The following is a 230,686-nucleotide window of genomic DNA, read 5'->3' as shown; positions in this document are numbered from 1 at the left end:
CGCATCACCTTGATGGCCTCGCGCTCGTTCGCGCCGATGCGCCGATCCAGCACTTCCTGCTCGCCCTCTTCGGTTGCGAAGCGCCACGCGCCCTGCGTGCGAACGAGTGGAATCGGCATGGGCCACGCTTCATCACCGATACGCAGGATGCGGCGGTCCGGCGCCGTTTCCTCCAGCATGTGATACGCATTGAACTCAGCGAGCGCGTTGGCGCGCAGCTCGCGGTTCTCGGCTTCATCCGGCGTCACGACGAGTTCCTTGTGCGCATCGCCGAAGATGGCGATGAGTGCGGCGTCGTCGTTCGACTTGAGCGCCTGTTCCAGTGCACTGACCGCTTCGTCCGGCGTTTTGAAGGTCTGCTGCGACCCGGCGGCGAGAGCACCCAGAGGAACGGTGAGCATTGCGACAACTGAGCATGCGACGAACCGGCGGGACAAGATATTCACGAAACGTCTCCTATCGGCGGCCGACGCGGCCGCCCCCGCCGAATCCACCGCGCGCACCGCCCGAAAAGCCGCCACCCTGAAAATTGCGCCCACCCGGCCCGCCCGACATCGACTGCCGGCTCGCTGCGCCGCGCGTGCTGTCCGCTCTGGCGCCCTGGGCGGACCCGTAGCCGCTGAACGCGTCGCCACCCCGTCCCTGAAGGTTGCCGGCGCTCTGTGCGCGTGGCGACTGCGCGGCCGTCGGGGCGCGCGCGCCAGCGCGTTCGCCGCCCGCCGCGCCGAAGTTGCCGCCGCTGGCGCGAGTCGGAGCGTCGCCCACGCGCTGGGCCGATGCGCGTGTGCTGGCACCCGACACCTGTCCGGGCTTCTTTTCCGAGCGCCATTGGGTCGAGCCCTGAGACGCAGAGCTTCCGTTCGCCGAGCGGTTCGCAGCGCGATTGCTCAGCTCGTTCTTGACCTCGGCCCGGTTGACATTGCCTTCGCGGTTGATGTTGATCGTGTTGTTGCCGCCGCTGTAGTTCGCTTCGTAATGCCCGCCGTGCCACGCCGCAGTGATCGCCGCGCCCCAGATAAGGCCGGTCGCGAACGCCGCCCCCGGCGCGTAGGGATAGTAGTAGACCGGATAAGGCGCCGGCCAGTAGCTATATACCGGCGTCGGGCTGCTGATGACAACCGTCGACGGGTTGTACTGAGGCACGTAGATGACTTCGGGATTCGACGGAACAATCTTGATGACTTCCTTCTCGACCACCACCGTCTGCTTGTCATCCGTCTTGAGATTTCCCACTGACTGGGTCTGACGTCGGAAACGCTGCACGGCCTGCAGCACGGCGCTTTGATCCGCGACCACCGCTTCGCCGAGCGCCACGGTCCAGTCGAGGTCGTTGCTCATTTTCTTCAGCACTTCGGGGTAATTCAGCAGCGCCTTGATCGGGTCCTGCCATGCTTCGTTGACCGGCAAGTCCTTCTCGGTTTTTCTGCGATCAAGGAACCGGTCTGCCTGCACTACTTCCACCGGATAAGTCGATGCCGGAAGAATGATCGCGACGAGGTCATCGGGATAGAGTGCGATCGGACCGACGAGCTTGTCCAGCGAACCCGAATCCATCGCTACCGGTGGCGCAGGTCCTGCCTCCGACGCCTGAGCCATGGTTTGCGTACCGCTTGCGACAGGTGTCGGAGCGACCGTTTGCGCACCGCTTTCCGGCGGCGTCTGAGGGACTGCGCACCCGCCTGCGCACAGCGCGGATGCGATCACGATCACGCTAAAGCACTCACGCATGTCCAGCACCACCGACATTGGCTATACCGCGCGTGTCTCAGTTCCGAAGAACATCAGATTGCAAATCTCGTTCGACGCAAGCGGTCATTGCGCGCTCGCACCGCCATGTGCTGCTGCGATCGCCGCGTCGCGCTCTTTGGCGGCTTCCGCCTTCTTGTGCTCGAAGACTTTCTTGGCCGCTGCGACTTTCTGATTATATTTTTTGTTGGCTGCGGAGATTTCCATTCGCATCTTGACGATTTCGTCGTTATTCGCAGGTTGAGCCGCGCCCTGATCGGTTTGTGCCCACGCATTCGTTGCGAGCGCGATCGACATCAGCACTACAGCTCCGTTGAGACGATTCATGACTGCCTCCTCTCGTTGACTGCCACCAACTTCTTCACGGAGATCCGAGGTGTGCCGGCCGTTCCTCTCCGCGCAAACATTTCCAGGAACGACAACGCGATAAAAACCGCACTCTGCTCTGCTCACAGTATGCGAACGCGTTCGTGAATTCAAGAAAGCCGTCGCGCGTGCCCGAAACAACAAGAAGGAAAATGTCGCGCATTAAACCATGCGCTCGTATTCACAGAGGTGCACGCACCGTGTAGAGGGCACGTCGCCGACGTGACTGTACTCGTAGCCGACGTACCGTTGCCTTCCAGCGTGGTGGAGACGTCGTGAACTTGCGACACGACCGGGTCGTCGACCTTCCTTCGTCCTGGACAAAGCGCGAAAGCCGCTCCCCACTGGAATCCGGTCCGGCTTCCGAAGTTATATTGCGCGATAACCCCGCCTGCCCGGCGGCATTTCGATTTTTTTTTAACCGATCGAATTGTCGTGCCACCGATCGCCAAGCGTCGTCGTTGCAAAAGTCGATTCACAACGGTCGAGGATGCCGCTATCTTGATGCACACACCACATCCAAGATGTCTCGACTCGTCGTCCGGAACTCACATCATGCTCGCTCGCAAACTCAGGCTGATCGCGTTGCTCACTGGCATGCTCGTCTGCTCCTGGCCGGACGTGTCTTTTGCAACGGAGCAGGCGCAACAACGTCGCGCCGGCCGCGACGTCCGTCAGGATACGCGCCAGAACGCCCGGCACACCAAGCAGGACTGCCGCGCCGCCAATCAGCAAGCAAACGCGCATTGCCGACACGACAAGCGGCAGACAAAGCAGCACGGGCGTCAAGCTGCAAGAGACATCAAATACTGACTACGCGAGACGCGCCCACTGACGACAACTGGCCTGCATTTCACGCGCGGCGCAACGCCGTCCGAAACATGCTGCCTGAGCGATGATGCGCTCGTGCATGGCGGCACGCGTGCAACCATTTCTCAGCGGGCATGACTTTTCCCGTCGACAAGCCGCTCATGCGCAAGCCGCTGACGTCCGGGCATGCGTCCATGGGGCCGATGCGAGCATTCTCTTTGCGTGGGCCCGCATCGGAAGCGCTAGTTTGCGTCGGATTGCCAACGAAGGCTGCGCGGCCGATCGAAAACCAGCAGCATCAAGCACGCATAAAAGGAAACCGCGAGAAAAAGCCCCATGCGCACCGCGAACGCGGCATAGACGTCTTTGCCCGCGATGCTGTCCTGCACTGACTGGCCGAGCAGGATGATCATCGTGACGAGGCCGTTCACCCAGACGCCCGGCGAGTAGCGCGTCATCCTTATGCCATAGAGCCTGCGCCCGACCATCAAACCGAACAGCAGCATCCATAGGAAGAACATCCAAAGGTGCACGGAGAGTTTCAGCGCGAACCAAAATATGATCGCGAGCAGTCCACCGAGCAGTGTCGAGCCGATGAGATCGCGCGCCGCCCCACGCGCGGTCGTCGTGCAGCTCTGTCTGCCGAGGCTGACTGACTTCATGATGATCGGCATATAGCTTGTCGGATCGGTCAATGCGAGAAGGTACGCTGGCATGACCACGAGCGCGGCGCGCAGCGCAATGCGTCTCGCCTGACCGGAGGACACGGCCCTCGCCGCAGGCGGTGGCTGCGCGCTCGCTGGCTCGGGAAACAGGCCGTGCATGAGCGCGGACACCAGCAAGGCGAGCAGCAACCCCTTCACCAGCGCGCCGACCACCGTTACGCCCACCTGGAAGTCGGCCGTGCCGGCCGCGGAGATCATCGTGAGCCCCGCCACCAGAAAGGTCGCGACCAGATTGTTGCCCCCACGTACCCCGTAGAGGAACGCAAGGAATAGCAACAGGCCGACGAGCATCACGCCGGCAAGCGCGTAATGTCGAAGCAGCGGAACGAGCAGCAGGCCGCTGCCGGTGGTCAGCATCACGATCAGCGCCAACATCGCGGCTGCCTTGAACGAAAGCGGCCGGTTCTGTGTCGCGAGCAGAAAGACCGCGAACAACGGCGCGATCACGGGAACCGGGAAATCCAGCGCGAAACTGATCGCGAGGCACAACGCCGTCCCCGTCGCCATGCGCAGCGTACGACCATCTCGAAGCGGGAGCCTGTTTTCCATGGCGTCATCAATAGACGTAGGCCAGCCAGCTCATCGCACGCAGGAAAATGCGACCGAGCGGATTGAGCGGATTGCCTTCGCTCGGAAACGCCATCACCTCGGCCTGCCCGCCCACACGCATGTTGCTCAGGCGCGCGCGCTCGTCCTTATCGAACTCGACGATCACGGGGAAGCGCTGAGCCGGTCGCAGCCAATCGCGGCTTGTCTGCACACTAGGCAGACTGCCGGGTGGCGTGCTCTGCCCCACGCTCACACCGAACCCGATGCTGCGAATCCGCCCTTTGAAAACTTTGCCCGGGAGCGCATCCAGCACGATAGACACCGGTGTGCCGGGCCTGAGGCGGCCGAGATTGTTTTCGGTCATGTCCGCGCTGATCCACACGTCGCGGATTGCAATGAGCGTCATCACCGCCTTGCCTGCCGAGGCGAACTGGCCGACTTCGGTGCCGAGATCGGTAATGACGCCGCCGGTGCGCGCCCTGATGCGCGTGTTGGCGAGATCGAGTTCGGCCCTCTCGAGCGCTGCGGCGGCGCTGCGCAACTGCGCGTTCTCCGCCTCGATTCCGCCCTGCTGTTCGCGCGCACGCTCGACTTCCGCACGCGCCGCGACAACCTGACTTTGCGCTTGCTCGTACGTCGCTCGCGCCACTTCGAGACGCCGCAGCGAGATCGTGCCCTCGTCCTCGCGATACAGCCTTTCGAGCCGCTCGCTGTCCTGCCGCGCCTTGACCTCGTTTGCGATGGCCGCACGCAATGACGCACGCGCCGAATCGATGGCAGCCGTGCTCGCGCCGATCTGGCGGCGCATGGTTTCGAGATCGGCCCGCGCACGGTCGGCGGCGATGCGATATTGCTCGCCTTCGATCTCGAAGAGCACGTCGCCCGCGTTGACCTCTTGATTGTCACGCACCAGCACGCGCGTCACCCGACCCGATACTTCCGCGGCCACGGGCACCACATAGGCCTGCACGCGCGCCTGCTGCGTATAGGGCGTGATGCGGTCGGCAAGCAGATACCAGATCAGGCTCACGACGATCAAAGCGACGACCCACTTCACCGTCCTGCCCGACGGATCGTCGGCCGGTGGCGGCGGCGGAGCGGGTGACGGTGGCGCCGACGGCGTCCGCGCCGATGCGGTATCGGACGGCTCGGACTTCTCGCTCATCGGAACGCTCCTTCGGACGGCGCGTTCGCCGCCGGGGGCACGCTCACCTCGTTTAGCAGGTCGCCCCAGTTTGTGCGTTGCTGCATTTGCTGGCGTGTCGCGGGGTCGATGAGCGGCTGGCGCGTGGTCCAGCCACCGCCCAGCGCCTTGTAGAGCGCGATCAGACTGCCGACCGCATTGCGCCGGTTGACGACATACGCGTCCTGCTGGGCGAACAGCGCGCGCTGTGCATCGAGTACCCGCTGGAAGTCCGAATATCCTTCCCGATAAATCGTGCTCGCGAGCGTCAGCGAGCGCCGCGCAGCCAACTGTGCCTCGTTCAGGATGGCGTCGCGCCGCAACGCGGCGTTCATGGCCGTGGCGGCATCATCCGCCTCGCGCGCCGCCTCGCGCACGGTGTTCTGGTAGGCGACGGTCAACTGCTGCAGCCGCGCGTCCTGAACACGCACGTTGTTCGTGATCCTGCCGTGATCGAAGACGTTCCAGACGACGCTCGGGCCGGTCGCCACGGCAAGCGTGCTCGGTGAGCCGGCGAGCGAGCTCGCGCTGAAGCCGAGCGTGCCGAGCAGGGACACCGACGGATAAAAGTCCGCCTCAGCCACGCCGATGAGTGCCGACTGCGCGGCCATCTGATATTCGGCGGCGCGCACGTCGGGGCGGCGCAGCAGCAGATCGGCGGGCACGTCCTGAAGGACGGCATGGTCCACGAGCGGAATCACGCCTTCCTTGCCGGACGACACATCGAGTTCCGGCAACGGGCCGGGCGGTCGCCCCATCAGCAGGGACAGCGCGTGCCTGGCGAGCACGATCTGGCTCTCCAGATCCGGAATGCTGCTCAGCGTGCCCAGGTACTGAGTCCTCGCCTGCTGGAGATCGAGTTCGTCCGTCTCGCCGGCCTTGAAGAGCTTTTGCGCGATGTCGTAGCTGCGCTTCTGCAACCGGGCGTTCTCGCGGGCGATGCGCAGGCGCGCCTCGGCAGTGCGCAGCGTGAAATAAGTGTCGGCCACCTGCGCGTGCAACAGGACCAGCGCGGCATCGCGGTTCGCCTGCGCGGCGAAGAACCCGGCGTCCGCCGACTCGATCGCGCGCGCGAAACGCCCCCAGAAGTCGAGTTCCCATCCGACGACGAAGCCCGCGCCATATTGCAGATAGACGCCCGAGCGGGGCTCGAATCCGTCCGAGCGCTTGCGTGCCGACACGAGCACCTCGCCGCTGGCCTGTTGCACCTGCGGGTAGCGCCCCGCGAGCGCGATGCCGAGTTGCGCGCGAGCCTCGATCACGCGCAAACCGGCGATCTGCAGATCACCATTTCCCGCATCGGCTTGTGCCATCAAGCGTTCGAGGTTCTCATCGCTGAAAACCGCCCACCACTGCCGAACGTCGGGCTGCGGCGCCTGCTGCGTGACCTGCTCGAGCGACGCGCTGCTCCAGTGCTCGCTCCACCTCTCGTGCTGCGGATGAAAGTCCGGCCCCACGCGCATGCAGCCGCTCAGGAACCACGCGAGGCTCACGCTGACGCGGGCGGCCCGCCGCAGCCGTCTCATCCCGCTCGCGTGCATTGATGGGGACATGGCGCCGTCTCCGCGGCGCCCTTCACTGAGGCTCCCGTTGTTGCGCGGTTTCGGGGGCCGGCTGGTCTCTCACCCACCGCCAGAACAACTTGTAGGCGACTGCGAGCATCACGGGACCGATGAAGAGGCCGATCACCCCGCCCGTCACCATCCCGCCGAGCGCGCCGATCAACACGACGGGCATCGGTACGGCGACGCCTCGCCCCAGCAAGAGCGGCTTGAGCACGTTATCGGCCAGTCCCGCGACGAAAATATAGACCGAGAAGATGATCGTCGCCGTGCTCACTCCCTCGGTGACAATCACGAAGATGATGACCGGAACGGTGATCAATGTGGCGGGCAACTGCATGATGCCGATCAGTAGCACGGCGAGGGCAAGCAGGCCCGCGCCAGGAATGCCCATGACGATGAAACCGATGCCGATCAACAGCATCTGGATGAACGCGATCCCGACCACACCCTGCGCCACGGCCCGGATGGTAGCCGTGCACAGATCGGCGATCTGCTGGCCGTTTTCGGGCCCGGAGATGCGCGAAGCGATCTGCACGGCGCTACGATAGCCCTTCTCGCCGTGAGCCATGAAAATACCCGCGACGATCAGGGCAAGGAAAAAGACGAGCAGCCCGGCTCCCAGACCGGTGATTGTGCCGAGCATGGCAAGACCGGCCTCCTTGAGCTGGGGCGCGAACTTCTGCGCGAGACCTGAGATATCCGTGGATGCCTGCGCCCAGAAGCCGTATATTCGCTGCCCCACCAGAGGCCACGCGGCCACCGATTCTGCAGGAGGCGGAATCTGGAAGTTACCGCTCCTGATGACGGCCATCGCACGCTCGATCGAATTGGCCACCGCCACGCCCAGCAAATACGTCGGCACGAGGATGACGACGAAGGCGACGAGGACGATCAGCGAGGCGGTGAGGCCATCCTTGCCTGAAAGTACGTTGCGGAGTCTGAGCTGAAGCGGATAGAGCGTGACCGCAAGGATCAGCGCCCAGACCATCAGGTCGAGGAACGGGACGAAAACCCGGAAACAGAAGACGGCCAGAACGGCAACGAGTCCGGCGCGAATCAGGACGTCGAGCAGCTCTCTGGAGAGCGTGCGCTCGGGAATCGGCGATAGCATCTCGTGCCTCCTCGCAGTTTGCCGCGAGCATTTCCGTGGGCAAACCATGCTTGCCAGGGATCAACTTGGTAACCGGACGCAACTTCTCAATCGCTCGCGCGGCGGCATCGCCACTCACTGAGTCGTGCCGCTCACGTTCAGGACGTGCCGATGAATACGCACGCAAAGACTGCATGCCAGAAGATATGCGCTCCCGAGAATGCGCTCACCCGTCCAAGTCTAGGACGGGCAGCACGACTTCACAAACGAATCGGTGCATGGTGCCCGCGATCACCATATGGGCACCGTAATCGCGAAATGACGTCTACTCTGTTCGAGCCTGCGCAGTCGCCTCGAAGAGCCGCCGGTGAACGAGCAGCAAAAGAGGCGTCGAGACCATCGACAGCGCGACGACCAGCGTGACGAGCGATGCCTGGCGTTGATCGATGACACCGGCGGCCAGTGACGCGGCCATAACGACGAACGCGAACTCGCCGCCCTGTGACAGCAAAATGGCGAAGTAGCCGCGCTGCGAATCCGGCACTTCAAAGCGGCTCGCAAGAAACCACTGCGCGGCCGCCTTCACGCTGACCACCGCCACGACGAGCACCGCAACGCGCACCGGCTCACGCATCAGCACGCTGAAATCCATCGACATACCCACCGCAATGAAAAACAGGCCGAGCAGCAAGCCCTTGAATGGCGCCATGTCGACTTCGACTTCATGGCGGTAATCGGAATCGGCGAGCAGTACGCCCGCGACGAAGGCGCCCAGGGACATCGACAGATGCACGCTTTGCATGAGCAGTGCAATGCCGATGATCCAGAGCAGTGCGAACGCAGTGAAGATCTCGGCGACGCCGGTGCTGGTGATCAGCCGCAGCACGACGTTCAGCAGATAGCGGCCGACGAGCGCTATCGCGCCCAGCATGGCAAGTGCCTTCAGGGCGACGAGCCAGCCCGATTCCGCCGCGGGTACGGGCACCGTCGTACCGAGCAATGGCAGCAGCGCGATCAGCGGGATGGCGGCCATGTCCTGGAACAGCAGAATGCCGAATCCGGCGCGGCCCGTCGGCATGTCCATGAGCTTGCGCGCCTGAAGCTCGGACATGACCATTGCGGTCGATGACAGCGACAGCGCGAGGCCGCCAGTCAGTGCGACTCGCCAGGGCAGTCCCAGCATCATGAAAATCCCCAGCAAAGCAGCGGCACAGACGGTCATCTGCATCGTGCCGTAGCCAAAGATGGTGCGGCGCATCGCCCACAGCGCGTCGACCTTCATTTCGAGGCCGATCACGAACATCATCAACACGATGCCCAACTCGGAAAAGTGGAGGATGGCGTCGACGTCGGTCACGAGCTTCAGTACCCAGGGGCCGATCATGATGCCTGCCAGCAGGTAGCCGAGCACCGCGCCAAAGCCGAAGCGAACAGCCAGCGGCACGGTGATCAGCGCCGACGCAAGAAAGATGACCACGTCGATCAGCAGCTTCGTCATGCGTCGACCTCCCGAACCGGCACGCGATGAACGCGCATGGGGCACCCGAACCGGCTCAACGGATGGCACCGGAGCACCGAACGCGCGAGACGTAGGCGGCGTGCCCTATTGGAGCGCGACCGATCTCGTCTTATTCTGCGGGACCGGACGATGAGCATCGCATGCCGGGGCCTCTGGCATCGTCGACATTCTTCAGTGAAACGAAAAGCCTGCTCCCGGTGGTCGCCGTGATGATGCGCCCGCAACCGACAATCCGAATGAACTTGATATCGGTCGCGACGGCGACGGGCGGGCTTTGCGCGCCGTGCCCTCGATGCGCCCAATTGTCTTGCCTGCGTATCACGAAGTGTGCTGCGCGCCGCGCGAGGCAACACCGGACCAGTTCAACTATCTCAATCTCTCAGATAGTCGATTGTGCATTGTTTGTCATTAGTTTTTTGTGGGGGGCTTACACGTTGTGTCGCTCCCTAACCAGCATCAGCGGGATCTCGACGAGACTGGCTACCCGATTGGGAACGCTGCCAAGATAGGCTCGCGCGCCGCCGCGCCTGCCGTGCGTTCCCATCACGATGAGATCCGCATCGCAGCGTTGTGCTTCACGCAATGTGGCGCTCGCTATGTCGTCGGTGCCGGTCTCTGTGCTGATCAGAGCGGTCGAGACCAGTGAAGGCGTTACGTTGTGCAGGCATTCAAGCTCCTTGGCCGCGGCCGCGATCGCCAAGGTTCCCTCCTTGACCAAAGCCAGCTCGAGCGGGGTCGCCGGCATCAATCCGCCGGGACATATCGCGCGGTCCACGACATAGACCACGCGTATCTGCGTGTCGGCGGCTGCGAACCTCGCTCCGACGCCCACTGCCACAAGCGACGTTACGCTGCCATCGACCGCGAAGAGGACGCGCTGCACGCCGGCGTCGTATGTACTTTCGTATACGGCCGGCACGACGATCAATGCGCATGTCGCGAACCGGCTGAGCCTGTCCATCACCGCTGGGTCGAACCACCTTACCAATCCGTGATGCTGGCGGATACCAAGAATCAGCAGGCCCGCGCGATCCTCGCCCGCCTCTGCGGCAAGTTCATGTACGACGCTATCACCTTCCTTCGCGAGATCGATTACGCGACTTCGCACTGCAGCAACCGACTTTGCAAGCACAGTGCTCGCCTCGGTGATCGCGCGTTCCGCTCGTTCCATCAGTTCCCTGTGCTCCATGCCGCGATCCGGCTCCGAGCGAGCCGTGTTCGATGCGTACTCGTGCGGATCGAGCGCCAGGGAGAGAATCGTCAGTTTGGTGTCGGGGGTTGCAAGTCGCCGCGCGAACCCGGCGGCGCATCGAGACACTTCCAAAGAATCCAGGCAGAGAACGATATGCTGAGAGCCGCGGGGTTGCGGCGGCGCATCCTTGATTGGTTCCATGACTCATTCTCCCGGCGTGTACAGCAGACGCGGCGTGCCTCCGTCCGAGGCCATTGGCACTCATGCGCCTGTCCTGCACAGTTCCGTGCACTGCACGCTGCGAGAACCGTTCGTTGTTGCTAGCGCGACGACGAAACGGACGGCGGAAGCCCGAAGTGCGTTTTGACGTCTCTCACGCCCGGGACGTTCTCGGCCGCAACGCGGATCGCGTTGCCTTCTTCCGAAGGAATCACGGGCCCCCAGAGATGAACGGTTCCGTTCTCAACGGTGACGTTTTCCCGCGCGAGCGCCCAAGGATGATCTTTCATGGCCGCGAGCACGTCTTCGCGGATCGCGTTATCGCCGCTCTCCGCCGCAGTGGACACGTCGGGCGCCATGGTCACGAGCGCGCGAATCAGGTTGGCCCGGCTCACCACGCCGACAACTTTTCCGTCGCGCATGACCGGCACACGTTTGATACGGCGACGATCGAGCAGCTCGGCGATATCGGCGACGGGACATGTTTCAGTCACCGTCGAGACGTCGGTCGTCATCACATCTTCGACCTTCCTCGCGTGTTCCTTCACATACTGGTTTGCGAGTTCAGTCGTGGACGCAGCAAGCTCCAGCCACCACGAGCGCTGTTTGACGCCGGTCCCGATCTCCGCGCGCCGCATCAGATCGCCCTCCGTGACCATACCAAGTAGCCTGCCGGACTCGTCGACCACAGGCATCCCGCTGATGCCAGCGAACACCATCATCCCCGCGGCGTGCCGTATGGACATGTCCGGACTGGCCGTAATGATCCGGGTTGTCATGATGTCGGAAGCTCGCACGTTCATCTCCTTCGGGGAAGTCATCGCGGTGTGCCACGACGGTTGGTGTGCCGTTTGTGGGCCGTGCGCCTGACTTCGGAATCAGGGCAACTTCATGAGGTACACAACCGAATCCGCATTACCGGCGAGTTCTACACCGCGGGGCCCGCCCAGTCACAATTCAACTGGAGCGAGGCAATCCCAAGACAAAAAGCAGAATGCCGCTGTGGTCACAGTATGCGAACTCCAAAGTGAATTCAAGGAACCGGACGCGTGCGTGTCTCGTTGGATCCGGACGCTTTGAAGCTCGAATCGATCGCTCGTTTCGAATGTGAGGAAAAAATCCTCGGCGAGCCTGTCGCCGTAGTCAGCAATTAAAGAAATCGGCGACTGACTGGATTGCTCAATGCGATACGCCCTCCGACCGGACCGTTCTCCGCAATACGATGTCGCGTTCGGGATCGGGCAGCGCAAGGATCGCGTGCATTGTCACTCGCATCGCCCAGCATGCTTCGACGGGTGCCGCGGCTCTCGGGTCTCGGGAATAAGCCAGGTAACGCGCGATGTTCGCTGGAATATAACCAAGCTCATTCAGCAAAGACCGCTTCAGGCTCTCGTCGGCATGCGCGTATTGCTGGGCGGTGGGCACATCCGGCCGTGTTTCAGACCCGGCTGCTCGAAGGGCGGCCGACAACACATGAAAATACGCGTCGATATCGGCTTCAGATATCGCACTCAGCGAGATTCGATCGACGACTTCGCTCATTTCGTTCAAACCGAAGCAATCGGATGGAACCAGCGTGTCGAGGAACTTCGATATGAGCGAGACATATTGCAGCCGTAGCGCCGGCGACAGTCGTTCGAGGCCGTCCGACATCAGTTCGGCACGGGCGCGTGGATTCAAATAGATTTTGCTCGAACGACGGGCGTTTCCGGCGACCATGGAATCGGCATTGATGCGCGAGACCCAGGCGAGGATGAGTTTCCCTTTATCGGAAGCGGGATCGACGCCGTTTGCAACCAGCATCTCGTCGTAGACGGGTCGACGGTTTGCTGCGGAAAGCGCTGGCGAGTGATCGAGCACGGTCGAAGTGCCGAGCCAAAGCTCATCATATCTGAACGCAGCATGGACTTGAGACGCGTACATTGCCACAACCAGACAGGCGATCAGGCTACCGAACAAGGCATTCATGTCCCCCTCCGCGCCCGATGAACGCCCTTCGCGTTCGATCCGGTCGCGAGGGCTTCGCTTTCAAGATAGTTCAGCCAGAGCGATGAGCGCAATCGATTAAAAACTCGATACGCGACCGTCCAAAGCATTCCAGCTTTTCGAAAACGATTCGCCTCCTCATTGCACTATCCGCGGCAGTATTCCTTAGCGCCTGGCCACACGCGACGACCGCAACGCAACAGACATGACACCGTGGTGGCAGCAAGAGCGTCGTCCTGAAGGAAACTTTAAGTACTGACTTAAGCAAGGCCTCGTGCTACTTGAATTTGGTGCGCGTGCGTGATATCGACTCTATAACGAAGGGTCAGTTAAAGCTGTACATGACACCGGCAACGCTCAGCGTCCTCGCGGCGAAGGGACGACCCGTGCGCGGCGCAACGCCGCGCGGATACATGCCACCTATGTTCCGATGCACGTTCATTGAATGGAGACGTCGTAATGAGCAAGCACTCCAGAGGCGATACATCGCAAGAGCCTGTCCTCGAGAGCGACGAACTTCGACTCGTCGATGCGTGGTGGCGCGCGTGCAACTACCTTTCCGCGGGCATGATCTTTCTCATTGACAATCCGCTCCTGCGCGAGCCGCTCAAACCCGAGCACGTCAAGCAGCGCCTGCTCGGTCACTGGGGCGCGAGCCCCGCTCTCTCGTTCGTGTGGGCGCATCTGAACCGCGTGATCAAGCGTGACGATCTCGACGTGATCTTCATGGCCGGGCCCGGTCATGGCGCGCCCGGCGTGCTCGGTCCGGCGTACCTCGAAGGCACCTATTCGGAGGTGTATCCGGACAAGAGCGAAGATGAAGAAGGCATGCAGAAGTTCTTCAAGCAGTTCTCTTTTCCCGGGCATATCGGCTCGCACGTGACGCCGGAAACCCCGGGCTCCATTCATGAAGGCGGGGAGCTTGGGTATAGCCTTTCTCACGCGTATGGGGCGGCACTGGACAATCCGCGCTTGATCGTCGCCTGCGTCGTCGGCGACGGCGAAGCTGAGACCGGCCCGCTCGCGACGGCCTGGCACTCGAACAAGTTCATCAATCCCGCGCGCGACGGCGCCGTGCTGCCGATCCTGAATCTGAACGGCTACAAGATCGCCAATCCGACGATCCTCGCGCGCATCAGCCATGACGAACTCGAGGCGTTGTTCGTCGGCTATGGCTATCGACCGTATTTCGTCGAAGGATCGGATCCCGTCGAGATGCATCAAAAGATGGCGGAAACACTCGATGCCGCCACCGCCGAGATCCGCGCGATCTGGGACGAGGCGCGCAGCAATAAGGACGTCGAGCGGCCGCGCTGGCCGATGATCGTCCTGCGCACGCCGAAAGGCTGGACCGGCCCGAAGGAAATCAACGGTCACAAGGTCGAAGGCTCGTGGCGCGCGCATCAGGTCCCATTCTCCGATGTGCACGGCAATCCCGCGAATCTCGCGGTGCTCGAACGCTGGATGCAGAGCTACCAGCCCGAAGAACTTTTCGACGCCGACGGCCGGCTGCGCGCGGAGATTCGGGCGATCGCGCCCACCGGTACGCGCCGCATGAGCGCGAATCCCCACACTAACGGCGGCGTGCTGCGCAAGGAACTGAAGCTGCCGGATTTTCGCGACTACGCCGTCGATGTCGGTCAGGCAGGCAAGATCCAGCATGAGAACACGCGTCCGCTGGGCGCCTTCCTGCGCGACGTGATGCGTTGCAATATGGACAGGTTTCGCGTGTTCGGCCCCGACGAGACGGCATCGAATCGCCTACAGGCCATCTATGAAGTCAGCAAGAAAGTCTGGATGGCCGATCTCCTTCCGGAAGACGAGGACGGCGGCGAGTTGTCGCGCGACGGCCGCGTGATGGAAATGCTCTCCGAGCACACGCTTCTCGGCTGGCTCGAAGGCTATCTGCTGTCGGGGCGACATGGCTTCTTCCATACGTACGAAGCATTCGCGCATGTCATCGATTCGATGTTCAATCAGCATGCGAAATGGCTCGACATCTGCAAGAACCATGTGCCGTGGCGCGCGTCGGTTTCGTCGGAAACCATCCTGCTCTCGTCGACCGTATGGCGGCAGGATCACAATGGCTTCTCGCATCAGGACCCCGGCTTCATCGATCTCGTCACCAACAAGAGCCCGTCGGTGACGCGCGTGTATCTCCCGCCCGATGCCAACACGCTGCTCGTCGTGGCCGATCAATGCCTGCGCTCGAGCGATTGCATCAATGTGATCGTCGCGGACAAGCAGAAGCATTTGCAGTTCATGACCATCGACGAAGCGATCGTCCACTGCGCGAAGGGCATCGGCGTGTGGCGGCGCGCGAGCAACGACGAACACGAAGAACCCGACGTCGTCATGGCTTCCTGCGGCGATGTTGCGACGCAGGAAGCGCTCGCCGCGACCGCTATTCTCCGTGAGCGTTTGCCAGAGCTGAAGGTGCGCTTCGTGAACGTCGTCGATCTCTTCAAGATGCAGCCGAACACGGAGCATCCGCATGGATCGAGCGTGCGCAATTTCGAAAGCCTGTTCACCATCGACAAGCCCGTGATCTTCAATTTCCACGGCTATCCATGGCTGATCCACAGGCTCGCCTACCGGTTCCGAAATCATGAAAACCTGCACGTGCGCGGTTACAAGGAGAAGGGCAACATCAACACGCCGCTCGAACTGGCAATACTCAATCAGGTCGATCGTTTCAATCTCGTGATCGATGTGCTCGATCGCGTGCCTCGCCTGCGCGGAAGAACCGCGCACCTGAGAGAGGACATGAAGAACGCGGTCATCTCTCATCTGGATTACGCGCACACGCACGGCACCGATAAGCCGGAAATCGCGGAATGGGTGTGGCCGTTTTAATCGCGGAGCGCCGATGAAGTTCGCGTCAATTGCAGCAACATCGGCGCTGGATTCGAAGGGCGTAACGAACGGGGGCGGTCATGACGACACGGAGTGGACGGCTCCTTAGCGCGAGCCTCCTCGTCTTGCTGGCAGGCTGCCCCTCGAAACAACAGGATCAGCCGGCTCAGAACCCGCCCGCGGCCGCGTCGGCGCCCGCTAATGCTTCAGCAGCAGCTCCCGCCTCCATCGCGGCTCTTGCCTCTGCAGCGGCCCCCGCGTCCGTTGCGGCCTTGCCTCCCTTGCCCGCATCTGCGACGCAGCCTGCGGCCCAGCAATATCCGCCCGAAGAACTGGAGGCGCTGGTCGCGCCGGTCGCGCTTTATCCTGATTCGTTGTTGTCGCAGGTGCTGATGGCGTCGACGTATCCGCTGGAGATCGTGCACGCCGCCCGGTGGGTCAAGTCGCATCCGAATGTGAAGGGCGACGCCGCGGTGATAGCTGTCCAGGATCAGTCATGGGACGTCAGCGTCAAATCCCTGGTGGCGTTTCCCCAAGTGCTCGTACCCATGAACGACAAGCTCGACTCGACCCAACGACTCGGGGATGCGTTTCTCGCTCAGCCGAATGACGTGCTGGCCGCCGTGCAGCGTCTGAGGATTCGCGCGCAGGATACCGGACATCTGAAGTCGACTCCGCAGCAGAAAGTGAGCGTCGAAGCACGTTCCGCCACGAGCCAGACCGGCCAGCCGGGCCAAGCGCCTCCCACGCAGAGCATCGTGCGCATCGAACCGGCCGACCCGCAGGTCATCTACGTGCCCTCCTACAATCCGACCGTCGTCTATGGGGGCTGGCCCGCGCCGGCCTACCCGCCGACGTACTGGCCGCCGCCACCGGCCTATTACCCCGGAGCCGCCCTTGCGAGCGGATTTGCATGGGGCCTCGGCATCGCCGCGGCGGGCGCGATTTTTAGCGATTGCAACTGGAACAGCAACGACGTCAACGTCAACATCAACAAGGCCACGAACATCGATCGCAACTTCGACCGCACCAAGGTCGAGAGCGGCAAGTGGCAGCATGACGCGCGGCACCGCCAGGGAGTTGCCTATCGCGACAACGCGACGCGCGACAAGTACTCACGCGGCGTGCAAGGCGCAGATTCCCGGCGCGACTATCGCGGACGCAACGGCGCCACGCCCGAGCGCGTGAGCACGGCCGATCGGACGGCGGCACGCAACCAGGGAACGGCCAGCCGGCAGGGTCGCGCAAACAACGCATCGGTCGCCAACCGCGCAGGCGCGAATGCCACCGGCGCCGGCAATCGCGCGAATGCGCCCAATCGTCAGGCGGCAGCAGGCGATCGAGCGCAGACGGCGAACCGCAATGCGGTCGCGGGCAATCGTCCTCAGACCGCCAATCGGACGGCTCAAATGCCAGACCGCGCTCAGTCACCGGCCCGCGGCAACGCAGGGAGCACGCAGGCGGGCAATCGGGGGGCGTACGCCGGCGGCGCGCGCGATACCGCATTCCAGGGCGTCGGCGGCGGTGGCGCGGCGCAACGCGATTTCAACCGTGGCCAGTCGAGCTTTCAGTCGTCGAACTTCAACCGTGGCGGCGGTGGCGGCGCGCGTGGCGGTGGTGGTGGCGGTGGACGCGGCGGCGGACGGCGTTGAGGAGAGCGACCATGAAGAGACTATCGGAGATTGTCGCGCTCCTCGCCGTGGCCGGAAGCACGATGACCGTCGCGCTCGCGCTCGCCGTCATTCCGGTTCCGGCGTTGAGCGCACAGAAGTTCTTCCAGACACCTGAAGCGGCGATGAACGCCTTCGGGACCGCCGTCGCCGACAACGACGAAGGCGAACTCAAGGCTTTGCTGGGCGCCGATTTCCGCAACGTGATTCCTTCGGTCGGCGCCGAGCTCCGGAACAAGTTCCTGACCGCCTGGAAGGCTTCCCACGCGATTCAGACGACCGACAGCGAGCACGCCCGAATCGTCGTCGGCAACGACGGCTGGACGCTGCCCATCCCGCTCGTGAAAAGGCAGCAAGGCTGGGAATTCGACATGCGCGCAGGCGCCGACGAAATGCGCCTTCGGCAGATCGGGCGCAACGAGCTCGCCGTGATTCAGACGATGCTCGCAATCTACGATGCACAACGCGAGTACGCATCGAAGTATCACGACGGCAACAAGGTTTACGTCTATGCAGACAAGTTCGTCAGCAGCGACGGCAAACATGACGGGCTGTATTGGCCGACCGGCGCGGATGAAGAACCGAGCCCGCTCGGTCCCGCCTTCATGACGGCTGGCGCTCGCGCCAGATCGGAGGCCGGCTACTACGGTTACCACTACAAGCTGCTACGCGCCCAAGGGCCTCATGCACCGGGTGGCGCATACGACTACATGGTCAACGGCCGTCTGTTGGGCGGCTTTGCCGTGGTCGCATGGCCCGCCCAGTATGGCGAAACGGGCATCAAGAGCTTTATGGTCAGTCACGACGGACAGGTCTATGAGCGCGATCTTGGCCCGGACGGTGACAAAAAGGTCGCAGCGATGAAGTCATTCGATCCCGGAGCGGGGTGGGAAAAGGAGGCGCCTTGAACCGCTGCGTTGTTCCTTCACCTCGAGGAGGCTCGTCAGGCTTTGCCTCACCCCGATGTTCGCAATGCCCATTTGAAGTTGGCGGGTTCGACTGCGGTCGCATAAAGTGAGAGGAACACATCGCGCCTTTTCGTGTCGATGATTCGCACGGCTGCGCGCCTGAAAGACATCGAGGTCTGTGTAGAAAGCGTTCCGGGAGAATTGAATCTCTCGGTCTTGGCTGGAGCAGGCAAATGAACAAGATGCTTGGAATCGGCGCGACGGCGATTGTCACAGTTGCCGGAGTAGCGCATGCGCAAAGCAGTATCACGCTTTATGGCCTGATCGACGCAGGCCTCACCTACACCAACAACCAGATCAGCGGAACGGGCGGCGGCCACAGCAACTGGGAGATGACGAGCGGCGCGGTCCAGTACGGTCGCTGGGGTTTGCGCGGAGTTGAAGACCTCGGTGCGGGAGTGAAGGCCATCTTCACCCTGGAGAGCGGCTTCAATCTGAACAACGGGCAGTTCTCGTCGAGCAACCGCATCTTCAATCGCCAAGCGTATATCGGCTTGTCGAGCCGCGATTACGGTGCGCTCACGCTGGGCCGCCAAACCGACAGCATGGTCGATTTCGTCGCGCCGCTTTCATTGACGGGTACGGAATTCGGCGGCACGCACTTCGCGCATCCGCTGGACAATGACAACCTGAACGATTCGTTTCAGATCAATAACTCGGTCAAGTATCTGAGTCCGAATTTCGGCGGCCTCAGGATCGGTGCGCTGTACGGCTTTTCCAATCAGGCTGGCGGATTCACGAATAATCGCGCATATAGCTTTGGTATGTCCTATGCCTGGGGAGCGCTGAATTTTGGTGCTGGTTACCTCGGGCTCAGCAGTTCCGCGCGCACGCCGGCACAGTTGAATACGGGCGGCGCAGTCACCGATACGACCGGCGCGTCCCTGCAGGGCGCGCTCGCGCCGACGGGTGTGCCTCTAGGCGTGCTGGCGAGCAATCAGAAGACCTTCGGCGCCGGCGTGAACTACACCTTCGGTCCGGCTGTGGCGGGTTTCGTCTACTCGCACACCAAGCTCACCCAATTCTTTCAGTCCGGGCTGAGCGGCACTTTCCAGAACTTCGAAGGAAACTTTCGTTATGCGCTGACACCGGCGGTCGAACTATCGGGCGCGTACACCTATTCGCGCGCCGGCGGAAACGGCGGAGGCGGCATTCCCCATTGGAACCAGCTAAGCGCGATGGCCGACTATCGCTTCTCGCGGCGCACCGATATCTACATTCAAAGCGCGTGGCAACGGTCGAGTCCAAGCGGCACTTCGCCATTGGGCGTGGCATGGATCAACGGCGTCGCCGCGCCGTCTTCCACGAGTACTCAGGTTGAAGCGACCGTCGGCCTGAGGCACCGCTTCTGATGCTCCACGAACGGCCGAGTTCTTGATGCGACGTTCGGCAACGCGGCGGAGTTGATTATCGCTTTCGTCGCCTTGCACGCAGCGCTTCCATTGCAGGGAACATGCTGCTCGTGTCCGGCGCGGCATTCGCTATCCCGAGCAGCGCTTCAATCCGCCCGAATGTCTCAGGCGACTTTGCGCCTACTCGCGGCAATCACTCTGATGTATCTTCACGAGCAACGAGTACTCTCCTCGATGGGCGCCTGGCTCCACGTCATGCAAAATACCCGCTTCTGATATGCGGAGACAGCTTGTGGGCGTCAACTTCGATCTGAACGATTTGCAGGCGTTTCGAGCCGTCGTGGAGTTGGGCAGCTTTCGCAAGGCTGCGGACTCAGTCAACATCTCGCAGCCGGCACTGAGCCGGCGCATCGAGAAGTTGGAAGCGGCGCTCGGCGTGCGACTTTTCGAGCGCACCACCCGTAGTGTGACACTCACGACCGTAGGCCGCGTGTTCGCCCCAAGTGCGGAACAGCTTCTCGACGATCTCGATGTCGCGTTGCTCGGCATCCGCGACGTGTCCACCAGCCGCCTGGGCCATGTGACCATCGCGTGCGTGCCGTCGGTAGCCTACTACTTCCTGCCGAGCGTCGTTGCTGCCTACCACGCCCGCTATCCGCGCATCCGGGTCAAGCTGCTCGACACGAGCGCGAACGAAGTCCTCGGCTCGGTCATCAGCGGCGAAGCCGATTTCGGCGTCAGCTTCATGGGCAGCCAGGAGACCGAGGTCGAGTTCAAGGTCCTGCTGCAGGAAAAGTTCGTGGCCGCGTGCCGCCGCGATCATCCGCTTGCCCGAAAGACCCGTGTGTCCTGGAGCGAGCTGTACGAACACGAATACGTATCCGTCGACAAGACTTCCGGCAACCGCCTGCTGCTCGATCAGGCATTGACCACCGTGGCGCCGGCTGTGCCGAGCATCTGCGAGACACGCCATGTCACCACGATGCTCGGCCTGATCGAAGCGGGCCTCGGCGTGGCCGCCGTGCCTTCGATGGCAATGCCCATGCGCGACCATCCGATCCTGACCAGCGTGCCGCTCGTCGATCCGGTCGTAACGAGGCGAGTCGGCATCGTGCGGCGCAGGGGGCGTCCGCTCGCGCCGGCCGCGCAGCAGTTCTATCAAACCATCCTCGACACCAAGCGCAGCGGCATGGCCGCTGCAGCAAAGAAGACCGCGAAATGACCCTGCCGAGGCCTTTCAATCTGCTCTACGTCCAGGTCCTGCTCTGCATGGGGCTCGGCGTGATCGTCGGGCACTTCTGGCCGCAGGCCGGTGCGTCGCTCAAGCCGCTCAGCGATGCATTCGTCGCGCTGGTGCGCATGATGATCGCGCCCATCGTCTTCTGCACGATCGTGACCGGCATCACGTCGCTGTCGAGCGGCTCGAAGATCGGCCGCGCCATTTTGAAAGCGCTGGCGCTGTTTTACTTTCTCACGATCGTCGCGCTCGTCCTGGGGCTCGCAACCGCCTTCGCGCTGCATCCCGGCGCAGGACTGCACATCGACCCGCACCATCTCGACACGGCCGTCCTCGCCCAGTATTCGACGCGCGCACAGCCGCACGGACTCGTGGAATTCGCGCTGCACGTGATTCCGGAGACGCTCGTCGGCGCGTTCGAGAAAGGCGAAGTGCTGCCGGTCCTGCTGCTCGCCCTTCTGTTCGGCTTCGCATTGAACGCCAGTCGAGGCACGGGGCGGCGGGTACAGGAATTCATCGATGGAATCGCGCACGTGCTGTTCGGCATTCTCGCGCTGATCATGCGGCTCGCGCCGGCCGGCGCATTCGGCGCGATGGCTTTCACGGTAGGCCGGTTCGGCATCCGCTCGATCGGCTCGCTCGGCATGCTGATGGTGTCGTTCTATGCGGCGTGCCTGCTGTTCGTCGTCTGCGTGCTCGGCCCGCTCGCGCGCCTGCACGGCTTCTCGCTCTGGCGGCTGCTGCGCTACATTCGCGAGGAACTCATCATCGTGCTCGCGACGTCGTCGACAGAACCCGTGTTGCCGCGCCTCATCGTCAAGCTGGAAGCGCTTGGCTGCGACAAGGGGATCGTCGGGCTCGTGCTGCCCGCCGGCTATTCCTTCAACCTCGACGGAACGGCAATCTACCTGACGCTCGCTTCGATGTTCATCGCTCAAGCATGCGACGTCCACCTCTCCGGCGGACAAATCGCGACGATGCTCGCGGTCATGCTGCTCACGTCGAAGGGCGCGGCAGGCGTATCGGGCAGCGGACTCGTTGCGCTCGTCGCGACGCTCGCCGTCATTCCGGACCTGCCGCTGGCGGGCGTCGCGCTGCTCGTGGGCATCGATCGGTTCATGTCCGAGTCGCGCGCCCTGACGAGCGTGATCAGCAACGCGTGCGCGGTGATCTTCGTATCGATGTGGGAGCGCGCGTGCGACCGAGCGCGCCTGAAAGAAGCACTGAGCCTCGCGCACGAGCCTGAAGAAGACTTCGATCAGCCCGCCGACCTGCCGGGCTGAATCGTTGCGCTCTTCTCAATGCGCGGCGACGGAATCGAGTCCGGTCGATATCACCTCCGGCTGCACGGCGGGCGACGCGAGATAGTCGAGCAGCGCCTTCGCTTCCTTCGGATGTTGCGCGCCAACGGGAATGCCGGCCGCAAAGCGCGTGACGGACTGCATCGACTCCGGAATCTTGCCGACGTACGCGGCGCCCTTCACCGGAAGCAACTCGCTCACCTGCTGAAAGCCCACTTCGTAATCGCCGGTCGCCACCACGGAGGCCACCGGGATCTTCGGGATCATCTTCGCCTTGGCCTTCACCTGCTCTTCGATACCGAGCCGCTTGAACAACTCGCGCTCGATATAGACGCCGCTCGCGCTGTCCGAATACGCGATCGACCGGGCGCGCAGCAGGGTTTCCTTGAGCGCCGCCTCGGACCCGATGTCAGGCTTCGGCGCACCGTCGCGCACAACCATGCCGATGCGCGAGTCCGCGAGCTCCACACGCGAGTCGGGCATTACCTTGCCCTGCCTGATCAGGTCGTCGAGTGCATAGCCGACCATGATCACCACGTCCGCAGGCTCGCCGCGCTGAAGACGGTTTGGAATGGCCTCCGGCGACTTGCCCATCGACGGGCCGAGCGCGGTGTCTAGGGTATCGCCCGTCGATGCCGAGAACTTCGGTCCGAGCAGCTTGTACGCCGCGGTAAAGCCACCCGAACTCATCACATGCAGATCGGCGGCCTGTACGTTCGCCGCGGCGACGGCGTTGCCGAGCAGCGCGGCGGTGCAGAATTTCAGAAGGATGGATTTCATGTCTGGAAGAGATGCGATGATTCAGGACGCCGCATGCAGCGGAACGGAACGGCGACGATACAGTGCCAGCGTTGCTCCGAGTCCGCACACCGCGGCGAAGCTCATCCAGTAGCCGGGCGCGGCCTTGTCGCCTGTCATGTGAATGAGCGCGGTCGAGATGACTGGCGTGAAGCCGCCGAAAACCGCCGTCGCGAGGCTGTAGGCAAGCGAGAATCCGGCGACACGCACGTCGACCGGCATCACTTCGGTGAGCGCGACAACCATCGCGCCGTTGTACATGCCGTACATGAACGAGAGCCACAACAGCACGAGCAGCATGTTGACGAAGCTCGGCGCGTGAGCGAGGAGCGAAAGCGCCGGATAGGCGGTCGCAATAGCGAGGATCGTCATTCCAAGAAGAAGCGGACGGCGTCCGATGCGGTCTGACAGCGCGCCGCCAATCGGCAGCCAGATGAAGTTGGAGATGCCCACGCACAGCGTGACGAGCAGACTGTCGGCGGTGCTCAGATGCAGGACCGTCTTGCCGAAGGTCGGCGCATAGACGGTGATGAGATAGAAGCTCGTGGTGGTCATTGCGACCAGCAGCACCCCGGCGATCACGACAGTCCAGTTCTGCACGAGCGTCGCAAAGACTTCCTTCATGCTCGGTCGATGCTGGCGCTGCTTGAATTCCCGCGTTTCCTCGAGATTGCGCCGAAGAATGAAGATGAAAGGCACGATCATGCAGCCGACGAAAAACGGCACGCGCCATCCCCACGCGGCGATCGTCGCCGTGTCGAGCCATTGATTGAGCGCGAAGCCGAGCGCTGCCGCCACCACGATCGCAACTTGCTGGCTGGCGGACTGCCAGCTCGTGAAGAAGCCCTTGCGTCCCGGTGTCGCCATTTCGGCGAGATAGACCGATACGCCGCCCAGTTCCGCACCCGCCGAGAAGCCTTGCAGCAGACGGCCGATCAGAACCAGCGCCGGCGCGAAGAGTCCGATCGTCGCATAGCCGGGCACGAACGCGATCAGGATGGTGCCGCTCGCCATGATCGACAGCGTGACGATCAGGCCCTTGCGCCGGCCCACATCGTCGATATACGCGCCGAGAATGACCGCGCCCAGCGGACGCATCAGGAAACCGGCGCCGAACACGGCAAACGTCATCATCAGCGAAGCGAACTCGCTTCCCGCGGGAAAAAAGACCGCGGCGATCTGCGTGGCGTAGAACCCGAACAGGAAGAAATCGAACTGCTCCAGGAAGTTGCCGGCCGTCACGCGCAGTACGGCGGATGTCTTCGATTGGCCGGGGGCAGAGGTGGTTGAAGAGGGATGCATCGAGGTGTCTCCAGAAATTTCGACTTGGTGTCCGGGCGATTTATTGTTTGTCGAATACTCGCCCGAACGGCGCAAAACGATAAGTGCTATTTTCGGAACGATTGATGTGCGCTGATTATCAATGCACGCATCGCTGCCGGCTTCCCGTTCAGGCGACGAAGCGGCACTGGGAAGCGGGCGTGCGCGTGTCCATGTTGCGTCCACGGTTCAGGTGATCGTCGATTTCCGCCGCGCAGCCGAGCATCCTGGGATACAGGAAGATCGTGAACGCGGCAGTTTCCAGATCCGACTCCGCCAGATCGCCGCGTCGCAGCGGTTGCCACAGCATCTTGAGCAGCAGCGCCGCGATCACCGCATCGACGTTCACGCAATACACGTTGCGCGACACGCCGGCATCGAACAGCGCCTGCACGAGCTCGCGATAGAACGCATGGAACGCGTTGTATTCCCCGCGTTGCTCGCACAGATTTGCGATGAACACTTCGCGCGGGTCATGATTGACGGGCCTGTCCTTGAACACCGGATGATTGACCCCTGGCAGCTTCGCGATGTCCAGGCTGCCCGCGTTCTTCTTGCGCGCCTTGTATTGCGCGTAATGCTCCACCGCGCGCGCGGCCAGCTTGCGCAGATCCACGCCGTGGCCGGCGTCCGACGGATCGCTGAGCGGCGTGTCGCGGAACGCTTCGATCAAAAAGGCGATTCCCTCGTAGCCGTTGCCGCCATGCGTATAGCCGGTATGCGAAAGGAAGCCGACGAGCGCCTTGTTGAGTTGCACGCGCTCGGGGCTTTCGGGACCGTCGGCGGATACGGCGCCTTTCGCCCCTTGCGCCGAAATGGCTCCGGGACCGTTGGTGAGCAGCAGCCCCGCGAGCGTTTTGAAGGCGAACAGATCGTCGGGGCCGGGTTCGAGATCGAGCAATGCGGCGAAGCAAATTTCGGTGAGGCTGCGTTCGTTCAGGAGCGATTCGGTGGTGAAGCCGCAGAAGCCTCCCGGGGCGTGACGAGATGCATCGGCCGAAGCGCCGATCAATCGTCCGAACAACATGGTCCACCAAGGCAGGCTCTCGGCGGTCACGCGCGACACGCGCTTGCGCATGAGCGGCCCCCACGCCAGCGTGGTCGTGATCGCGGCGAGCACGGCGTCCGCCGTCGGGTGCGCCGGCTGCGACGTGAGCCAGCGGATCAATACGGACTTGGCGCCGCGCCTCGCAAGTCCCGCGAGCATCGCCTCGGCGCGCGGATCGCGAGCGTCCGTGAAGAGCGGCTCGCTGCCGGTGCCGTCGATCTGGCCGATATCGAAGCTGTCGTCGAGCGCATTCGTGAGGCCCGCAGCCGAGAAGTGGTCGATCAACCATTGGGCGGCATCGCGCGCGGCGCGCTGACGATTCGGCCCGACGATCGATGCCGCAGCCGCCAGAATCGCGTTGGGTGCATTGCCCGCCTCTCGCGCCGCCTGAGCCGCGACGAGCTCCGGCGTTCCATGCAGATTGACCGATGCCGCGACCGCCACGTTGATCAGCTTTTCGTCGTTCTCGCCGCCGGGTTCGTGCAGCAGCGCGAGATTCACGTTCGCTTCGAGTGAGCGCGTCGCGGCGTCGAGCATCGACGTTCCGTGCAGGCTGCTGACTTGCGTCTTCGCATCCATCTGCGATGCGCCCGATGCGTCCTTGAGCGATTGACGCGGCGCGACCGCCCCGATCTGGCTGTTGACCTGCAAGACTTGCTCGTCGTACGGAGCGACCGCACCGACCACGGGAATCGCAAGACCGGAGGGCAGCTCGATGCCCTGGTCTGAGCCGAACCACGGCTTGAGCGCGAGGCTGCCTTCGGGCTCGAAGTCGGGCATCGTCGCGTTGGCGCGCATGACGGCCGTCAGCGCCGCCGGGATATGCGCGATGTTCGTCACGACCGCGCCTTTTGCCGAGCAGCAAGGATCGTCAGGCGTGAAGAGCCGGTCGACGCCGAACTTCTCCATGAACCAGCGTTCTTTCGCCTGCGCGTCATCGGAACCGCCGGCCATCGCGCCTGCATGACCGACCGCACGCGTCAGGCGGCCCTTCCATCGGCCCACCACGCAGGCGACTACCGGCTTCGTGAACGTCGCGTCGGCTTCGTAATAGCCGCCCGGTTCGCAATAGAGCACGGCGGCCTTGCTGCGCGCGTCGTTGGCGAGTGCAAATGCAAACTCCGGCGCGGCGTAGTGGATGTAGACATCCTTGCCGCTCGAAATGACGGTCGATGTGCCCCAGCCGCTCATGCGCAAATATTGCGCGATCGTCGTGCTGAATCCGCCTGAGTTGGAGAAGATCGCGATCGACCCTTTGCGCAGCGAATCGTCCGGATTGTCGCCGCCGAGCGCTCCGCCGATCCTCACGCGATTCCACGAGTCCGCGACCCCCAGCCCGTTCGCCCCAAAGATGTCGATGCCGGCTTGCTGGCCCATCGCTCGAATTTCGCGGGCGTCGTGCACAGCGATCTTCTCGGTGATGATGAAAATCTTCTTAAGCTCTGGATTGACGCGAATCAGTTCGGCGACGCCGTCGCGCGCAGCCGATGGCGGCAGGTACACCACGCCGCAATTGAAACGGTGCCCGGCCTCCAGCCCTTCGCGGACGTTGTTGTACACCGGGATATCGCCGATCGGTGTCGCGAGCGTTTTCCCGCCCTTCCCCGGTGCCGTACCGAAGACGATATTGCCGCCCGAGAAGGCGTGGCTGACGGGCGTCACGTCCGACGACTCGCCCCCCAGAATGTTGAGCACGCACACGCGATCGTCGCGTGTGGCGATCTGCGCGAGCGAGTTGACGCCGACGAAATAGTTGAACGGTTTGCTGTGTTGCTTATGCATGTCGTACTCCTCAAGCCTGAGCCGTTTCGGCTGTCTTCACGGTCGCGCCGATCCGTGCTGCGATCTCGGCCCGGCCACCCTCACGCATCCACGCATCCGCCTTTCGGGCGTACTGGATGACTTCGCTGATGTCGGAGTCGAATCCGAAAAGTCTGTAAGGCAACCCGAGCGAGTCGCAGGTGTCTCTCAACGCCGCCATGCCGCGCACAAGGTTCGGCCCGCCACGGCCGAGCACCACGTAGAGCGGCGTCGGTCCATGCTCGCTGAAGTGTTCGCGAAGGGCATCGGCCATCGCTCGCAACGTCTCGAAGATGTCGGTGTTGTTCGACTTGCCGCCGATGATGAAAAGCACGTTCGATTGCCTGAGCCAATGCCTGAAGCAGATACGGGCCACTTCCTTCATCTTCGCGTAAGGTGGATTGCCACCGAAATCCGACGAAATGATCGCGGCGTCGCCGAGCATTTCGGTGACGAGCGAGTTGGCGCCCCCGCCAAAGGTCGGCGCGAGGATCGTTCCCTTGTCGTTGATCACGTACACATCGCTTTGGCCCTGATGCGTGCGCAACTGATTGATCTCCTGCTCGAAGTCGGAGTAGTCGGCGGCGAACAGGTGTTGCGGGAGTCCAAGGCGCGTCCAGCGCGGATCGTCGCGATCGAAGCCGCACTTGAAGTCGCATGCGACCGGCGTCAGGCGTCCGTTCCTGTCCTCGCGCATGCGGATCGGATTGAGCTCCAGCGTCGTCATGCCGAAGTCGTGAAAGAGCTCCCAGAGTTTCGGCAACTGCTGCACGAGCGGCGAGATGATCTCCTTCGGCGCGCCGATCTCGCTCAGCGCATTTGCCACGACGAACGCCTTCAGGCCCGTCAACGCGTCGAAAGGCACCATCGCCACATGCTTCGGATCGACCTCTTCGATGTCCATGCCGCCCTTGTGCGAGAGGGTCATCGTCGGTGCGCGAAAGCGGGTTGAATCGGTGATCGAGAAATAAACTTCGTGCTCGGCCGGCACGCCGGCTTCGAACGTCACACCATTTGCCTTCGCTTTCAGATGGCCGACAGTGTGTTCGGCGAAGTACAACCGTTCTTTTTCGCTCAACGCGGTCTTGAGATCCGTAGCGCGGCCGAGCAAGCCCGCTTTGCCCTTCTTTCCGACGCCTCCCTTGAAGACGGGCTTGATGAAGATCTGCCGATGACGATCGATCAACGTCTTGATCTCCTCTTCGCTGGCGCTCGGACCGAGGATTTCACTCGCCGGGAATCCGACGAATTGCAACAGGCGCGCGCCGTGCAACATTCCGGTGATTTGCATGAAGTTTGTCTCCTGAAGGCATTGCGATAGAAAAGAAACGGGTGTTTGGACGAGAGCCAGACGTGACGACGCGGCCGCCGCGCCATTTGACGCTCGGGTTCGGATGTCTGGTATGCGTTAAGGCTGGGCCGCGAGACCGGGCGGCCTCGAGCGGCAATCGTTAGCCGCGTTGAATGTGTCGTGCGACGTGCATGGCGTGTCTCCGATGCGTTTTACTTACGTTCCAATTTCGCTGGAATCTTGAGTACGGATACTCACGCAAACCGGCTGAAACCAAAAGTGCAATTTTTTCAACTATTGATGTTCCGTGGCTATCAATGCGTGCACCGAATCAGAGTTTTGCGGGACCGCTGCACGACGGCCGCGAGGCGTGCGACGATCGAATTACGCCTGCGACGACGCTACGCTGAATTGGGCGAAGCGAGCGGTTGGCGCATGGACTCGAGGCGGTCCAGGTTTCAATCATCCTTCAAGGGACTTCATATGTACCGTGCTCTGAAACTAACTGCGCTTTGCGCGATGCTTGCCATGATCAGCCCGGCAAGCGAGGCCGCATCGTCGGCTGCAAAGCGCACGGCAACCGACCGCTCCATCCTCTACCGAACGAAGCAGGTCGATGGGCTTTCGATCTTCTACAGGGAAGCGGGCAATCCCGATGCGCCGACGCTGCTTCTGCTGCATGGCTTTCCATCGTCGTCGCGCATGTATGAGCCTTTGCTGTCGCGCCTGTCGGATCGCTACCATCTGATCGCACCCGACTACCCGGGTTTCGGCCACAGCGATGCACCCGATGCGAAGACTTTCGCCTATACCTTCGATCATCTCGCCGAGATCACGGCGCATTTCACCGAAGCGGTCGGACTCACGCATTACACGCTCTACGTGCAGGATTACGGCGGCCCGATCGGCATGCGCCTCGCCGTGCGCAATCCGGAGCGCGTCGATGCGCTGATCGTTCAGAACGCCGTCGCGCACGAAGAAGGGCTCGGTCCGTTGTAGGAACCGCGTCGGGCATTCTGGAAGGATCGCGTATCGAACGAGGCGGCGCTTCGCAAGAACTTTCTTTCGCTCGAAGCGACGCGCCAGCGTCATGTGGGAACGAACCCGCATCCGGAGCAGATTGATCCGGATCGCTGGACCGATGAATATGCGTTCCTGAGCCGTCCGGGCCAGGCCGATATCCAGACCGATCTGTTCTATTCGTATCAGACCAATGTCGCGAGTTATCCGGCATGGCAGGCGTGGCTGCGCGAGCATCAGCCGCCGACTCTGATCGTGTGGGGCAAGTACGATCCGTCCTTTCAACTCGCCGAGGTTCCCGCCTACGAGCGCGATCTGCCCGACGCCGACGTTCACATAATCGAGGCGGGGCACTTCGCGCTCAACGATAAACCGAACGAGATTGCGGCACTGGTCAGAAGTTTTCTCGATCGGCGTTATCGTTCCCGCAAGTAGGACGCGCGCCGACGATGCTTCGGTAGGTCAGACGGCGTGAAGCCTGTCGTCAGTCTCCGGCCGACGTGAAAGAGGGTCATCCCGCCTCGCGTAACGCGACACCGGCCGCTTTAGACCGAGATGCTCGCGCAGCGTGTGGCCTTCATATTCACTGCGAAAACGTCCGCGCCGCCGCAACTCCGGAAGCACCAGTTCGATGAAATCGTTCAGCGAATCGGGCAGCAGCGCGGGCATCACGTTGAATCCGTCCGCGCCGTAGTGCACGAACCGCTCTTCCAGCGCATCCGCGATCTGCGCAGGCGTGCCGACGAGTTGCCAGTGTCCGCGCGCGCCGGCGATCCGGCGATATAGCTCGCGGATCGTCAGATTCTCGCGGCGCGCCAGTTCGATCATTAGCGTCTGCCGGCTTCTGCTTGCGTTGGTCTCGGGCAATTCGGGAATCGGTCCGTCGAGCGGGTACGCCGACAGATCGAAGCCGCCCGTCAGCGTCGAGACCATCGCGAGGCCCACGACAGGATCGATGAGCGTCTGCAGCTCGTCGAACTTCGCGCGCGCCTCCGCCTCCGTGCGGCCGACGATCGGCATGACGCCCGGCATGATCCTGAGCGAGTCCGGATGGCGACCGTGGCGGGCCATGCGGCCCTTGACGTCGGCGTAGAACGCGACGGCGTCGTCGAGCGTCTGTTGCGCCGTGAATATCACTTCCGCGGTGCGGGCGGCGAGTTCCTTGCCCGCCTCCGACGAGCCCGCCTGCACGGTCACCGGATGTCCCTGCGGCGAGCGCGCGACGTTCAATGGCCCGCGCACCTTGAAAAACGCCCCGCGATGATCGAGCACGTGGCGCTTGTCCGGATCGAAGTAACGCCCCGACGCCTTGTCGCGCAGGAAGGCGTCTTCGTCCCAGCTATCCCAGAGACCCGACACCACATCCGCGAATTCGTCCGCACGCTCGTAGCGCCTTGCATGCGCGAGATGCTCGTCGAAGCCGAAGTTGCGCGCTTCATGCTCGCTCGATGACGTGACCAGGTTCCAGCCCGCGCGCCCGCCGCTGATGTGATCGAGCGACGCGAACTTGCGCGCGATGTGATAAGGCTCGTTGAACGAGGTCGACGCCGTGCCGACCAGACCGATGCGCCGCGTGATTGCGGCAAGCGCTGAAAGAAGCGTGACCGGTTCGAACTGCGCGACGTAGCTGTGGGCGGTGCGGCTCAGGAATTGCGGATCGTCGCCGCGCGTCCCCGTGCCGTCGGCGAGAAAAATCAGATCGAACTTCGCCGCTTCCGCCGCCTGCGCAAGCTCGGCATAGTGGGCGAAATTGCTGCCTGCATCGGCGCTCGCATGAGGATGCCGCCACGCGGCGATATGATGGCCCGTGGGATAGAGAAACGCGCCGAGATGCAGATGTCCGTTTCGTTGAGTCATGTTCGATCGTTTCTGGTGGTCGTCGTGCGTTCGGGGTAGCCACGCCCCGCCCGCTCAGTGGCAATAGAGATCGTTCTGGGCGTTGAACATGTCGAATGCGAGGCGTGTCGCCTGATCTTCGCGCACCGTCGAGAGCCAGCGTTGCCGCCGCCAGCTCTCGACGATCCGTTCCGTGAACGCAGTGGTCGCGGCATCGCCGATGCGCGTCGCGATGAAGGCGGGCGCAGCCGCGACCGTGCCGGGCAGACGCCGGTAATACGCCCAGTCGGGCTGCCTGAGCAACTGCCGGATCACATACTCGTCGTCGACGAGCGCCGCGCACTCCCCCGCCTGAAAGGCCAGCAACGCATCGAGCGGACGGTCGAACGCCTGTACGCCCGCATGCGCGCGGCGCGCGGCCTCCCGCGCGAACGGACTGCCGTGCGAGACGCAGATCAGGCTTCCCGCGAGATCGCCCCAGTCGCGCACCGTGCCGCGCCGAAGCACGAGCGCCGTGCCGCGTCCGGACGTATAGGGGCTCGGCGCATAGGCGAGCAACGGTTCGGCGCCGAACGCGAGCCCCGCGACGGCGACATCCGCGCGGCCCGATCGCAGCGCGTCTGCGGCTTCGCCCGGCCCGGCGAGCAGCAGGGTGACGGGCAGTCCCGCGCGCTGTCCGATGTCTTCGGCCAGCGCCGCGGCAAAGCCGTCCGGTACGCGCGCGAAATGATCGACCCGGCCGACGTTGAGCGTCGGCGCGGGCCGCGACGGGACCGCGACGATCAGCGTTCCGCGTGTGAGCGCAGCGGCGAAAGGCCGGTCATCTCCCGGGCGATTGCGCCATGCATCGCGCAGCGGCAACGACGAGAGCGCCACCATCGCCATGACCGCGAGGGCGAGCCAGCGCAGGCGTCTGCCGTGACCCGGAAGCGCCGCGAGCGCGCTCCTAGCCATTTTGCGCGAGCCCCACACGCCAGCGCAGCAGGCGCCGCTCGAGCAGCGAAAGACTCTTGTTGATCAGCAGGCCGAACAGCGCGAGCAGCACGATGCCCGCGTACATGTCGGGAATCTGGAACGTCTCCTGCGAATTGAGCGTGTAGAAGCCGAGCCCGGAGCGTGCGCCGATCATCTCCGCCGCGACCAGCGCCGTGATGCTGTATGCGCCCGCGAGCCGGATGCCGGTCAGGATCTCGGGCAGCGCGGCGGGCAGCACCACCTTGGCGAAGATGAAGCCCTGCGAGGCGCCCATCGAGCGCGCGCAATCGATGAACACGCGCTCCACCTGCTTCACGCCCGAGATGGTATTGAGCAGCACCGGCCAGAATGCGGCCCACACGATGATGGCGATCTTCGACGACTCGCCGATGCCGAGGAACAGCATGAACACCGGAAACAGCGCGAACGCGGACACCTGGCGCAGCAGCTGATAGAGCGGATCGATGATTCTTTCCGCGCGGCGAAACCATCCCAGCGCGAAGCCCGACACGACGCCGCCCGCGATGGCCAGCAAAAGGCCGCTGATGGAGCGCAGCGCGCTCGCGCCGAGATGCGTCCACACGTCGCCGCTATCGAACAGGCGCGCGATCGCGAGCGCCACTTGTGAGGGCGGGCTCAAATAGGCCGTGCTCACGATGCCCGAGCGCGGCAGCACTTCCCACAACACCGCAAAAACGATCAGCGCGATCGAGCGCTCGAACGCGAACGAAAGGTTCACGCCGCGCCCGCGCCTTGCCCCGCGCGCAACGCTCCGCTTTGCGCCCAGCAAGACGGGCAGCTCGTTCAATGTCTCTTGTTCCGCCACTTTTCACGCCCCCGTCAGTGTTTCGGCGACGAGCTCACGCGGCGCGCCCCGCGCATCGTCCAGCTCATGGCTCAGGCTCGCCCACGCGCGCTGGCGCAGCGCGACAAACGCGGCGCTGTGTCGTACCGATGCCGGACGCGGACGCGGCAAATCGATATCGATGATCTCCTTCACGCGTCCTGGCCCGCGCCCGACGATGGCAACACGGTCCGCCAGAAAAATCGCTTCGTCGATGCTGTGCGTGACGAACACGACCGTCTTCGCGCTCTGCTCCCAGATGCCGAGCAACTCGTGCTGCAACGACTCGCGCGTCTGGGCATCGAGCGCGCCGAAAGGCTCGTCCATCAGCAGGATCTCGGGACCGTAGGCGAGCACCCGCGCGATCGCCACGCGCTGCCGCATGCCGCCCGACAATTGATGCGGATAGTGATCCGCGAAATCGAGCAGGCCGACGAGACGCAGGAAGCGTTCTGCCTCGCTGCGCCGTTGCGCCCGCTTCACGCCGCGAATCTCCAGTCCGGTTTCGACGTTCTTGCGCACCGTGCGCCACGGAAACAGCGCATAGCCCTGAAACACGAAGCCGAGCTTGTTGCGCGCGCCGCCGACAGGCTCGCCATCGACGGTGATCCGGCCCGAGGTCGGCGCGCTCAGGCCCGCGAGGAGGTTGAGCAGGGTCGACTTGCCGCAGCCGCTCGGACCGAGCACAGCCAGGAATTCGCCCTCGCGCACGCGCAGGTCGAAGGCGTCGAGCACGGTATGGCTCGACGCCGTCGCCTCGTTGACGTAGGTGAGCGACAGATCGCGCACGACGATCTTGTCGCGTGCCGCGCGTGTCCCGCTCATGAGGGCCTTCCGTTCGCGACCGGCGTCGCATTCGCCTGTGACTGCTTCGCGGCGAACGGGTTGTACTGGTTCGTGTAGACGTCCTTCACCTGCACCTTGCCCTTCGGTATCTTTCCGGCCTGCTCCAGGATGTCGATGTAGTACTGGATCGGCGGCTCGGTCACCACGAGATCCTTCACGTAGGCATAGCGCTCGACCAGCTTCACGTCGATGCCGAGCCGCTCCGCCGTGAGCTTGCGCGCCTCGTCGGGATGCGCGTTGACCCAGTTGCCGGCTTTCGCGATCGCCGTCACGAAATCCTTCACGGCCTGTGGATGCGCGCGTGCGAATGCGCCGTTCACGCTGTAGGGCGCCATGCCGCCGAGGCCGCCGTCCTCGTCCCAGTCGCTCCACAGCTTGTGCAGTTGCGGATCGGCCTCGGCAGCGCCGGAGAAAGGCGGGTGAATGATGGCGATATCCACGTTTTTCGTGACGAGCGCCTGCTGCGACTGGTTGTCGGGCACGACGAGCCAGTTGACCTTCGACACGTCCACGCCGTGCTGCGACAGATACTTCTTCGTCACGAATTCCGCGCACGCGCCGAAGCTGTTGAACGCCACCGTCTTGCCCTCGAAGTCCCTGGGTCCGCGAATGCCCGAGTCCTTGCGTGTGAAGTACTTCATATGCGGCGCATCGGGGAGCGTCTCGCCGCCCGCGGACACGACCTTGATATCCGCGCCGCTCGCGATCGCGGAGATGACGAGCGGCACCATGCGTGTGCCGAAGTCGATCTCGCCCGTGCCGACGAGCGGAATGATCTGCGGCGCGGCGATCTTGCCGACATACTTCGGCCGCGTGCTCGTGCCTTCGAAATAGCCGAGCTTGTCGGCGAGATAGACAAGATCGAACGCCGGGTTGTCGGGATACTTGAAGTACGCCACTTCTTGCCGGCCGCTCTGCGCGACCGGCGTCTGCGACGATTGCGCCCGCTCTTCGCGAGGCTTGCAGCCGCCCAGCAGAACGAGCGCGGCGGCCGCGCAGGCCACCAGAGTGAGCTTTCCGGCAGCGTATGGCCGGCGATGCGAATTGGACGCCTTCATGGAATCGGAATGAGGAGAGCAGCAAAAAGAAATGGTCTGGCGCAGCGCGGCCGCCATGCGGTGCTCACGCATTCTCACGCCGTGAGCGATGCGCGCGAACCAAGGAAATGTGCTTAGCTGCCGCGACGAAAACTGAAATGCAATTCAGCCGATGCGCAATGGCAGCGGCGCACAGGAACACTGAAAAGCAAAGAACAATAAAACGTTTGTCGTCGCGCCGTTCGACGGCTTCTAATAAGAAGCTCTCCTGCCCGACTCGCGGATAACGTTCATCGGAGCCCCCGTCCTTCATGGCTGATACGGAAATGAAATGGCTGACCTGACTTCCACCCGCAACAGCTATGTGACTTCGCATGCGCCGCGTGCGGGCATTTCGAGAGTCGTGCTCTACCGATGGCTTTCCTGGGCCATTCCCGCGATCGTCGTCCAGTCATGGGAAGCCGCATCGCGCATCGGACTGATCGCGCCGCAGGTGCTCCCGGCCCCGAGCAGCGTCTTCGACACCGCCGTCAATCTCGGCAGGAACGGCGAGCTCTTCGTTCATCTCGGCGTCTCGCTAGTGCGCGCCGCGGCAGGCTTCGTCATCGGCGGCACGATCGGTCTCGCGCTCGGCGTCGTCGTCGGGTTCTCGCCGTTCGCGCAGGCGCTCTTCGATCGCTCGATCCAGATGGTGCGCGCGATTCCTTTTCTGGCGATGCTGCCGCTCGTCATCGTCTGGTTCGGCGTCGGCGAAGTCGCGAAGATTTTCCTGGTCGCGCTCGCGGTACTCTTTCCGATCTACATCAACACCATGCTCGGCATCCGGCAGATCGATCCGAAGCTGATGGAACTTGCCCGCGTGATCGGCATGGACCGCATCGCGGTCGTGCGGCGAATCATTCTTCCCGGCGCGATGCCTTCCATCCTGACCGGCGTGCGCTATGCGCTCGCCCACGCGTGGCTCGCGCTCGTCATCGCGGAGACGCTCGCGACGACCAAAGGCATCGGCTTTCTGGCGATGGACGCCCGCGAATTCCTGAACACCAACGTCATCCTGCTGACCGTGATCATCTACGCGATCATCGGCGTCGTCGCTGACGCGCTCGTGCGCCTGCTCGAAGCCCGCTACCTCTCGTGGCACGCGAACTACGCCAAAGGAGCGCGCAAGTGACGCAGAGCCAGGTTCTGTCCCGCGAGCGCGTCGGCGCATCGTCTTCAATGGCCGTATCGGTGCGCGGACTACAGCGGCGCTATGGCAGCCGTGTCGTCATCGATGCGCTGGATCTCGACATCCGCAAAGGCGAATTCGTCGCGCTGCTCGGTGAAAGCGGATGCGGCAAGACTACGCTGCTGCGCGCGCTGGCGGCGCTCGATCGGCCCGACGCGGGCACGATCCGCGCGCCGGCGCGCCCCTCCGTCGTGTTCCAGGAGCCTCGCCTGCTGCCCTGGGCGCCGTTATGGCAGAACGTCGCGCTCGGTCACGAGAACACGATCGGCCGCGACGGCGCGGCGCGCGCACTGGCCGAAGTCGGACTCGCCGGACGCGAGGACGACTGGCCGCGCAATCTGTCGGGCGGTCAGGCGCAGCGGGTGGCGCTCGCGCGGGCACTCATTCACGATCCCGCGCTGCTGCTGCTCGACGAGCCGTTCGCGGCGCTCGATGCACTCACGCGCATCCGGATGCACGGCCTCGTCAAGGAACTCGTCGCGCTCCATCAACCCGGCGTGCTGATCGTGACGCATGACGTCGATGAAGCGCTCACGCTCGCCGACAGGATTCTCGTGATGCGCGCCGGGCGCATCGCGGCTGCGTTCCAGCCCAAAGACCACGCGCCGCTGGCGCTGCGGCCCATCCTGCTCGCCGAGCTGGGTGTCCGAACTCACTGACCTCTTTCCCGCACAACCAGAAGGACCTCAAAGCATGACTGATTCTTCGCTGAGCCGCCGCCAGTTGTTGCGCGCGGCGGGTGGCCTGCTGGCCGGCGTCGCCACCAGCGGACTTTTCCCGGCGCAGGCGGCCGAGCCGCGCAAGCTCACGCGCAATACCGACACGGTGCGCATCGGCTGGGGCTACGGCAGCCTGCCCGACATCGCCAAGCAGCGCGGCGTGTTCGAAAAAACGCTCGCCGCCAAAGGCATCAAGGTCGAATGGATCGGCCCGTTTCCGAACCATGCGCCGTCGATTCAGGCCGTGGTCGGCGGCAGCGCCGACTTTGGTTTCTGGGGATCGACGACACCCGCGCTCGCCGCGATGCTCGCCGGCTCGCCGATCGTCTTCAACGCGTTCGATATCTATTCGCCGCGTTCGACGGCCATCATCGCGAAGAAGTCGAGCGGGATCAGTTCGGTTGCCGATCTGGCGGGCCGCAAGGTGGCCGTCAACCGTTCCGGGCTCGGCGAATTTCTGCTCATCGCGGCGCTGGAAAAGCATCGCGTCGATCGGGACAAAGTCCAGTTCGTCTATCTGAATCCGCCGGACGCCGCACCGGCTTTCGCGCAAGGCAAGGTCGACGCATGGTCGATGTGGTCGCCGGGCGTCGACATCTCGCGCTTCTCGAATGACGCGAAGGACATCTTCAACGAAGGCCGCGATCTGGACTTCCTGATCGACTACAGCTCGCTCGTGACGCGCCGGAAGTTCACCGAAGAGAACGCCGAGCTGATCCGCGCGGTGATCGATGCGTACTACGTCGAAGGCGCATGGCAGTCCGCGCATTCCGCCGACGCCGAGCTTCTCGTTCAGCGCGAAGGCAAGTATCCGGACCAGGTGCGCGATTATCTGGCGAGCCTCAAGCGCGTAAATCAGTTCCACGAGCCCGACGACGCCGCTTTCATCGCGCAGTTTCAGCGCGCCGCCGACTGGCTCGCGGAACGCAAGATCATCAATTCGCGCATCAAGGTCGCGGATTACAGCATCAAGGTCTGATTCGAGGAACGCACGATCATGTCTGAGCTCACCTATCCCGCGAGCGGCGGACCCACGCTCGTCTCGCCATTGTCCGCAGCCCTCGGCTTCGCGCAGATCATCGGCGATATCGCCGCGACCGCCGCGGAACGCGAACGCGCGCATCGCCTGCCGCACGAGGAAATCGCAAGTCTCAAGGCGCTCGGCTTCGGCGCGCTGCGTCTTCCCGTCGATGCAGGCGGGCGGGGCGTGTCGCTGCGCGAATTGCTCGCGCTCGCGCGCGATGTGGCCGCAGCGGACTCGAACATCGCCCATGCGTTCCGCAATCATCTGTGGCAAGTGGAGGCCGCGCTCAGACGGCGCGAGCATCCCTTTCATGCGCGTGTGCTGGAACTCGCCGGGCAGAAGAAGACCATCGGTCTCAGCTTCGTCGACAGCGACGTGACAGCGGCCGGCGCGCGCCCGACGAAGGTGCTGAGCCGGCTCGAATGGGACGCATCGCGCGACGTCTACGTAGGCTCGGGCGACAAGGTCTACGCCACGGGCAATCTGTACAACGACGCGTTCATCGGACTCGCGGTGGAGAGTCGCGCAGGCCGCACCGTGCAATACGTGCTCGATCGCGGCGAAGGCGTCAGCGACGAGGATGACTGGCAAGGTTTTGGCCAGCGCCTGACAGGCTCGGGCACGGCGCGGTTTCGCGACGTGACGGTGCCAGCCGCCCACCTCTACCCGACGGACCCGCCGAAGTCCGACGAAGCGGCGCCGTGGGGCTACACCTTCCATCAGGTCTATCTGACCAACTGCATCGCGGGCATCGTGCGGCGCGTGGCGCTGGACGCCGTCGACGTGCTGCGCGCGCGCGGGCGCAACTTCTATCACGGCGAAGCCGCGCATCCCGCCGGCGAACCCGTGCTGCAATCGCTGCTCGGCCGTATTCGCGCGTACGCGGCGAGCGTCGAGGCGACCGCGGACCGCGCGGTCGGCGCCCTGCAGCGCGCATGGGATGCCCACGGCACGCGCGACGAATACGAAACCACGCTCGCCGCCACGCTCGCGGCCTCCGAAGCGAAAGTCGTGATCGACGATCTCGCCCCGCAGATCGCGAGCTGGCTGATCGATCTCGGCTCGGGCTCGGTCGTCTCGCGCATCGGCGCGCTCGACCGGCACTGGCGCAACATCAAGGTGATCGCCTCGCACAATCCGCGGCTCTACAAGGAGCGTCTGCTCGGGCAGAACCTGCTGAGCGGGCGACTGCCGCCCACGGGCGCGTTCTTCTGATCGTGCGTGACGTGTCCGCTCGCGCGCGACCGACGCGGCGAGCGGACCGCGTGCTCAGCCGCCCACCAGACGGCGCACGCGCGGCATCACTTCGTGTGCGAAGCGGCCCATGTCGGCCTCGAACGGCTGGAACTGCAGCATGAACAGTTCGATCCCCGCACGATGAAAATCCACGATGCGCCGCGCGACCGTATCGTAATCGCCGACGAGATCCGCCGCCGTGCCGCCGTTCGACCCGACCCGCGCCGAGCGCGCGAAGGTCTGGTGCATGACCGCCTTCGGATCGGTATTGGCTTTCTGCCGTTCGCGCAGCGGCTTGTCGAGTTCCGCCAGCGCGAAGAGATGTTCGAGATGCGCCTGCGCTTCGTCCTGCGTGTCGCGAGCGATCACGAACGCCGACAGGCCGAAGCGCAAGGCGTCGCGGCCTGCCGGACGCGCGCGGGCGGAGACATCGGCGATCAGGGCGGCGACGTCGTCGTGCGGCTGGCCGTTGATGAACCACACGTCGCCATGCGCCGCCACGAGCGAGCGCGCCGGATCCGACTCTCCGCCGACATAGATGCGCGGACGCGCGCGGAACGGATCGGCGGGACGCAACTGGTAATCATCGATACGGAAGTGGTCGCCGCGATGCGTGACGGCTTCGCCGCGCAACAAGGCTTCGACGACGGCGATCCACTCGCGGCCATACGCATAGCGCTCGTCGTGCTCGGCAAAGCCGATGCCCGCGCGTTCGAGCTCCGGACGATTCCACGCGTTCACGAGGTTGATCGCGAAGCGCCCGCCGCTAATGTGCTCGATCTGCTGCGCCATCTTCGCGAGCACGACCGGATGATAGAGATAAGGCTTGATCGCGGCGATGATCTCGATGCGCGAGGTGAGCGCCGCCAGTGCCGCCGACGATGTCCACGCTTCGAGCTGATCGAGCGAGGCATCGTGCGGATTGATCGTATGCTGGGCGACGAGCACGGCGTCATAACCGAGGCGCTCGGCCTCGAGCACGAGCGCCTTGTTGCGCGTCCACGAGGCGTCGTACGGCTCCGCGGGATCCTGCAGCGCCGCGCGGCTGCCATGCACGAGCGCCCAGACGCCGAAACGGGGAAGTTTGGACATCGCTTGAATGAACGAAAGACAGAGTAGAAAGGATGCTCATGCTAACGCCGGGTGTGCTCATGGCGATCCAATTTCTATCGATAAGGAATTGCCATATCGGCATTTGGCGCACGGGGACACGTCCCGGATCGGGCGGCGCGCCGGAGAAACAACGAGCGCGCCGCTCAACGCATTGGCGAGCGCGCCGGCTCGTGATCGGCGAAACTTTGTCATAGGCCTTCACTTTCGCCGCACGCCTTCGCTGGGAGCGCCGCAGGGGTCGTCGATGATCCGCCGCAAGCATACGAACGAGCCACGAAAAGCCAGAACCGACGAATCAATCCATGGTTTTCTGCATAGCCAAAACCATCACGATCAGGAGAAAAGCGCAATGAATCGTACCGAAGACGCCGCATGGCTCGAGCCGCTCAATGCGGTGTTGCATGAATGGGCAACCACGGCCGCCGCGCGCGACAGGTCGGGCGGCACTGCCTTTCACGAGCGCAACCTGCTGCGCGAGAGCGGCCTGCTCAGGCTTTCGGTGCCGGTGGAGTTCGGCGGCGACGGCGCCAGCTGGTCGACGACCCTCGATGTCGTGCGGCGCATGGCGCAGGTCGACAGCTCGCTCGCGCATCTGTTCGCGTTCCATCACCTGCAACTGGCAACGATCCGTCTGTTCGCAAGCGCCGTGCAGATCCGTCGCTGGCTCGGCGAAACCGTCGCGCAAGGATGGTTCTGGGGCAATGCGCTCAATCCGCTCGACAAGAGCACGCGTGCGCTACCCGATGGCGCCGGCGGCCATGTCTTCGACGGCCGCAAGAGTTTCTGTTCCGGCGCTCGCGATTCGGACCAGCTGCTCGCCTCCGCTTTCGACGGCGACGGGCGGCTCCTCATCGGTGTGACGCCGACGAATCGCGCGGGCATCACCGTGCTCGACGACTGGGACAACATGGGGCAACGTCAGACCGACAGCGGCACGGTGGTGTTCGAGCGCGTACCCATCGCGACGGACGAACTGCTGCTTCAGCCCGGACCGCTCTCCAGCCCGTTCGCCACGCTGCAGCCGCTGCTCGCACAGTCGATCCTGAGCCACATCTATCTGGGCATCGGCGAAGGCGCGTTGCAGGCCGCGCGCGCCGCGACGCTCGCGCAGACGCGGCCGTGGATCGCATCGGCCGCCGAGCGTCCCGCCGACGATCCCTACGTGCTCGCGCATTACGGCGACTTCTGGCTCGCGCTCGAAGGGGCGCGGCTCTTCGTCGAGCGCGCGATGCAGGCATTCGATCAGGCGTGGTCGCGCGGGCTCGATCTGACCGAACATGAGCGGGGCGAAGTGGCCGTCGCGGTGGCGGCATCCAAGGTCGCGGCGGCGCGCGCGGGGCTGGACGTCGCGCATCGCATGTTCGAAGTGACGGGCGCACGCTCGACCACCGCGGCATTGCGCCTCGACCGCTTCTGGCGCAACGTGCGGGTACATACGCTGCACGATCCGATCGACTACAAGGTGCGCGAGCTGGGAGACTGGGCGCTCAACGGGCGGATTCCGAAGCCGTCGTTCTATTCGTGAGCGCCATGCCGCCCGGTCAGCAACGCGAGAATGGGGCGCTTATCTGTGACGAAGCGCATTTCGCCGGGCGCCTTCGAATCAGCGATGCTCGAAGAAGCGGTTGGCGGGCCTCGGCAAGCCGAGATGCTCCCGCAAGGTCGCCCCTTCGTAGGCGCGCCGGAAAATGCCGCGCCGCTGCAACTCGGGCACCACCTTCGTGACGAAGTCATCCAGGCCTGCGGGCAGATACGGAAACATCACGTTGAAGCCGTCGCTGGCTTCTTCGACGAGCCATTGCTCCATCTGATCGGCGATATCCGTCGCGGTCCCGACCATCTGCAAGCCGGAATAGCCGCCGACGCGCTGCGCCAGTTGACGCACGGTGAGCCCTTCGGCGCGCGCCATGTCGATCACGCGCTCGCGCGCGCTCCGGCTCGCGTTGGTCTCGGGAATCTCGGGCAAGGGACCATCCGGGTCGAACGACGAGACATCGTGACCGAGCGCGATCGACAGCGACGCGAAGCCGCTGTCGTCATGCACGAAGGTATCGAGCAGCCCCCGCTTCTCCTGCGCTTCGTCGCGCGAGTCGCCCACCACGACGAACGCGCCCGGCAGAATTTTCAGATGCTCACGCGCGCGGCCGACGCGTTCCATGCGGCCTTTGACATCGGCATAAAAACGCTTGCCCGCGGCTAGATTCGGCTGCGCGGTGAAGACCGCATCGGCGGTTTCGGCGGCGAGCTGCCTGCCCGCTTCCGATGATCCCGCCTGCACGACCACCGGCCATCCCTGCACCGGCCGCGCGATGTTCAGCGGGCCGCGCACCGACAGATACGCGCCCTTGTGGTCGAGGACGTGCAGCCGGTCGGGATCGAAGAACAGGCCGCTTTCGGTGTCGCGCACGAAGGCGTCATCGGCCCAGCTATCCCAGAGGCCGGTGACGACATCGTAGAACTCGTGCGCGCGGCGATAACGCTCGTCGTGCTCCATGTGTTCCTCGCGGCCGAAGTTGCGCGCGGCGTCGGGGTTCGACGTGGTGACGAGGTTCCAGCCCGCGCGCCCGCCGCTCAGATGATCGAGCGACGCAAAGCGCCGCGCGATGTGATACGGCTCGTCGAAGGTGGTCGATGCCGTGGCAATCAGCCCGATGCGTTCGGTCACGGCGGCGAGCGCGGAAAGCAGCGTGAACGGCTCGAACGACGTCGCGGTATGGCTGCGCTTCAACGCGTCTACCGGCATGTTGAGCACGGCGAGGTGATCGGCCATGAAGAACGCATCGAAGCAGGCGCTTTCGAGCGTCTGCACGAATCGTTTGAGATGGCTGAAATTGAAGTTGGCGTCGGGCCATGCACCCGGAAAGCGCCACGCGCCGGTATGCAGGCTGACCGGCCGCATGAACGCGCCCAGATGGAGTTGTCGGGTGGTTGACATCGCGTCGGTGATGAACGAGTGGCGGATTGCGTCAAGGTACTGCAAGCCGCAAAAACGCGCTTGAACGAGCGGCCGGCTTCACGCACGCCTGAGATCGCGGCCCGCAAAAAACTGATCGTCCGGCACCACGTTCAGTGCGATCGTCAACCGATTGGCATAGTTGAAGAACGCCGATATCTCCAGCACCTCGGTCACGGCCTGCTGCGTGAAGCCGATCGAGCGCAGCGATTGAAGATCTTCTTCGCGAATGCCGCCCGGCTCGCGCGTGAGACGCTCCGAGATTTCCGCGAGCGCAGCCTCCTTCACCGAAAGACGCACATGACGAAAGCCCTGTGCGATGCGCTGCGCGCGCACCGTATCGCCCAGCACGTTCGCAAGCGCCTGCGTGTGATTGAACACGCAGTAGCTGCACTCGTTCGCGGCCGACGTGACCACCGCGATCAGTTCGCGCTCCGCGGCCGTCAGATGACTGCGGTGCGGATCGAAAAGATGCTCGTAGAACGTGACGAGCCGATAAGCGGTATCGGGATTGACCGAGAGCGCCGCGAGCCAGTTCGGCACGAAGCCGTACTGTCTGCGGAACTTCGCGTGGATCGACGCGACGTGCGGCGGCAGGCGCGTCTCGTCGGGCACGCCGAAACGCGAGACCGGCTCGCGTTGCAGATCGGCATCGAAGGGGTTGAGATGATCGGCGAATGGATCGGATGCTGCGATCGTGGACATGGCGGTTTCCTGGCGCTCTGTCGAGGCGCTCCAAGTTAGCGCACCCATCGGCGCGCGGTTGGACTGATTTCTCATAAGCTAATCGGCGTGCGCCCACATCACGCCGCGCTGATTGCATATCGCAGGCTGATAGTGGATCGCCTGAGCGGGCGCTGCGCATAAAGGCAGCGCTCGCGCAGTTGTCGAACGGTCGCGCCGACATGGCGCACCGGTGTGCTCATGACGAGACAGGCTCGGTCCGCTGCGTCTGGGCGCGCCGCGCGGCCTCACCGCTTTGCGACAGCGCCTGCGTGACCGAAGCGCCCGGCGCGACGTCGTGCGTGAGCCATACATTGCCGCCGATGACCGCGCCGCGTCCGAGCGTCACGCGTCCGAGGATCGTCGCGCCGGCGTAGATCACGACGTCGTCCTCGACGATCGGATGACGCGCGAGCCCTTTCTCGAGTTGACCTTGCGCGTCGCGCGGAAAGCGCTTGGCGCCGAGCGTCACCGCCTGATAGATGCGCACGTGGTTGCCGATCACCGCCGTCTCGCCGATCACGACGCCCGTGCCGTGATCGATGAAGAACCCCGAGCCGATGCGCGCACCGGGATGGATGTCGATGCCGGTTTCGCCATGTGCGAGCTCGGCCACGATGCGTGCGAGCAGCGGCAATTCGAGCCGATAAAGCTCGTGCGCGATGCGATGGTGGATCATCACGAGGATGCCGGGATAGCAAAGCAGCACTTCGTCGACGCTGCCCGCCGCCGGATCGCCCTGATAGGCCGCGAGGATGTCGCTGTCGAGCAGGGTGCGGATGCGCGGCAGGGTTTTGGCGAACGCGCGTATTGCGTTGATCGCGCGCGTGTCGATCGCGTGGTCGTCGCGCGGCTCATGCCGTGCCTTGTATTGCAACTCCAGCTTCGCCTGCGCGAGCAGGCCCTGCAGCGCGAAATCGAGCGCATGGCCGACGTAGAAGTTCTCGCTTTCCTGACGCAGATCGGGCGGGCCGAGCCGCATCGGAAAGAGTGCGCCTTTCAGCGCGCCGATGATGTCGGCGAGCGCCTCGCGCGCGGGGAGTTCGCGCCCGCCCGGCTCGAGCGAGCGCTTTTGCATTTCCCGCCACTGCTGGCGGACCGTCTGAAGCGATTGGACGATGTCGTCGATGTCGAATACAGCCACAGTGCAGTCCTTTCCATGATGTCGGCCGGGCAAGCCGGAATAGCGCCAGCGGTTCTGCATGCCGCGCCGCCGCCGGTCATAGTCACGACGTCGCCGTATTTCTTGTTTCGTCACAGAAGCGATGGCGGCGGTACTCGTCCGATGCAAAGTCAACCGTCGATAGCCAATACGTACGACTATGCGAGACATCCGCCGGAGGTGGTACCAAGTATTTTTCATTTGCAAATGACGGCTCGTGCGCGACCGTTCGCGGTTCGGCCAGGCGTATATGCGAAGCGCGCTCCACGTCATTTGCTACGCACAATTGATTGGTAGCCGCGGCACACAAAGTGCCTATAGTCGAAGGCTTCACCACACCACTCCGTTCGCTCCATGAAACATACGATCCATCGCCGCACACTGATCGCCGGCGCCGCTGCCTTCATGCTTGCCGCCGTCGTTTTCGCGCCCGTTCATGCAAAGGCCGAAACACGCGAGGTCGTCATCGGCTATCAGGACATGGTGGTGCCGTGGCGCTATGCGCAGGCAAGCGGAGCCGTCGAGAAGGCCACCGGATACAAGGTCACTTATCGCAAGCTCGGCAGCGGCGCGGACGTCATCCGCGCGCTCGCGTCCGGTTCCATACAGGTGGGCGAAGCGGGCTCCAGCCCGATCGCGGCGGGACTCTCGCAAGGCGTCGATCTGTCGCTGTTCTGGATTCTCGACAACATCAACGATGCCGAAGCGCTCGTCGCGCGCAACGGGTCCGGCGTGAGCAAGCTCGCCGATCTGAAGGGCAAGACGCTCGGCGTGCCGTATGTATCGACTTCGCATTTTCATGCGCTCGTCGCCTTGCAGCAGGCGGGTGTCGATCCGTCGACGGTCAGGATCGTCAATCTGCGTCCGCCCGAAGTCGCGGCGGCGTGGGAGCGCGGCAACATCGACGCGACTTACATCTGGGACCCGGTGCTCGCCAAGGCCAAGCAGAGCGGCCGCGTGCTCATCACGTCGGGTGAGGTGGCGAAGGAATCGGGCAAGGCGACCTTCGACGGCTTCGTCGCGGCACGCAAGTTCGCGCAGGACAATCCCGCGTTCCTGAACGGGCTCGTCAAGGTGCTCGCCGATACCGATGCGCAATACCGCGACCACAAGGCCGACTGGACCGCCGCATCGAAACAGGTGCAGGCGGTCGCGCAGGAATCCGGGGCGAACGCCGCCGACGTGCCCGCGAGTCTCGCGCTCTACGCCTTCCCGAGCGCAGGCGAGCAGGCTTCGCCGACCTGGCTCGGCGGCGGACAGCAGTCCGGCGCGGCGAAGTCGCTCGCCGCCACCGCGCAGTTCCTCAAGCAGCAGGGCACGATCCAGAACGTGCTCGCGGATTACTCCACGGGCGTCGATCCCCGCTTCGCGCAGCAGGCCGCGAAATGACATCGCTTGCCATCCGCAATCTCGGCGTCACGTACGAAGGCGCGCACACGCCCGCGTTGAAAGGCGTCGATTTGCAGATCGGCAGCGGCGAGTTCGTGGTGGCGCTCGGCGCGTCGGGCTGCGGCAAGACCACGCTGCTGAATTGCCTCGCCGGATTTCTCGAGCCGACCGAAGGCGAGGCATCGCTCAATGGCGAACCGATCGCCGGGCCCGGCGCGGAGCGCGGCGTCGTGTTCCAGAAACATGCGTTGATGCCGTGGCTGAATGTCATCGACAACGTCGCGCTCGGCCTGCGCTTTCGTGGCGTGAAGCGCGACGAGCGCCTCGAGATCGCGCGCCGCACGCTCGCGCTCGTCGGTCTGGCGCAATCCGAGCGGGCAAAGGTCTACGCGCTTTCGGGCGGCATGCAGCAACGCGTCGGAATCGCGCGCGCACTCGCGAGCGATCCCGAAGTGCTGCTGATGGACGAGCCGATGGGCGCGCTCGACGCCCTCACGCGCGAAAGCGTGCAGGAACTCGTGCTCGACGTGTGGGCGCGCACCGGCAAGACGGTCTTCTTCATCACGCACAGCGTGGAGGAAGCCCTCTTCCTGGCGACGCGCCTCGTGCTGATGACACCCGGCCCGGGACGCATCGAGGAAGTGCACGAGCTGCCCTTCTCGCGCGATTACATTCGCAACCGCGACGCGCGCGCCGTGAAATCGTCGCCCGCTTTCATCGAATGGCGCGAACGGCTGACGCGCCGACTGCATCGCACCGACACGGAGGTGGCGTGACTCACCCCGCTCGAGACGTCCCGCTGCCGCGCGCCGTCACGACGCCGCAGACCACACGAGCTGCTTCGCGCGCGAAAAGGCGCGCGCGCTATCGCGGCATGCCGGGCGCGGGCCCGACGGCGCTGCCCAGTGCGCTGTGCGTCGCGACACTCGCGGTGCTGTGGTGGGCCGCCACGCATTTTCACTGGCTGCCGCCGCTCTTTCTGCCCTCGCCCGAAGCCGTATGGCAGGCATTCACCGATGCGTGGCATGGACGGCTTCAGGGCGGACTGCCGCTCTCGGAACATCTGCTGTGGAGCGCGATCCGCGTGTTCGGTGCATTCGCGCTCGCGGTCGTCACGGCGGTGCCGGTCGGCATCCTGATGGGCGTGAGCCGCATTGCGCGCGGCGTGCTCGATCCGCCGCTGGAGTTCTATCGGCCACTGCCGCCGCTCGCTTATCTGCCGCTCGTCGTCATCTACTTCGGGATCGATGAGACCGCGAAGATCGTCGTGATCTGGCTCGCCTGCTTCGCGCCGATCGCGATGGCCGCGCGTGCGGGCGTGAAAAGCGCGACCGCCGAGCAGGTGAACGCAGCGTGGTCGCTCGGCGCGAACTTCCGGCAGGTGGTGTGGCATGTCGTGCTGCCCGCCGCGCTGCCGGAGATCCTGACGGGCCTGCGCATCGCCGTGGGCTTCGGCTGGACCACACTTGTCGCTGCCGAGATGGTTGCCGCGACCGCCGGCCTCGGGCAGATGGTGCTCAACGCGTCGAGCTTCCTGCGCACCGACGTGGTGGTGATGGGCATCGTGCTCATCGGCGCGATCGCGTGGATATTCGACTTCGGCATGCGCGCGCTGGAGCGGCGGCTCGTGCCGTGGAAGGGGCGCTGAGCCGCTCGCGGGACGGCCGGGACGGCGCGATGCGTATCGGCGAATGCGGCGATCGTCGGCACTTGCGCGCCCCGCCCCTCGTATTCCCGCTTGACAGACACTCTTACGATATATATCTTTAGATATGTTTTAAGACATATCTGGAGTGTTCTGATGAAATCCCGCTGCATTCAACGCGCGCGTGAAGCCGGCTTCCGCGCATTCGGATCTGGTTTTCCCTTCGACGCCCCCGAGTGGTCTGAGCGTTCGATCTTCGAACGCTGGGGCATGATCGGCCGTCATCGCCACGGCGCCGGCGGTCGCTTCGGCGGCGGTCCCGGCGGAACGGGTGGCATGGGTGGCATGGGTGGCATGGGTGGATTCGGCGGCGAGGACGGCATGCCGCGCGGACGCAAGTTCTCCTCCGACGATCTCCAACTGCTGCTGCTCGCGATGCTCGCCGAAGCGCCGCGTCATGGCTACGAACTCATCAAGGCACTGGAAGACCGCTCGAACGGCTTCTACACGCCGAGCCCCGGCATGGTCTATCCGGCGCTCACGTATCTGGAAGAGCTGGGCTACGCCACCGTCGAACTGGAAGGCAATCGCAAGCGCTATGCGCTTTCGGATGCGGGTCGCGACTATCTCGCGTCGAACCGCGAGCGCGTGGACATCATGCTCGCGAAGCTCACGCACTTCGCACGCAAGATGGATCTCGTGCGCCGCGCCTACATGGGCGAGGAAGCCGATGACACCGCCGCCGATAGCGGCTGGGCGCCCGAGCTGATCGCCGCGCGCCGCGCGCTGAAGAAAGCGCTGCTCTTGCGCACCGACGCATCGCAGGACGAGCAACGCCGCATCGCCGCGATCCTTGCGCGCGCGACGGCCGAAATCGAACAGAACCCGGCGCCGAAGCAGGCGTAAGAAGGAGCCATACACGATGACAGATTCCATTCTTCAAGACAGACCCGATCTCGAAGTCGCGCGCATTCGTCACGCGCTCAAGTTCCGGTTGCTGCAAGTCACGCGCGTAACGGCGCTCAATCCGTATCTCGTGCGCGTGACCTTCACGGGCGATTCGCTCGACGACTTCGTGAGCGCCTCATTCGACGATCACGTAAAGCTCTTCTTCCCGCAGCCCGGCGAGGCGATGCCCGCGCTCCCGCAGGCCGGTCCCGACGGGCCCATATTCGATGCGTCGAAGCCGCGTCCGATCGCGCGCGATTTCACGCCGCGCCGCTTCGACCGTGTAGCGCGCGAGCTCGATATCGAATTCGTGCTGCACGAAGCCGGCCCCGCGACGGCATGGGCCGCGCAAGCCGCGCCGGGTCAATATCTCGGCATCGGCGGACCGCGTGGGTCGTTCGTCATTCCGACGCAGTTCGACTGGCATCTGATGATCGGCGATGAAACCGCCCTGCCCGCCATCGCGCGGCGTCTGGAAGAGCTGCCCGAAGGCACGCGCGTCGCGACGCTGATCGAAGTCGCCGATCAATCCGCACGCATCGAATTCGATACGCGCGCCGATCTCTACGCGCAATGGCGCTATCGCAACGAGAGCGAGCATCCCGGCGGCGCGCTGCTGCTCGCCTTGCGCGAAACCTACGTGCCCGATGGCGAAGGCTACGTGTGGGCCGCGGGAGAAGCCACGCTGATGCGCGCGGTCCGCAAGCTGCTATGCGACGAACGCGGCGTCGACAAGAAGCGCATTCGCGCTTCCGCTTACTGGAAACGCGGCGAACAGGGCGTGCACGAGACGATCGACGGCTGATTTCCAGAGCGATTTCGCAGCAGGACCGCCACGGATTGATCGACCTCAGGCGACGCGCTACAGAGCCGTGCACTGGGCATCGCAGGAATTGAGCGGACTGTCCCTGAAAAGCGGACATTGCCGCATGGCGCGCGCAGACGCTGCGTCGGATTGCTTTAGGGACGCTCGTCCGCGCGACTGCGCCTCGCGCAAGCGTTTCTTGCCGCCGCCGAATCGGTCCGAAGAAAGTGACAACGTGAGGGGCCATTTGCGTCTGGCGCTTGCGAAAGCAAAAACGTCTTCGGTTCGAAGCACGCGCCAAGCGCGCACAAAGCCTGGGCAAAGCCGCGATAATCGAGGCACGCAGACGTTCAACGCTCATCAAACGGTAGTGCGACCATGACCGACACATTCAGGAAAAAGCCCGGCGAAGAGCCCGCGAAACCGGGCGGCTTGCGCAAATCGCTCACGAGCTATGGAGACAACGGTTTCTCGCTGTTCCTGCGCAAAGCCTTCATCAAGGGCGCGGGTTATACCGACAGCGCCCTGGATCGCCCGGTGATCGGCATTGTCGATACGGGCAGCGCGTATAACCCGTGTCACGGCAATGCACCGCAACTGATCGAAGCGGTGAAGCGCGGCGTGATGCTGGCGGGCGGCTTGCCGATGGACTTTCCGACGATCTCGATCGCCGAATCGTTCTCGCAGCCGACGAGCATGTACCTTCGCAACCTGATGTCGATCGACACGGAAGAGATGATCCGGGCCCAGCCGATGGACGCGGTCGTGCTGATCGGCGGATGCGACAAGACCGTGCCCGCGCAACTGATGGGCGCGGCATCGGCCGGCATTCCTGCGATTCAACTCATCACGGGCTCGATGCTCACGGGCGCGCATCGCGGTGAGCGCGTCGGCGCATGCACGGATTGCCGCCGCTATTGGGGGCGTTTTCGCGCGGAGGAAATCGACGAAGCGGAAATCGCGGCCGTGAACAATCAGCTCGTCGCGAGCGTGGGCACCTGTTCCGTGATGGGCACGGCGAGCACGATGGCATGCATCGCCGAAGCGCTCGGCATGACGGTGCCGGGCGGCGCATCGCCGCCCGCGGTCACGTCGGATCGCATGCGTATCGCCGAACTCACGGGCACGCAAGCCGTGCAGATGGCGCGCGATGACCTCACCATCGACAAGGTCCTCACGGCCGAGGCATTCGAAAACGCGATGCGCGTGCTGCTCGCGATCGGCGGCTCGACGAACGGCATCGTGCATCTCACCGCGATCGCCGGACGCATGGGCTATGACGTCGATCTGAAGGCGCTCGATCGCATGGGTCGCGAAACGCCCGTGCTAGTCGACCTGAAGCCTTCCGGATTGCATTACATGGAGGACTTTCACAAGGCCGGCGGCATGGCCACGCTGCTACGCGAATTGAAGCCGCTCCTGCATCTGAACACATTGACGGTCACCGGACGCACGCTCGGCGAAGAGATCGAAGCCGCAGGGCCGGCATTCGAGCAGGACGTCGTGCGTCCCTTCGACAAACCGATCTATCCGCAAGGCGGCATCGCGGTGCTGGAAGGCAATCTCGCACCGGGTGGCGCGATCATCAAGCAATCGGCGGCGAACGCGAAGTTGATGGAACACGAAGGCCGGGCGGTCGTGTTCGAGCATGGCGCGGATCTCGCGGCACGCATCGATTCCGACGATCTCGACGTCACACCCGACGATATCCTCGTGCTCAAGAACATCGGGCCCAAGGGCGCACCGGGCATGCCGGAAGCCGGCTACATCCCCATTCCGCGCAAGCTCGCGTTGAAGGGCGTGAAGGATATCGTGCGCGTCTCCGATGGACGCATGAGCGGCACGGCGTTCGGCACTATCGTTTTGCATGTGACGCCGGAATCGGCAGTCGGCGGCCCGCTCGCGCACGTTCGAACCGGCGATCGCATTCGCCTGAGCGTGTCGAAGCGTGAAATCAGTCTGCTCATCAGCGAAGAAGAACTCGCCGCACGCGCGAAGGCAACGCCCGTCAGCGTGCCGAGCGCGGATCGTGGTTATCGCAAGTTGTTTTATGACACGGTGACGCAGGCAGACAAGGGCGTCGATTTCGATTTTCTGCGCGCGACGCAGATGCGAGGCGTGATCCCGCGCCGGTAAACCTGATCGACCAGTGGCCGCTTTCGAGCGGCTTTTTTCTGTTCATCGCGATCATATCGATGCGATCGCGGCAATCTTCGACTACGCGCGGACGGATTGCATCCAATATCAGGCATGCAAGATGCCGATTCGCGCGCTTCGTTTTAAGATAGCCACATCATCGCAACCGGCTCTGGCGCCAGGAGTAGGCAGGTGCTTCTATTGAATCGTGGACGTGGCGCGGCGCTGTGCATGACCTGCGCGTTGTCGTGCGGGCCAGTGTGCACTTTCGCAGCCGCGCCGCATGGTGGTCATGCTGCAAGTGCAGTCGAGGGCGCGAGCAGTACATCGGCGCAAGTCATCCTGTCCGCCAACGCGCTTGCGCCGAACTTCACCGGCGACGATCCCGCGCAAGTCCGCGACGCGCTCGCGGGGCACCCTGCGCCGGGACAATCGGCATCGATCACGAACCGCGTACGGGCCTTTCTCTCGCGTCCGTTTCACAAGGCGCAGCAAGGCGCATCCGCGGCGTCGGGCGCGAGTCAGCCTCGCGAGCAGACCGAGCGCACGTTCACGTTCGTCATTCCGGTTTCATATGGCGTGCGCTATCTGTCGAGAAAGAAGGTCCTTTCAGTGAATGTCTCGCTCGCGGCACCTGAAAATCCCGATGCCATCCTGCTCAAGCAGACCGTGAAGGGACAAAGCGGCCGCAAGCTCGTCGTCGCGCCAGAGGCCAAGGAGAAGGGATTCGTTCAGACCTTCGACGTCATTCAGTTGAAGCCGCAGAGCGGCATCAAGACGACCGTCAGCGGCCGGATCGTGCTCCCGAACTTCGATCATGCGCACGGCAACGGCGACTTCGCGATCGTGCTCATCTGCTCGCTCGCGCCGCCCTACCTGACCGATGACATCGAACACAGCGCGCCTACCGACGAAGAACCCACGGATATCACGCGCAGGACATCGACATTGAATGGAAGAGTTGATGCAGCGTGGCTCATCGATCGCAAGGAAGGTACGATCATCACGAAGCGGCTGCACCTCGTGAAGTAGCGGGTGCAGGAGACGCCAGCTGATCACGAGATAACGCAACGGCTGATTCATGGGCGCCCGTGCGAAACCGCTGCGTTCCAAGCGACTACAATCGACGTTCGATTACACGCAGCGAATCCCCCCTGAAACATGGAGTTTTTCGACGCAAAGCGTGCTCGCACCGCAGGCCATACCGCGCCGGGTCGTGCGGAAATGGCGTCACGCGGAGAACCTGAATGCCCGCCAGATTGAACGCCGTTCGCAAGACCGGACGCATGGTCAGCCGCCGGCTGATGCGGCGCAACAGCACCGCCGCGATGCGCTTCGCCGATGCGTTTTCGCGGTTTCCGGCGCTCGCCGGACTCATTGGCACCGCCATCGCCGTTTCCATGGCCGCGTTGTCGTTTGCCGCGCTTTGGCAAGGTCGCGCGCAGGCATTGCAGAACGCGAATCAGGCAGCGGCCAACCTCGTCGCTACCTTGAGCGCCGATATCGCGCGCAACATCGAATCGAGCGACCTGTCGCTGCGCACCATCGTCAGCGGCATACAAAACCCCGCCGTGATGACGCTTCCTCCCGATCTGCGCAAACTCGTGCTCTTCGATGGCGCCACCGGCACGAACTATGTCGGCGGCGCGTTCGTGATGAATCGCGAAGGACGCATCGTCGTCGAACGCGATCCTTCAGAGCACGCCGACCTGCTCTTCAACGATCGTGATTACTTCAAGGCGCATGCCGAACATCCCGACGCCGGCCTCTTCATTTCCGGACCCTACGTGTCGCGGCTGCGCAAAGGCGCGGTCTCGCTCGCGCTGAGCCGGCGCATCGATGCACCGGACGGGTCGTTCGCGGGTGTCGCGGTGATCGCGCTGGACGTGGCCTATTTCAAGAACCTGCTTTCGCGCGTGAACGTCGGCAGGTCGGGGTCCGTGTTCATCGTTCAGCAGGACGGCGTGATGATCGCGCGCAAGCCTGCATTGCCCTTGGACGAAGCCAGGTACGTCGCCAGATCGCCGACCTTCGCCGCGATGCGCGACGCTCCGTCCGGCTCGTACATATCGAAATCGCCACTCGACGGTGTGCGACGGCTTTATACCTTCCAGCACGTACCCGGCACGCAGATGATTGCGGCGGTCGCGCCCGCGGAGCATGAAGTGCTCGCTGCGTGGCGCGAGCGCAGCATCGTCATTGGCGGACTGACGATGACGTTCGGCGGCGGCTTTGTCGTCATCTCCTGGCTGCTTGCGATCTCGCTGCGGTCGCGGGCGATCGCGCAAGCGAAGCTGCAACGCCTTGCAGGCACCGATTCGCTCACCGGCCTGTCCAATCGCCGCGCGCTGGACCGCCGGCTCGACGAGGAATGGCGGCGCGCCCGTCGCGCCGATCAACCCCTATCCGCCTTGTTCGTCGACGTCGATCACTTCAAGCTGTACAACGACACTTACGGTCACGCGATGGGCGACGATGCGCTCGTCGCAGTGGCCGATTGCATACAGAATTCCACGAAGCGGCCCGGGGATATCGTGGCGCGCTACGGCGGCGAGGAATTCGTGGTCGTGCTGCCGGGTGCCGAAGCGAACGGCGCGATCACGTTCGCCGAGCGCCTGCGCGAGAAAGTGGAGAAACTCGCCATCACCAACAGTGCCGCGCCCAAGGGCGTGCTGACGATCAGCATCGGTATCGCGACCGCCTCGCCGCGCCAGATCGAAGATGCGCTCAAGCTGCTCAATAGTGCCGACGCCGCGCTCTATCTCGCCAAACGAACCGGCCGCAACCGCGCGATCCACGAGGACAGCGTCGCAGGCGGCGCTGGCTAGAGCGAGGCGCGCAACATCGCGCGTATCATGCATCGTGAATGCAATCGTGCGTTTTGCATGCCGCATTCAAACCGCATTCGAGTGCATTCAGAATGGGAGGAGACAATCCGATGACCGCATCCACCGCCGTATTCGCGATTCTGTTCTCGCTGCTGCTGGGCGCGATGATTCCGGGCCCGAGTTTCGTGATCGTGGCCCGCAATGCGATCGGCATATCTCGCGCCGATGGTCTCGCGACCGCGCTCGGCATGGGCGTCGGCGGCATCTTCTTCGGCGGCATCGCTCTGGCCGGCCTCTATACGCTGCTCGTGGCCGTCGAGTGGCTCTACGTCGGGCTGAAGGTCGCGGGCGGGCTGTATCTCCTCTACGTGGCGTCGAAGATCTGGCGCGGCGCCGCGCAGCCGATGCAGATGTCGACGCAAGACGATCCGCCCGCACTCGCGACGAGCGCACGCAAATCGTTCTGGCTCGGCCTCACGACGCAGTTGAGCAATCCGAAGACCGCCATCTGGTACGGCAGCATCTTCGCGGCGCTCCTGCCGCAACATCCTCCGCTGTGGTGCTACTTCGTCTTGCCGCCGATGGTCTTCGCGATCGAGACGGGCTGGTACACGGTCGTCGCTTTGGGTTTCTCCAGCAAGCGTCCGCGCGAAATGTATCTGCGCGCGAGGAAATGGATCGACCGGATTGCCGCGAGCGTGATCGCGATACTCGGCTTGCGGCTCGTACTTACCGCGGGCCGAACCGGTCTGTGATTCCGTATGCAAAAGACATAACGCAAACCGGCATCAAACGTTTTGAATGCAAGAGGAGAAGGGCCGGCCGCGCCACGGAGCACGTCCGGCCTTCTATCACGAGGAGATTAGACGCACTCGCATCACAGTGGATGCAGCTTGCCGTTCAGGTCCATCGTCCATTGTGAGCCGTCCTTGAACGTCAGCACGCCGCTTTGAGCGTCGATATGAATCGGCTTTCCGGCCGGCTCCTTCTTGTCGCCTCCGACGATCCGGGACATCTCGGAAGAGGACAGATGCTGGGCATGTTGCAGATCGTCGAGCTTCAGGTTCGCCATGGCGTTTCTCCTTGCGGTGCGTGAGCGAGAGTTCGTTAGATTCGAATCGAGCGTTTGTTGGCGCCCGCTCTGTCTTTTGCATTTGATATGCCAACCCTTGGGTATATGGTCTCGAAGCCGCTGCGCCTTATGCCGCGGCCTTGCGGCAGGCAGACCCGCATCATCATCAACGCGGCAGGTCAGACGCCGGCCAACACACGATGCGCGGCACTGTGGGCGTCGCGACGACATCGCCCATCCTTTCGTTTCGCCAACACGGAAATTTGTTTGCCCTCATTGGCGCAGGACTTGCTTTTATCCGCGCTCAGATATCCGGCGATACGACCGGTTCTGCAAAGGAGGAGGCGATGCAAGACGTTATTCACCAAATCGCGGCGAGCCACGATGAACAAGGGAGCGGCTGGCTGATCCCCTCGATCCGCAAGGCGCACGAACGGTCGGAGACGTTCGGCCTGAACGCATCGACCCGCCCCGATTACGACGTGCTCACCGAAGGCGAGTTGCTGCTCAAGCTCGAACAGAACCGTGTGCTGTGCGCGCACGCGACGCCGGTAATGGAAACGCTGCGCGAACAGATCGTGAACACGCAAAGCATGATCGTGCTGACCGATGCGCAAGGTCTCATCCTCCATTCCACCGGCGACGACGATTTCCTCGCACGCGCCGAGAAAGTTGCGCTGAGAGCCGGCGCGAACTGGGCCGAGGAACGGCAAGGCACGAATGCGATCGGCACCGCAATTGCGGAACGCTCGCCCACCGTCGTGCATGGCGATCAGCACTATCTCGCGGCCAATCGCTTTTTGACGTGCTCAAGCGTGCCGATCCTCGATCCCTATGGCGATCTGATCGGCGTGCTCGATGTGACCGGCGATCATCGAAGCTACCATCGCCACACGATGGCGCTCGCGCGCATGTCCGTGCAGATGATCGAAAACCATCTGTTTTCCAGCACTTTTCAGGGCATGCTGCAGATCGCGTTTCATAGCCGCCCCGAATTTCTCGGCACGCTGATGGAAGGCATCATGGCCTTCACCTGCGATGGTCGCTTTCTCTCCGCCAATCGCAGCGCGCAGTTTCAGTTCGGCCTGTCGATCGCGTCGCTGCGCGCGCATACGCTCTCGTCGCTCTTCGGACTGACGAGCGCACAACTGATCGATCGTTCGCATGCGAGCCGCGCTCCGCATTTTCCCCTCGACCTGAACAACGGCGCCGTCGTGTGCGCGCGTGTGCGCCTGAACCGTGCGCCGCTCGCCGGAGTGGCGCCCACATCCAATGCGATCAAAGCCGCGCCGCGCGCATCCGCTGCAATCGATGCGTCATCGAAGCTCGCTTCACTCGACACGGGCGATCCAAAAGTGGCTGTGGTGATCGCCAAGGTCCGCAAGGTCATCGGCAAGGACATACCGATACTCGTCACCGGCGAAACAGGCACCGGCAAGGAACTGCTCGCGCAGGCGATTCACAGCGATTCGCCGCGCCGCGCGGGACCGTTCGTCGCGGTGAACTGCGCATCGATTCCCGAGAACCTGATCGAATCGGAACTCTTCGGCTATGAGGAAGGCGCCTTCACCGGCGCCCGGCGCAAGGGCGCGGCCGGCAAGCTGCTGCAGGCGAACGGCGGCACGCTGTTTCTCGATGAGATCGGCGACATGCCCTATCCGCTGCAGGTGCGCCTTCTGCGCGTTCTGCAGGAGCGCGTCGTCGATCCACTGGGTTCCAGCAGGTCGATACCGGTCGATGTAGCCATCATCTGCGCGACGCACCGCAATTTGCGAGAGATGATCGAGCAGAACCGCTTTCGCGAAGACTTGTATTACCGACTGAACGGACTCGTCGTCAAGCTGCCGCCATTGCGCGAGCGCACCGACCTCGCAACTGTGATCACGAAGATGCTGCACGCCGTGAGCGCCGACGAATCACGGGGCACGCGCCTGTCCATCGACGATGAAGTGATGGCGCTCTTCCAGCGCTACGCGTGGCCCGGCAACTTCCGGCAACTGTGCAATCTCCTGCGCACCTCCGCCGCGATGGTGGACGACGACGGCTGCATTCGCCGTGAACATCTTCCTGATGACTTCTTCGAGGAGCCTCGCGTTAATACGCAAAACGTGTTTGAAGCATGCCCTTCATCGGCGCCCGCTTCGGGACGACTACAGGAAGTCACGGCGTCCGTGATCGCCGCTGCGCTCACGCGACATCGTGGCAACGTATCCGCCGCCGCGCGTGCGCTCGGCGTTTCGCGCAACACGATCTATCGCAAGATGCCCGCTTGTTCAGCGATGGAGCAGTGAGTTGTTCCATGCGGTGTTCCACTTCGAGACACCCCTGTTCCTAAGGGGTACAGCGCGGCACGTGAATCGCGCTACTTCGAAATGAAACTGAAAGGCTAAACCGTGCACATGCACTGCGTTTTCTTCGAAGGCATGGAGCTTGCATTTTCGATGTCCGATTGCGAATCCTTCGCGATCCGACTCGAACATCACCTTAGGAGATGAACATGCAATGGACGACGCCTGCCTTCACCGATCTGCGCTTCGGCTTTGAGATCACGATGTATATCGCCACACGCTAACGCTTCGATGAAGCAAGCCCGGGTCGAACAGCGCCCGGGCCTGCGTCCTTCTCTTCCCGTCCCACATGAACTCAACGACCGCGCATACGGGCGCACCCACGCGCCCGCGCTTGCGTGCGCCTCTTAAGCTGCATTGGCATGCGGGCATGCGCACGTGCGAGATCGTGCATCCGCGCGGCAGCATCGAACTGAATCGCAGCGCTGGCGAAATACTCGCGCGCTGTGATGGAACGCGCGAACTCGACGACATCATCGGCGAGCTGGAAGCGCGCTTCGGAATGGCGGGGCTCGCCGCCGATGTCTATCGCTTCATCGATGAAGCGCGCCGTCTCGGCTGGATCGACTGAACGCGCGTTGTCACATCGGGCAACACGTCGATCGCCCCACTGCTCCACGATGCAACACCCCTGCATGAACATCGCACGACGCTTGCGTCCAGCTCCTCGTGCATGAGATCCGCATGCAGCAAGGCAAGCGGGCACATGAATCATCAATGGCACATGACTTGCCTTGAAGATGCCGCAACCGTTCGCATCGCTATCGAGATTCAAGTAGACGTTGCATCGACAATACCCAGGAGACAACGATGAAGATTCGCTTCAGTCCGGCAATGCGCATCGCGGCCATTGCAGCAGGCGCCGTTGCTGCATTCTGCGTAGCGCAGCAACAAGCCATCGCGGCGAGCGGCACGCCGGCGCCGTATCCGGAAGTCAGCTACGAGCGTCTTACCAGCGCGCAGGAGGATCCAGGCTGGCTCACGTACTACCGCACGTATAACGGTCATGCGCATTCGCCGCTCAAGCAGATCGACACGAGCAACGTAAAGAACTTGAAGCAGGTGTGGAGCTATAAGTTTCCGAAGGACTTGCAGCAAGGCTTCGAAGCGACGCCCATCGTCAACGGACGCTTTCTTTTCGTGACGACGCCCAAGGACAACGTTTATGCATTCGATGCTGCAACGGGCAAGCAGCTATGGAAATACGAGCCGAATCTCGATGCGAAATCCTTCAAGACCGCATGTTGCGATGTGGTCAATCGCGGCGTCGCGCTATACGGAAAGAATGTCTATGTCGCGATGCTGAACGGCGAAGTGGCGGCCCTCGATGCGCAAACAGGCGCGCTCGTGTGGAAGAAGGCGATGTTCGATCCGGGCGTCGGCTACGCGTTCTCGCTTGCACCTCTGGCGCTCGATGGCGCGCTCGTCGTCGGCAGTTCGGGCGGCGAGTATGGCGCGCGCGGTTTCATCGCCGCACTCGATCCCAATGACGGCAAGGTGCTCTGGAAGCGTTATACCGTGCCCGGCGCGAAGGAACCTGGCGGCAATACATGGCCCGACGGCATGCAGGAACATGGTGGCGCGCCCGCATGGCTCACCGGCACCTACGACTCGGCGACGAAGACGCTTTATTGGGGCGTCGGCAATCCGGGACCGTGGCTCGCCGATCTTCGTCCCGGCGACAATCTCTATTCCGATTCCCTGCTCGCTCTCGATCCGAAGACGGGTGATCTCAAGTGGCACTACCAATACACGGCCCATGACACGTGGGACTATGACGGCGTGAACACGCCCGTGCTCGCGAATATCAAATATCAGGGCAAGGACTACGACGCGATCGTTCACGCGGACCGCAACGGCTTCTTTCACGCAATCGATCGCAGCAACGGCAAGCTGATCTATGCGCGGCCTTTCGTCACCGCGACATCGGTCACGGGCTATACGGACGATGGCAAGCCGATTCAGGACCCAGCCAAGTATCCGAAGACCGGCACGACCATCGAAACATGTCCGAGCTTTCTGGGCGGCAAGAACTGGTGGTCCGTGTCATACGATCCCCAAACGCATCTCGCGATCGTGCCGGCCCTGCATGCGTGCATGTCCTTGTCGGGCAAGTCGGTGAACTACATGGAAGGTCTGCCCTATCTCGGCGAAGGCTTCGAGATCAAGCCCGAGCCGAACAGCAAAGGTTATGGCGAGTTGCAGGCCATCGATGTCGATACGGGCAAGAAGGTCTGGAGCCACTGGAGCAAGCTGCCCTGGAACGGCGGTGTCGCGACGACGGCGGGCGGCCTCGCATTCAGCGGCTCGCTCGATGGTCGTCTCTACGCGTTCGACGAAAAGACCGGCAAGGTCTTGTGGCAAAGCCCGAAGCTCGCGAGCGGCATCATCGCGCAACCTTCGGTGTATGAGATCGACGGCAAGGAATACGTGGCGATTCTCGCGGGCTATGGCGGCGCGAACCCGATCTGGGGCGGACCGATGGCGAAGGCCGCGGACAAGGTTCCGCGCGGCGGCACGCTCTATGTCTTCGCGCTCAATCGCACCTGAACCAACCTGATCGAACCGCGAGCGCGCATCGTCGCGCGCTTGCGGTGTTCACCGACATCACCGGACGCTTCGACATGAATCATCCTCTCCACTCCATACGCGCAGCGGGCATGCTCGCCGCATGCATCGCGCTCGCGCCATCGCCCTCCGATGCAGCAGTGAAGATCTGCACGTTCCCCGGCAGCCCGTCGGCGTCGCTGGATCGCAGCGTCGCGCAGGCAGTCTTCGCGCGCGCCCATATCGCGGCATCGATCGTTTCGCACGGCATCGGTGAAGGCGACGACGACGGCGTGTCGCTTAGCGAACTCGACAAGACACTCGCGCGCGATTGCGATGTGATCGCGGGCTTTCCGCGTTCGACAGTCGCCGACGCATCCGGCGGCAAGATGCAATTCTCGCGCGGCTATCTGCGCGCGGGTTATGTCAGCATCGAAGCGCCCGGTGCGAAACTCGGGGACGCCGCAAAGCACACGGTCGCCGCGACCTATGCGAGCCCCGCACAATTGATCGCCGTGCAACAGCACGACGTGACGTTCGATCTGGAGAACACATCGGCGTCGACGGTCGAAGCGGTGGCGAAGGGACGCGCGCAACGTGCGATCGTGTGGTATCCCGCCGTCGTCGCTTATCGCATGGCGCATCCGGAGCGCAGCTTCACGGTCACGACCGCCGATTCGCCCTATGCGGACTGGCATCTTGCCTTCGCGTTCGGCGACAGGGCCGCGGCCTTGCGCACACGTATCGACGACGCGCTCACGTCGATGACCAACGATGGCAGCTTGCAAGCATTGACGATGCAATGGTCCATGTCTGCGCAAACCGCCTCCGCAACACGCTATCTCGACACGCCGTCGACCGCATCGTCCGCGCACGCGGGCATCATGCTCGCGGATACGAACCCAGCGCGCGCAGGCCGCTTCATCAAGGTCGCAAATGAGGGCGGCGCCGAGCCGCCATCGTTCGAACAGGCGCAAACCACGCACGGCAAGACACTGTATTCGAGTTCGTGCGCGAAGTGCCACGGTGCGCAGCTTCAGGGCGTGACCGCGCCCGCGTTGCAAGGTCCTTCGTTCGCGCCGCCATCGAATTCGCATCTCACCGTCGGCGGCATTTTCACTTACATGGCGACCAACATGCCCGCGGATCGTCCCGGCAAGATGAAGGATCAGGACTACGCCGACATCATGGCCTTCCTTTTGATGTCGAACGGCTACAAGCCAGGCGGAGCGAAGATGACGGCGGACAGCGCGCGCGCGTCGAAATTGCCGCTCAACGCGGGGCCCGCCCGCTAACTTCGAGCTCCGCACTTCGGCCGCGCGACTTTTAATACATCACACCGTGACATATAATGGAACTGTCGCGCGGGCGGATCGACATGGGCCGCAACGCGGCGCAATGTGCAAGTCAGCCGGTTCCAACCGGCGGGAGGCCAGCGTCGTGCTTATCAATAACGAGTTTGAAATCGGCTACCTTGTCGTCGTTTTCGCTTTGCTCGGCGTTATCCTGATCGGCGCGCTGCTCACGGCGCTGCATCTGGATCGCTGGCATCCGAAGCTCATCAGCGCAGCCATCGGGGCGTTACTCGGGCTTGCACTGATCGAAGCGGTGCCGATGCTCACCTGACGACACACCCTGACGCTTCGTCGAGACTTCGGTTCGTCGCGGCACAAGGGCGGCAGCATGCTCGGCAACACAGAGCATGCGTGCCGCCCTGTTTCTCCTCGTCCCTGACATCCTCTTTCATTTCGCGCCCTGCGCATTGGCATAATGCAGCAGCGGGCGCGCGTGTGCGTCGCGTCTTCGCCAACCATTCCGCTTCATCACCGATAGAGACCGCATGATCGCGATCACCCGCACCCGACGCCGCGTGCGCGCCTTCTTCGGCGCACCGGAAGCGAGGCGCCTCCTTCGTACGCTGATGAGTTGCGCGATCAGCTACGCCGCCGCGCGGCTCGCGGCGCTGCCAGAAGGTTATTGGGCGCTCATCACGACCCTCGTTATCGTGACGCAACCGAGCCTCACGCAAGCCGTCGATATCGCCCGCGATCAGATCATCGGCGCATTCATCGGTGCGGTGACGGGCGTGCTCGGTATCGTCGCAATGGAACGCGGCGCGCCGCCGCTCGCCGTCTTCTCCGTCGCGCTCGTGCCGCTTGCAGCGTTGAGCGCCAAACGTCCCGCGTTCAGGCTTGCGTGCGTGACGCTCGTGATCGTCGTACTGATTCCGGGAGGACCGGGCTCGCCTTTCGAACGGCCCATGCATCGCGTGCTGGAGATTCTGATCGGCGCGGCATCGTCGTTCGTCGTCTCGGCGGTCTGGCCGAATCGTGCGCTCGCGGCCGCACATGCCAGCGTCGCCGATACTTTGAAGAGCCTCGGTCGGTTGATCGGGCTGTATCTGTCGGGCGAACGGGACGACGCGCGTGCGAGGCGCCTCGAAACGCAAAGCACCGACGCGCAAAAAGCGTTCGACGATGCGCTGAAGGAAGCGGAGCGCGAGCACATCATCGTGCTCGTGCAGAATCGCCGCGCGGATGCAATCGACAAGGCCGCGCCTTTTTTGCGGCGTCTGCATAGCGATGCGCTCTTTCTTGCGAAAGCGGTATCGCGCCTCGATCGCGATACCTGCGCGGCACGGTTCGGCACCACGGGCCGCGAAGTGCAGTCATTGTTCGAGACGCTCGCAAGCGTGCTTGCATCGAATCGTCAGGACGATGCAGGGCTCGCGCGCGCGCGCTTTGCCGTGAATGAACTCAAGAACATACTTGCGAAGCAGGAGGCAACGCACGGCGCGCAGGAAGTGGCGCAGTTCGTCGTCGGCCTGATCGTCGCGGATCTGGATGCGCTGACTACTACGATCTATCCGCCCAAGGAGCCATCGGCCTAGCGTGAAAGACCGCGCGCATCGATCGGCCATAGGTCCGTCACTCGGCCGTTTCGATGGCACACGTATTCGTCGTAGAGATTCACGGTCGGATCGCAATGCCCGGGAGGCAACAGAAGTCGCTTGCCGACGAGTCGCGCGAAGTCGCCTTCAGATTCGTGCTGCGCCTGCAACATGCCGTGTTCGTCGTTCGCAGAAATATAGGTCAGCGCTGGCTCGTCGATCGCATCGAGCCACTGCACGCTGCGCGGCAAGCCTGAATCCACTGCGAGCCCTTTCAGGCCGACATCGCACACGGCCATGCCGGGCCGCGTCGCGCTCATGACCGTCGACAGCACGAAAAGGCTGTGACGCCAGTGCAATTCGCCGCCCCAGCCGATGCCGCCGTAATCGCCGTCCATGAAGAGATACGAGCCGGGTTGCAGCTCCGTGAAGACGCCGCTCGCGGCATCGAACTCGACCGTGCCGGTACCGCCGCCCGTCACGATGCCGCAACGCACGCCGCGTACATCGAGCGCGCGCACGTAGCGTGCGGCAGCGTCGGCGGCACGGCTTGCTTCGTCCTTGCGCGCCGCCCAGTCGGCGACGTGCTGTATGCCGCCGTGATACGCCTGAATGCCCGCAAAGCGCAACGCGCCCTGCGATGCGATCCCATCGACGAGTGCGAGCAGCGCATCCTCGCTCGTCACGCCGCAGCGATGTTGCCCGGCATCGATTTCAGGCAGCACGTCTATCGTCACACCTGCACGCGCCGCCGCGTCGCCGAGCGCATGCACTTGCGGCAACGCATCCACGCAAACCGAAAGGCGCACGTGCGATGCCAGCTCGACGGCCATGGCCAGCTTGTCCATGCCGACGAACTCGTTGCTCACATGAATGCTCGCGATGCCCGCCGCCGCGAACGGATAGGCCTCCGACAGCTTCTGGCAGCACACGCCGACCGCGCCCGCTTCGATCTGACGCCTCGCGATCTCGCTGGACTTGTGCGCCTTCGCATGCGGACGCAACGCGACGCCGTGCCGCGCCACGAACGCCGACATTGCCGCGAGATTGGCGTCGAAGGCATCGAGGTCGATCGTCAGCGAAGGCGTGGCAACGGATACGAGCGGGTCGCCCACGCGGGCGGCGGGCGGCGGTAGGAGCGTCATGGCGGGTCGTGTCGATGAAGCGGGATCAGGCATCGATCATAGCGCCGAATTTTGCATGTCGAATGCAAAAAACCGGCACGATTGATATCGAGATCATGCCGGAACTTCCGTTTCCAGGATCGCGCCTTCATCCTTGAGCGCCTGAATGCGTGCATCGTCGAAACCGTATTCGTTGAGCACCTCGGTGGTGTGCTGCCCGAGAAGCGGCGCGGGACGGGAAGCCTTCGTCGACCCTTCGGAGAAGTGAATCGGCAAACCGATGCCCCGCATCGGCCCCGCGAGCGGATGCTCCGTCTCGACGATCATCCCGCGCGCGATTGCCTGCTCGTGCGACGACGCCTCCGGTACGCCCAGCACCGCGCCGCTCGGCAAGCCGATTTCGTCGAAAGTGACGAGCCATTCGTCAGTGGTCCGCTCGGCGAGGCGCGTGCTCAGGATCTCGACGAGCAACTCGCGATGCCTCAGGCGGCCCGCATTGGTCTGGAAACGCTCGTCCTCGGCGAGACCGGGAATGTTCAACACGCCGACCAGCCGCTCGTAGTTCCTCTGATTGGCCGCGCCGATGTTGATCCAGCCGTCGCGCGTGCGAAACGCCTGATACGGCGCGCTCGTCGGATTGGCGGAGCCCGCCTTCGGCAGTACCGTGCCGTCCGCGAAATAGTTGGCGAAGGCCCAGTACATCTGTTGCAGGCCGGCTTCGAAGAGCGACGTATCGACCATCTGGCCAAGGCCCGTCGTCTGCTTTCTCGCATAGGCCGCGCTGATGCCGAGCGCCGCCAGAATGCCCGCGTTGATATCGGTGACGGGCGAGCCCGCCTTGATCGGCGCCTGTCCCGGCTCGCCGGTCATGCTCATCAGGCCGCTCATGCCCTGCGCTATGAGATCGAAGCCGCCTTTATCGGCCATCGGTCCGCTGCGGCCGTAACCGGAAATCGCGCAATAGATGAGGCCCGGATTCATCGCCCTGAGCGTTTCGTAACCCATGCCCAGTTTTTCCATCGTGCCGCGCCGGTAGTTCTCCGTCACGACATCCGCGCTCGCGAGCATTTTCCTGAGCACGTCCTTGCCGCCGTCCGTCTTCAGATTAAGGGCGACGCCGCGCTTGTTGCGGTTCACGATCAGGAACGACGCGGATTCGCCGCTCGGGAGCATCGGCGCGAAACGCCGGCAATCATCGCCGTTTGGAATTTTTTCGACCTTGATGACATCGGCACCCATGTCCGCGAGCATCATCCCGCAGATCGGCCCCGACATGATGTGTGCGAGCTCGATCACGCGCAAGCCCGCAAGCGGCCCCTCGCCGGGCGCGGCTGCCGGTTTCGTGTCTGTCATGTCAACGTCCCTTGAATTGCGGTTTGATCTTGTCGAGGAAGGCCTGATAGCCGGTGCGGAAATCTTCCGTGCCGAAGCACGCGAAGCCTTCGTCGCGCTCTTCACCGGTGAGCGGCGCGGGGTCCATCACGCGGCGCACGAACTGCTTGTGCCAGCGCGCGACGAGCGGCGCGCCGTCCGCGATGCGTCGCGCGGTTTCATATGCGTGCGCGGTGACGTCGCCATCCGCGACGACGCGCGTGACGAGCCCCTTCGCAAGCGCTTCCCTCGCATCGAAAATGCGTCCTTCGAGCAGCATCTCGAGCGCAATGGCCGGCCCCGCCAGACGTACGAGCCCTTCCATCTCCGCATGCGCCATCACGAGGCCTAGATTCTTGATCGGCACCCCGAAGCGGCTCGACTCGCCGCAAATGCGCAGATCGCACATCGCCGCGATTTCGAGGCCGCCGCCGACACAGATGCCATGAATCATCGCGACGATCGGATGCCGGCACTGGCGCAATGCATTCAAAGTGCGATGCATGATGGCGCCGTACTCGCGCGCCTGCTCGACATTCGAGCGATCCGTGCGGAACTCGCCAATGTCGTTCCCCGGCGAAAACGCCTTTTCGCCGGCGCCGCGCAGCACGATGCAGCGCAACGTGTCATCGCCTGAAAGCGTTTCGATGGTCTCACCGAGCGCGTGCCACAACGGCTTCGTCATCGCGTTGAGCTTCTCGGGCCGATCGATCACGACCGTCGAGATGTCGCCTTCGCGCTCGACCAGGATGGATGGTTCCGCCACATCGCCTCCTTGAATTGAATGCTGCATGCTGAATGCGTTATCCGATGCGGTTCAATGCATGCAAAATGCATTGAACCGCCGCGCCCGTCGATTAGACGAACTTGCGCGCGTCTGCCGCGTCTTTCGTTTCCTCGACTTCGAGCGCGCGGTCCGGGCGCATCATGAACGAGAGGATGATGCCGGCGGCCATCAGGATCATCGACACCGTGAACGGAAGGTTCCAGTTGCCCGTGCGGTCGATCAGCCAGCCGCCCACGACCGGGCTGATGATGGCCGCCAGCGCCGAGCCGGAATTCATGATGCCGGACGCGGTACCCGAGTGCTTGGGCGCGATGTCCATCGGCACGGACCACATCGGACCGATCGTCATTTCGTTGAAGAAGAAGCCGGCCGAGAGACACACCGCCGCGAGCGTGATCGAAATGTCGGAGATCAGCATGATCGGCGCGAGCGACAGTAGCGTCAGCAGCATGCACACGCCCACCATCACGTTGCGCGCGAGCCGCACGTTGCCGCTCTTTCTCAGGATGCGGTCGGTGAGGGAACCGCCGAGCCAGTCGCCGAGCACGCCTGCGAAGAACACCCCCGACGCGAACAGCGCCGACTTGCCGAGCTGCATGTGGTAGCTATGCAGGAAGTACTGCGGAATCCAGCCAAGAAACAGCCACAGCACCCATCCATAGCAGAAATACACCGCCGTGACGGGAGCCATGCGGCCGAGCAGCGTGCGCCACGGAACCGGCACGCGTTGCTTCACGCCAGAGTAGCTCGCGAGCGTCGCGCATTCGGAATCCGTGATGCGCGGATGATCGCGCGGATTGTCGCGAAAGTAGAAGACCCACGCCAGCGCCCACAGGAAACTGATGATCCCGGTGATGATGAACGCGCCGCGCCAGCTCGTCGCGACCATCAGCCAGACGATGAGCGGCGGCGCCACCGCATTGCCGATGCGTGATGCTGCATGCGTAATACCTTGTGCAAAACCGCGCTGATCGGCGGGCATCCAGTTCGACATCGCGCGCGTCGCAGTCGGAAAGGTCGCACCTTCGCCGAGGCCGAGCAGCACGCGCGCCACGATCAGCGAGACGAAGCCGCCGGACAGACCGGTGAGCACCGTGGCGCCTGCCCAGATGATGGCGCATAGCGTGAGCGTGCGGCGCGGCCCAAAGCGGTCGCCCACCCATCCGCCGATGATCTGGAACACGAGATACGGATACGCGAAGGCGGAAAACACGAAGCCGACTTGCGTGTGCGACAGGCCAAGCTCGGCGCCGAACTGGGCCGCCGCGGTACTGACATTGACCCGGTCGATATAGGTGATGAAATACATCGCGCATAGCAGCAGCAGAACGCGTGTCGTGGCTCGACGGAACATCATCGTCTCCTTGTTGGCCGCGTGCGTGCGCGCGACGCCTTCGGTTCTCGAGAGGCGCCCTGCACTGCATGCGGAACTTCGCGTGGGTACGTCGGATGAGGACTGCGGGCTCGGTATGAGCCTGCTTATAGCGTTCTTCTGCGCAGCTTGCGTATGCGTGGTTTGCGCGGTGATGTCATTGCTCGTCTCCTGGTCGCGGCTCGTTCGTGTCCGCTGTTTTGCTTCGGTGAATGAAACTCTCGTCTAGCTGTCTTCAATCCTTTGCATCGAGCGCCATCGCGAGCACGCGCGCAACATGCAGCGCCTCTCTTTGCGCGCCATCCGCGATCTGATGACGGCAACTCGTGCCGTCCGCGACGATGAGCGCATCGCGGGCCGCACGCACGGCCGGCAGCAGCGACAGCTCCGCCATCGCTTGGGAGGCGGCGTAATGTTCCGCCTCATAACCGAAGCTGCCCGCCATGCCGCAGCATGACGATTCGATCGTCTTCACATCGAGCCCTGGAATCCAGCCGAGAACTTTCTCGATGGGACGCACCGCATCGAATGCCTTTTGATGGCAATGTCCATGCAGCAACGCGCTTGATCGATCCAGCGCCTTCAGCTTCAGTCGCAAGCGCCCTGCCGCCTCTTCACGCACGAGAAACTCCTCGAACAGGAACGACGCTTGTGCGAGCTTGCGAGCTGCATCGCCATAGCCGTACCCGAGAAATTCGTCGCGCAACGAGAGCAGGCACGACGGCTCCAGGCCGACGATCGCCACACCGCGCTCGACATAAGGCATGAGCGCATCGAGCGCGCGGCGCGCTTCGGCCTTCGCTTCATCGACGAGACCGGACGAGAGGAACGTGCGCCCGCAACACAGCGGCCGCTCGCCCGTCTTGACGTTCAGATGAACCGTGTATCCCGCCGCTTCGAGCACACGCTTCGCGGCACGCGCGTTGTCGGGCTCCATGAAGTTGTTGAACGTATCGACGAAGAGCAGAACTTCATTAGTTGCAGATGCAACTGGCTTGCCGGCCGCATCGGCGAGATAGGGTTTCGCGAAACGGGGGAACGCTCGCTGCGGCGCGAGGCCGAGCTTCGACTTGAGCCAGCGTGCAACACCGGGCATATTCGCTTCGAATGCGTTCGACAGCGCCGGCATGCGGCTCGCATAGGGCGCGTAGCGCGGCAGGAATGCGATCAGCCGCTCGCGCAGGCGCACGCCATGACGCTGCGTCCATGCGGCGCGCGCCTCGATCTTGATGCGCGCCATGTCGACACCTGTCGGGCAATCGCGCTTGCACCCCTTGCATGACACGCACAGGTCCAGCACGTCCTTCACATCCTGACTCGCGAGGCCGTCATCGCCCAGCTGTCCCGACAACGCGAGCCGCAAGGTGTTCGCACGGCCGCGCGTGACATGCTGCTCGTCCTTCGTGATGCGATAGCTCGGGCACATCGTGCCTGCATCGAACTTGCGGCAATGGCCGTTGTTGTTGCACATCTCGACCGCTTTCGCGAGTCCGCCCGACAGGTCGCCGCCCGATCCCGGCACGCCTTCGTCGCCCGTCGACGGATCGCGCGTCACATTCCACGCCGACCAGTCGAGCTGCGGCGTCAACGCGCGCTCGGCATAGGAAGGCGGAAAGCGGAAGTTGCGCGCATCGTCCATCTTCGGCGGAGCGACGATACGATCCGGGCTCAGCCGGTTCTCCGGATCGAAGAGCTGCTTGATGTCGCGAAAAGCCTCGTTGATACGCGGGCCATATTGCCATGCGACCCATTCGCCGCGGCACAAACCGTCGCCGTGCTCGCCAGAGAATGCGCCCTTGTATTCGCGCACCATCGCCGCGGCTTCTTGCGCGATTGCGCGCATCTTGATGGCTCCGTCCCGACGCATATCGAGAATCGGCCGCACATGCAACGTGCCGACACTCGCATGCGCGTACCACGTCCCTTCGGTTCCGTGCTGCCTGAAGACTTCGGTCAACCGACTCGTGTACTCGGCCAGATGCTCGAGCGGCACTGCGCAATCCTCGATGAAGGACACCGGCTTGCCGTCGCCCTTCATGCTCATCATGATGTTGAGGCCCGCCTTGCGCACTTCCCATAGCGCCTTTTGCGGACCGGCGTCGGGCATCTGCACGACCGAGCCGGGCAAGCCGATATCGCTCATCAACTCGACGAGCTGCGCGAGCTGCGCGACTTGTTCATCGCGATCCGCGCCCGCGAATTCGACGAGCAGGACAGCCTTCGGCTGGCCGACCAACGCCTTTTCGATCACGGGGCGGAACGCGGGATTCGACATCGCGAGATTGATCATCGTGCGATCGACGAGTTCCACCGCCACCGGTCCGAGCTTGACGATGTGCTGCGTCATGTCCATCGCATCGTAGAAGCTCGGGAAGTTCACCACGCCGAGCGTCTTGTGCGCGGGCAACGGCGCGAGCTTCAACGTCAGCTGACGGCTGAACGCAAGCGTGCCTTCCGAGCCGACGAGCAGGTTCGCAAGATTCGGCTCCCCGTCGTCGCTGAAAGCGAGCGGGCTCTGACAATCGAAGAGATCGAGGTTGTAGCCTCCCACGCGCCGCAGCACCTTTGGAATGTGCTCGCGCATTTCCTGCTGCTCGCGCATCGCGATGCCACGCACGCTATCGATGAGATCGCGCGTGCGTGCATCGTTCATCATGGTCGAGACCTTGCCGAAACGCGCTTCGTGGCCATCGGCGAGGATCGCGTCGATCGCCTCGACGTTATGAACCATGATTCCGTATTCCATCGAGCGCGAGCCGCACGAGTTGTTGCCCGCCATGCCGCCGATCGTGCATTGCGCGCTCGTCGACACATCCACCGGAAACCACAGGCCATGCGGCTTGAGCCACGCGTTCAGATGATCGAGCACGACGCCCGGTTCGACCGTGACGGTGCGCGCGTCCTTGTCGAAGTGGATGATGTTGTTCAGCCACTTCGTCGTGTCGATGACGAGCGCCTCGCCGATCGTCTGCCCGCATTGACTCGTGCCCGCGCCGCGCGCAAGCACGCTCGCGTGGCTGTCGCGCGCGATCTGCAAAGCGAGGCGCAGATCGTGCTGATCCTTCGGCACGACGACACCGAGCGGCATGATCTGATAGATCGACGCATCGGTGGCGTAGCGCCCGCGCGATGCGTGATCGAACAGCACATCGCCTTTCAGTTCGCGTTGCAGTCGCGCCTGCAATGGCGTCGGCGTCGATGCGAGCCGCGCGCGCGCGGAAGCGGGCATCAGATGGATCGGCTTGACGAGCCGGTCTGTGGGGGAATTGAGCATCGTCGCTGTCGGTGAGTGCCAGAGCGCTGTGCGGTTCCTGGCCTTATGAATGCGTTATGCGAAATGCAATTCGACGGCAGGCAAGCCCTCGATGCGGCCCACGGCCGTGCCTGGCGCATCGGGAAAAGCCATGCCGGTGTACGAACCCGCCGTGAGCACGGTCCCGCGCTCGACGGCAAGCCCGCGCGAGACACTGTGGTTCACCGTCCATGCGAGCAGGCGACGCGGGTCGCCCGCGGGGTTCGCCGGAGCGCCGTGGAAGAGCGGCGCGCCCTCGAACGTGAAGGTCATCGCGGGCGATACGAAGGGAAACGCCGCGTCGTATGGCACGGCATCCCCCACGATCAACGCGCCATGATTCTGCAAGTCGGCGAGTTGCCAGGGCTTCTCCACATCGGGCCATGCGGCGAAACGGCTCGCCACCACTTCAATTGCCGCATGCACGGATTCGATGGCGGCGATCACGTCGTCATCGCTATAGGGACCGCTGCCCGGTTCGAACCGCCGGCCAAGCTTGAAAGCGACTTCGAGTTCGAGTCCGGCCTTGCCGAACGCGTGCATCGACAGCCGCGCGCCGGAATAATGAATGCCATCGGCGGGAAGCGGCGCGCCCTGTATCGGGCCATCGTGCGATTTCGCGCCGACCTTCCATCCGCCGATCTCCGCGCCCAGCGCGCGCAGCGTCGCTTCCTGCGCGGCGTACGCTTCTTCGGCGGCGTGCGGACGTGCGCCTTCCGGCAATACGTCGAGCTTCGCGCGGTGCGCGCGGGCCTCGACGAAGAGCCTTGCGAGCGCGTTGGCGTCAAACGCGGCGCTCATGCGGCCGCCTTCAATGCGGGCTTCGCGACGTGGCTCGTCAGATAGTCCATCGCCGCCGTGACACCGCTGCCCTTCAATTCGATGCCCGCGAGCCTCAAGCCCATTTCGCAGCCGGAGAGCGCGGCCATCAGCGTGAGATCGTTGCAATCGCCGAGATGCCCGATGCGGAACATGCGGCCCTTCACCTTGCCGAGCCCCGTGCCAAGCGACATGTCGAAATGTTCGTAGATGAGCTTGCGCACTGCATCGGCATCGACGCCTTCGGGCGTCATCACGCCTGTGAGCACCGGCGAATACACGGCGGTATCGGCGCACTGAATCTCGAGGCCCCATGCGGTGACCGCCGCGCGGCACGCCGCCGCGAGCCGTTGATGACGAGCGAACACGTTCTCGAGCCCTTCACCGAGGATCATGTCGAGCGCTTCCGAGAGCCCATAGAGGAGGTTCGTGTTCGGCGTGTAAGGCCAGTACCCCTGCTTGTTCATCTCGATGATCTCGGTCCAGTCCCAGAACGCGCGCGGCAGCGTGGCGCGTTTCGACGCCTCACGCGCCTTCTCCGATACCGCGTTGAAGCTGATGCCCGGCGGCAGCATCAAACCCTTCTGCGAGCCGGAGACCGTCACGTCTACGCCCCATTCGTCGTGGCGATACTCCGCCGATGCAAGGCCCGAAATCGTGTCCACCATCAGCAGCGCGGGATGCTTTGCGGCGTCGATGGCGCGCCGCACGGCGGCGATATCGGACGTCACGCCCGTCGACGTTTCGTTATGCACGACGCACACGGCCTTGATCACGCATTGCGTGTCTTCGCGCAAGCGCTTTTCGATCATGTCGGCCTGCACGCCGCGACGCCAGCCTTCGATGCCGGGCAAGCCCAGAAACTCAGGCTTGAGCCCGAGGTTCTCGGCCATCTTCTTCCACAGCGTCGCGAAGTGGCCCGTCTCGTACATCAACACCGTATCGCCGGAACTCAACGTGTTGCATAAGGCGGCCTCCCATGCGCCCGTCCCCGATGCCGGATAGATGACCACCGGTTGACTCGTTTTGAAGATCTTCCTGATGCCTTCGAGCACCTTGAGCCCCAGCGCGCCGAACTCCGGGCCGCGATGATCGATCGTCGGATAGCTCATCGCCCGCAGGATGCGATCGGGTACGGGGCTCGGCCCCGGAATCTGCAGGAAGTGACGGCCAGCAGGATGGAAATCGAGCTTCAACATGGGTCCGAGTCCTCTTGGATGTAATTTTGCATGCAAAATACAATAACGCAGCGATCGAGACGCGTAAAGGAATACATAGGCCAGACGGCCTAGGGATAACCCGCTGGCGGTTTTTCCCGCTAGCACTGGGTTAAAATTGCCGCAAACGCGATTAGAGGTATTGAATGCAAAATCCCGATCTTCCAGAAGTGCATGTTTCGTCGCCGCTGCCCAAGGTGGAGCGTCTGCGCCTGCACGACACCGTCGTCGATCATTTGCGCGGCTTCATCGTCGAAGGCCTGCTGGCACCGGGCGTGAAGCTCAACGAGCGCAAGCTGTGCGAGACGCTCGGCATTTCGCGCACGCCGCTTCGCGAGGCATTGAAGGTGCTGGCCGCCGAAGGCCTGATCGAGATCTCGCCGAACCGGGGCGCATCGGTATCGCAGATGAGCGAGTTCGAAATACGAGAGATGTTCGAGTTGATGAGCGGGCTGGAGGCCTTTTCAGGCGAACTCGCATGCGAGCGCATTACGCCGCTCGAAATCGCGGAGATCAAGGCGCTGCACTACGCGATGCTCGCGTGCCGCGCACAAAACGATCTCTCCGGCTATTACAGCCGCAATCAGGCGATTCACGACAAGATCAACGAGGCCGCGCGCAACACGGCCTTGCGCCAGACCTATGTGTCGATCAACCGGCGTTTGATGGCACTGCGTTTTCGCTCGAATTTCCAGACGCCGAAATGGGACAGCGCCATTCGCGATCATGAAGAGATGATCGAGGCGCTCGAGACCCGCGACGGCAGGCGCATGGGCGAGATTCTGCGCAAGCATCTGCTGTCCAAGCGCGATGCGGTGCTCGCCGAGCGCACCATGACAACGGTGAAACCCGCGACGCAGAAAAAGCGTGCGGCGGACAAGTCGGCAGCGGATGAGCGCTAGCGAATAGAACGGTTGCGCGATTCCTCAAAAGGTAGGGGTACGATACCGGCTCACGGCCGCCAGAGCCTGCAAACGGGGAAAACGTTGACCAGGATTCGAGCAGCATGCATTGCGCTGGGCGCGGTGCTCGTCATCACGGACTTCACTTTCTATCACTCGTCGGACTTCGAGACTGCGCAGGCCGCAATGGACCGCCAGACGGTCGACTGCCTCACGCGTGGACTCACGCGTGACGAGAAAGTCGGCATCGCCCGACTGACCGCGCTGCACGATCGCGAGGGGCTGGCTCCCATCTACGGCGATGTTCTCGCGCGTTGCGTCGTGCGTTCCGATCAATGGGACCGCCGTCCTCAACTCGTAACGAGTGGGCCCCAGCTTCTTTCCCAACACCCCGAATTCAGGCCCATGCTCAACACGAGCACGATGGAACTGGCGCGGCGCCCCTGATACGGCGCGCATCGATCAAGCCGTCAGACCGCTGCCCGCGCCGAGATGAACCTCGGCGCGTGAGCTCGCCGCATGCGCGCCCAGCACGGCAATCTCATGCTGCGTGTAATGCGTGACCGGCGCAATGGCCGCAAGCGCGGCGGTGATGACGATGGCGACGATGCTGATCGAGATGGCGTTCATGTTCGGCTCCTTTGGCTGGCTGACGTTGCTGGGTCGTTTGCTGTCGATGTGAGGCATTGTCGTCGCGCAGAGTTAGCGGCGAATGAGCATCGCAGCGCGGCGACCATGCAGAACGCCGGAGTAAGATCGGCATGCAATCGACCATCGCGCAAACGGCATCCAAAATGCATTCGACCATCGACACATCGACCGCCACCCTCGAACTGCCCTTCAAGAGGCCTTTCGACTGGATGCGCATGCTGACATTCATCGGCGGGCGCGCGTCCGCGGGCGTCGAGTCGGTCGAGGGCGGCGTGTATCGACGCGCGATCGAATGGCAAGGCGACGACGGCACTGTCGACGTCAGGCCGCATGAAAGCAGGCATCGGCTCGTCGTGCATGTCGATGGCGCAGCGGCACGCCACGCCGGCGCGCTCGCCGCGCCGCTCGCGCGCATGTTCGATCTGCATGCCGATCCCCGCGAAATCGCCCGATGCCTCGGGGCTGACCCCATGCTCGCGCCGCTCGTCGCGTCCGCACCCGGCCTGCGCGTGCCGGGCGCGTGGTCCGGCTTCGAACTCGTGGTGCGGACGATCGTCGGACAACAGGTGAGCGTGAAAGGCGCCTCGACGATCATGAGCCGCATCGTGCAGCGCGCGGGAAGAAGGATCGACGGCCACCCGCACGAAGGCACCGCGTGGCGTTTTCCCACGCCCGCCGAGCTCGCCGTTGCGGACCTGCAGAAGATCGGCATGCCGACGAAGCGCATCGAGACCGTGCAACGCTTCGCACACGCGGTGGCAACGGGCGCGCTGCCGCTCGATGAGCACGGCGCCGATCTCGAATGCCTGAAGCGCGACATGCTCTCGATGCCGGGCATCGGGCCGTGGACCGTCGGCTATGTCGCGATGCGTGCGCTACGCGATCCCGACGCGTGGCCGGACGCCGATCTCGTTCTCATGCAGGCGATCGCGCGCCGCGATCCGTCGCTTGCAAGGCCCGTCCTGCAGCGTGCGCGCACCGAACGCTGGCGTCCGTGGCGCGCCTATGCGGCCATGCACCTGTGGAACGGCGTGGCGATGGAAACGGGACTTGCACGCGGCGGCTGATATCGCATGCATTCGATTAGATCGCATCTTGCGTGCAATACGCATGCATGCAAACTGAAAAATAGACTAATCTGCTTCGAGAGACCGGGCGCCGCCGCGGGCGCGTATCCGCGTGCGCAGCGCAGGGACAGGATACGAAGCAGCGCTGACGAAACGCCATCGGGAGACGCTCATGAACGCATCGTCCCTTGACGCGCAAGACATCAAGAACGAACACGCGGCATCGCCGACGACGGCCGCGTCCGACATGCCGATCGCGCCACGCGTGCAGAAGATCGTCGTCGCGATACACGGCATTGGCAATCAGTTGCACAGCGACACGGTGCGTTCCGTGGCGAGCCAGTTCGGTGCGCGCTACGACCCGCCGCTGCCTGTCATGCCGCTCGGCTATTTCGACATCGCGGGCGTCGGTGAAGTGGACGTCCGCCAGCTCGATCTTCCGCAGGGCGGCCCCTACACAGCCGAGCAGCGCGACTTCTATTCCGCGCTCGGTTTCGCGGAAGTATATTGGGCCGACATTCCGCGCGAGGTCGTGAAGCAGGACGACACGCTCGAGGAAAGCAAGGCATGGGGACTTTCGATCGTGAGTCGCGCGCAGGCCGCCTATATGCTCAACGTCGACGAACGCAAGCTCGAGCCCGCCGATTTCTCGCTTGCGTCGGGCGTCGTCGAGGAGGTCATCGAAACGGTGGCCGTCATGCAAAGCCTGCTCGCGGTTACCGAGAAGGCCGGCATCTTCAAGTTCGATCTCGCGCCGATGCTCCGCGATTATGTCGGCGACGTGCAGCTGGTCGCGGATTTCAGGCAGCATCGCGAGACGATCGTCTTTCGGTTTCATCGCGTAATGGAGCGGCTCGTCGCGCTCGCCACCGCGCGCTGCCAATGCGCGCCCGAGGTATATATCGTCGCGCACAGTGAGGGAACCGTCATCAGCTTTCTCGGCATTCTGCAGGCGCTGTCCACACCGACCGTGTCGGACCCGAAGGACGGCAAGCAGGTCATCAGCACCGACTGGGTGCAAAGTCTGCGCGGCTTCATGACCATCGGCTCGCCGATCGACAAGCACATCCTGCTATGGCCGAAACTCTGGGAAGGCATGGCGCTGAAAAGCGACATGCAGGGCGATGCCGTGACGCAAGCGGAACGTCCGGGCGGACCGATCACGCTGCCCTCGCGCATCAGGTGGCGCAACTATTACGACTTCGGCGATCCGGTCGGCTTCGCACTCGATACGGCGCGCGCCTATCTCGATCATCGCGGCTGCCGTGCGTTCGAGTTCGAACCGGTGCATGACATCGGCTTCTCGCGCTACTGGTTGCCAGGCAAGGCGCATACGGACTACTGGACCGATGGCGATGTCTTCGGCCACTTCATCGAGAACGTCGTGCTCGACAAAGACACGGCAAAAGCCCCGCAAAACAGGCGCTTTCGTGGCATCGTGAGCACGGCGATTCCTTATCTGCTGAGCTTCTCGCTGCATCTTCTCGCGGTGTTCTTCATTTACAAAGCCGTCACGGCATCGTCCGATTCGGGCGCGGGGGGCACGAGCACCGCGCCCGAGTTCATCTATCTCACACGCTCGGTGTTCGCACTCGCATGCCTGCTGATGGGAACGACGGTCGCCGCGCGCCTTCCGCGTCTCGTGAAGGCGCGCGGCGTGAGACGCACGGGCGCGTGGCTGCGCTGGCGCATCGTCGCGCTTCTGGCGTTCGTCGCAGGCGCGCTGATCTTCTGGTTCGTGCTCTTGAGCGGCGTGGCCGCGTTTCTCGCGAGTCCGTTTGCGGACTTTGTGCATCGCGATGTCGCCGATCCTGCCGTCGGCAAGGCTGTATTCGTGCTCGCGGGACTGGTGTGCGCGTTGAGCGGATGGCTCGCTCCGCGCAAACCGCATTGGGGACGGCGCATTCTCGTTGCGCTCGGCACGCTGATGATGGTGTTGATCGTCGGCGTGAGGTTATGGGGCGATCTGGCGGGCAAGCAGTTATGGCCCGTCGTGCTCGGCGGTGCATTCTTTCTCTATGCGTGGTGGCTCGCGATTCTGATCTTCGATCTCGCGTTCGTGTGGCATCGCTATGTGCGCAACTCAGTCGCGCTCGATACGCTGCGTGCATGGCGCGAGAACCGATGCGATGCGCAGCCGAAGCCAATCATGTCGATGCGGGCGAAGGCTGCGCCTAAGTAATGCGGACCGATGCGAAGTTATCCATGCAGCACGAGTTTCTGCACTCGCCAGTTGAGCAACTCCGCGACGAACAACGTGTTCTCCGCCGGACACGCCATCTCGTGAATCCATCCGAACTGCTTCAGTTGCTTGCCCGATCGACCGAGCACGCCGAGCAGTTTCCCATCGAGCGATAACTTGTAGATGCGGCCGGGAAACGCATCGGCGCAATACAACACCTGATTCGGCCCCGGCGATATGCAAATGGCCCAAGGCGATCCCGGCGCAAACGTGCCCGCTGCAATTGCCGCTTCATCGGGCATGTTGCCGATAGCCGGGCGCGCATCCGACGGCACGGGCACGTCGATCGTGAATTGCCGCTGAAAATTCCCTTCGCCGTCGAAGACCTGAATGCGCCGGTTACTGCGATCGGCAACATAGACCATGCCGTTTCTATCGACTGCAATGCTATGCGGCGTATGGAACTGCCCCGGCTCCTTGCCGCGCTCGCCCCACGACTTGAGCCAGTTGCCGTCCTTGTCGACCTTCGCGACGCGCGAGTTGATGTATCCGTCGCTGATATACGTATTGCCCGCGGTATCCCAAGCGACATCTGTCACCTGTCGAAAGCGTCCGGGCTCCGAAGGCAGCGGCGGATTCGGATGCTTGAGCGGCGCGGTCTCTTCGTCCGATGCCTCCTGCTTGCGTCCGAACACCATCGCGACGCGGCCTTCGGGCGTGAACTTGATGATCATGTCCGAGCCCTTGTCGGTGACCCAGACGTTGTCCTGCCGATCCACCTTGACCGTATGCGCAAACGACCACGCATAAAGGTTATGGCCGATCTCGCGCACGAAGCGGCCGTTGCGATCGAATTCGAGCAGCTGGGCCGCGGCTGCGCCGTATGCGGGACCGATGCTATTGCCGCGCGAAAGCACGAAGATATGCCCCGCCGAATTGAGCGCGACGCCAGAGCATTCGCCGAAGTAGACGTCGCGCGGCAAACGCACCGGATCGGGAACGGAATCGTAGGCTATGGCCGGCACGTCGTTGTCGGCGTACGCGAGATGCGGAAAGAGCGCGAGCGCGGCAGCGCCCTGGACCCCTTGGGCCGCGAGCATCAGGAAGCGCCGGCGGCTTGCAGCGCCCGGCGCGATGTCGCAACATGGGCAGTACATCGGGTGTCGAAGACTCACTGTTACCCTCCTCTTGTTCGTCGCCTGCAATGATGAACACCGATGGCCGGCTTGCTTCGCGATGCGAGAGGAAGTGTAGTGCATGAACCGCATTATTCACATCCGCGTGCTTTTATCGCTTTCAATGCTGAAAGGACATCATGACCGAATCCTGGCAATATCAAGTTCGAATCCGCCTCGCGCCCGAGTACGCAGCCTTGGCGCGTCAGGACCCGGCGAACGAAAAGCTTGCGCCGATCAACACGCTGCTCATGCGGCACGGCGCTCATATGAAATGCCAGTACGACGCCTTCGCCGACTACGTGGCGCAAGCGCAACGCGACGGCGTCGAACACTATCCGCTTTATCGCTGGACGCGCGAAACCATCGAGAATCCCGCTAAGAAAGCGAAATATCTGGAAGCGTTCACGCTCTATGTGAATGGCGATGAAGTCTATGACAAGGCGCTCGCCGATGCACTGGAAGCCGATCTTCAATCGCTCAGAAGCGATGCGCTCATCGATATCCGCAAGTTCGACACGAACCCCGCGCACAATCCGCAACCGCCTTCGTATAACAATTCATGAGGTTGACGCCTTGCATCGCGCACGCTAAGGTTTGGTAAATCAACCAAACATGGATCGCGCCCGTGCAGGATCGTCGACAGTCCATACTCGAAGCCGCGCTCGCCACATTGCGCGAAGAAGGCTATTCGGGCTTCACGCAACCGCGCGTCGCTGCGCGCGCGGGCGTGCGGCAGAGTCATCTCACGTACTATTTTCCGACGCGCCTCGCATTGATCGAAGCCGTAGCACGCACCGCAATCGACGGCCAGCTCGCCGCTGTCGATGCCTTTGCGGGCGAAGCGTCTGCCAAGGTCACGGCTGCATCGATCGCCAATGTCGCGATGCGCCATGAGAACACCCGCGTATTGATGGCGCTCGCGCAAGCCGCCGACGAAGAGCCGACCATACGCAGCCTCTTTCGCGAGCTCGCGGAAGGCGTCGCTGTGCGGATCACGCGCATGCTCGAAGCGATGGGCCTCGCCGTCACGAAAGAGCATGTGTCAATGGTGCACGCGCTCGTCGTCGGGCTTGCGGTCATCGATCTCGCGGTCGGCCGCGCGGACGGCAAGCGCCGCGCGAGCAGCGCAATCGAATTGTTGTTTTCATTGTTGCCGCCCGCCGAACCGAAAACGTCATAAGCGCAGTAGTCACGCCTTGCGCGCGTCGAGCCATTCGACGATATTGCGCACCGTATCGCCATAAAACGTGCGATACAACTCCTGCGCGACATAGCCGATATGCGGCGTCGCCAGCACGTTCGGTAGCGCGCGCAGCGGGTCGTTCGCCGCGAGCGGCTCTTCGTCGTACACGTCGATGGCCGCGCCCGCGAGCCTCCCCGACTTCAACGCATCGACCAGCGCCGCGCTATCGACGATCGGGCCGCGCGATGTGTTCACGATATGACTCGTCGGCTTCATCTGCGCGAGCTCCTTCTCGCCGACGAGATGACGCGTGCGCTCGCTCAGGCGCAGGTGAACCGTGAGCACATCGGAGGTACTGAAGAGCGTGTCCTTGTCGACGAGTTGCACGCCCTTTTCTTCGGCGCGCTCGCGCGTGAGGTTCTGGCTCCACGCGATCACGTTCATGCGAAACGCGCGTCCGATCACGCCGACCGCCGATCCCACGCGCCCGAGTCCGAGCAGGCCGAGCGTCTTGCCCGCCAGTTCGGTCCCAAGGCCCACTTGCCAGCCGCCTTCCTTCAGCGAGCGGTTTTCGGCGGGAATATTGCGCATCATCGCGAGAATCAGCGCCCAGGTAAATTCGATCGTCGGCGTGGACGAGTAGCCCGTGTGACGCACTTCGATGCCGCGTGCGGCTGCGGCATCCAGATCGATCGATGCATTGGCCGCGCCCGTCGACGCGATCAGCTTCAGGTTCGGAAGATGGTCGATGATGTCGCGCGAGAACGGCGTGCGCTCGCGCATTGCACACACGACGTCGAAGGGGCGCAGGCGTTCGAGCAGCGCTTCGCGCCCGGCGATGTGATCGTTGAACACGGTGAGCGTCGCGCGCCCGTCGAGCGGCGACCAGTCGGCCATGGAAAGCGCGATGTTCTGATAGTCGTCGAGAACGGCGACTTTGATCGGGTTGGATGGGGTCATGGGGATTTCGTTTGTTATGACGAATGGAGTGAACGGCAGGAGCTAGTGTGACGCAATGCGCGAATTCATGTCGCGCACGGCCGTCGCGAGCCTTTCTGAAATCCCGCAAAGCCTTGCGCCATAAGCGCTAGCGGGAATCCCAAATGCATGACATGGCGTGAAATAAGTTACCGCGGGACTTCGCGCGGCCCCTTCTCTATAGTCACTTCCGTCGCCACACGAAACGCAACGTGGCCTACAGAACCGAGAAGGACATCCCGTGAAAAACAGATCGACTTTCGCTTCAAACGGCCGCGTTGCCTCCGTCTGCGACGCGAGTTCCAGCAAGCGCCGCGTGCGCCATTTGCTCGTCGTCGCGGCCGCCGCCGCTCTCACGCTGTGCAGCAGTTCCGCCTTCGCCGGCTGGGCGCGCGGCGGCACGGCCTACACCGGCCGCGGCGAGTATCAGGGCGCGCACGTCGGCTCCTGCGGCGGCGGCAGTTGCTCGCATGCGGGCGGCGTCGAGAATCCGTGGGGCCGCGTCGCCACCAACTCAGGCACCGTGACGCGCACCGCGCCCGGCCAGTTCTCGAACTCCGGCACCGCCTACGGCCCGAACGGCCGCTCGGTGCAGCACGCGGGCGATACGAGCTGCGCCGGGGGAAGCTGCTCGCACACCGGCAGTGCGACCGGCCCGAACGGCAAGACCGCGACCGGCAGCGATACGGTGACGCGCACGGCGCCTGGACAGTACTCGTCGTCGGGCTCGGTGACCGGCCCGAACGGCAACACGTCGACGCACTCGGCATCGACGAACTGCGCGGGTTACACATGCAACCGCTCCGGCACCGTCAACACGGCGAACGGCGGGACGGTGACGCATTCAGGCAGCGCGACGAGCGTCGCGCCGGGCGTGGTCACCACCTCGGGCACGGCGACGGTCGCCAATGGCTCGCACAGCACGACGGTGGTCGGCGGCGGCACAGTCACGTCGAGCACGACGGTGGTGGCGACGGCGCCGGTCGTCACCGGAACCACAGTCGTTGCCGCGCCCGTGATCGTGCCGCCGCCCCCGCCGCCTTCGACGACCGTGGTGGTCGCACCTCCCCCGGCTTCGTCGACGGTCGTGGTGACGCCGCCCCCGCCGCCGGCCAAGACCGTCGTCGTCGCACCGCCGCCGGCAAAGACTGTGTATGTCGCGCCGGCTCCGGCTCCGGTCAAGACCGTGTATATCGCACCGCCGCCGCCCGCGAAGACCGTTTATGTCGTGCCGCACCGCGCGGTTCTGATCCCGGGCCACTGGGTCGGCAGATTCTGGATTCCCGCGCACTGGGCATAACAAGGACAGCAACATCTAAAGGCCGGCCGCATGCGCGCCGGCCTTCTCGTTTTGCGCGCGCCTCGCGTTACACTGCGGATCAACGCCGCTTTCGACACAGGCACGACGTGCTCGATGTCTTTCACGGCACGCAAGCAGTCGCCACCGTACGCTCACGACGAGACATCGCATGAAACGCCCGCATCTGCCTCGAGATCATGCGAAAGGCGTGCTGCACGACATCACCTGGACCGCCGGTCCCGTCGTGCTGGTCATTGCGACCATCGTCGCGCTTGTCTACTGGCTCGTCGATCCCGCGCCGCCGAAAACCATCACGATGAGCGCGGGCCAGCCCGACAGCTCGTTCTACGTCATCTCGCAGGAATATGCGAAGCTGCTCGCGCGCAGCGGCATCACGCTGAAAGTGCTGCCCTCGGACGGCTCCGTGCAGAACCTCGAACGACTGCTCGATCCGAAGCAGCACGTCGATCTTGCGCTCGTGCAGGGCGGCATTGCAACGAAGGAAGAAGCGTCGACGCTGATGTCGCTCGGCAGCGTGTCGTATGTGCCGCTCGTCGTCTTCTATCGCGGCAAGGGGCTCACGCTGCTGTCGCAACTGGAGGGCAAGCGCATCGCGATCGGCCGTGAAGGCAGCGGCACACGCATGCTTTCACTGAAGCTACTGGAGGCCAACGGCATCTATCCGGGCGGCACCACGCAGCTTCTGCCGACGGACGGGCTGCAAGCCGCCACGCAACTCGTCAGCAACGAAGCCGACGCGGTCTTTCTCTCCGGCGACTCCGCGACGCGCGGCCTGATGCTGCGCCTCTTGCGCGTGCCCGGCATCTCTGTGATGGACTTCAACGAAGCACGCGCCTATACGCGCCTTTTCCCTTATCTCGACGAAATCGAACTGCCGCCCGGCGTACTCGATCTCGGCCGGCGCATCCCGCCGCAGGCCGTGCATCTGATCAGTCCGACGGTCGAGCTGATTGCGCGGCCGACCCTGCATCCGGCGCTGTCCGACCTGCTCATCGAAGCGGCGCAGGAAGTGCACGGTACGGCTGGCTTGCTGCAGCGCACAGGTCAGTTTCCGAGTCCTGTCGCGCACGAGTTTCCCATCAGCGAGGATGCCAGCCGCTATTACCGCTCCGGCAAGAGCTTCCTGTATCGGACGCTGCCGTTCTGGCTCGCGAATCTCGCGGATCGCGCGCTCGTGCTGTTGCTGCCCGCCGCCGTGCTGATCTTTCCCGCGCTGCGGCTCGTGCCCGCACTGTATCGCTGGCGCGTGCGCTCGCGCATCTATCGTTACTACGGCGCGTTAATCGCAGTGGAGCGCGGCGCGATGCGCGTCAACAACGAAGACGAGCGTCGCGCGCTGCTCGTCGAGCTCGATTACATCGAGGAATCGCTCGATACGCTCAGGTTGCCGCTCGCCTATGCCGATGCACTCTATGTCCTGCGCGAGCATGTCAGCTTCGTGCGCGCGCGTCTGACCGAAGCGGCGCGGCGGGAAAAAAGCACGGTCTAACCAAGGGTCAAGCGATGAAACTTCGTTCATGGTTCGCCATTGCATTGACGCTGTTGATGACGGCCTGCGCGAGCCTTCCGCCTCAAACCGGACGCGTGCAGACGCACGCCCTCACCGACACTGCCAACACGCGGCTCGGCACGGCCTTCGCGGCGAGCGAGGCTGCGCATCCCGGCGACAATGCGTTTCACTTGTTATCCGATGGCACGGATGCGCTCATCGCGCGCGTGATCCTCAGCGAGACCGCCGATCGCACGCTCGATCTCCAGTACTACATCTGGCACGACGATCTGACGGGCCGCGAAATGGCCGCGTCGATCATGCGTGCCGCCGATCGCGGCGTGCGGGTGCGCCTTTTGCTCGACGACCTCGGCACCAATGCCGACGATCAGTTCCTGCTCGCGCTCGCATCGCATCCTAACGTGCAGGTGCGCCTTTTCAATCCGGTGGCGAATCGCACCTTCAAGAAGCTCGGGTCCGCGGCCGAGTTCTTTCGCGTGAATCGTCGCATGCATAACAAGGCGCTCATCGCGGATAACCAGGCCGCGATTCTCGGCGGCCGCAATATCGGCGACGAGTACTTCGGCGCATCGAGCACGGTCGCCTTTGGCGATCTCGATGTGCTGGTGCACGGGCCTGTCGTGCGCGAGGTATCGAGTGCGTTCGATCTGTACTGGAACTCGGATGCGGCCTATCCGATCGATAACCTGATGCGACGTCACGCCGACCCTGACGCGCTTGCGGGTTATCGCGCGAAGCTCGATGCTTATCTTCTGTCGGAAGAGCATTCACCTTATGTGGCGCAAGTCCGTGAACGTCTCGCGAGCGTGATCCAGCGGCGCGACACCGAATTTTCGTGGGGCAAGGCGACGTTGCTCTACGACGATCCCGCGAAGATCACGCGTGCGCCCGGCGACACGGAAGGCCATTTAATGTCGCAATTCAAGGCATTGAATCTCGCTCCCGACAAGGACATGCTGATCGTGTCGCCCTATTTCGTGCCGCGCGAGGAAGGCGTGCGATGGCTGCGTTCGATGACATCGCGCGGCGTGCGCGTCACCGTGCTGACGAATTCCCTCGCCGCCACCGATGTCGCCGCGGTGCATGCGGGCTATCAGCGTTATCGCAAGGACATGCTCGAAGCGGGCGTGCGGCTCTACGAGTTGAAGCCCGTCGCATCGGCCGAAAGCGACAGAAGCGCGAAGAAGTCCACGTTCGGATCGTCGAAAGCGTCGCTGCATGCGAAGACATATGTGTTCGATCGCACGCGCATTTTTATCGGCTCGATGAATCTCGATCCGCGTTCCGTGGAGCTGAACACGGAAATCGGCGTCTATTGCGAAAGCGCGGAAGCGGCCGCGCAAGTGGCGGATGGAATCGGCACGAATATCGATCGCATCGCGTGGCGTGTCGAGTTGCACGATGACGGCAACGGCGGCACGCGCATGGTGTGGATCGACACCGACGCCAATGGCAACACGACCGAGCTCGACAGCGAGCCGGGCGTGTCTGCGTTCAAGCGCGCGGGCATCTGGATGCTGGGGATCCTGCCTATCGAATCGCAGTTGTAAGCCGCGCGCTGAGGGTCCTTCATCGCTGCATCATTTGAAGCCCGCGACCGCATGCGGCACATACGGCGCTTCGAGTTGCGCAATCTCGTCCGCCGTGAGATTCAGTGTCAACGCCGCGACCGCATCGCTCACATGATTCGGCTTCGATGCGCCGATGATCGGCGCCGTCACCGGCGCCTTCTGTGCGACCCACGCCAGCGCCACTTGCGCACGCGGCACGCCGCGCGCCTTCGCCACGGCCGCCACGGCTTCGACCACCGCGCGATCCGCATCGTCCGTGCGATAGAGCGTGCTGCCGAATGCATCCGACTCCTGCCGCTCGCTCGTCGCGTCCCAGTCGCGCGTAAGACGTCCGCGTGCCAGCGGACTCCACGGCAGCATGCCGATACCCTGGTCCTTGCAAAGCGGCACCATCTCCCGTTCTTCCTCGCGATACAGCAGATTCAAATGATTCTGCATCGTCTTGAACTCGACCCAGCCGTTCGCGCGCGATGTGTAGAGCGCCTTGCTGAACTGCCACGCATACATCGATGACGCGCCGATATAACGCGCCTTGCCCGCCTTCACGACGTCATGCAGCGCTTCGAGCGTCTCCTCGATGGGCGTGCCGTAATCCCAGCGATGGATCTGATAGAGATCGACGTAATCGGTGCCCAGGCGCTTCAGGCTGTTATCGATCTCGTTGAAGATCGCCTTGCGTGAGAGCCCCGCGCCATTCGGACCGGGACGCATGCGATTGAAGACTTTCGTCGCAATTACGATGTCATCGCGTTTCGTGAAGTCGCGCAGCGCGCGTCCGACGATTTCTTCAGACGTGCCGTCCGAATAGACGTTGGCCGTATCGAAGAAATTGATACCCGCTTCAAGCGCCTGCTTGATGAGCGGGCGACTCTTTTCCTCGTCCAGCGTCCACGGATGCGTCCCGCGATCGGGCACGCCGTAAGTCATGCAACCAAGACAAAGCCGCGATACGTCGAGGCCGGTCGAACCCAGTTTCACGTAATCCATCGTGCGAATCTCCTTGCAAACCGAAAGGCATGCGCGAATGCTTGCGCATGGCGACGAAACGCTAGACATTACCTCAGGTTGGCATCGCGTGCTTTGACGACCCTGACAGAACAACGCGATGTATTACTGTGCCGCGCGCCTGATTTCGTCGATGCTTGCTTCCGCGAGCCAGTGACAATAGCCGCCGAGCGTCGCGCGGTCGATGCTGTCGCGCTCGATATGCGCATACCCACCCGCGCGATAAATGTGTTTGGACCAGTAGCTATCTGTCTGCCACGCATGGACATGCAATACGTCGCTCGACAGCTTTCTGTCAGACGTAGGGAACGCGTCCAGCAGCCCGAGAGAGCAACGTTGCGGATACGTGCTGCGAAGCGCGAGCTCGCCCGCGTACATTGTGACCACCTGCTTGCACCATCCGGGCCACACGCCCTCGTACTCGCTAAACTCTTCGCGCCACAAGCGATTGCATGCTTGCATCTGCGCGATGAGAAAGTTCGTCACGCACTGCGCCGAACCGAGCACCGACGCACCGACGTTATGCATTCCAGAATGCGGATAACCCCATCGCGCGCTCACTTCCGATAACTTCACACGCACGTCATCCTGGTACGCATAGCCGCCCACGCCCGCGCACAGTCCCGATGGACGGAAGTCGCGCAAGGCGGGCGTGACGAATGTATCGCAATCGGTCTTGAGGACGAATTCGAAACGCTTGCACGCATCGAGCACGGGTTGCTCGATCAGGTTCGCGACGGAATTGATGAACTTGTAGCCGCTCCATTCGGAATGGCGTTGCGCATAGGGCACGCTGGGAATGATCGTGATGCGATCGTCGTCTGGCAACGCATTTGCGATGTCTGGATTGCACACCGCGATTATTCCGCTGCGCGAAATTACACCCGAATAAATCAGGCTCTTATAAAGCCAATCGAACTCTTCGAGCATCGTTGGGTGGTTGTCGACGTACACTAAAACAGCAAGATCCATCGTGCTCTCCACTAGCTTCAATCAAGTCAATCCGTTCGATTTTAGCCGCAGGCTTCCAGAGCAAGACACGTGCATCTCATAATGCCAGCACATTTACCGCCACATCCACATGATGCGCACCGCCGCCGAGAATCATCCCGCGCAATAACGACACATCGCTATAATCGCGCCCCGTCGCAAGCGTGACGTGATCGAGGTCCGCCAGCACGTCATTGGTCGGATCGAGATCGATCCATCCGCTTTGCGGACAATGCACCGACACCCACGCATGCGACGCATCCGCGCCGATGAGACGCGGATGCCCCGGCGGCGGATCGTTGCGCAAATATCCGCTCACATAGCGCGCCGGCAACCCGAGCGCGCGCAGACAGCCGATCATCACTTGCGAGAAGTCCTGGCACACGCCATGCCGCAATTCGAACGCGCGCGATGCGGGCGTATCGAACGCAGTGGCCGAGGGCTTGTAGTCGAAATCCTCGTGAATGCGATGCATCAGATCGATAGCGCCCGCAACGAGCGGCGTGCCCGCATCGAAACTCGCTTGCGCATAAGCGCGCAATTCATGATCGAGCGAGATATTGGGCGACGCATAACAAAACTCGCTTTCCGGATAAAACGACTCACCGGCACGATAGCGCAGCCGCTCGGCGACGTCTTCCCACGGCGGCGTGGCGTCTGCATCGAGCGCATTCCACCGTGGCGTGAGCCGCACCGTGGTTTCGCTCGTCATCGAAAGACGTTCGTGCGACGCGTCGAGCGAGAAGTACAGCACGTCATTGCCGAATGCATCGACGCGGCTATGCACATAAGACGGCACCGGCTCGATGCGCTCCGTATGCGAGATAACCTGCTGCCACGGGCAATGCAACGGACGAATGGTCGCGAGATGCTGCGCGATTTCAACCGGCGTCGAATAGCGATATGTCGTCCGATGCGTCACCGCGAGCACGGTATCGTTCATGCCGAGCGTCATGACGACACCTGTGCGCAAAGCGTGTTCGCATGACTGAAGTAGCGGGCACTGACTTCATTCGATGCCGCGAAAACCGACGCGACGAGTCTGTCGCACAGCGCGATCAACGCATCATGACGGCCGTTCTCATTCGTGCCGCACAGCGCGGCGAGATCCGGCAATGCATCGGCGTGAACGAGCAGGTCCGCGAAACGCGTCGCTTGTGCGCGGCGTGCACCGCCGGCAGCGGCCGCGATCTCGTCGAGCTTCGTGCGCAGGCGTGCATAAACGCCATAGAGCCCGCGCGGATTGGTCTGATCGACTACGATCAAATCGATGAGCGCCGGCACTTCGAGCCTGCCCGGATAGAGCGAACGATACGTGAGCGTGCTGTCGAAGAACTGCAAGAGCAGATCGAAGCCAGCGGGCGATGCGAGCGTCCCGCGCTCGGCGACCACGCGCAGAATCGTCGCCATCGTCGAGACGCGCTCGATGTGCCGTCCAATGAAGAGGAGCCGCCATGCTTCATCGCGCGTCATGCGATCGCCCTGCGCGCCGCTGATCGCGCAGAGTTGCGTTGCAAGATGTTCGAGCGCGTTCGCGAGCATCAAACGATCGTAGTCGCGACCGATGCGCACGGCGCTTTCGTCAGCGCTATCGCTGAACACGAGGCGCGCGAGCGCATCGCGAAAGTCATTGCGTGATGCGAGAATCGTGCGCCAGTGATCCGTCGAAAGCCGGTCGCGTATCTCGCCGCATGCGCGCGCCTGATCCGCGAGATTGCTGCCGATGCTCGTCGCCCTGCCCGATTCCGGCAGCCCTGCAACGAGCACGCGTTCGAACGCTTGCGGCGTGCTGCGCGCGAGCGTATCGCCCGATGGAATCAGCCCGCATTCCGATGCGAGTTCCGCGAGCGTCGGAAAGAGTTCTTCGGCGACACTGCCATCGAGCATCCCGAGCAAAAGACGACACAAGCGCACGTTGTTTTCAGCGCGCTCGCCATAACGCCCCGCCCAAAACAGATTCTCCGCGGCGCGGCTCGATACGATGCGATGCTTGCGCAAATCGCCCGGCTTCATCGGCGTGGGACGCAACGATACCGCGCCGCCCGGCTGACTCGACATCACCCATGTATCGACACTGCTGCCGCCGAACTGCATGGACACCGTCGCGCGCTTGTCGGCCGCGAGCCGCGTGAAGCCACCGGGCATCACGCTCCAGCTTCCGTCGATGTTGGCGATTGCATAGGCGCGCAGCACGCAGGGACGCGATCCGATCGCGCCGTCATGAAAGCGCGGCGCGGTGGAAAACGGCAGATTCTCCTGCACCGTGAAGACATCCGGCGCACGTTCGATGCGCTCGCGCCATGCCGCGATGTCCTGCACGCCAGCATCGATGCCCGGTGCGTGATCGGCCTGCGCGCCCGGCCATGTCGGCGCAATGAGGGCGCTGTCGACGCGCTCGAAGACTTCGCGGCGCGCGGCTTCCTCGCCGCACCACCATGTCGGCACGGTCGGCAACTCGAGTCTTTCGTCCAGCAACGCTTTCGCTATGCCGGGCAGAAATGCATTGAGCGCAGGCGATTCCGTGAAGCCCGCGCCCGGCATGTTCGACACCATCACGTTGCCCGCGCGCATCACCTGCAAGAGACCCGGCACGCCTATCGTCGAGTCCGCGCGCAATTCAACGGGATCGCAGAACGCATCGTCCAGGCGCCGCACCACCGCATGCACGCGCGACAAGCCGGCGAGTGTCTTGAGATAGAGCTTGTCATGACGAACGGTGAGATCCTTTCCTTCGACGAGCGTCACGCCGAGATACCGCGCAAGAAATATATGCTCGAAGTACGTTTCGCTGAACGGGCCAGGACTCAGCAACGCGATATGCGGCGCATCGTTCGATGCATCGCTGCGGCCGTCTTCGTCATCGCGCATCGTCGCGCGCGCGGCCTGCGCGATGGTCGCGATGAGTTGCGCATAGGTCTCGGCGAGACGGCTCACGCGCATCGCACGAAACGGATCGGCAAACAGGCTCGCGACGATAAGTCTGTTTTCCAGCGCATAGCCGAGGCCCGACGGCACTTCCGTCCGATGCGCAATCACGGTCCACGCGCCCGATGGCGCGCGAGCGAGATCCACCGCGACGATCTGCAGAAAGCGGCCGAGGGGCGGCACGAAGCCCTTCACCGCGCGCAAATAGCCGGGATGTCCGAACACGAGCGCGCTCGGCAAGAGCCCCCGTTGCAGCAGCGTCTGCGGGCCGTAGACATCGGCGACGATCGCTTCCATCAGCCGTGCGCGCTGCGCGACGCCGCGTTCGATTACCGCCCACTCTTTTTCATCGATGATGAGCGGCAGGAGATCGAGCGACCACGCGCGCGGCTTGCCGTTATCGGCATAAACGTTGTACGTGATGTCGTTGTCGCGCACTTGCTGTGCAACGGCATCGACACCATCGTCGAGCCGCGCGATGCCCTGCTCGCCGAGCAATTCGAAGAAGTGCCGCCACGGCTCGCGCAACTGGCCCGCCGCATCGCGCAGTTCGTCCCAATGCCCTTCTCGCGCAGGCAACGTGCGCAGCAACGCCAGCGCATCGATGCGTGCCGCGGCGATGTCGAAGGGCAAGGTCGATTGATAGGCCAATGTCGTCTCTGCTCTTTATTCGAACGATGATTGCATTTTCAACGATAGCGCAGGTCGAGTGTGAACGGAAACTCGAGGCTGCGTTCGCGGGCTTCGACGTGCATTGCGCCGGGCGTATGACCGGTTGCGAAGAAGCGTGAGCGCCTGCGGCTTTCCGCTTCATAAGCGTTGACGGGGAAGGTCTGATAGTTACGCCCGCCCGGATGCGCGACATGATACTGGCACCCGCCGATGGCGCGTCCCGTCCATGTATCGACGATATCGAAGGTGAGCGGCGCATGCACGTCGATCGTCGGATGCAGCGATGCCGCCTGTGACCACGCGCGAAAGCGCACGCCCGCGACGTATTCGCTTACGCGTCCCGTCGGTTGCAGCGGCAATGCTTGTCCGTTCACAGACACGACGTGTCGATTGCCATTGAGGCCGAGCACGCGCACTTCGAGTCGTTCGACGGACGAATCCACGAAACGCACCGTGCCGCCGATCGCGCCCTCTTCGCCCATCACATGCCACGGTTCGAGCGCATTGCGAATCGTGAGCGCGATGCCGTTCGTATCGTATGCGCCGACGAGCGGGAAGCGAAACTCGAAGTGCGGTGCGAACCAGCTTTGCTCGAATGCGAAGCCTGATTCGCGCAGTTCGGCGAGCACGTCATCGAAGTCCATCTGCACGAAGGTGCCGAGCATGAAGCGATCATGCAGTTCCGTGCCCCAGCGCGTGAGCCGCGCGGTATACGGCGTGTTCCAGAATCGCGCGACGAGTGCGCGCAACAGCAGTTGCTGCACGAGACTCATGCGCGCGTGAGGCGGCATCTCGAAGCCGCGCAGTTCCAGCAAGCCGAGCCGCCCGGTCGGGCCATCGGGCGAATACAGCTTGTCGATGCAGAACTCCGCGCGATGTGTATTACCCGTCACATCGATCAGGATGTTTCGCAGGATGCGGTCGATGAGCCAGGGCGGCACGGTCGCACTGTCACGGCCGCCGAGCAGATCGAGTTGACGCTGCAATTCGTAGAACGCGATCTCCAGTTCATACACCTGATCGTTGCGCGCTTCATCGACACGAGGCGCCTGACTCGTCGGGCCAATGAACATGCCGGAGAACAACATCGACAACGATGGGTGGTTGTGCCAATACCGGATCAGGCTCGCGAGAAGATCGGGGCGGCGCAGGAAAGGACTGTCGGCGGGCGTCGCGCCACCGAGCACGAAGTGATTGCCGCCACCTGTGCCGGTGTGACGGCCGTCGAGCATGAACTTTTCCGGGCTCAGATACGACTCGTGGGCCGCGTTGTACAGGAACTCCGTGTGCTCGACGAGATCGTTCCAGTTGGCCGCCGGATGAATGTTCACTTCGATCACGCCCGGGTCGGGCGTCACCTGCAACATCTTCAGGCGCGCATCGCGCGGCGGAGGATAGCCTTCGACGATCACCGGAATCTTGAGATCGGAGGCGGTTGCTTCGACGGCAGACAGAAGATCGAGATAGTCATCGAGCGAGGTGAGCGGCGGCATGAAGACATGCATGAGCTTGTTGCCGTTGCCGAGCTTCTCGAGTGCGTCGGCCTCCGCTTTGGGACCGGCCGCCCGCGCAGGATCGCGCGCTTCCACGCACAGCGCGATGCGTGCGATCCAGCCGGCCGACTCGCCGCGCTGAGGCTTGCGCTCCCGCGATTGACCCGGTGCGCCGGCGTGCCCCGTCACGTCCGCACTGGCATTTTGCGTGCGCGATTCATTATCCAGATCCGCATATTGCATGCGTAATTCAGTCGCCGTACGCAATGGCGTGGACGGCGCGAACGGATCGTGCGCGTGCTGCCACGGATAATCGCCTTCGGAAACCCACGGCAGCGAGTCGAGCGGCACGCGGTATCCCATGGGTGAATCGCCCGGAACCAAGAACATGCGCTCGTCGCGGAAGAACCACGGCCCGCTTATCCAGCGTCCCGGCTGCATGCCGCCGCCGTCCTCACGCGCGATCGGCAATGCGTAGCCCGTGACAGACGGCAGACCCGCATCGAACACACGACGCAGGCGGGCACGTTCCAGTTCGTCGCCGAGGCGCGAGTCGAACGGATCGACGTTGACCGGCAAACGCCGCTCGCGCCACAGGTAGTACCACGTGTCCTCGTACCCCGGTTGAATGTATTTTGAATCCAAAGAAAGCTTGCCCGCGAGATGGCGAATGAATCGCGCGGCGTCATCCGACGTGTACGACGCAGCCTGCCGTTCATCCGCGAAGAGCGCCGGATCGTGCCAGCACGGTTCGCCGTCCGCCCGCCAGAACAGCGACAGCGCCCAGCGCGGCAACTGCTCGCCCGGATACCACTTGCCCTGTCCGATGTGCAGGAAGCCACGCGCGCCATACTGCGCGCGCAGCTTGTCCATCAGCGAAACAGCGTAGGCGCGCTTCGTCGGTCCGAGCGCGTCGGTGTTCCATTCCGGCTCGTCGCGGTCGCGCACCGAGACGTAAGTGGGCTCGCCCCCCATCGTGAGGCGCACGTCCGATGCATTCAATTGCGCATCCACCTGCTCGCCCATACGCAGCACCGCGCTCCAGTCTTCCTCGCTATACGGCTTCGTGACGCGCGGCGTTTCGAGCACGCGTTCGATCGACATCGAATGAACGAATTCGACTTCGCATTCGTCCACCGCGCCGGAAACAGGCGCCGCGCTGCTCGGCTCCGGTGTGCACGCGACGGGAATATGTCCTTCGCCCGCAAGCAGGCCGGACGTCGGATCGAAACCGATCCAGCCCGCACCGGGCAAAAACACTTCGCACCACGCATGCAGATCGGTGAAATCGACTTCAGTTCCGCTCGGGCCATCGAGCGATTTCGTATCGGGCGCGAGTTGCAGCAGATAACCCGACACGAAACGCGCGGCGAGGCCCAGATGACGCAGAGTTTCGACGAGCAGCCACCCGGAATCGCGGCACGAGCCGGCCGCGCTTTCGAGCGTTTCCTCCGGCGTCTGCACCCCCGGCTCCATGCGGATCAGATAACGAATCTCATGCGAAAGCCGCTGATTGAGCTCGACGAGGAAATCGATCGTGGCGCGCGGCGAACGATCGATACTTTCGACGAATGCCGCGAAGCGCGGAGTCGGCTCGCGCTTGACCATGTAGGGCGCTAGATCGTGCAGCAATTCAGGCGCGTACGCGAATGGAAATTTTTCGGCGGCGGGTTCGAGAAAGAAATCGAACGGGTTGTACACGGCCATTTCGGCAACGAGATCGACCGTCACCTTGAATTCGCGCGTTTTCTCCGGGAAAACAAGGCGCGCCTGATAGTTCGCAAAGGCATCCTGCTGCCAGTTGATGAAATGATCCTCGGGCTCGACGCGCATCGAATACGACACGATCGGCGTGCGGCAATGCGGCGCCGGCCGCAGTCGCACGACTTGCGGCGAAAGACCGACGAGCCGGTCATATCGGTAATGCGTGACATGGTTCAATGCGACACGAATGGACACGCCGGACTCCTTTATTCAATTGACGCCGTGCACGCAACGCGCGCTGCAATGCGGTTTCTGCTTGTCATGGAAAAACGGCCTTTTCGCGGCATGATGTTTGCGTCTACACCGCCAACAACGCGCACAGCACATCGCGCGATAACACTTCCACCGGCCACACGATGAAGACCTTTCACTGCAACCGTTGCAATCAACTCGTTTTTTTCGAAAACACGCATTGCGAAAACTGTGACGCGCGGCTCGGCTACGTGCCCGAGATCAATCAGATCAGCGCGTTCGAGGAAACCGACGACGGCCGCTGGCGCAGCCTGCATCCGCTTGCGAAAGATCTCTTCTATCGGCCGTGCCATAACTACGCGGTGGAAAACGTCTGCAACTGGGTCGTTCCCGCACCCGCCCCGGATACGCCCGAGGCACTCTGCTGTTCGTGCCAGCTGACGAGCACCATTCCCAATCTCTCGACGCCGGAGAACCGCGTCTACTGGTATCGCATCGAAGCCGCCAAGCGCCGCCTGCTTTACACCTTCTCGGAACTGGGCCTGTCTGTGAAGTCGCGTCAGGAAGACCCTGAACGCGGCCTCGAATTCCAGTTCCTCGAAGGCGATGCGCAAGGCCACGGCGTAATGACCGGTCATAACAACGGCATCATCACGCTCAACATCGCCGAAGCCGACGACGCTCATCGAGAGAAAACGCGCTCCGCGCTTCACGAGCCGTATCGCACCTTGCTCGGTCATTTCCGTCATGAGTCCGGGCACTATTTCTTCGATCGCCTGATCGCCGACACCGCGCGCATTGCGCCGTTTCGCACCGCATTCGGCGACGAGCAAGCCGACTACGCCGCCGCGCTCGATCGTCATTACAAGGAAGGCCCGCCCGCTCAGTGGGAAGACAACTTCATCAGCGCCTATGCCACGATGCATCCGTGGGAAGACTGGGCCGAAACATGGGCGCATTACCTGCATATCGTCGATACGCTCGACACCGCAGTATCGTGCGGCCTCGTGCTCGTGCCCGACAGCCCGCACGAGCCGACGCTCACCGACCAGACGCCGGTCGAGGAAACGACGTTCGATAACCTGATGAAACGATGGTTTCCGCTCACTTATGTCCTGAACAGTTTGAATCGCAGCCTTGGCATGCCCGACGGTTATCCCTTTACGCTTGCGCCGGCCGTCATCGACAAACTGCGCTTTGTGCATCGCGTCGTCGCGGCGGCGTCGGCCAAGCGCTGATAACCCGCGCTCATTCTTTGCCTTGCGACTGCGTCTGACCTTGTGACTGCGTCTGCGTTTGAGACTGCGTTTGCGCGGGCGGCTCCTGCGCGATCGGCAACAAAAACTCGCGGCTTACGCGACCCGCGAGATCATTCACGCGTGCGAGAAAATCGACGAGATAGGCATGCAAGCCGCCTTTAAGAATGTCGCCGATCCGCCCGTTCTTCAGTTCCGCGCTCAGTTGCGCCGCGAGCCGCGTCGCTTCCGTATCGCGCCCTTTCGTCACCTGTCCGATTAGCTGCTCCACTTCCGCGATGCTCGCCGCAAGCGAACGCGGCCAGTCGCGATAGAGAATCAGGAGTCCCGCCACGCGTTCAGGCGTAATGACATCGCGATAGACCCGGCGATATACCTCGAAGCCTGACACCGAACCGAGCACCGCCACCCAATGGTGATAATCGAACGGTTGTGCTGAAGTGTCGGCGCGTTGTTCCATCATTTCGAACTTGACGTCGAGAATGCGCGCCGTATTGTCCGCTCGTTCGATGAAAGTCCCGAGACGCATGAAATAGAATGCGTCGTCCTTGACGAGTGTGCCGAGCTGCACGCCGCGCGAAAGGTGCGAGCGAAACTTTACCCACTCGAAAAACGTATAAGGCTCGCGTTCGAGAATGCCGTCGGCAAGCATGCGCTGACAGTCGAGCCACGTCGTATTGAGCGATTCCCATAACTCGCTATTGGTGGAGCTGCGCACGGCTCGCGCATTCTCACGCGCGGCGCGCAAACAACTGACGATCGACGACGGGTTCGATAAATCGCGCGCCATGAAGTCGATCACGTCGCGGCTTTTCATGCCGTGGTGCGCGGCCGAATAGATGCCGCTCAGTTCCGATATCGACAGCATCGCGCGCCAGCCAAGTTCCGCATATTCATCGGACTGCGGCAAGAGCGAGAGCTGATAGTTCGCATCGAGCATCCGGGCAGTGTTTTCGGCGCGTTCGGTATAGCGCGCCATCCAGAAGAGATGATCCGCGGTACGGCTCAGCATGGGTGTTCCCGGTTGTTTGTCGTTGTCTTGAGTGACGCAGTGCTTTCTTCAGGACTTTTCCTCAGCGTCTCCTCAGCGTTCCAATACCCACGTATCCTTCGTGCCGCCGCCTTGCGATGAATTGACGACGAGCGAGCCTTCTCGCAACGCGACCCGCGTCAGCCCGCCCGGGACCATGCGCACGTCAGTACCCGACAGTACGAAGGGACGCAAGTCGATATGTCGCGGCGCGATGCCCGCCTCGACATACGTTGGACATGTGGAAAGCGCAAGGGTCGGCTGCGCGATGTATTTCTCCGGATGGGCTTCTAGCACCGCGCGAAACTCCGCGATCTGCGCCGCGCTCGACGCAGGCCCGACAAGCATTCCATAACCGCCCGCGCCATGCGTTTCCTTCACGACGAGCTCGGGCAGATGATCGAGCACGTAGGCGAGATCGTCGGGCTTTCGGCACATCCACGTCGGGACGTTGTTCAGAATCGGCTCTTCGCCGAGATAGAAACGCACCATGTCCGGTACGTAGGGATAGATCGATTTATCGTCCGCTATGCCGGTGCCGACCGCATTGCACAGCGAGACATTCCCCGCGCGATATGCGCCGATCAATCCCGGCACGCCGAGCGTCGAATCCGGCCGGAACACGAGCGGATCAAGAAAGTCATCGTCGACGCGGCGGTAGATCACATCGACGCGCTGCGGCCCCTGCGTAGTACGCATGTACAGATAGTCGTTGTCGACGAAGAGATCCTGTCCTTCGACCAGCTCGACGCCCATCTGCTGCGCGAGAAACGCGTGCTCGAAATAAGCCGAGTTATACATTCCCGGCGTCATGACGACGATGGTCGGATTCTCGGCGGCAGCCGGCGCGGCCGCGCGCAAGGTGTCGAGCAGCAAGTCCGGGTAATGCGCAACCGGCGCAACGCGATTGCGCGCGAAAAGATCGGGAAAGAGCCGCATCATCATCTTGCGGTTTTCCAGCATGTAAGAGACGCCGGATGGAACGCGCAAGTTATCTTCGAGCACGTAGAACTCGCCCTGTCCCGCTCGCACGATATCGATACCCGCGATATGCGCATAGATATCGCGTGCGACATCGACGCCGCGCATCTCGGGACGGTATTGCGCGTTGCCGAGTATCTGCGCCTCGGGAATGATGCCCGCGCGGATGATGTCCTGCTCGTGATAGATATCGTGGATGAAGCGGTTGAGCGCATTCACGCGCTGCCGCAGTCCGCGCTCCAGCGCGCGCCATTCGTCGGCGGGAAAGATACGCGGAATGACATCGAAGGGAATCGTGCGCTCCGGAATGATGCCCGGCAAATCGCTCGTTCCATAGACCGCGAAGGTAATGCCGACACGTCTGAAGTTGAGATCCGCTTCCGCGCGCTTGATCTCGATCTGCTGCTCGCTTTGCGCGGAGAGCCAGGCAAGGAAATCGCGGTAGTGCGTGCGTGGATCGCCTACGCCGCGAAATGCCGCCGCCGGCACGCCGCGCGCCTCCAGATCGCTGCGCTCGAACATTTCGTTGAAGAATGCTTGCGTCATAACCGGTCTTCCAAATGAAGTGCATGCCGGGGTGGCGGTTCCCTTGGCTCGTTATTCTGGTTGCACTCGCGAAACGCTTGAAGAGCCCGAAAGACGCGGCGCATCCGATGCCATGGATTACGTCGATAGGCGACCTCGTAGCGCGATGCTCTTTGATCCCTGCGGAGCATCGATTGCGCGGGCAGCCCAGTGCCGAATGAGAAAAAGCAACTTCAATGCCAATGGTCTGAGCGGTTCACCTCCATGAATAAGGCACGTCCGGATGTCGGATTCCCGAGAGCGTGCACCAAAAAAGCGCTTTGTGAACGAACCCTGCACGAGCAGAGGTTGATCTTCATGCTGCATGACGGTGCGCGGAAAGACGAAAACCTTGCGCTGCGCCGGTATCATAAGCGTCTTATCGCACGTCAACTACACCTATGAACACCCCTTCCGAAGCCGCTCCCCGTCCCACGCTACGCGAACTCACACCTCTCGAAGCGCGCGTGCTCGGCGTCCTTGTCGAGAAACAGCATACAGTGCCGGACACCTATCCTCTTTCATTGAATTCCCTGACATCGGGGTGCAATCAAAAGACCGCGCGCTCGCCCGTGATGAACGTGAGCGAGGACGAAGTGCTGACGACCATCGATGGCTTGAAGCGTCTGAGCCTCGTTTTCGAGGGAAGCAGCAGCCGGGTGCCGCGCTTCGAACACAACGTGAACCGCGTGCTCGGCGTGCCCAGCCAGTCGGTTGCGCTGCTTGCAACCCTGTTTTTGCGCGGACCCCAAACGGCAGCGGAACTGCGCGCGAACAGTGCCCGGCTGCATTCGTTTGCGGACATATCATCGGTCGAAAGCTTTCTCGATGAACTCGCCGCAAATGATCCGCCGCGTGTCGTGAAGCTGTCACGCACGCCCGGCGAGCGCGAGAGCCGCTGGATGCATTTGCTATGCGGCGAAGTGAGCGTCAGCGATATCCCTTCGCGTGAAACGCAGGGCGCAGAAACCTATTCGCTTTCCGAATTCGAAGCGCTGAAGTCCGAGCAAAAGCGCCTGACTCACGAAGTCGCACAATTGCGGGCGATGGTCGAGCAAATGGCGAGCGAATTGGGCATTACATTGAATCAATCGTCGTCCGATGCCTGAGCGATGGATGAGCCGCTGATTCCCGCACCGCTCGTGTTTCGCGACGACGGAACACCGTACTCGCCGCGCCACGATGACATCTATCACAGCGCAGCGGGCGCGCTCGCGCAGGCGCGCCATGTCTTTCTCGATGGCAATGGCCTGCCCGCGCGCTGGCGCGTAAAGCGGCGCTTCATCGTGCTCGAGACCGGCTTCGGCATGGGTATTAATTTCCTCGCGACATGGGCGGCATGGCGCGACGATCCGCAACGCACGTCTGCACTGGAATTCGTGTCGATAGAAAAGCATCCGTTCAGCGCGGACGATTTGCGCGCCGCGCACGCGGCAATCATCGACGACACCGCTGTTGCGCCGCTCGCAGATGCTCTCGCTTCGGCATGGCCGCCGCTCGAGGCCGGCGTGCATCGGCTTGCATTCGTGCCTGGCGCGGTCACGTTGACACTCGCTTTCGGTGCTGCGGACGATCTCTTGCCACGCCTCGCCGATCACGGCCTCACAGCGGACGCCATCTATCTCGACGGCTTCGCGCCAGCCCGAAACCCTGACATGTGGACGCCCGCCATCTTCGCGTCGCTGGCGCGCATTGCCAAAGACGATGCGACGTTCGCAACCTATACCAGCTCGGGCCACGTCAAGCGCGCACTCATCGACAACGGATTCGACTATCGCAAGGTCGCGGGCTTCGGCGGAAAGCGCGCGATGCTCGTCGGCAAGCGAGCTCATTCCCGGTCAGTCATTGATTCGTAAGCATCGATCGTGCTTTCGTGAAAGCAGATAGCTTCTCCCTCGTTTTACGGCCCGGGCAACAAAGCAGAATTAGTTGGATAATGCGCAGCCGTTAGCAGCGCGGCCCGTGCTCGTATCAGCAAAATGAACGTCGAGGCCGCGCGGCGGCACATTCTTTCGGCGCTGATTCACGAGGAGAGATGTTTTGGAATCCAACAACGATGCGTCCGCCAGCCCATGGCTTTGGGTCGCGCTATTGATACCCTACGTCGCGCTGCTCTGGCTGCCGTTCTATAACGACACGCACCCTTCATTCGCGGGTTTTCCGTTCTTCTACTGGTATCAGTTCCTTTGGGTGCCGCTCACGTCGCTCCTGCTTTATATCGTGTACAGGGGCCTGAAATGAACGATCTCACGCCCGTCGATCCAGTTGCGATGACGATCTTCATCGCGTTCTTTGCGCTCGTGACCGTCGTCGGCTTCTTTGCCGCACGCTGGAAACGCGGCGATCTCACGCAGCTCCACGAATGGGGCCTGGGCGGCCGCCAATTCGGCGTGTTGATTTCGTGGTTCCTCGTCGGCGGCGATTTCTATACCGCCTATACCGTGATTGCTGTGCCGGCGCTCGTCTATTCAGTAGGTGCGTACGGCTTCTTCGCGCTGCCTTACACGATCATTGTCTATCCTTTCGTATTCGCAGTGATGCCCAGGTTGTGGAAGATCGCTCATGCGAAGAATCACATCACGGGCGCCGATTACGTGCAGGGTGAATACGGCGGCAAATGGTTCCCCGCAGCGGTGGCGATCACGGGCATCGTCGCGACCATGCCTTATATCGCGCTGCAACTCGTCGGCATGCAAGTGGTCATCAAGGGTCTCGGCGTGACGGGCGAACTGCCGCTTATCATCGCATTCGTGATCCTCGCGCTCTATACCTATACGAGCGGGCTGCGCGCCCCCGCCATGATTGCGTTCGTGAAAGACATCATGATCTATATCGTCGTGATCGCTGCGGTATGGCTCATTCCAGCGAAGCTCGGCGGGTACGCGCATGTGTTCGATTCGGCCGATCAATACTTCAAGGCGAAGGGCGGCCCGACAGGCATCATCCTCAAGCCGGGTCAATTCACGGCGTATGCTTCGCTCGCGCTGGGCTCGGCGCTTGCCGCATTCATGTATCCGCATACGATGACGGCGGTGCTCTCGTCATCGTCCGCGACGACGGTGCGCAAGAACGCCATCTTCCTGCCCGCCTATACGCTGCTGCTCGGTCTGATCGCGCTGCTCGGCTATATGGCGATCGCGGCGGGCGTGCGCGTGAAGTCCGCATCGGATGTCGTGCCCGCCTTGTTCGGTGCGCTGTTTCCATCGTGGTTCGTGGGCTTCGCGGCTGCGGCCATCGCGATCAGCGCGCTCGTACCGGCGGCGATCATGTCGATTGGCGCGGCGAATCTGTTCACGCGCAACTTGTGGCGTCCGCTCGTTTCGCCCGACATGTCGTCCGCTGCCGAAGCATCGACCGCGAAGCTCGTGTCGCTCGTCGTCAAGTTCGGCGCGTTGCTATTCATCGTGTTCCTTCCGACGCAGTATGCAATCGACTTGCAGTTGCTGGGCGGCGTCTGGATCCTGCAGATTTTCCCGGCGATCGTGTTCACGCTGTTCACGCGCCGGCTGACGACGCCTGGCCTCTTTCTCGGCTGGCTGATCGGCATCGTATTGGGCACAGGCCTCGCGATCTCGCAAGGACTCAAGCCGGTCTATGCGGTGCATGTCGGTGAAGCTTCATGGCCGGTCTATATCGGCCTGATTGCGCTCGTCGTGAATATCGCCGTGACGTATGTCGTTTCCCTGGTCACGCGACGCAGCGTGGCGCTTTCGGCCTGAGCGCCCAAAGCTCGACAATGCCCGTGCCTCATTGCGCCGGGCATTGTTTGCACATGCAGTGATACCATCGGCGTCAAGCCCTCTACTTGACGCAATGCGTGTCATGACCGCAAGCGAAAACACTCTGGCCTCGTCTTCCATCGCGAATGCGGTGTTTGCGCAAGACAAGCTCTCTATCGGCATCACATTGCCGATCACATGCGATAACCAAACCGCAGTCGACTTCAACGAGCAGATCGCGCTCGCGCGACTCGCCGATAAGCTCGGCTTTCGAGCGCTGTGGGTTCGGGACGTGCCGCTCAATAGCATCGATTATCCGGACCCGGTCGGGCATCTCGACCCGTGGGTGCTACTCGGCGCGCTCGCATCCAATACCGAACGCATCGCGCTGATCAGCGGCGCGATCGTGTTGACACTCAGACATCCGCTTCACGTCGCGAAAGGCGCGATTTCCGTCGACACGCTATCGCAGGGACGCTTCATTCTCGGTGTCGGTTCAGGCGATCGTCCGCCGGAATATGCGGCTTTCGGCCGTGATCCCGATAACCGGCGGGAACTGTACAAACAGCATTGGGCCACCCTCGCCGCAGCCGTTACCGTGCCCTCTCGCGTGATTCCCGATCAGGCACCCGAAGGCGCGCCCGAGTTCTATTTGCTGCCTCGCCGGAGCGTTTCCATTCCAATGCTTGCCGTCGGTTCCGGCGGACAGAGCGTCGACTGGATTGCGCGTCACTCGCTTGGCTGGATGACTTATCATCGCGAGCCGCAAGCGCAGCGCGGGCGATACAGCATGTGGCGCGCGGCAGTGGATCGTGCGGCGTCCGGGGCCTTTCGTGCGTTCGGCGTCGCAATGCGGCTCGATCTCAGCGACGACGCCGATGAGCCCGCAACCGATATTTCGCTCGGTTATCGCACGGGCCATCGCTCGCTCATGGCGCTCCTGCATGAGATGCGCGACAGCGGCACGCATCACGTGACGCTCAACATCACACCGGAACGAAGGCCTGCGCGCGATATCATCGAGGAAGTCGCCGCATATGTGCTTCCCGAGTTTCATCGCTGAATCCGTTCTCTTATTCACGACACGACCATGACCGCACTCGATGCAAACTCCGCGTCCTTGCCCGGCGACGATATCGTTTCGCTCGACGCCGTCGCTCTCTCTCGTGCGATTCAAGCACGCGCTGTTTCCTGCGGCGAAGTCATGAACGCTTATCTTGCGCAAATCGATCGCATCAACGCTGCGGTCAACGCGATCGTGGCGATGCAGGATCGCGATGCGCTGCACGCGATTGCGGGCGAACGCGATGCGCAGTTAACCAGGGGCGAAAGCCTCGGACCGCTGCACGGCTTTCCGCAAGCGCCCAAAGATATCCTGCCCGTCGCCGGCATGGTCACGACGAAAGGCTCGCCTATATTTGCGGGCGAAATCACCCAAGTCGATGCGGTCGTATTCGAACGCATGCGTAAAGCAGGCGCGATATTCATCGGCCGCACCAATTCGCCGGAATTCGGCTTGGGCGGACACACCTATAACCCGGTGTACGGCACCACGCGCAACGCGTTCGAGCCCTCGCGCTCCGCAGGCGGCAGCAGCGGCGGCGCAGCCGTCTCGGTCGCGCTGCGCATGCTGCCGTGCGCGGACGGCTCCGACATGATGGGCTCCTTGCGCACGCCCGCCGCATTCAATAACGTCTTCGGCTTTCGCACGACACCGGGGTGCGTGCCTTATGCGCCCAGTGACGACGTATTCTTTCAGCAATTCAGCGTCGCCGGTCCGATCGCGCGAAACGTTCCGGATCTCGGCTTGCTATTGTCGGTGCAGGCGGGCTTCGATAGGCGTGCGCCTCTGTCCCGCAGAAGCGACAATCCCGCTGATTTCGCGAATGCGCTCGAACGCGACATGCGCGGCACACGCATCGGCTGGCTGGGCGATCTGAACGGACATCTGCCGATGGAAACGGGCTTGATGGAGACTTACGCATCGGCGCTGCGTCACTTCGAAACAGTGGGTTGCACCGTCGAACCCGCCAGGATCGACTTCGATATCGGCCGCCTCTGGAATGCATGGATCGATCTGCGCAGCCTCACCTTCTCCGGCACCAACGCGTCGCTTTATCGCGATGCCGCGAAGCGCAAGCTGCTTAAACCCGAAGCGGTATGGGAGATAGAACGGGGCCTCAAACTATCGGGAGAAGATGTTTCGCGCGCAGTTCGCGACCGCGCGGCCTGCTATCAGGCGATCAACGCGCTATTCGATCGCTTCGACTATCTGTTGATGCCGTCGGCTCAGGTCTTTCCTTTCGATGCGGAGCTAGACTGGCCTCATGCTATCGCCGGCCGGGAGATGGATACCTATCATCGCTGGATGGAAACTGTGGTTCCGGCAACGATGGCTTCGCTGCCCGCGTTGAGCGCGCCGGCCGGCTTCGGCCCCGACGGCTTGCCGGCCGGATTGCAGATCATCGGTCCGACACAAGGCGATCTCGGCGTGCTGCAGATTGGGCTCGCTTACGATCGCGCAAGTGGATTCTCGAACGCGCGCAGCCCCTTGCTTGGCTAAAGCCACATTCAGGCGACGGCGCGCTGCACGCTCTTGTGCGCGCCTTTCTTGGCGGTCGTGCGTCCAGCCCGCTTTACGGATGCCGCACGGCCCTTTCGCGCACCACCTTTTTTCGCCGCGCCGTTCTTGCCTGATGCAGCATCGATCAGGTACACGCTGCGGTCAGGCGCATCCTTGATCCATGCCGGCGGCCGCGCATGACCGCTCCAGGTCGCGCCTGATAGCGGGTCACGATACTTCGGTGGAAGTTTGGGCTTCATGGCGCCATTCTTTAAACCGGCTGAATTCTTCGATCCCGTCTTACGGCCGCGTTGCTTCGCCGCGCCTAAGCCTGCTTTGGCGAGATCCGCCGTGGTCAAGCCATATTCATCCATCATCGCCCGGATCTGAGCGATCACCTGGACCGACTCTCTTTCCCGCAAGGCATCCGCGCGGCGCTGCAATTTTCGAATCTGACTTTCCAATTGCGCCAATGTAGCCATGTCCCCTCCCGGATCGTCATTGTGGATCACAAGGCGTCTGTCTAATGAGTTCGCTTGACGCCTGACTTCTCCTACATGCAAATCTTATATGGTTATGTCGATCCTAAGCACTCTTGTTAAAAGATTGATCTCGAATACTTCAATCTTTCTAAAGTGCATGGCCTGAACCTCACCCGCAAAGCAGTTGATTCATTTCTCAACGACATCCTCGTCAGACATTTAGCGAAAAGCGCTTAGTCCATGAATTGTCTAGCACGGGGTTCACGCAAGGCCGTGCCCGCGCGGGCGGGCACAAACGACAAGGACTCGTGCGTTGCGCACGCGTGACGCGGCGGTAAAGCCGCTATCACTCGGAAACGAGGCTCGCTTCCTGTTCAGCCGGTGTGAGAGCAAGCGCGAGAATCATCGCGCCACTGTTGAGCGGCACTGAGCTGCCGACACGCCTCGGCCTATAGACCGGTTGCCCACGCCTGATCGCCTGCCCGCTCAACGCGCACGTTCCGCGCTTGCGGGCGGTACAAAGCGCCCAGACCTGCTCCGAGTAGTTGAACGATGTGGGATCGTGCCATGAGAGCGCCAGCGTCGATTCGCTCAGACGCTCCAGCACGCGGATATTGACGCAATGCTCTTCACCGGGTCCGATGCACGTACCCTTGCCCGGCACGTTGCGCACGAGCGATCGTGTCATCACCGCCATTTTCTCGTGCGCTTCTGACGGCCGGCTGGGACAGCTGTCGAGCAAAGCCAGGGTACGGCTCCAGGGATCCATCAACGATGGAAGCTTCATAATCGCTCCTGCAGGCGACAACGCTTGCCGCGGCAGAAGCCGGGTGGACGTTGCCGGTGGAGTTCCGGGGAATGCGCCGCACGACCCGCTTCCTGAGCCGGTCTGCCGCGCCGCTTCGGATGATCGTTCCTAGAGTAGTACACCTGAGCATGCTTTTGTTTTCATTTTTCCACGCCACAGTAAAGACATGTCAGCTTTGACATTTCGAATTCGCTGGCACTCTGTCGCGCTATCGGGTGCAACCGCACCAAACATTAGACTCTAACCGAGATGATTCGAACGAACGTTCGATTTAAAGATCAAGGCATTGCGCAACAGTCTGTGCGTCGCCGCTCCGACGAACGCCCGCTTCTGGCCGTTCGCGCACGTTTCGGGCTGAATCGGGGATGCGCGAACTCGCCGATTTCTGACACAATAAAAACCAGCGAACCGCACTTCTCCTGTCGAATCATGACAAGCAAGCTTTCGATCCATGCCACCATTTCGGCGGACCGCGCCTCCGTCAGCTTTGTCGCGTTTTCGCGCGAGCAAGCAATTCAATGCAACATCACGCGCAAGGCATTGGAGCAGTGTTTCTGGGCGCCGGCCGGGGCGAGCGACGAACGCCTGCTGAAAGCGCTGAGCGACGGCTATGAACGGATCAGCGCTAGGGTGCATCGAAAGTTCCTTGCGCATCCATCCAGTTCAGTTCATCTGGATGTCATGGATTTTTCGTCCTAGCGTGCCGCCTGCGTCGCCTTGCGCATCTTTGCAACGTCCTCTGCCTGGACCGCCGGCGTGTTGTTGTTCCAGGCGCCGCGGATGAAAGTCAGCACATCGGCGACTTGCTGATCATTCAGCACGGGCGAATAGCGAGGCATTGGATAAGGCGCCGGCACGCCATTCAGCACGAGATCGTCAGTGCCGTTAAGCGTCACGTTGATGAGCGACGAAGGATCCTTCTCCAGAACGTTCGGATTACCCGCAAGCGGTGCGAGCATCGGCGCGAACCCGCGACCGTCGGCGCCGTGGCAATGCATGCAGTAAGCGGTGTAGACACGCGCACCCGAGTCCGTCGCGGCCGGGCGTGTCAATGACACTTTGGTCGCTTTCTGATCATATGAATACGGCGCGCCGCCACTGCCGCCCGCCGCCGGCAAAGACTTCAGGTAGCGCGCCATTGCGGCGACATCGGCGTCGCTCAGCGCTTGCGTGCTGTTATTGATGACGCTCGTCATTGAGCCGAATGCCGACGCGTGCGCATTCGCGCCTGTCTTGAGAAACGTTGCGACGTCCTGCTCGGACCACCGTCCAAGTCCGGTATTGTGTTCGCCTGTCAGATTGGAAGCGAACCAGTTATCGAGCAAACCGCCCGTCAAATATGCGCTGCTGCTCTCGTCCAGTCCTTTTTCCTGAAACGCGATGCCGCGCGGCGTATGACACGAGCCGCAATGCCCGAGGCCTTGAATCAGATACGCGCCGCGATTCCAGGCGACATCCTGGCCGGCCTTGCTTCGATAGACTCCTTTTTCGAGGAACACCGCATTCCAGAGCTTCAACGGCCAGCGCATATTGAGCGGCCACTTGATATCCGCTTCACGATTGGCCTGCTTGACAGGCGCGACGCCATGCATGAAATACGCGTAGAGGGCATGCATGTCCTCGTCGTTGATCTTTGCATAAGACGGATACGGCATCGCCGGATAGAGATTGTGGCCGTCCTTCGCCACGCCTTCACGCAATGCTCGCGCGAATTCCTCCTCTGTATAGCGGCCAATACCCGTGTCCGGATCAGGCGTGATATTGGTCGTGTAGATGGCGCCTAAGGGCGTCATCATCGGCAAGCCGCCCGCAAGTGGCTTGCCGCGCGGCGCCGAATGGCACGCAATGCAATCGCCCGCCCTCGCGAGATACGCGCCACGCGCGACGAGCGCATCGTCGGCCGCATAAGCCGAAGACATGAAAGCGAACAACACCGCAAAGAGAGGCTTCGATGCATTTTTCATGATGGCCTCCTCAAGCGCTACGCAATTGATTGCCAACCGGTAACTGCCTCAGCCGCTTGCCCGTCGCTGCGTGAATCGCATTGGTGATAGCCGGCGCAAGCGCCGCCGTGCCCGGCTCGCCAATGCCGCCCGGGGACTCCATGCTCTTGACGATATGCACTTCCACCGGCGGCGTTTCGTGTATGCGCAGCATTCGATAATCAGTGAAATTGCTTTGCTCGACGCGCCCGTCCTTGATGGTGATTTCACTGTAAAGCGCAGCCGTGATACCGAAGATGATGCCGCCCTGCACTTGCGCTTCGACTGTATTGGGATTCACGACCATGCCGCAATCGACCGCGCACACGATACGGTTCACCTTCACCGCGCCGTCCTTGTCGACCGCGACATCCGCGACGATCGAGAAGAAGCTGCCGAACGCATGCATGACCGAGACGCCGCGTCCTTGTCCTTGCGGCACCGATTGCTTTCCCCATCCGGCCGCCTGTGTCGCGACGTCGAGCACGTTACGTGCGCGCGGCGACTTGCCGAGCAGAGCGCGCCTGTATTCCACCGGATCCGCTTTCGCCTGAATCGCCAGTTCATCGATGAAGCTCTCGACGACGAAGGTACCGCGCGTCGGTCCTACGCCGCGCCAGAACGCGGTGGGTACGTCATGCGGTTCCAGGCGCACGTAATCGACGAGCTGATTAGGCAGGTCGTAGGGAAGATCGGATGCCACTTCGACCGCATCGGGATCGATACCGTCCTTGAAAGCGGGCGGCGCAAAGCGCGCGAGCACCGACGACCCGACGATGCGATGCGTCCATGCTACCGGCTTGCCGTTCGCATCGAGTCCGGCGGATAGCTTGTCGTAGTAGCACGGCCGATACATGTCGTGCTGAATGTCTTCCTCGCGCGACCAAGTCACCTTCACGGGCACGCCGAGCGCCTTGCCGATCTTGAGCGCTTGCGTGGCCATGTCGAATTCGAGCCGCCTGCCAAAGCCGCCGCCGAGCAGATGGTTATGTACGAAGATCTTGTCGGCGGGCAAGCCGGTGGCTTTCATTCCGGCATCGCGGATACGCGTGGGCACTTGGGTGCCGAGCCAGATATCGCAGCCATCGGGGCGCACATGTACGGTGCAGTTGATCGGCTCCATCGTCGCATGCGCGAGAAACGGCTGAACGTAGACTGCGTCGACGCGCGTTTTCGCGCTGGAAAACGCGTTGTTCACGTCGCCTTCCTTGCGCGCGACAGCGCCCGTGCGCTGCGACGCATGCGCCATGTCATCGACGATCTGCTTCGTCGATACACTGGCACTCGGGCCTTCGTTCCATTGAATCTGCAATGCGGCTGCGCCTCGCTTGGCTGCCCACGTATGTTCGCCGATCACCGCGACGCCATTGTCGAACTTCACTACCTGGCGCACGCCGGGAATCTTCTTCGCGTTGCTGTCGTCGACCGATGCGAGCGTGCCGCCGAATACCGGGCAATTGACGATCGCCGCATACACCATGTCGGGCAGGCGCACGTCGAGGCCGAACATCGCGGTGCCGTCGACTTTTTCCGGCGAATCGAGACGTCTGACCGGCGTGCCGATTATCTTGAAGCTATTCGGATCCTTGAGTTTGATGTCTTGCGGCACGGGCAATCTCGCGGCCGCTTCGGCGAGCTCGGCATAACTCGCGCTGCGATCACCCGATGCATGCAACACCTTGCCGCCTTGCGCCATACAGGACGACGGATCGCATTGCCATTGCTGCGCCGCCGCCGCGACGAGCATCATGCGCGCGGCCGCACCGGCCTTGCGCAACGGCTCCCATGCATAGCGCACGGATGTCGAGCCGCCCGTCAATTGGCCGCCCAATAGCGGGTCCGTGAAGAGCTTTTCGTTGGGCGGCGCATGATCGATCGTGACGCTGTCGAGCGGTACTTCAAGCTCCTCGGCGATCAACATGGGCAGCGCGGTATAGACGCCCTGACCCATTTCGACCTTCGGCATGATGAGCACGATCTTGCCGCTCTTGTCGATCTGCACGAACGCATTCGGCGCGAATATGCCGTCTTGCGGAGACTCGATGGCATCACCGCCGATCACGGACTTGCCTTTGCTCCGGTCCTGGCTGGCGGCTGGCAGGCTGAAGCCGATCAGCAATCCGCCGCTTGCGGCGACACCCGCCGTCACGCCGAGCTTCAGAAACGTGCGGCGCGATAACCCCGCGCGAGCCGCGTGATGTCCCGCTTCGATCAATCCTTGCGACATGTCACGCCTCCTTCGCGGCCTGCTTGATGGCAGCGCGGATGCGGTGATAGGTGCCGCAGCGGCAGATGTTGCCTGCCATTGCGGCGTCGATATCGGCGTCGTTGGGATCGGGGACGGTCGTGAGCAATGCCGCCGCGGACATGACTTGTCCGGACTGGCAATAACCGCATTGCACGACATCGAGTTGACGCCATGCCTCTTGCACTTTCCTGCCGGCAGGCGTGTCGCCGACGCCTTCGATCGTCGTCACCTTGCGATCGCCGACCGCTGCGATCGGCAACACGCATGAACGAACGGCGACGCCATCGAGATGAACGGTACATGCACCGCATTGCGCGATGCCGCAGCCAAATTTGGTTCCCGTCAGTCCCACGATGTCACGCAATACCCAAAGAAGAGGCATGTCGGGCGGTACGTCGATCGTGTGATTCTCGCCATTGATGGAAAGCGTGCTCATGAGCGGCTCCGGCTTATAAGGTTTCGGCGGATATCGCCATGGCCAACTGCGTGCAGTGGCAGTCGGTTTTCAGGCACCGGGATTGTAGCGCCGCTTTAAAAATCAGGCTTGGATGACGGCGCGTTTACGCATAACTTTGCGCTTGCGCTTCAGATTGCTGCGCGCGCTTTGGGTCTTCCCGATTGCCTGAAACTCCAATATGCGGGCAGTAACGCGATCAATTTAATGAAGGTTGGCGGATAGGACAGTTAGTTGCATCGATAATCAACTGTTATCCCGCTGAAGCGCCGCCACGGTTTCGTCCAGCAATGCGCGCAGGCGAGCCACGCGTTTCAGATCGCGGTGATAACCCAGCCATACGTCCCTTCCGGGCGGGGCTTCTCCAACATCGAAGCGAGCCAGGCGCGCGTCGCCATCGCCTAGCGGGCATGGCAAAACCGCGTAGCCCGTACCTTGTGCACACATTTGCGCTTGCGCGTCGCGATTATTGCTGCCGAAAACGATCTTCGCGTTGGGCAACATGCGCTTTACCCAAAGCACATCCGGCAACTGATCGAATGCGCTATCCATGCTGATGAGCGTCTGCCCTTTTCCGTCACCCGCTTTGGGCGATGTCAGATCGGCACGTCCATATAACGCGTAATCGATATGCATGAGCTTGCGCTGTATGACGTCGGGTTCGTCGAAGGGCGTGATTCGAAACACGAGATCGGCTTCGCGTCGCGCGAGGTTATAGCGCCGCGCATCGGTGACGAGTTCGATCGATACCTCGGGATGTTTCGCGAGAAAGCGCGCGAATATCGGTGTAAGCACATGCACGCCGAACCAGTCCGACGATGACACTCGCAGCACACCCGTGAGCTTCGCATCCTGTCCCGCGAGCGCGCGCGTGAAGCTGAGCGCCTCTTCGTCCATGCGTTCGGCATACGACAGCACGGCCGCGCCTTCGTCGGTCAACACGAAGCCGTCGCGCGTACGCTGGAAAAGCACGTGACCCAGCGATTCTTCAAGCGCGCGCAGTCGCCGCCCCATCGTCGGCTGGGTTTGGCCGATCATTCTTGCGGCCGCGCCGAGCGTGCCGCTGCGCGCTATCGCAAGAAAGATGCGAACGTCACTCCATTCGAGATTTGGCCCATTCATTTTCGTATGATCATCGTGCGACTCTGTCGATTTACATGCTTGGGTGCATGGCCGAGTATGGGCGCACTGCCATCAGCCTTCAACCTTTCCGGAGTCGACGATGTCCACCATGCAAGCCCTCATCTCGATCGTCACAACGGCCCGCTCGAACTCGTCGCAATCGATCGTCCCGCAGCGGGCCCGGGACAAGTACTCGTGCGTATCGCCGCGAGCGGGCTCAATCCGCTCGACACCAAGATTCGCGCGGGCGCCGCGGCACATGCAAAACATCCCTTGCCGCTCGTGCTCGGCATCGATATGGCCGGTGTCGTCGAAGCAGTCGGTGCAGGCGTCGATGCATTCAAGCCGGGCGATGCGGTGTACGGCATGACCGGCGGAGTCGGCGGCATTCAGGGCTCGCTCGCGCAATACGCCGCAGTCGATGCCGCGCTTCTCGCGCATAAGCCCGCGAATCTTTCGATGCGCCACGCGGCCGCCCTGCCGCTCGCGTTCATCACGTCTTATGCGGGCATCGTCGATCGCGCGAAATTGCAAGCTGGGCAAACCGTGCTCGTGCAAGGCGGAGCCGGTGGCGTGGGGCACGTGTCCGTGCAACTCGCGCGCGCACTCGGCGCACATGTGTTCGCTACCGCAAGCGAGCGCGATCACGCCTTCATTCATAGCCTCGATGCGACGCCGATCGACTACCGCAATACGAGCGTCGAGCAATACGTCGCCAGGCATACGAACGGCTCCGGCTTCGATCTCGTCGTCGATACCGTCGGCGGCGCTTCACTCGATGCATCGTTCGCAGCAGTGAAGCACTTCGGTCATGTCGTCAGCGCGTTGGGATGGGGCACGCATGCGCTCGCGCCGCTGTCGTTTCGCGAAGCGAGTTATTCGGGCGTGTTCACGCTGCATCCGCTACTGACGGGACAGCATCGCGCGCATCATGGCGAGATGTTGTACGAAGCGACCCGGCTCGCCAAAGCGGGCAAGCTCGCGCCTCGCGTCGATGCGCGACGCTTCGATTTCCATAGCGCGGAGCGTGCTTATGAGGCGCTGCTGGATGGCACGGCGCGCGGCAAAATCATCGTCGATGTCGATGCGGCGCTTGCCGGCTAGGTAATGGTTATCAGCCGAATACGCCTGCCAGCCCGAGGAGAGCGCTCGCCGCGACGAGATAGATCGGATTGAGCTTGCTGCGATAAGCGACTGCTGCGCACACGAGCGTGCAAAGCGCGCGCGACACGTTCACATCGGTCTCGCGCGCAAACACATAAGCGGCCGATACGAGCAAGCCCACGGTCACCGGAGCGAGTCCTTTGCGAACCGCGGCGACGATGCGCGAGTCCTGCCTGCGCTCCACCCATGCGCTCACGAAATAGGCCATCAACGAAGAAGGCAAGATCTTCGCGATCGTCGAAACGAGTGCTCCGGAGAGTCCCGCCGCCTGAAAGCCGATCAACGCGACCGCCATGCCGTTCGGACCCGGCGCGGCCTGCGTGATCGAGAAGAACGTGACGAACTGCTCGCCCGTGACCCAATGACGCGTATCGACTGCATAACGCTGGATATCGGCGAGCGTTGCATTCATGCCGCCGACGGCGAGCAGCGACCAGATCGAACCATGCACGAATAGATCGGCGAGCGTGCTCCACATCGCATTAATCCTTCTGCGCGCGCCGTAGCATCGTGATCGTGCCGAGCGGCCCCAGCACGGCAAGCACGATAAGAAGTGGAATCTTCATGAGCGCAATGCTGATGAACGTCGCGGCCACGAGCACGATGCTGGCCACGCCACGCGGCAAGCTCGTCACGAGCTTGAGCACGGTCGCGATGACGAGCCCCGTCGCAGCAGGCATGAGTCCCGCGAAGAGATGTGCGGTGACCGGCGCATGTCCCCATCGGGCATACGCATAACCGATCCCGATCGTGATGATGGTCGGTGCGAGATACAGCGCGAACACCGCGACTGCCGCACCTTTCGCGCCGCGATATTGCCGCCCGAGCACGGTCGCGATGTTCGCGACGTTCGGCCCCGGCAGTAATTGCGCGAGCGGCAACAACTCCGCGAACTCACGGCTCGTGAGCCAGCCCAGACGCTCCACCAGCATGCGGCGCGCCCACGGCAACACACCGCCAAACCCCGTCAGGCCAATGAAAAAGAAAGCTTTGAAAAGCGCGAACGAGGTGGGCACGGGCGGCACGCCGGGCGTGGTCATTTCGCTCGACGAGGCGGCGGTGGGGGCAGTCATCGTGATATGCGTTGTCGTAAGAAGCGCGCTATAACCTGGCCATTTCGAACGAAGCCGGGTGAAAGACATCTTCGACACTCAAGCGGCGTTTCGACAACACTTGAGAGTTATGATCGCGCAGGAAGGTTTCGAGTGTAGCGCGATTCACTTCGATGCCGCAGGGCCAGTGGTCATCGCCCATCAGAAATTCGGCGTGTCGATGCCCCTTTCTTTCGAGGCGCTAAGGCTCGCCTAAGCATTTTGTCCCCATCATCAAGGGTTGCGGTCGCATTTGCACGACCGCGCCTCGTCTCGTCTCGTCGGAGAAACATGTCATGCGCCAGGAATTCGCATCGGTCTATAACCCGCCCGCTCGTCTCTTTCACTGGGCCACGGCCCTGCTGCTGCTCGTTCAATATGTGCTTGCCTGGGCGATGCCGGACGTGCATCGCGACACGAAGCCCGTGGGTTTGATCGCATGGCATCTGGGCGTCGGCGTCGTGATCGTGCTGCTCGTCCTCGTGCGCCTGCTCTGGCGCAGCGTGCATCCCGCGCCGCCCGAGGCCGGCAATTTGCCCGCCCCCTTGCGCGCGCTCGCGCGCTACACGCATTGGTTGCTCTACCTGCTGCTGATCGCGGTTCCGTTGATGGGATGGGCCAATGCATCGTCGCGCGACTGGCCCGTTACGCTGCTCGCCTCCATTCCGATGCCGCCGCTCTCGCCCGCCGGATCGCCCGTCGGGCACGCGCTCGGTGACTGGCATCGCGTCTTCGCATGGGTGCTGCTTGCGCTCGCAGGCTTGCATGTCGGCGCGGCACTGTTTCATCAATTCGTGTTGCACGATGAAACGCTGACCCGCATGCTGCCGTCGCAACGCAAGCGGGTTGCATCGAAACAATGACGACGATGAGACGCGATTCCATTCTCACTCATCGCATGTCGTAGGGTTATTCAATATAAGACGTGGCGTTCCTCTTTACTCTTGGATGATCGAGACGAACGATAAAAGGTGACGTCATGGCGTCCCAGACCGAACTCAAACGCTTTACGGCTAATCTCGCCGACGAACTCGACAGCGCCGCGCTCTACGACACGCTCGCGCAAGCAGAAACGCAGGAAGGGAAACGGCGCGTGTATGCGGAGCTGGCCGAGGCAGAGCGCCGTCATGCCGACATATGGGCCGCGAAGTTGCGGGAGAACGGCGTCTCCGTGCGAACGCATCGCATCAGCGCGAAGACACGAATCATGCGCGCGCTGGCCCGTGCGTTCGGGCCGGACTTCGTGTTGCGCTCCGTCGCCGCAAACGAAATGGCCGATCGCGACAAGTACGCGGGACAGCCCGATGCGGCGCAAATGTCGGCGGAAGAATGGCATCACGCGGATATCGTTCAGGACGTGGCGAATCGCAGCAAAGGTCTGAGCAAGGGAGGCGCGATCGCAGCGGCCGAATCGTGGCATCGCGGCGTGGCGTCGGGCAATGATCTGCGGGCGGCCGTGCTCGGCGCGAACGACGGCCTCGTGTCGAACTTCTGCCTCATCATGGGCGTCGCCGGCGCGGGCAGCGACAGCAAGACGGTGCTTCTCACCGCATTCGCGGGCCTCATGGCGGGGGCCGCATCGATGGCGCTGGGCGAGTGGCTCTCCGTGACCAACGCGCGCGAACTCGCGCGCACGCAAATCGCAAAAGAGAAAGACGAGCTGGACCACATGCCCGATGCGGAGCGTCACGAGCTCGCGCTCATCTATCAGGCGAAGGGCATCGATGCCGCGGAAGCGAAGCGCGTCGCCGCCCAGATCATGCGCGACAAGGACAAGGCGCTGGATACGCTCACGCGCGAAGAACTCGGCCTCGATCCGCGCGAGCTTGGCGGCAATCCGTGGACCGCCGCGCTCGCATCTTTCACGTTGTTCGCGGTGGGCGCGATCATTCCGGGAATCGCGTTTCTATGGGCGCGCGGCGCCGAGGGCATCGCGCAATGCATTGTCTTGAGCGGGCTCGGACTGGCGGGTATCGGCATGTTCACATCGCTCTTTAATGGACGTAGCGCACTCTTTTCGGCAACGCGGCAAGTGCTGATCGGGATGATCGCCGCAGGCTGCACGTTCGGCCTCGGCAAGTTGCTGGGCGTGTCGCTTTCATGATCGAGCGCGGCCCCATTCATCGGCATCGTGAGGCCATTGGGCGGGACGGTACACTACGCCCTCCCATCTCACTGAATCATCCCGATGAACCAACTTCTCGCGCTGCGCCCATTCGTTCCCGCCAGAGACTTCGAGTTGTCCAGGCGCTTCTATGAAGCACTGGGCTTTCGCGTCACGCATCAGGACGACGACATCGCGATGCTCAAAGCCGAAAGCTTCAGCTTCATTCTGCAAAACTTCTACGTGAAGGAGTTCGCGGAAAACTGCATGCTGCAAATGCTCGTGCGCGATGTCGACGCGTGGTGGCGCGAAATGAAACCCGAAGAACTGAGCGAGCGCTTCACCGTCAAGCCAGCGCGCGCGCCCGCGATCCAACCGTGGGGAATGAAAGTCGGCTTCGTGTTCGATCCTTCGGGCGTGCTATGGCATGTGGGCGAAGTGCCGTTCTGACGCAATCATTTCGGCTTGAGCAGCACCTTGATCGAGTCGAGCGAATTCGCGATCTTGATGGCCTCGTCCCACTCGTCCAGCGTGAAGCCATGCGTGACGATGCCCTTCGACGTTACGAGCCCGCGCGCGAGCAGATCGATTGCGATCGGATAGCAATACGGCCCGAGATGCGCACCGCGGACATCAAGTTCCTTACGATCGCCGATGATCGACCAGTCGACGGTCGTATCCGCGCCGAATACCGAAAACTCGACGAAACGGCCGAGCTTGCGAATCAGTTCCAGCCCTTGTGATACACCGGCCGGCACGCCAGTAGTCTCTATATATACGTCGCAGCCGTAGCGATCGGTGATCGAGCGGATCGTCTCCAGCGCATCGTCGGTTTTCGGGTTGATCGTGATATCGGCGCCGTACTCGCGGGCCAATGCGAGACGCTCGTCCACGAGATCGATCACGACGAGCTTCTTCGGCGTCTTCAGATGCGCCACCTGCGTCATCATCAGCCCGAGCGGTCCCGCGCCCGCGATCACGACGACGTCGCTCAACTGGATATCGCCGCGATTTACCGTATGGATCGCGCATGCGAGCGGCTCGATGATCGCGGCGTCTTCGAGCGAAATGCCATCGGGAATCTTGTGCACGATCGCCGTCGGCGGAAAGCGCATGTATTCGGCCATGCCGCCATCGGCCACTTCGCGCTGAAAGCCGAAGATGTTATGCACTTCGCACATCCAGTACTCGCCCGACTTGCAATAGCGGCATTTCGCGCAAGGCACGATCTGCTCGGCGATCACGCGGTCGCCCTTCTTCACGCCGAAGTGCGCTTCGGCGCCTTCACCCAGCTCCTCGACATAACCGAAGAACTCATGCCCGGGAATGACCGGCGCCTTGACCCACGGATTCGGGCCGCCCCAGAACATCTTCGCGCCCGACCAGCATTTGCAGTCGCTCGCGCAGATGCCGCAGGCGGCGATGCGGATCACGAGCTCGTTTCTCGCAGCACTCGGACGCTGCACGCGCTCGACGCGATAGTCCTTCGGCGCGCGGCATACGATCGCTGTCATCTCTGCATCGGCCATGACGTGTCTCCCTTTCGTTATATGAACGACGAACTCACTCTTCCAGGACGATCTGCACCTTCACGTCGGTCGGCACGCCGCTCGCCGCTTCCTCGAACGCCTTGATGCCTTCCGCGAACGGGAACGTGCGCGAGATGAACGGCTTCACATCGAGCCTGCCCGATGCGATCAACTGAATCGCACGCGGGAAGATATTTGCATAGCGAAATACCGATTCGATCCGCGCCTCCTTGATCTGCACCGCGACCACGTCCAGCGCAATCGCGCGCTGCGGCATGCCGACAAGCACGAGGCAGCCGCCCGGGCACAGCAGATCGACGATGCCGTCGAACGCCTTCTCGTTGCCGCTCGCCTCGAACACGATGTCCGCGCCCCAGCCATCCGTGAGTTCATGCACGACATCGAGAGCACGCCTGTCGCGGATGTTCACGGGGGTCACACCTTGCACACCGCCGATCAGGTCGAGCTTCTCCTGCACGAGATCGCAGACGATCGCGCGGCTGCATCCGCCCGCGAGCGCGGCGAGCGCGCACATCATGCCGATCGTGCCCGCGCCGAGCACGACGGCCACGTCGCCCGGCTTGATCGCGGCTTTCTTCGCGGCCTGCAAACCGATCGACAGCGGCTCGACGATCGCTCCTTCCGCGAAGCTCACGTTATCCGGCAACTTGTACGTGAAGCCGGCCGGGTGCACCACATAAGGCGCGAGGCAGCCATTTACCGGCGGCGTCGCCCAGAAGCGCACTTTCGGATCGAGGTTGTACAGGCCTTCACGCGATGCGCGTGATTCCATGTCCGGCACGCCCGGCTCCATGCATACCCGATCGCCCGCCTTCAGATGCTTTACGTCCTCGCCGACTTCGACGATCGTGCCCGATGCCTCGTGCCCGAGCACCATCGGCTCGTTCACGACGAAGGGTCCGATGCGGCCATGCTGATAGTAGTGAATATCGCTGCCGCAAATCCCGACCGTATGAATCTTGATGCGCACGTCGCGCGGGCCCACGACCTGCGGCAAGCTGAACGGACGCAAGCTGATGCGTCTTGCTTCTTCGAGAACCAGTGCTTCCATCGTCGTTCCTTTGAGAGAGATAAGCGGCATCAGCAGGACTGGAATCCGCCATCGACCAACAGACTCACGCCGCTCACCATGCTTGAATCGTCGGAGAGCAGGTACGCGATCGTTCGCGCCACTTCCACCGGCTGCACGAAACGATTCATCGGAATGCGCGCGAGCATGGGCCCGGCCTTGGCGGGATCGCTCCACGCGCGTTCGCCCATCGGCGTCATCGTGACGGTGGGAAGCACGGCGTTCACGCGAATGCCATGCGGACCGAGTTCGTTGGCCATCACGCGGGTCATGGCGTCGAGCCCGCCTTTCGATGCGCAATAGGCCGCATGCAGCGCAAAACCGACATTCGCCGACAAGCTCGACACGTTGACGATCGATCCGCCGACGCCGCGCGCGATCATGCTCTTCGCGCACTCCTGCGCGACGATCATCGTGGCGCGCAGGTTCACGTTCATCGTGAGGTCGAAGGCTTCGACGGACGTATCGAGGAACGGCTCCAGTATCGCGATGCCCGCGTTGTTCACGAGCAGATCCACGGGCTGAACCGCGCGCGCGGCTTCGCGCGCAGCGTGTGCATCGGCGAGATCGACGGCGATGGTTTCGCAGCCGGTCTCATTCTTCAGCGCATCGAGGTCGGCGGCGCTGCGGCTCAATGCGATCACGCGCGCGCCGCGCTCGATCAGCAGATGCACTGTCGCATGACCGATGCCCTTGCCCGCGCCCGTGACGAGCACGGTCTTGCCCGCGAACTCGCGGTTTCTGTCGATAGCTGTCATGGTGTCGTCTTCAAGGCTCGTCGCACAGACGCCGTGCGGTGTCCTCGTCGGTCACGAGCACCGACGGATAGCGCCCGCGCAACGCCGCGCGCGTCACATGGAATTTCTTCTGGCCGCCGCTCACCAGAATCACGCGCTTCACCCGTCGCAAGTCATCGAGCGTGATCGCGACGGTGCGACGGTTCAGCGGATGATCGATCAGTTCGCCGTCTTCATCCATGAAATGACCGAGCATGTCGCCGACCGCGCCCGCCTTTTGCAGCGTGCGCAGTTGCTCGGGATTGTCGATGCCGTAAGTCACGACGAGCGATTCCGTCAGATCGCCGCACGTGAGCAATGCGAGGTCGGCGTTGCGCGCGAGTTCATATGTTTCCCGCACGGTCTCTTCCTGCAGGATCACGTCGCGCGCTTTCTGACTGCTCACGTAAATCGGCGCGGCGAAGAGATAGCCATCGGCGCGGCAGATGTTCGCGAAGTCCGACACGATATCGAACGTATTGATGCTCGGGCAATGCGACAAGCCGCCCTGCAACGACACCGCCGACACCGCGCCATACGTGCGCTGCGGCATCGCGCGCAGCACCGCGCGAATCGTCCGGCCCCAGCCGAGACCGATGGTTTGCCCTGCAACGATCTGCTTGGCGAAGTAGGAAGCTGCGCCGATGCCGAGCGCCGCATTGTTCGCTTCGTTGTTCGCGCCGGTCGGCACGACGACCGCGCATTCGAGGCCGAAGCGCTTCGCGAGCGCTTCTTCGAGCGCGACGCACGGCGCGATCTTGCTGTTGATCGTGATCTGCACGAGGCCGGATTCGCGGCTCGCGGCGAGCAGCCGGTTCACGCGCACGCGGTTGCTGCCGATGCGTTGCGCGATCTCCTGCTGCGTCAGATTGCCGACGTAGTAGTGCCACGCGACGCGCGCCTGGAGTTCTTCTTCCGAATCGATGGACTCGTCCGCTTCCGCGATGGCGATGGACGGTGCGCTCTTGCTCATGCTTATGGTCATGCTGTTCCGTTGTTCAATGAAAGGCTGCGGGATTTTATTTCACCGCGCCCATCGTCAGGCCTTGCACGAGTCGGCCCGACACGAGCAGCGCGAATACCACCATCGGCAGCACGATCAGCGTGCCCGTCGCCATGATCTCGCCCCACGGCAATTCATAGCCGCTCATGTAGCTCGTTGCGGCGACGGGCGATGTAATCGCGTCGCTGCGCGTCAGCACGAGCGCATAGAGCAGATCGTTCCACGAGAAAATGAACGCGAAGATCGCCGAGACGACGATGCCCGGCATCGCGAGCGGCAGATTGATGCGCCAGAACACGCGCCACGGCGACGCACCGTCGAGACGCGCGGCTTCGTCGAGCTCGACTGGAATGTTGCGGAACTGGTCCGTGCAGATCCATACGACGATCGGCAACGAGAACGTCAGATACAGCAGGATCAGCACGATATGCGTATCGACGAGATCGAGCTTCGTCGCGATCAGGAAGAACGGCACCGCGAGCACGACCGGGCTCACCATGCGGTTCGAGATGAACCAGAACCACAAGTCTTCCTTGCCGCGGAATTCGTAGCGCGCGAGCGCATAGGCGGCGGGTGTGCCGAGCAGGATCGCGAGGACCGTCGTGCTGCACGCGATGATGAGCGAGTTCAGCAGGCTGCCCGCCACGTCATGTTCGAAGAGCGCCGCGGTGTAGTGATGGAAGGTGGGCGAGAACAGCCATTTCGGCGGATACGCGAGCGCATCGGCCTGGCTTTTCAGGCTCGTCGTCACCATCCAGTAGAACGGAAACACCGACGACAGAAACACGACCACCAGACCGATAAAATGCCATACAGTGGCGCGTTTTCTTGCGGCCCGTGCGCGCTTCGCGCGTTGCGTGACTGGCATATTGATCGAACTCACGCAGCCTCCCGATACACGAAACGGATATAAAGACGCGACAGCACGATCGTCAGGATGAGCAGGATGATCGCCTGCGCGGACGCCATGCCCTGATCGAAGAGACGAAAGCCCACGCGCTGGATATAGACGCTGATGAATTCCGTCGCGGCGCCGGGCCCGCCGCGCGTCATCGTGAAGACGGCATCGAACATCTTGAGCATGTCGGCCGAGCGAAGAATGAGAATGGCCGTGAGACCCGGAAGCAGATACGGACGCTGCAGGTGCCAGAGAATCATGCTCCACTTCGGCGTTTCGAGGCGCGCGGCTTCTTCGGCTTCTTTGGGCACCATCGACAGTCCGGCGAGCAGGATCAGCGCGCAGAACGGCGTCCATTGCCAGATATCCATGATCATCACGGAGACGAACGCGAGCGTCGGATCGGCGAGCCAGTCTTGCGGCGGAATGCCGACGAGCCCGGTCAGATAGTTCGCCACGCCGAACTGACGATTGAAGATCAGCCGCCCGATGAGGCCGACGACCGCATACGTCGTCGCCATGGGAATGACAAGGCTCACACGCGCGGCCGCACGCATCCACGGCAATTCCGTGCGATGAAGCAAAAGCGCGGCGAAGAGGCCGAGCGCGATCTCGATCGGCAAGGTCACGCAGAGGAACAACGCGGTGCGTCCGAGCGCGCCCCAGAAGCTCGGATCGGTCAGCGTCGCGATGTAATTGTCGACACCGATGAACGGCGTTCCCGAACCCAGATCCGCGAGCTTGTACTGATGGAACGAGTTATAGAGCGCAAGCAGCAGCGGATAGATGCCGATGACCGCGAGCGCGGCGATTGCGGGTATCAGGAACCAGAAAGCGGGCGAACGCGGCACGATGCCGAAGTAGCGCGCGGGCTTGCGCGGTCCACGCGCACGCATTGCAGGTGAAGCCATTCGAACGCCTCCGGTTCCTTGAATGAAGTTACTTCAGCAAAGGCTTCTTGCCGTCGTAATAGCCCGCTTTCTTCAGGATGTCCTCGGTCTTCTGACCGATGGTCTGCGCGCCTTCCTTCACCGTCACCTGGCCGAGCATCATCTTGCTGCCCCATTCGCCGATGACCTCCGACACGGCAGGCCATTCCGGGAAGCGCGGACGATAATCCGGCACGCCGCCCTGCCACGATTCGACCATCGGCTTCACGAACGGATACTTGTCCTGCACGGCCTTGTCCTGATACACCGCCGTGCGCGCCGGCACGCCGCCCGCTTCGAGGTAGGGCTTCGCCATCGCTTCCGACGTGATCCATTGAATGAACAGCCACGACGCCGCCTGCTTCTTCGCGTTCGACTTCGCGTTCACGGCGAGCGAGAAGCCGCCGAGCGCCGGCTTGAGGCCAGCGGAACCTTTCGGCTCGGTGGTGATCGCGAGACAGTTGCCGAGCTTCGACTTGCTCGGATCGGTCAGTGTCGGATAGAACGCGGACCACTCGGTGATCATCGCGACCTGGCCTTGCGCGAGTGCGTTCACCGCTTCCGCATGATCGAAATCAACGATGCCCGGTGGCATGTACTTCATCAGCTTCTGCCGATATTCGAGGCCCGCCTGCGATTGCGCGGACATCAGATTCGACTTGAACTTCGCATCGAGCAGCGAGCCGCCATTCGGCCACAGCACGCGCATGAAGCTATCCGCCGATTGCGTCTCGCCGCGCCGCGACTGCAACGCGAACGCGAACTTGTCGCCCTTCGTGAGCTTCGGCGCATACGTGTTGAGCAACTCGTCCCAGGTTTTCGGCGGTTCGTCGAAACCCGCGTCCTTCAACATGCACTTGTTGTAGAACATGAGGCCCGAATAGTTATCGAACGGCAGACCGTAGGTGACCTTGTCCCACGTGCCGAACGAATCGAGCAGGATCGGGAAGAAGCCCTTGAGGTTCAGGTTCGGGTCGGCGAGTTTCGGATCGTCGGTGAACTTCTTGATCGGCACGAGCCACTTGTTGCTCGCGAATTCGCCGATCCACACGACATCGACGAGCACGATGTCCTGATCGCCGCCACCAACGAAGTTGAGCACTTCCTTCTCGCGCGTGTTCTCGTAAGGAATCACTTCCCAGCGCACCTTGATGCCCGTCTCTTTCTCGAACTGCGGGATCAGTTGCTGCGCGGCCTTGTAGCCGGGACGATCGAGAAAGATGGCCTTGATCGTGGTGCCCGAGTATGGCTGCGCCGCTTCCTTCAAAGTCCAGGCCTGCGCGTTCGATGCGGCGAACGCTGCGCTCGCCGCCAGCAGCGCGACCGCCGCGACGTGTTTGATCGGGCCGAGCTGCGTGGCCGGGATGAAGCGCTTCTTCATGCCTGTCTCCTTGGTTTTTATCGAGCGGGTAAGGCTTACGGGTTCGGCTTTGTCGTGCGTCGTTTCACTTGTAATTTCGGTTTTACAATTGTATATTTTGGCGCGAGCAGGTTGTCAAGAACAAATTCGACGATGCGTCCGATGCTGCGCTGCCGCAGCAAACAGGAGACAACGTATGAGCGCAGTCCATTTGCAGCAGATCCGCAAGAGCTTCGCGGGCGTCGATGTGTTGAAGGGCGTCGACATCGAGGTGACAGATCGCGAGTTCATGGTCTTCGTCGGTCCCTCGGGGTGCGGCAAGTCCACCTTGCTGCGCACCATCGCAGGTCTCGAACGCAGCGACTCGGGGCAAGTACTGATCGGCGGCGAAGACGTCACCGAGCTCGAGCCTTCGCAACGCGGCGTCGCGATGGTGTTTCAGTCGTACGCGCTCTATCCGCACATGTCGGTCTACGAAAACATCGCGTTCGGGCTGCGCATGCTCAAGTTGCCCGAAGCGCAGATCAAAGAGCGCGTGCATCGCGCGGCGGAGATTCTGCAGATCGGCCAGCTGCTCGAACGCCGTCCGCGCGCATTGTCGGGCGGGCAGCGTCAGCGCGTTGCCATTGGACGTTCGATCGTGCGCGAGCCTAAGGTCTTTCTCTTCGACGAACCGCTTTCCAATCTCGATGCCGCATTACGCGTGCAGATGCGTCTCGAACTCATCAAGCTGCACAAGCAGCTCAATGCGACGATGATCTACGTCACGCACGATCAGACCGAAGCCATGACGATGGCCGATCGCATCGTCGTGCTGAATCACGGACGCGTCGAACAGATCGGCTCGCCGCTCGAGTTGTATCGCACGCCGCACAATCGCTTCGTGGCGGGCTTCATCGGCTCGCCTAAGATGAACTTCATGGACGTGCGCGTGATGCGGGTCGATGCCGCCGGGGTCACCATCGAGCTGCCCGGCGGCGAGCCGCTTACGCTGCCTTTTGCGGCGTCGACCGTGCGAGCGGGCGAAACGCTCACGCTCGGCATCCGGCCCGAGCATTTCGTCGAAGCAGGCGGCGGCGATATCGACAGCGGTCTCTCCGGCGAAGTCATGGTGATCGAGCATCTCGGCGGCGAGACGCTGCTGCATGTGCGGTTGCCAAACGAACTCGTGATTCAGGTGAAGGGTTCGGGCGAATCGACGGCCGTCGAAGGGCAGCGCCTCAATGCGGGCTTCAGCATTCGCCATGTGCATCTGTTCCGCGAGGATGGCAGCGCGCTCGAACGCATGTGGCCAGTCGCGCAGACCGCAACCGCCTGACCAGCCATTCTTTCGGCATCGGTCCGGATTACAAACGTTCCAGAATTATTGAGCAGAAGCTTCAAAACGGCATGCCGATGCAGGCGGACGCGAACTCGGCTTATGTGCGCCAGCCCACACAGCAGAAGGCGTCACGAAATCGGTACGCAACCCTGAACGCGGCGTGACGCCTCGTGCCGCAATCGTGACAGCATGCGCCGGCGCGCAAACGTTGTGAGGCTTCGCATTGCGCACAGTCTGCAAGTCTGGCACGACTCGTGCAACCGCCTCCACGACCAACTGGGAGGGGTGGCTCAAGCATGAACAGAACGACACACGGCTCGCCTGTCGCGAAAGCCGCGCCGAACTCAGATCATGCATTCAGGCATCGCATACTCGACGGCCTCGAGGCCGGAGAATTCTGCATCGCCTATCAGGGAATCTACCGAGTCGACAGTGGCGAACTCGCGCAAATGGAAGCGCTCATTCGCTGGCGTCATCCGGAGTACGGCGTATTGCTGCCGGGCGCATTCAGCGAGGCCTTCAAGGACGCCGACCTCATGCGCGAACTCACGTGGTTCGTGCTGAACGTCGTTGCGTCCGAAATCGGGGCGTGGCGGGCGCGCGGCGGCGCGCATTATTCGGTCGCGGTGAACGTGCCGCCATCGGTCGCGGCGCTGCCGGGATTCGCGGACCGCATGGACTCGATTTGCCGGTCGCACGGGGTCACCCCCGATTGCATCGAGCTGGAATTGCTCGAAAGCGAAGACCTGGCGCGCATGCCGTCGATGCCGAAGGTAGTGAGTCATCTCAAGCACAAGGGCGTGAGCGTCGCGATGGACGACTTCGGCACGGGCTACTCGTGTCTCGCCGCACTCGGTCCGATCGACTTCGGCACGGTGAAGATCGCGAAGGAGCTGCTGGCCGAAGCGCCGCGCAGCCCGAATGCGTGCATGGTGTTTTCGTCGGTGCTCGCGCTGCTGACGCGGCTCAAGGTGGCAATTGTCGTCGAAGGTGTCGAGACGGCCGCGCAGGCGCAGTGGATCGCGCAGTGGCCGCATGTGCTCGCGCAGGGTTTCTTTCTCGCGCGGCCCGCATTCGGCATCGATAACGTGCCGGGCGCGCGCATAGGTCGTGCGATGACGCGGCGCAGAGCCACGCGGCGGGACGGGCGCAGCGACATCCGGCTAGCCGATGCGGCATGAATGGTCGAAGCGTTTCTGGCAGCCCTCGCAAGAGCCAGAACTTCGCCGACCGCCTCGCGCGTCGGCGGTTTTTTTGCGCGTCAGATCCGCGTGCGCGTCAAATCCGTCGCAGGCGCATTCAGCTTCAATTTGCCGATAGCCGCGTGCGTACCCGCATCGACCGGCAAGCCCCATCGCTCGAAGAACGCCCTCAAATCGAGATTCGCCGCAATGCAGGCGCGCAGTATGAAGGTCTGCACCGCGCGCCTGTCGCCGCCTTCATCCTCCATCAGCGGATGCAGCCGATAGAACTTGTGCAGCCGCGCATAGAAGCCGTCGCCGAGCGCGCGGCGCAACTGCTCGTACATCACGAGCCTGATCCACAGCGCCTCGGAAGGCAGTGGAAACGATGCATCGTCGAGAAAATTGCGCGACGGCTGCGCAAGATAAAGCGCCGCGAGCTCGATCCGGTTCTTTCTGCCGCGCGCATCGACGACTTGCATCAACGGCGAGGCCATCGGCGTACCGAGACGTTGCAGCGCGTGCAGCGAATAGATGTTCACGGTCGTCTCGGTTACGCCGGGCCACGTCCAGTCCCATTGCTGATACATGTGGCCCATCTCGTGCCACACGCCCCATTCATCGGCCTTCGCGGTTTGTAGCAAGGTCTCGGCGGCACTGTTCAGCGGCAGGCCGATCATGTAGTACGTCGCGTACATATACGCGTTCTGCAACTCCGCGTGCGTGGAAATCGCGTCCTGCACGAAATGCACGCGCAGCGGCGAGGGTGCATCGAGCGCACTCGAATCATCGAGTCCGGACACCTCGTCGTGATAGCCCATGATCCGCCCGATATAGCCGAGCAGCGCGGCCGGGTCCGCCGCGCCCGCCTTGTCATACATCGAGCGCGCGACGGTGAACATCGTGCGCCTGCCGACCATCTCGACGAGCGGCGAATCGGCGTAACGTTGCAGCATCGCGCGCCATTCGACGAGCGTCGTCGCGGCCTCGGTATAGAACGGCACAGGCTTGCCGCCTTCGCGCACGAAGATATCGATCGACATGCGCGGGCGCTCGTTGAATCCGCTATCGACGTATTCGAAGTAAAGCAAGCCATCGCGCGACGCAACGAATTCGTTGCGCCCTTCCGTCGCGAGGATCATCTGAGGATCGCCCGCGGGCTGACGTCTGTAGAAGCCGTTCTTGTTGCCGACCATGATGACGAGGCCATCCGGACCATCGTCGGCGAGACCGCTCACATCTATCACGACGGACTCTCCCTTCGACACATACAGCCCCGACGGATGATAGTCGGTCCAGCGAAAGCCGCCGAGCCGGTCGGCTTCGATCGCATCGGGCGCATAGGCGCTCAGGTGATAGCGCTTCGCCGCGTTGTCGTAGGTCGATTGCAGGGCTGCATCGTGCGTGCGATACGCGTGATCCGCACCTTCGTTGTGCACCTCGTACAAACGCCATTGCCCGGCCTGCGCGCTCACTTCGACGAACGCGCCGTCGCGCAGGGCGTGACGCGTGACGACGAGCCCCGTCTTCGTGCCGCTTGCCGCGATGGTCACCGCGTTCGCGTCGGCTTCGATGCTCCAGTTCTGCCGCGCTTCGCCCGACGCCGCTTCGAGCCCCACGCGCGCACCGAGCGTCACGTATCGTCCGTAGAGTTTCGAATACAGGCGAAAGCCGCTGCCTTCCTTATCGACGGTCCAGACCTGACTTGCGGCAAGTTCCGGCGTCCATTTCGACTGAACGAGCGCGATCGTGCCGTCCGGTTGCATGTGCGCCGTCAATGCCTTGAACGTAGCGTTCGAAACGATGTAGAAGTCGCCTTCTCCGACTCTCGCGCCCGCGCCGTAGGGCACCTGCATGGCGCCCGGCGCCGCTGCAAAGCGCGAGATGCGCACGGCGTCGTGCGGATAGAAGGACATCGGCGCGTAGTAGCGCGATGCCGCATGCGCGTCGCACAACGCGAAGATCAACAGCCACGATCGCCACCGCATGCTCGTATCCTCCGCGCTTCATCGGCCGTGTCCGCGGCGCTTCGTCGACGATCGGGAACTTGCACCTTGCGTGTTGCCTTCTATGCCGAAGGCAGTCGGCGGAAAACGCGGGATGTCTCCCGCGTCTTCGCCACACGATGAATCGATTACGGGGCCAACGCCGGGGCCGGTTTCCCGGCGTTCTGCGCATTGATCTTCGCCTGCGCGTTCTGCAGATTCTGCGGATAGTTCGTCTGTTCGCCAGCCGGGTTGTAGCCGTTCTGCTCCAGTTGCTTCAGCTCGGCGTTCTTCTTCGCGCGCGCCTCCTTGCGCTGGGCTTTCTTGATCTGCTTCGGCGTGGAGGCGGCCGTGTCCTGCGCTTGCGCGACGGGCATCGCGACGAACGCGGCGACGGACAGGGCGATGACGGCCAACGGTGCGGTTCGTTTGTTCATGATCGATCTTCTCCGGATGGATGGCGACAGTTGACGACGACACTTGCGCGGATCGCGCAAGCAATCGGCGATCCATGCGCGGCACGTTAGCACGGCGCGCGCAAACCGGCAGCGAAGGCATGCGCCGCGATCGGTCACCGGTCGACGATGCGGCTCAGATTCCCGCGCACGCGTTGCAGCAGCGCGATCAACTGCTCGCTTTCCTGCCGGCTGAAGCCCGCGAGCGCCTCCGACGCGATCTCGTCGCCGACGCGCCGCGCCTTGTCGAGCGCCTTTTCCGCCTTCGGGGTCATGCGGACCTGGCGTTCGCGGCGGTCGTCGGGATTCGGGCGACGCTCGATCCAGCCGCCCTCTTCCATGCGGTCGAGCAGCCGTCCGGCGGAAATCGGCGCGACTTCCAGTAGCCCCGCGAGCCGCGCCTGATTCACTTCGCCGTAATGCGAAAGATAGGCGAGCACGCGGCATTGCGCGCGCGTGAGATTGAGCGATGACCTGGCCAATACGTCGAAACGATTGCCGCACAGGCGGTCCACGTCCGCGACCAGAAAGCCGAAGCGCTTGTCGAGTTGGGTTTCCATCGCGCGATTATATGGAAGAGCTTTCAGCGCGGCACGTTGCGCACACTCCGTAATCGACCGAATTGCGCCGCAATGCGCCCGCCCTATAATAAGCCTGCTTATCATCACCCTACTTATGAAAGCCGCTTCCCGCGGCCACCTCCATGTCCTCCGAAGTCTCCACGGAACGCGCCGCGGCGCCCCTGAACCGCGGCATGCTGACCGTCTCGATCATGCTCGCGACGCTGATCCAGACGCTCGACAGCACGATCGCAAACGTCGCGCTGCCGCATATGCAGGGCAGCCTGTCGGCGTCCCAGGACGAAATCACGTGGGTGCTGACGTCCTACATCGTCGCGGCGGCGATCGCGACGCCGCTCACCGGCTGGCTCTCCGACCAGTTGAGCGTGAAGAAGCTGCTGTGCGTCTCGATCGCGGGCTTCACGGTCGCATCGGCGCTTTGCGGGCTGTCGGAGACGCTGGCGCAGATCGTCGCGTCGCGGCTGTTGCAGGGCGTTTTCGGCGCATCGCTCGTGCCGCTGTCGCAGTCGATCCTGCTCGACATCAATCCGCGCGAGAAACAGGGCCAGGCGATGGCCGTCTGGGGCATGGGCGTGATGGTCGGGCCGATTCTCGGTCCGACGCTCGGCGGCTGGCTCACCGACAGCTACAACTGGCGCTGGGTGTTCTTCATCAACGTGCCGATCGGTGCGTTCGCGCTCTTTGGCGTATTGACGTTCCTGCCCGCGCAGGTCGCGCGGCGTGCGGTGAAGTTCGATGCATTCGGCTTCGCGACGCTCGGCCTCGCGATCGGCGCGTTTCAGGCGATGCTCGATCGCGGCGAACAACTCGACTGGTTCGGCTCGATGGAGATTCGCATCGAAGCGCTGCTCGCGGCGCTGAGTTTCATCTTCTTCATCGCGCATACGGCGACGGCCGGTGCGCGCTCGTTCTTCAAATACCAGTTGCTGAAAGACCGCAACTTCGCGACCGGCACGTGCTTCATCTTCGTGATCGGCGCGGTCATGTACGCGACGCGCGCGCTATTGCCGCCGATGTTGCAGAACCTGATGAACTATCCCGTCGCGACGACCGGGCTCGTCACTGCGCCGAGCGGCGCGGGCACGATGATCGCGATGCTCGTCGCCGGGCGGCTTCTGAAGCACATCGATGCGCGTCTGCTGTTGCTGTCGGGTTTCCTGATTTCGGCGCTGGCGCTCTGGCAAATGATGCACTACACGATCGTTCTGTCGGCATCGGATATCGTGTGGCCGGGCGTGATTCAGGGCTTTGGACTCGGGCTCGTGTTCGTGCCGCTGTCGGCGCTGACGTTCTCGACGCTCACGCCCGAGTTGCGCGCCGACGGCACCGCCACCTACAGTCTGATGCGCAATATCGGCAGCAGTATCGGCATTTCGATCGTGCAGACGCTGATGACGCGCAACACGCAGGTCGCCCACGCGGACCTCGCCGCGCAGGTGACGCCGTTCAATCCCGCGATGCAATCGATCCTGTCGGGCGGCTCCGTGCAGGACATGGCGATGCTCAATCAGACCATCACGCAGCAGGCGTCGATGATCGCGTATCTCAACGATTTCAAGCTGATGTTCGTCGCGACGTTGCTGGTAGTGCCGTTGCTGTTGCTGATTCGCCCGGCGCGCAACGCTCTCGGGGATGAATCGGTCGCGCATGCGGCGATGGATTGAGGGCGTCAGCTTGGGTCAAGTGTCCGGCCGATGAACGCCGAGCCTCGCGACAGGCGGGCGCGCAACCCGTCCGCGATGAAGTTCGCCAGCTTCTTCTCGTCTTTCCACTTCGAGGAACGACGCGAGGGATCGAGGTCCTGCCGGCGGATGATGGCCTTGAGGACATCGGCGGGCTGCGTGCATAGCCACGCGCGGAAGTCTTCGTCGCCACGCGCTGCGAGTTCGGCATGGACGTCGGGCACGTCGATGCCCTTGGGCTTGGTCGACGTTTTCGGACGCGCGCCGGATGGTTTTTCGGGCGGGCGAATCAACGCGTCGAGTTTTGCCGCAAAAGCAGGATTGCTCGACGCTTCATCGTCAAGCAAGGCGGAGAGACCTTGTAGCAGCGCGATCACTGGGTGTTTGCTTCGCATAGTGTCAGGATTTCCCGTGTGAGTCCTTGCAAAGCGGCATACGCGTTCGGTCCGTACTTGTTGTTGAGCGTGCGCAGATGGGCTTCGTGATCCGCACCGCGCGCAACATCGACGGATTGCGGAATCCAGTTCTTGAAGAAATGAGGCTGCGGCACGCCCGACGGGTTGAACTTGCCGAGGCGGCCATGCGCCAGATCGTCCATGACACGTTCGTGGAGCTTGTTGTTCTGCACCTTCGTCGCGACGATGCCGAGCGGCTCGATCTTCTGCCCGAGGTCGGCGGCGAAACCACGGACGTGGTCGACGATCTGATAGATGCCCCACGTCGACACGATATCGGGAATGGTCGGAATGACGTAACCGGTCGAGATGCGCAGGCCATTGTGCGTGACCGCGCCGAGGCTCGGCGGACAATCGATGATGATGTAGTCGTATCGGTCGATGACGGGATGCAGGGCCTTTTTCAGGATATCGAGCGGATTGTTGGTGAAGTGCCCTTTCATCGCGACGCCGGGAATGTGGTCCTGCAACGTGATCAGGCGAATGCTGGAAGGCAGCAAATCGAGCCCTTCGATGCCACCGTCGACCGTCGACACCCCGCGTATGATCGCGCACTCGATATCGAACTTGGGCGGAAGCTGATTGTTGATCTTGTCCTCGAACAGTTGCGCGATCGTGTGCCCGGCGTGGTCGCGCTCGCCCCACTCGACTTCGGAAATCAGATTCACCGTGGCATTGGTCTGCGGATCGAGATCGATCAGCAGCACGCGCTGGCGCGCTTCGAGCGCGAGAATCTCCGCGACGGCCACCGCCGTTGTCGTCTTGCCGACGCCTCCCTTGAGATTGATGAAACTCAAGATATGCGGCGCATTTCCCTTGACCATCCTGACCCCTATGTTTTATTAGCCTCGTCGATACGCCGCGACGATGTCTCGCCGCGAACGTGAGGATTTTTACATATCGGAAAGGATGACTAAGTAATATTGTTAGTCAAAATTCGAGGACACCTCGAACCAGACCACGCCCGCCTACGCGCTCACCTCTCCCTGCTCCAGCATCACCCCGAACGCATCGGCGGAAAGCGGCATCGCCAGCAAAAAGCCCTGCATCTCGTCGCACATCATGTCCTGAAGCCGGTCGAGCTGCGAACCCGTCTCGACTCCTTCGGCGACCACATCCATATCGAGCGAATGCGCGAGCGCGATGATCGCCGACACGATCGCGCGCCCTTCCTGCCCGTTCTCGTCGAGCCCGTTCGTGAAAAAGCGATCGATCTTCAACTGCTTCGCGCGAAAACGCTGCAAATAGGCGAGGCTCGAATACCCCGTGCCAAAATCGTCGATGGCGATCTCGAAACCATTCTCCTGGAACGCGCGGATCATTTCGATCGTGCGCGGCGCGTCCTGCATCGCCACCGTCTCCGTGATCTCGAACATGATCTGCTCGCTCTGCACGCCTTCCGCGCGCACGATCATCATGATGTTCTCGACGAGATCCGCCTCGTGCAATTGTCGCGGCGACAGGTTGATGGCCACCTTCACCGGCGGACACCCTTCATCACGCCAGCGCGCAAGCTGGCGGCAGGTCTCGTGCACGACCCAATAGCCGATTTCCACGATCTGACCGGAACGCTCGGCGATCGGAATGAATTCGAGCGGCGTCAGCGTGCCGATCTCTGGATGGTCCAGCCGGATCAGCGCCTCCGCGCCCGCCAGCTCGCCGCTCTTGCCACGGAATTTCGGCTGGAAGAGCAAATAGAAGTGGCCGCCGTTCAACGCCTCGTGCAACGCCTGCTGTATCTGCAAGGTCCGCACCGCCGCCTCGTTCATGCTCGCCTCGAAGAAGCGATACGTGCTGCGCCCGCCACGCTTGGCCTCGTACATCGCCAAGTCCGCGTGCTTGAGCATCGATTCGACGGTGTCGCCGTCCTGCGGAAACAGCGCGATGCCGATGCTCGGCATCACCTGCAACGGATGATTCCCGACGAGCAGGCCTTTCTTCATCTCGTCGAGAATGCGCTCGGCCATCTTCTCGGCATCGGTCGGTGCGTGCAGGTTTTCCAGCATCACGACGAACTCGTCGCCGCCGAGGCGCGCCACCGTATCGCCGCCGCGCACGCATTCCTGCAGGCGCCGCGCGAACGCCTTCAGCACTTCGTCGCCGACCGTATGGCCGAGCGAATCGTTGATGGTCTTGAAGCCGTCGAGGTCCATGAAGAGAATCGCGAAGCGGCCGCCGCTGTGCTTCGCGTTCCGCATAGCCCGATCGAAGCGCTCGTTCATCGTGCGGCGGTTCGGAAGATCCGTGAGCGTGTCGAAGGTCGCCATGCGCACGATCTGGCCATTCAGACGCGACACCGAGCCGGCAAGCAGCGCTGTGCGCGCGTCGAAGCGCGACAGCACGAGCGTGATGATCAGAATCGCCAGCGTGAAGAGCACGATGGTGGTCGCGAGCCAGTGCGCATCGACGTCATTGGCCGCGCCGCAGATCGAGCCCGGCAAGAACTCCGCCGCCGCGTTGCCCGTGTAGTGCATGCCGGTGATCGCGATGCCCATCACCAGCGCGGACCCCATGCGCTTGACGAGCACGTTCGTCTGGTTCGCATCCGAGAGCGTGTACGCGATCCACAGCGCCGCGCCCGACGCGATCACCGCTATCGCGATCGACGCGGCGAAAAGGCGCGGATCGTACACGATCGCCGGTTGCATGCGCATCGCGGCATCGCCGGTGTAGTGCATCGCCGCGATGCCCGCACCCATCAGCACGCTGCTCGCGACGAGGCGTCTCGCCGTCAGCCGCTTGCTCGTGATGACACGCAGCGCAAAGAAGGACACGAGCACCGCGATGCCGAGCGACCCGGCAGTGATCTTGAAATCGTAGCCGAGTCGAATCGGCAATTCGAAGGCGAGCACGCCGATGAAATGCATCGACCAGATGCCGATGCCCATCGACGCCGCCCCGCCCGCGAGCCAGATGTGCCGCATGCGCGATCGCGAAAGCGAGGCGATCCGGCCCGAAATGTCGAGCGCGGTATAGGAAGCGAGCGTCGCGACTACGAGCGACGCCGCGACCAGCCAGAAGTTGTAAGTGCCGTGCATGGTTGCCGATGGCCCGAAGGCTCGATTGCGTGAGCGTCTTATCGGCTTGCGTCCCGCGATCTTGAGGCCCGGCTGACAAATATTCGCTACGTGCTTCGTGCCGACATCAAAGCTGCGAATCGAGCAGCGCGGCAACGCGCTCCAGCAGCTTTTCCGGGAGCGAACGGCGGCGCCAGTCATCGAGCGTGATGCGTTTCGACTGGGCGACGTCGTCGTCGAAAATCGCTGTCTGGCGACGCGCGAAATCGCGGTCGTAGATATTGAGGTTGGCTTCGTCGTTGAGCTTGAACGAGCGGCTGTCGAAGTTGGTCGAGCCGACCGAAACCAGATATTCGTCGACCACGATGAGCTTGCAGTGGAACATCGTCGGCTGATACTCGTACATCTCGACGCCCGCCGCGAGCAGATCGCCCCAGCACGCGCGCGACGCCTCGCGTACCGTGTGCGTGTCGATGCGCTTGCCCGGCGTGATGATGCGCACGCGCACGCCGCGCTTCGCCGCCTCGACGATCGCGTTGATGGTCAGCTTGTCCGGCACGAAGTACGCGCTCGACAAATGGATGGAGTGCGTGGCGGCGGTGATCCCCATGAGGTACATCAACTGCATGTCGTCGCTGCCGCCCGAGGGCGAACTGCTGAACATGTGGGCGAAGCCGTCGCCCGCGGCGTCGATATGCGGGAAATAGGCGGGGCCGTGCAATACGTTGCCCGTCGCCTTGACCCAGTTGTCCATGAACACCGCCTGCATCTGCCCGACCGCGGGGCCTTCGACGCGAAAATGCGTGTCGCGCCAGTGCTTTTCGTCCTGCGCGTGCCCGGTCCATTCCTCGGCGATGCCGACGCCGCCCGTGAACCCGATGTGCCCGTCGATCACCAGCAGCTTGCGGTGAGTCCGGTCGTTCATGCGCCCGAGTCCCGTCCAGTGCGGCTTGTGATACTGGATCACCTCCGCGCCCGCCTCGCGCAACATCTGCAGGTAGCGCTTGTCCATTTTCGACGAGCCGACCCAGTCGAGCAGCACATGCACCGCGACGCCCGAGCGCGCCTTGTCGGACAGTGCGCTGGCAATCTGCTCGCCGATCGCGCCCGACCAGTAAATGAAGGTCTCGAAGGTAATCGTTTCTCGCGCCGCGCGGATGCCTTCGAGCATCGACGGAAAGATCGCGTCGCCGTTCAGGAGCACCTCGAAGCGGTTTCCGCCGATGACGGGCGGTCCGAGCAGCAGACCCATCGAGCGTATGAATTGCGGATCGTCGCTCGCGTAGAGCCGTTCGATCTTGTGCTCGATCTTCTTCTCGCCACTCGTCAGATTCGCAATCACGAGCACGACGACGAGCGTCGCCACAACGGTCAGGACAATCAGGGCAATCGTCAGCATGCGCGGGCCTCGCAAAGCGAACATTCGTCCGGAATCATAGTGCAAGCAGCTTCCGGACCACGCATGTTTCGACTTCGATCAGCTCTTCGCCGCCATCCAGCCCTGCTCCTGGCCGAGCTTCACGATCTGTTTGGCGATGGTGTCGGCGAGACGCTTTTCATCGGACGACACGCCTGCGTGCTTTGTCTCCGATAGGGCATGCAGCCCGCCCGACACCGCGATCGAAGTCGCGACATGTCCCGCCGCCGCGCCGATGCCCGCCATTTCCGCGACGCCCGGCGCGTGGCCGCTGTCGGCTTTCGCGTCGAACTGTTCGAGCAGTTGCGGCGCGCCGTGCGCCGGCTTGAAGACGAGCTGCACGGTCGCGCCGACCTTGCTTTCGCCCGCGCCGAGGCCGATCACCATGCGGCGGCGACGATTGCCCGCGTCGATCGTGCTGATGTTGCCAACGACCTCGAGCACGTTCTGGTCTTGCGGCGGCGGCACGTCGGCGCGGACCGCGCGAAGGCCCATCGACTGAAGCTTCGCGACGATTTCGTTCGCGACCTCATCGCGCGCCGCGACGGCGTCCTGCGCCTGCTTTTGCGCCTGCGAATCACCGGACATTGCGGAACCGATCTTCGAGATCAGGCCGTGATTGTCGAGCTTCACGTCGCTGGAATCGCTCGCGAAGGTATAGACGTAGATGGTGTCGGGACGCACGGCGGGCACGGCCGCGACGGTCTGCACGTATTGGCCGCCGTACTGGTTGTATTGGCCCGAGGCTTGTGCGGGATTGCTCGCGCATCCGGCAAGCAGCGCCGTGCCGACGATGAATCCGGCCAGCGCCGCGCCGCGCGCTTTCTTGAAGACCGCATTGAGCGACGAGAATTTGATCGGGTTGGACATGTTGCACCTCCGTACCGGCCGCGCCGGGAATCATGAATGAGTGGATTCGGGATGCGTGATGCGGCTCTCGGTTCTCTGTGCTGTTTTCGCTCTCGATCACGCAGGTGCAACTATGGCCGAAGGCCGCAGCGCTGGCCATCGGGCATTTATGTCGCGGAGTTTCATGGGCCGCGCGGGATGTTCGCGCAATCCTCTGACAGATACAAATCATGCGAGGGACCGCATTTCCGAAGGGCAACATATTCATTTGTTTTCCTAACTAACCAGGGCACGTCGACCGCTGATGCGCGTGACTTCTGCAAACCAGCCCGGTTCTGGTTACCATCCTCCGAACCCGTCGCGCCTGGACGTCGACGCAATCCGCAAACTCGTTCGAAGGAGCAGAAATGGATCTCAAGATCGCCAACAGGCTCGCGCTGGTGTCCGGTTCGACGAAAGGCATCGGGCATGCCATCGCCGTGGCGCTGGCGCGTGAAGGCGCGCGCGTGATCATCAACGGCCGCTCGCAGGCGTCCGTCGACGCGGCGCTCGCGAAGCTGCGCGAACTCGTGCCGAACGCGCAGGCCGAAGGCTTCGCGGGCGACGTCTCGGACGCCGCGCAGGTCGACGACCTCGTGAAGCGCTTTGCGCATGTCGATATTCTCGTCAACAACATGGGCATCTTCGATCCGAAGCCATTCGAGGAGATCCCCGACGAGGAATGGCTGCGCTTCTTCAATGCCAATGTCATGTCGGGCGTGCGACTGTCGCGTGCGTATCTGCCGAAGATGAAGGAGAAGAACTGGGGCCGCGTCGTGTTCATCAGCAGCGAGAGCGGCATCCAGATTCCCGTCGAGATGATTCATTACGGCATGACGAAATCGGCGCAGATATCCCTCGCGCGCGGTCTCGCGGAAACGTGCGAGGGCACGAACGTCACGGTCAATTCAGTGCTGCCGGGGCCGACGAGTTCCGAGGGCGTCACCGAGTTCGTCGAAAAACTTTCGGGGGGCAAGAGCTTTCAGGACTTCGAGACGCAGTTCTTCGAAGAAGCGCGGCCGACCTCGATTCTCAAGCGCTTCATCACGCCCGAGGAAATCGCGAACATGGTGGCGTATGTGTGCTCGGAGTTGTCATCGGCGACGAACGGCGCGGCGTTGCGCGCGGACGGCGGCGTGATTCGCGCGGCGTTCTGAGCTCGTTCCGGGCTTATCTGCCGATGAGCTCGCGCGCCCGTTCGAGCGCCTCGACGATGGCCGCGACGGTTCGCTCGCGCGCGGCTTCGTCGTTCTGCCGAAGCGCATACGACGGGTGATACGTCGCGACAACCTGTTTATCCCGATACGGCACGACGCGTCCCAGATGCGCGGATAGCGTCGCGCGTCGTCCGAAAAGCGCCGTCAACGCCGTCGCGCCGAGCGTAACGATCACGCGCGCGCCGACCTCGTGCAATTCCTGTTCGAGCCAGTACGAACACGCTTCGACTTCCTGTTGCGCGGGCGTCTTGTGCAGACGCCGCTTGCCGCGCGGCTCCCACTTGAAATGTTTCACCGCGTTGGTCAGATAGACCTGCTCGCGCGGCATGCCGGCGCGCTGCATCGCTTCTTGAAGCAGTTGCCCCGCCGGGCCGACGAACGGCTCGCCCTTCAAATCCTCCTGATCGCCGGGCTGTTCGCCGAGCAGCATGATGCGCGCATCGGCCGGGCCCGCGCCGCGCACCGCCTGCGTCGCGTTGCGCCACAGATCGCAGCGGCGGCACGTGTCGAGCGACGTGGGCGCGTCGCGTTCGGGTTGTGCGTCCCGCGCCTGTACCTGCACCGCCTTGCCGCCGAGCGCGCCGACGCGCTGCGCCTGCGCGACGCGACGTGCGCCGCCGCGCGCAGCGCTCACGAGTTGCGGAATCAGCGCACCTTCCGGCAGCCCTTTCCAGAAACGCACCGGCATGTGCTGTTCGAGTGCGGATTCGTTCAGGCGCGCGGGATTGAAGATGCTGCGGTAGTAGGTCATCCAGAGCGCTTCGGCCGCGTCGGGCGTATCGCTCGCATGATCCGATGCGAGCGCGGGGCGGCGTTCCAGTTGCAGGCGCTCGCCGTCGAACATCGCGGCGCCGTCGGGCGTCGCGATGAGCCACGTCGAGCGTCCCATGCGTGCCGCGAAATGCTCCGCGCCCCAGGCGAGGACGTCGTGGCCGGGCTCGTACCACGCCACATATTCGGGGGCGCCGAGCGATGCCTCGCGCTGCCGGAAGCGCACGTACGCGATCATGTCGTGCTGCGCCCGGCGCACCGCCTTCGCCATCCTGTAGAGGCGCGCGCCGTCTTCATCGGCGGGCGACGCAACTGCGCGGTCGCCTTGCGCCCAGCGCCAGAGAACGCGATAGAGGAAGCTCCAGCGGCGGGCATCGCGGAAATGCGCGGCGTCCTTCAAAAGCGACGCGAGTTCGCGTGACACGCGGATTTGCGGCCCGTGAGCTGCGTTGGCCGCGGGCGCCGGTTCGCTGAACAGCGCCGGCTGCGCCTCCGGCGTGCGCCAGTCGATCGCTTCGGGCGTGAGTCCTTGCGCGAGCGCATCGAGCGCGGCGACGCGCCATGCGTCGAAATCGTCGTCGATGACGATGACGTGCATCAGATCAGCGAAAGCTGCACGGGACCGGTGGCCAGCGCGCGCCGAAGATTTTCGGACGGCGACTCGGCAAGCGGCGGCCGGTAATCCGCCGTCACGACGAAAGGCTTCACCTTGTCCATGCCGCAGCGCAACTTCACGAGATCCTGATAACGCACGCGCCGCGCACGCCGCAGCTCGACGATGCGCTTCGCATTGCGCATGCCGATGCCGGGCACACGCGCAATCATGCGCGCGGGCGCGGCATTCAGATCGACGGGAAAGCGGTCGCGATGCGCGAGCGCCCACGCGAGCTTCGGGTCGACATCGAGCGGCAGATTGCCGGCATCGCCGAGCAGTTCGGCGGCGCCGAATCCATAGCCGCGCATCAGAAAGTCCGCCTGATACAGGCGATGCTCGCGCAGGAGCGGCGGCGCTTGCGACGGCACCCCCGACGGGCTGTCGGGAATCGGGCTGAACGCCGAGTAATACACGCGCTTCAACTGATATGAGCCGTATAGCGTCTCAGCGGTGCCGAGGATCGTGCGATCGTCGGTTTCGTCGGCGCCGACGATCATTTGCGTGCTCTGCCCCGCCGGCGCGAAACGCGGCGCACGCGGCTCGACTTCCGACTCCTCCCGCGCGACGCGAATGTTGCCCATCGCCAGCCTGATCGTGCGGCCGCTTTTTTCGGGCGCGAGACGCTCGAGGCTGATTTCGGTCGGCAACTCGATGTTCACGCTCAGGCGGTCGGCGTGGCGTCCCGCTTGCGCGATGATCTCCGGGTCGGCATCGGGAATCGTCTTCAGATGGATATAGCCGCGAAAGTGATGCTTCTCGCGCAGCGTCTTCGCGACGAGGACGAGTTGCTCCATCGTGTAGTTCGAAGAACGAATCACGCCGGAGCTCAGGAACAGTCCGTCGATGTAATTTCGGCGATAGAAGTCGAGCGTCAGGCTGACGACTTCCTCCGGCGTGAAACGGGCGCGCGGCACATTGCTGGACCGCCGGTTGATGCAATAGCGGCAATCGTAAAGACAAAAGTTCGTCAATAAAATCTTGAGCAGCGACACGCAGCGGCCGTCAGGCGTGAAGCTGTGGCAGATGCCCGAACCGGTGCTGGCGCCGAGACCGTCGATGCCGCGCGACTCACGTTTCGGCGCGCCGCCGCTCGCGCATGAAGCATCGTACTTGGCGGCGTCCGCAAGGATTTCGAGCTTTTCGGAAAGGTCCATCTTGCATATGATACTGTATGTCACGAGAGGTGAGGAGTCAAACGCAAATACGCTTGCGCACGCTTCGCGCCTGCCCGCGAAACACATTTCCCGGAGCCTTTTTTATGCGATTCGACTACAAGACTTTCCATATCGATTGCACCGCGCGTCACGACCAGGACGGCAGCTACTACGCTCACGCGAAGATCACGCATCTGCCGGACGAACACGCGGCGCACGTGGAAGTTTTCGAATCCGGCGAACTCGATGCGTTCGCGACCGAATCCGATGCCGTGCATTGCGCGCGCGCGTGGGCCATCGAATGGTGTGACGAGGCGCTTGCGTAACGATCGCGTCGTTTCCCGCAGCATGGTCTGATGCACCGCCATTGCCGCGCGCTCGCGGGCGGCACGGCGATTGCGCAAGTCAAACGGCGACGCTGCAGCATTCTGCGAGGCGGAGCGTATCGAGACCATCGATCAACGGGAGGAAACCATGAAAAACGCAAAGAGAAGTCTGCTTGTTTCGGCCATGATTCTGAGTCTGTCGGGCGCGGCGTTCGCGCAAGGCGCGGGCGGCGGCGCAGGTGGCGGCACGGCGGGTGGCAACGGAGCGGGTCAAGGCGGAACCGGGATGAGCACGCCCAACGCCAACGGTGTGACGGGCACGACCTCGGGCGCATCGGGCGCAAACACAATGGACTCGTCCCAAAGCAGCAAGATGCACAAGAACAAGAAGAGCAGTTCCGACTCGGGTACGTCGAGCGGCGGCGCTGCCAAGTCATACTAAGCGTTTGGAAGTCGTTGCTTCAACGCGCTCGGGCTACTTGCTTGCCCGAGCGCGTTTTTGATGTTCTTCAGCACCCTACCGAAGCATCCCTACCAAATAGGGATTTCTCCCGCTCCTTCATCGCCGTAACGTAGCCACTGAGCGCCATGCGTTGCACTCGACGCGTCTTCTTTCGTCGCGCCGGGTAGCGCATCTTTTGCCATTGGCCGTTGCGCTCGAACCCATCCATCGACAAAGCGGCAAGGAGTCCGAGAATCGTGTTCCCGGCTGCTTGTGCATTTCGTTCAAGGAGCTGGAGCATGAAGTCCAAAGTCAGTCCAACACTTTTCGCGATGATGGCCGCATGCGCGGTCGTCGCCAACGTCGGCGGCATCGGTGCGGCACATGCCGAGGGCATGCCCGCCGATGCGCAGCAACTCGTTCAGACGATGCGCCCGATGTACATGTCGCAGGCCGCGCCGGAGCAGCAGACGGCCGCCATGCCCGCGGCCCAGGCCGATGACGCCGCTTACGGCGGCATGACCGCCGGCGCAGGCGCATCCGCGAGCGGGCGCGCTCAGACCGGCTGCGCCGCGACGCCGCGCTGCGACATCTTCTTCGGTCAGTAAGCGAGCGGAGTTCTACCCGAAGCGAGTCGTCCACGCGAATGACGCGGTGACCGACTCGCCCGGCTTCAACACCGCGCCGCCCTTCATCGCGTGATCGACATGGAGATTGACCCAATCCGCCACGTTGCTCACCGGCTCCACGCAGAGCAAATCGGGATGCGACGCCGGCGCGTACACCACCATGTGATCGAACGGCGCCTCGGCGCTCAACGTGATCGCGCGCCCTTCGTCCGGCCACGCGATTGTCGCCGTACGCGACCAGCCCGCGAAGTTGTTGTCGAGATCGAACGCATCCGGGCACATGCCTTCTTTCGACGCCATCGCATCGACGCACGGATGCGCGCCCGCGTGCGTCGGCAGCAGATCCGGCGTGCTATGCCACATCGCGGCGACGCGTGCGTGAACGCGTGTGTTTCGCGTGCGCGGATAGTATGGGTGATGCCCCATGCCGAAGGGCATCGGCCGATCGGACAGGTTGCGCGCGCAGATCGTGACGGTTAGCGTGTGTGCATCGAGCACGATGTCCTGAGTCGCTTCATACGCGAACGGCCAGTGATGCCCCGCTGCACCCGAAGGCGCGTGCAAAAAATGCAAACGCGCGCGCGAGTTCGACCCCTCGACCACTTTCCACGGCAAGCGCCATGCGTTGCCATGAAGCGCATGAGCGAAGGCATTGCCGTCGCCGGACAGATCGACGATCGCACCGCCGAAACTGAAACGCGCATCTCGGATGCGGTTGCAATACGGCAGGAGCGGAAAGCTCGCCATGCCGAGCGGATCGCGCGCGTCGAGCGCGGCAGGCGTCGCGGGACGCAGCCAGTCGATCGAACGGCCATCGCGTGTTTCGTCGAAGGCCGCGATCGATCCGCCCACGTGCGGCGCGAGCAGTACGCGCCGGGTGCCGTGACGCAGCTCGACGAGCGTATCCGACGGCGCGGCGCTCAATACGCGAACTGCCGGTAGCTTTCGTCGAAGGTGCGCGCCGTCTTCTCGACCAAGGGATTGAAGCGCAACAGACGCCGCGCTCGCGCAGGCAGTTCGGCGAACACGTCGCGCGGCACGTCGATATGCACCTCGGGCCGGAAGTACCACGCGCGGCTGTAGCCGATCACCACCATCGGACGTGGATCGCCGCTCAGATTCGGCGTGCCGCGATGCAGCCCGCGAACATCGCGAATCATCACGTCGCCGACTTTCATCGGCACTTGCTCGGCAGCGAAGCGCCCTGCTTCGAGGCCCGCCAGCGCTTCGTCCCGCGACATGCGATGCGTGCCGCGCGTCGTTTCCAGCGGGCCGTTGCGCGCATCGACATCGACGAGCGGGAAATTCACCGCAAGCTGGAATGAAGGCGTCTCGGGTGCGTCGTCGAAAAGCGGCGGTGTATCGCGATGCCAGTCCTGGTACTCGGAGCCGGCTACGGGCGTATCGGTGGCGAGTTGGCACATTACCGGATCGCGCCCGGCCACTCGCTCGACGATGCCGACGATGTCTTCATCGCAAAAGATCGAGGGATCCGCGAACACGCCTTCGAACGGCAGCGTGACGTAGTAGCGGCCCGGTCCGCGATTCCCGCTCGTCGATGCTTCGCGTGCCGCATCGACGTGCGGTTGCAGAAGCGGCGCGAACGCATCCCTCCAGGCTTCGAGCGCCGCACGCGGGAAATGGTCGCGCAGAAGCAGAAAGCCGTCTCGTTCGAACGCTTCGGCGAACGCGTCTCGCGTGGTCTCGTCGTATTTGCGCATGCGCAATCTCCTCATTGCGAGTGTGAGAACAGAATCGCACGCGTGTAATTCGTTCGTCAATATTATTAGTCATAACCGGTGAAAACCCTGATCTGAAATGCCCAATAAACACGTGCTTTCCGCGTCGTTCATCACTAATATTAATGGCAAGTTTTTCCGTCCCGCGCGACGTCGTCCGCGCAGGGTCCAGACGCCGCACGCAGCGCACACGATGAAAAAATCCACGCAACGCCGCCCGACGATGACCGACATCGCGAAGCTCACCGGAGTGTCGCAATCGACGGTCTCGCTCGTGCTCAACAACGCAAGCGGCGCGAAGTTTTCCGACACCACGCGCGACAAGGTGCTGCGCGCCGCGCAGGAACTCGGCTATCGCATGACGCAGCGCGAGCCGGTCACGGCACTGAAGAGTCAGGGCGAACGCAATCTGATCGTTTATCTCGCCGACGAAATTTCGACGAGCCCGCATCCGGTCGTCAGCATCGACGGCGCACGCGATGCCGCCTTTGCCAATGGCCGCATGCTCGCGGTCTATTCGACGCACGGCAACGCGGAAATCGAGGCGCGCGTGCTCGACGCGACGCTCGGCAATCCGAACGTGCTGGGCGTGGTCTACGCGACGGTCTACACGCGCCGGGTGACGCTGCCAGCGGTGCTCGCCAGAGTTCCGACCGTGCTGCTCAACTGCTATACGAGCGATGCAAGCGTGTCGTCGGTCGTGCCCGCCGAAGTCGCGGGCGGCCATACCGCGACGGATCATCTCCTCGCCGCGGGCCACAAGCGCATCGGCTATATCAACGGCGAACCGTGGCAGGACGCGGCGCGCGACCGGCTGAAGGGCTACCGGACCGCGCTCGCGACGGCCGATCTGCCGTTCGCGCCCGAACTCGTGCGCGAAGGCGACTGGAGCCCGGACACCGGCTTCGAGCACACGCTCTCGCTGATGCGCGAGCCGAGCCCGCCGACCGCGATCTTCTGCGCGAACGACCTGATGGCGCTCGGCGCAATCGAGGCGCTGAAGCAGCTCGGCCTGCGCGTGCCGGACGACGTCTCCGTGCTCGGGTATGACGATCAGGAGATCGCGCGGCATACGCATCCGCCGCTTTCCACCGTCGTGCTGCCGAACTACGAGCTTGGGCGCTGGGCGGTCGAGACGCTGCTACAGGAGGAAGAGAACCGCGCCGCAGGCGCGCCGGTGCGGCGTCGCACCGTGAAACTCGACGGACCGCTGATCGAGCGCGGCTCTGTCAGGGAAATCGCCGAAGCCCGGCAACTCGCAATTAATATTATTAGTGATTAGACGTTAATAAACGGCAATGAAACAATCGCCGAAGTCGTAGTACGCATGACTACTCTCGCAGCAGGCAGACCGGGCAACACAAGCATCGGCACGACCAAAAAGGCAAACCATCCTATGGAGGAAGACATGCTGTCGCTAGAGAAGAAATCGCGCATGGGCCTGCGCCCGCTCGCCGCCGCACTGACCGCACTGACGCTCGCAGCCGGCTTCACCGCCGCCCACGCCGCCGATGACGGACTGCCGAAAATCCCGAACAAGAAGCCGTTGAAGGTCGGCTTTGCCCAGACGGAGAGCAACAACCCGTGGCGACTCGCGGAAACCAAGAGCTTCAAGGAGATCGCCGCGAAATGCGGCTGGCAGATGGTCATGACCGATGCCAACAGCTCGGCGGCCAAACAGGTCTCGGACATCCAGAGCATGATCGCGCAGCATGTCGATCTGCTGGTGTTCCCGCCTCGTGAAGAGAAGCCGCTCGTGCCCGTCGTGATGCAGGCGAAGAAGGCGGGCATTCCGGTGATTCTCGTGGACCGCAACATCGACCAGTCGATGGCGAAGGCGGGCAAGGATTACATCACGTTCATCGGCTCGGACTTCATCGATCAGGGGCACCGCGCCGCCGACTGGCTCGTGAAGGCGACGAACGGCAAGGCGACGATCATCGAACTGGAAGGATCGACGGGCGCCTCCGCGGCGAACGATCGCAAGAAGGGCTTCGACGAAGTCATCGCGAAGAATCCGGGCATGAAGATCGTCGCGTCGCAAAGCGGCGATTTCGCGCGCGACAAGGGCCGCCAGGTGATGGAGACGCTTCTGCAGGCGCATCCGGATGTCACCGCCGTCTACGCCCATAACGACGAAATGGCCCTCGGCGCGATCGCCGCGATCAAGGCGGCGGGCAAGCAGCCGGGCAAGGACATCGTCCTCGTGACGATCGACGGTACCAAGGGCGGCCTCGAGGCGATCAAGGCGGGCGAACTCGGCGCGAGCGTGCAGTCGAGCCCGTTCTTCGGGCCGCTCGCATGCGATGTCGCGCAGAAGTACGCGAAGGGCGAGACGATTCCGCCGTGGGTAAAGGTCTCGGATCGCTTCTACGACAAGAGCAACGTCGACGCGAGCATGCAGTACGGGTATTGAGCGAAGCGTGTGTGTCTTGCGGGCGCCTGATCGAAGGCGCTCGCTTTTTCATTTCGACGGACTCACGGCATGGCTCAGACTCCCCTTCTCGACATGCAGGACATCGACATCGCGTTCGGCGGCGTCGCGGCGCTCAAACACGCGCGCCTCTCAGTTGCGGCCGGCGAAGTGCACGCGCTCATCGGCCAGAACGGCGCGGGCAAATCCACGCTCATCAAGATTCTCACGGGCGCATATCGCAAGAGTGCGGGCACGATCCGCTTCGATGGCCGCGAGGTCGATTTCCGCACGCCCAAGGACGCGCGCGAAGCGGGCATCAGCACGATCTATCAGGAGATCAATCTCGTGCCGTTCCGCTCGGTCGCGGAGAACATATTTCTCGGACGCGAGCCGCGCCGTTTCGGTCTCATCGACTGGAAGACCGTGCAGCGGCGTGCGGCTGAATTGCTCGAATCATTCGGATTACGCATCGATGTGAAGAAGCCCGTGCGCGAGTATTCGACCGCCATTCAGCAGATGGTCGCACTCGCACGCGCGGTGTCGTCGGATGCGAAGCTCGTCATCATGGATGAATCGACGTCTTCGCTCGACGAACGCGAGGTCGAACTGCTCTTCAACGTCGTGCGCCGTTTGCGCGATGACGGGCGCGCGGTGACCTTCGTGTCGCATCGGCTCGATGAACTTTATGCACTGTGCGATCGGGTCACCGTGATGCGAGACGGTCAGACCGTCGCCGAAAATTCGATGCAGGAGATGGACAAGCTGAAGCTCGTCACGACGATGCTCGGCCGCACGCTCGCCGCCGTGGTGCACGAGGACAGCGCGGTGAAAGAAGCGAATCTAGCGAAGCGCGGGCCCGTCGTGCTCTCCACGCAAGGCCTCGCCGCGGGCGCGAAAGTCACGGACGTATCGCTCGATGTGCACGCGGGCGAAGCCGTCGGTCTCGCGGGATTGCTCGGCTCGGGACGCACGGAGACGATGCGCCTTCTCTTCGGCGCGGATCGTCCGGCGAGGGGCGTGCTCGCTGTCGGCGGCGAGAGCGCCGCGTTCAAATCGCCGAAAGATGCGATCGCGCGCGGCATCGCTTATCTGACGGAAGATCGCAAGGCCGAAGGCATCGTGCCGGAGCTCTCCGTGCGCGACAACCTCACGCTCGTGTGCCTGCCTGCGTTGACGAAGCGCGGCGTGGTGGACGTCTCGAAGCAGCGCGAGATCGTCGATGGTTTTGTCGAATCGCTCGGCATCAAGCTGCGTTCGCCGGACCAGCCGATACGTGAACTCTCGGGCGGCAATCAGCAGAAGGTACTGCTCGCGCGCTGGCTCGCGACGCACCCTCGCCTGCTGCTGCTCGATGAACCCACCCGCGGCATCGATGTCGGCGCGAAAGCCGATGTCGCAAAGATCGTGCGTGAGCTGCGCGATGCGGGCCTTGCGGTGCTGCTGTCCGCATCGGAACTGGAAGAACTCACCGCCGTGGCCGATCGCGCGGTCGTGATACGCGATGGCGAAACGGTCGCGCGACTCGACGGTGCGCAGATGAACGAGGCCTCCATCATGGACGCGATCGCTTACGGCGCGGGCGCGGAATCGACACTCGCCGAAGCGGTGGAGGAAGCCAGACATGATCGATGACACCCAACGCGCCGCGCCGATCGCGCAGGCGCCCGTGAAGAAAAAACGCGGCGTCGCGATTCAGCGCGAAGTCGCCGTGCTACTCGCGATGATCGTCTTCAACCTGATCTTCACGCAGCACTTTCTTTCGTTGCAGACGTTCAACGTGAACCTCACGCAAGTGGTGACGATCGTGATCGTCGGCATCGGCATGACGCTCGTCGTTGCAACAGGCGGCATCGATTTGTCGGTTGGTGCTTCGATGGCGATCGCCGGTGCGCTCGCGCCGATGCTCTTCATGAATATCGACGGGCCACCCGGCGTTCTGCTCGCGTTCACGTTGCCGGTCATCGCCGCTGCCGCGTGCGGCGTCTTCAACGGTTTTCTCGTGACGCGCCTGAACGTGCAGCCGATCGTCGCAACGCTCGTGCTGTTCATCGCGGGACGCGGCATCGCGCAGGTCGTCACCGATGGCAGTCTGCAGGCGTTCAACAATCCGGCGTTTCAGTGGATCGCGCTCGGCAAGGTCGCGGGCGTGCCGTTCCAGATCCTGTTGATGCTCGCGCTCGTCGCGTCGTTCACATGGATCGTGCGCAAGACGCTCTTCGGCAAATACCTGCTCGTGACGGGCGGCAACGAGGATGCCGCGTATCTCTCCGGCATTCCGACCGCGCGCGTGAAAATGATCGCGTACACGGCATGCGCCGCGCTCGCGGGCCTCGCGGGGCTCATTTCGATATCGGTGAATTCATCGTCGGATGCGAACGTCGTGGGTCTGGGCGTCGAACTCGATGCGATCGCGGCGGTGGCGGTCGGCGGCACTGCGCTGACGGGCGGCAAGGCGTACATCACGGGCACGCTGATCGGCGCGCTCATCATTCAGTTATTGCGTTACACGCTACTCGCGCACGGCATTCCGGATGCCGCCGCGCTCGTGCTCAAGGCCGCGATCATCATCGCCGCGGTGTATGTGCAACGCAAGCGAGGCTGACTTTGCCATGAAAAAGAACTTGCCCATTCTGATCGCGCTCGTCGCGTTGCTCGTGCTTGGCGTCATGCGCTATGAGCATTTCCTGTCGGCGTATAACGTGACGTCGTTCTGGCGATACAACTCGATGTTCCTGCTGATATCCATCGGCATGGCGTTCGTGATCATCACGGGGGGCATCGATCTGTCGGTCGGTGCTGTGGCTGCGCTCGCGAGCGTCGTATCGGCGCTGGCGAGCCCGCACGGGGCGTGGGCGGGCGTGATCGCGGGATCGCTCGCCGGGCTCGCGGTAGGCGTGTTGAACGGACTCGTCATCACGCACATGCGGATCCTGCCGTTCATCGTCACGCTGGCGACGAGCCTCGGCGCGCATGGGCTCGCGCTCTTGCTCGGTCATAACGATGCGGTGGCGATATCGTCGGACATGAACTTCGCCGCATTCGGGCAAGGCGATTTTCTGGGTTTGCCGATTCCGGGAATCGTCTGTGCGGCGGCGGCCGTGATCGGTTGGATTGCGTTGCGCAGCTCGCGGTTCGGGCGGCATGCGCTCGCGATCGGCGGCAGCGAAGAAGCTTCGCGATTGATGGGTCTGAATGTCGATCGCACGCTGGTGTTGGTTTATGCAGTTTCCGGCTTGCTCGCCGGCATCGCCGGCGCCATTCTCGCCGCGCAGTTCGGCGCGGGCCAGCCGAACGAGGGCGTCGGCTGGGAGTTGTTCGCGATTTCGGCCGTGGTGCTCGGCGGCACGCGCCTGACAGGCGGCGAAGGTTCCATCGCGATGACGATCGCCGGCGTCGCGCTGCTTGGTCTTGTGTTCAATCTTTTGAACTTCGAAAACGGGCTGGGGTACATCTCGCTTTCCGCTTACTGGCAGTCGGTGATTCGCGGGCTGTTTTTGTTGCTTGTGATCGTGTTGCAGGCGCGCGTTCTGGGTGGGAAGAAGGCGGTGAAGGTGGCACATTGAGGGATGGGGGTGCATGCAGTTGCCCCCGGCGGCGTCGACAAGCCTGCCTGCTGCGCATCAAATAGCTGACGAACGAGAATCGAGCCTCACGAAGTAACGGCAAAAAAAAATCGGCCCGAGCAAAAAATCGCCGGGCCGCGAACCAATCAAGAAAAATCCATCAAGCGTGCCGATGCTCCGGCAGCCTCTCAACCCCCGCATCCTCCCGACGCGTCCCTGACACTGCCTTCGCGCCCGGAATGTCCCGCCCGCGCAGCGAGCATCCCACGGTCTCGGTGACGAACAACAACGCAATGGCGCCGACCGCGCAAGCACCCATCATGTAATACGCCGGAACCAGCGTGCTGCCCGTGCGCCCGATGAGCCAGTCCGTCACCATCGGCGCAGTGCCGCCGAAGATCGACGTCGAAATGTTATAGGCGATCGCCATGCCCGCATAACGCGCCTGCGTCGGAAACATCGCGGGAAACATTGCCGAGATGCTCGCCAGTTGCGGCACATAAAGCAGCCCCAGCACGCCCAGCCCGATCAGCGCGCCCGCGATGCCATGCGACATCAACGTGAACATCGGCACGGCCGCGACGAAGATACCGGCGAGCGAAAGCCACCACACCTTCTTTCGCCCGATGCGATCCGACAGTGCGCCCGCGAACGGCAGCAGCACCATCATCGACAACATGCCGATCAAGGGCAGCAGCAGCGAAAGGTTATCGCTCATGCCGAGTTCCTTCTTCATGAAGGTCGGCATATACGCGAGCAGCACGTAGTTCACCACGTTCAGCGCCACGACCAGCCCGCCCAATTGAAGCAGCGGCTTCCAGTAGCGCGCGAAAAGCTCACCCAAGGGCACGCCCGCATGATGTTCGCGTTCGGACGCTTCGGCGCACTCGCGGAACACCGGCGTATCTTCCATCTTCGAACGCAGATACAGGCCGATCAGACCGAGCGGCGCCGCGACGAGGAACGGCAGGCGCCAGCCCCATGCGTGCATCGCGTCGTTGCCGAGCAGAACCGAGCATCCGAGCATCAGCAATGCGCCGAGCGAGAACCCCGCTAGCGTGCCGAACTCGAGGAAACTGCCGCAAAAGCCGCGCTTGTCATCGGGCGCGTACTCCGCCATGAACGTCGCCGCGCCGCCGTACTCGCCGCCCGTCGAGAAGCCCTGGATCATGCGCAGCGCGACGAGCGCCGCCGGCGCCCATAAGCCGATGCTTCCATACGACGGCAAGAGGCCGACGAGCAGCGTGGCCACCGACATGATGATGATGGTCAGCGCGAGCACATGCTTGCGGCCGAGCCTGTCGCCAAGCGGCCCCCAAAAGAGTCCGCCGAGCGGCCGGACAAGGAAGGAAATCGCAAAGGTCGCGAGCGCGAAGAGGGTGGCCTGCGCGGTGCTGCCGGGAAAAAGCGCCGCCGAAATATAAGTGAGGCCGTAGCTGTAGATGCCGTAGTCGAACCACTCGGTCGCGTTGCCGATGGCCGAGGCCGCCATGGCGCGTCTGATGGGTCCGCGCGCCTGCGCGTCTGGCTTCGTGGATGGTTGCAGGTAACTCATAGTCGTTGTCCGGATGCGTCAGTGACCCGGTGCTGCGCCTGAGTTGCGCGCCACGCACCGCCTTGAGGTCAAGATACAGACGCATGCGGCACGGCTGGCATGTCCTAGGACGATCGCAACGCTGGGGTTTTCCCCGAAACGCGGGCGATTCTTGCCGATCGACCGCGCATACGCGGGGCTATTTACCGCGTTGCTCCGATTCGGGCGGTCGGGCCTGCCGACTGTGTGGATATCCGCGCATCGTGCCGTTTCGTCGACAAGCGTCATAGGACATTAGCAAGCGATGCGATCAGCGCTCCGGATTTGCGATATCCGCCGTGACGATACGTCTGCCGAGTTCTTCGGCGGCGCGCCGCGCATCCTCGCTGGATTCGAACGGGCCGATGGTCTCGCAGCCGTCGAAGGGATAGAGCACGCGCTTGTCCCGTTTGCGAACTACTTTGAGTGTGCCAATGTGCATGCCCGTCGCGTTGACCACATACGACGCGTAGATATCGAAGCCTTCGTAGATTCCGGCTTCGGAGTTGAGTGTGGTTCTAGGCATCGGTCTGGACATGTTCTCGAACGTCGTGGCAGCGTGAGTACGCAATGTGCTTGTGCTGCATCGGTTCAGCAAAAAGCGTTCCGAAGGCCCACGCGGCCCTGCCTTGCGCGCGCGTGCGGCCTTGCTGGAGATGGTGCCGACCATCCCGGTCGCATCGCTCGTCGCGAGCGGCGATGACGACATAGGCGTTCAGCAGGCCGGCGAATTGCTATCGGTGCCGGGCGCGCAATTCGTCGGGCGGATTCCGGAGGAAGTGCAATCGGTCGGCGTGGAGCATGCGGACGAGGCGCACGCGCTGCAGCGCTTTCTCGGGTCGACGCAGGCGCAGGACACGGTGCGCGCAACGGGCCTCGATTCGTCGCCGCGCCCTGAGCGCGTTTGCGGACGGGCCTCACACGCGCAGGGCCGACGCGAAGCGAAGCGTTTTCCGTGCGAGAATTCGAAATCGCCTGCGCGCCGTGCAAACGCGGCGCGCGGGCGATTCGAGCGTTAATTCGGGCATTGCCGCCACATGACGTCGCCGCATCGAGAGACCGGGCGAGGAGACCAAGCGTCGATGAAAGCTGACAATCTGATCGCGGATACGAGGATGGACGGTCTCGACCCGAGCTTCCTCCTGGGCGGCGGCGAAATGGGCGCGCTCATCCGTGCGCTCGACTGGACGCAAACGGCGCTCGGCGCGCCCGAGCACTGGCCGCAAAGTCTCAAGACGGCCATCCGCATCATGCTCACCTCCCGCCAGCCGATCTGGGTCGGCTGGGGCCCCGACCTGCTCTTCTTCTACAACGACGCGTACAAGTCGATCATCGGCGGCAAGCATCCGCAAGCACTCGGCCGGCCGACCTCGGTCGTGTGGCGCGAAATCTGGAACGAGATCGGTCCGCTGCTCGACACCGCGCTCGCGGGCGTCGAAGGCACGTACGTCGAACAGAAGCTCCTCATCATGGAGCGCAACGGCTTTCCGGAAGAAACGTATTACACGTTCTCCTACAGCCCGATTCCCGACGATCGCGGCGGCGCGGGCGGCATCATCTGCGCGAACAGCGACGACACGCAACGCGTGCTCGGCGAGCGCCAGTTGAACGTGCTGCGCGAGCTGGCGGCATCGGCGGCCGACGCGCGCACCTGGCGCGAAGCGTGCGAACGGTCGATGAGCGCGTTGCAGACGGCGTCGCGCGACATGCCTTTCGCGCTGCTCTATGCCGTCGAGCCGGGCGGCGATACGGCGACGCTCGTCAGCGCGTGCGGCATCGAGCCGGAGCATCGCGCCGCGCCCGCGGTCCTGCATGCCGCGCGCCAGAACCCGTGGCCCTTCCAGGACGTGCTGCGCGACAACGAGGCACGCATCGTCACGAACCTGGATCGCATCATCGATGCGCCTCTGCCCACCGGCGCATGGAGCGTCGCGCCGGCGAGCGCCGTGATCGTGCCCATCGCGCCTTCGGGCGAAACCGGTCCCGCGTGCGTGCTGATCGCCGCGCTCAATCCCTATCGGCTGTTCGACGATGGCTATCGCGCCTTCATGAATCTGGTCGCGAGCCAGATCGGCGCGGCGATCGGCTACGCGCACGCCTACGACGAAGAGCGCCGGCGCGCCGAAGCACTCGCCGAAATCGACCGCGCGAAGACCACGTTCTTCTCCAATATCAGCCACGAGTTCAGGACGCCGCTCACGCTGATGCTCGGCCCGCTCGAAGAACTGCTCACGAGCCCCGACCGCGTGAGCCGGGAAGACATGCGCGTCGTCGAGGTCATGCATCGCAATGGCTTGCGGCTCCTGAAGCTCGTCAACGCACTGCTCGACTTCTCGCGCATCGAGGCCGGGCGCATCGAGATTCATCGCCAGCCGACAGACATCGCCGTGTTCACCGCCGAGCTCGCCTCGCTCTTTCGCTCGGCGATCGAATCGGCCGGCCTGCGCCTCGAGATCGACATCGGATCGACGCCCGTGATCGCGAACATCGACCGCGACATGTGGGAAAAGATCGTGATGAACCTGCTGTCGAACGCGTTCAAGTTCACGTTCGACGGCTTCATCCGGATTTCGCTGCACGCGAACGCGGAGCACGGCATCGAACTGAGCGTGCGCGATACCGGCATCGGCATTCCGGAACAGGAGCTCGCGCGCGTGTTCGAGCGCTTTCATCGCGTCGCGGGTGCGGCGGGCCGTTCGATGGAAGGCAGCGGCATCGGTCTCGCGATGGTGCAGGAGCTCGTCAAGCTGCATGGCGGCACGATCCGCGTGGACAGCACGTCCGGCCACGGCGCGTGCTTCACCGTGACCTTGCCCGCCCCGCTCGAGCCCGCGCTCGACGCGCCCGGCGCGCCGCATGCCGAGGCGAGCAATCGCGCCCGGTCGTATGTCGATGCCGCCATGCGCTGGATGCCTGACGCGGATGAGCAGCCGGTCGCCGAGAGCGAGGAAGACACGCCGCTCGGCGCGACGGCAACCGCCGAGCCGACGCCCGCGGACGCGCTGCCGGGCCGCGTGCTCATAGTCGACGACAACGCCGACCTGCGCGACTACATGCGCCGCATGCTGAGCGCGGCAGGCCACGACGTGAGCGTCGCCGCCGATGGCGAGGCCGCGCTCGCGATGGCGCGTTCCGTGCGTCCCGAGGTGATCGTCTCCGACGTGATGATGCCGCGCCTCGACGGCTTCGCGCTCCTGCAGGCGGTGCGCGAGGACGAGGCGCTGCGCGACACGCCGGTCGTGCTGCTGTCGGCGCGCGCGGGCGAGGAGGCGCGCGTTGGCGGCCTCGAAGCGGGCGCGGACGACTATCTGACCAAGCCCTTCCCCGCGCGCGAACTGGTCGCGCGCGTGTCGAGCAATCTGCGCCTCGCGCGATTGCGTCGCGCGACCGAGCAGAAGCTGCGTGACGAATCGCGCACGCTGGAGATCCTCAACCGCGTCGGCACGGCGGTCGCGGGGGAGCTCGAGCTGAGCCGCGCGGTGCAGATCGTCGTCGATGCCGCGACCGAGCTGACGGGCGCCGCCTTCGGCTCGTTCTTCTACAACGTGCTCGACGACAAGGGCGCACGCTATACCCTTTACGCGCTGTCGGGCGTGCCCAAGGACACGTTCGACCGGTTCCCGATGCCGCGCAACACCGCCGTGTTCGGTCCGACCTTTGCGGGCGAAGGCATCGTGCGCTCGGACGACATCACGAAAGATCCACGCTACGGCCACAACGCGCCGCATCACGGCATGCCCAAAGGCCATCTCGCCGTGTGCAGCTATCTCGCCGCGCCGGTCATCTCGCGCACGGGCGAAGTGCTCGGCGGGCTCTTCTTCGGACATCCTGAGCCGGGCGTATTCACGGAGCGCGCTGAGCGGATTCTCACAGGCATCGCATCGCAGGCGGCGATCGCCATCGACAATGCGCGTCTCTATCAGGCGGCGCAGGACGAGATCGCGGAACGCACGAAGGCGCAGGCGGCGCTGCGCGATCTGAACGAGACGCTGGAGCGCCGTGTGGCCGATGCCGTCGCCGACCGCGACCGCCTGTGGGAACTGAGCGAGGACCTGTTCTTCGTCGCGAGCTTCGAGGGCGCGCTGCTGCGCGTGAGTCCTTCATGGACGACGGTGCTCGGCTTCGATTCGCATCGCCTGCATTCGCACACGGTGATGGACCTCGTGCATCCGGACGACGTTCACGCGGCCACCGCCGAACTCGGCAGCCTGCGTGCGAACGGCGTGCCGGTGCGCTACGAATGCCGGCTGAGCCGCTCGGATGGCGGCTGGCGCTGGATCGCGTGGACGGTATCGCTCGACCCGCGCACGCGGCGCATTCACGGCGTGGGCCGCGACGTCACGGCGGATCGCGAAACCGCCGAGGCGCTGCGTCAGGCCGAGGAAGCGCTGCGCATGGCGCAGAAAATGGAAGCGATCGGCAAGCTGACGGGCGGCGTCGCGCACGACTTCAACAATCTGCTGCAAGTGATCGGCGGCAATCTGCAATTGCTCGCGAAGGACGTCGCCGGCGAGGACAAGCCGGAGCAGCGCGTGAGGAACGCGCTCGCGGGCGTCGCGCGCGGCGCGAATCTCGCATCGCAGCTACTCGCATTCGGCAGACGGCAGCCGCTCGCGCCGAAGGTCGTGAATCTGGGCCGCTTCGTGCGCGGCCTCGACGACATGTTCCGGCGCGCACTCGGCGATGGCATCGAAATCGAGACCATCGTGTCGGGCGGTTTGTGGAATACGCTCGTCGATCCGTTTCAGGTCGAGAACGCACTGCTCAATCTCGCGATCAACGCGCGCGATGCGATGAACGGTCACGGAAAGCTCACGATCGAAGCGGGCAATGCATCGCTCGACGAAGCCTACGCAATGCGCCACGCCGAGGTGTCGCCCGGCCAGTATGTGATGGTCGCCGTGACGGACACGGGCTCGGGGATGTCGCCCGAAGTGCAGGAACGCGCGTTCGAGCCGTTCTTCACGACCAAGCGCGAGGGTCAGGGCACGGGTCTCGGGCTGTCGATGGTGTACGGCTTCGTCAAGCAATCCGGCGGGCACGTGAAGGTGTACAGCGAGGAAGGACACGGCACGACGGTGCGCATCTATCTGCCGCGCGCGCGTGAGGAAGAAGACCTTGAAGCCAATATCGACGCCGGTCCGGCCAAAGGCGGCAGTGAAACGATTCTCGTGGTCGAGGACGATGAAGAAGTGCGCGCGACCGTCGTCGAGATGCTCGCGGATCTCGGGTATCGCGTGTTGCGGTCGAAGGATGCGCAGAGCGCGCTTGCGATCGTCGAGAGCGGCGTGCGTATCGATCTGCTCTTCACCGATGTCGTCATGCCGGGGCCGTTGCGCAGCACGGAGCTTGCGCGCAAGGCGCGCGAACGCGTGCCGGGCATCGCGGTGCTGTTCACGTCGGGCTATACGGATAATGCGATCGTTCACGCGGGGCGGCTCGATGAAGGCATCGATCTGTTGAGCAAGCCTTATACGCATGAAGCTTTGGCGCGCAAGGTGCGGCATGTGCTCGGCCAAGCCGGGCACACCTCGGCGGCCGCGGTGGCGGACATCGACACGGGTGTGCCGCGTAACGCCCCGGACGATGCGCTGTCGCGCATGCGCGTGCTGTTCGTCGAAGACAACGAACTGGTGCGCACGAGCACCGCTGAGATGTTGCGCACGTTCGGACTGGATCTGATCGATGCGGGCAGCGTTGACGAGGCGCTCGCTTTGTTGCGCGAGCATCGCTTCGAATTGCTGCTGACGGATGTGGATCTTGCGGGGCAATCCGGCGTGGAGCTGGCGATCGCCGCGTGTCGCGGTGCGCCGCAGCTAGGCGTCGTATTCGTGACCGGCTACGATCTCGCGCTCAGCGACGACGAGCGCCGCGCCTTGCCGAGGTCCGTTCAGGTGCGCAAGCCTTTCGACCCGCTGGCGTTGATCAATGCGTTGAATGCGGCCGTGGCGAGGTAAGCGATTGCCCCTGCGACGCATCGCCTGAGGGACATGAGCGTCTTGCTTGAATGAAGCCTGTGTGCTTCGCTCATGTCCCTTTCTTCCGCGCAGCGCCGAATCAGCCCGCGCGGCGTTTTCTCACGGCTTGCGCAAGCAGTTCGAGCACCGGCTCGCTCTGCGTCCAGCCGAGGCACGCGTCGGTGATCGACACGCCGTGCTTGAGCGGCACGCCCGGCTCGAGATCCTGACGGCCCTCTTCCAGATGACTCTCGATCATCACGCCGGTGATGCGCCGCTCGCCCGCTTCCAGTTGCCGCGCGATGTCCTGCGCGACATCCACCTGGCGCAGATGCGACTTGTTCGAGTTGGCGTGCGAACAATCGATCATCACCTGCTCGCGCTGGCCGAGCTTCGTCAATGCGCCGCACGCCGCCGCAACGCTTTGCGCGTCATAGTTCGGCCCCTTCTTGCCGCCGCGCAGAATGACATGGCAGTCGTCGTTGCCGCGCGTCTCGAAGATCGCGGCCATGCCCATCTTCGTCATGCCCATGAACGCGTGGCTCGCGCGTGCCGCGACGATCGCGTCCGCCGCGACCTGCACGCCGCCGTCGGTGCCGTTCTTGAAGCCGATCGGGCACGAGAGACCCGATGCAAGCTGACGATGGCTCTGGCTCTCGGTCGTGCGCGCGCCGATCGCGCCCCACGCGATCAGATCGGCGATGTATTGCGGGCTCAGCAGATCGAGAAACTCGGTTGCGGTCGGAAGCCCCAGGCCGCTGATGTCGAGCAGCAGTTCGCGCGCGCGACGCAGGCCTTCGTTGATGCGGAAGCTGCCGTCCAGACGCGGATCGTTGATATAGCCCTTCCAGCCTACCGTGGTGCGCGGCTTTTCGAAGTACACGCGCATCACGATGAAGAGATCGTCGCGCAGCCGGTCCGCGACCTGCTTCAGGCGCTGCGCGTATTCCATCGCCTGATCGTGATCGTGGATGGAGCACGGGCCGACGACCACGACGAGGCGGTCATCGCGGCCATGCAATATGTTCGCGATGGCCGCGCGGCTTTCCTCCACGAGCGTCTGCACGCCGGGCGTCACAGGCAGTTCGTCGAGCAGCAAGGCCGGCGAGATCAGCGGACGCACGGCGCCGATGCGCGTATCGTCGATGCGGGTCGTGTCTTGCGTGGAGTCGGCCACGCCTGCCTCCTGATCGCGGGAGGGATTGTCGATGCGGGTCAAGATAGGCTCCGTCATGCGTGATTGATGCAAAATTCAGGGATCTATGCGTGTTTTCCGCGAGGTAACCCGGGCGCGGCGCAAACATCCATTATCGCACCTGCGGCAGCCCGCTCGCCCGATCGTGCGTATGATGAAGACGCCACGACACAATCAAAGGGAGTAGATCATGCGCATCGAAACGTCATTCCTGTTCGACCTCGACGGCACGCTCGTCGATAGCGTCTATCAGCACGTGCTCGCGTGGAAGGAAGCGCTCGACGCGGAAGGCATCGAATTGTCCGTGTGGCGCATTCATCGCAAGATCGGCATGAGCGGCGGGCTCTTCACGAATCAGTTGTTGCGCGAGACGCATGGCGAGATCAGCGCGGATCGCGTCGAGCGGCTGCGTCAATTGCATGCAGAAGCCTACAAGCGGCTGCGCGTGCAGGTATGCCCGCTGCCGGGGGCGCGCGAACTGCTCGAAGCGCTCACGCAGGCAGGGACGAAATGGGCCATCGCGACGAGCGGACGCATGGAGACCGCACAGGTCAATCTCGAAGCATTGGGCGTCGATCCTTCGAAGCAAGTGGTCATCACCCGTGACATGGTGAAGTACGCGAAGCCCGATCCCGACCTCTTCCTTGCCGCTGCCGCGCGCCTGAACGTGCCGATCGAGCATACGGTCGTCGTCGGCGACAGCATCTGGGACATGCTGGCCGCGCGCCGATGCCGCTCGCTCGGCGTCGGCCTGCTCTCGGGCGGTTATGGCAGCGACGAACTGGAGCGCTCGGGCGCCTTGCGCGTGTACGAAGATCCTGCGGATCTGCTGCTGCATCTCGATGAAGTCGCGGCGCGTCCGTGAGATGATCGCGCGCATGACCTCCTCTTCTCTCATCGATATTCGTCCCTGGGACGACGCGCATCTCTACACGTTACGCAATGCATCCGGCATGCGCGTCGAGATCAGCGATCTGGGCGCGACGCTCGTCTCATGGCTCGCGCCCGACCGTGAAGGACATTTCGCCGATGTGCTGCTCGGTCACGACACGCCCGCCGACTATCTGAACGGCAGCGCGTTCATGGGCGCGATCATCGGGCGCTGGGCCAACCGCATCCGCGATGGGCGCTTCCTGCTCGACGGCCTTGCGTATCAGGTCGAGCGCAATGAAAGCGCCAATCATCTGCATGGCGGCTCGGCGGGTTTTCATCGGCAGATGTGGCGCGTGGACGTGGCCGATGACGCGCTCGTCATGACGCTGCATTCGCCTTCGGGCGCGGCGGGCTTTCCCGGCAATCTCGATGTGACCGTGCGTTATGCACTGAACGACGCGGGCATGCTATCGATCGATTACGAAGCGCGCACCGATGCGCCGACGCCCGTCAGCCTCACGAACCATGCGTACTTCAATCTGGGCAATGACGCGAGCATTCGCGATCATGAAATATCGATTGCATCGGATACGTTTCTCGCGATCGATGCGAAGTCGATTCCCGTTGCACTCGAAGCGGTAACGAACAGCGTGTTCGATTTGCGCGAGCCTGCATCGATCGGGACGCGTCTCGATGCATCTCATCCGCAACTCGCGCTCGCGGGCGGCTTCGACCATTGCTATGTATTCGACGGCAACGCAAACGAACCGCGCACGGTCGCCGTGCTGTTCGACCCGTCGAGCGGACGCGAGCTGAGCGTCGCAACGGATGCGCGCGGCTTGCAGTTCTACTCGGGGAATTATCTGGAAGGCGTGCCCGCTCGCGATGGTTCGCGCTATCGCAAGCATGCTGGGCTGTGTCTCGAAGCGGGTGGCTTTCCCGACGAGATCAACATGGACGGCGAGCGCGCCGTCCTGCGTCCCGGCGCGGTGTATCGTCAGCGCACGCGCTATACGTTGCGCGTGCGCTGACCGGCAATCAGAAGAGGTTGCGCAAGCCGATCGACACGCCGGTCTGATTCGAGCGGCCCGGCAATTCGACATCGGCCGCGCCCGTCACCTTGTTGAAGTCGATGGTGCCATACACTTCGGTGCGCTTCGACAGCGCATACTCCGCCAGCGCCACACCTGTGTAGCGATTGCCGCTGCCCGTCGCGCCGCCGCCGATGGCCGCGTTCTTCATGTGGTCGTAGTAGAACGCGCCCGTGAGCAACAGCGCCGGCGTGACCTGATACGTGATGCCCGCGAACGGACCGTCGTCGCGGCGGCCCGAGCCCTTCAGAATATCCGTGCCCGACGCGAGGCCGCGCTGCTGCAGGATGCTGTCGACAAAGCCGGTGTCGTCGGTCGAATGCAGATAGCCGACATAGAGCTTCGCCGCGCCGACCGTATAGACCGCGTTCGCGTTCCAGATCTTCTGCTTGTTCGATGAGTTGTCGCTGTTCTGCTGATAGCCGCCGCCGATGGACAGCGGACCCATCGCATACGACGCCGTGAAGCCGTACATGTTGCCCGCGCCCATATGGCCCGGCACCTGACCCGAGAAGCCGCCGGCGCCGGTCGATGTGTAGTTCGTGCCGAACGAGTACATCGCGCCGAGCGTCAGGCCCGCGAACGTGCCGTTGTACTTCACCGCGTTATCCGCATAGAGTCCCGCGCCGAGTGCAACCGGCAGCCATGCGTTCTCGAAGTAATTGCCGACGGTGAGCGGATCGTAAGTGTCGCCGAGCATATCGAAGAGCGGCGTCTTCTGACGGCCGAGCGTCAGCGTGCCATAGCCGCTCGAAAGACCGACATAGGCCGCGCGGTTGAATGCGCGCGCGCTGTCGGCGTACTGGCCGTTCTCCAGTTCCACACCGCTTTCCAGCCGGAAGATCGCCTTCAGGCCGCCCCCGAGATCTTCCTCGCCCTTCAGACCGAAACGGCTGTTGGTGATGGCGCCGTTCGTCATGAACACCTTGCCGTCGTTGTTGGCGTTGGCGTTCGTGAGATAACGCACGCTGACGTCGGCGACCCCATAGAGCGTGACCGAGCTTTGCGCGAATGCGGATTGACAGGCGAGCGCGATGACCGATGCCCCCATACCTGCGATGGCACGCGATGTGATTGTCTTCATGATGTGTTGTGAGCGTCTATTTATTAGCGATTTTTGATCGACTTCCATGCGTCGCCTTTCAGTTCACTGTCTGAACGAAAGCAGCGTCGCGTGACGCATGAAAGCACGCGGATTTTTAACACATCAATTGTCGCGATGCGTGGCTTCGTGCAATACGTGTGGTGTTTTATGCAACAGGCGCAAGTGTTTAGCTTCGCAAGACGCGCTTCACACTTTCGCCTGCATGGGCTCGGACGGCACCGCTTCGAGGAGCACTCGCGTTACATGCGCTGAATCAGTAATACCGATAGAGACGGTCATGCGAAAACGTCATCAATGATCCGCGATGCTTTCAGACAGCTTGCGCGATGAACTCGCGCAGCCACCGATGCGCCGGATCGCGATGCACGCGTTCGTGCCAGTACATCGACATCTCGTAGCCGGGAATATCGACGGGCGGCGCGACGATGCGCAACTCGGGCCAGTGCTTCGCGAGCCTGAGCGGTTGCATCGAAACGAGATCGGTCGTCGCAAGCACGGAACGTACGAACAGGAAGTGCGGCACGGACAGCGCCACATGCCGCTTCATGCCGAGCGTCGCGAGCGCGGCATCCGTGGGACCGGAGAACCCGCCGCCATCGGGCGACACGATCACGTGGTCGAGCGCGCAGAACTGCGCGAGCGTCGGCCGCCGTTTCAATCGCGGATGATCCTTGCGCCCCACGAGCACATAGCTTTCCGTGAAGAGCGCCTGCTGGTGAAAGCCGGCGGTCTCAGGCGATGCAATGTGAAACGCAAGGTCGATCTCGCCGTTCTCCGCCTGCTTCGCGAGCCGCGGCGGCATGATTTCGAGCACCGCGATGCGCGTACGCGGCGCGGCCGCGCGCAAGCCGCTCAACGCAGGCAGAAGCACGGTCGATTCAGTGTAGTCGGTGGCGGCGATGCGCCATGTTTTGTCGGCGGACGCGGGGTCGAATGCGGCTTGCGGCGACACCGCGCGTTCGAGCGACGCCAGCGCTTCGCGCAACGGCTCGCGCAGGCTTTCGGCGCGCGCCGTCGGCCGCATGCCCCGTGGTCCGGGCAACAACAAGGGATCGTCGAAGATATCGCGCAGCTTGGCGAGATGCACGCTCACGGACGGCTGCGAAAAATGAAGTCGCTCGGCTGCACGCGTGACGTTCTGCTCGGCGAGCAGGACATCGAGCGTGACGAGCAGATTGAGATCGAGTCTTCTCAAGATATTATTCATGGCAATGCCTGCAATGTCGGATATTCATTTCCAATATACCCGCTCGGTCTTTAAGCTGGCCTCCATGTCTGTATCGAACTGGAGAATGCCTTATGAATGTGCTGATCGTGTATGCCCATCCGGAACGCCGCTCGCTGAACGGCGCCATCAATGATTTCACCGTCGAAGGCCTGCGGGCCAATGGCCACGACGTGCAAGTTTCCGACCTGTACGCGATGAACTGGAAAGCCGCGCTCGACGCCAACGACATCCGCGAACGCAACCGCGACGCGCCGTTCCATGCGAGCCTCGATTCGAAGCATGCGTTCGAGAACGGTTTGCAAAGCCGCGATATCGAGATCGAGCAGGACAAGCTGCGCTGGGCCGATGCCCTGATCCTGCAATTCCCGATGTGGTGGTTCTCGATGCCCGCGATCATGAAGGGCTGGGTCGAGCGCGTGTATGCGTATGGCTTCGGCTATGGGGTGGGCGAGCACTCGGACACGCACTGGGGCGATCGCTACGGCGAAGGCATGATGGCGGGCAAGCGCGCGATGATCGTCGTCACGACTGGCGGCTGGGAGTCGCATTACGGTCCGCGCGGCATCAACGGTCCGATCGAGGATATCCTGTTTCCGATCCAGCATGGCGTGCTGTTTTATCCCGGATTCGACGTGCTGCCGCCTTTTGTCGTCTATCACACGAGTACGATGGACGGCGCGCGTCTGGATGCAACTTTCCATAAGTTGGGCCAGCGTCTCGACCGGCTCTTTGACGACACGCCCATCGCGTTTCGCAAGCAGAATCACGGCGATTACGCGATTCCCCGCCTCACGCTGCGCGACGAACTCGCCGCGGGACAGAGCGGATTCGGGGCGCACATCGACTCAGGCGGCACGCGCGAAACACGGCTAATAGAAGGTCGATAGGTATTCGCCGGATGCCATTGCGTCCAACGCATAAGCATTTTTTAGCGAAAGTCCCCGACTCACTCTAAGATTGATCCTTCGACGCGCAACGCGACACCAACGGAGGATGACATCGAATGCTGACGATCTGGGGCAGAGCCAACTCGGTCAATGTGCAGAAAGTGCTGTGGTGCTGCGATGAAGTGGGCCTTGCGTACGAGCGAATCGACGCCGGCCTGCAATTCGGGCGCAACAACGAACCCGGCTATCTCGAGATGAACCCGATGGGCCGCGTGCCCACGCTGGTCGATGGCGATTTCGTGCTGTGGGAATCGAATTCGATCATCCGTTATCTCGCGATGCAGTACGGCGCGGCCAGCACGCTCTACCCCGCCGAGCCGAAGGTCCGGGCAAGCGCTGACCGCTGGCTCGACTGGGCACTCTCCACGCTGCAACCGGCCGAACGCCCTCTTTTCTGGGGCTATATCCGCACGAGCGCGGCGGATCGCGACGTCGGGCAACTCGCCGCCGCTGCGAACGAAGTTGAAAAGCTCTGGCGCCTCGTCGATGCGCATCTGAAAGGCCGCGACTATCTCGAAGGCAACACGTTCACCCTCGCCGATCTCGTCATTGCCGCCTATGCGCGCCGCTGGTTCGGCATCGCCGAGCTCGTGCGGCCCGCGCTCCCCGAGCTCGAACGCTGGTATATAGGCATTACCCAACGCGCGGGTTTTCAGCGTTATGTGTCGCCTGAATTGACCTGAACCGGGACGCATCGCCATGACAATCGAACTGCATACGTGGAACACGCCCAACGGACGCAAGATCAGCGTCGCGCTGGAGGAAATGCAACTGCCCTACACCGTGAAGACAGTGAACATCACGAAGGGCGAGCAGCATGCACCCGACTTTCTGCGCATCAGCCCGAACAACCGCATTCCGGCGATTGTCGATCCGGACGGCCCCGACGGCCAGCCGATCAGCATCTTCGAATCCGGCGCGATCCTGCTCTATCTCGGTGAGAAGACCGGCAAGTTCCTGCCCGCGAGCCTGCGCGAGCGCGTGCCCGTGCTCGAATGGCTGATGTGGCAGATGGGCGGCTTCGGCCCGATGCCGGGACAGGTGCATCACTTCCGCATGGTCGAGGCGGAATGCGATCGGCGCTATGCGCTGAAGCGCTATTCCGATGAAACGCGCCGTCTGTATGGCGTGCTCGACAAGCGTCTCGCGCAGGTGGAATACGTGGCGGGCGTATTATCAGTTGCCGATTTCGCGATTCTCGGCTGGGCGTGGCGGCATGAACGTCATCAGGTCTCGCTCGACGATTACCCCAGCGTCAAGCGCTGGTATGAAGCGCTGTTTGCGCGCCCGGGCGTCAAACGCGGCTTCGAGGTGAAGCTCGACGATCTCGTCTGACGGAACCGGATCGCAGCGCCAGCGTCAGTCGTGTGTAAGGCTCGCGGGCATAATCGAAGAAAGCGCATCGAAAAGCGCGCACAGGAGACGACGATGACAGCCGGCATGTACGACGATGGCCTTCCCAAGACGGCCGCCAATTTCGCGGCGCTGACGCCGCTCATGTTCATCGAGCGCGCGGCATCCGTGTATCCGACGCGCCCCGCGATCGTGCACGGCGAGGTGCGGCGCAACTGGGCCGATACCTACGCGCGTACGCGGCGGCTCGCGTCGGCGCTCGCGGCGCGTGGCATCGGTCCCGGCGATACCGTCGCCGCGATGCTGCCGAACACGCCCGAAATGGTCGAAGCGCACTTCGGCGTGCCGATGACGGGCGCCGTGCTCAACACGCTCAACACGCGGCTCGACGCCGCCACGCTCGCCTTCATGCTCGCGCATGGCGAAGCGAAAGCCGTGATCGTCGATCGCGAGTTCGCCGACGTCATGCTCCAAGCCTTGAAAGACGTGCCGCAAGACGTGCTCGTCATCGATGTCGACGATTCGCAGTACACGGGCGAGGGGGAGCGCATCGGCGAAATCGAGTATGAAGCGTTGCTCGCGAGCGGCGATCCGGCATACGAATGGTCGCCGCCATCGGACGAATGGAACGCCATCTGTCTGAACTACACGTCGGGGACGACGGGCAATCCGAAGGGCGTCGTCTATCACCATCGCGGCGCGTACACGAATGCGGTCAGCAATATCCTCGAATGGGACATGCCGAAGCATGCCGTGTACTTGTGGACACTGCCGATGTTCCATTGCAACGGCTGGTGCTTCCCGTGGACCGTGGCCGCCCGCGCGGGCGTGAACGTGTGCCTGCGCCGCGTCGATGCGAAGGCCATCTTCGATCTCATTCGCAACGAAGGCGTCACACATTACTGCGGTGCGCCGATCGTGCAGAACCTGCTCGTCAACGCACCCGACGAGATGAAAGCCGGCATCGAGCAGAAGGTTCACGCGATGGTCGCGGGCGCCGCGCCGCCCGCCGCGATGATCGAAGGCATGGAGCGCATGGGCTTCGAGCTGACTCACGTCTACGGCCTCACCGAGGTCTATGGACCGGCCACGGTCTGTCCGCAGCAGGCCGAATGGAGCGCGCTCGATATCGGCGAACGCGCGCGGCTCAATTCGCGGCAAGGCGTGCGCTATCACCTGCAGGATGCCGTGACCGTGCGCGATCCGCTTTCGATGGAACTCGTGCCTTCGGACGGCGAGACGATCGGCGAGATCATGTTTCGCGGCAACATCGCGATGAAGGGCTATCTGAAGAACCCTGCTGCGACCGAAGAAGCGTTTCGCGGCGGCTGGTTCCATACAGGCGATCTCGCGGTGGCCTATCCCGATGGCTACGTGCGCATCAAGGATCGCAGCAAGGACATCATCATCTCGGGCGGCGAGAACATATCGAGCATCGAAGTGGAGGATGTGCTGTACCGGCATCCTGCCGTGCTTGCCGTGGCGGTCGTCGCGAAACCCGATACGCGCTGGGGCGAAACGCCATGCGCGTTCGTCGAGCTGAAGTCCGGTGCGCAAGTCAGTGCGGAGGATTTGATCGCGCATTGCAAAAAGCATCTCGCGGGCTTCAAGGTGCCACGCGCGATCGAGTTCTGCGAGTTGCCGAAAACGTCCACCGGCAAGATTCAGAAGTTCGAACTGCGCAAGCGCGCGGGCTCGGTCGCCGCGATCGACGTTTGAAGGAGAGCATGAGCATGAGCGAACTCGTTCTGATCGAACGCGATGCGTATGACACCAACGGCGTCGTCAAACTCACACTGAATCGGCCCGATGCGTTCAACGCATTATCGGAAGCCATGCTCGAAGCGCTCGAACAAGGGCTGAAGGAGATCGCCGGATCGGATGCGCGTGTCGTCGTGCTCGCGGGCGCGGGACGCGCGTTCTGCGCAGGCCACGATCTGAAAGAGATGCGCGCTGAACCCGCGCTCGACTACTATCGCGAGCTTTTCGCGCGCTGCTCGCGCATGATGCTGACGATCCAGCGCATGCCGCAACCGGTGATCGCGCGCGTGCATGGCATTGCCACCGCGGCGGGCTGCCAACTGGTCGCAATGTGCGATCTCGCGGTGGCATCGAGCGACGCGCGTTTCGCCGTGTCGGGCGTGAATCTCGGGCTTTTCTGCGCGACGCCGGGCGTGCCGCTGTCGCGCAACGTATCGCGCAAGGCCGCGTTCGAGATGCTTTTTACCGGCGAGTTCATCGATGCAGCCACCGCGCGCGAACGCGGCCTCGTGAATCGCGTCGCGTCGCCAGTCGAACTCGACGATGCCGTTCGCACGCTTGCCGCGACCATCGCCGCCAAGCCGCGCGAAGCAGTAGCGGCGGGCAAGGGTTTGTTCTATCGGCAACTCGAAACCGGCATCGAAGCTGCATACGCACTCGCATCGGAAACGATGGCCTGCAACATGATGCAGGACGCCACGCTCGAAGGAACGCAGGCGTTCATCGAGAAGCGTCCGCCGCGATGGGACTGAATCGCTTAGCTCACGTGCTCGACCGGATGTTTTTCGAGCCACGCGTTCTGTTCATCGCTATATAAGCGCGAGCGCGTGAGAAAGCGCAAACCTGACGGACGCTCCAGCGAAAACATGCCGCCGTTGCCCGGCACGGCATCGATGATGAGCTGCGTGTGCTGCCAGTACTCGTACTGAGATTCGGTCATGTAGAACGGCACGCCGCCGATCGCGCCGAGCTTGACGTCCGAGCCGCCCACCATGAATTCGCTGACCGGAAAGCACATCGGGGCGCTGCCGTCGCAGCATCCGCCGGATTGATGGAACAGCACCTCGCCGTGCTCGGCCTTCAGCTTTTCGATCAAGTCGATCGCGGCGGGCGTCGCGGTCACGCGCTGCACTTCCTGTTCGCTCATGATGTCCCCGTTGTTCGAGCCGGCCGCCCTCGCAAACGACGGCGGCCCCGCAGGCTTTAGAAGAAGCCGAGCGGCTTGTCGCTGTAGCTGACGAGCATGTTCTTCGTCTGCTGATAGTGATCGAGCATCATCTTGTGATTCTCACGTCCGATGCCCGACTGCTTGTAGCCGCCGAACGCCGCGTGCGCCGGATACGCGTGATAGCAGTTGGTCCATACGCGTCCCGCCTGAATCGCGCGGCCGAAGCGATACGCGCGTGTGCCATCGCGCGTCCATACGCCCGCCCCGAGACCGTAGAGCGTATCGTTCGCGATTTCGAGCGCCTCTTCCTCGGTCTTGAAAGTCGTCACCGACAGCACCGGCCCGAAGATTTCCTCCTGGAAGATGCGCATCTTGTTGTGGCCTTTGAAGACCGTCGGCTTGATGTAGTAGCCGTTCTTCAGCTCGCCATCGAACGTCGCGCGCTCACCGCCTGAGAGGCACTCCGCGCCTTCCTGCTTACCGAGATCGATGTACGACAGGATCTTCTGGAGCTGCTCCTGCGATGCCTGCGCGCCGATCATCGTCTTCGTGTCGAGCGGATGCCCCTGCGCGATCGCCGCGACGCGCTTCAACGCGCGTTCCATGAAGCGCTCATAGATCGATTCCTGCACAAGCGCGCGCGACGGGCACGTGCACACTTCGCCCTGGTTCAGCGCGAACATGGTGAAGCCTTCGAGGGCCTTGTCGAAGAAGCTGTCGTCGGCGCTCAGCACATCCTCGAAGAAGATGTTCGGGCTCTTGCCGCCGAGTTCGAGCGTCACGGGAATCAGGTTCTGGCTCGCGTACTGCATGATGAGGCGGCCGGTCGTGGTCTCGCCGGTGAACGCGATCTTCGCGATGCGCTTGTTCGATGCGAGCGGCTTGCCCGCTTCCAGACCGAAGCCGTTCACGACGTTGAGCACGCCCGGCGGCAGCAGATCTTCGATCACCTCGAGCAGCACGAGAATCGACGCGGGCGTCTGCTCCGCCGGCTTCAGCACGACGCAGTTGCCGGCGGCGAGCGCGGGCGCGAGCTTCCATACGGCCATCAGAATCGGGAAGTTCCACGGAATGATCTGCCCGACGACGCCGAGCGGCTCATGGAAGTGATACGCGACCGTATCGTGATCGATCTCGGAGATGCCGCCTTCCTGCGAACGCGCCGCGCTCGCGAAATAGCGGAAGTGATCGATCGCGAGCGGAATGTCCGCGGCCATCGTCTCGCGCAGCGGCTTGCCGTTGTCGATGGACTCCGCGAGCGCGAGACGCGACAGGTTCTGCTCCATGCGATCGGCGAGCTTCAGCAGAAGGTTCGCGCGGTCGGTGACGGATGTCCTGCCCCACGACGTCTTCGCCGCGTGCGCCGCGTCGAGCGCGGCTTCGATATCGGCTTCGCGCGAACGCGGGATCGACGTGAAGGGCTCGCCGGTGATCGGCGAGATGTTGTCGAAATACTCGCCGCCCGCGGGCGGCATCCACTTGCCGCCGATGAAGTTGCCGTACTGCTTCTTGTAGGGGTATTCGGTGCTCAGGAACTGCATCTCTGCGTGATTCATTTGTGTGTGCTCCTCGCATGTCGACGTGAATGGGCCGGTACTGCATGTGTCCGGCGCCGGTCGCTCTTGATTGCGAGTTCCATGCCATCGCGCGCGCGATGTCGCAAGCGGCGCGCAAGCCGCATCGGCATGCGGTTTCGGGGCGCATCGTCAGGGTTTATACGAGGCCGATGTGAACTGTTCACATTCAGAACACCTGCTCCCACCTGTAGCGATGCGACGCAACGCAGATCGCGTGTCCGGGCGCCCTGCACAAGCATGATTTGCTGCGGGCAAACGCTTATGGCACGAGTGTTCATATTGCAAAGCCCTTCACACTTGTCTATGGTCATGCCAGCCGTGGCAAAGCGCCGCACCCCATATGTCGTTGCATCGCATGTTTGGGCGGCGCGAATGGCCTTGCGATCAGTCGATGAAGACCGCATCGACTCGCATGACCACGGCGGGCTGCTCGTGTCCGGCGACCCCGGCGCAGCACCTCAAGCAAACGATGCGCGCGCACGTGCATGCATGACGCGCCACGGAGACCACGATGAACAGCACAATCAATCAAGGGGCCGTGCACGGCCCGACAGGCTTTTTTTCCAAGCAGGCGACCATCGCCCGGCCCGGGTTCACGCGCTGGATGGTGCCGCCCGCCGCGCTGGCTGTTCACCTGTGCATCGGGCAGGCGTATGCGTTCTCGGTGTTCAATGCGCCGCTCACGAAGATCATCGGCATCACCAGTTCGGCACCCGATGACTGGTCACTGACGACGCTCGGCTGGATCTTCTCGCTCGCGATCGTATTTCTCGGCTTGTCCGCCGCGTTCGCAGGCAAATGGCTGGAGAAGGTCGGCCCGCGCCGCACGATGTTCACCGCGGCCTGCTGCTTCGGCGGCGGCTTTCTCGTTTCGGCGCTCGGCGTCCATCTGCATCAGATCTGGCTGCTGTATCTCGGTTACGGCGTGATCGGCGGCATCGGGCTCGGGCTCGGCTATGTGTCGCCGGTATCGACGCTCATCCGCTGGTTCCCGGACCGCCGCGGCATGGCGACGGGCATGGCGATCATGGGCTTCGGCGGCGGCGCGATGATCGCGGCGCCCGGTTCCGTCGCGCTGATGAACCACTTCAAGAGCGCGACGAGCGCCGGCGTCGCCGAGACTTTCGTCGTGCTCGGCGTGCTGTATTTCATCTCGATGACGATCGGCGCACTCGCGATCCGCATCCCGCCGGCGGACTGGAAGCCGGCTGGCTGGACGCCGCCTGTGACCGCCAACAAGATGATCACGAAGAATCACGTGGACATCGATCAGGCGCTGAAGACGCCGCAGTTCTATCTGCTGTGGCTCGTCCTGTTCCTGAACGTGACGGCGGGCATCGGCGTGCTCGGGCAGGCCTCGGTGATGATCCAGGAGAGCTTCAAGGCCTCGATCACGGCGGGTGCGGCGGCGGGCTTCGTCGGGCTGCTGTCGCTCTTCAACATGGGCGGGCGCTTCGTGTGGGCGTCGGCGTCGGACTGGATCGGGCGCAAGAACACTTACTTCGTGTTCTTTGCGCTGGGCGCGGTGTTGTACTTCCTCGTGCCGCAGTTTGCGGGCGCGGGCAACATCGCGCTCTTCGTACTGGCCTACGGCATCATCCTTTCCATGTACGGCGGCGGCTTCGCGACCATTCCCGCGTACCTCGCGGACATGTTCGGCACGGCGTTCGTCGGCGGGATTCACGGCCGGCTGCTGACCGCGTGGGCGGCGGCGGGCGTCGCGGGTCCGGTGCTCGTCAACTACGTGCGTGCCTATCAGGTGGCGCATGGCGTCGTCGGCGCCGAAGCGTACACGATGACGCTGCACATCATGGCCGTGCTGCTCGTCGTTGGCTTCATCTGCAATCTGCTCGTCACGCGCGTGCATGAGAAGCACCACATGGACACGTCGCCGCAGACGGCGAACTAAAAGTCAAAGAGGAGATCCGCGATGAATGACCGCATCGATACTCAGGCAGTTCACCCGTCGAATAATGGGCTGCTTCTGTTGTTCTGGGCGTATGTGCTGATTCCGCTCGGTTGGGGCGTTACGAACACGCTCACGCAGGCGATCAAGCTGTTTCAGTAATCTGAAAGGTGACATTTCCGCGCGCCGGACGGCCGATGCGATTCATCGGTTCACGGCGCGCGCTTCATTGAATCCGCGTTGAATCCGCACGATCCGAATCATGTCCCCGGCATCCTTGACGAAGGGCACCTTCCGCTAGCCGGCGCAAACGTCCTGTGCAGACAAGCTTCGCTGTGTTCCCGTGCCGAGTCCGATGGGCATCGGCATGACATTCCCCCATTGACTGACCGTCGATATTTCCAAGGATTGGTATCGACGAGCACGGGGGCATGCCAGACGGCTATTCCCGATGTTGTCAGTGCCCGCGATCCTCCACCCTGCTCAGGCTGCGGCGCGCGAGCACGCTCATGAGAAGCGTGCCGCACACGAGCGCCGCCATATACACGCCTGCCATCATCCAGTCCAATTCACTCACGGTGGTTCTCCTTCTGATTAAACCGCGGCCGGGGCGCCACGGGGTCACGCGATGCAACTGCGTTCTGGCCTGATTTACGGCACGCGCGCGCAAAGGTTTAGCGCGCTGGAATGAACGACGTTGGCAACACGTTCAAGGAGAATGCGAAAGCGACGCGTCAAGAAACCGATCGCGCGTACGATTTCGCAAACGTGTGGCTTGCAAACGCCGCGATGCGGGCAAGGCGGCGCGCGTCGGCGTATCGTTCGACTAGCGCCCGAGAGCGCACGACGACATTCCCCGCAGACAAGAAAACGGTCCACGACAATGAACACCTCCCGCCGCAGCTTCATGATTTTCAGCATCGGCATGGGCACGACGCTATGGCTCACGCGGGCCCGCGCCGATGTGCCGCACTTGAGCGAAGCGGATCCGGCGGCCGTCGCCGTCGGCTACACGGAAGACGCCGCCAAGGTGGACAAGGCGAAATATCCCGCCTTCGCGGCGGGACAGACATGCGCGAACTGCTCGCTGTATCAGGGCAAATCGAGCGATGCCTGGGGCGGCTGCTCGCTCTTCAACGACAAACTCGTGGCCGGCAAGGGATGGTGCGCGTCCTACACGAACATGTGAGGCCGGCTCAGCGCACCGAATAGCCGACGAACCGCCAGACCTTGTCCGAATCGAGAATGAACGTCACCATCTCGCGCGACGACTGACTGGCCTGACTGAACTGGGTGTCGAAGAGAATGTTGATGTACGCGCCGGCGGGCATGTTGCCGGTGCCGTCGTAGCGATAGTGCTTTACGCCCATCGGCATGCGCAGGCCCGGAGCGCCCAGCGGCAAACGGTCGCGCGCGATCTTCTTCATGAAGTCTTCGCGGGAAACGATCTGTTTTGCGATGGGCGAGGCCTGATCCCATACGTCGCCCGCCTTGTTCTGGTCGATCAGCCTGATGATGCTCGACGCGACCTGGGCGATATCCCGGTCCTGCTGATCGAGCGCCGCCTGCTGCTCCTTCGTGAGCGAGCGCGTTGCGGCGGGTTGAACCGCTTGCTGTGCTGGCTGAGTTTGTTGCGCGTGGCACGCGACGCCCGCTGAAAAGAGCAGGAACGCGGCGAGAGAGACGGAAAAGCGTGATTTCATGACGGACGACGTTCGTTTCCACGGCGCAGATTGTATCGCCGTCCGCGACGCGAACGGTAAGAAATACTTAGTTTCGGAAATTTGCACGGAGCCGCGAGCATGTGCGGTCGAGCACACGTCTTGCTTAAGGATTGAACAGTGGCTTCCAACGCTTTTCGCCGAGGTTCGACATGCGGCTAGTCGACTGGAACATTCAATGGGGACGCGGCGTGGATGGCCGCGTCGATCTCGCGCGCATCGTCGCCGAAGCAAAGGCGCTGCACGATTTCGACATCCTGTGCCTGCAGGAAGTGACGCGCGGCTTTCACGAAAGCGAACAGGCGGGCGGACTCGGTGGCCGACCGGCCCCCGACCAATTCGCCGAGCTCGAAACGCTGATTCCCGGCGCGACCGTCATCGACGCAATCGGCTCCGATCTGCCGCCCGTGGGCGCCGGGCTCGCACGCCGTCAGTTCGGCAACGCGATCGTCAGCCGCCTGCCGGTGCGTCAGGTGTTGCGCCATTCGCTGCCGTGGCCCGCCGATCCCGCGAAGCCGTCGATGCTGCGCGTCGCGCTCGAAGCCGTCATCGAGACGGACGTAGGCCCGCTGCGCATCATCAGCACGCATCTCGAGTTTTATTCGGAGAAGCAGCGGCTCGCGCAAGTCGCGCGTTTGCGCGAACTGCACGCCGAAGCGTGCGCGCACGCGCGTCAGCCCGCGAGGGCAGAAAGTCAGGCGAGCCCGTTCGCCGACACCGCGCGGCCGACTTCCGCGATTATCTGCGGCGACTTCAACAGTGCGTTCGACGCCTCGGCGTATCGCGCGATGCTGGCGCCGCTCGCCGATGCACCGGCGTTCCTCGATGCCTGGACCTGCGCGCATCCGAACGCGCCGCGCGCGGCGACCGTCGGCCTGTACGATCACGATCAATGGCCCGATGGGCCGTTCGCCTGCGACTTCATCTTCGTCACCGAAGACCTGAAGCCGCGCATCGCGGGATGCGAAGCGGACCAGTCGAGCCGATCATCGGATCATCAGCCGATGTGGCTCGAACTTCGTTAAGCGCCTTCTTCGCGCGAAAGGCCATATAGCGCCTGCAACGCCGCTGCGCGCGCCTGCCCGACGATCATCCCGCGCCAGATATCGTCGTCGATGTAAAACGCCGCGCGAATCTGGCGGCGAATGTCGGCCTTCAGCGCAGCGGGCGCGTGCGCATGATGGCGCACCCAGACATCCGCGCGCAGCATGTCGAGCATGTCCGTGAGCGGCACCGTGCCGTACTCGATCGCAATCGATGCAATCGCGGCATGCGGGCACGTCTGCCGCAGCGTATCGAGCAAGGGCCCGGCGACATCCGCCGCGATCGACGTGCCATCCAACGGGCTCGTCACGTCCGCGCCCCACCAGCGCCGCGCACGCGCCACATCGCCGACGCAGATCTTCGCGCCGAAGCCGCTCGGCCCCAGTCCCGTATGAAAATCGATCCAGCCGATCGCCGTGCACGTCTCTCCGTATTCCGCGAGCAGACTGCGCATCGTCCGCGTGCTCCACGCGGCTTGCGCGCCGCCGTAGAACATGCCCTGCGCGTGGGTGTACTGGCCCGTCGTCACCGCTTGCTGATACGCCCATTGCCCGCGCGTTTCGATGTAGGTGCGAATCGCCGCGATGTTCGCTTCGTCAGGCGGCCAGCTCGCCGGAAGCAGCAGCTCGTGCAGCTCCGCGTAACCGGGGTTTTGCGGCAACGGCCCCGCGAAATCCACGCTGTTGCGATTCAGATCGACATTGCCTTCCGTCGTGCGGCTCAGATACGAAAAGCCATACGGATTGATCGCATGGACCAGCAACATCGCGACGCCGAGACTCTCCATCAGCGCGGGCAATACGTCGTCGCGCATCAACGCGATCTGTGCGCCCGAGCCGCAAAAGCCTTCGACGCCATGCGTCGCGGACGTGAGCACGAGCAGGCGCTTCGCATCGGCCGGGCCGATACGCACGACATCGGTTGCGAGCGTCTCGCCTTCCAGACCGTCGATGCCTTCGAGCACGCGCGTATCGACCGCGAGTTTGCGCGCGGCGGCCGTGTCGAGAAACCGCTGACGCGCCTCGCGATACGTCGATGAAAACATGCTCACCTCCCTACGCGCGCGAAAGAAACGCTTCGACCAGACGCACCCAGTACGTCGAGCCGAGCGTGAGCACGTCATCGTTGAAATCGTAGCTGCTGTTATGCAGCATGCACGGTCCGATGCCATGACCGTGTTCGCGATGCTCACCCAGTCCGTTGCCGATATACCCGTAGCAGCCCGGCCGTTCCAGCAGCATGAACGAGAAGTCCTCCGCGCCCATCGTCGGATCGACGTTCGTGTTCACCTTCTGCGCACCGACGACATCGCGCATCACGCCAAGCGCGAATTGCGTCTCGCTCTGCGTGTTCACCGTCGGCGGATAGTTGCGTACGAAACTAACTTCAGCCTTGCACCGATAAGCCGCCGCCGTTGCCGCGACGATCTCCCTCATGCGCGTCTCGATCAGATCGAGCACGTCGGTGGAAAACGTGCGCACGGTGCCGCCGAGCGTCGCGGTCGTCGGGATCGCGTTGATCGCGTGGCCCGCCTGCATGCGCGTGATCGAGAGCACGGCCGCGTCGATGGGCCGCTTGTTGCGCGTCACGATGCTCTGCAAGCCCGTGCCGATCTGCAGCGCGGTGAACACAGGATCGACGCCATCGTGCGGAATGGCCGCATGCGCGCCCACGCCCTCGATGCGGATCTCGAACTCGTTGCTCGATGCCTGCGTCGCGCCCACACGCGCACCGAATTCGCCCGCCGCCATGCCCGGCCAGTTGTGCAGCGCGAACACGGCATCGACGGGAAAGCGCTCGAAGAGGCCGTCTTCGATCATCGCTTTCGCGCCGCCCCCGCCTTCTTCGGCGGGCTGAAAGATGAAGACGACCGTGCCGTCGAAATCACGGTGGTTCGCAAGGTATTGCGCAGCGCCGAGCAGCATCGCGGTGTGGCCGTCGTGGCCGCACGCATGCATCTTGTTCTCGTGACGCGACGCATGCGCAAACGTGTTCAGCTCAGGAATCGGCAGCGCGTCCATGTCGGCGCGCAGGCCGATCGCGCGCTTGCTCGCGCCTTTCTTCAACACACCGACCACGCCCGTCTTGCCGAGCCCGCGCGTCACTTCGATATCCCAGCTTTCGAGCTTTTGCGCGACCAGTTCCGCCGTGCGCGCTTCTTCGTAGCAGAGTTCGGGATGCGCGTGCATATCGCGGCGAATGGATTGAATCTCGTCGCGCGACCGGGCGATCTCGGGAATGATCGACATGCTTTCCTCATGTGTGAGTGAGTGACCCGAAGCATTGTCGATGGCCGGAAATAACAGCGAAAGCTGATATTCCTTGTCCGTGACTTAAGGAAAGCTTTAGCTTTCGCGCGGCGGTATGGCACCGCGCGAACGCATGCGGATGCGCTCCTGCACGATGCTCATGACCGCGTGCCGGTCGTGAATCTTGCGCTCCAGCATGCCGACGACGCGCCGCGGCGTATTCTTCGCGAGCGGCAGCACGCGCAACGCCGGATCGCTCGCCCACGAGCCGTATTCGAGCAGCGGCACGACAGAAACGCCCGCGTCCTGCCGCACGAGTTCGACGATCACTTCGAGCGAATTCAGTTCGAGGAACTCGTTCACGACGAGCCGGTTGTGCTTCAACGCGCGATCGATCAGCGCGCCCGTTCGCTGCGCGCGATCGAAACGCAGAAACGGCCGGCTCGCGAGCATGTCGGCTGCGCTGGCGGGGGCGCTGCCGGGCGTTCCTATCGCGACGAGCGGCTCCGCATAGAGCGGTGTCCAGTTGAGGCTCGCCGGCGTCTTGCCCGCCATCTCGACGATCACCGCCGCGTCGATCTCGCCTGCTTCCACCTGCGGCGCGAGGGCAAGCGCCTTGCCCGTGAAAAGCCGCACATCGAGGCGCGGATACTGGCCTTTCAATTCGGTGACGACGGACGCGAGCGCGCCCATCGCCGAATCGACCGCGCCGATGGCAACCGATCCCGCGATTTCATCGTCGAGGCCCGTGAGCCGCATGCTGTCGTAGAGCGCGACGATGCGCTCCGCCTGCGGCAAAACCTGCTTGCCGATGCTCGTCAACCGGTTGGTGCGCCCCACGCGGTCGAAGAGCGGCCGCTTCAGATCGTCTTCGAGCGATTGCATCTGCATGCTCACGGCGGCTTGCGTGAGCGCCACTTTCTCGGCGGCGGCGGCGAAAGAGCCGTAACGCGCGACGGCGATGAAGGTGCGCAAAAAGCGAATGTTGCTCATCGTGTCTTGGGGACAACCCGAACCGTTCGATCAGGTTTCCTTGAGTGTCAGTTCAGAAATTCTATATTTTCTTATTTCAACTCGGCGTAATGTTTGCGTGTTGCAGCGGCTCGCGCGCCTCCCGCGGCGCGAGCCAGTAAAAGACCGGATGTCGTCGCCCTGATCAATCGCCCCACGCCCACGGAGTGCATTCGATGAGCACCGTACTACCTGCAGCCCACGCGGCCGAACAGAACGCCGCGCTCAATCTGTCCGGCCGACGAGCGATCGTCGTATCGACCATCGGCAACGCGCTCGAATGGTTCGACTTCATGGTCTACGGCTTCTTCGCCGTCATCATCGCCAAGCTGTACTTTCCCGCAACGAATCCCACCATCTCATTGCTCGCGACCTGGGCGACGTTCGGCGTCGGCTTTCTGACGCGGCCGCTCGGCGGGATCGTGCTGGGCGCGGTTGCGGACCGCGTCGGACGCAAGTCGGCGCTCACGCTCACCATCTCGCTGATGGCGGTCGGCATCGCGATCATCGCGTTCGCGCCGACGTATGCGGCGATCGGCATCGCCGCGCCCCTGTTGATGCTGCTCGGCCGCCTGATTCAGGGCTTCTCGGCGGGCGGCGAAGTGGGCTGCGCGACGGCGTTTCTCGTCGAATACGCGCCCGCCAACAAACGCGGCTATTTCGGCAGCTTCCAGATGGTCGCGCAGGCAGCGGCGAGTCTCGCGGGCTCGTTTTTCGGCGCGGTGCTCACGCGCACGCTGAGTCCCGAGCATCTGAACAGCTGGGGCTGGCGCATCCCGTTCGTGATCGGCCTCCTGATCGTGCCGGTAGGCTTGTATCTGCGCTCGAAACTGGATGAGTCGCCCGTGTTCGTCGAGAAGGCGCAGAAGAACGAACTGAGCGCGCGTCCGATCCGCGACACCGCCACGAAGCACTGGATGCCCGTGCTCGCGGGTTTCGGCCTCACGGTGTTCGGCACCATCGGCACATACATCTTCCTGCTGTATCTGCCGACGCACGCCACGCGCGTCCTGCACATGGCGCTGACCGACGGCCTCATCAGCTCGACGATCGGCGCGCTCGTGTATCTCGTCTGCTGCCCGATCTTCGGCCGGCTCTCGGACCGCATCGGCCGCAAGAAGCTGATGGCGACCGCGCTCGCGCTGTCGCTCGTCACGGCGTATCCGATCTTCGCCGTGCTCACTGCGCATCCGAGCCTGCCGATGCTGGTCGTCTGCCAGGCGCTTCTGATGACTTACCTCGGCATCTTCCAGGGCTGCTATCCGGCGTTCATCTCCGAACTGCTGCCGTCGAGCGTGCGTTCGACGGGCATCTCGGTGAGCTACAACGTCGCGGTGATGATCTTCGGCGGCTTCGCGCCGGCCATCGTGCAATGGCTGACGATGACTACGGGCGACCCGCTTTCGATCTGCTACTACGTGATTTTCGGCAGCGCGGTCGCGCTTCTGACGATCCTCCCGCTGCGCGACCGCTATAGCGAAGCGCTGCGGTAAGGCTGCTGCATGGTGTTCGCAAACGAAGGAGAATGGGCTGCCCGCACGGAAGTCCGGCCCGCTTAAGTCTGAATTAAGAAAGCGCGCTTAGGCTGAGGACTGACCGACCCACCCCTCCTTCCGGCCGCGCAAGCGGCCATTTTTTTGGAGCGACACGGTGCAGATGATCGTCCGCTTGTTCCTGATCCTCGTGGCGCTCGTGGTCTTCACCACGGTCGGCGTGTTCCTTCTTTCGCTCGTCGCGCGGGCCGGCATCACGCACTGAATCCTTTCCGCGCTGTGGGCATGCTTCGTGCGCCCGCAGCATCCCGTGGCCCGCGCGCGAGCTTTCGGTCGGGAAAGTTTCGCGTCAGGTGCCTATACTGGCTGAGTGTCGTCTTTCGCCGCATCGCCCGCGCCCGAAGGTCCTGCGCGCCCCGCACAGACCCTTTTCGCCGCCTTTCCTTCGCGCCATCGCGCTCGACACGCTTCGCCGCATCTTCGTCTCTCCCACGCTTTGCCGCGTCATCGCCGCGTTTCGTGCAGCGCGTGCTGCACATTTCCAGGAGATTGCCCGATGCCACAACGTCATACCCCCCAATCGAAAACTACACACGCCGATACGCCGAACAAGGCACTGGCGCCATTGCCGGCCAAGGCGGACGACTCGGCCGCAACGTTCACCTTTACTGTCAACGGCGCGAGCCATACGCTTTCCCTCGATCCGCGCACGACCTTATTAGATGCACTGCGGGAGCATCTTCACCTCACCGGCACGAAAAAGGGCTGCGATCACGGCCAATGCGGCGCATGCACCGTTCACGTGAACGGCCGCCGCGTGAATTCGTGCCTGTGTTTCGCCGCCGCCTGCGAAGGCGACACCATCACGACGATCGAAGGCATTGGCGAAGTCGACGCGCTGCATCCGCTGCAGGCCGCGTTCGTCGAATGCGATGGTTATCAGTGCGGCTACTGCACGGCAGGCCAGCTGATGTCGGCGGTGGCGCTGCTCGACGAACCCATCGGCCCGAGGGACGACGACGTGCGCGAAGCGATGAGCGGCAACCTGTGCCGCTGCGGCGCGTATCAGAACATCGTCGGCGCGATCCAGTCGGTGCGGGCGAACAAGTCGTCGTCGGAATAAGGAGAGCGACATGGACATGTTCCAACTCTCCCGCGCACGCGACATGCGCGATGCGATCAATGCGGGCGCACTCGCGCATACCGCGCAGCAAGGCGCGGAAGTGCGCTTTCTCGCGGGCGGCACGACGCTGCTCGACCTGATGAAGCTCAACGTCGAGCGGCCGATGCGCGTCATCGATATCAGCCGCCTGCCGCTCGACGAGATCGAGGCAACGAACGACGGCGGCGTGCGTATCGGCGCGACCTCGCGCAACTCGGATCTCGCGCATCATCCGCTGATTCGCGATCGTTATGCGGTGCTGTCGCAAGCGGTGCTCTCCGGCGCGTCCGTGCAGTTGCGCAACATGGCGACCACGGGCGGCAATATCCTGCAACGCACGCGGTGCGTGTACTTTCGCGACACGACGTCGCCGTGCAACAAGCGCGAGCCGGGCAGCGGCTGTTCCGCGATTCAGGGCTTCAATCGCATGATGGCGATTCTCGGCACGAGCGAGTCGTGCATCGCGAGCAATCCGTCGGACATGTGCGTGGCGCTGCAGGCGCTCGAAGCGACGATTCACGTGGAAGGCACGGCCGGCAAGCGCGCGATTCCCATCGATGAATTCTTTCTCGTTCCCGGCACCACGCCCGATCGCGAGAACGTGCTCGATGCCGGCGATCTGATCACGCACGTCACGTTGCCCCCGCCGGTCGAAGGTACGCGCTCGGCCTATCTCAAGCTGCGCGATCGCGCGTCGTATGAGTTCGCGCTGGCGTCGGCAGGTGTCGTGATCGGCGTGAAGGATGGGCGCATCGCGCATGCGCGCGTGGCACTCGGCGGCGTCGGCACGAAGCCGTGGCGCTCGCGCGAGGCGGAGAAGGAGTTGCAGGACGCCGCGCCCGACGAAGCCACGTTCAGGCGCGCCGCCGATGCCGCGCTCGCCGGTGCGAAGCCGCAAAGCGAGAACGGCTTCAAGGTCGAGCTATCGAAGCGATGCATCGTGCATACGCTCAAGATGGTCACGCAAACGTCCTGAACCCGACCGAGGAACCCGAATATGTCCACCGCGCCCGACATCACGCAGTCTTTTATTGGACGGCCCCAGTCGCGCATCGACGGACCGCTGAAGGTCTGCGGCCGCGCGACTTATACCTCCGACGTCGACCTGCCCGGCATGCTGCACGCCGTGCCGGTCGGCGCCACCATCGCGAGCGGCAGGATCACGTCGCTCGAATTCGCCGCCGCGCAAGCCATGCCCGGCGTGAAGCTGATTCTTCATCGCGGCAATATCGGCCGCTTCTATCGCATCTCCGGCAATTCGATCGATACCGGTTTCGTCGACGAGACCCGGCCGCCGTTCGAAGACGACATCATTCGCTATTACGGGCAGTACGTGGCGCTCGTCGTCGCGGACACGTTCGAAGCGGCGAGCGCCGCGGCTGCCGCGATCAAGGTCGGCTACGACAAGACCCCGCACGACGTGAGCACGACGCTCGACGCGAACGAGAAGCCCGACATCCAGAGCGAGCGCGGCGATCCCGACAAGGCATTCGACGACGCGCCCGTCAAGGTCGATGAAACCTACGTGACGCCCGTCGAAACGCATAACCCGATCGAGTTGCATGCGACCGTCGCGCACTGGGACGGCGAGCGCTACACGTTCTATGAAACGAGTCAGGCCGTCGCCAACCATCAGGGCACGCTCATGCAGATGCTCGGCCTGCCGAAAGAAAAAGTGCGCGTGATCTCGCGCTATCTCGGCTCGGGCTTCGGCGGCAAGTTGTGGATGTGGCCGCATTCGCTGCTCGCCGCGGCGGCGACGCGGCAACTGGAGCGTCCCGTCAAGCTCGTGCTTTCGCGCAAGATGATGTTTCAGAACGTCGGGCACCGGCCGACGACGCAGCAACGCGTGCGGCTCGCGGCGACGCAGGACGGCAAGCTCGTCTCGCTGCGGCACGACTTCCTGAACCACGCGGCCATCGCCGACGATTACCTGGAAGACTGCGGCGAAGCGACGCCGTCGATGTACAGCACGCCGAATTTGCGCGTGACGGGCGGCACCGTGAAACGCAATGTCGGCTCGCCCACGTCGATGCGCGGGCCAGGCGCGGTGCCCGGCCTGTACGCACTCGAATCGGCGATGGACGAGCTGGCCGTCGCCTTGAAGATCGACCCTGTCGAACTGCGCTTGCGCAATGAACCGAGCGTCGACGAAAGCAGCGGCCTGCCGTTTTCGTCGCGGCATTTCGTCGAGTGCCTGAAGACGGGCGCGGAGAAGTTCGGCTGGTCGAAGCGCACGCCGGAAGTCGGCTCGATGACGCGCGACGGTCTCACGCTCGGCTGGGGCGTCGGCGCGTGCAATTGGCCGGGTCTGCGCTTTTCGGCGGAGGCGACCGTCGATCTGCGTTCGGACGGCACCGCGCGCGTCGCGTGCGGGACGCAGGATATCGGCACGGGCACGTACACGATCCTCGCGCAGCTCGTCGCGGAACATACGGGCATTCCGCTCGACAGGATCGAAGTCGGCCTCGGCGATACGTCGCTGCCGCTCGGTCCGGTATCGGGCGGATCGGCGGCGACCGCATCGGTGATCCCGGCGGTATCGGATGCCGTTCGTGCGGCGATCAAGACGCTCCTCGCGCGCGCCGTGAAGGCGGAAGAAATGCCGTTCGCGGGCGCGAAAGCCGAAGAGCTGGCGATGAGCGGCGGCTACGTGCATCGCAAGAACGAGCGGCCCGAAAGCGGCGTGCCGTACGCGCGCATTCTCGAAGCGGCGAAGCTGCATGCGGCATCGGGCAGCGGCAGTGCGAAAGGCGGCTTCGACGATCCGCTGAAGAAGAAGTGGTCGATCCACTCGTACGGCGCGCACTTCGCCGAAGTGACGTGGGAGCCGGCGACCGCGCGGCTGCGGGTGAGCCGCGTCGTGACGGTCATCGACGGGGGCAAGATCCTGAATCCGCGTGCGGCACGCAATCAGATCGAAGGCGCGGTCGTGATGGGTGTCGGCATGGCGCTCTTCGAGCACACCGTCTACGACGAACGAAGCGGCGCGCCGGTCAACAGCAGCCTTGCGGATTACGTCGTCGCGACCAACGCCGATACGCCGAAGATGGACGTCACCTTCCTCGATCATCCGGACACGGTCTTCAACGAGCTGGGCGCGCGCGGTATCGCGGAGATCGGGCTCGCGGGGATCGCGGCGGCGATCACCGGTGCGGTGTATCACGCAACGGGCGTGCGGGTGAGAAAGCTGCCGGTGATGATTGAAGATTTGCTGAAGGCGTAGCTGTAGATCTCGTTGAGCCCGGTGTTTCGTGTCTTTCATCGGCACGAATGCCGGGCTCGGACAGCCGTCCATTCCTGGCTGAGAACGATCTGGCACCCGGACTGAAGCTGCATTCACTGAAGGTCTTCACCCCGTGCGACCGAACCGAAGATACGTGCATTCGATCGCCCTAAAAGCTCATCGCGCGAAGATCCCCCCGCGCGCTACCTGATCGCACGCGCGATGCAAACATTGCAGGTGCCGTTCCGGCATGAGCCGAGACGCATCGGCTTTGCCCGAGTACGTCGACCACGTCCTCACGGCGATCGAGCGTATCCCGAGGTGCCGTTTCAGTTGCTTGCGCCTCCGATGCCCCGCGCGTGCCACGCACCCCTGCAGGCACGCGACTTGCAAATCCCCCGCGCTTCGATCCTCCCTCAAGACGCGCTACCATAGAGCCCAGCCCATCCCCAAACCCTGTGCAGCAGCAAACTCAGCCGGAGTGCCCATGACCGACATGATCAAACAACACGGCCTGCAGGTCGACGCGAGTCTCGCGAAATTCGTCGATGAAGAAGCCATCCCCGGCACGGGCGTCGACAGCGCGTCCTTCTGGAAGGGATTCGATGCCATCGTTCACGATCTCGCGCCGAAGAACCGCGCGCTGCTCGCCGAGCGCGACCGCCTCCAGACCGAGCTCGACAACTGGCATCGCAGCAATCCCGGCCCGGTTCGCGATCTGCGCGCCTATCGCAAGTTTCTCGAAGAGATCGGCTATATCGTGCCCGCGCCCGCGCATGTGCAGGCGAGCACCGCCAACGTCGATCGCGAGATCGCGGAGCAGGCCGGCCCGCAACTGGTCGTGCCGCTCTCCAACCTGCGCTATGCGCTCAATGCCGCCAATGCGCGCTGGGGCAGCCTCTACGATGCGCTCTACGGCACCGATGCAATCGACGAAAGCGACGGCGCCGAGCGCACCGCGCAGTTCAATCCGAAGCGCGGGGCGAAGGTGATCGCCTATGCGCGCGCATTCCTCGACGACAACGCGCCTCTCGACCACGGCTCGCATGCCGATGCGACGAAGTACAGCGTCGAGCAAGGCAAGCTCGTCGTCACGCTGAAGGACGGCGTCAAGACCGGCCTTGCCAACGCCGAACAGTTCGCGGGCTATCAGGGCGACGCGAAAGAACCGTCCGCCATTCTGCTCAAGCACAACGACCTGCACTTCGAGATCCAGATCGACGCGAGCCACTCCATCGGCAAGACGGATGCCGCGCATGTGAAGGACGTGCTGATCGAAGCGGCGGTGAGCACGATCATCGACTGCGAAGATTCGGTCGCGGCCGTCGATGCCGCCGACAAGACGCAGCTCTATCGCAACTGGCTCGGGTTGATGCAGGGCCATCTCGCCGAGCAGGTGACGAAGAACGGCAAGACCTTCACGCGCAGCATGAACCCGGATCGCGAATACACCGCGCCGAATGGCTCGACCATCAAGCTGCACGGACGTTCGCTGCTGTTCATCCGCAACGTCGGCCATCTGATGACGAACCCCGCCGTGCTCGACCGCGACGGCAACGAGATTCCCGAAGGCATCCTCGACGCCGTGATGACCACGCTCGGCGCGATGCACGATCTGAAGAACCAGATGAACTCGCGCACGGGTTCCATCTATATCGTGAAGCCGAAGATGCACGGCCCCGCTGAAGTCGCGTTCGCGGACGAGCTCTTTTCGCGCGTCGAAGATCTGCTCGGCCTGCCGCGCCACACGATCAAGATGGGCATCATGGACGAGGAGCGTCGCACGAGCGTCAACCTCAAGGCATGTATCGCTGCGGCGGGCGCGCGCGTCGCGTTCATCAACACGGGTTTCCTGGACCGCACCGGCGACGAGATGCATTCGTCGATGGAAGCCGGCCCGATGATGCGCAAGGGCGACATGAAGTCGTCGAAATGGATCAGCTCGTACGAGCGCAACAACGTGCTCGTCGGCCTGAACACCGGCTTGCGCGGGCGCGCGCAGATCGGCAAAGGCATGTGGGCGATGCCCGATCTGATGCACGCGATGCTCGAGCAGAAGATCGCGCATCCGAAGGCCGGCGCGAACACCGCATGGGTGCCCTCGCCCACGGCAGCCACGCTGCATGCGCTGCACTATCACATGGTCGATGTGCAGCAGGTTCAGCAGGAACTCGAAAGCGTCGACTACGACAGCCAGAAGAACGAGTTGCTCGATGGCCTGCTGACGATTCCCGTCGTCGACAAGCCCACGTGGTCGGAAGATGACATCAGGAACGAGATCGAGAACAACGCGCAGGGCATCCTCGGTTATGTCGTGCGCTGGGTCGATTCGGGTGTCGGTTGCTCGAAGGTGCCGGACATTCACGATGTCGGCCTGATGGAAGACCGTGCGACTTTGCGCATTTCCAGCCAGCACATCGCGAACTGGCTGCGGCACGGCATCGTCACGGAAGAGCAGGTTCGCCAGACGCTCGAGCGCATGGCCGCGGTCGTCGACAAGCAGAACGAAGCCGACCCGTACTATCGCCCGATGGCGCCTTCGTTCGACAGCTCGTTCGCCTTCAAGGCCGCGTGCGCGCTGGTGTTCGAAGGACGCACGCAGCCGAGCGGTTATACGGAACCGCTGCTGCACAAGTTCCGTCTCGCCGTGAAGGCATCGACGTAACGCGATAGATCGCGCACATGCGGCATCGCGCCGTATGTGCGCATCGACGACTTACTGCTCCGACCAGAGCTTGCCCGCGGTCGCCCAGTTCTCGCGCTTCACGTCCGTCAGAATGATGTCCACCGAGCCCGGCTCGCAGCCGAGCGTCTCGCACGTCGTGCGCGTGATCGCCTCGACGAACTTGCGCTTCTCTTCCGCCGTGCGGCCTTCGAACAATTGAATGTTGAATGTCGGCATGCCGTTGATCTCCTGTTTGAGTTGAACCGGTAATCAGTCGCGATACGACGCATCGATGCGGTCGAGCTTGCGCAATAGCGCAGGCCATTCGAGCGCGCCTTCGATGGCGTCGTCGTCGTGCAATTGCGCCGCCGTGCGCGTGACGACGTCCGGCGTCGGCACGATCACCTTGCTCACGCCCGCGAGCGCGCGAAGTTGAATGTCGCATGCCTTGACGAGCATATCCATCAGCACATAAGCCTCGGCGATGGTGCGCCCGAGCGTGAGGGGCCCGTGATTGCGCAGCAGCATCGCCCGATGCACGCCGAGGCTCGCGACGAGGCGTTCGCCTTCCGCCGGCGAAAACGCGAGGCCTTCGTAGTCGTGATACGCGAGATGGCCGTGAAAGCGCATCGCGTGTTGCGAGGCGGGCAGCAGGCCATGCGGCTGCGCCGAGACGGCGATCGCCTCGCGCACGTGCAGATGCATCACGCACGCGGCGTCTTGCCTCGCGGCGTGCACGGCGCCGTGCAGCGCGAAGCCCGTTGCGTTCACCGGATGCGCACTCGCGCCGATCACGTTGCCGTCGATATCGATCTTCACGAGATTCGACGCCGTGACTTCATCGAATGAAAGCCCGAACGGATTGATCAGAAAGCGCCCCGGCTCGCCCGGCACGCTCGCGGAAATATGCGTGTAGACGACATCGTCCCAGCCGTTGAGCGCGACGAGGCGATACGCGGCCGCGAGCTCGACGCGTGTCGCGGCTTCGGCCGCCGAACGAGGCCCGCTTTCCGCGATCCTGCGCTCAGGCGTGTGGGTGAACGACATGCGAATCTCCTTGTTCCGATGTTCCCGACAGGCGCCGCTGCAAGGCGATCGCGGCCCACGACGCCAGCACGAACGGCGCGGTCAATGCAGCAATGCCGATGCAATCTATCAAGCGTTCGATCAGCACCGCCGCGACGATCGCGATGATCGCATAGCGCTTGCCGAGCGGCGCGGCGGCGAGCGCCGCAAGCGCCGCGTTGAAGCCGCACGCGCCCGAGAGCACGACCGCATCGCTCGCGCCGCCGAGCCCGTGCAGTGCCGCGCCGAGCGCGCTGCCCGCGAGCGCCCAGCCCGCCCGCGACGGCCGCGACGCGAACAATCCCGCTGCGGTCAATGCGCCCGCGAGCGCGCCGGTCGCGAACGTGATCGGCGCAAGACCTGCGAACGCGGCCTGAAGCATCGGGATGACACCGGCGGCGACTTGCGGGATCGCGCCCGTATCGCCGCAATCAGCGAACAGCGGCAGCCAGCACCAGGTGACGATGATGGCGGGGCTCGAAAAGGCCGGCAACCGGTATTGGGAGAGTATGCGCGTGAGCTTGCCGGCGAGGACGGTCGCGAACATCGCCGCGACGATCGCGACGGCGGCGGCTTGCGATGCATCGCCGATGAACGCGAACGCGGCGAGCGCCGCGAGCGCGCCATTGAAGCCGTAGAGATCGGCGCGGAACGCGGGCGCCTCCTCATCTTCGATGATCACGCTGATGACGTTGCCCGTCAGCGTGCCGATCAGAAGGCCGCACGCGAGGCGCGGGCTCGCGCAGAGGACCGCGAGAAACAGCAGCGCGCCGGTCGCGGCATTGCGCTGGAGCACGATTTGCCCAATCGCGCGGGCGAAGCTGCGAAGTTGATCGCCGAAGGCGGCGTTCGAATGGAGAGCGGAGGTCATGCTGGGCGACGACGGCACGGGAAGCCGCCAGCATAAAGCAGCCCGCGCGCGCCGTGCGGCGGCGGGCCGAATAACCTGTATGCGAGTTGAAGCAGAGCGCGCGACGAACGTCGCGCCGGCAGGCGTTGAGGCTTAGTTGAAGGCCATCGGCACCAGCGGCGTCTGATCGCCCACACCGGGATTGGCCAACGACAGCTCTGTGCTTATTTTCACGATTTGCGTGACGTTTTCGCGGAAATTGGGGTGCTTTTCCCAAGTGATGTAGCTCGCGTCCATGACGGCGGACAGCGTGAGCAACGCAAAGGCGATTTTTTCCAGTACTTCGTAACGGCGGCGCATGATCGGGTCCTCAAACTTTGCGACATTTTAACAAACTTAAGGGTTTTCCCCTACTAGCATGTTGCAATGCCGCAAATGCGCCGCCGTTATTGCGTTAGCGCTCCGGCCCTCTTTCGCCGGACGCGTTGAGGCAGAGTCACATCGATGCTTCGAGCATCGCCTCGTAATCTTCACTCGACGCTTCGCGCGGATTCGTCTTATGACTGTGGTCCTTCAGCGCGCCCGCGATGATGCGCGGGAACAGTTCGCGCGTCACGCCAAGTTCCGAGAGGCCGCGCGGCAAGCCGAGCGTCGCGGTCATCCGGCGCACCGCCTCGCCGACTTCATCGCCGGACGTCAGGCCCATCGCCTGGGCGATGCGGTCGAGCTTGCCTTCGTCCTGCATCGTCGGCGCGCTGCTGTTGAACGCGATCACCGCCGGCAGAAAGATTGCGTTGAGCGTGCCGTGATGCAGCTTCGGATTGATGCCGCCGAGCGAGTGGCTCAGGCTGTGCACGCAACCGAGGCCTTTCTGGAATGCGAGCGCGCCCTGCATCGATGCGCTCATCATGTTCCAGCGCGCGGTGCGGTCGGAGCCGTCGCGGGTCGCTCGCTCGATGTGGCGCCACGCGCGCCACAGCCCGTCGAGCGCGATGCCGTCGGCGGGTGCATTGAACACGGGCGCCATGAAGGTTTCGAGGCAATGCGCGATCGCGTCCATGCCCGTCGCGGCGGTGAGCGCCGGCGGGAGGCCCATCGTCAGCCCGGGATCGCAGATCGCAACCTTCGGCACGACATGCGGCGAGATCACGCCGACCTTGCGGCCATCGTCGAGGATCAGGATCGCGCCGCGGCCCACTTCGCTGCCGGTGCCCGCGGTCGTCGGGATGGCGATGACAGGCGCGGTCTTCGCCGTGATGCGCGCGAGGCCGCCTTCGATGACCGCGAAGCTTTGCAACGGGCCATCGTGCGTCGCGCACACGGCCACGCCCTTCGCGAGATCGATCGACGAGCCGCCGCCTGCCGCGATCACGCCATCGCACTGATTCGCCTTGAACAATGCAACCGCTTCGCGCACGGCGGCCTCGTTCGGATTGGGCGGCGTTGCATCGAAGACCGGCACGGGCGATGACGCACCGAGCGCATCGATCACCGTATCGAGCAGGCCCGCTGCGCGAATCCCGGCGTCGGTGACGATCAGCGGACGGCGGATGCCGATGCGCTCGCACTCGGTGGGAAGCAGGCGCACCGCGCCGAAATCGAACTGAATCTGCGTGATGTAGTTGATGAGGGACATGGGTTTCTGGCTGAAGGTTATCGTCGTTGCCGTGGGGCCTTTTTTGGTGACCTCCGGCGGAGTCAGTATAGGTGCCTGTAACAGAGCGTGCATCGGGGCGCCGGATCGACGGCTTTTTCTCGCATCGTGTTCCAGCCGCGGTCAGCGCTTCTCCACCTCCAGCGTCTTCGCATACCCGGTCAGTTCGAGATATCCCCGTCCATTCGAGCCGTCACCGGCCAGCGTGACCGCACCCTCCCAATACAACGCCCCCGTCGAGTCGCGCGAGTCGAGCTCCTGATCGTCGATCAGCGGAGTCAACCGCCACCGCATCCCACCAACGCGCACATTCATCGCCACCGGATAGACCGTATCCGTACGCGGCGAGCGCCACCGCCGCTCCGGCGTGAACTCCACATCGCCCGGGCCGAATTGCCGCGTTCGACCGTCGCGGTCGCGCATCGCGGCATGCGCCCACACCGCGTGCCCATCACGCGCGCGGACCTTGAAGGCCATCAGCGCCGAGCCATCGTCGAGATTCGCGCCCAGCCAGTCCCAGCCGGCCGCATCGGACGACAAGAGCGTGCTCGACCATTCGTGATCGAGCCACGCGCGCCCCGTCACGGCGACGCTCGCATTCGCCTTCCCCGATGCCGAGGGCCGCGTGACACTGCCCGTTACCGTCAGTTGCGGCTCGCTGTAGTAGTAGCTCGCCTGTTCCGGCGACGGGCCCTTGCGCGAATAACCTTGCTCGCCCTGGATCATCGGCGGCTGCGTCGGGGTGAACGTGAGATGGAGCGCGAAACCGGCGGCATCGGCAACGACCTTATAGCGGCCGTCCGCTTCGCGCGTCATGCGCCACGCGTCGAGCTTGACGTCCGTGTTGCCGTCTTTCGCATACGCCAGGCCGAAGCCCTGCCGCGCGACGTTCTGATCGTGCACGAGCCGTCCGTACGCGGGATCCGACAGCGCCGCGTGCGCGATGATCAGTTGCGAGGGATCGAACGCGCTCGCGCCCTGCTTCTGTCCCGTATTCGAGCGAAAAAACGTGATCTGAAAACCGAGCGGCCGATGATCGGGCGTCTCGAGCCAGCCCGTCGCGTACCACCATTCCGTGCGATACGGCGGATGCGCGCCGCTATCCTTCGGCCATTCGATCGCGTGTCCCGGCGTGACGGGCGCGAACGTCGGTTCATCGGCGAATGCGGCCAACGGCAAGAACAGCCACGCGAGCAGCAGAATGCGCATCACCAGTCCTCCCGCACGGCGCGCACCGCATCCACCGACACGGCGCGGCGGCCCGACAGCACCGCAGTCGCGCACGACGACGCCAGCATCACGCACGCGATGATCGCGATCATCGTCCATGGAACATGCAGCGACATGCTCCAGTGAAACGACTGCGGATTCACGACGAACACGAGAATCAGACTGATCGCGAAACCGAGCACGCAGCCCATCGCGATGCCGAGCAGCGTGAGCCACCCCGCTTCCGATGCCAGCAACGCGAGAATCTGCGCGCGCGTCACGCCGACGTGCCGCAGCATGCCGAATTCGCGCGAGCGGGCGAGCGTCTGCATCGAAAACGTCGCGCCGACGCCGAAAAGGCCGATGACGATCGCCACCGCCTCCAGCAGGTACGTCACGGCGAAACTGCGATCGAAGATGGTCAGCGTGCGCGCGCGAATCTCGCCGGGCTGCGAGAACTCGAGCGCATCGCCGAAGGGAAGTTTCCTGATCGCGCCGATGACCTGCGCCGCGCTCGAACCCGCGCGCAGCGTGATCGCGACATCGGTCGCGGTCGTGTCGCCGGTGAGCCTGCGGTAATCGGCGATACGCATTTGCAGCGCGCCCGTCTGGCGCACGTAGTCGCGCCAGATTCCCGCGACGACGAAGCGCTCGTTCGCCTCGCTGACAGGCAGCGTCACGCGCTCGCCCACGCGATAGCCGTACAGATCGGCCATCGCTTCCGAGGCCCAGACCGGCGTTTCATCGGCGCGCCATGAGGAAGGCGGCAACACCGCGCCGGTCATCTGCAATGTCGCGCCGGGATCGGCGGCGTCGAGCTCGCGGGCGATCAATGCGACAGGCGGTTTCGCGGCATCGAGCGTCAGTTTCGACGCCCGCGTGAATGCCGCATGCGCGACGCCGTTCGCCGCGGCGAGCTGCATCTGCTGATCGGGCCGCAATCCGCCTGTATCGCCGCTCGATGCCATGCGCACATAGAGATCCGCCGACAGCAGATGCACGAGCCAGTCTTCCACCGATACGCGAAAGCTCGTCACCATGATCGCCATCGCGACGATCAGCGTGAAGCTCGACAGCACGCCGCCCATCGCGATGGACGCCTGCCCGGGCGCGTTGGCAAGACGCGCGAGCGCGAGCGTCGCGACGGCGCCGCGCGGCTTCATCGCGCGACGAAACACGATCGCCGTGAGTCGAGGCATCAACGCGATGCCGCCGACGAGCAGCAGCGCGACCGCGAGATATCCGGCAACGGGCGCATCGAAGACAGGCGGCGCCTGCGTCAGCGCGGCGCCGGCTGCCAGGCACGCGAGCGCGGGCCACGGCCTGCCGAGCGGCGCGAGCGCGGCTTCCTCGCTGCCCGCCTTCAGCGCCGGCGCGGGACGCGCGCGCGCCGCTTCGAGCGCCGGAACGAGCGTGCCCGCGAGCGCGACGCCGATGCCGAGCGCCAGAAAGATCGCGCTGGCCACGGGCTCGAAGACGACGCGCGGTTCGACGCCCGGAAAATATCCGCCGCCGAGATCGCTGCCGAAAAAGCGCAGCGCGAGCGCCGCGACCGTGAAGCCGAGCGCGATGCCGAGCACGCCGCCCACGACGCCGAGCAGCGCGCCTTCGAGCATGATCTGCCGCACGAGCGACGCGCGCGTCATGCCGAGCACGCGCAGCATCGCGAACTGCGCGCGGCGGCGCACGACGCCCGCCGCCTGCGTGGAGAAGACGAGAAACGCCCCGGTGAAGAGCGCGACGAGCGCAAGCACGTTCATGTTGATGCGATACGCGCGCGAGAGGCGGTCGGTCCGGCTTTCGATATCCTGCGTTTCCGTCACGACGAGGCGCGCGCCGAGTTCGCGTTGCAGCGTCTGCCGGAACGCGTCGCGATCGACGCCGCGCGCGAGTTGCAGATCGACGCGCGACAGCCTGCCGACGAGCGCGAAATGCGTCTGCACCGCGGCGATATCCATCACCGCGATGCGCTGCCCGGGACGCGTACGCGCGATGCCGCCCGCCACACGCAGCTTCACCGGCGAGGTCCCGCTCTGCAACTCGACGTATCCGTCATCGTGCGCGCCGAGCCACGTCTTTGCGGCCGAAGAAAGAAAGATGGCGTCGCCGGCGAGCACATCGAGCGATGCTTGCGGACGCGGCACGCCGGTCAGATCCGGCGCGACGCGTTTCGCGCGGAACACGTCGATGCCGAGCACCTTGAGCGGCGCGTTCCTGCCGGGCACGGCGGCATCGACTTCGAGCACGGGACTCGCGACCGCGACGCCCGAATACGTCGCGAGTTGCGGATAGATGTTCTCGTCGATGAAAAGCTGCGCGCCGCGCACCTGCAAGTCCGCTTGTCCCGACAGGCTTCGCGCGGCGGCGGAAAACTCGTTGAACGCCGCGCCGTTGATGAGCTGCACGGCATAGCCCAGTCCGACGCCCAGCGCGATTGTCAGCATGGCGACGAGCGCTCGTCCCCGGTGACTGCGGCATTGCGCGCCGAGCAGCCAGCGCGTGAGTGTGTCGAATCCGCGGCGCGGGACCGCCCTATCGCTCATCGCGCGAGCGTCGCGGCGTGCAACGCGCCATCGCTCAGAATCACGATGCGATCTGCAAAGGCGGCCGCCGCTTCCGAATGCGTGACCATCACGGTCGCGGCACGCGTCGCCCGCGTTTCGGCGCGCAGCAATTCGAGCACTTCGTGCGCGGTTTGCGGATCGAGATTGCCCGTGGGTTCGTCGGCAAGCAGCAATCGCGGCCGATGCACCAGCGCGCGCGCAATCGCCACACGTTGCAGTTCGCCGCCGGAAAGCTGGCGCGGCATGTCGTCGCCGCGTCCGTCGAGGCCGACCGCGGCGAGCATTGCGTACGCCGGCGCGGGCGGCATGCCGTTCAGCAAGAGCGGCACCGCCACGTTCTGATAGAGCGTCAGATGCGGCAGCACATGAAACGCCTGGAACACGAAGCCGAGCTTTTGCCGGCGCAGGCGCGTGGCGGCATCGTCGGAAAGCGTGGAAATCGATGTGCCGTCGATCAGCACGTCGCCGCTGTCGGCCGTATCGAGACCCGCGATCAGATTGAGCAGCGTGGATTTGCCGACGCCCGAATCGCCCATGATCGCGACGAACTCGCCCGCGCCGAGCGCGAAGTCGAGCGCGTCGAGCACGATGCGGCCGCCAGCGTACTTCTTCGTGAGGCGGCGGCATTCGAGGGCGGGAGAAACGTCGGAGTCGGTGGGTCGCATTGCGGATTGGCGGGGGCGATGTCGCGGTTCGGGAGTCCGCAAGCATTGTGCCCAACGCTCGCACTTTCAGCCCAAATGCGTTGCGCGCCCTGTCGGGTTATCCCTGATTCCGTTCGCATTGACTAAACCTCGTCGCGAAATCAAACTGTGATCACAGATCATAGATCAGCAAGGAAACACACTTGGCGCCCCGCTCTCTGACACAACCCCTGCCGCAGCTCGAAGTCATCGCGACGGAGACGATGGCGACCAAGGTCTATCAGCAACTGCGCGAAGCGATCATGAGCGGCAGCTTCGCCGCCGGTCAGCCGCTAAGCCTGCGCGGCGTCGCGGAAGCAGTCGGCCTCTCGACGATGCCCGTGCGCGCCGCGCTCACGCGTCTGCGCGCGGAAGGCGCGCTAGTGGATGGCCCGTCGCGCGGCCTGATGGTCCCGCCGATGACGCTCGAGCTGCTCGAAGAATTGCGCGACGTGCGTGTCGCGCTGGAAGGCTGCGTCGCCGAACGCGCGGCCGCCCGCATGACGAACGACGACGTCGCCGCCGTTCAGCGCATCTTCGACGAAATGGATGCACACGTCGAAGCCGGCGACGCACGCGCCTATCTGCGCTGCAACTTCGCGTTCCATACGCGCATTTATCGGCACGGTGCAAGCGACATGACGCTCGCGACGATCCAGAACATGTGGATGCGCATCGGTCCGTTCCTGAACATGGTGGCGCCCGACGTGGCGCACATGCGCGTGTCGATGCAGGCGCACCGGCAGATCATCGATGCGCTGTGGAAACACGACGGCGCCGCCGCGCGCGAAGGTATCGCAAAGGACATCCGCGACGCCGCGCGCGATCTCGAAGCGCATCTTCGTTCGCAGGAGACGCGCGTGCGGCGTCACGCGCAAAGCTGAACGAAGAAGGCGCAAGACGCGCCTGTTCACACGATTTTTAGTATGACTGATCGCCCCGAGCGAGGACGGCGCACGTCCCGCAAAACATAACCACAAAGGAGTCACCCGATGGATTTCATGAAACTGCTCACCCCGCGCGCAGGCCTGCGTGTGCTGATCACGGGCGGCGCGTCCGGCATCGGTCTCGCGATTGCCAAGGCGTTCGTGTCGACGGGCGCGCGCGTGCATGTCTGCGATGTCGATCCGAAAGCCATCGACGCGGTCTCGACCGTTTCGCCGTCGATCACCGGCACGCGTGCGGACGTCGCGAACAAGGACGACGTGAAGCGCGTTTTCGAAGACGTGCGGCGCGAACTCGGCGGCCTCGACGTGCTGATCAACAACGCGGGCATCGCGGGCCCGACGGGCGGCATCGACGCGATCGATTCCGACGACTGGGAAAAGACCATCGACGTGAATCTGAATAGCCACTACTACTTCTCGCGCGAGGCCGTGCCGATGCTGCGCGAGGCGATCGATGGCGGCGTGATCGTGTTCATGTCGTCGGTCGCGGGTCGTCTCGGCTATGGCTTTCGCACGCCCTATTCCGCGACGAAGTGGGCCGTGGTCGGTCTCGCGAAAAGTCTCGCCATCGAGCTCGGTCCCGACAACATTCGCGTGAATGCGGTGCAGCCGGGCATCGTCAAGGGCCCGCGCATGGAAGGCGTGATCGCCGCGCGCGCGAAACAGCTCGGCATCGGTTACGAGGAGATGGAGAAGCAGTATCTCGCGAAGATTTCCTTGCGCCGCATGGTCACGCAGGAGGAAATCGCCGCGAGCGTGCTCTATCTCAGCTCGCCCGCGGGCAGCGCGATTTCGGGTCAGGCGCTCTCCGTCTGCGGCAACGTCGAAACACTCTGAAGAACATCGAGGATCACATGGCAACGAAACGCAAGGTCATCATTACGTGCGCACCGACGGGTGCGATCCATACGCCTTCGATGTCGCCGTACCTGCCGGTCACGCCCGACGAGATCGCCGAAGCCGCGCTCGCCGCGGCGAAGGAAGGCGCGGCGATTCTGCATCTGCATGCGCGCGATCCCGAAGACGGTCACCCGACGCAAGACCCCGCCGTGTTCCAGCGCTTCCTGCCGCGCATCAAGTCGCAGACCGATGCAGTCATCAACCTGACGACGGGCGGCAGTCCGCACATGACGGTCGCGGAACGCCTGAAGCCCGCGCATCACTTCCAGCCGGAAGTGGCATCGCTGAACATGGGCTCGATGAACTTCGGCCTCTATCCGATGCTCGACCGGTTCAAGGAACTCAGGCACGACTGGGAACGCCAGCATCTCGAGAAGAGCCGCGATCTCGTGTTCAAGAACACGTTCGCCGATATCGAATACATCCTGACGTCGTGCTCGGCCAATGGCACCCGCTTCGAGTTCGAGTGCTACGACATCTCGCATTTGTACAACCTCGCGCACTTCGTCGATCGCGGGCTCGTCAAGGGACCGTTCTTCGTGCAGAGCGTATTCGGCTTGCTGGGCGGCATCGGCGGACATCCCGAGGATCTCGCGCACATGAAGCGCACCGCCGATCGTCTTTTCGGCAACGACTATGTCTGGTCGATTCTCGGCGCGGGGCGCAATCAGATTCCGCTCGGCTCGATCGGCGTCGCTCAGGGGTCGAACGTGCGCGTGGGTCTCGAAGATTCGCTGTGGATCGGGCCGGGTCAGCTCGCCGAGTCGAGCGCGGCGCAGGTACGCAAGATCCGTCAAGTGATCGAAGGCTTGTCGCTCGACGTCGCGACGCCCGCCGAAGCGCGTCAGATGCTCTCGCTCAAGGGCGGCGACAACGTGAACTTCTGATTTTCGAGCGCACGCGCCGCGCGATCGGCGCGTGCTCACGCCATTAAAAATACAACGCTTACGGAGACACTTTCTTGAAACGCCTTCCCGACACCGCATTACCCGCGCGCATCCCGCGCCCATTCTGATTCCGGGAGTCATCATGTCCAAGCCCACCACGACGAGCGCTTCGCACGCGTCGCTCAACCGCCTGATGCTGCGCAAGCTGATGCCCCTGCTGGTAATCGTTTATGTGATCAGCTTTCTCGATCGCACGAATATCGCGCTCGCGAAGCATTCGATGAGCATCGATCTCGGCATCTCCGCCGCGGCATACGGACTCGGCGCGGGTCTGTTCTTCCTGACCTATGCTGCCTTCGAGATTCCCAGCAACCTGATCATGCACCGGGTCGGCGCGCGTTTCTGGATCACGCGCATCATGGTGACGTGGGGCGCGCTCTCCGTCGCGATGGCCTTCGTCACCGGCGAGACTTCGTTCTACGTGATGCGCCTCCTGCTCGGCGCGGCCGAAGCCGGACTCTTCCCCGGCGTGATGCTCTATCTGACGTACTGGTTCGGACGCGAGGAACGCGCCCGCGCCACCGGCTACTTCCTGCTCGGCGTGTGCGTGGCGAATATCGTCGGCGGTCCGCTCGGCGGCGCGCTGCTCGAACTCGACGGCAGCCTCGGCTTTCACGGCTGGCAATGGCTCTTCGTGATCGAAGGGGTACCCGCGATCCTGCTGGCGTTCGTCGTGTGGAAGATGCTGCCCGATCGCCCGACGAGCGCGCCGTGGCTTTCACGCGAGGACGCCATTGCGCTGGAACGCCGCCTCGCCGCCGAACAGGACGCGCAGGGCGGCCGCCACGGCACGGGCGCGTTGCGCAGCGTGCTCGGCGACCGTCAGGTGTGGCTCGCGATTCTCGTCTACTTCTGCCATCAGCTGACGATCTACACGGTGATCTTCGTCCTGCCGGGCATCATCGGCGCGTCGGGGAAATTTTCTCCGCTGACGATCGGCCTGCTCAGCGCGACGCCGTGGGTCGCCGCCGCCATCGGCGCAGCCACGCTGCCGCGCTTCGCGAGCGATTCGTCGAAGAGCCGTCGCATCCTGATCGCCGGGCTCGTCATCATGGCCTCGGGCATGCTGATCGCGGCATGGGCGTCGCCGGTGATCGGGCTGCTCGGCGTGTGCCTCTCTGCGCTGATGTTCTTCGTGGTGCAGTCGATCATCTTCACCTTCCCGCAGTCGCGTCTTTCGGGCAGTGCGCTCGCGGGCGGCCTCGGCCTCGTCAATTCGTGCGGCCTGCTGGGCGGCTTCGTCGGACCGACGGTGATGGGCATCATCGAACAGACGACCGGCCGCGCGATGAACGGGCTCGTGTGTCTCGCGATCGCGCTGCTGTTCGCCGCGGTGTGCAGCACGCGCCTGCGTCACGGCAACGAGGATCGTGCCGACGACCAACGCGGCGTGATGTCGAACGCGTGACGCCCTGACGCTTCAACCCTGCGGCAACGTGCCGGGCCGGATATACGCGAACATATGCGCGACGTAATCCGGCTTGCCGAGCGGCACGCCGTGATGGCGCAGAATCGCGTACGCGGTCACGGCGTGAAAATAGAACTGCGGCAAGGACCAGTCGCGCGCGTACTGCTCGCCGGTCATATCGAAGACGATGCCGTTCGGCAGATCGAGCGCGATCTGCGCGTCGGTTCCGGTATCGAGCGCATCGGGCGCAAGGCTCGAAAGAAATGCGATCGCCCCGGCGATGCGCGCCTGCGCGTCAGCAAACGAGCCGGGCTCCTCGTTCGACTTCCATCCTTCTTCACGCACGCCAAGCAAGCTCTGCGGCACGTTTTCTCCGCGCAATCTGTACGCCGGCTCCTGCGCCTGAAAGCACACGAAGCGCACTTGCGCCGCGAGCGGATACATATCCGGCGCGAGACGCAGGGTCATGAGCGCATCGGGGTTCGCGTCCTTCTCCTGCTGCTGCGCCGCCGCCTTGTCGAGCCACGTCGAAAGGTTCTTCAGCGTCTGGACGAAGGTCGGAACGAGAAGACGGGTCAGTTGCATGAAATCGCTCCACGGGTTGAAGTTCCGCGATCTTATCCCGATGCGGACGTTTCCCATACGGAACGCTTCATCGCAAGCCGAATACGGCGACGCCGGTTTTCGTGCCCACGTAGACCTTGCCGTTCGCGATCGTCGGCGAGATGAACTTGTTATTGCCGAACTGATCTCGCGTGCCCGCCTGATTGCTGTTGTAGAGCTCGGTCGCGAGATTGCTCGCGTCGTACGCATGCAGCACGGCCGTGGGCGACGTGTTCTCGACGCCCCATACGATGCCGTTCGTGTTGCCGTTCGCGGAGATGACGGGCGCGAGACCCGGGAAATTCCAGTTGCCCGCCGGGCTCGTGGTCTGACTCGACGCGGCCGCCGCCACCACCGCGTTCACGACCGGCAGCGCCTTGAGGTGATCGCCCGCCGGGCCGATATAGATCGTGTTGTTGTAGAACGCGGGTGCGGTGAACAGCGGGCCGGTGATCGTCGAGTACAGCGGCTGATAGATGTGATCGGCATTCGAATCGAACTTGCCCATCGCGTCGCGATTCACGACATAGAGCACGCGCGTCTTGCCGCCGCCTATCGCGAGATGCTGCACGTTGCCGTTGATATCGGTGACATCGGGCAGGACCAGCACGCCGCCCGAGCCGAGGTCGAGGTCCGCGTTCGATTCCGCGACGGTGTCCGACGGCTCGAAGTAATCGGTCACCCGAAGTGCCAGCGCAGGCGTCGGCGTGACCTTGAGGAAGCCATTGCCGAAGTCGTTCTTGTTGGGCATCTCCTGCGCGTTGGTGGTCGGATCGAAGGTACCGTTGCCGTCGAGGAAATAGATCGACGTGCCATCCGATGCGAGACCCGCGCCGCCCATCCAGATGCCGCCCATCTGGCCATTCGGGGTGACATTCAGGATGCCCGTCTGCTTCAGCGTGTCCGCGCTGTAGCCCATGACCCAGCCCGTGTATGGCAACGCGTCGCAATGCGAACTCCATGCCGTATAGACGACGCCGTTCAAGAGCAGCAGCGACGCCCGCTCGATGTACTGAGCGGGCGTGAACGGCACGACGCCGTTCACGCTGCCCGAGCCGGTGCCGGGATACGAGCCGGTGATTTCCGTCGGGCCGCCGAAGAGTTCCGCGCCCGTCGCGATGTCGATCGCGTGAATGCGCTGGTGATACGCGCCGCCGCTGTCCTTCGACATGCCGACGACATACATCGCGCCATTCGGCCCGCGCGCGCGATCGATGACGGGCGTCGCCGTGATGCCGATGCTCGGGGTGGTCTGGTCGCAACCGCGATCGTCACTCGGCACTTCGCCCGCGAGCAGCGTGGAGACGTGCCAGAGCACGGTGCCCGTATCGGCGTCGAACGCGTAGATGCTCGCTTTCTCGGTTGCGACGTACAGCACGTTATGCGCTGCGCCCGCGATCGGCACGTTGCCGAGAAAGAGCGGCTGGGCATCGACGGGGCCATCGACGGTATAGAAGCCGAGCTTGCCGAACGTCGATGCGTTCACGTTGGCGAGCGTGAGCCGGGTCTCCGCGAGCTGCTGCGCGGTGCGCCGGATGTCGTTGTGATACGTGGTGACATCCATCGGCGTCGATGCGGACGGCTTGGTCGTCGCGGGCGTGCTTGCACTGGACGGCGCGCTCGCGCCGCTTGCCGGCGACGATGGACCCGACGCCGCAGCCGGGCCGGATGCCGATGACGAGCCTCCCGAAGCCGTGGACGGATCGGAGCTGGAGCTTCCCCCGCTGCATCCACCGATGATCGCTGCAATGGCAACTGCGGTTACGCCAACCGATAAATGCCCTTTCATCTGTGGATCTCCGTTCACCGGGCTCGGACCCGGTGCTGTGGCGATTATTGTCTGTGCCGGCTTAACAAGGGAAAAGATCGTCGGGCGACGGCTAGGAATTGGCGGAACGATGCGCGCGATCCATGTCCACGCGTATTTATTTCATCCGACTTAAGCGATCACCGGAAAAAAGTAAAAAAGCTTAAATCGGGTAAGACGACAAAAATTGAACGGTTAGGCTTATTGCTTACGAAATGTAGGACTGACACGCGGTACATCGAAAACATAAAACCTGAGAGACCGATGACCCAAACCACAGATCTCATCTACAAAGGCCACGTGCTGAGCGCGACGGCCGTGCTGGAACAGGATCGCTACACGGCAATGCTCATCGTGCGCGAACCGGACGGCACGCGCCGTTCGAGCGGCATGCTCGGCGAATTTACGAGCGCGACAGGCGCCGTGCGCTATGCATTTGCCTATGGCATGGCCGAAATCGATCATCGACAATCCATGCGACATCCGCCCCATTCGAACGGCGCTCGCGTTGTCCAGCACGCCTGATCCCGCGCACCCGGCGGCATGCATGCCGCTCGCGCTTCGACCACTTCGGCACAATCTATGATCATCTATCATCGGGGAGCGGCTTTTCAGCCCTCCGTCACTCAAGTAGGCAATGCATTCGTCGCAACCGCGTCCATTCTGGAAGAGGACGGCCATGCCACCTCGCTCGGCAATCTCGGCGCCTTCGCGAGCAGGGATGGCGCGCTCGGTTTCGCGGTTCGCTGTGCGACCGCTTTTCTGGACGGTGACGATATGCCGTTGCCGCCTTTCACGTTGACCACGCAATAGCATTGCAACGCGTCGGACGTTGCTTGCGCGACCGGGCCCAGCAACGATGACGAACGCCTCAGCAGCCGTACCCGACGATCCACGCGCCCCGCTCTCGTCCGCGCTGCAGAACGATGCGTCTTTCCGGCTTCTCGTGGAGGCCGTCGAAGACTATGCGATCTTCCTGCTCGACGCCCACGGCAACGTCGCGACGTGGAACTCCGGCGCAAAGAGGATCAAAGGCTATGACGCGCGGGAGATCGTCGGCCGTCATTTTTCCGTCTTCTATCCGCCCGACGACATCGCGGCGGGCAAGCCGCAAAACGAGCTTTCGATAGCGGCGCAGGCCGGTCGCGTGGAAGACGAAGGCTGGCGCGTCCGAAAGGATGCGAGCCGCTTCTGGGCGAATGTCGTCATCACGGCACTGCGCGACGCGCGCGGCAATCTGCTCGGCTTCGCCAAGGTCACGCGCGACATGACCGACCGGCTGCGGCTCACCGAGTTGCAGCACGCGCGCGAACTGTCCGCGCACGTGCAGAGCGCGCTCGAAAACGAGCGCGCGTCGATTGCCCGCGAATTGCACGACGATCTCGGCCAGCAGCTCGCCGCGCTGAAGATGCAGTTATCGACGCTCGACGCCGGCGCGCAGATCGCCGCGATGCAGACGCAGATCGACACGATCATCGGATCGGTGCGGCGAATCGCGGCTGGCCTGCGCCCGCCCGTGCTCGACGATCTCGGGCTCTTCGCCGCGATCGACTGGCTCGTCTGCGACGTTCGCCGGCGTTACGATCTGACGATCCAACTGCATATCGAAGGTGAGGAAGGCGGAATCGACACGAGCGCCTCCACGTCGGTTTTCCGGCTGGTGCAGGAAGCGCTCACGAACGTCGTGCGCCATGCGCAGGCGAGCGAAGTACGCATCGCGATCGCCTGCACGCGGTCGCGCTGCACGCTGACGATCGAAGATGACGGTTGCGGCGCCGACGTCACACGCGGGCGCGCCGCCGGGACGTTCGGCCTGCTCGGAATGGGCGAGCGCGTACGTCAGCTGGGCGGCGTCATCGAGTTTCGCAGCGCGCCCGGCGAAGGCTTTCGCATCCTCGTGGAAATTCCGCTCACACGTCGCGCCGACAACGGCGTCCCGGCGTCACCTTGAGTCAGTCGAACGCGGCGGATCGCGCGTGCGTGCGGTTTCCCGGTCAGGCCCGGCTCGACGACGTCTGAGCGCGCGCCCGGCGAAACCGGAAAAATCCGCTGCGCAGCATGACCGATGTGCCGCCGACGCGGTTCAGCAGGTGTTCGGCAGCGCCTTCGATCGACGAGCGATGGCTTTCGAAAGCCTGCTGCAAATCTTCCTCCCGCCAGGAGGCCGCGCCGAAGTGATCCTCCAGCGCCTCGGCGGAAATGGTGCACGCGATGCGCTCGCCGTCGGCGAACGCGGCGAAGGTGAGTGAAGGGACATCGCCCTGATAGACGGGCGGCTGGCTTGCAAACGTAATGTTCATGCCGATACCTCGTGGTGCATCGATGCGGGGTGGTTCGACGTTCAGGACATATCCCCTCAGTCTCTGCCACGGATTCGTGGTGCGTATTGATCTGGATCAATACGGCCGCGTGGACCGGCGTTAGACGAGTTTTGATCGTGAGCCGGCCGCTTCTCCGGTCAGAGCATGCGATCCTCACGCATGTCCCGACGCACCGCTCGTCTCGCGCGTGAGCAGCACGGCACACGTCGAGCGCCTGACGAACGCTTCGGCGACACTGCCGAGCGCAAGCCTGCGCAATCCGGTGCGGCCGTGCGTGCCCATGACGACGACGTCCGCGAGCATCTGCACCGCGCGGCGCTGCAGGCATTTCGCGATCGTGTCGGTCACATCGCGTGTTTCGGCAAGTTCGGTTTCGCATTCGATGCCCGCATCGAGCGCACGCGCATACGCGATCTCCAGCGCGTGCGCGCCTTGCTCACGAACGCTCACACGGTACTGCGCCGGATACGACGAAAGCGCGGCCACGTCGATGACGTGCACGACCCGCACCCTCGCGCGCGCGCCGATGCGAATCGCCTCGTCGAGCGCGCGTTGCGAACACGCACTGCCATCGAGCGCCACCATGATCTTGCGGTACATGGTCACCCGGCCTTTGCTTCCGCTCACGCCGCCCCCTTCAGATTGTCGACGCGCCCGAGCTTGCGTTCGATGCGCTCCACGAAGACACCGATGAGCACTGTCGGCACGCTCACGCTTTCCATGGTCACGCCACTTCGATGATGACCTTCAGCGCCTGGGTTTGCGCCGCGCGGCTGAAGGTATCGTAAGCATCGAGCGCGCGCTCGAGCGTGAAGCGGTGCGTGATGAGTTGCTTCGGCTGAAGCCGTCCCGCACGCACGGTCTTGAGCAGCATCGGCGTGCTGACCGTATCGACAAGGCGCGTCGTGATCGTGATGTTGCGATCCCAGAGCGATTCGAGATGGATATCGGCTTTCACGCCGTGCACGCCCACGTTCGCGATCGTCCCGCCCGCCGCGACGATCTGCTGGCATAGCTCGAAGGTCGCCGGAACGCCGACCGCCTCCACCGCGCAGTCGACGCCCGCGCCATCGGTCAGACGCATGATTTCGGCGACCGGCTCCATGCCCGTGATGTCGATGCACGCGCTCGCACCGAACGTGCGCGAGACTTCGAGCCGATGCGCGTCGCGGTCGATCATGATGATCTGCGCAGGCGCGTAAAACTGCGCCGTGAGCAAGGCGGCCAGACCGATCGGTCCCGCGCCGACGATCGCGACCGTGCTGCCCGGCTGCACGCGGCCGTTGAGCACGCCGCATTCGAAGCCCGTCGGAAGAATGTCCGACAACATGACGAGCGCGTCTTCCTCGACGCCCGCCGGAATCGGATAGAGACTCGTATCGGCATGCGGGATGCGCACGAATTCCGCCTGCGTGCCGTCGATCTTGTTACCGAGGATCCAGCCGCCTGTCGCGCAATGCGAATACATGCCGCGCCGGCACGCTTCGCATTTGCCGCACGAAGAAATGCACGAGATCAGCACGTGATCGCCCGGCTTGAATGCCGATACCGCCGCGCCCACCTCCTCGACGATGCCCACGCCTTCGTGCCCGAGCACGCGCCCGGGCTCGCAGGTGGGCACGTCGCCCTTGAGGATGTGCAGATCGGTGCCGCAGATGGTCGTGCGCGTCACGCGGACGATCGCATCGGTGGCCGCGGCAAGCGTCGGCTGGGGCCGCTCGTCGAGGGATTTGTTTCCGGGACCGTGATAGACGAGTGCCTTCATCTGCGAGCTCCCTGGCATGGCGCGAAGTGGATGAACGTTTCCGACTTTATCGCGGTGCCCGCAGCGGGAATTTGACTTGGGTCAATCGGCAGCGCATTGGCGCCGATGACCGCGCGCGCCGTGTACGATAGACGCGTCGACTATCGAATTTCAGGAGGCGCCATGAAAGCGGTGTGCCCGCTGCACGGGCCGACGACCATCATCCGCACCAACGCGTATGGCTTTCCGGTCTACGCATGCTGCTGCGACGACTTGCCCTATGTCACGCCGCCGGACGCGTGCACGCGAGCGCCGACGCAACGCGGCGCGCCTTCCGAGCCACAGAAGCCCCGGCAGCCGACATCCCGAAAGGAATGAGTGCGGGGCGTGCTCGGGCGAGTGCGTCAAACCGGATCGGCCTGTGGCGCGACGGCCGGGCCAGCGTCGCGCCTGGAACGACGTGAATCGATCAGGCAGACCGCCAGCATCGCGATGACGCCGGGAATGGCAATGGCGACGAAGTTCTGCTGGAGCGGCAGCGCCCTGCTGACGAGAAAGCCGATCACAATGGGCGCGAGAATCGCGCCGCTGCGTCCGATGCCCGACGCCCAGCCGATGCCTGTCGATCGAATGGCCATCGGATAGAACTGTCCGGCAAACGCATAGGTGACGATCTGCGTGCCGATGGTCGAAGCGCCCGCCAGCCCGACCAGGACAAACAGCACGCCTGTCGGAACCTTCACGCCCAGCAAGCTGATGGAGATGGCCGCGAGCGCGTACATCGCGATGAGGACGTGCTTGATGTTGAAGCGGTCAGCGAGCCATCCGCCGCCAATCGCCCCGATCATCGCACCGAAGTTCAGGACGAGAACGAACGTGAGGGCCGAGCCGAGGCTGTGTCCGGCGCCCGCCATGAGTTTCGTCAGCCACGAACTCAGCGCGTAGACCATGAACAGGCACATGAAAAACGCGATCCACAACATGACCGTGCTCAGTCCGCGGCCCTCGGCAAAGAGCCTTGCGATCGTCGAACCGGGCGCGGCTTCGCGGTCGGAAAGCGAAAAGGTGTCGTCTTGCTGCGGCACGTAGGCGGGATTGACGCGCGCAAGAATGCTCTTCAGGCTTTCCGCGCGATTGTTTCGCACCAGGAACGCGAGCGATTCGGGCATGTACTTGAGAATCACCGGAGCAAGAAGCGCGGGCACGCCTGCGGCAATGAACACCGACTGCCAGCCGTAGCGCTCGATCATGCCCTTGCCGACGAGCGCCGCAAGCATGCCGCCGACGGAGTATCCGCTGAACATCAACGTCACCATGGTGCTGCGGATCTTGCGCGGAGAATACTCCGTCATCTGCGCCACGACGTTCGGCATGACACCGCCGATGCCGAGTCCCGCAAGGAAGCGCGCAACACCGAAGATCACGGGGTCCCGGGTCAGTCCCGCGGCGGCCGTGAAGACGCTGAACAGCACGAGACAAATGACGATTGCGGGCACCCGGCCGATCCGGTCGGCGATCGTTCCGAGGAACACCGCGCCGAGCATCATGCCGAGCAAGGCGGAGCTCACCATGAATCCGGCGCTCGTCGGCTGAATGCCCATGTCGCTCATGATCGATGGAAGCGCAATGCCGACGACCGCGAGATCGTATCCATCGAAAATGATGATGAGCGCGCACCAGAAAAGCAGTAGCAAATGAAATTTCGTGAACCGGGCATCGTCGCATAACTTCTGAACGTCGATAGGACGCATGGTTGTCTCCATTAATGTAGGACTTGCTTTGATTTCCGCGATTTTCTTTCTGGATTGATTCGACGGCTCGATGCACGCGCACGCGCGCTTCCCTTGCCGCACTGAAAGCGCAGCAAAAAGCCGGGGCTCACCGATGAATACCCGCGTTGACGTTCTTATCTGATACCAGCGTCCGTTCCCGGTCTGGTTTCCCGCTATGCGGCCGGGAATTGCGCGGCGTTCAGTTTCCTGACTAAGGCAATACCGCGACTGCCTTGATTTCGACGACATAACCCGCCGCGCCGCCCAGCATGTGCGCGCCGATGGCGGTCCACGCAGGCAGCGGATGCGTGTTCAGATAGCGGTCGCGCACCTGCATGAACAAAGGCAGATCGCGCATGTCCGTGTGGAAGGTGGTCACGTCGACGACATCGCTCAATGACGCCCCCGCCGCTTCCAGCACCCGCTTCAGATTCTCGAATGCCTGCACGATCTGCGCCTCGCGGCCTTCGACCAATTGCATGGCCGCATCACGACCGATCTGCCCGGACACGTAAATCGTGTTGCCGGCCTTGATCGCGGGCGCGTAGCGAATCTTTTCATAGACCGCTTCCATTCCCGCCGGAACGATAGCTTTGTGTTCACTCATGGCATGTGTCTCCTGCAGACTCAACCGTTATCGCCGCCGGCGACCGGCAATACCGCGCCGGTGATATAACTCGCTTCGTCCGAAGCGAGGAAGAGAATCGGTGCGACCTGTTCTTCGAGCGTGCCGTAGCGCTTGAAGAAGGTCGATTCGGTGACCTGCTTCACCGCTTCGCCCATCCAGATTTTTTCCTGCTCGCTATCGCCGCTCGCGTTGCGCGGGACGCGTCGCACAGGCGCTTCGGTGCCGCCCGGCGCGGCCGCGACCACGCGAATATTGCGCTCGCCGTATTCCATCGCCAATGCCTGCGTCATCGCGTTGACACCCCCCTTCGCGGCCGAATAGGGCACGCGTCGAATGCCGCGCGTGGCATTCGAAGACACGTTCACAATGGTTCCGCGACCACGCTCCAGCAGATACGGCAACACCGCGTGACAGGCGTAGAGCGTAGGCATGAGCGAGCGTCGGATTTCGGCGTCGATCTGCGCGGGCTCGAACTCGGCATATGGACGCATGCGGATCGCGCCGCCGACGCCGTTCACGAGAATATCGATGCCGCCGAATTTGCGCGCCGCGAAAGCCATCGCCGAGGCTGCGCCTTCATAGGTCTCGAGATCCGCGACGAAGCCTGCCGTCTCCGCGCCCGGCGCTTCGGCGGACACTTCGGATACGAAGTCCGCGCGATCGACGAACAGCACCTTCGCGCCCTCGGCGGCCGCACGCAGCGCCACGCCGCGTCCGATGCCCTGCGCCGCGCCGGTGACGATCATCACCTTGCCGGCAAATCGTTGTGTGCTCATGCGGTCACCGGCGCGGCGTTGGGAGTGAACTTCTCGTAGTGGAAGCTGTTGGGCTTCACCCCGTTGTCGTCGAAGTGCTTGCGCACTGCATCGACCATCGGAGGCGGACCGCACAGGTATACATCGACATCGCCGTCATTCAGCGATTCTGCGGGCATATGCTGCGTCACCCAGCCCTTGCGCGGATGATTCGAGTCCGCATCGGCGACGACGGTGCTGAACGTGAAGTTCGGCAGCTTCGCCGTGTACGCCTCGATCGCGTCGACCTGCACCAGATCGAGGTCGCGTGTCACGCCGTAGATCAGGTGAATCTTCTGCTGCGAGCCGGCGCGCGCGAGCACTTCGAGCATCGACAGGAACGGCGCGAGGCCCGTGCCGCCCGCGAGGAACAGAAGCGGCCGCTCGACGGCGCGCAGATAGAAGCTGCCGAGCGGTCCCGTCAACTCGACAGTGCTGCCCGCCCGCGCGGATTCGAGCCACGTACTCATCACGCCACCGGGTATCTTCTTGATGAGGAAGCTGATCTTCGTCTGCCCCGGCGCGGACGAGAACGAATACGAACGATGCTGACCACTGCCGGGCACGTCGATATTCACGTACTGGCCCGCCAGAAAAACAGGCGCGGGCGTGGCGGCATCGACGTCCAGTTCGAGCACGACGGCGGCATCGTTATGCGGCTCTATCTTCGTGACCGTCGCGGCGAACTTGCTTTGCGCGGTCTTGCATGCGGTGGACGAAGCCGGCACCGCAATCACGCAATCGCTCGACGGCACCATCTGGCAAGTGAGCACGAGACCGGTTTCCTTCTCGTCGTCGGAGAGCGCGTCTTCGATGTAGTCGTCGCCGAGATCGTAGCTGCCGCTTTCGGCGCGGCACTTGCAGGTGCCGCATACGCCGTCGGAGCAATCCATCGGCAGGTTGATCTTGGCGCGGAACGCGGCGTCGAGCACCTTCTCGCCCGCCTTGCATTCGACGAAACGCGTCACGCCGTCTTCGAAATTCAGTGCAATGTTGTAGCTGGACATGTTGCCTCCTACTTCGTGTCTCATCACCGGGGGCATCAGACGTGGTAGACGTCGAGCACCTGACGGATATAGTCGTTCTTAAGCACAATCTTCTTGTGCGCAATCAGCAGAATGTCGTCGGCCTTTCGCAGCGTCAGGAAAATCGTGCCGAAGAAATGGTCGGTGATCTTGTAGCGATGATTGAGCGTGTCGAAGTTGTAGCGCACGTCGACCTCGTTCTCGCGTTCGGCGAGCACTTCGACATTGGTGACGTTGTGGCTCGTGCGCGGCTCGGGCATGGATGCGCCGCTGCGCTCGGTCTTGATGCGAAACACGCGATCTTCGAGTCCGCCGCGATCCGGGTAATACATCAACGAGATCTGGCTCTCGTGATCGTCCGTGAGCTGATCGTCGTCGTCCCATGCGGGCATCCAGTACGTGACGTCTTCCGCATAGCAGCCCAGCCACTCGTCCCACTGACGGTCATCGAGCAGGCGCGCCTCGCGATACAGCGTCGCGCAGATTTTCTGGTAATCGAAGCTCATGCCAGTGCCTCCCCTTGTTCCTTCTTCAGGGCGTCACGCATCACGTTCACCCAGTATTCGTGCTGCACGACGAAAAGCCCTTCGTCCTCGCTGCGTTCGCCCGAAATGAGCGGCTTGATACCCATGTTCTTCGCGTTCTCGTCCGGACCGTGAACCCACAGCGGCGCACCACGCGAAAGGTCGTTCCACATGGCCGTGATGCCCGCATAACCCGACTGACATGCGCGGAACTCTTCGAGGTCGTCGCTCGTGCCCATGCCTGTCACGTTGAAGAAGTCTTCGTACTGGCGGACGCGCGTCGCGCGGTCCTCGGCGCTCTCGCCTTTCGGCGCGAAGCAGAAGATGCTGACTTCGGTCTTGTCGACACCGAGCGGCCGCACCACGCGAATCTGCGTGCTGAACTGATCCATCAGGAACACGTTCGGATAGAGGCACAGATTGCGCGTCTGATTGACGATGTAATCCGCCTGCACTTCGCCCACGCGCGCCTTGATCTCCTCGCGATGCTGGTAGACCGGCCGCACTTCCGGATTCATCGTCCGGGTCCACAAGAGGATGTGGCCATGATCGAAGCCATACACGCCCGCGACCGACTTGCTCCAGCTGTTGGCATCGACCGCTTTCGTGCCTTCGACCTTGCGGCGGCCCATCGTCGCGGCGTAGTTCCAGTGCACGGTGCTGACGTGATAGCCGTCGCAGCCGTTCTCCATCTGCATCTTCCAGTTGCCGTCGTAGATGTACGAGGAGTTGCCGCGCAGCACTTCGAGTCCGTTCGGCGCCTGATCGACGATCTGATCGATGATGACCTTCGTCTCGCCGAGGTAGTCTTCGAGCGGCATCGAATCCGCATTGAGGCTGCCGAACAGGAAACCGCGATAGCTCTGGAAACGCGGCACTTTTCGCAGATCATGCGAGCCGTGCGTGTTGAATTGAATCGGATACTCGGTGGTCTTTTCGTCCTTCACCTTCAGCAGCTTGCCGGTGTTGGAGAAGGTCCAGCCGTGGAACGGGCACGTGAAGCTGCCTTTGTTGCCATGCTTGCGACGGCACAGCATCGCGCCCTTGTGTGCGCAGGCGTTGATGACCGCGTGCAGTTCACCGGTCTTGTCGCGCGTGACGACCACGGGCTGGCGGCCGATCCACGTCGTGTAGTAATCGTTGTTGTTGGGGATCTGGCTTTCGTGCGCGAGATATACCCAGTTGCTCTCGAAGATGTGCTTCATCTCGAGTTCATAGAGATCGGCGTTCGTGAAGATATCGCGGCGGCAGCGGAATACGCCGCTTTCCTTGTCGTCCTGAACGGCCGTTTGCAGCAGTTCGTCGAGCTGACTGGCTTTGTCGGTGATGGCGGACATATGAGTTCTCCCTATGCGCGTTCCCGTGACGGAGCACATGCATCGGTGTCGAATGATTGGTGCAGAGATTCTGGCGGCGACAGAGTTGTCGCCGCTTCAGGCGCGCTTCGCGCTGTTACGCAGCGGCTGCGGCGCGCGGGCGATGGACGATCTGGTTGTCCTTGCCCTGCACAAGCGGCGTCAACTGAATGTCGAACACGATTTCCTTGTACGCGTCGGACTTGAGTCCCAGCGCCGTGCCGCCCGTCTTTTCGACGACATGCGGCACCAGTTCCTCGCGAGTCGCGTAAGCGAAGTCGTCCCAGATGAGCGGATCGCCTTCGATATTGATCTGCGTCGTCAGCTTGCGATGGTTCTCGCTGGTCGCGAAGAAGTGCACGTGTGCGGGACGATTGCCATGACGCGCAAGCGCGTTCAGCAGCTGCTGCGTCGCGCCGTGCGGCGGACAGCCGTAGCCCACGGGCATGAGCGTGCGGAATTCGTAGGTGCCATCGGCGCCCGTCCTGACCGCGCCGCGCAGGTTGAAGTCGCTCTGCGCACCGGTCGGGTCGAAGTGCGAATAGAAGCCCTTCGAGTTGGCGTGCCAGCATTCGACCACGGCATTCGCGACGGGCTTGCCGTTTGCGCCGGTGACGGTGCCGCGAATGATGAGCGGACCCGCGTCTGCATCGGGATCGAGGTCGATCTTCGACACGCCGTCGCGCACCGGCGCACCGGCGACATACAGCGGGCCTTCGATGGTGCGCGGCGTGCCGCCGTGGATATCGGCCTCGCGGTCCTCGGCATCCATGCGGATGTCCAGATACTTTTCCAGACCGAGGCCGGCGGCGAGCAGCGCAGCTTCGCCGTCCTGACCCAGCTTGTTGAAGTAAGTGACGCCAGCCCAGATTTCATCGGGCGTCATGTCGAGTTCGTCGATGGCCTTGAACAGGTCGCTCAACAGGCGATGCGTAATCTCTTTGGCGCGAGCGCTGCCGTCCTGACTCCCGAGATTGGCAGCGGCCTTCAACAGTTCCTGCACTTCCTTCGTATCGAACACTTCGATGCTCATGTCTGCTCCTGAATCTCGCAATTTTCTGGTGGGGTTAACCCTTGCTTCAGCACCGGTGTAGATATGCTCGGAAGGTATAGTCGGGTGTTGAAACAGAGCGTGAAGGCAGGATAATGGACCTAAAGAAGGCCAGTCCAACACTGATTTAGTATTGGGCCATATCCAGGAGGTATAGAGATGGAGCTGCGACATCTCCGCTATTTCGTAGCGGTGGCAGAAGAACGGAATTTCACGCGCGCCGCGCAGCGGCTGCATATCGCCCAGCCCCCTTTGAGCCGTCAGATACAGCAACTCGAAGAGACGCTAGGCGTGCAACTGTTCGAACGCAACTCGCGCCCGCTCAAGCTCACGGAGACGGGCAAGTTCTTCTATTCGCACGCGGTGCAGCTGCTCGCGCAGACCGCGGAGCTCGAATCGATGACGCGTCGCGTGGGCAATATCGAACGGAGTCTGTCGGTGGGTTTCGTGGGCTCGACCTTGTACGGGATGCTGCCGAAGATCATCCGGCGCTTTAGGGACGAGAACGCCACCGTCGAGCTCAGTCTTCACGAAATGTCGACGATGGACCAGATCCGCGCGCTCAAGGACGGCCGCATCGATGTGGGCTTCGGCCGCATTCGGCATGAGGATGCGAACATCCGCCGCGTGATTCTGCGCGAGGAGCAGATGATCGTCGCGCTGCCGGTCGGCCATCCGCTCTCGCTCGCGAAGCCCGTGCTGTCGCTGCGCGATCTCGTCAACGAGACGCTGATCATCTTCCCGAAGGCGCCGCGCCCCAGTTATGCGGATCAGGTGCTCTCCGCCTTCCAGGACCGCGCACTCGCGCCGCGCAAGATCTATGAAGTGCGCGAGTTGCAGATCGCGCTCGGGCTCGTCGCGGCGGGCGAAGGCATTTCCGTCGTGCCGAGCAGCGTCTACGGCCTGAAACGCGACGACGTGAGCTACAAGGAACTGGACGACCCGACGCTCGTGTCGCCCATCATCATGAGCATGCGCGCGCTCGACGAGTCGCGCGACATCAAGGAAATGCTCGAACTCATCTACCGGCTGTACGAGGAGGAGCGGATCGTCTATACGCCGCGCACAGATCGGGGGCGATGACGCGCGTCATACCTCGGGGGTATGGCACTAGACGTCAACGGTGTTGGACAGGCGGCAAACGGGCGCGCAATACTCCATCAACCCTTCCATTCCGACATTTCAGGTATGAACGCCCAAATAACTTCCGTCGAAGCGATCCTGGTTGACCTCCCGACCATTCGCGCGCATCAACTCGCAATGGCGACGATGCAGCACCAGACCCTCGTCATCGTCCGTCTGCGCACGAGCGACGGCATCGAGGGCCTTGGCGAAGCCACGACGATCGGCGGCCTGTCTTACGGCGATGAAAGTCCCGAAGGCATCAAGCTGACCATCGATACTTATCTCGCGCCGGCGCTCGTCGGACAGGATGCGACCAACATCAACGGCGCGATGCTCAGGCTGAACAAGGTCGCGCGCGGCAACCGCTTCGCGAAGTCCGCGATCGAAACCGCGCTGCTCGATGCGCAGGGCAAGCGCCTGAGCGTGCCGATAGCCGAACTGCTCGGCGGCGCGGTCCGCAAGACGCTGCCCGTGCTCTGGACGCTCGCGAGCGGCGATACCCAGCGCGATATCGAAGAAGCGCAAATGTTGCTGGCCGAACGTCGTCACAACACGTTCAAGCTGAAGATCGGCCGGCGCAGCGTTCGCGATGACGTCGCGCATGTAGCGAAGATCAAGGCCGCGCTCGGCGACCGCGCCAAGGTCACTGTCGATGTGAACCAGGCCTGGAGCGAAACCGATGCGGCGCTCGGCATCGAAGCGCTGGAAGCGGCCGGCATCGATCTCATCGAGCAGCCGACTCCGCGCGAGCAGCGCGGAGCGCTCGCGCGGCTCGCGGCGCGTTTCATCGTGCCGATCATGGCCGACGAAGCGGTGACGGGACCGGAAGACGCGCTCGAACTCGTGCGTCATGCATGCGCCGACGTGTTCGCGCTGAAGATCGCGAAGTCGGGCGGCATCTACGGGATGATGCGCACGGCCGCCATCGCCGATGCGGCGGGCGTGTCGCTTTACGGCGGCACGATGCTCGAAGGCAGCATCGGCTCGATTGCATCGGCGCATGGCTTCAGCGCGCTACCGCAACTCGCATGGGGCACCGAGCTGTTCGGGCCGCTGCTGTTGAAGGACGACATCGTCACGGCGCGCCCGCAATATCGCGACTTCGACCTGCACATGCCGGAAGGCCCGGGCCTCGGTCTGCAGATCGATGAAGAAAAGCTCGCGTTCTATCGCCGCGACAAACGCGCCTGAACGCTCACACTCAACACCTGATCCGAGGACGACATGCTTTATCTCGTAAGAATGGACGTACACCTGCCGCACGACATGCCCGCCGCGAAGGCCGATGAAATCAAGGCGCGCGAGAAGGAGTACTCTCAGGAACTGCAACGGCAAGGCAAATGGCAGCAGTTGCATCGCATCGTCGGCGAGTATGCGAACTACAGCGTCTTCGATGTCGATTCGCACGATGAACTGCACACCATCCTCTCGGGCCTGCCCTTGTTTGCGTATATGACGATGAAAGTGACCGCGCTCGCGCGTCATCCTTCGTCCATCCGCTGAATCGGCGAAAGGATTTCATGAAGCGCGACACGGAACCCGGTTTGATGTCGGCCGCGCCGAAGGGTAGCGGGTCCGTGGCGGCGGTGAGCGCCGGATTGCTTGCGGTCATCATCTCGTATGCGGGGCCGCTCGCGATCTTCTTTCAGGCCGCGCATACGGCGCATGTCGGCAACGATGTAATCGCGTCCTGGGTATGGTCCATTTCGATGGGCGCGGCCGTCTCGGGCATCGCATTGAGCTTGTGGCTGAAGCAGCCGATCATCACGGCCTGGTCCGCTCCCGGCACGGCTTTGCTCGTCACGCTGTTCCCCGGCATGCCGGTGAGCGAGGCGATCGGCGCGTATCTCGTCGCGGGGGCATGCATCTTCGTGCTCGGCGTGTCGAGGTGGTTCGACCAGATCGTCGAGCGCATACCGAAAGGCATCGCCTGCGCGATGATGGCGGGCATCCTGTTTCAGTTCGGCACCAGCCTGTTCAAGTCTGTTGCCGTCACGCCCTGGCTCGCGCTCGGCATGCTGGCGAGCTTCCTCGTTTTCCGCCGATGGGCGCCGCGCTATTGCCTGATTCTGGTTCTGGCATCCGGTGTCGCGCTGGCCGTGGCGCTCGGCCTGACGCATTTTTCGTCGGTCAGCTTCCATCTCACGCGCCCCGTATTCATGATGCCGACGTGGACCTGGCAGTCGGTCGTGAGTCTCGCGGTGCCGCTCGTCATCGTCAGTCTGACGGGTCAGTTCCTGCCCGGCTTCGCGATCTTGCGCGCCTCCGGTTATCACACGCCGACGCGGCCGGTCCTCATGACGACGAGCCTCGCGTCGATGCTGGTGGCGTTCTCGGGCGGCATCACGATCGTCATCGCGGCGATCACGGCGGCACTGTGCACCGGACCCGATGCGCATCGCGACCCGGCGCGCCGCTATGTCGCCGGGATCGCGAACGGACTCTTCTATCTCGTGGGCGGATGCATCGCCGGAACGGTCGTGATGCTGTTCGGCGCGCTGCCGAATGCGTTCGTTGCCGTGCTCGCGGGTCTTGCGTTGCTGGGTGCGATCGTGGCCAATGTCGTCGGGCTGGTGAAGGATGAGGCGCATCGCGAAGCGTCGTTCATTACGTTTCTCGCGACGGCTTCGAATATGAGTTTTCTGGGGCTGGGGTCGGCGTTCTGGGGCATTGTGTTGGGGACGCTCGCGCATTTGGTTCTCGGGAGCGCGAAAGAGAAGAGCTAGAGCCGTGTTAGGGATTGGCGGGTTCTTCGACGCGCTTCCGGTTTTCGCCGGATCCCGTATTGGTGTTGGTTTATTAGCGTTGCCCTATGCGGGGCAACGCTAATAAACCACAAACAAAACGGGATCCGGCGAAAACCCGAAGCGTATCGAAACTACGCGCTGCATGCGAAGTCTTCCTTCCCCGCATGCCGATTCACCTTACCCTGCCCGGCATGCGGCACGCGGCAGCCGGCGGCGAAAGGATCCGATCGCCGGGATAGGCTTCGATGTGTTCGAACATGACGGCCCCCTTCAAACGCGCGACAACGCCGCACTCGCGCGACGACGATTGCGAACGGCATACCCCACGCCCAGCACGACGAGCCAAACCGGAATCAGATACACCGAAATGCGCAAATCGGGAATCATGCACATCACCACGAGAATGCCGCCAAGGAACGCAAGACACAGATAGTTTGTAAGCGGATAGCCAAGGCTCTTGAACACCGTCGTCTCACCGGCACGCGCCTTCGCCCGGCGGAATTGCAGATGGATAAGACTGATCATCGCCCAGTTGATGATGAGCGCCGATACGACGAGGCCCATCAGCAACTCGAACGCCTTGCCGGGCATCAGGTAGTTGATGAGCACGCACGCGGCCGTCGCGATGGCGGAAACGCCGAGCGCGATCAGCGGAATGCCGCGCTTGTTCACCTTGAGCAGCGCGCGCGGCGCGTTGCCTTGCTGCGCGAGACCGTAGAGCATACGGCTGTTGCAGTACACGCCGCTGTTATAGACGGACAGCGCCGCCGTGAGCACCACCGCATTGAGCACATGCGCGACGAAGTTGCTGTTCATCGCATGAAAGATCAGCACGAACGGGCTGCCGCCCGTCACGACCTTCTGCCACGGATACAGCGAAAGCAACACGCCGAGCGCGCCCACGTAAAAAATCAGAATGCGGTAGATCAACTGATTGGTCGCGCGCGGAATGGTGTGCGTGGGGTCATCCGCTTCAGCCGCGGTGATGCCCACGAGCTCCAGCCCGCCGAACGAGAACATGATGACGGCCATCGCCATCACGAGACCGGAGACGCCGTTCGGGAAGAAGCCGCCATGACGCCACAGGTTCGTGACGCTCGCTTCCGGTCCCGCACTGCCCGAGACGAGCAGATAGCCGCCAAAGCCGATCATGCCGACGATCGCGACCACCTTCACGATCGCGAACCAGAACTCCAGCTCGCCATACGACTTCACGCTCGTGAGATTGATCGCGTTGATCAAGCAGAAACACACGAGCGCGGATACCCACGTCGGGATGCCCGGCCACCAGTACTGCACATAGATGCCGACGGCCGAAAGCTCGGCCATCGACACGAGAATGTAGAGCACCCAGTAATTCCAGCCCGACAGAAAGCCCGCGTATTGCCCGCAGTACTTGTCCGCGAAGTGGCTGAACGAACCCGCAACCGGCTCGTCGACGACCATCTCGCCGAGCTGACGCATGATGAAAAATGCGACGATGCCCGCGATCGCGTAGCCGAGCAACACCGACGGTCCCGCCGATTTGATCGTCTGCGCAATGCCGAGAAACAGCCCGGTCCCGATCGCGCCGCCCAGCGCGATCAGCTGAATGTGACGGTTCTTCAGGCCGCGCTTGAGCGTGCCTTTTCCCTCATGTGCCACGTGTCTCTCTCCTTGTGTGCTGCGGTGAATTCCGGACGCCTCCGACCTCGGACGTCCCCGCTCGATTTAGGGGAATCAGTGTAAATTTGTTACGCCACAATATGATTTCCTACGACGCGCAGACAAACCCTAGTTTCCGCATCCGGATTTCGTCATTGAGGATATAGGAGAAAGAAAATTGCAGACTATCGAGTTCGATCGTATCGACCTGCGTTTGCTCGGGATTCTGCAGTCTCGCGGCCGCATTTCCAATCTCGAGCTGGCGGAAGCGATCAATCTGTCGCCCGCGCAGACGCTGCGGCGTCATCGGAGGCTGGAGGAACTGAGCGTCATCAAGGGCTACGAGACGCGGCTCGATGCGCAGGTGCTCGGCTTCGGCGTGGTGGCCTTCATCCAGGTGACGATGGAGCGCGGCCACGTGCGCGATCTGGCGAAATTCAAGAGCGTCGTGGGCAAGCTCGCGGAGATACAGGAATGCTTCGCCGTGACCGGCGATATCGATTACATGCTGAAGGTGATCGCCCGGGACCTGAAGGGCCTGTCGGAGTTTCTGCTCGACACGCTGATGCGCATTCCCGGCGTGAGCGGTGTGAAGTCGAGCGTGTGTCTCGACGAATTGAAGTGCGTCAGCGCGGTGCCGCTGGATGCATAGTGCGGCCCGCGCTCGCGCAAAGCGCGCACCGCACGGTCAGCTACGTTGAAGCACGCGCGAAAGCACCTGCTCTTCCAGTTCGGCGAAGCCGGGCGCCGTGCGCGTGCGCGGCCTTTGCAACGACACCGCCGTATCGAGCGTGATGCGCCCTGCATCGATCAGCACGATGCGATCGCCGAGCGACACCGCCTCCTGCACATCGTGCGTCACGAGCAACGCGGTGAACTTGTGCTCGCGCCACAGGCGCTCGATCAGCCCCTGCATCTCGATGCGCGTCAACGCATCGAGCGCGCCGAGCGGCTCATCGAGCAGAAGCAGATCAGGCCGATGCACGAGCGCCCGCGCGAGCGCCACACGCTGACGCTGCCCGCCCGACAGTCGCGACGGCCAGTCCTTCTCTCGCTCGGCGAGACCCACTTCGGCGAGCGTCGCGCGGGCGTCATCGCGCTTGCTGCGCGGCAATCCGATCATCACGTTGTCGAGCACGCTCTTCCACGGCAAGAGGCGCGCATCCTGAAACATGATGCGCACTTGCAGTTCGCGCGCCGCCGCCGGTGCATGGCGCTGCACGACGCCGGCCGTCGCCCGATCGAGACCGGCGACGAGCCGCAGCAAGGTCGACTTGCCGCAGCCGCTGCGCCCGACGATCGACACAAAGCTGCCGCGCTCGATCGAGAAATCCAGTTGATCCAGCACGCGGCGCTCGCCGAAGCGCTTCTCCACGCCACGCAGCGAGACGGCGAGGTCGCGCCCCGCGAATGGCGCGCGTGCGTGCGGCGTTTGCGTGTCGACGCGCCTGAACGCAGGCGCCAGTGTGTCGATGTCGATGAGATTCATGATTGCGCCTTCGTTTGATAGGCCGGATGCCAGCGCAGCGTCGCGCGTTCGATCGCACGCGCGGCCATGTCGGCGACCTTGCCGAGCAGCGCATAGAGCAGAATGCCGACCACGACGATATCGGTTTGCAGGAACTCGCGGGCGTTCATCGTCATGTAGCCGATGCCCGATTGCGCGGAAATCGTCTCGGCGACGATCAGCATCACCCACATGAGGCCGAATGCGAAGCGCACGCCGACGAGAATCGACGGCAATGCGCCCGGCAGGATCACATGCCGATACAGCGCGAAGCCGGACAACCCGTAGCTCTTCGCCATCTCGATCAGATCGCGATCGACCGAGCGGATGCCGTGATACGTGTTGACGTAGACCGGAAAAAACACGCCCAGCGCGACCAGCACGAGCTTGGCTTCCTCGCCGATGCCGAACCACAGGATCAGGAGCGGAATCATCGCGAGCGCGGGGATGTTGCGGATCATCTGCACGGTCGAGTCGAGCGCGACCTCGGCGGGCTTGAAGAGACCGGTCGCCAGACCGAGCACGAAGCCGATGCCGCCGCCCATCGCGAAGCCCGCGAGCGCGCGGCCCGCGCTGACCTTGACATTGGCCCACAGGTCGCCCGATTCGATCAGAGACCACGCCGCCTTCACCACCGCGAGCGGCTCGGGCAGCACGCGCGATGACAGCCCGCCCGTGCGCGCGGCGCTTTCCCATGCGATCAGGATCAGCACCGGCACGAGCCACGGCAGCGCGCGGCGAGCGATGGAATTCAGCGTCATGATGCCGATACCTTCGGCAGCTCCGACGTGCCGATGACTTCACCGAACGGCCCCGAAAGCGGCCCGCTCGCCTGTTCGCGCTGCCGACCGGGCAGCAGCGGAAACACCAGTTCGGCGAAGCGATACGACTCTTCCAGATGCGGATAGCCCGACAGGATGAAGGTGTCGATGCCGAGTTCCGCGTATTGCTTCATGAGGCCGGCGACCTGCTCCGGATTGCCGACGAGCGCTGTGCCCGCGCCGCCGCGCACGAGCCCGACGCCCGCCCACAGATGCGGATACACCTCGAGCTTGTCGCGGTTGCCGCCGTGCAACGCGGCCATGCGGCGCTGGCCTTCCGAATCCATCTTCGCGAACTGCGCCTGCGCGCGGCGAACGGTTTCATCGTCGAGCTTGCTGATGAGCTTGTCAGCGTCCGCCCATGCTTCCTGCTCCGTCTCGCGCACGATCACATGCAGGCGAATGCCGAACTTGATCGTGCGGCCTTCGTCGGCGGCGCGGCGGCGAATGTCGGCCAGCTTCTTTTCGACGTCCTCGGGCGGCTCGCCCCATGTCAGATACGTGTCGATGTGCTTCGCCGCGATCTCATGCGCCGCCGCCGACGAACCGCCGAACCACAGCGGCGGGTGCTGCTTCTGCACCGGCGGATAGAGCACCTTGCCGCCTTGCGATTGCAGGTGCTTGCCGTCGAAATCGAAGCTGCCGTTGTCGTGCGACTGTTCGAGCAGGCCGCGCCAGATGGTGAGGAATTCGTCGGTGATTTCGTAGCGCGTGTCGTGATCGTGGAAGACGCCGTCGCCGGCGAGCTCGTTCGGATCGCCGCCCGTCACGACGTTGATGAGCAGACGCCCGTTCGAAAGCCGGTCGAATGTCGATGCCATGCGCGCCGACAATCCCGGCGAGCTCAGGCCCGGACGGATCGCGACGAGAAACTTGAGGCGCCTCGTCGCGGGAATGAGGCTCGACGCGACCACCCATGCGTCCTCGCAGGAACGGCCCGTGGGCAGGAGCACGCCTTCATAGCCGAGCGTATCGGCGGCTACCGCGATCTGGCGGAAGTAATCGTAATTCGCAGCGCGCGCGCCTTGCGACGTGCCGAGATAGCGACTGTCACCGTGAGTGGGAATGAACCAGAAAACATTCATCGCGGAATCTGCCTCGTCTGTTCGTCGTATGTTGAAAGAGTGCTTGCCGCGCGCGATGGCAGCGGCGCTCCGACGAGTCTAACGACGCACCGCGCGCAGCCGAACCAACGTTTCGCGTGAAGGATATGCGCGATCGTGCTAACGCCGGAACCGCGATCAGGCGACGTTCCAGCGCGCCTCGGTCACGTCGAGCTTCTTCGGGATCAGCTTGAGCCCGGTGAAGGTATCGGCGATCTGCTGCTGATAAGCGAGCGTGGCCGGCTCGATCGCCTGCACGCCGTATGACGTGCGCCTGAGCGCGGTTTCGATGATCTCCGTATCGAGCCCGACGAGCGGAGACAGTTGCGCGGCCACGGCCGGCACGTTGTCACGCGCCCAGCGATCGACCTGATCCAGTTCTTCGAGCACCGCATGCACGAGTTGCGGCTGCGCCGTGGCGATCTTGCGCGTCGCGAGGTAGTACTGCACGTTGCGCACGAGCCCACTCGCGTCGGTGAGCTGACGGGCGCTGGCCTGCTTCTCGGCGGCGGCGAGATACGGATCCCAGATCGCCCATGCGTCGATGCTGCCCTGCACGAACGCGGCGCGCGCATCGGCGGGGGCGAGATAGACCGGCTGGATGTCGGACCACGTCAGGTTCGATTTTCTGAGCGCCTCGACGAGCAGATAATGAACGTTCGATCCCTTGTTGAGCGCGACTTTCTTGCCGCGCAATTCCGCCACCGACTGGAGTTTCGAATCCTTCGGCACGACGATGGCCTCGGCGTGCGGCGCGGGCGGCTCGTGCCCGATATAGACGAAGTCGACGCCTGCCGCCTGCGCGAAGATCGGCGGCGTTTCACCCACCGTGCCGATATCCACCGCGCCCGCGTTGAGCCCTTCGAGCAGTTGCGGCCCGGCGGGAAATTCGAGCCATTGCACGTTGACGCCCTGCGCGGCGAGACGCTTGTCGAGCGAGCCGCGCGCCTTGAGCACCACGAAGTTGCCGTACTTCTGGTAGCCGATGCGTAAGGTCTTCGGCGCATCGGCGGCCTGCGCGATGCGCCCGGCGAGTCCGCCCGACAGCCCCGCACCGAGCGCGGCGAGCGTGAAAAGCGTGCGGCGACGCGCGGGAATGAAGGGCGTGTTCTTTCGGTCGGACATGCGTTGTTCCTCGTTCAAAAAAGCATCTTTATCGATGCCCACGCCGACGATGTTAACAACGCGCGCCTGTGCGGCTAAATGAGAAATCGTGCTATCGATAGTGCTCGCCGCGAACCTCCTTCGTCACGCATATCGATAGTGCCCGATATTATTTGTCGTGCACGCGCGGCGCCTCTAGCATCACGCTTCCCTCCATCAGCATGCGTGTGCATCATGAAGATCAAGCATTCATTTAAAGCCACTCTGTTCTCGATCCTGCTCGCGTGCGGCGTCGTGAGCGCGCAACCGTCGCTCGCGGCGAATCAGACCGTGCGCGTCGGCATCATGTCCGGCGAAGACGAGGATGTGTGGCGCGCCGTGGCCGCCAATGCCGCAAAGCACGGCATCACGTTGAAGGTCACGACCTTCGCCGACTACACGCAGCCGAACGAAGCGCTCGCGCAGCACGACCTCGACGCCAACTCGTTCCAGCACAAGCCTTATCTCGATGCGCAGATCCAGGCCCGTCATTACGACATAGTGCCCGTGGGCTACACCTATGTGCAGCCGATCGGCCTGTATTCGCGCAAATGGAAATCAGTCGATGCGCTGCCGCAGAACGCGGCCATCGGCGTGCCGAACGACCCGAGCAACGAAGGGCGCGCGCTCCTGCTGTTGCAGGCCAACGGCGTGATCAAGCTGCGGGACAATGTCGGCCTGCTGCCGACCGCGCGCGATATCGCGAGCAACCCGAAGCACGTGCAGATCAAGGAACTGGATGCGGGCATCGTCGGCCGCGCGATCGGTGATCTCGACGCGGCCGTCGTCAACACCGACTGGGCGATCAAGGCCGGCATCAAGATTCCGCAGGAACGCATCGCGCAGGAAAAGGTGCCGAACAATCCGTATCGCAACTTCATCGCGGTGAATGCGAAGGATGCGCAGGCGCCGTGGGTCAAGGCCCTGGTCGAGAGCTATCAGCAGGCCAATGTCGCCTCGTCGATTCTGAGCGTGTATCACGGTGCGACGCTGCCCGCGTGGGAGGGCGCACCGCAGCGTTGACTCGCTCCCATGGATGCCGCCGCGACGCACGAGCGACGCTCACGGCGGCGTGGGACAGGGAGTGACGCCGGCTGCTTGCCGGCCCGCAGCGCATTCGCGCGGGGGAGCGTCGATCAGGCCTATGACGCGGGCCCCACGCGACACTTCAATGAAGACGCCGCACCGCACGCAGCAGCAGATCGCCGTCTTCGGTAATGCGAGGCAGCCGTGCGCCGCTCACGAGCTGCTCCATCGCGATGAGCTGACGTTCGAGAAGCGTGTCCAGTTCGTGGCGGTCGCCGATCTGGTCGGCGGCATCCTTGACTAGCATGAGCGTTGCGAATTCGTGTGCGCTGAGCATACCTGTCTCCCGATTGTTCGAATAACTAATGTAGGTTTGCGTCGGCTGAAGGCGGGGCGCGCATGATTTCAGCGCGCGCTTCAGGACGTGTAACCCGGGGGTACCTCGGGCCGCGAGGCAGCGGGATTTGATAGTAGGACGGGCGTCTCATCCCCGGCAATTCGGGTCGTCCCGGATATTGAGAGTTGATAGCGGAGAAAATCACGCGACATTTACAGGCGCACGCCGCGTTCGACGCATCGGGCTTTCGCAGTCCACCGTATCGGCGCGTGTCCCCTCGATGATCGAAGCGAGGCTGCTCGCCGAACAGTCTTTCGCGGCGAGCACTGATCCCGCGCCACTGCTCAGTGCCCGCCAGCGCCTGCCGCGCCCGCCCCCGTGCCCTTGGCCGGCTTGGTCAGCCAGATGAGCGGCACGATCGCGATGAAGATCACCGCGGACAGCCAGAAGATGTCGTTGAGGCCGAGCATCGCGGCCTGCGCCGTCAACGAACGCTCGAAGAACGCCAGCGCCTGCGAAGGACTGCCGCCGAGCGTGCTCTGCACCGAAGCGATCGCATCGACGAACAAGGGGTTATGCACGCTCGCCTGCTCGACGAGTTGCGAGTGATGCAGGATGGTCCGGTCATTCCAGCCCGTGCTCGCGAGCGATGTGCCGACCGCGCCCGCGAACACGCGCACGAAGTTCGACAAGCCCGCCGCCGCCGGTATCTTCGCGGGCGGCAGGCCGGACAGGATGATGGCCGTCAGCGGCACGAAGAAGAGCGCGGTCGGAATGCCCTGCAGCAGTGTCGGGACGACGAGCGTGAAGGTGTCCACGCCGGTCGTGTAGTGCGAGCGCATGAAGAACACTGCGGCGAAACCGAGAAACGCGAGCGTGGCGAGCACCCGGGCGTCTGAGCGCGGCATCAGCTTGCCCATCACCGGCGCGAGGATCACGGCGAAGATGCCGAGCGGCGCGGTGACGAGGCCGGCATCGACGGAACGGTAGTTGAGATATTCCTGCATCCATTGCGGCAGCAGCACGAGGTTCGAAAAGAACACCGCATACGCGACGGAAATCGCGACGGTCCCGCCCAGGAAGTTGCGCCCCGCGAACAGCTTGATATCGACCACGGGGTTTCGCTCCGTCAGCTCCCAGATCAGAAAGAACACGAAGCTGATGAGCGCGAAAACGCCCAGCGCAACGATCACCGGCGAATTGAACCAGTCGAGGTCTTTGCCCTTGTCGAGCATGATCTGCAGCGACGCGACCCACGCGATCAGCGAGATCAGCCCGACCTTGTCGATCGGCACGCGCTTCACCGGCGTTTCGCGCTCGCGATAGATCGCCCATGTCACGCCCGCCGCGAACAGCCCGACCGGAATGTTGATGTAGAAGATCCACGACCACGAATAGCTGTCGGTGATCCAGCCCCCGAGCGCCGGGCCTGCGATCGGGCCCACGGTCGCGGTCATCGCCCAGAGTGCGAGCGCGGTCGAGCTTTTCTCCTTCGGATAGGAGCCGAGCAGAATGGCCTGCGACAACGGAATCAGCGGGCCGGCCACCGCGCCTTGCAGAACGCGCGCCGCGAGCAGTACGGGCAGATTCGGCGCCATGCCGCACAACCAGGACGACACGACGAACAGCAGGATCGCCCAGACGAACAACTTGATCTGGCCGACGCGCTGCGTGAGCCAGCCCGTCAGCGGAATCGAAATGGCGTTGGCGGCGGCGAACAGCGTGATGACCCACGTGCCCTCGTCGACCGAGACGCCGAGATTGCCCGCGATCGTCGGAATCGCGACATTGGCGATCGACGAGTCGAGCACGTTCATGAAGGTCGCGAGCGCGACGGCAAGTGTCGCGAGGACGAGCTTGCCGCCTTGCAGCGGCGCGGGTTGCGTGGTCGGGTTCATGGCATTACCTGATTCGTTAATGACTGACCTGTCAGATATTTCGACGAAAAAATGCGCGTCAATGAGCCGTCACGTTCCCGGCGATGATCCGTTCGATTTCCGCGTTCGCCTCGGCGCCGTAGTGGCTGAAGACATCGGTCCGATACGAAGTCGTCGATGCCGCGCCGAGCTGCGTGCCGGACTGATCGCGCGTCTCCACTTCCGTCTGCATCGACAAGCCGATGCGCAGCGGATGCGCGTCCAGTTCGCGCTGATCGAGCCGGATGCGCACCGGCAGACGCTGCACTACTTTGATCCAGTTGCCGGTCGCATTCTGCGCGGGCAGCACCGCGAAGGCCGCGCCCGTGCCCGCCGAAAAACCTTCGACATGGCCGTGGTACTTCACCTTCGAGCCGTACGCATCGGCGGTCAGCGTGACCGGCTGGCCGATACGCATATGCGCGAGCTGCACCTCCTTGAAGTTGGCATCGACCCAGACGCCGTCGAGCGGGACGATTGCCATGAGCGGCGTGCCGGGCGCGACGCGCTGGCCGACCTGCACCGAGCGGCGCGCGACGTACCCCGTCACCGGCGCGGGCAGCGTGTTGCGCGCGTTGTCGAGCCACGCGTCGCGCACCTTCGCCGCGGCGGCCTGCACGTTCGGATGGCGTTCGATCGACGTGCGGTCGGTCAGCGCGTGATTCGCCTCGGATTGCTGACGCACGGCGTCGAGCGCGGCCTGCGCGGCGCTCACGGCATCGCGCGCATGAGCGATGTCTTCGACGGAGACCGCGCCGGTGTCGGCGACCGCCATGCGGCGCTTCAGGTCCGCCTGCGCGCGCGTCAGATCGGACTGGCGCTGCGCGACCGTCGCCGCGTAATACGCGTTGTTGACGTACAGGCTGCTCACTTGCCGTACCGTTTGCGCGAGATTCGCTTCGGCATTGGCGAGCGCGGCTTTCGCGTCGGCGGCGTCGAGCGTGACGACGGGCGCGCCCTGATGGACGATCTGCGTGTCGTCGGCGTTCACGGCAATCACCGTGCCGCTCAGTTGAGGCGTCAGTTGCACGAGATTGCCGCTGACATACGCATCGTCGGTCGATTCGAAGAAGCGGCCCGTCGTGTAGTAATAGCCGCCCCAGCCCGCGCCGCCGATCACGATGGCCGCCGCGAGCAGCGAGAGCAGCAGCTTGCGCTTGCTGCGGGGGCGAGTCGTCGTGTCGGATGGCGATTGATTCGCGTCCGTGCGTTCGGTGGTGGTGATGTCGCTCATGTCGGTGCTCCGGTTCCCTGTTTGTCGATCAGCGCGCGGCGAGCGCATCGGCTGATGTATCCGTATAGCCGCCGCCCAGTGCGGCCGCGAGCGCGATCTGCTGATCGCGCCGGTCCATCTTCAGATTCGCGACCGCGCGGTCGGCCGCGAGTGCGTTGGTCTGCGCGTTCAGCACCGTCAACTGATTCGCGAGGCCCGCGCGATATTGCGTGAGCGCCAGTTGTTGCGCGCCGTGCGCGGCGTCTTGGGCGACGTTTGCATCGACGAGTTGCGCATCCGTCGAGCGGATCTGCGAGAGGTTCGTGGCGACCTCGCTCAGTGCGGTGACGAGCGTCTGGTCATAGGTCGCGACGGCATAGTCGAATTCGGCGTAGCGATCCTTGAGTTGTGCTCGCAGCGCGCCGCCGTCGAAGATCGGCAGATGGATCGCCGGGCCCGCCGACATCGTCCGGCTCGCTGCCGTCAGCAGCCGGCCGAAACCGAAGGCGTCGAGTCCGAGCGATGCGCTCAGATTGATGTCGGGATAGAACTCCGCCTTCGCCTCCTTGATGTCGTGCGTCATTGCGCCGACACGCCAGCGCGCCGCGACGATATCCGGCCGGCGGCTCACGAGGTCGGCGGGCAGATTGCCGGGCAGACGCACTTCATCGCCGATGCCGAGCTGCGGACGCGCGAGCGACAAGCCACGGTCCGGACCCTTGCCTAGCAGCGCCGCGATCTGATAGCGCGTCACGACGATGCGGCCATCGAGCGCGGACAGCGCCGAACGGCTCGATGCGAGGTCGGCCTCCGCGGTCTTGCGTTCGACTTCGGTATCGAGCCCGTTGGCGATGCGGCCCGCGGTGATACGCATGATCTTTTCGCGCTCGTCGACTTCGTTCTGCGCGATGTCGTGCAACGCATAGAGCCGCGCGAGCTGGTTGTACGTGCGCGCGATGGACGTGTCGAGCGCGAGCCGCACCGCCTCCGAATCGGCCCGGCTCGCCTGCTCTTGCGACACGGCGGATTTGAGCGCCGCGCGGTTCTTGCCCCACAGATCGAGATCGTAGGAAGCGGACAGGAGCCCCTTGTTCTCCGACTGCCACGAACCGGCGTACGGCGGCGGCACGAGCGCGTTCTCGGAATAGCGTTGGCGCGTGTAGGAGTAGGACGCATCGACGCGCGGCAGCGTGCCCGCCTTCGCGGTTTCGCTATACGCCGACGCCGCCGCGATGCGGGCGCGCGCCTGTTCGAGCGTCGGACTGCCGGCGAGTGCTTCGTCGAGCAGCGCGCGCAGTTGCGCATCGCCGAACTGATCGGCCCAGTCGGACGCCGGCCAGCGGCCCTCGCCGGCGGGCAGGCTCTGCTGCGTCGCGTAGTCTTGCGGCTGCGCCAATGCCTTGTCGCTATGGATGCCGGAATAGTTCGCGCACGCCGCGAGCACAGCGGCGAACATCAGCGTGACGCCGGTTCTCGCGACCCGCAAACCGAACGTACGGCGATTTAGTTGCTTTTTCATTTTCTGACTCGTCAGATAAATGGAGGAAAAAATGCGCGGACGCCTTGCGCCGCGCGCTCAGTCTTCGAGAAACTTGTTCAGCAGCCGGCGGAATTCCTGAAACTCGCTTTTGGTGAACTTCCTGAGACGCCTGTTCACCACGACCGGCGCGATATGCGGCAATTCCTCCGCGATTTTCTCGCCGGCCCGCGTCAGCGTGAGATTCACGACGCGGCGATCTTCCAGACTGCGCGTGCGTTGCAGCAGGCCTCTGTCTTCGAGCTTGTCGAGCATGCGCGTCATGAGGCCCGTGTCGATGCCGAGCAGTTTCGACAGTTCGAACGGCGTCTGCGTCTCGCCGCCGCGCATGGACATGAGAATGCCCATTTGCTGCGCGGTGATGCCGAGATCTTTCAGGGCGGCGTCGAGTTCCGCGGCCAGAAGGTTGCGCGCCTTGTTGACGGCGAAACCGACGCTCTGGGTGAGGGTGAAGTTTTCGGGCGTGTAATGGTCCATGCCTGTTCTCCGGTGCGGCGAACCGCCATGGCACGTAACTTTACTGCAAAGTCAGATTTTGTCAAAGTCTATTTCTGTGCTCGGAGACCGCCATGTGCTCAGTGTGCGTCGATGAACGCGGTGACATCGGCGAGAACGGGCGAGTCCTTGCGCCGCTTCGCCGAGAATGACTTGATGATCGTATCGTGGCCGTATCCCGCATATTTTTTCAGGACGACGGCGTCGTGATGCGCGCGCAACGCGTCGGCGAAACGATCGCTGTTGCGCGGATCGACATCGGTATCCGCCGTGCCCGCGGCGAGCAGCATCGGCGGTTTGTCGCCCGAAAGGAACGCGATGGGCAGCGCGCTCTGGCGCAATGCCGCCGGAAAGATCTCGTCCATGTGAGGGTCGCTCGTCGGGATGGCGGCGTATGGGCCTGCGAGTCCGATCATTCCCGAAAGCGACGTGTTCGCCATGCCCTGCGCGGCCAGATAGCGCGGATCGGTTGCGAGCATCGCGGCCATGTGCGCGCCCGAGGAATGACCCATCAGGAAGATGCGCCGGGGATCGCCGCCGAATTCGGCCGCGTGATCGCGCGCCCAGCGCACGGCCGCGGCGGCGTCATCGAGAAAGCCCGGAAAAACGACGTCCGGATAAATGCGGTAATCCGGCGCTACCGTCACGATGCCATGCTCGGCGAGCGCCTCCCCAATGTCGCGCGAATCCGAACGATGCCCGCTTTGCCAGCCGCCGCCGTAGAAATACACGACCACGGGAAGGTTCGCGCGCGCGCGCGATTCGGGTGCATAGACGTCGAGCCGCTCGCGTTGCGCCTTGCCATAGGCGATGCCATCCGCCCGCTCGCCATCGCGCTCGAACGCGCGACTCGCGACCACGCCACCCACGCATGCTGCCAGTGCCAGGGTCATGAATTTTCTTCGTGCCGGGAAATACATGTTGCCGTCGAACCTCTTCTTTCAGACAGTCATTAGACGATGTGAAACATGCAAGCGTCCGTGCGCAAGACATCGTTCAGAGCGCACTGCCGATCGACCGCTCGAAAGGTTATTGCAAGCATATAGTTCGTTCTCCAATCTGTTGCACAACAGCCGCGTCAATCCTACCGATTTCCGACAGACGCCTTCAGCCAGCCCACGTCTTTTGTTCCTCTGCGCACATTACGGCGCGATTCGGCTCGATACGCTTCATCGTCGATGACACGCGTCCGCCCGGAATCGGACCTCGACGAATCAGAGCGCCCAGAGGCGCCGCGCATAACTCGAAGAGTCAAGAAAAAACAGAAGGCAAGCCGAAGGGACCCGGTATTGCCATAACCGCTGAGGGAGCATTTCATGGATCGTTCGGAATCGCCCAACGAGGCGAGAACACGTCTGCCGATTTTCGACCACGACCCCGTTCGCACC

The 230,686-nt window shown here is 63.2% G+C and carries 205 protein-coding genes and 4 pseudogenes (2 of these 209 cut by a window edge); 97 read left to right on the top strand and 112 right to left on the bottom strand.

The genetic code is table 11. The features are described from left to right. The 3 genes from NCT32_RS26380 to NCT32_RS26370 form a co-directional block, all read right to left on the bottom strand. Positions 1-446, bottom strand: the beginning of a protein-coding gene (locus NCT32_RS26380; RefSeq protein WP_250477842.1) for a DUF2950 domain-containing protein. It extends 469 nt beyond the left edge of the window; the window shows 446 of its 915 coding nt (coding positions 1-446); its start codon is at positions 444-446; its stop codon lies beyond the left edge, outside the window. 10 nt (positions 447-456) lie between these two features. Continuing rightward, the gene (locus NCT32_RS26375; protein WP_250490631.1) at positions 457-1,596 is read right to left on the bottom strand and encodes a DUF3300 domain-containing protein; all 1,140 of its coding nucleotides are present in this window, start codon (positions 1,594-1,596) and stop codon (positions 457-459) included. A 216-nt stretch (positions 1,597-1,812) separates the two neighbouring features. Further along, complete coding sequence (locus NCT32_RS26370) at positions 1,813-2,073, bottom strand: hypothetical protein (protein ID WP_061116438.1); 261 nt, start codon at positions 2,071-2,073, stop codon at positions 1,813-1,815. Positions 2,074-2,547: 474 nt separating this feature from the next. Here NCT32_RS26370 and NCT32_RS37655 point away from each other — a divergent pair, with 474 nt between their 5' ends. Next, positions 2,548-2,925, top strand: coding sequence for a hypothetical protein (locus tag NCT32_RS37655; protein WP_409241542.1), 378 nt, complete (start codon positions 2,548-2,550; stop codon positions 2,923-2,925). Between the two features lie 239 nt (positions 2,926-3,164). Here the strand turns inward: NCT32_RS37655 and NCT32_RS26360 are convergent, their stop codons facing one another. From NCT32_RS26360 to NCT32_RS26325, 8 genes are all read right to left on the bottom strand, one after another. Beyond that, positions 3,165-4,196 (bottom strand): DUF2955 domain-containing protein, encoded by a 1,032-nt coding sequence (locus NCT32_RS26360; protein WP_250490630.1) that lies wholly within the window; start codon positions 4,194-4,196, stop codon positions 3,165-3,167. 7 nt (positions 4,197-4,203) lie between these two features. Beyond that, entirely contained in the window at positions 4,204-5,361 is a 1,158-nt protein-coding gene (locus NCT32_RS26355) for an HlyD family secretion protein (RefSeq protein ID WP_061116435.1), read from the bottom strand. Beyond that, the gene (locus tag NCT32_RS26350; protein WP_061116434.1) at positions 5,358-6,905 is read right to left on the bottom strand and encodes a TolC family protein; all 1,548 of its coding nucleotides are present in this window, start codon (positions 6,903-6,905) and stop codon (positions 5,358-5,360) included. Before NCT32_RS26350 ends, NCT32_RS26355 begins: the two co-directional genes overlap by 4 nt. A 49-nt stretch (positions 6,906-6,954) precedes the next feature. After that, the gene (locus tag NCT32_RS26345) at positions 6,955-8,055 is read right to left on the bottom strand and encodes an AI-2E family transporter (RefSeq protein WP_061116433.1); all 1,101 of its coding nucleotides are present in this window, start codon (positions 8,053-8,055) and stop codon (positions 6,955-6,957) included. 304 nt (positions 8,056-8,359) lie between these two features. After that, entirely contained in the window at positions 8,360-9,532 is a 1,173-nt protein-coding gene (locus tag NCT32_RS26340; RefSeq protein ID WP_061116432.1) for a monovalent cation:proton antiporter-2 (CPA2) family protein, read from the bottom strand. Between the two features lie 448 nt (positions 9,533-9,980). Further along, positions 9,981-10,946 carry a universal stress protein gene (locus NCT32_RS26335; RefSeq protein WP_086960726.1) on the bottom strand — a complete coding sequence of 322 codons (966 nt, stop codon included), beginning with the start codon at positions 10,944-10,946 and terminating at the stop codon, positions 9,981-9,983. A gap of 119 nt (positions 10,947-11,065) precedes the next feature. Next, positions 11,066-11,767 carry a CBS domain-containing protein gene (locus NCT32_RS26330; RefSeq protein ID WP_086960724.1) on the bottom strand — a complete coding sequence of 234 codons (702 nt, stop codon included), beginning with the start codon at positions 11,765-11,767 and terminating at the stop codon, positions 11,066-11,068. A 376-nt stretch (positions 11,768-12,143) separates the two neighbouring features. Further along, complete coding sequence (locus NCT32_RS26325) at positions 12,144-12,932, bottom strand: hypothetical protein (RefSeq protein WP_143756276.1); 789 nt, start codon at positions 12,930-12,932, stop codon at positions 12,144-12,146. A 477-nt stretch (positions 12,933-13,409) separates the two neighbouring features. Between NCT32_RS26325 and NCT32_RS26320 the strand changes: the two genes are divergently transcribed. From NCT32_RS26320 to dctA, 6 genes are all read left to right on the top strand, one after another. Then, complete coding sequence (locus NCT32_RS26320; RefSeq protein ID WP_250477840.1) at positions 13,410-15,806, top strand: phosphoketolase; 2,397 nt, start codon at positions 13,410-13,412, stop codon at positions 15,804-15,806. Positions 15,807-15,886: 80 nt separating this feature from the next. Beyond that, on the top strand, positions 15,887-17,458 hold the full coding sequence (locus tag NCT32_RS26315) for a DUF3300 domain-containing protein (protein ID WP_086960722.1): 1,572 nt from the start codon (positions 15,887-15,889) through the stop codon (positions 17,456-17,458). 11 nt (positions 17,459-17,469) lie between these two features. Beyond that, the gene (locus tag NCT32_RS26310) at positions 17,470-18,384 is read left to right on the top strand and encodes a DUF2950 domain-containing protein (protein ID WP_061116428.1); all 915 of its coding nucleotides are present in this window, start codon (positions 17,470-17,472) and stop codon (positions 18,382-18,384) included. Between the two features lie 233 nt (positions 18,385-18,617). After that, positions 18,618-19,796, top strand: a complete 1,179-nt coding sequence (locus NCT32_RS26305) for a porin (RefSeq protein ID WP_061116427.1) — start codon at positions 18,618-18,620, stop codon at positions 19,794-19,796. A gap of 292 nt (positions 19,797-20,088) precedes the next feature. After that, positions 20,089-21,018 (top strand): LysR family transcriptional regulator, encoded by a 930-nt coding sequence (locus NCT32_RS26300; protein ID WP_061116543.1) that lies wholly within the window; start codon positions 20,089-20,091, stop codon positions 21,016-21,018. Further along, the gene (gene dctA / locus NCT32_RS26295; protein WP_061116426.1) at positions 21,015-22,316 is read left to right on the top strand and encodes a C4-dicarboxylate transporter DctA; all 1,302 of its coding nucleotides are present in this window, start codon (positions 21,015-21,017) and stop codon (positions 22,314-22,316) included. Before NCT32_RS26300 ends, dctA begins: the two co-directional genes overlap by 4 nt. Before the next feature lie 15 nt (positions 22,317-22,331). Here the strand turns inward: dctA and NCT32_RS26290 are convergent, their stop codons facing one another. From NCT32_RS26290 to NCT32_RS26275, 4 genes are all read right to left on the bottom strand, one after another. Further along, the gene (locus tag NCT32_RS26290; RefSeq protein WP_061116425.1) at positions 22,332-23,114 is read right to left on the bottom strand and encodes a substrate-binding domain-containing protein; all 783 of its coding nucleotides are present in this window, start codon (positions 23,112-23,114) and stop codon (positions 22,332-22,334) included. Between the two features lie 21 nt (positions 23,115-23,135). Continuing rightward, complete coding sequence (locus tag NCT32_RS26285; protein WP_061116424.1) at positions 23,136-24,434, bottom strand: MFS transporter; 1,299 nt, start codon at positions 24,432-24,434, stop codon at positions 23,136-23,138. A 148-nt stretch (positions 24,435-24,582) separates the two neighbouring features. Beyond that, positions 24,583-27,282: a CoA-binding protein gene (locus tag NCT32_RS26280; protein ID WP_250490629.1), complete on the bottom strand. Its 2,700-nt coding sequence runs from the start codon at positions 27,280-27,282 to the stop codon at positions 24,583-24,585. A gap of 10 nt (positions 27,283-27,292) precedes the next feature. Next, a complete protein-coding gene (locus NCT32_RS26275; RefSeq protein ID WP_061116422.1) occupies positions 27,293-28,591 on the bottom strand; it encodes an ATP-grasp domain-containing protein in 1,299 nt (432 codons plus the stop codon). Positions 28,592-29,110: 519 nt separating this feature from the next. Between NCT32_RS26275 and NCT32_RS26270 the strand changes: the two are divergent. Further along, a pseudogene (locus NCT32_RS26270) lies at positions 29,111-30,046 on the top strand (alpha/beta fold hydrolase). A gap of 27 nt (positions 30,047-30,073) precedes the next feature. Here NCT32_RS26270 and NCT32_RS26265 read toward each other — a convergent pair. From NCT32_RS26265 to NCT32_RS26240, 6 genes are all read right to left on the bottom strand, one after another. Continuing rightward, positions 30,074-31,468: an LLM class flavin-dependent oxidoreductase gene (locus tag NCT32_RS26265; RefSeq protein ID WP_061116421.1), complete on the bottom strand. Its 1,395-nt coding sequence runs from the start codon at positions 31,466-31,468 to the stop codon at positions 30,074-30,076. A 54-nt stretch (positions 31,469-31,522) separates the two neighbouring features. Then, positions 31,523-32,401 (bottom strand): transporter substrate-binding domain-containing protein, encoded by an 879-nt coding sequence (locus NCT32_RS26260; protein ID WP_250490628.1) that lies wholly within the window; start codon positions 32,399-32,401, stop codon positions 31,523-31,525. Further along, entirely contained in the window at positions 32,394-33,161 is a 768-nt protein-coding gene (locus NCT32_RS26255; protein ID WP_061116542.1) for an ABC transporter permease, read from the bottom strand. The genes NCT32_RS26260 and NCT32_RS26255 overlap by 8 nt, the downstream gene beginning before the upstream one ends. 90 nt (positions 33,162-33,251) lie before the next feature. Further along, complete coding sequence (locus NCT32_RS26250; RefSeq protein ID WP_061116419.1) at positions 33,252-34,091, bottom strand: ABC transporter ATP-binding protein; 840 nt, start codon at positions 34,089-34,091, stop codon at positions 33,252-33,254. Beyond that, complete coding sequence (locus tag NCT32_RS26245; protein WP_086960721.1) at positions 34,088-35,170, bottom strand: ABC transporter substrate-binding protein; 1,083 nt, start codon at positions 35,168-35,170, stop codon at positions 34,088-34,090. Before NCT32_RS26245 ends, NCT32_RS26250 begins: the two co-directional genes overlap by 4 nt. A gap of 64 nt (positions 35,171-35,234) precedes the next feature. Continuing rightward, positions 35,235-35,462, bottom strand: a complete 228-nt coding sequence (locus NCT32_RS26240) for a hypothetical protein (protein ID WP_143756274.1) — start codon at positions 35,460-35,462, stop codon at positions 35,235-35,237. Between the two features lie 18 nt (positions 35,463-35,480). On the opposite strand from NCT32_RS26240, the gene NCT32_RS26235 reads away from it, so the two are divergent. The 4 genes from NCT32_RS26235 to NCT32_RS26220 are packed head-to-tail and all read left to right on the top strand — an operon-like array spanning position 35,481 to position 39,335. Next, positions 35,481-36,320 (top strand): ABC transporter permease subunit, encoded by an 840-nt coding sequence (locus NCT32_RS26235; RefSeq protein WP_061116417.1) that lies wholly within the window; start codon positions 35,481-35,483, stop codon positions 36,318-36,320. Between the two features lie 47 nt (positions 36,321-36,367). Beyond that, positions 36,368-37,036 carry an ABC transporter ATP-binding protein gene (locus NCT32_RS26230; RefSeq protein WP_096031947.1) on the top strand — a complete coding sequence of 223 codons (669 nt, stop codon included), beginning with the start codon at positions 36,368-36,370 and terminating at the stop codon, positions 37,034-37,036. Between the two features lie 34 nt (positions 37,037-37,070). Then, the gene (locus NCT32_RS26225; protein ID WP_061116415.1) at positions 37,071-38,075 is read left to right on the top strand and encodes an NrtA/SsuA/CpmA family ABC transporter substrate-binding protein; all 1,005 of its coding nucleotides are present in this window, start codon (positions 37,071-37,073) and stop codon (positions 38,073-38,075) included. A gap of 18 nt (positions 38,076-38,093) precedes the next feature. Further along, positions 38,094-39,335, top strand: coding sequence for an acyl-CoA dehydrogenase family protein (locus NCT32_RS26220; protein ID WP_250477838.1), 1,242 nt, complete (start codon positions 38,094-38,096; stop codon positions 39,333-39,335). Positions 39,336-39,389: 54 nt separating this feature from the next. Here NCT32_RS26220 and NCT32_RS26215 read toward each other — a convergent pair whose 3' ends face one another. Then, entirely contained in the window at positions 39,390-40,448 is a 1,059-nt protein-coding gene (locus NCT32_RS26215) for an LLM class flavin-dependent oxidoreductase (protein ID WP_061116413.1), read from the bottom strand. A gap of 370 nt (positions 40,449-40,818) precedes the next feature. Here NCT32_RS26215 and NCT32_RS26210 point away from each other — a divergent pair, with 370 nt between their 5' ends. Continuing rightward, positions 40,819-41,994, top strand: coding sequence for an acyl-CoA dehydrogenase family protein (locus NCT32_RS26210; protein ID WP_250490627.1), 1,176 nt, complete (start codon positions 40,819-40,821; stop codon positions 41,992-41,994). Positions 41,995-42,072: 78 nt separating this feature from the next. On the opposite strand, the gene NCT32_RS26205 is transcribed toward NCT32_RS26210, so the two are convergent. The 3 genes from NCT32_RS26205 to epsC all read right to left on the bottom strand — a co-directional run bounded on the left by NCT32_RS26205 (position 42,073) and on the right by epsC (position 45,289). Further along, positions 42,073-43,404 carry an LLM class flavin-dependent oxidoreductase gene (locus tag NCT32_RS26205; RefSeq protein WP_061116540.1) on the bottom strand — a complete coding sequence of 444 codons (1,332 nt, stop codon included), beginning with the start codon at positions 43,402-43,404 and terminating at the stop codon, positions 42,073-42,075. Between the two features lie 78 nt (positions 43,405-43,482). Further along, entirely contained in the window at positions 43,483-44,127 is a 645-nt protein-coding gene (locus tag NCT32_RS26200) for a peroxidase-related enzyme (RefSeq protein ID WP_061116412.1), read from the bottom strand. A gap of 217 nt (positions 44,128-44,344) precedes the next feature. Further along, complete coding sequence (gene epsC, locus NCT32_RS26195; RefSeq protein WP_061116539.1) at positions 44,345-45,289, bottom strand: serine O-acetyltransferase EpsC; 945 nt, start codon at positions 45,287-45,289, stop codon at positions 44,345-44,347. Positions 45,290-45,661: 372 nt separating this feature from the next. Here epsC and tauA point away from each other — a divergent pair, with 372 nt between their 5' ends. The 9 genes from tauA (at position 45,662) to NCT32_RS26150 (ending at position 55,813) form a co-directional block, all read left to right on the top strand. After that, positions 45,662-46,696, top strand: coding sequence for a taurine ABC transporter substrate-binding protein (gene tauA, locus NCT32_RS26190; protein WP_061116411.1), 1,035 nt, complete (start codon positions 45,662-45,664; stop codon positions 46,694-46,696). Continuing rightward, positions 46,693-47,472, top strand: coding sequence for a taurine ABC transporter ATP-binding protein (locus NCT32_RS26185; protein WP_061116410.1), 780 nt, complete (start codon positions 46,693-46,695; stop codon positions 47,470-47,472). Before tauA ends, NCT32_RS26185 begins: the two co-directional genes overlap by 4 nt. Further along, positions 47,469-48,344 (top strand): ABC transporter permease subunit, encoded by an 876-nt coding sequence (locus tag NCT32_RS26180; protein ID WP_096031946.1) that lies wholly within the window; start codon positions 47,469-47,471, stop codon positions 48,342-48,344. The genes NCT32_RS26185 and NCT32_RS26180 overlap by 4 nt, the downstream gene beginning before the upstream one ends. 267 nt (positions 48,345-48,611) lie before the next feature. Then, positions 48,612-49,247, top strand: coding sequence for a PadR family transcriptional regulator (locus NCT32_RS26175; RefSeq protein ID WP_250477847.1), 636 nt, complete (start codon positions 48,612-48,614; stop codon positions 49,245-49,247). 16 nt (positions 49,248-49,263) lie between these two features. Next, positions 49,264-50,094, top strand: coding sequence for a siderophore-interacting protein (locus NCT32_RS26170; RefSeq protein ID WP_061116409.1), 831 nt, complete (start codon positions 49,264-49,266; stop codon positions 50,092-50,094). A gap of 378 nt (positions 50,095-50,472) precedes the next feature. Further along, the gene (locus NCT32_RS26165; protein ID WP_061116408.1) at positions 50,473-52,230 is read left to right on the top strand and encodes an IlvD/Edd family dehydratase; all 1,758 of its coding nucleotides are present in this window, start codon (positions 50,473-50,475) and stop codon (positions 52,228-52,230) included. 192 nt (positions 52,231-52,422) lie between these two features. After that, the gene (locus NCT32_RS26160; protein ID WP_250490626.1) at positions 52,423-53,262 is read left to right on the top strand and encodes a hypothetical protein; all 840 of its coding nucleotides are present in this window, start codon (positions 52,423-52,425) and stop codon (positions 53,260-53,262) included. 272 nt (positions 53,263-53,534) lie between these two features. Beyond that, a complete protein-coding gene (locus NCT32_RS26155) occupies positions 53,535-55,058 on the top strand; it encodes a sensor domain-containing diguanylate cyclase (protein WP_086960757.1) in 1,524 nt (507 codons plus the stop codon). 110 nt (positions 55,059-55,168) lie between these two features. Further along, positions 55,169-55,813 (top strand): LysE family translocator, encoded by a 645-nt coding sequence (locus NCT32_RS26150; protein WP_061116405.1) that lies wholly within the window; start codon positions 55,169-55,171, stop codon positions 55,811-55,813. A gap of 122 nt (positions 55,814-55,935) precedes the next feature. On the opposite strand, the gene NCT32_RS26145 is transcribed toward NCT32_RS26150, so the two are convergent. Continuing rightward, complete coding sequence (locus tag NCT32_RS26145) at positions 55,936-56,130, bottom strand: hypothetical protein (protein WP_061116404.1); 195 nt, start codon at positions 56,128-56,130, stop codon at positions 55,936-55,938. A 347-nt stretch (positions 56,131-56,477) separates the two neighbouring features. On the opposite strand from NCT32_RS26145, the gene NCT32_RS26140 reads away from it, so the two are divergent. From NCT32_RS26140 to NCT32_RS26110, 7 genes are all read left to right on the top strand, one after another. Further along, entirely contained in the window at positions 56,478-58,421 is a 1,944-nt protein-coding gene (locus tag NCT32_RS26140) for a sigma-54-dependent Fis family transcriptional regulator (RefSeq protein WP_250477836.1), read from the top strand. Between the two features lie 206 nt (positions 58,422-58,627). Beyond that, positions 58,628-58,702, top strand: coding sequence for a pyrroloquinoline quinone precursor peptide PqqA (gene pqqA, locus NCT32_RS26135; RefSeq protein ID WP_008347847.1), 75 nt, complete (start codon positions 58,628-58,630; stop codon positions 58,700-58,702). Between the two features lie 65 nt (positions 58,703-58,767). Further along, a complete protein-coding gene (pqqD, locus tag NCT32_RS26130; RefSeq protein WP_061116403.1) occupies positions 58,768-59,049 on the top strand; it encodes a pyrroloquinoline quinone biosynthesis peptide chaperone PqqD in 282 nt (93 codons plus the stop codon). 239 nt (positions 59,050-59,288) lie between these two features. Continuing rightward, the gene (locus NCT32_RS26125; RefSeq protein WP_061116402.1) at positions 59,289-61,028 is read left to right on the top strand and encodes a methanol/ethanol family PQQ-dependent dehydrogenase; all 1,740 of its coding nucleotides are present in this window, start codon (positions 59,289-59,291) and stop codon (positions 61,026-61,028) included. A gap of 74 nt (positions 61,029-61,102) precedes the next feature. Continuing rightward, a complete protein-coding gene (locus NCT32_RS26120) occupies positions 61,103-62,320 on the top strand; it encodes a c-type cytochrome (protein ID WP_250477835.1) in 1,218 nt (405 codons plus the stop codon). A 145-nt stretch (positions 62,321-62,465) separates the two neighbouring features. Beyond that, positions 62,466-62,651 carry a hypothetical protein gene (locus NCT32_RS26115; protein WP_035505719.1) on the top strand — a complete coding sequence of 62 codons (186 nt, stop codon included), beginning with the start codon at positions 62,466-62,468 and terminating at the stop codon, positions 62,649-62,651. A 214-nt stretch (positions 62,652-62,865) separates the two neighbouring features. Further along, complete coding sequence (locus NCT32_RS26110) at positions 62,866-63,915, top strand: aromatic acid exporter family protein (RefSeq protein WP_061116401.1); 1,050 nt, start codon at positions 62,866-62,868, stop codon at positions 63,913-63,915. On the opposite strand, the gene NCT32_RS26105 is transcribed toward NCT32_RS26110, so the two are convergent. The 7 genes from NCT32_RS26105 to NCT32_RS26075 form a co-directional block, all read right to left on the bottom strand. Further along, complete coding sequence (locus NCT32_RS26105; protein WP_061116400.1) at positions 63,912-65,060, bottom strand: DSD1 family PLP-dependent enzyme; 1,149 nt, start codon at positions 65,058-65,060, stop codon at positions 63,912-63,914. The two genes, NCT32_RS26110 and NCT32_RS26105, sit on opposite strands and share 4 nt — an antisense overlap. A gap of 93 nt (positions 65,061-65,153) precedes the next feature. After that, entirely contained in the window at positions 65,154-66,392 is a 1,239-nt protein-coding gene (locus NCT32_RS26100; RefSeq protein WP_061116399.1) for a CaiB/BaiF CoA-transferase family protein, read from the bottom strand. A gap of 1 nt (position 66,393) precedes the next feature. After that, positions 66,394-67,203 carry an enoyl-CoA hydratase-related protein gene (locus NCT32_RS26095; protein ID WP_086960719.1) on the bottom strand — a complete coding sequence of 270 codons (810 nt, stop codon included), beginning with the start codon at positions 67,201-67,203 and terminating at the stop codon, positions 66,394-66,396. 64 nt (positions 67,204-67,267) lie between these two features. Further along, entirely contained in the window at positions 67,268-68,554 is a 1,287-nt protein-coding gene (locus tag NCT32_RS26090) for an MFS transporter (protein WP_061116398.1), read from the bottom strand. Between the two features lie 250 nt (positions 68,555-68,804). Then, on the bottom strand, positions 68,805-71,843 hold the full coding sequence (locus tag NCT32_RS26085; protein ID WP_250490625.1) for an FAD-binding and (Fe-S)-binding domain-containing protein: 3,039 nt from the start codon (positions 71,841-71,843) through the stop codon (positions 68,805-68,807). A gap of 54 nt (positions 71,844-71,897) precedes the next feature. Next, the gene (locus tag NCT32_RS26080; RefSeq protein ID WP_250477832.1) at positions 71,898-72,662 is read right to left on the bottom strand and encodes a 2-keto-4-pentenoate hydratase; all 765 of its coding nucleotides are present in this window, start codon (positions 72,660-72,662) and stop codon (positions 71,898-71,900) included. Further along, positions 72,659-73,879, bottom strand: a complete 1,221-nt coding sequence (locus NCT32_RS26075) for an alanine--glyoxylate aminotransferase family protein (RefSeq protein ID WP_061116395.1) — start codon at positions 73,877-73,879, stop codon at positions 72,659-72,661. Before NCT32_RS26075 ends, NCT32_RS26080 begins: the two co-directional genes overlap by 4 nt. 164 nt (positions 73,880-74,043) lie before the next feature. Between NCT32_RS26075 and NCT32_RS26070 the strand changes: the two genes are divergently transcribed. Further along, on the top strand, positions 74,044-74,799 hold the full coding sequence (locus tag NCT32_RS26070) for a GntR family transcriptional regulator (protein ID WP_061116394.1): 756 nt from the start codon (positions 74,044-74,046) through the stop codon (positions 74,797-74,799). Between the two features lie 84 nt (positions 74,800-74,883). Next, positions 74,884-75,246: a hypothetical protein gene (locus NCT32_RS26065; RefSeq protein ID WP_061116393.1), complete on the top strand. Its 363-nt coding sequence runs from the start codon at positions 74,884-74,886 to the stop codon at positions 75,244-75,246. A 15-nt stretch (positions 75,247-75,261) separates the two neighbouring features. On the opposite strand, the gene NCT32_RS26060 is transcribed toward NCT32_RS26065, so the two are convergent. After that, the gene (locus NCT32_RS26060; RefSeq protein ID WP_250477831.1) at positions 75,262-75,429 is read right to left on the bottom strand and encodes a hypothetical protein; all 168 of its coding nucleotides are present in this window, start codon (positions 75,427-75,429) and stop codon (positions 75,262-75,264) included. 164 nt (positions 75,430-75,593) lie between these two features. Here NCT32_RS26060 and NCT32_RS26055 point away from each other — a divergent pair, with 164 nt between their 5' ends. Next, a complete protein-coding gene (locus NCT32_RS26055) occupies positions 75,594-76,517 on the top strand; it encodes a DNA-3-methyladenine glycosylase (RefSeq protein ID WP_061116533.1) in 924 nt (307 codons plus the stop codon). A 172-nt stretch (positions 76,518-76,689) separates the two neighbouring features. Beyond that, positions 76,690-78,699 carry an EI24 domain-containing protein gene (locus NCT32_RS26050; protein WP_061116532.1) on the top strand — a complete coding sequence of 670 codons (2,010 nt, stop codon included), beginning with the start codon at positions 76,690-76,692 and terminating at the stop codon, positions 78,697-78,699. A 17-nt stretch (positions 78,700-78,716) separates the two neighbouring features. Here the strand turns inward: NCT32_RS26050 and NCT32_RS26045 are convergent, their stop codons facing one another. Continuing rightward, a complete protein-coding gene (locus NCT32_RS26045) occupies positions 78,717-79,856 on the bottom strand; it encodes a peptidyl-alpha-hydroxyglycine alpha-amidating lyase family protein (protein ID WP_409219311.1) in 1,140 nt (379 codons plus the stop codon). A gap of 158 nt (positions 79,857-80,014) precedes the next feature. Here NCT32_RS26045 and NCT32_RS26040 point away from each other — a divergent pair, with 158 nt between their 5' ends. Both NCT32_RS26040 and NCT32_RS26035 read left to right on the top strand, forming a co-directional pair. Next, entirely contained in the window at positions 80,015-80,440 is a 426-nt protein-coding gene (locus NCT32_RS26040) for a hypothetical protein (protein ID WP_061116390.1), read from the top strand. A 62-nt stretch (positions 80,441-80,502) separates the two neighbouring features. Next, the gene (locus NCT32_RS26035) at positions 80,503-81,057 is read left to right on the top strand and encodes a TetR/AcrR family transcriptional regulator (RefSeq protein WP_061116389.1); all 555 of its coding nucleotides are present in this window, start codon (positions 80,503-80,505) and stop codon (positions 81,055-81,057) included. 9 nt (positions 81,058-81,066) lie between these two features. On the opposite strand, the gene NCT32_RS26030 is transcribed toward NCT32_RS26035, so the two are convergent. Then, positions 81,067-82,020, bottom strand: coding sequence for a D-2-hydroxyacid dehydrogenase family protein (locus NCT32_RS26030; RefSeq protein ID WP_061116388.1), 954 nt, complete (start codon positions 82,018-82,020; stop codon positions 81,067-81,069). A 259-nt stretch (positions 82,021-82,279) separates the two neighbouring features. Between NCT32_RS26030 and NCT32_RS26025 the strand changes: the two genes are divergently transcribed. The 3 genes from NCT32_RS26025 to NCT32_RS26015 all read left to right on the top strand — a co-directional run bounded on the left by NCT32_RS26025 (position 82,280) and on the right by NCT32_RS26015 (position 86,419). Continuing rightward, positions 82,280-83,338, top strand: coding sequence for a hypothetical protein (locus NCT32_RS26025; RefSeq protein WP_061116387.1), 1,059 nt, complete (start codon positions 82,280-82,282; stop codon positions 83,336-83,338). Positions 83,339-83,507: 169 nt separating this feature from the next. Further along, on the top strand, positions 83,508-84,848 hold the full coding sequence (locus NCT32_RS26020) for a TAXI family TRAP transporter solute-binding subunit (RefSeq protein ID WP_061116386.1): 1,341 nt from the start codon (positions 83,508-83,510) through the stop codon (positions 84,846-84,848). A gap of 14 nt (positions 84,849-84,862) precedes the next feature. After that, positions 84,863-86,419, top strand: a complete 1,557-nt coding sequence (locus tag NCT32_RS26015; RefSeq protein ID WP_061116385.1) for a phospholipase D family protein — start codon at positions 84,863-84,865, stop codon at positions 86,417-86,419. Between the two features lie 30 nt (positions 86,420-86,449). On the opposite strand, the gene NCT32_RS26010 is transcribed toward NCT32_RS26015, so the two are convergent. The 5 genes from NCT32_RS26010 to NCT32_RS25990 all read right to left on the bottom strand — a co-directional run bounded on the left by NCT32_RS26010 (position 86,450) and on the right by NCT32_RS25990 (position 95,484). Then, positions 86,450-87,427 (bottom strand): aldo/keto reductase, encoded by a 978-nt coding sequence (locus tag NCT32_RS26010; RefSeq protein ID WP_061116384.1) that lies wholly within the window; start codon positions 87,425-87,427, stop codon positions 86,450-86,452. 123 nt (positions 87,428-87,550) lie between these two features. Then, positions 87,551-88,417 carry a hypothetical protein gene (locus tag NCT32_RS26005; protein ID WP_061116531.1) on the bottom strand — a complete coding sequence of 289 codons (867 nt, stop codon included), beginning with the start codon at positions 88,415-88,417 and terminating at the stop codon, positions 87,551-87,553. 76 nt (positions 88,418-88,493) lie between these two features. Beyond that, on the bottom strand, positions 88,494-89,390 hold the full coding sequence (locus tag NCT32_RS26000; protein WP_250477827.1) for a transglutaminase family protein: 897 nt from the start codon (positions 89,388-89,390) through the stop codon (positions 88,494-88,496). Continuing rightward, positions 89,387-92,011, bottom strand: a complete 2,625-nt coding sequence (locus tag NCT32_RS25995; protein WP_061116383.1) for a circularly permuted type 2 ATP-grasp protein — start codon at positions 92,009-92,011, stop codon at positions 89,387-89,389. The genes NCT32_RS26000 and NCT32_RS25995 overlap by 4 nt, the downstream gene beginning before the upstream one ends. 38 nt (positions 92,012-92,049) lie before the next feature. Further along, positions 92,050-95,484, bottom strand: a complete 3,435-nt coding sequence (locus NCT32_RS25990) for a DUF2126 domain-containing protein (RefSeq protein ID WP_061116382.1) — start codon at positions 95,482-95,484, stop codon at positions 92,050-92,052. Positions 95,485-95,645: 161 nt separating this feature from the next. Between NCT32_RS25990 and NCT32_RS25985 the strand changes: the two genes are divergently transcribed. Beyond that, entirely contained in the window at positions 95,646-96,719 is a 1,074-nt protein-coding gene (locus NCT32_RS25985) for a putative zinc-binding metallopeptidase (RefSeq protein ID WP_061116381.1), read from the top strand. Positions 96,720-96,729: 10 nt separating this feature from the next. Here NCT32_RS25985 and NCT32_RS25980 read toward each other — a convergent pair whose 3' ends face one another. Both NCT32_RS25980 and NCT32_RS25975 read right to left on the bottom strand, forming a co-directional pair. Further along, complete coding sequence (locus NCT32_RS25980) at positions 96,730-97,749, bottom strand: alpha-E domain-containing protein (protein WP_061116380.1); 1,020 nt, start codon at positions 97,747-97,749, stop codon at positions 96,730-96,732. Between the two features lie 72 nt (positions 97,750-97,821). Then, complete coding sequence (locus tag NCT32_RS25975; protein WP_061116379.1) at positions 97,822-99,294, bottom strand: circularly permuted type 2 ATP-grasp protein; 1,473 nt, start codon at positions 99,292-99,294, stop codon at positions 97,822-97,824. 419 nt (positions 99,295-99,713) lie between these two features. On the opposite strand from NCT32_RS25975, the gene NCT32_RS25970 reads away from it, so the two are divergent. The 6 genes and pseudogenes from NCT32_RS25970 (at position 99,714) to NCT32_RS25945 (ending at position 105,594) form a co-directional block, all read left to right on the top strand. Further along, entirely contained in the window at positions 99,714-100,421 is a 708-nt protein-coding gene (locus NCT32_RS25970) for a YceH family protein (protein WP_061116378.1), read from the top strand. 3 nt (positions 100,422-100,424) lie between these two features. After that, a pseudogene (mnmD, locus tag NCT32_RS25965) lies at positions 100,425-101,141 on the top strand (tRNA (5-methylaminomethyl-2-thiouridine)(34)-methyltransferase MnmD); the annotation flags it as partial. Positions 101,142-101,352: 211 nt separating this feature from the next. Further along, a complete protein-coding gene (locus NCT32_RS25960; protein WP_061116376.1) occupies positions 101,353-101,553 on the top strand; it encodes a DUF3311 domain-containing protein in 201 nt (66 codons plus the stop codon). After that, the gene (gene mctP, locus NCT32_RS25955; RefSeq protein WP_061116375.1) at positions 101,550-103,031 is read left to right on the top strand and encodes a monocarboxylate uptake permease MctP; all 1,482 of its coding nucleotides are present in this window, start codon (positions 101,550-101,552) and stop codon (positions 103,029-103,031) included. Before NCT32_RS25960 ends, mctP begins: the two co-directional genes overlap by 4 nt. A 103-nt stretch (positions 103,032-103,134) precedes the next feature. Continuing rightward, positions 103,135-104,094: an LLM class oxidoreductase gene (locus NCT32_RS25950; RefSeq protein ID WP_061116529.1), complete on the top strand. Its 960-nt coding sequence runs from the start codon at positions 103,135-103,137 to the stop codon at positions 104,092-104,094. Between the two features lie 27 nt (positions 104,095-104,121). Next, on the top strand, positions 104,122-105,594 hold the full coding sequence (locus NCT32_RS25945) for an amidase (protein ID WP_061116374.1): 1,473 nt from the start codon (positions 104,122-104,124) through the stop codon (positions 105,592-105,594). Between the two features lie 8 nt (positions 105,595-105,602). Here the strand turns inward: NCT32_RS25945 and NCT32_RS25940 are convergent, their stop codons facing one another. Together NCT32_RS25940 and NCT32_RS25935 are read right to left on the bottom strand one after the other, a co-directional pair. After that, entirely contained in the window at positions 105,603-106,076 is a 474-nt protein-coding gene (locus NCT32_RS25940) for an H-NS family nucleoid-associated regulatory protein (protein ID WP_061116373.1), read from the bottom strand. A 346-nt stretch (positions 106,077-106,422) separates the two neighbouring features. Next, positions 106,423-106,764: a DUF3331 domain-containing protein gene (locus NCT32_RS25935; RefSeq protein WP_250477829.1), complete on the bottom strand. Its 342-nt coding sequence runs from the start codon at positions 106,762-106,764 to the stop codon at positions 106,423-106,425. Between the two features lie 369 nt (positions 106,765-107,133). Between NCT32_RS25935 and NCT32_RS25930 the strand changes: the two genes are divergently transcribed. Further along, a complete protein-coding gene (locus NCT32_RS25930) occupies positions 107,134-107,583 on the top strand; it encodes a DUF1488 family protein (protein ID WP_250477823.1) in 450 nt (149 codons plus the stop codon). Here the strand turns inward: NCT32_RS25930 and NCT32_RS25925 are convergent. The 4 genes from NCT32_RS25925 to NCT32_RS25910 form a co-directional block, all read right to left on the bottom strand. Next, positions 107,580-108,848 (bottom strand): cytochrome c, encoded by a 1,269-nt coding sequence (locus NCT32_RS25925; protein WP_061116370.1) that lies wholly within the window; start codon positions 108,846-108,848, stop codon positions 107,580-107,582. The two genes, NCT32_RS25930 and NCT32_RS25925, sit on opposite strands and share 4 nt — an antisense overlap. A gap of 10 nt (positions 108,849-108,858) precedes the next feature. Beyond that, positions 108,859-111,093, bottom strand: a complete 2,235-nt coding sequence (locus tag NCT32_RS25920) for a xanthine dehydrogenase family protein molybdopterin-binding subunit (protein WP_250477822.1) — start codon at positions 111,091-111,093, stop codon at positions 108,859-108,861. A gap of 1 nt (position 111,094) precedes the next feature. Beyond that, a complete protein-coding gene (locus NCT32_RS25915; RefSeq protein ID WP_061116368.1) occupies positions 111,095-111,550 on the bottom strand; it encodes a (2Fe-2S)-binding protein in 456 nt (151 codons plus the stop codon). Positions 111,551-111,814: 264 nt separating this feature from the next. Continuing rightward, positions 111,815-112,690 carry a LysR family transcriptional regulator gene (locus tag NCT32_RS25910; RefSeq protein ID WP_250477821.1) on the bottom strand — a complete coding sequence of 292 codons (876 nt, stop codon included), beginning with the start codon at positions 112,688-112,690 and terminating at the stop codon, positions 111,815-111,817. Positions 112,691-112,790: 100 nt separating this feature from the next. Between NCT32_RS25910 and NCT32_RS25905 the strand changes: the two are divergent. After that, positions 112,791-113,794: pseudogene (locus tag NCT32_RS25905) on the top strand (zinc-dependent alcohol dehydrogenase family protein). Positions 113,795-113,804: 10 nt separating this feature from the next. Here NCT32_RS25905 and NCT32_RS25900 read toward each other — a convergent pair. Further along, positions 113,805-114,332: a chromate transporter gene (locus NCT32_RS25900; RefSeq protein ID WP_061116366.1), complete on the bottom strand. Its 528-nt coding sequence runs from the start codon at positions 114,330-114,332 to the stop codon at positions 113,805-113,807. 4 nt (positions 114,333-114,336) lie between these two features. After that, a complete protein-coding gene (locus NCT32_RS25895) occupies positions 114,337-114,927 on the bottom strand; it encodes a chromate transporter (RefSeq protein ID WP_061116365.1) in 591 nt (196 codons plus the stop codon). 58 nt (positions 114,928-114,985) lie between these two features. On the opposite strand from NCT32_RS25895, the gene NCT32_RS25890 reads away from it, so the two are divergent. From NCT32_RS25890 to NCT32_RS25875, 4 genes are all read left to right on the top strand, one after another. Continuing rightward, positions 114,986-115,162, top strand: coding sequence for a hypothetical protein (locus tag NCT32_RS25890; protein ID WP_250477819.1), 177 nt, complete (start codon positions 114,986-114,988; stop codon positions 115,160-115,162). A gap of 79 nt (positions 115,163-115,241) precedes the next feature. Next, on the top strand, positions 115,242-115,808 hold the full coding sequence (locus NCT32_RS25885) for a cytochrome b (protein ID WP_061116364.1): 567 nt from the start codon (positions 115,242-115,244) through the stop codon (positions 115,806-115,808). Between the two features lie 116 nt (positions 115,809-115,924). After that, a complete protein-coding gene (locus NCT32_RS25880) occupies positions 115,925-117,049 on the top strand; it encodes a VIT1/CCC1 transporter family protein (protein WP_250477818.1) in 1,125 nt (374 codons plus the stop codon). Between the two features lie 84 nt (positions 117,050-117,133). Further along, on the top strand, positions 117,134-117,499 hold the full coding sequence (locus NCT32_RS25875) for a VOC family protein (protein WP_061116362.1): 366 nt from the start codon (positions 117,134-117,136) through the stop codon (positions 117,497-117,499). 5 nt (positions 117,500-117,504) lie between these two features. Here NCT32_RS25875 and NCT32_RS25870 read toward each other — a convergent pair whose 3' ends face one another. From NCT32_RS25870 to NCT32_RS25840, 7 genes are read right to left on the bottom strand one after another with little or no spacing between them, the layout of a single operon-like run. Continuing rightward, positions 117,505-118,578, bottom strand: a complete 1,074-nt coding sequence (locus tag NCT32_RS25870; RefSeq protein WP_061116361.1) for an alcohol dehydrogenase catalytic domain-containing protein — start codon at positions 118,576-118,578, stop codon at positions 117,505-117,507. Positions 118,579-118,612: 34 nt separating this feature from the next. Continuing rightward, complete coding sequence (locus NCT32_RS25865; protein ID WP_061116360.1) at positions 118,613-119,650, bottom strand: NAD(P)-dependent alcohol dehydrogenase; 1,038 nt, start codon at positions 119,648-119,650, stop codon at positions 118,613-118,615. Positions 119,651-119,679: 29 nt separating this feature from the next. Beyond that, a complete protein-coding gene (locus NCT32_RS25860; protein WP_061116359.1) occupies positions 119,680-120,426 on the bottom strand; it encodes an SDR family oxidoreductase in 747 nt (248 codons plus the stop codon). Between the two features lie 10 nt (positions 120,427-120,436). After that, positions 120,437-121,417: a sugar-binding transcriptional regulator gene (locus NCT32_RS25855; protein WP_061116358.1), complete on the bottom strand. Its 981-nt coding sequence runs from the start codon at positions 121,415-121,417 to the stop codon at positions 120,437-120,439. Between the two features lie 46 nt (positions 121,418-121,463). Next, positions 121,464-122,315, bottom strand: a complete 852-nt coding sequence (locus NCT32_RS25850) for a carbohydrate ABC transporter permease (RefSeq protein ID WP_061116528.1) — start codon at positions 122,313-122,315, stop codon at positions 121,464-121,466. A gap of 11 nt (positions 122,316-122,326) precedes the next feature. Then, positions 122,327-123,256 carry a carbohydrate ABC transporter permease gene (locus NCT32_RS25845; RefSeq protein WP_250477816.1) on the bottom strand — a complete coding sequence of 310 codons (930 nt, stop codon included), beginning with the start codon at positions 123,254-123,256 and terminating at the stop codon, positions 122,327-122,329. A gap of 28 nt (positions 123,257-123,284) precedes the next feature. Beyond that, the gene (locus NCT32_RS25840) at positions 123,285-124,655 is read right to left on the bottom strand and encodes a sugar ABC transporter substrate-binding protein (RefSeq protein WP_061116356.1); all 1,371 of its coding nucleotides are present in this window, start codon (positions 124,653-124,655) and stop codon (positions 123,285-123,287) included. A gap of 175 nt (positions 124,656-124,830) precedes the next feature. Between NCT32_RS25840 and NCT32_RS25835 the strand changes: the two genes are divergently transcribed. Beyond that, positions 124,831-125,952, top strand: a complete 1,122-nt coding sequence (locus NCT32_RS25835; RefSeq protein ID WP_061116355.1) for an ABC transporter ATP-binding protein — start codon at positions 124,831-124,833, stop codon at positions 125,950-125,952. Between the two features lie 299 nt (positions 125,953-126,251). After that, positions 126,252-127,136, top strand: a complete 885-nt coding sequence (locus tag NCT32_RS25830) for an EAL domain-containing protein (protein ID WP_061116354.1) — start codon at positions 126,252-126,254, stop codon at positions 127,134-127,136. An 80-nt stretch (positions 127,137-127,216) separates the two neighbouring features. Here NCT32_RS25830 and NCT32_RS25825 read toward each other — a convergent pair whose 3' ends face one another. The 3 genes from NCT32_RS25825 to NCT32_RS25815 all read right to left on the bottom strand — a co-directional run bounded on the left by NCT32_RS25825 (position 127,217) and on the right by NCT32_RS25815 (position 130,136). Continuing rightward, positions 127,217-129,124, bottom strand: a complete 1,908-nt coding sequence (locus tag NCT32_RS25825) for a M60 family metallopeptidase (RefSeq protein WP_061116353.1) — start codon at positions 129,122-129,124, stop codon at positions 127,217-127,219. A 146-nt stretch (positions 129,125-129,270) separates the two neighbouring features. After that, entirely contained in the window at positions 129,271-129,558 is a 288-nt protein-coding gene (locus tag NCT32_RS25820) for a DUF4148 domain-containing protein (RefSeq protein WP_250490623.1), read from the bottom strand. Positions 129,559-129,692: 134 nt separating this feature from the next. Then, a complete protein-coding gene (locus NCT32_RS25815; RefSeq protein ID WP_061116352.1) occupies positions 129,693-130,136 on the bottom strand; it encodes a MarR family winged helix-turn-helix transcriptional regulator in 444 nt (147 codons plus the stop codon). Between the two features lie 143 nt (positions 130,137-130,279). Between NCT32_RS25815 and NCT32_RS25810 the strand changes: the two genes are divergently transcribed. After that, positions 130,280-131,821: a DHA2 family efflux MFS transporter permease subunit gene (locus NCT32_RS25810; protein WP_061116351.1), complete on the top strand. Its 1,542-nt coding sequence runs from the start codon at positions 130,280-130,282 to the stop codon at positions 131,819-131,821. A gap of 5 nt (positions 131,822-131,826) precedes the next feature. On the opposite strand, the gene NCT32_RS25805 is transcribed toward NCT32_RS25810, so the two are convergent. The 5 genes from NCT32_RS25805 to NCT32_RS25785 all read right to left on the bottom strand — a co-directional run bounded on the left by NCT32_RS25805 (position 131,827) and on the right by NCT32_RS25785 (position 137,598). After that, positions 131,827-132,216, bottom strand: a complete 390-nt coding sequence (locus NCT32_RS25805; protein WP_250477815.1) for a hypothetical protein — start codon at positions 132,214-132,216, stop codon at positions 131,827-131,829. Then, complete coding sequence (locus NCT32_RS25800) at positions 132,213-133,091, bottom strand: ParA family protein (protein WP_250477814.1); 879 nt, start codon at positions 133,089-133,091, stop codon at positions 132,213-132,215. The genes NCT32_RS25805 and NCT32_RS25800 overlap by 4 nt, the downstream gene beginning before the upstream one ends. Before the next feature lie 171 nt (positions 133,092-133,262). Beyond that, positions 133,263-135,332: a bifunctional diguanylate cyclase/phosphodiesterase gene (locus NCT32_RS25795; protein WP_061116348.1), complete on the bottom strand. Its 2,070-nt coding sequence runs from the start codon at positions 135,330-135,332 to the stop codon at positions 133,263-133,265. Between the two features lie 106 nt (positions 135,333-135,438). Then, positions 135,439-136,710 carry a cardiolipin synthase gene (gene cls, locus NCT32_RS25790; protein WP_061116347.1) on the bottom strand — a complete coding sequence of 424 codons (1,272 nt, stop codon included), beginning with the start codon at positions 136,708-136,710 and terminating at the stop codon, positions 135,439-135,441. Positions 136,711-136,788: 78 nt separating this feature from the next. Then, entirely contained in the window at positions 136,789-137,598 is an 810-nt protein-coding gene (locus NCT32_RS25785) for a DUF4410 domain-containing protein (RefSeq protein ID WP_061116346.1), read from the bottom strand. A gap of 386 nt (positions 137,599-137,984) precedes the next feature. On the opposite strand from NCT32_RS25785, the gene NCT32_RS25780 reads away from it, so the two are divergent. Further along, on the top strand, positions 137,985-138,773 hold the full coding sequence (locus NCT32_RS25780) for an SDR family NAD(P)-dependent oxidoreductase (protein WP_061116345.1): 789 nt from the start codon (positions 137,985-137,987) through the stop codon (positions 138,771-138,773). A 13-nt stretch (positions 138,774-138,786) separates the two neighbouring features. On the opposite strand, the gene NCT32_RS25775 is transcribed toward NCT32_RS25780, so the two are convergent. Further along, positions 138,787-140,202, bottom strand: coding sequence for a UdgX family uracil-DNA binding protein (locus tag NCT32_RS25775; protein ID WP_250477813.1), 1,416 nt, complete (start codon positions 140,200-140,202; stop codon positions 138,787-138,789). Continuing rightward, complete coding sequence (locus NCT32_RS25770) at positions 140,202-141,413, bottom strand: putative DNA modification/repair radical SAM protein (RefSeq protein ID WP_061116343.1); 1,212 nt, start codon at positions 141,411-141,413, stop codon at positions 140,202-140,204. The genes NCT32_RS25775 and NCT32_RS25770 overlap by 1 nt, the downstream gene beginning before the upstream one ends. 104 nt (positions 141,414-141,517) lie before the next feature. On the opposite strand from NCT32_RS25770, the gene NCT32_RS25765 reads away from it, so the two are divergent. The 3 genes from NCT32_RS25765 to NCT32_RS25755 all read left to right on the top strand — a co-directional run bounded on the left by NCT32_RS25765 (position 141,518) and on the right by NCT32_RS25755 (position 142,789). After that, a complete protein-coding gene (locus NCT32_RS25765; protein ID WP_061116342.1) occupies positions 141,518-141,739 on the top strand; it encodes a hypothetical protein in 222 nt (73 codons plus the stop codon). Positions 141,740-141,887: 148 nt separating this feature from the next. After that, on the top strand, positions 141,888-142,181 hold the full coding sequence (locus tag NCT32_RS25760) for a hypothetical protein (RefSeq protein WP_086960751.1): 294 nt from the start codon (positions 141,888-141,890) through the stop codon (positions 142,179-142,181). A 299-nt stretch (positions 142,182-142,480) separates the two neighbouring features. After that, entirely contained in the window at positions 142,481-142,789 is a 309-nt protein-coding gene (locus NCT32_RS25755; protein ID WP_250477812.1) for a hypothetical protein, read from the top strand. A gap of 12 nt (positions 142,790-142,801) precedes the next feature. Here the strand turns inward: NCT32_RS25755 and NCT32_RS25750 are convergent, their stop codons facing one another. Beyond that, positions 142,802-143,734, bottom strand: coding sequence for an aldose 1-epimerase (locus NCT32_RS25750; RefSeq protein ID WP_061116340.1), 933 nt, complete (start codon positions 143,732-143,734; stop codon positions 142,802-142,804). After that, complete coding sequence (locus NCT32_RS25745) at positions 143,731-144,531, bottom strand: phytanoyl-CoA dioxygenase family protein (RefSeq protein ID WP_061116339.1); 801 nt, start codon at positions 144,529-144,531, stop codon at positions 143,731-143,733. The genes NCT32_RS25750 and NCT32_RS25745 overlap by 4 nt, the downstream gene beginning before the upstream one ends. A 211-nt stretch (positions 144,532-144,742) precedes the next feature. On the opposite strand from NCT32_RS25745, the gene NCT32_RS25740 reads away from it, so the two are divergent. The 5 genes from NCT32_RS25740 (at position 144,743) to NCT32_RS25720 (ending at position 150,528) form a co-directional block, all read left to right on the top strand. Further along, positions 144,743-145,831 (top strand): LacI family DNA-binding transcriptional regulator, encoded by a 1,089-nt coding sequence (locus NCT32_RS25740; protein WP_250477811.1) that lies wholly within the window; start codon positions 144,743-144,745, stop codon positions 145,829-145,831. Between the two features lie 126 nt (positions 145,832-145,957). Further along, positions 145,958-146,965 (top strand): ABC transporter substrate-binding protein, encoded by a 1,008-nt coding sequence (locus tag NCT32_RS25735; RefSeq protein ID WP_061116524.1) that lies wholly within the window; start codon positions 145,958-145,960, stop codon positions 146,963-146,965. Between the two features lie 69 nt (positions 146,966-147,034). Beyond that, the gene (locus tag NCT32_RS25730) at positions 147,035-148,597 is read left to right on the top strand and encodes a sugar ABC transporter ATP-binding protein (protein ID WP_250477809.1); all 1,563 of its coding nucleotides are present in this window, start codon (positions 147,035-147,037) and stop codon (positions 148,595-148,597) included. Continuing rightward, entirely contained in the window at positions 148,587-149,567 is a 981-nt protein-coding gene (locus tag NCT32_RS25725; RefSeq protein WP_061116336.1) for an ABC transporter permease, read from the top strand. Before NCT32_RS25730 ends, NCT32_RS25725 begins: the two co-directional genes overlap by 11 nt. Positions 149,568-149,574: 7 nt before the next feature. Further along, positions 149,575-150,528, top strand: coding sequence for an ABC transporter permease (locus NCT32_RS25720; protein ID WP_061116523.1), 954 nt, complete (start codon positions 149,575-149,577; stop codon positions 150,526-150,528). A gap of 160 nt (positions 150,529-150,688) precedes the next feature. On the opposite strand, the gene NCT32_RS25715 is transcribed toward NCT32_RS25720, so the two are convergent. Together NCT32_RS25715 and NCT32_RS25710 are read right to left on the bottom strand one after the other, a co-directional pair. Further along, positions 150,689-152,083 (bottom strand): MFS transporter, encoded by a 1,395-nt coding sequence (locus NCT32_RS25715; protein WP_061116335.1) that lies wholly within the window; start codon positions 152,081-152,083, stop codon positions 150,689-150,691. A gap of 289 nt (positions 152,084-152,372) precedes the next feature. After that, positions 152,373-152,627 (bottom strand): DUF6723 family protein, encoded by a 255-nt coding sequence (locus tag NCT32_RS25710; RefSeq protein ID WP_061116334.1) that lies wholly within the window; start codon positions 152,625-152,627, stop codon positions 152,373-152,375. 103 nt (positions 152,628-152,730) lie between these two features. Between NCT32_RS25710 and NCT32_RS25705 the strand changes: the two genes are divergently transcribed. Beyond that, a complete protein-coding gene (locus tag NCT32_RS25705; RefSeq protein ID WP_143756270.1) occupies positions 152,731-153,120 on the top strand; it encodes a hypothetical protein in 390 nt (129 codons plus the stop codon). A gap of 63 nt (positions 153,121-153,183) precedes the next feature. Further along, positions 153,184-158,058 carry a response regulator gene (locus NCT32_RS25700; RefSeq protein WP_061116332.1) on the top strand — a complete coding sequence of 1,625 codons (4,875 nt, stop codon included), beginning with the start codon at positions 153,184-153,186 and terminating at the stop codon, positions 158,056-158,058. Between the two features lie 100 nt (positions 158,059-158,158). Here NCT32_RS25700 and NCT32_RS25695 read toward each other — a convergent pair whose 3' ends face one another. Next, positions 158,159-159,277 (bottom strand): 3-deoxy-7-phosphoheptulonate synthase, encoded by a 1,119-nt coding sequence (locus NCT32_RS25695; RefSeq protein WP_061116522.1) that lies wholly within the window; start codon positions 159,275-159,277, stop codon positions 158,159-158,161. Between the two features lie 166 nt (positions 159,278-159,443). Here NCT32_RS25695 and NCT32_RS25690 point away from each other — a divergent pair, with 166 nt between their 5' ends. Next, on the top strand, positions 159,444-160,118 hold the full coding sequence (locus NCT32_RS25690) for an HAD family hydrolase (protein WP_061116331.1): 675 nt from the start codon (positions 159,444-159,446) through the stop codon (positions 160,116-160,118). Positions 160,119-160,131: 13 nt separating this feature from the next. After that, positions 160,132-161,157: an aldose epimerase family protein gene (locus NCT32_RS25685; RefSeq protein WP_250477807.1), complete on the top strand. Its 1,026-nt coding sequence runs from the start codon at positions 160,132-160,134 to the stop codon at positions 161,155-161,157. 7 nt (positions 161,158-161,164) lie between these two features. Here the strand turns inward: NCT32_RS25685 and NCT32_RS25680 are convergent, their stop codons facing one another. Both NCT32_RS25680 and NCT32_RS25675 read right to left on the bottom strand, forming a co-directional pair. Then, complete coding sequence (locus NCT32_RS25680) at positions 161,165-162,301, bottom strand: porin (RefSeq protein ID WP_061116329.1); 1,137 nt, start codon at positions 162,299-162,301, stop codon at positions 161,165-161,167. Between the two features lie 331 nt (positions 162,302-162,632). Beyond that, complete coding sequence (locus NCT32_RS25675) at positions 162,633-163,529, bottom strand: LysR family transcriptional regulator (RefSeq protein ID WP_061116328.1); 897 nt, start codon at positions 163,527-163,529, stop codon at positions 162,633-162,635. Between the two features lie 92 nt (positions 163,530-163,621). Here NCT32_RS25675 and NCT32_RS25670 point away from each other — a divergent pair, with 92 nt between their 5' ends. The 5 genes from NCT32_RS25670 to NCT32_RS25650 all read left to right on the top strand — a co-directional run bounded on the left by NCT32_RS25670 (position 163,622) and on the right by NCT32_RS25650 (position 168,363). Continuing rightward, positions 163,622-164,437 carry an NAD(P)H-dependent oxidoreductase gene (locus NCT32_RS25670; RefSeq protein ID WP_061116327.1) on the top strand — a complete coding sequence of 272 codons (816 nt, stop codon included), beginning with the start codon at positions 163,622-163,624 and terminating at the stop codon, positions 164,435-164,437. Between the two features lie 116 nt (positions 164,438-164,553). Then, positions 164,554-165,180, top strand: coding sequence for a glutathione S-transferase family protein (locus NCT32_RS25665; protein ID WP_061116326.1), 627 nt, complete (start codon positions 164,554-164,556; stop codon positions 165,178-165,180). Positions 165,181-165,196: 16 nt separating this feature from the next. After that, positions 165,197-165,832, top strand: a complete 636-nt coding sequence (locus tag NCT32_RS25660; RefSeq protein WP_061116325.1) for a glutathione S-transferase family protein — start codon at positions 165,197-165,199, stop codon at positions 165,830-165,832. A 93-nt stretch (positions 165,833-165,925) separates the two neighbouring features. Beyond that, complete coding sequence (locus NCT32_RS25655; protein ID WP_250490622.1) at positions 165,926-167,569, top strand: acyl-CoA synthetase; 1,644 nt, start codon at positions 165,926-165,928, stop codon at positions 167,567-167,569. 14 nt (positions 167,570-167,583) lie between these two features. Further along, on the top strand, positions 167,584-168,363 hold the full coding sequence (locus NCT32_RS25650; RefSeq protein ID WP_061116521.1) for an enoyl-CoA hydratase: 780 nt from the start codon (positions 167,584-167,586) through the stop codon (positions 168,361-168,363). Between the two features lie 5 nt (positions 168,364-168,368). Here NCT32_RS25650 and NCT32_RS25645 read toward each other — a convergent pair whose 3' ends face one another. Further along, positions 168,369-168,758: a DUF779 domain-containing protein gene (locus NCT32_RS25645; protein ID WP_061116323.1), complete on the bottom strand. Its 390-nt coding sequence runs from the start codon at positions 168,756-168,758 to the stop codon at positions 168,369-168,371. A 56-nt stretch (positions 168,759-168,814) separates the two neighbouring features. Beyond that, a complete protein-coding gene (gene adh, locus NCT32_RS25640; RefSeq protein WP_061116322.1) occupies positions 168,815-170,335 on the bottom strand; it encodes an aldehyde dehydrogenase in 1,521 nt (506 codons plus the stop codon). A gap of 532 nt (positions 170,336-170,867) precedes the next feature. On the opposite strand from adh, the gene NCT32_RS25635 reads away from it, so the two are divergent. From NCT32_RS25635 to NCT32_RS25625, 3 genes are all read left to right on the top strand, one after another. Beyond that, on the top strand, positions 170,868-172,265 hold the full coding sequence (locus tag NCT32_RS25635) for an OFA family MFS transporter (RefSeq protein WP_061116321.1): 1,398 nt from the start codon (positions 170,868-170,870) through the stop codon (positions 172,263-172,265). Between the two features lie 21 nt (positions 172,266-172,286). Beyond that, entirely contained in the window at positions 172,287-172,424 is a 138-nt protein-coding gene (locus NCT32_RS25630) for a hypothetical protein (protein WP_061116320.1), read from the top strand. 721 nt (positions 172,425-173,145) lie between these two features. Then, entirely contained in the window at positions 173,146-173,451 is a 306-nt protein-coding gene (locus NCT32_RS25625) for a high-potential iron-sulfur protein (protein WP_061116319.1), read from the top strand. Between the two features lie 7 nt (positions 173,452-173,458). Here NCT32_RS25625 and NCT32_RS25620 read toward each other — a convergent pair whose 3' ends face one another. Continuing rightward, a complete protein-coding gene (locus NCT32_RS25620) occupies positions 173,459-173,965 on the bottom strand; it encodes a DUF4019 domain-containing protein (protein ID WP_061116318.1) in 507 nt (168 codons plus the stop codon). A 170-nt stretch (positions 173,966-174,135) separates the two neighbouring features. On the opposite strand from NCT32_RS25620, the gene NCT32_RS25615 reads away from it, so the two are divergent. Then, positions 174,136-175,008, top strand: coding sequence for an endonuclease/exonuclease/phosphatase family protein (locus tag NCT32_RS25615; RefSeq protein ID WP_061116317.1), 873 nt, complete (start codon positions 174,136-174,138; stop codon positions 175,006-175,008). Here NCT32_RS25615 and NCT32_RS25610 read toward each other — a convergent pair. The 3 genes from NCT32_RS25610 to NCT32_RS25600 all read right to left on the bottom strand — a co-directional run bounded on the left by NCT32_RS25610 (position 175,005) and on the right by NCT32_RS25600 (position 178,269). Further along, positions 175,005-176,072 carry a M14 family metallopeptidase gene (locus NCT32_RS25610; protein ID WP_061116316.1) on the bottom strand — a complete coding sequence of 356 codons (1,068 nt, stop codon included), beginning with the start codon at positions 176,070-176,072 and terminating at the stop codon, positions 175,005-175,007. The two genes, NCT32_RS25615 and NCT32_RS25610, sit on opposite strands and share 4 nt — an antisense overlap. Before the next feature lie 10 nt (positions 176,073-176,082). Continuing rightward, on the bottom strand, positions 176,083-177,276 hold the full coding sequence (locus NCT32_RS25605; protein WP_250490621.1) for a M20 aminoacylase family protein: 1,194 nt from the start codon (positions 177,274-177,276) through the stop codon (positions 176,083-176,085). A 96-nt stretch (positions 177,277-177,372) separates the two neighbouring features. After that, positions 177,373-178,269 carry a LysR substrate-binding domain-containing protein gene (locus NCT32_RS25600; RefSeq protein WP_061116314.1) on the bottom strand — a complete coding sequence of 299 codons (897 nt, stop codon included), beginning with the start codon at positions 178,267-178,269 and terminating at the stop codon, positions 177,373-177,375. Positions 178,270-178,463: 194 nt separating this feature from the next. On the opposite strand from NCT32_RS25600, the gene NCT32_RS25595 reads away from it, so the two are divergent. The 5 genes from NCT32_RS25595 to NCT32_RS25575 all read left to right on the top strand — a co-directional run bounded on the left by NCT32_RS25595 (position 178,464) and on the right by NCT32_RS25575 (position 186,833). After that, complete coding sequence (locus tag NCT32_RS25595; protein WP_061116313.1) at positions 178,464-179,780, top strand: MFS transporter; 1,317 nt, start codon at positions 178,464-178,466, stop codon at positions 179,778-179,780. A gap of 556 nt (positions 179,781-180,336) precedes the next feature. Continuing rightward, entirely contained in the window at positions 180,337-180,903 is a 567-nt protein-coding gene (locus tag NCT32_RS25590) for a (2Fe-2S)-binding protein (protein WP_096031945.1), read from the top strand. A gap of 10 nt (positions 180,904-180,913) precedes the next feature. Then, the gene (locus NCT32_RS25585; RefSeq protein ID WP_061116312.1) at positions 180,914-181,918 is read left to right on the top strand and encodes a xanthine dehydrogenase family protein subunit M; all 1,005 of its coding nucleotides are present in this window, start codon (positions 180,914-180,916) and stop codon (positions 181,916-181,918) included. A 21-nt stretch (positions 181,919-181,939) separates the two neighbouring features. Further along, positions 181,940-184,168: a xanthine dehydrogenase family protein molybdopterin-binding subunit gene (locus NCT32_RS25580; RefSeq protein WP_061116311.1), complete on the top strand. Its 2,229-nt coding sequence runs from the start codon at positions 181,940-181,942 to the stop codon at positions 184,166-184,168. Between the two features lie 487 nt (positions 184,169-184,655). After that, positions 184,656-186,833 carry a malate synthase G gene (locus tag NCT32_RS25575; RefSeq protein WP_061116310.1) on the top strand — a complete coding sequence of 726 codons (2,178 nt, stop codon included), beginning with the start codon at positions 184,656-184,658 and terminating at the stop codon, positions 186,831-186,833. 51 nt (positions 186,834-186,884) lie between these two features. On the opposite strand, the gene NCT32_RS25570 is transcribed toward NCT32_RS25575, so the two are convergent. From NCT32_RS25570 to NCT32_RS25535, 8 genes are all read right to left on the bottom strand, one after another. Further along, complete coding sequence (locus tag NCT32_RS25570; RefSeq protein ID WP_016347879.1) at positions 186,885-187,070, bottom strand: 4-oxalocrotonate tautomerase; 186 nt, start codon at positions 187,068-187,070, stop codon at positions 186,885-186,887. Between the two features lie 33 nt (positions 187,071-187,103). Further along, the gene (locus NCT32_RS25565; RefSeq protein ID WP_061116309.1) at positions 187,104-187,880 is read right to left on the bottom strand and encodes a class II aldolase/adducin family protein; all 777 of its coding nucleotides are present in this window, start codon (positions 187,878-187,880) and stop codon (positions 187,104-187,106) included. Next, entirely contained in the window at positions 187,858-188,769 is a 912-nt protein-coding gene (locus tag NCT32_RS25560) for an urea transporter (protein ID WP_061116308.1), read from the bottom strand. The genes NCT32_RS25565 and NCT32_RS25560 overlap by 23 nt, the downstream gene beginning before the upstream one ends. 132 nt (positions 188,770-188,901) lie before the next feature. Next, positions 188,902-189,108 (bottom strand): hypothetical protein, encoded by a 207-nt coding sequence (locus NCT32_RS25555; RefSeq protein WP_061116307.1) that lies wholly within the window; start codon positions 189,106-189,108, stop codon positions 188,902-188,904. Between the two features lie 136 nt (positions 189,109-189,244). Beyond that, complete coding sequence (locus NCT32_RS25550; RefSeq protein ID WP_061116306.1) at positions 189,245-190,384, bottom strand: iron-containing alcohol dehydrogenase; 1,140 nt, start codon at positions 190,382-190,384, stop codon at positions 189,245-189,247. A gap of 141 nt (positions 190,385-190,525) precedes the next feature. Beyond that, the gene (locus NCT32_RS25545; RefSeq protein WP_061116519.1) at positions 190,526-191,611 is read right to left on the bottom strand and encodes a lipocalin-like domain-containing protein; all 1,086 of its coding nucleotides are present in this window, start codon (positions 191,609-191,611) and stop codon (positions 190,526-190,528) included. Further along, positions 191,611-194,154: an FtsX-like permease family protein gene (locus NCT32_RS25540; protein ID WP_061116305.1), complete on the bottom strand. Its 2,544-nt coding sequence runs from the start codon at positions 194,152-194,154 to the stop codon at positions 191,611-191,613. The genes NCT32_RS25545 and NCT32_RS25540 overlap by 1 nt, the downstream gene beginning before the upstream one ends. Then, positions 194,151-194,840: an ABC transporter ATP-binding protein gene (locus NCT32_RS25535; protein ID WP_061116304.1), complete on the bottom strand. Its 690-nt coding sequence runs from the start codon at positions 194,838-194,840 to the stop codon at positions 194,151-194,153. Before NCT32_RS25535 ends, NCT32_RS25540 begins: the two co-directional genes overlap by 4 nt. Before the next feature lie 182 nt (positions 194,841-195,022). On the opposite strand from NCT32_RS25535, the gene NCT32_RS25530 reads away from it, so the two are divergent. The 4 genes from NCT32_RS25530 to NCT32_RS25515 all read left to right on the top strand — a co-directional run bounded on the left by NCT32_RS25530 (position 195,023) and on the right by NCT32_RS25515 (position 199,060). After that, positions 195,023-195,742, top strand: a complete 720-nt coding sequence (locus NCT32_RS25530; protein ID WP_061116303.1) for a GntR family transcriptional regulator — start codon at positions 195,023-195,025, stop codon at positions 195,740-195,742. A 108-nt stretch (positions 195,743-195,850) separates the two neighbouring features. After that, positions 195,851-196,642: an SDR family oxidoreductase gene (locus NCT32_RS25525; protein ID WP_061116302.1), complete on the top strand. Its 792-nt coding sequence runs from the start codon at positions 195,851-195,853 to the stop codon at positions 196,640-196,642. A 17-nt stretch (positions 196,643-196,659) separates the two neighbouring features. Then, positions 196,660-197,592, top strand: a complete 933-nt coding sequence (locus tag NCT32_RS25520; protein WP_061116301.1) for a 3-keto-5-aminohexanoate cleavage protein — start codon at positions 196,660-196,662, stop codon at positions 197,590-197,592. Positions 197,593-197,734: 142 nt separating this feature from the next. Beyond that, a complete protein-coding gene (locus NCT32_RS25515; protein ID WP_250490620.1) occupies positions 197,735-199,060 on the top strand; it encodes an MFS transporter in 1,326 nt (441 codons plus the stop codon). A 12-nt stretch (positions 199,061-199,072) separates the two neighbouring features. Here the strand turns inward: NCT32_RS25515 and NCT32_RS25510 are convergent, their stop codons facing one another. Then, complete coding sequence (locus NCT32_RS25510) at positions 199,073-199,645, bottom strand: DUF1993 family protein (RefSeq protein ID WP_061116299.1); 573 nt, start codon at positions 199,643-199,645, stop codon at positions 199,073-199,075. A gap of 67 nt (positions 199,646-199,712) precedes the next feature. Further along, positions 199,713-201,227 carry a pyrrolo-quinoline quinone gene (locus tag NCT32_RS25505; protein ID WP_250477803.1) on the bottom strand — a complete coding sequence of 505 codons (1,515 nt, stop codon included), beginning with the start codon at positions 201,225-201,227 and terminating at the stop codon, positions 199,713-199,715. Between NCT32_RS25505 and NCT32_RS37485 the strand changes: the two genes are divergently transcribed. The 4 genes from NCT32_RS37485 (at position 201,214) to NCT32_RS25485 (ending at position 203,421) form a co-directional block, all read left to right on the top strand. After that, complete coding sequence (locus tag NCT32_RS37485; protein ID WP_250477802.1) at positions 201,214-201,606, top strand: hypothetical protein; 393 nt, start codon at positions 201,214-201,216, stop codon at positions 201,604-201,606. The genes NCT32_RS25505 and NCT32_RS37485 overlap by 14 nt on opposite strands. Positions 201,607-201,734: 128 nt before the next feature. Continuing rightward, a complete protein-coding gene (locus tag NCT32_RS25495) occupies positions 201,735-201,995 on the top strand; it encodes a hypothetical protein (protein ID WP_061116297.1) in 261 nt (86 codons plus the stop codon). Positions 201,996-202,052: 57 nt separating this feature from the next. Further along, the gene (locus tag NCT32_RS25490; RefSeq protein ID WP_061116296.1) at positions 202,053-202,283 is read left to right on the top strand and encodes a hypothetical protein; all 231 of its coding nucleotides are present in this window, start codon (positions 202,053-202,055) and stop codon (positions 202,281-202,283) included. Between the two features lie 46 nt (positions 202,284-202,329). After that, positions 202,330-203,421, top strand: coding sequence for a PAS domain S-box protein (locus tag NCT32_RS25485; RefSeq protein ID WP_086960712.1), 1,092 nt, complete (start codon positions 202,330-202,332; stop codon positions 203,419-203,421). A 43-nt stretch (positions 203,422-203,464) separates the two neighbouring features. Here the strand turns inward: NCT32_RS25485 and NCT32_RS25480 are convergent, their stop codons facing one another. From NCT32_RS25480 to NCT32_RS25470, 3 genes are all read right to left on the bottom strand, one after another. Continuing rightward, entirely contained in the window at positions 203,465-203,770 is a 306-nt protein-coding gene (locus NCT32_RS25480; RefSeq protein WP_061116294.1) for a DUF1488 domain-containing protein, read from the bottom strand. Between the two features lie 174 nt (positions 203,771-203,944). After that, on the bottom strand, positions 203,945-204,418 hold the full coding sequence (locus NCT32_RS25475) for a universal stress protein (RefSeq protein WP_250477801.1): 474 nt from the start codon (positions 204,416-204,418) through the stop codon (positions 203,945-203,947). Positions 204,419-204,515: 97 nt separating this feature from the next. Further along, complete coding sequence (locus NCT32_RS25470; protein WP_061116292.1) at positions 204,516-205,556, bottom strand: zinc-dependent alcohol dehydrogenase family protein; 1,041 nt, start codon at positions 205,554-205,556, stop codon at positions 204,516-204,518. A 162-nt stretch (positions 205,557-205,718) separates the two neighbouring features. On the opposite strand from NCT32_RS25470, the gene NCT32_RS25465 reads away from it, so the two are divergent. After that, complete coding sequence (locus NCT32_RS25465) at positions 205,719-205,913, top strand: hypothetical protein (RefSeq protein WP_061116518.1); 195 nt, start codon at positions 205,719-205,721, stop codon at positions 205,911-205,913. Positions 205,914-205,939: 26 nt separating this feature from the next. Here NCT32_RS25465 and NCT32_RS25460 read toward each other — a convergent pair whose 3' ends face one another. The 7 genes from NCT32_RS25460 to catA form a co-directional block, all read right to left on the bottom strand. Further along, on the bottom strand, positions 205,940-207,286 hold the full coding sequence (locus tag NCT32_RS25460; protein ID WP_061116291.1) for an MFS transporter: 1,347 nt from the start codon (positions 207,284-207,286) through the stop codon (positions 205,940-205,942). Positions 207,287-207,518: 232 nt separating this feature from the next. Further along, a complete protein-coding gene (locus NCT32_RS25455) occupies positions 207,519-207,914 on the bottom strand; it encodes a RidA family protein (protein WP_061116517.1) in 396 nt (131 codons plus the stop codon). 20 nt (positions 207,915-207,934) lie between these two features. After that, entirely contained in the window at positions 207,935-208,711 is a 777-nt protein-coding gene (gene benD, locus NCT32_RS25450; protein WP_061116290.1) for a benzoate diol dehydrogenase BenD, read from the bottom strand. Beyond that, a complete protein-coding gene (gene benC, locus NCT32_RS25445) occupies positions 208,708-209,736 on the bottom strand; it encodes a benzoate 1,2-dioxygenase electron transfer component BenC (protein ID WP_061116289.1) in 1,029 nt (342 codons plus the stop codon). Before benC ends, benD begins: the two co-directional genes overlap by 4 nt. A 35-nt stretch (positions 209,737-209,771) precedes the next feature. Next, the gene (benB, locus tag NCT32_RS25440; RefSeq protein ID WP_061116288.1) at positions 209,772-210,260 is read right to left on the bottom strand and encodes a benzoate 1,2-dioxygenase small subunit; all 489 of its coding nucleotides are present in this window, start codon (positions 210,258-210,260) and stop codon (positions 209,772-209,774) included. Then, positions 210,257-211,615: a Rieske 2Fe-2S domain-containing protein gene (locus NCT32_RS25435; protein ID WP_061116287.1), complete on the bottom strand. Its 1,359-nt coding sequence runs from the start codon at positions 211,613-211,615 to the stop codon at positions 210,257-210,259. Before NCT32_RS25435 ends, benB begins: the two co-directional genes overlap by 4 nt. A 115-nt stretch (positions 211,616-211,730) precedes the next feature. Beyond that, a complete protein-coding gene (gene catA / locus NCT32_RS25430; protein ID WP_061116286.1) occupies positions 211,731-212,666 on the bottom strand; it encodes a catechol 1,2-dioxygenase in 936 nt (311 codons plus the stop codon). A gap of 177 nt (positions 212,667-212,843) precedes the next feature. Here catA and NCT32_RS25425 point away from each other — a divergent pair, with 177 nt between their 5' ends. The 4 genes from NCT32_RS25425 to NCT32_RS25410 all read left to right on the top strand — a co-directional run bounded on the left by NCT32_RS25425 (position 212,844) and on the right by NCT32_RS25410 (position 216,535). Beyond that, positions 212,844-213,767, top strand: coding sequence for a LysR family transcriptional regulator (locus tag NCT32_RS25425; RefSeq protein ID WP_061116285.1), 924 nt, complete (start codon positions 212,844-212,846; stop codon positions 213,765-213,767). Between the two features lie 105 nt (positions 213,768-213,872). After that, positions 213,873-215,000 carry a muconate/chloromuconate family cycloisomerase gene (locus NCT32_RS25420; RefSeq protein WP_061116284.1) on the top strand — a complete coding sequence of 376 codons (1,128 nt, stop codon included), beginning with the start codon at positions 213,873-213,875 and terminating at the stop codon, positions 214,998-215,000. A gap of 33 nt (positions 215,001-215,033) precedes the next feature. Continuing rightward, positions 215,034-215,312, top strand: coding sequence for a muconolactone Delta-isomerase (catC, locus tag NCT32_RS25415; protein ID WP_061116283.1), 279 nt, complete (start codon positions 215,034-215,036; stop codon positions 215,310-215,312). A gap of 17 nt (positions 215,313-215,329) precedes the next feature. Continuing rightward, positions 215,330-216,535, top strand: a complete 1,206-nt coding sequence (locus NCT32_RS25410; RefSeq protein WP_061116282.1) for a benzoate/H(+) symporter BenE family transporter — start codon at positions 215,330-215,332, stop codon at positions 216,533-216,535. A 291-nt stretch (positions 216,536-216,826) separates the two neighbouring features. Here the strand turns inward: NCT32_RS25410 and NCT32_RS25405 are convergent, their stop codons facing one another. Next, positions 216,827-218,200, bottom strand: a complete 1,374-nt coding sequence (locus NCT32_RS25405; RefSeq protein ID WP_061116281.1) for an amino acid permease — start codon at positions 218,198-218,200, stop codon at positions 216,827-216,829. A 178-nt stretch (positions 218,201-218,378) separates the two neighbouring features. On the opposite strand from NCT32_RS25405, the gene NCT32_RS25400 reads away from it, so the two are divergent. After that, positions 218,379-218,852: an Lrp/AsnC family transcriptional regulator gene (locus NCT32_RS25400; RefSeq protein ID WP_061116280.1), complete on the top strand. Its 474-nt coding sequence runs from the start codon at positions 218,379-218,381 to the stop codon at positions 218,850-218,852. Between the two features lie 39 nt (positions 218,853-218,891). Here the strand turns inward: NCT32_RS25400 and NCT32_RS25395 are convergent. From NCT32_RS25395 to NCT32_RS25380, 4 genes and pseudogenes are all read right to left on the bottom strand, one after another. Further along, positions 218,892-219,722: pseudogene (locus tag NCT32_RS25395) on the bottom strand (ATP-binding cassette domain-containing protein); the annotation flags it as partial. After that, on the bottom strand, positions 219,686-220,468 hold the full coding sequence (gene ssuC, locus NCT32_RS25390) for an aliphatic sulfonate ABC transporter permease SsuC (protein WP_061116278.1): 783 nt from the start codon (positions 220,466-220,468) through the stop codon (positions 219,686-219,688). The gene ssuC and the pseudogene NCT32_RS25395, both read right to left, overlap by 37 nt. Next, entirely contained in the window at positions 220,465-221,613 is a 1,149-nt protein-coding gene (gene ssuD, locus NCT32_RS25385) for an FMNH2-dependent alkanesulfonate monooxygenase (protein WP_061116277.1), read from the bottom strand. The genes ssuC and ssuD overlap by 4 nt, the downstream gene beginning before the upstream one ends. Positions 221,614-221,769: 156 nt before the next feature. After that, a complete protein-coding gene (locus NCT32_RS25380) occupies positions 221,770-222,756 on the bottom strand; it encodes a sulfonate ABC transporter substrate-binding protein (RefSeq protein ID WP_086960749.1) in 987 nt (328 codons plus the stop codon). Positions 222,757-222,969: 213 nt separating this feature from the next. Between NCT32_RS25380 and NCT32_RS25375 the strand changes: the two genes are divergently transcribed. After that, positions 222,970-223,797, top strand: a complete 828-nt coding sequence (locus NCT32_RS25375) for a MetQ/NlpA family lipoprotein (protein WP_250490619.1) — start codon at positions 222,970-222,972, stop codon at positions 223,795-223,797. Positions 223,798-223,942: 145 nt separating this feature from the next. Here NCT32_RS25375 and NCT32_RS25370 read toward each other — a convergent pair whose 3' ends face one another. From NCT32_RS25370 to NCT32_RS25345, 6 genes are all read right to left on the bottom strand, one after another. Then, positions 223,943-224,137, bottom strand: a complete 195-nt coding sequence (locus NCT32_RS25370) for a hypothetical protein (RefSeq protein ID WP_035505105.1) — start codon at positions 224,135-224,137, stop codon at positions 223,943-223,945. 344 nt (positions 224,138-224,481) lie between these two features. Beyond that, a complete protein-coding gene (locus tag NCT32_RS25365) occupies positions 224,482-226,035 on the bottom strand; it encodes a DHA2 family efflux MFS transporter permease subunit (RefSeq protein WP_061116275.1) in 1,554 nt (517 codons plus the stop codon). Between the two features lie 58 nt (positions 226,036-226,093). Next, positions 226,094-227,287: an HlyD family efflux transporter periplasmic adaptor subunit gene (locus NCT32_RS25360; protein ID WP_061116274.1), complete on the bottom strand. Its 1,194-nt coding sequence runs from the start codon at positions 227,285-227,287 to the stop codon at positions 226,094-226,096. 28 nt (positions 227,288-227,315) lie between these two features. Next, positions 227,316-228,785 (bottom strand): efflux transporter outer membrane subunit, encoded by a 1,470-nt coding sequence (locus tag NCT32_RS25355; RefSeq protein WP_061116273.1) that lies wholly within the window; start codon positions 228,783-228,785, stop codon positions 227,316-227,318. Between the two features lie 57 nt (positions 228,786-228,842). Further along, positions 228,843-229,280 (bottom strand): MarR family winged helix-turn-helix transcriptional regulator, encoded by a 438-nt coding sequence (locus NCT32_RS25350; protein WP_061116272.1) that lies wholly within the window; start codon positions 229,278-229,280, stop codon positions 228,843-228,845. A 98-nt stretch (positions 229,281-229,378) separates the two neighbouring features. Next, positions 229,379-230,191, bottom strand: a complete 813-nt coding sequence (locus NCT32_RS25345; protein WP_250490618.1) for an alpha/beta hydrolase — start codon at positions 230,189-230,191, stop codon at positions 229,379-229,381. A gap of 423 nt (positions 230,192-230,614) precedes the next feature. Between NCT32_RS25345 and NCT32_RS25340 the strand changes: the two genes are divergently transcribed. Continuing rightward, a protein-coding gene (locus tag NCT32_RS25340) for an acetoacetate--CoA ligase (protein ID WP_250477798.1) crosses the window boundary here: on the top strand, positions 230,615-230,686 show its 5' end (the start). 3,066 nt of this gene lie beyond the right edge of the window; only the first 72 of its 3,138 coding nucleotides appear in the window; it begins with the start codon at positions 230,615-230,617; the stop codon falls past the right edge of the window.

This window comes from Caballeronia sp. INML2, assembly GCF_023631365.1.
In the GTDB taxonomy this organism is placed as follows: Bacteria; Pseudomonadota; Gammaproteobacteria; order Burkholderiales; family Burkholderiaceae; genus Caballeronia; species Caballeronia turbans.
This window is presented reverse-complemented; position numbering and strand designations above follow the sequence as displayed.

Excerpts from the sequence above, each read along its gene's own strand:
- NCT32_RS25515 (WP_250490620.1), top strand. The coding sequence starts at position 197,735 with ATGTCCAAGCCCACCACGACGAGCGCTTCGCACGCGTCGCTCAACCGC.
- NCT32_RS25605 (WP_250490621.1), bottom strand. The coding sequence starts at position 177,276 with ATGTCGATCATTCCCGAGATCGCCCGGTCGCGCGACGAGATTCAATCC.
- NCT32_RS25490 (WP_061116296.1), top strand. The coding sequence starts at position 202,053 with ATGATCATCTATCATCGGGGAGCGGCTTTTCAGCCCTCCGTCACTCAA.
- NCT32_RS25545 (WP_061116519.1), bottom strand. The coding sequence starts at position 191,611 with ATGCGCATTCTGCTGCTCGCGTGGCTGTTCTTGCCGTTGGCCGCATTC.
- NCT32_RS26155 (WP_086960757.1), top strand. The coding sequence starts at position 53,535 with ATGCGGCGCAACAGCACCGCCGCGATGCGCTTCGCCGATGCGTTTTCG.
- NCT32_RS25485 (WP_086960712.1), top strand. The coding sequence starts at position 202,330 with ATGACGAACGCCTCAGCAGCCGTACCCGACGATCCACGCGCCCCGCTC.
- NCT32_RS25525 (WP_061116302.1), top strand. The coding sequence starts at position 195,851 with ATGGATTTCATGAAACTGCTCACCCCGCGCGCAGGCCTGCGTGTGCTG.
- NCT32_RS26185 (WP_061116410.1), top strand. The coding sequence starts at position 46,693 with ATGACATCGCTTGCCATCCGCAATCTCGGCGTCACGTACGAAGGCGCG.
- NCT32_RS25615 (WP_061116317.1), top strand. The coding sequence starts at position 174,136 with ATGCGGCTAGTCGACTGGAACATTCAATGGGGACGCGGCGTGGATGGC.
- NCT32_RS26140 (WP_250477836.1), top strand. The coding sequence starts at position 56,478 with ATGCAAGACGTTATTCACCAAATCGCGGCGAGCCACGATGAACAAGGG.
- NCT32_RS25765 (WP_061116342.1), top strand. The coding sequence starts at position 141,518 with ATGCGATTCGACTACAAGACTTTCCATATCGATTGCACCGCGCGTCAC.
- NCT32_RS26080 (WP_250477832.1), bottom strand. The coding sequence starts at position 72,662 with ATGAGCGCCGCGTTTGACGCCAACGCGCTCGCAAGGCTCTTCGTCGAG.
- NCT32_RS26330 (WP_086960724.1), bottom strand. The coding sequence starts at position 11,767 with ATGAACGTGCGAGCTTCCGACATCATGACAACCCGGATCATTACGGCC.
- NCT32_RS26340 (WP_061116432.1), bottom strand. The coding sequence starts at position 9,532 with ATGACGAAGCTGCTGATCGACGTGGTCATCTTTCTTGCGTCGGCGCTG.
- NCT32_RS26150 (WP_061116405.1), top strand. The coding sequence starts at position 55,169 with ATGACCGCATCCACCGCCGTATTCGCGATTCTGTTCTCGCTGCTGCTG.
- NCT32_RS25410 (WP_061116282.1), top strand. The coding sequence starts at position 215,330 with ATGAAGCGCGACACGGAACCCGGTTTGATGTCGGCCGCGCCGAAGGGT.
- NCT32_RS25945 (WP_061116374.1), top strand. The coding sequence starts at position 104,122 with ATGACCGCACTCGATGCAAACTCCGCGTCCTTGCCCGGCGACGATATC.
- NCT32_RS25870 (WP_061116361.1), bottom strand. The coding sequence starts at position 118,578 with ATGGCCGATGCAGAGATGACAGCGATCGTATGCCGCGCGCCGAAGGAC.
- NCT32_RS26125 (WP_061116402.1), top strand. The coding sequence starts at position 59,289 with ATGAAGATTCGCTTCAGTCCGGCAATGCGCATCGCGGCCATTGCAGCA.
- tauA (WP_061116411.1), top strand. The coding sequence starts at position 45,662 with ATGAAACATACGATCCATCGCCGCACACTGATCGCCGGCGCCGCTGCC.
- NCT32_RS25555 (WP_061116307.1), bottom strand. The coding sequence starts at position 189,108 with ATGCGCCGCCGTTACGAAGTACTGGAAAAAATCGCCTTTGCGTTGCTC.
- NCT32_RS26145 (WP_061116404.1), bottom strand. The coding sequence starts at position 56,130 with ATGGCGAACCTGAAGCTCGACGATCTGCAACATGCCCAGCATCTGTCC.
- NCT32_RS25535 (WP_061116304.1), bottom strand. The coding sequence starts at position 194,840 with ATGCGACCCACCGACTCCGACGTTTCTCCCGCCCTCGAATGCCGCCGC.
- NCT32_RS26280 (WP_250490629.1), bottom strand. The coding sequence starts at position 27,282 with ATGCATAAGCAACACAGCAAACCGTTCAACTATTTCGTCGGCGTCAAC.
- NCT32_RS26305 (WP_061116427.1), top strand. The coding sequence starts at position 18,618 with ATGAACAAGATGCTTGGAATCGGCGCGACGGCGATTGTCACAGTTGCC.
- NCT32_RS25425 (WP_061116285.1), top strand. The coding sequence starts at position 212,844 with ATGGAGCTGCGACATCTCCGCTATTTCGTAGCGGTGGCAGAAGAACGG.
- NCT32_RS25635 (WP_061116321.1), top strand. The coding sequence starts at position 170,868 with ATGAACAGCACAATCAATCAAGGGGCCGTGCACGGCCCGACAGGCTTT.
- NCT32_RS25645 (WP_061116323.1), bottom strand. The coding sequence starts at position 168,758 with ATGAGCGAACAGGAAGTGCAGCGCGTGACCGCGACGCCCGCCGCGATC.
- NCT32_RS25675 (WP_061116328.1), bottom strand. The coding sequence starts at position 163,529 with ATGAATAATATCTTGAGAAGACTCGATCTCAATCTGCTCGTCACGCTC.
- NCT32_RS25455 (WP_061116517.1), bottom strand. The coding sequence starts at position 207,914 with ATGAGTGAACACAAAGCTATCGTTCCGGCGGGAATGGAAGCGGTCTAT.
- cls (WP_061116347.1), bottom strand. The coding sequence starts at position 136,710 with ATGCTGACGATTGCCCTGATTGTCCTGACCGTTGTGGCGACGCTCGTC.
- NCT32_RS25820 (WP_250490623.1), bottom strand. The coding sequence starts at position 129,558 with ATGAACAAACGAACCGCACCGTTGGCCGTCATCGCCCTGTCCGTCGCC.
- NCT32_RS25830 (WP_061116354.1), top strand. The coding sequence starts at position 126,252 with ATGAACAGAACGACACACGGCTCGCCTGTCGCGAAAGCCGCGCCGAAC.
- NCT32_RS25725 (WP_061116336.1), top strand. The coding sequence starts at position 148,587 with ATGATCGATGACACCCAACGCGCCGCGCCGATCGCGCAGGCGCCCGTG.
- benC (WP_061116289.1), bottom strand. The coding sequence starts at position 209,736 with ATGTCCAGCTACAACATTGCACTGAATTTCGAAGACGGCGTGACGCGT.
- NCT32_RS25735 (WP_061116524.1), top strand. The coding sequence starts at position 145,958 with ATGCTGTCGCTAGAGAAGAAATCGCGCATGGGCCTGCGCCCGCTCGCC.
- NCT32_RS25935 (WP_250477829.1), bottom strand. The coding sequence starts at position 106,764 with ATGACACGATCGCTCGTGCGCAACGTGCCGGGCAAGGGTACGTGCATC.
- NCT32_RS25975 (WP_061116379.1), bottom strand. The coding sequence starts at position 99,294 with ATGACGCAAGCATTCTTCAACGAAATGTTCGAGCGCAGCGATCTGGAG.
- NCT32_RS25895 (WP_061116365.1), bottom strand. The coding sequence starts at position 114,927 with ATGACTGCCCCCACCGCCGCCTCGTCGAGCGAAATGACCACGCCCGGC.
- NCT32_RS26175 (WP_250477847.1), top strand. The coding sequence starts at position 48,612 with ATGATCGGCCGTCATCGCCACGGCGCCGGCGGTCGCTTCGGCGGCGGT.
- NCT32_RS26100 (WP_061116399.1), bottom strand. The coding sequence starts at position 66,392 with ATGACAGACACGAAACCGGCAGCCGCGCCCGGCGAGGGGCCGCTTGCG.
- NCT32_RS25370 (WP_035505105.1), bottom strand. The coding sequence starts at position 224,137 with ATGCTCAGCGCACACGAATTCGCAACGCTCATGCTAGTCAAGGATGCC.
- NCT32_RS26210 (WP_250490627.1), top strand. The coding sequence starts at position 40,819 with ATGAATCGTACCGAAGACGCCGCATGGCTCGAGCCGCTCAATGCGGTG.
- NCT32_RS26120 (WP_250477835.1), top strand. The coding sequence starts at position 61,103 with ATGAATCATCCTCTCCACTCCATACGCGCAGCGGGCATGCTCGCCGCA.
- NCT32_RS25980 (WP_061116380.1), bottom strand. The coding sequence starts at position 97,749 with ATGCTGAGCCGTACCGCGGATCATCTCTTCTGGATGGCGCGCTATACC.
- NCT32_RS25655 (WP_250490622.1), top strand. The coding sequence starts at position 165,926 with ATGACAGCCGGCATGTACGACGATGGCCTTCCCAAGACGGCCGCCAAT.
- NCT32_RS25360 (WP_061116274.1), bottom strand. The coding sequence starts at position 227,287 with ATGAGCGACATCACCACCACCGAACGCACGGACGCGAATCAATCGCCA.
- NCT32_RS25590 (WP_096031945.1), top strand. The coding sequence starts at position 180,337 with ATGCCACAACGTCATACCCCCCAATCGAAAACTACACACGCCGATACG.
- NCT32_RS25810 (WP_061116351.1), top strand. The coding sequence starts at position 130,280 with ATGTCCTCCGAAGTCTCCACGGAACGCGCCGCGGCGCCCCTGAACCGC.
- NCT32_RS26200 (WP_061116412.1), bottom strand. The coding sequence starts at position 44,127 with ATGTCCACGATCGCAGCATCCGATCCATTCGCCGATCATCTCAACCCC.
- NCT32_RS25775 (WP_250477813.1), bottom strand. The coding sequence starts at position 140,202 with ATGCACGTCATCGTCATCGACGACGATTTCGACGCATGGCGCGTCGCC.
- NCT32_RS25505 (WP_250477803.1), bottom strand. The coding sequence starts at position 201,227 with ATGGATGTCACCACGTATCACAACGACATCCGGCGCACCGCGCAGCAG.
- NCT32_RS25845 (WP_250477816.1), bottom strand. The coding sequence starts at position 123,256 with ATGGCTTCACCTGCAATGCGTGCGCGTGGACCGCGCAAGCCCGCGCGC.
- NCT32_RS26375 (WP_250490631.1), bottom strand. The coding sequence starts at position 1,596 with ATGGCTCAGGCGTCGGAGGCAGGACCTGCGCCACCGGTAGCGATGGAT.
- NCT32_RS26040 (WP_061116390.1), top strand. The coding sequence starts at position 80,015 with ATGACCGAATCCTGGCAATATCAAGTTCGAATCCGCCTCGCGCCCGAG.
- NCT32_RS25770 (WP_061116343.1), bottom strand. The coding sequence starts at position 141,413 with ATGGACCTTTCCGAAAAGCTCGAAATCCTTGCGGACGCCGCCAAGTAC.
- NCT32_RS26230 (WP_096031947.1), top strand. The coding sequence starts at position 36,368 with ATGGCCGTATCGGTGCGCGGACTACAGCGGCGCTATGGCAGCCGTGTC.
- NCT32_RS25375 (WP_250490619.1), top strand. The coding sequence starts at position 222,970 with ATGAAGATCAAGCATTCATTTAAAGCCACTCTGTTCTCGATCCTGCTC.
- NCT32_RS26070 (WP_061116394.1), top strand. The coding sequence starts at position 74,044 with ATGCAAAATCCCGATCTTCCAGAAGTGCATGTTTCGTCGCCGCTGCCC.
- catC (WP_061116283.1), top strand. The coding sequence starts at position 215,034 with ATGCTTTATCTCGTAAGAATGGACGTACACCTGCCGCACGACATGCCC.
- NCT32_RS25875 (WP_061116362.1), top strand. The coding sequence starts at position 117,134 with ATGAACCAACTTCTCGCGCTGCGCCCATTCGTTCCCGCCAGAGACTTC.
- NCT32_RS26345 (WP_061116433.1), bottom strand. The coding sequence starts at position 8,055 with ATGCTATCGCCGATTCCCGAGCGCACGCTCTCCAGAGAGCTGCTCGAC.
- NCT32_RS25745 (WP_061116339.1), bottom strand. The coding sequence starts at position 144,531 with ATGCGCAAATACGACGAGACCACGCGAGACGCGTTCGCCGAAGCGTTC.
- NCT32_RS25950 (WP_061116529.1), top strand. The coding sequence starts at position 103,135 with ATGACCGCAAGCGAAAACACTCTGGCCTCGTCTTCCATCGCGAATGCG.
- NCT32_RS26205 (WP_061116540.1), bottom strand. The coding sequence starts at position 43,404 with ATGTCAACCACCCGACAACTCCATCTGGGCGCGTTCATGCGGCCGGTC.
- NCT32_RS25380 (WP_086960749.1), bottom strand. The coding sequence starts at position 222,756 with ATGTCCGACCGAAAGAACACGCCCTTCATTCCCGCGCGTCGCCGCACG.
- NCT32_RS25855 (WP_061116358.1), bottom strand. The coding sequence starts at position 121,417 with ATGAGCAAGAGCGCACCGTCCATCGCCATCGCGGAAGCGGACGAGTCC.
- NCT32_RS25835 (WP_061116355.1), top strand. The coding sequence starts at position 124,831 with ATGAGCGCAGTCCATTTGCAGCAGATCCGCAAGAGCTTCGCGGGCGTC.
- NCT32_RS26360 (WP_250490630.1), bottom strand. The coding sequence starts at position 4,196 with ATGGAAAACAGGCTCCCGCTTCGAGATGGTCGTACGCTGCGCATGGCG.
- NCT32_RS25660 (WP_061116325.1), top strand. The coding sequence starts at position 165,197 with ATGACAATCGAACTGCATACGTGGAACACGCCCAACGGACGCAAGATC.
- NCT32_RS26250 (WP_061116419.1), bottom strand. The coding sequence starts at position 34,091 with ATGAGCGGGACACGCGCGGCACGCGACAAGATCGTCGTGCGCGATCTG.
- NCT32_RS26055 (WP_061116533.1), top strand. The coding sequence starts at position 75,594 with ATGCATTCGACCATCGACACATCGACCGCCACCCTCGAACTGCCCTTC.
- NCT32_RS25350 (WP_061116272.1), bottom strand. The coding sequence starts at position 229,280 with ATGGACCATTACACGCCCGAAAACTTCACCCTCACCCAGAGCGTCGGT.
- NCT32_RS25785 (WP_061116346.1), bottom strand. The coding sequence starts at position 137,598 with ATGTCCAACCCGATCAAATTCTCGTCGCTCAATGCGGTCTTCAAGAAA.
- NCT32_RS26260 (WP_250490628.1), bottom strand. The coding sequence starts at position 32,401 with ATGGCTAGGAGCGCGCTCGCGGCGCTTCCGGGTCACGGCAGACGCCTG.
- NCT32_RS25620 (WP_061116318.1), bottom strand. The coding sequence starts at position 173,965 with ATGAAATCACGCTTTTCCGTCTCTCTCGCCGCGTTCCTGCTCTTTTCA.
- NCT32_RS25900 (WP_061116366.1), bottom strand. The coding sequence starts at position 114,332 with ATGTGGAGCACGCTCGCCGATCTATTCGTGCATGGTTCGATCTGGTCG.
- NCT32_RS26010 (WP_061116384.1), bottom strand. The coding sequence starts at position 87,427 with ATGGATTACGTGAAACTGGGTTCGACCGGCCTCGACGTATCGCGGCTT.
- NCT32_RS26355 (WP_061116435.1), bottom strand. The coding sequence starts at position 5,361 with ATGAGCGAGAAGTCCGAGCCGTCCGATACCGCATCGGCGCGGACGCCG.
- NCT32_RS25630 (WP_061116320.1), top strand. The coding sequence starts at position 172,287 with ATGAATGACCGCATCGATACTCAGGCAGTTCACCCGTCGAATAATGGG.
- NCT32_RS25665 (WP_061116326.1), top strand. The coding sequence starts at position 164,554 with ATGCTGACGATCTGGGGCAGAGCCAACTCGGTCAATGTGCAGAAAGTG.
- NCT32_RS25880 (WP_250477818.1), top strand. The coding sequence starts at position 115,925 with ATGGCGTCCCAGACCGAACTCAAACGCTTTACGGCTAATCTCGCCGAC.
- NCT32_RS25760 (WP_086960751.1), top strand. The coding sequence starts at position 141,888 with ATGAAAAACGCAAAGAGAAGTCTGCTTGTTTCGGCCATGATTCTGAGT.
- NCT32_RS25560 (WP_061116308.1), bottom strand. The coding sequence starts at position 188,769 with ATGACCTCCGCTCTCCATTCGAACGCCGCCTTCGGCGATCAACTTCGC.
- NCT32_RS26315 (WP_086960722.1), top strand. The coding sequence starts at position 15,887 with ATGACGACACGGAGTGGACGGCTCCTTAGCGCGAGCCTCCTCGTCTTG.
- NCT32_RS26320 (WP_250477840.1), top strand. The coding sequence starts at position 13,410 with ATGAGCAAGCACTCCAGAGGCGATACATCGCAAGAGCCTGTCCTCGAG.
- NCT32_RS26000 (WP_250477827.1), bottom strand. The coding sequence starts at position 89,390 with ATGACGCTCGGCATGAACGATACCGTGCTCGCGGTGACGCATCGGACG.
- NCT32_RS25780 (WP_061116345.1), top strand. The coding sequence starts at position 137,985 with ATGGATCTCAAGATCGCCAACAGGCTCGCGCTGGTGTCCGGTTCGACG.
- NCT32_RS25365 (WP_061116275.1), bottom strand. The coding sequence starts at position 226,035 with ATGAACCCGACCACGCAACCCGCGCCGCTGCAAGGCGGCAAGCTCGTC.
- NCT32_RS25985 (WP_061116381.1), top strand. The coding sequence starts at position 95,646 with ATGAAGACCTTTCACTGCAACCGTTGCAATCAACTCGTTTTTTTCGAA.
- NCT32_RS26030 (WP_061116388.1), bottom strand. The coding sequence starts at position 82,020 with ATGACCCCATCCAACCCGATCAAAGTCGCCGTTCTCGACGACTATCAG.
- NCT32_RS25600 (WP_061116314.1), bottom strand. The coding sequence starts at position 178,269 with ATGAGCAACATTCGCTTTTTGCGCACCTTCATCGCCGTCGCGCGTTAC.
- NCT32_RS26285 (WP_061116424.1), bottom strand. The coding sequence starts at position 24,434 with ATGCATCCCTCTTCAACCACCTCTGCCCCCGGCCAATCGAAGACATCC.
- NCT32_RS26105 (WP_061116400.1), bottom strand. The coding sequence starts at position 65,060 with ATGACGCTCCTACCGCCGCCCGCCGCCCGCGTGGGCGACCCGCTCGTA.
- NCT32_RS25690 (WP_061116331.1), top strand. The coding sequence starts at position 159,444 with ATGCGCATCGAAACGTCATTCCTGTTCGACCTCGACGGCACGCTCGTC.
- NCT32_RS25720 (WP_061116523.1), top strand. The coding sequence starts at position 149,575 with ATGAAAAAGAACTTGCCCATTCTGATCGCGCTCGTCGCGTTGCTCGTG.
- NCT32_RS25685 (WP_250477807.1), top strand. The coding sequence starts at position 160,132 with ATGACCTCCTCTTCTCTCATCGATATTCGTCCCTGGGACGACGCGCAT.
- NCT32_RS25815 (WP_061116352.1), bottom strand. The coding sequence starts at position 130,136 with ATGGAAACCCAACTCGACAAGCGCTTCGGCTTTCTGGTCGCGGACGTG.
- NCT32_RS26350 (WP_061116434.1), bottom strand. The coding sequence starts at position 6,905 with ATGAGACGGCTGCGGCGGGCCGCCCGCGTCAGCGTGAGCCTCGCGTGG.
- adh (WP_061116322.1), bottom strand. The coding sequence starts at position 170,335 with ATGAATCACGCAGAGATGCAGTTCCTGAGCACCGAATACCCCTACAAG.
- NCT32_RS25885 (WP_061116364.1), top strand. The coding sequence starts at position 115,242 with ATGCGCCAGGAATTCGCATCGGTCTATAACCCGCCCGCTCGTCTCTTT.
- NCT32_RS25700 (WP_061116332.1), top strand. The coding sequence starts at position 153,184 with ATGAAAGCTGACAATCTGATCGCGGATACGAGGATGGACGGTCTCGAC.
- NCT32_RS25970 (WP_061116378.1), top strand. The coding sequence starts at position 99,714 with ATGAACACCCCTTCCGAAGCCGCTCCCCGTCCCACGCTACGCGAACTC.
- NCT32_RS26045 (WP_409219311.1), bottom strand. The coding sequence starts at position 79,856 with ATGTACTGCCCATGTTGCGACATCGCGCCGGGCGCTGCAAGCCGCCGG.
- dctA (WP_061116426.1), top strand. The coding sequence starts at position 21,015 with ATGACCCTGCCGAGGCCTTTCAATCTGCTCTACGTCCAGGTCCTGCTC.
- pqqD (WP_061116403.1), top strand. The coding sequence starts at position 58,768 with ATGAACTCAACGACCGCGCATACGGGCGCACCCACGCGCCCGCGCTTG.
- NCT32_RS26245 (WP_086960721.1), bottom strand. The coding sequence starts at position 35,170 with ATGAAGGCGTCCAATTCGCATCGCCGGCCATACGCTGCCGGAAAGCTC.
- NCT32_RS25865 (WP_061116360.1), bottom strand. The coding sequence starts at position 119,650 with ATGGAAGCACTGGTTCTCGAAGAAGCAAGACGCATCAGCTTGCGTCCG.
- NCT32_RS25570 (WP_016347879.1), bottom strand. The coding sequence starts at position 187,070 with ATGCCGACATTCAACATTCAATTGTTCGAAGGCCGCACGGCGGAAGAG.
- NCT32_RS25795 (WP_061116348.1), bottom strand. The coding sequence starts at position 135,332 with ATGCACGGCACTTACAACTTCTGGCTGGTCGCGGCGTCGCTCGTAGTC.
- NCT32_RS26085 (WP_250490625.1), bottom strand. The coding sequence starts at position 71,843 with ATGCTCAATTCCCCCACAGACCGGCTCGTCAAGCCGATCCATCTGATG.
- NCT32_RS26170 (WP_061116409.1), top strand. The coding sequence starts at position 49,264 with ATGACAGATTCCATTCTTCAAGACAGACCCGATCTCGAAGTCGCGCGC.
- NCT32_RS25495 (WP_061116297.1), top strand. The coding sequence starts at position 201,735 with ATGACCCAAACCACAGATCTCATCTACAAAGGCCACGTGCTGAGCGCG.
- benB (WP_061116288.1), bottom strand. The coding sequence starts at position 210,260 with ATGAGCTTCGATTACCAGAAAATCTGCGCGACGCTGTATCGCGAGGCG.
- NCT32_RS26220 (WP_250477838.1), top strand. The coding sequence starts at position 38,094 with ATGTCTGAGCTCACCTATCCCGCGAGCGGCGGACCCACGCTCGTCTCG.
- NCT32_RS25480 (WP_061116294.1), bottom strand. The coding sequence starts at position 203,770 with ATGAACATTACGTTTGCAAGCCAGCCGCCCGTCTATCAGGGCGATGTC.
- NCT32_RS26060 (WP_250477831.1), bottom strand. The coding sequence starts at position 75,429 with ATGAACGCCATCTCGATCAGCATCGTCGCCATCGTCATCACCGCCGCG.
- NCT32_RS26090 (WP_061116398.1), bottom strand. The coding sequence starts at position 68,554 with ATGATGTTCCGTCGAGCCACGACACGCGTTCTGCTGCTGCTATGCGCG.
- NCT32_RS25580 (WP_061116311.1), top strand. The coding sequence starts at position 181,940 with ATGTCCACCGCGCCCGACATCACGCAGTCTTTTATTGGACGGCCCCAG.
- NCT32_RS26235 (WP_061116417.1), top strand. The coding sequence starts at position 35,481 with ATGGCTGACCTGACTTCCACCCGCAACAGCTATGTGACTTCGCATGCG.
- NCT32_RS26165 (WP_061116408.1), top strand. The coding sequence starts at position 50,473 with ATGACCGACACATTCAGGAAAAAGCCCGGCGAAGAGCCCGCGAAACCG.
- NCT32_RS25595 (WP_061116313.1), top strand. The coding sequence starts at position 178,464 with ATGAGCACCGTACTACCTGCAGCCCACGCGGCCGAACAGAACGCCGCG.
- NCT32_RS25510 (WP_061116299.1), bottom strand. The coding sequence starts at position 199,645 with ATGCAACTGACCCGTCTTCTCGTTCCGACCTTCGTCCAGACGCTGAAG.
- NCT32_RS25650 (WP_061116521.1), top strand. The coding sequence starts at position 167,584 with ATGAGCGAACTCGTTCTGATCGAACGCGATGCGTATGACACCAACGGC.
- NCT32_RS26275 (WP_061116422.1), bottom strand. The coding sequence starts at position 28,591 with ATGCAAATCACCGGAATGTTGCACGGCGCGCGCCTGTTGCAATTCGTC.
- NCT32_RS26225 (WP_061116415.1), top strand. The coding sequence starts at position 37,071 with ATGACTGATTCTTCGCTGAGCCGCCGCCAGTTGTTGCGCGCGGCGGGT.
- NCT32_RS25575 (WP_061116310.1), top strand. The coding sequence starts at position 184,656 with ATGACCGACATGATCAAACAACACGGCCTGCAGGTCGACGCGAGTCTC.
- NCT32_RS25435 (WP_061116287.1), bottom strand. The coding sequence starts at position 211,615 with ATGTCCGCCATCACCGACAAAGCCAGTCAGCTCGACGAACTGCTGCAA.
- NCT32_RS26370 (WP_061116438.1), bottom strand. The coding sequence starts at position 2,073 with ATGAATCGTCTCAACGGAGCTGTAGTGCTGATGTCGATCGCGCTCGCA.
- NCT32_RS25920 (WP_250477822.1), bottom strand. The coding sequence starts at position 111,093 with ATGTCGCAAGGATTGATCGAAGCGGGACATCACGCGGCTCGCGCGGGG.
- NCT32_RS25940 (WP_061116373.1), bottom strand. The coding sequence starts at position 106,076 with ATGGCTACATTGGCGCAATTGGAAAGTCAGATTCGAAAATTGCAGCGC.
- benD (WP_061116290.1), bottom strand. The coding sequence starts at position 208,711 with ATGAGCACACAACGATTTGCCGGCAAGGTGATGATCGTCACCGGCGCG.
- NCT32_RS25670 (WP_061116327.1), top strand. The coding sequence starts at position 163,622 with ATGAATGTGCTGATCGTGTATGCCCATCCGGAACGCCGCTCGCTGAAC.
- NCT32_RS25730 (WP_250477809.1), top strand. The coding sequence starts at position 147,035 with ATGGCTCAGACTCCCCTTCTCGACATGCAGGACATCGACATCGCGTTC.
- NCT32_RS25355 (WP_061116273.1), bottom strand. The coding sequence starts at position 228,785 with ATGAAAAAGCAACTAAATCGCCGTACGTTCGGTTTGCGGGTCGCGAGA.
- catA (WP_061116286.1), bottom strand. The coding sequence starts at position 212,666 with ATGAGCATCGAAGTGTTCGATACGAAGGAAGTGCAGGAACTGTTGAAG.
- NCT32_RS26265 (WP_061116421.1), bottom strand. The coding sequence starts at position 31,468 with ATGACTCAACGAAACGGACATCTGCATCTCGGCGCGTTTCTCTATCCC.
- NCT32_RS25460 (WP_061116291.1), bottom strand. The coding sequence starts at position 207,286 with ATGCGTCCTATCGACGTTCAGAAGTTATGCGACGATGCCCGGTTCACG.
- NCT32_RS25520 (WP_061116301.1), top strand. The coding sequence starts at position 196,660 with ATGGCAACGAAACGCAAGGTCATCATTACGTGCGCACCGACGGGTGCG.
- NCT32_RS25465 (WP_061116518.1), top strand. The coding sequence starts at position 205,719 with ATGAAAGCGGTGTGCCCGCTGCACGGGCCGACGACCATCATCCGCACC.
- NCT32_RS25710 (WP_061116334.1), bottom strand. The coding sequence starts at position 152,627 with ATGCCTAGAACCACACTCAACTCCGAAGCCGGAATCTACGAAGGCTTC.
- NCT32_RS26215 (WP_061116413.1), bottom strand. The coding sequence starts at position 40,448 with ATGTCCAAACTTCCCCGTTTCGGCGTCTGGGCGCTCGTGCATGGCAGC.
- NCT32_RS25910 (WP_250477821.1), bottom strand. The coding sequence starts at position 112,690 with ATGAATGGGCCAAATCTCGAATGGAGTGACGTTCGCATCTTTCTTGCG.
- NCT32_RS25860 (WP_061116359.1), bottom strand. The coding sequence starts at position 120,426 with ATGACAGCTATCGACAGAAACCGCGAGTTCGCGGGCAAGACCGTGCTC.
- NCT32_RS26050 (WP_061116532.1), top strand. The coding sequence starts at position 76,690 with ATGAACGCATCGTCCCTTGACGCGCAAGACATCAAGAACGAACACGCG.
- NCT32_RS25565 (WP_061116309.1), bottom strand. The coding sequence starts at position 187,880 with ATGTCGTTCACCCACACGCCTGAGCGCAGGATCGCGGAAAGCGGGCCT.
- ssuC (WP_061116278.1), bottom strand. The coding sequence starts at position 220,468 with ATGACGCTGAATTCCATCGCTCGCCGCGCGCTGCCGTGGCTCGTGCCG.
- NCT32_RS25755 (WP_250477812.1), top strand. The coding sequence starts at position 142,481 with ATGAAGTCCAAAGTCAGTCCAACACTTTTCGCGATGATGGCCGCATGC.
- NCT32_RS25625 (WP_061116319.1), top strand. The coding sequence starts at position 173,146 with ATGAACACCTCCCGCCGCAGCTTCATGATTTTCAGCATCGGCATGGGC.
- NCT32_RS25930 (WP_250477823.1), top strand. The coding sequence starts at position 107,134 with ATGATTCGAACGAACGTTCGATTTAAAGATCAAGGCATTGCGCAACAG.
- NCT32_RS25680 (WP_061116329.1), bottom strand. The coding sequence starts at position 162,301 with ATGAAGACAATCACATCGCGTGCCATCGCAGGTATGGGGGCATCGGTC.
- NCT32_RS25715 (WP_061116335.1), bottom strand. The coding sequence starts at position 152,083 with ATGAGTTACCTGCAACCATCCACGAAGCCAGACGCGCAGGCGCGCGGA.
- NCT32_RS26240 (WP_143756274.1), bottom strand. The coding sequence starts at position 35,462 with ATGAAGGACGGGGGCTCCGATGAACGTTATCCGCGAGTCGGGCAGGAG.
- NCT32_RS25470 (WP_061116292.1), bottom strand. The coding sequence starts at position 205,556 with ATGAAGGCACTCGTCTATCACGGTCCCGGAAACAAATCCCTCGACGAG.
- NCT32_RS26310 (WP_061116428.1), top strand. The coding sequence starts at position 17,470 with ATGAAGAGACTATCGGAGATTGTCGCGCTCCTCGCCGTGGCCGGAAGC.
- NCT32_RS26020 (WP_061116386.1), top strand. The coding sequence starts at position 83,508 with ATGAAACGCCCGCATCTGCCTCGAGATCATGCGAAAGGCGTGCTGCAC.
- NCT32_RS26335 (WP_086960726.1), bottom strand. The coding sequence starts at position 10,946 with ATGGAACCAATCAAGGATGCGCCGCCGCAACCCCGCGGCTCTCAGCAT.
- NCT32_RS25850 (WP_061116528.1), bottom strand. The coding sequence starts at position 122,315 with ATGCCAGTCACGCAACGCGCGAAGCGCGCACGGGCCGCAAGAAAACGC.
- NCT32_RS25925 (WP_061116370.1), bottom strand. The coding sequence starts at position 108,848 with ATGAAAAATGCATCGAAGCCTCTCTTTGCGGTGTTGTTCGCTTTCATG.
- NCT32_RS25840 (WP_061116356.1), bottom strand. The coding sequence starts at position 124,655 with ATGAAGAAGCGCTTCATCCCGGCCACGCAGCTCGGCCCGATCAAACAC.
- mctP (WP_061116375.1), top strand. The coding sequence starts at position 101,550 with ATGAACGATCTCACGCCCGTCGATCCAGTTGCGATGACGATCTTCATC.
- ssuD (WP_061116277.1), bottom strand. The coding sequence starts at position 221,613 with ATGAATGTTTTCTGGTTCATTCCCACTCACGGTGACAGTCGCTATCTC.
- NCT32_RS26075 (WP_061116395.1), bottom strand. The coding sequence starts at position 73,879 with ATGTTGAAGCTCGATTTCCATCCTGCTGGCCGTCACTTCCTGCAGATT.
- NCT32_RS26015 (WP_061116385.1), top strand. The coding sequence starts at position 84,863 with ATGAAACTTCGTTCATGGTTCGCCATTGCATTGACGCTGTTGATGACG.
- NCT32_RS26095 (WP_086960719.1), bottom strand. The coding sequence starts at position 67,203 with ATGCAGCATTCAATTCAAGGAGGCGATGTGGCGGAACCATCCATCCTG.
- NCT32_RS25610 (WP_061116316.1), bottom strand. The coding sequence starts at position 176,072 with ATGTTTTCATCGACGTATCGCGAGGCGCGTCAGCGGTTTCTCGACACG.
- NCT32_RS25345 (WP_250490618.1), bottom strand. The coding sequence starts at position 230,191 with ATGACCCTGGCACTGGCAGCATGCGTGGGTGGCGTGGTCGCGAGTCGC.
- NCT32_RS26110 (WP_061116401.1), top strand. The coding sequence starts at position 62,866 with ATGATCGCGATCACCCGCACCCGACGCCGCGTGCGCGCCTTCTTCGGC.
- NCT32_RS25585 (WP_061116312.1), top strand. The coding sequence starts at position 180,914 with ATGGACATGTTCCAACTCTCCCGCGCACGCGACATGCGCGATGCGATC.
- NCT32_RS26005 (WP_061116531.1), bottom strand. The coding sequence starts at position 88,417 with ATGGATCTTGCTGTTTTAGTGTACGTCGACAACCACCCAACGATGCTC.
- NCT32_RS25740 (WP_250477811.1), top strand. The coding sequence starts at position 144,743 with ATGAAAAAATCCACGCAACGCCGCCCGACGATGACCGACATCGCGAAG.
- NCT32_RS25540 (WP_061116305.1), bottom strand. The coding sequence starts at position 194,154 with ATGAGCGATAGGGCGGTCCCGCGCCGCGGATTCGACACACTCACGCGC.
- NCT32_RS25550 (WP_061116306.1), bottom strand. The coding sequence starts at position 190,384 with ATGTCCCTCATCAACTACATCACGCAGATTCAGTTCGATTTCGGCGCG.
- NCT32_RS25825 (WP_061116353.1), bottom strand. The coding sequence starts at position 129,124 with ATGCGGTGGCGATCGTGGCTGTTGATCTTCGCGTTGTGCGACGCGCAT.
- NCT32_RS25915 (WP_061116368.1), bottom strand. The coding sequence starts at position 111,550 with ATGAGCACGCTTTCCATCAATGGCGAGAATCACACGATCGACGTACCG.
- NCT32_RS26290 (WP_061116425.1), bottom strand. The coding sequence starts at position 23,114 with ATGAAATCCATCCTTCTGAAATTCTGCACCGCCGCGCTGCTCGGCAAC.
- NCT32_RS26325 (WP_143756276.1), bottom strand. The coding sequence starts at position 12,932 with ATGAATGCCTTGTTCGGTAGCCTGATCGCCTGTCTGGTTGTGGCAATG.
- NCT32_RS25420 (WP_061116284.1), top strand. The coding sequence starts at position 213,873 with ATGAACGCCCAAATAACTTCCGTCGAAGCGATCCTGGTTGACCTCCCG.